Raw genomic sequence first — 209,359 nt, 5'->3', positions numbered from 1 at the left:
TATTTTCAGAAGCTTTCGAAGATTTCTTCAACAACTTCAACCACTTGCGCTTCCGATCTCTCGTCAGCGGGAGGCGAATTCTACAGCGTTACACGCTGCTGTCAACACCTCTTTTTCAACTTCCTTTTGGCTTCGATGAACTGAAGCAACCTGCTGCCGAAAACTACGCAACTCATTGTTTACCAAGGAGTTTTCCGTTTCGACTGCGCCGGAAGTGGGGCGAATTATAGACAGATATAATTCGCCGTCAACATCTAATTTCAGACTTATTCGGATTTGAGCGTAATTCGCGCAAACGCCTTCTTGCCTGCCTGACAAACGTGAGTGGCGCCCAGCTCATACATAAATGTGCGATCAACCACTTCACCATCTATACGTACACCACCCGACCCCAAGAGATCACGAGCGACCGCCGAGTTCTTCACCAAGCCCGCCTTATTAAGGACAGCCGCAATCGGCATAGCCTCGGCAGCGGTCAGTTCAATCTCCGGCAGATCGTCCGGCAGCTCACCATCCTTCATACGGTTACCAGCTGCACGATGCGCACTGGCAGCAGCCTCTTCGCCATGGAAGCGCGCGACAATCTCCTCAGCCAGCTTGATCTTCACATCACGCGGATTGGCGCCTGCCTCTACGTCCGCACGCAACGCATTGATTTCGTCCATCGAGCGGAAGCTCAACAGCTCGAAGTAACGCCACATCAACGCATCAGGAATGGAAACCAGCTTGCCGTACATTACGCCCGGCGCCTCCTGGATACCGACATAGTTACCCAGGGACTTGGACATCTTCTTGACGCCATCCAACCCTTCCAGCAACGGCATAGTCAGAATGCACTGAGCCTCCTGACCGTATGCGCGCTGCAACTCACGCCCCATCAGCAGGTTGAACTTCTGATCGGTACCGCCCAACTCAACATCCGCACGCAGCGCCACCGAGTCATACCCCTGGACCAATGGGTAGAGGAACTCATGAATCGCGATCGGCTGATTGGTGGAGTAGCGCTTGTCGAAGTCATCGCGCTCGAGCATACGTGCCACGGTGTACTGGGAGGTCAGGCGAATAAAGTCTGCCGACCCCATCTTGTCCATCCAGGTGGAGTTGAATGCCACCTCGGTCTTGGCCGGATCAAGGATCTTGAACACTTGGGTCTTGTAGGTCTCGGCATTATCGAGAACCTGCTCACGAGTCAGCGGCGGGCGCGTAGCACTCTTGCCGCTGGGATCACCGATCATTCCCGTGAAGTCACCGATAAGAAAGATGACTTGATGGCCCAGCTCCTGGAACTGACGCAGCTTATTAATAAGCACGGTATGACCCAGGTGCAGATCCGGCGCAGTCGGATCAAAGCCAGCCTTGATACGCAGGGGCTGGCCACGCTTAAGCTTTTCGATCAGCTCAGCTTCAACCAACAGTTCTTCCGCACCACGTTTTATCAGCGCTAGCTGCTCTTCAACCGACTTCATAACAGACCCGCAAGGCTCAGATTCAAAAGGGAACCAACCATACAAGATCAGGGACTAATTACAAGTTTTGCCCTGCGCACGGACACCGTTCAGCGAGCCCAGCATTCGCGAGCTTGCGCCACAGATGATTTGGTTATATTTTATACAGTTATTTCATCTTCATCATGTCATTCATCTTTTCCATTTCATCTTCAAAGTCAAATTACCTATGACCACTGAACCGTCTAAAGCGCCGCCGCTTTACCCGAAGACCCACCTGCTCGCCGCAAGTGGTATCGCCGCCCTTCTCAGCCTGGCACTGCTGGTATTCCCTTCCAGTGACGTAGAAGCCAAACGAACATCCCTGAGCCTTGATCTGGAAAGCCCAGTTGAACAACTGACACAAGATCAAGACGCTTCCGACGCCCAACAAGCCACAAACACTGCAACTGAATCACCTTTCGCACAGATCGAAAGCGCTCCCGAAGACACCCAGCAAGCCGCCCAGGAAGCACCTGCGGCAGCTGCCGCAAAGAATCCCCAGCATCGCGAAGTCATCGTGGGCAAAGGCGACACGCTATCCACCCTGTTCGAAAAGGTTGGGCTGCCTGCCACCGCTGTGAATGAAGTGCTGGCCAGCGATAAGCAAGCCAAGCAATTCACCCAGCTCAAACGCGGCCAGAAGCTTGAATTTGAACTGACGCCAGACGGCCAGTTGAACAACCTGCACACCAGCCTCAGCGACCTGGAAAGCATCAGCCTGAGCAAAGGTGCCAAAGGCTTCGCCTTCAACCGCATCACCACCAAGCCGGTTATGCGTTCCGCCTACGTACACGGGGTGATCAACAGCTCCTTGTCACAATCGGCTGCCCGAGCCGGCTTGTCCCACAGCATGACCATGGACATGGCCAGCGTATTTGGCTATGACATCGACTTCGCTCAGGACATCCGCCAGGGCGACGAATTCGATGTGATCTACGAACAGAAAGTGGCCAACGGCAAAGTGGTGGGCACTGGCAATATTCTTTCTGCGCGCTTCACCAACCGCGGCAAAACCTACACAGCCGTTCGCTACACAAACAAACAAGGCAATAGCAGCTATTACACGGCCGACGGCAATAGCATGCGCAAGGCCTTCATCCGTACGCCCGTGGACTTCGCCCGTATTAGCTCGCGTTTCTCCATGGGCCGCAAGCATCCAATTCTGAACAAAATTCGCGCACACAAGGGTGTGGACTATGCCGCTCCGCGTGGCACGCCCATCAAGGCGGCGGGCGACGGCAAGGTACTGCTGGCGGGGCGCCGGGGTGGTTACGGCAATACGGTGATCATCCAGCACGGCAACACTTACCGTACGCTATACGGCCACATGCAAGGGTTCGCCAAGGGCGTCAAAACCGGCGGCAACGTGAAGCAAGGTCAAGTGATCGGCTACATCGGCACCACCGGCCTGTCCACCGGACCGCACTTGCATTATGAGTTCCAGGTCAACGGCGTACACGTCGACCCCCTGGGTCAAAAACTGCCAATGGCCGATCCGATCGCCAAGGCCGAACGCGCACGCTTCATGCAACAGAGCCAGCCGTTGATGGCACGGATGGATCAAGAGCGCTCCACCTTGCTGGCTTCGGCGAAGCGTTAAGGTATGCCGCTCTATATCGGTGTGATGTCCGGAACCAGCCTTGATGGACTGGATATCGCCCTTATCGAGCAAGGTGCGGCGATCAAGCTGATCGCCACGCACTACATCCCGATGCCAGACACCTTGCGGGCTGAACTTCTGAGCCTGTGCGCCAGCGGCCCGGATGAAATCGCCCGCTCGGCAATCGCCCAGCAACAGTGGGTAACACTCGCCGCGCAAGGCATCCGGGCCTTGCTGGAGCAAAACCGCTTCAAGCCTCAGGACATCCGCGCAATTGGCAGCCATGGGCAAACGATCCGCCATGAACCCGCTCGAAGCTTTACCGTGCAGATCGGCAACCCTGCCCTGCTCACCGAGCTGACAGGGATCAGCGTAGTCAGCGACTTCCGCAGCCGTGATGTTGCCGCCGGAGGCCAGGGAGCCCCTCTGGTTCCAGCGTTTCATGAAGCTCTGTTTGGCGAGCACACTGGCAATCGCGCAGTGTTGAATATCGGCGGGTTCAGCAACCTCAGCCTCATCGAGGCGAACAAGCCTGTAGCGGGTTTCGACTGCGGTCCCGGGAATGTTCTTCTGGATGCGTGGATTCACCACCAGCGCGGTGAACACTTCGACCGCGACGGGCAATGGGCCGCCAGCGGCAAGGTTCAGCCTCAACTACTCAACGCATTGCTCAGCGACCCGTTCTTCTTGACCAAAGGCCCCAAAAGCACAGGTCGCGAAGTGTTCAATCTGGCCTGGCTGCAACAGCACCTGAGCCCGTTGCCCGTCTTTGAGCCCGAAGACGTGCAGGCCACTCTGCTGGAGCTGACGGCCCTCACCATCGTCGAATCTCTGCAAAGCGCACAGACGAGCACTGAGACGTTACTCATCTGCGGCGGCGGCGCGCACAACACGATGCTGATGAATCGGCTGACCGCGCTATTGCCTTCTACTCACGTCAGTAGCACAGCCACTTACGGGGTAGACCCGGACTGGGTCGAAGCCATGGCCTTCGCCTGGCTGGCGCACTGCTGCCTGGAAGGCATCGCCGCCAACCGCCCTAGCGTAACCGGCGCCCGTGGGTTACGGGTGCTCGGCGCCATCTACCCGGCCTAAACTGGCTTCAGACAGCAAAACGCCGCTTGACCCATAAAAGCCAAGCGGCGTTTCTGTATCCGCTACCGATCAGATCGAGAACGAAGATCCGCAGCCACAGGTAGTGGTGGCATTAGGGTTCTTGATCACGAAACGCGAACCTTCCAGACCTTCCTGATAATCCACCTCGGCACCAGCCAGGTATTGGAAGCTCATCGGATCCACGACCAGGCTGACGCCCTCGCGCTCGACGATGGTGTCGTCATCGGCCACATCTTCATCGAAGGTAAAACCGTACTGAAACCCTGAACAACCGCCGCCCGTAACAAATACGCGCAGCTTCAAGCGATCATTACCCTCTTCATCGACCAGGCTCTTCACCTTGTGCGCAGCACCGTGGGTGAATTGCAAAGCCGTGGGGGTGAAGGATTCAACGCTCATGCTGATAATCTCCCGGCGTAGCGCCGCCATATGCGTAATGACCGGCATTATCCGCTTCTCCTAGAAAAGCGGTCAACTATTGTTACGGTATATCAATCTGTGCAGCCGCCATAAAAACACGAAAGGCCCGATCACCGGGCCTTTTGCGTAACCACCAGACTGCGTTAAGGCAACATCCCCGCGTGGGCCAGGCCCAACTTCTCATCCAGACCGAACAGGATGTTCATGTTCTGCACCGCCTGGCCCGACGCGCCTTTGACCAGGTTGTCGATCACCGACAGCACCACAACCAGGTCGCCATCCTGCGGACGATGCACGGCGATACGGCACACATTGGCACCACGCACACTACGAGTCTCCGGGTGGCTGCCCGCCGGCATCACGTCGACGAACGGCTCATTGGCATAACGCTTTTCAAACAGCGCCTGCAAGTCGACCGAGCGATCAGTGACGGTTGCATAAAGCGTGGAGTGAATCCCACGGATCATTGGCGTCAGGTGCGGCACAAAGGTCAGCCCCACATCCTTGCCCGCGGCGCGACGCAACCCCTGGCGGATTTCAGGCAAGTGGCGATGGCCTTTTACCGCATAGGCTTTCATGCTTTCCGACGTTTCGGAGTACAAAGACCCCACCGCCGCACCACGACCAGCGCCGCTGACGCCCGATTTGCAGTCGGCGATCAGGCGCGACGCATCCGCCAAGCCAGCTTCCAGCAATGGCAGGAACCCCAACTGTGTCGCCGTCGGATAGCAACCTGGTACCGCAATCAGGCGTGCTTGCTTGATCTGCTCACGATTGACTTCCGGCAAGCCGTACACCGCCTCCTCCAACAACTGCGGCGCTCCATGAGGCTGACCGTACCACTTGGCCCACTCATCGGCGTCCTGCAAGCGGAAGTCGGCCGACAAGTCGATAACCTTGGTGCCGGCCGCCAGCAACTCACCGGCCAGTGCATGGGCGACACCATGAGGCGTGGCGAAAAACACCACGTCGCACGCGCCCAGGGTCTTGATGTCCGGCACGCTGAACACCAGGCCGTCATAGTGGCCTCGCAGGTTCGGGTACATATCGGCCACGGCCAGCCCAGCTTCGGATCGGGAAGTGATGACCACCACCTCAGCTTGCGGATGCTGAGCCAACAGACGCAGCAATTCGACACCGGTGTAACCCGTGCCGCCGACGATACCGACCTTGACCATAAACCTGCCCTCAACGAACCCACTGGAAAGCCGTCGATAATAGGGGCCGTATCGTCCTGCGACAACCGTCAACGTGACGTACGGGCGCATGAGCCACTACTATCTTCGCTACCGTGAACCTGGGAATAACCAAAATGCTCTATCTATGGGTCAAAGCCTTCCACATCGTCAGCATCGTCTGCTGGTTTGCCGGGCTGTTCTACCTGCCGCGCCTGTTCGTCTACCACGCCCAAAGCGAAGACAGCGTCAGCAAGGAGCGCTTCAGCGTTATGGAGCGCAAACTGTACCGCGGCATCATGGGACCGGCGATGATTGCCACACTGGTCTTCGGTATCTGGATGCTGACGCTCAACCCCGGCATTTTCCAGTCAGGCGCGTGGATGCACGCCAAACTGACCCTGGTCGTTCTGCTGATCGGCTACCACCATATGTGTGGAGCGCAGGTAAAACGCTTCGCCCGTGGCGAAAACACCCGCAGCCATGTCTTTTATCGCTGGTTCAATGAAGTACCGGTTCTGATATTGCTGGCTATCGTAATTTTGGTCGTGGTCAAACCGTTCTAGTTTCAATTACTCGGGGGAACTTCCAATGTCGCTGCCCGCTTTACTGGAACAACATCTGCGCCTACCCGTCGTGGTGGCGCCGATGTTTCTGATTTCCAATCCGCAACTGGTCCTGGCCTGCTGTCGTAATGGCGTGGTTGGCAGCTTCCCGGCGCTCAACCAGCGTGAAAGCAGTGGTTTCAGGGCCTGGCTGGAAGAAATCGAAGCGGGCTTGGCCCAGTTGGACAACCCTGCTCCCTATGCTGTGAACCTGATCGTGCACAACAGCAACCCACGGTTGGAAGCAGACCTGGCAATCTGCGTAGAGCACAAGGTACCCATCGTCATCACCAGCCTCGGCGCGGTAAAGGAACTGGTCGATGCCGTCCACAGCTACGGCGGCCTGGTGTTTCATGACGTCACCACCCGGCGACATGCCGAGAAAGCCGCTGAGGCGGGCGTCGATGGCCTGATTGCCGTAGCCGCGGGTGCCGGTGGCCACGCTGGCACCTGGAGCCCCTTCGCTCTGATCGCCGAGATTCGCCAGTTCTTTGATAAAACCCTGCTGCTGGCCGGTTGCCTCAACCACGGGCACGAAATTCTCGCCGCCCAGTTGCTGGGCGCCGACTTGGCGTATTTCGGCACGCGCTTTATCGGTACTACCGAAAGCCACGCGCCAGATGCCTATAAAGAGATGCTGCTCACATCGCGCGCCGCCGACATCGTGCACACTCCGGCAGTTTCCGGCGTACCTGCGAGCTTTATGCGCCAGAGCCTGGAAAATGCCGGTTTCGACCTCGCCGCGCTGCAAGGCAAAGGTGAAGTCAATTTCGGTTCCAAGCTCAAACCATTGAGTGATGAGGCCAAAGCGTGGAAAACTGTATGGTCCGCGGGCCAGGGCGTCGGTGAAATCGATGATTTACCCAGCGTCGATGAACTCGTCGCCCGCCTGGATGCCGAATACCGCAAAGCACGCGAGCATGCCGCGCAACTGCGCTGGCCACGCTGACCTACTGCACGGCCCGCCGATTGGACGGGCCTGCACACCCTCCCTGATTAAGTGACAAGGATGCCCGCATGAGCGACAACCGTTTCAAGATTGTGTTTGACGGAGCCTTGCTTCCGGGTGTCGAAAGCACCACCGCCAAGCTGAACCTCGCCGAGCTGTTCAAGAGCGATGTCGAGGCGATCGAAAAACTCTTTACCGGCCGCCCGGTCGCGCTCAAACGCGATCTTTCCCGCCCCGATGCCGAAACCTACCTGACGGCATTGAAAAACGCCGGGGTCGACGCACGCATCGAAGCCGAACAGCCCGTGGCGTTCAGCCTTGCTGAAACCCACGAGACGAGCTCCCCTGGCTCCGACTTTTCCCGCTCCGAAGCTTCGCCTTATGCCCCGCCACGCGCAGCGGTTGGCGATGACTTGCCGGAGTTCGCCACACTCAAGGTCTTCACCATCCACGGGCGCATCGGGCGCCTGCGTTATCTGGCCTGGACACTGGCGCTGACCGTCGCGTTGCTGGTAGCCGCAGGCATCATCAGTACCGTCGGCTTCGCAGTGGCGACAGCCTCGCCAACAATAGCCATCATCCTCGGCTCGCTATTGGGTTTCGCACTGTTTGTTGCTCTGGTAGTCGTGAGCGTGCAAATCGGTGTGCAACGCTTGCACGATATGGGCTGGTCTGGCTGGCTGTACTTGCTGAACCTGGTTCCAGTGGTCAATAGCGTGTTCCCTATCCTGTTGCTGGTATTGCCGGGGAACGCGGGTGCCAACCAATACGGCGCACCGCCACCACCGAACTCTACTGCGGTGAAAATCCTGGCCTCGCTGTGGCTGGCGTTTATTCCATTGATGCTCATCATCGGCCTGACCCTGGGCATGAACGGCTACCTGGATCAACTTGAAGCCAACATGGACAGCAGCTACGAAAGCAGCTCAATGACCTCCGATGAAGGCGCCGATCAAAGCGTCATCACTGATGAGGCCGCAGAGCAAAGTGCTGACGACGCAGCCGAACCTGTAGACTCTACGCAACAGTGAAGAAACGCCCGCCTGCCTGTGACGCCACTGTCACAGGCAGGCGACGTTGCGATGGAGAAAGGCATGACCCGTTACGCTCTGATCACCGGCGCCTCCAGCGGCATCGGCCTGGCTTTGGCCGAAGCGCTGGCTCGACGCGGCCGCAGCCTGATTCTCGTGGCCCGTCAACGTGATCAGTTGGAAAGCATTGCCATCGAACTGACCCAACGCTTCGGTGTCGAGGTGTTGTTTCGTGCCTGCGACTTGGGCGAGCCGCTGCGTTTGTCCGGTTTTTTGCTGGAACTCGAAGAAGGCGAGCGGCAGATCGACCTGCTGGTCAACTGCGCAGGCATCGGCACCAGCGGGCCATTTTTGGCCCAGGACTGGATGACCGAGCAAGACCTGATCGAAGTCAACATCCTGGCGCTAACCCGTATGTGCCATGCCCTCGGCAACTCCATGGCGCTGCAAGGCGGCGGGCAGATACTCAATGTCGCTTCGATCGCCGCCTTTCAGCCAGGCCCGTGGATGAGCAGCTACTACGCCAGCAAAGCTTATGTATTGCACTTCTCTGAGGGCTTGCGCGAAGAACTGAAGACCTGCGGCATCAAGGTTTCAGTGCTGTGCCCCGGCCCTACGCGCACCGCGTTCTTCGGCACTGCGCAGATGGACACCGCAAAACTCGACCGCAGCCAGCAGCTAATGAGCCCGGAGGAAGTCGCGCTCTACACCGTACGCGCGCTGGAAAAGAACAAAGCCATCATCATTCCCGGGCGCCGCAACCGCTGGCTGGCATTCAGCCCACGTTTCAGTCCACGCTGGCTGACCCGCAAGATTGCCGGCGCCATCAATAAAGCCTATTGCCCACGCTAACCGCCTGATTACACTTACCTAGACTTTCACCCTGGAGAAACAGCTGTGGATACTCTGTTCACCAAGATCATCAACCGAGAAATACCCGCCAGGATTATCTATGAAGATGATCAAGTCCTCGCCTTCCACGATATCGCCCCACAGGCGCCGGTGCATTTTCTGGTTATTCCGAAAAAGCCGATTCGTACCCTCAATGACTTGACCGAGGAAGACAAAGCCCTGGCCGGCCATATTTTGTTCACCGCCCAGCGCCTGGCCGTGGAACAGGGCTGCGAAAAAGGCTTTCGTGTGGTGATGAACTGCAATGAAGACGGTGGGCAGACTGTCTACCACATCCATATGCACGTGCTGGGTCAACGTCAGATGAACTGGCCGCCGGGTTGAGTGCCCAGGGTCAAATTGACTCAGCGCAAACGCTTCGTCCTCTCTTGCGGTAAACTGGCCGCCGAGATTCTTCCCGGAGGTCAGCATGACTACCCAACGTCACTACTCGCCGATTGACCGTCTGCTGCTGCAAGCCGATATGGCCATGCGCACGCTGTTGCCATTCAGTGGCCAACCGTACCGCCCGTCACCGGCCATCGTACAGCCCGATGCCCAGATGAGCGAAACGGACACCCGCCATGTCGCCGGCCTGATGCGCATCAACCACACCGGCGAAGTGTGTGCCCAGGCGCTGTATCAAGGCCAGGCGTTGACCGCCAAATTGCCGCAGGTACGTGCAGCGATGGAGCATGCGGCCGAGGAAGAGATCGACCACCTGGCCTGGTGCGAACAACGTATCCGCCAATTGGGCAGCCACCCCAGCGTGCTGAACCCGCTGTTTTACGGTTTGTCATTTGGTATCGGCGCCGCCGCCGGCTTGATCAGCGATAAAGTCAGCCTCGGATTTGTCGCTGCGACGGAACATCAGGTGTGCAAACATCTGGATGAACATCTTGAGCAACTGCCGGCCGAAGATGAAAAGTCCCGCGCCATCCTTGAGCAGATGCGCATCGATGAAGAACACCATGCAGATAGCGCGCTGGACGCAGGCGGTTTCCGCTTTCCAGCACCGGTGCGCTTCGGCATGAGCGTTTTAGCCAAGGTCATGACCAAAAGCACCTACAGGATCTAAACCCAAAAAAGGGCGCTCGGAGCGCCCTTTTTTTTGCCAATTGCCGCAATCAGCCCAACTCGATGATTTCATAATCGTGAGTGATGGCCACACCCGCGGCCCCCAGCATGATCGACGCCGAGCAATACTTCTCGGCCGACAGCTCGATGGCACGCTTGACCTGGGCTTCCTTCAACGCCCGGCCCTTGACCACGAAATGCATATGGATCCTGGTAAATACCTTGGGGTCTTCAGTGGCGCGCTCGGCTTCCAGGAAGGCTTCGCAGCTTTCCACTGCCTGGCGGGACTTCTTCAAGATGCTGACCACATCAAAATTGCTGCAACCGCCAACACCCAGCAGCAACATTTCCATCGGGCGTACACCCAGGTTACGGCCACCGGCTTCCGGCGGACCGTCCATGACCACCACATGGCCACTGCCCGACTCACCGAGGAACATGGCTTCGCCCGCCCATTGGATGCGTGCCTTCATCGCCCAGACTCCACTGCTAAAAAAGGGTCGCCAGCTTAGCACAGGCCCTTGAAACAGCAGCGCCCCGGATAAAATCGATAAATGACTGCGTTTGCCGCTAAATTGGCTAATCGAGGCAGAATGTGTCTGGTAAGCTGGCGCCAAATCAATGGCGCATTGCCATAATTCTTACAGCCGGCATCAATGCCGATGCAGCTGGATAAAAACAACGCCACTTACACCGTGCAGTCTTTTCGGGATACAACCATGGTTGCTCTTACTCCCACACCCAAGATCAAGAACCTCGACAAGCTGTTGATGCATTGTCAGCGTCGGCGTCATCCGGCCAAGCACAACATCATCTGCGCCGGCGAGCGCTCGGAAACCCTGTTCTTCATTATCAAGGGCTCAGTCACCATCCTGATCGAAGATGAAGACGGTCGCGAAATGATCATTGCCTACCTCAACACCGGCGATTTCTTCGGAGAGCTGGGGTTGTTTGAACAAGCAGGCAAAGAACAGGAGCGTAGCGCCTGGGTCCGAACCAAAGTCGAGTGCGAAGTGGCCGAGATCAGCTATGCGAAATTTCGCGAATTGGCCCAGCAAGATCCGGATATCTTGTACGCCCTGAGCGGCCAGATCGCCCAGCGCCTGCGCGACACTACGCGCAAGGTCGGCGACCTGGCGTTCTTCGATGTGACCGGTCGTGTGGCGCGTTGCCTGTTGGAGTTGTGCAAGCAACCCGATGCCATGACCCATCCCGACGGCATGCAAATCAAGATCACCCGCCAGGAGATCGGGCGCATTGTCGGTTGTTCGAGGGAGATGGTCGGCCGCGTGCTCAAGGACTTGGAAGAGCGCAACCTGGTACACGTCAAAGGCAAGACGATGGTGGTATTCGGCACCCGTTAAACCGGCAGGAAGCTGGCCAGCATCTGACGGTACAAGGTATCGAGCCGAGTGATCGCATCCGGTGCCGGAAAGGCTTCGTGCAGCGCGATATGGCTCTCGGCGCGAACCCGCTGCTCCAAGCCACAGGCTTGATTGAAGCGGTTGACCGCCGCAATCAACTCCTCACGATCATTCTCCAGCAACATCGCCCCATGCACCAACCCGACCGGGCGGCCACCGCTTTGTCGCCAACGCTGGGCCGTGCCCACCATTTTGCGACCATTGAGATTGACGTTGTAACGACCGTCGCAAAAGGCACCGTCAATTTCGCCGACAGATGCATCGCCGCCCAATTCAATCAATAGATCACAGATCGGTTGGCACAAGCGCTGATAACCCGTCTCGATGCGCCCTTGGTCGCCTTCGCTACGGGGCGGGGCATAGACCAGGGCGATATTGACCGTGGCGCCGGACTGCGGCACCGGCTCACCGCCGGTTTCACGCAGCAATACCGGCCAACCCGCACCGGCCGAGACTTGGCTCGCCGCCGCGAAGGCAGGCAGCCGGCTCAAACGGCGCGGCATGACCAGCGCTTGGTCGCTGGGCTGCCAGAACAGCAGCCCGAATTCCTGCTCATGCGCGCAAACGGCTGCCAATAGGGCTTGCTCGGCGGCAAGGCCTGCTTCGACAGTCATGATCACGGGCTGGAGCATCGAACACTTACCTATCTGAATAAACACAAAACCCAATATGGGAGCTGGCTTGCCTGCGATAGCGGTGTGTCAGCTACACAGAGGTTGGCTGACCCGCCGCTATCGCAGGCAAGCCAGCTCCCACAGTTTCGAGCGTATTTCACATCAATCCAATGTCGAACCACTGACCGTCGTACCGCGCTCCGGAAAGAACAGGCGCTGCAGTTCTGCTCCCGGGTTCTCGGCGCGCATGAATGTCTCGCCCACCAGGAATGAATAAACGCCGCTGATTTCCATCAGTTCCACATCGGCACGGTTGACGATGCCACTCTCGGTAATCACCAGGCGGTCGCGAGGAATACGCGGCAACAGATCAAGGGTATTTTCCAGGCTGACTTCAAAGGTATGCAGGTTACGGTTATTGACCCCCACCAGCGGGGTGTCGAGGGTTTTCAATGCGCGCTCCAGCTCATCGCCGTCATGCACCTCAACCAACACATCCAGGCCGACACTTTTGGCCACGGCCGCCAACTCCGCCATCTTCACGTCATCCAGCGCCGAGACGATCAGCAATACGCAGTCGGCGCCCAGAGCACGGGCTTCGACGATCTGGTACGGGTCAACCATGAAATCCTTGCGGATCACCGGCAACTTGCACGCCGCGCGAGCTTGTTGCAGGAATAGGTCGCAACCCTGGAAGTAGTCGATATCGGTCAACACAGACAGACAAGTCGCCCCGCCCTTCTCATAGCTGACGGCGATTTCAGCTGGTACGAAGTTTTCGCGGATCACGCCTTTGCTCGGCGAGGCTTTCTTGACCTCGGCGATCACTGCCGGTTGCTTGAGCTTGGCCTGGGCGATCAGAGCATTGGCAAAGCCACGCGGCGCATCAGCGGTTTTAGCCTGCGCCTCAAGCTCAGCCAGGCTCACACGGGCGCGGCGTTCGGCCACTTCCTCGGCCTTGCGGGCCAGGATCTTTTCCAGAACGGTTGGCACACTCATCCCTCATTCTCCATCTTGAATACGGCAGTGAATGCACCCAGCTCTTCGAGCTTCTCTCGAGCCAGACCGGTGTGCAGCGCATCGTGGGCCAACGCGACACCTTCCTTAAGACTATAGGCATGGTCGGCTGCGTAAAGTGCCGCGCCAGCATTCAGAACGATCATTTCCGCAGCTTTCTGGCCGTTTTCGGTTTTGCGACGCCCCAGGGCATCGCGAATCAGTTCCAGCGAAGCTGCCGGGCTCTCCACTGCCAGGCCGTGCAAACTCTGGCTTTTCATGCCCAAGTCTTCAGGCTCGACCCAGTATTCGGTGACCTCGTCGTTTTTCAGCTCTGCAACAAAGGTCGGCGCCGCCAGGCTGAACTCGTCCAGGCCGTCTTTGGAATGCACTACCAGCACATGCTTGCTGCCCAAGCGTTGCAAGACTTCGGCCAGCGGCCGGCACAACGCCTGGCTGAACACTCCCACCACCTGATGCTTCACACCGGCCGGATTCGTAAGCGGGCCAAGCATGTTGAACAGGGTACGCAGGCCAAGGTCCTTGCGCGGGCCGGCCGCGTGTTTCATGGCGCCGTGATGAGATTGGGCAAACATGAAGCCGATGCCAACGCTGTCGATACAGCGCGCGACTTGCACAGGCGTGAGGTTCAGATAGATGCCGGCCGCTTCCAGCAAGTCGGCACTGCCGCTCTTGCCGGACACCGCGCGGTTACCGTGCTTGGCAACGGTGCAACCAGCGGCGGCCACCACGAAGGATGACGCTGTCGATACGTTGAAAATATTCGCACCGTCACCGCCGGTGCCGACCACATCGACGACGCCGTCGAGGGTCTTGAGCTCAACCTTGTCCGCCAGCTCGCGCATCACCGAGACGGCGCCGACGATTTCGTCGATGCTCTCGCTCTTCATGCGCATTGCCATCATAAAGGCGCCGATCTGCGCGTCGGTGCATTGACCGGTCATGATTTCGCGCATCACATCGCTCATTTCAGCGGTGCTCAGGTCCAGATGGCCGACGATACGGCTCAGGGCAGTCTTGATATCCATGAAAAGTCCTTAGCGCGTGCCGCCGCTCTGCTTGAGAAAGTTGGCGAACAGCTCGTAGCCCTGCTCGGTCAGGATTGATTCAGGGTGAAACTGCACCCCTTCGATGTTCAGTGTCTTGTGACGCAGGCCCATGATCTCGTCGACCGAACCGTCTTCCAACTGGGTCCAGGCGGTCAGCTCCAGGCATTCAGGCAAGGTGTCACGCTTGACCACCAGCGAGTGGTAACGGGTCACCGTCACCGGCATGTTCAGGCCTTGGAATACACCAAGGTCCTTATGGAACACCGGGCTGGTCTTGCCATGCATCACCTGACGCGCACGCACCACATCGCCGCCAAACGCCTGACCAATGGACTGGTGACCCAGGCACACGCCCAGGATCGGCAGCTTGCCGGCGAAATACTGGATGGCTTCCAGCGAGATACCCGCCTCGGTCGGCGTGCAAGGGCCAGGCGAAACCACAATGCGCTCAGGGTTCAGGGCGGCGATTTGCGCAACGGTGAGTTCATCATTGCGCACCACCTTGACGTCCGCGCCCAGCTCGCCCAGGTACTGCACAACGTTGTAGGTAAAGGAATCGTAGTTATCAATCATCAGCAACATGTGGGTTCAAACCTCTTGAATTCACTGATTTCAAATGACCGCCTTCCAGAAGGGTAACCCGCTGCCAAACGCACGTTCCGGTTGCCGGGGTTGGCCGGCAAGGGGCGTCAGACACAGGGTGAAGAAGGCAGATCGGTACAGGTCCGGCCAGGCCGGCAGAGAAAAATGTCAGGCGCGCCAACGCCAACGGGCGTGTGCCTTGACTACTCGCATCAAGAGTTTGCTGATGATCAACACGGGGAGGGTCTCATTCATACGTTCAGGCACAGTAACGTAGCCTCGCCAGCGGTGCAATATGGAGCAGCAAATACGGGGGCCTGCGTAGACGCATTCCGCATATCTCTAAAGAAAATGCCGGAAGTTTTGCTAGTGTTTCGTTTCCTGCATAAAAACAACCAAATGGAATTCTCATGCTCAAACCAGCGTTTTTCACACCCCTTGCCGGCTGCCTCTTGGCACTGGCCTGCACCCAAGCCTTTGCCGCCCCGTCACCTTATTCAGCCATGGTGGTTTTCGGCGACAGCCTGGCCGATGCAGGCCAGTTCCCCGATGGTTCGAATGGCTCGACACTACGTTTTACCAACCGGACAGGTCCAAACTTCCAGGGTGAGTACGGCCTGGTTTCATCAACCCTGTTGGGCACCAAACTGGGTGTGGCCCCCAACGACTTGAATGCCTCCACCTCACCGGTTCGGGCGGCCCAAGGCTTGCCAGATGGAAGCAACTGGGCGGTCGGTGGCTACCGCACCGATAACATCCTGGACTCTATTACCTCGGTCTCCAACGCCGCGATCCCACCCGGAAATCCTGGCGGTGGCACAGTGTTGCGCAGTCGCCAGGGCTATCTACCGGCTAACGGCGGACGAGCCGACCCGAACGCGCTCTACTTCCTCTCCGGTGGTGGCAATGACTTCCTTCAAGGCCGCGTGCTCAGCCCCGCGCAAGCAGTCGCCGCAGGTGGGAGACTGGCCGACAGCGCCCAAGTGCTGCAGCAAGCCGGTGCGCGTTACATCATGGTGTGGATGCTGCCCGACCTGGGGCTGACGCCCGCCATCAACGGCACCCCACAGCAGGCCGCGACCTCTGCCCTGAGCAATATTTTCAACCAATCGCTGGTACAGCGCCTGTCGCAAATCGATGCCCAGGTTATTCCACTGAACATCCCGCTGCTATTGAACGAAGCCTTCGCCGATCCTGCGCGCTTCGGCCTCGCAACCGGGCAAAACCTGACCGCCACCTGCTTCAGCGGCAACAGCTGCACCGCCAACCCGGTCTATGGCATCGGCGGTACCAACCCGGACCCGACCAAGCTGGTCTATAACGACTCGGTCCACCCCACCGTAGCCGGGCAACAGCTGATCGCCGACTATGCTTACTCGCTGCTCGCAGCGCCCTGGGAGCTGACCTTGCTGCCGGAAATGGCCCAAGGCACGTTGCGCGCCCATCAGGACGAACTACGCAACCAATGGCAAGCAGACAACGGCCACTGGCAAGCCGTCGGCCAATGGCGCGCAATCGTGGCCGGCGGCGGTCAGCGCCTGGACTTCGATGATCAGAGCAGTTCAGCCAGTGGTGACGGCAGCGGCTATAACCTGAATATCGGTGGCAGCTACCGGCTTGATGACAATTGGCGTGTGGGCGTTGCAGCCGGCCTGTACCGGCAGACACTCGAAGCCGGGGCCAGCGACTCGGACTACAAGCTCAACAGCTACATGGGCACGGCATTCGCGCAATATCAGCACAATCAATGGTGGGCCGACGCCGCGTTAACGGGTGGCAAGCTGGACTTCGACAGCCTCAAACGCAAGTTCGCCCTGGGCGTCAACGAAGCGTCCGAGAAAGGCGACACCGACGGTTGGCTCTGGGCCTTGAGCGCTCGCTTGGGTTACGACCTTGCCGCACCGGGTAGCGATTGGCACCTGTCACCCTTCGTCAGCGCCGATTACGCACGCGTCGAAGTGAATGGCTACTCGGAGAAAAACAGTCGCTCCACCGCACTGACCTTTGATGACCAACAACGCGACTCCAGGCGCCTGGGCGTCGGCCTGCAAGGTAGCTACCGCATCACCCCGCAAACCCAGGTATTTGGCGAAGTGGCCCACGAGCATGAGTTCGAAAATGACACCCAGAAGGTGAACATTTCGCTCAACAGTGTTCAGGGGATCGACTTCAAGCTGGACGGCTACACGCCTCGCAGCAACTCTGACCGTTTGAGCCTTGGGGTCAGCCACAAACTGACTCAGGAGCTGGCGTTGCGGGCGGCATATAACGTGAGGAAGGATGACAACCTGACCCAGCAAGGGGTCAATGTGGGGGTGAGTCTGGATTTCTAAATACCACGCAAAACAAATGTGGGAGCTGGCTTGCCCGCGATGGCGGTGGATCAGTCACTGAATATCTCGACTGATACACCGCCATCGCGGGCAAGCCCGCTCCCACACTTTTTATTCCAGCTTTAGTCTTGTGGGGTTTGCTCTGCCAGCGCCACAGCACGAAACATCGCCCGGCGCTTGTTCAAGGTTTCTTCCCACTCAAGGGCCGGCACCGAGTCCGCCACAATCCCGCCACCGGCCTGTACATGCAGTTCGCCATCCTTGATCACCGCGGTGCGGATCGCGATCGCAGTGTCCATATTGCCGTTCCAGGCGAAGTAACCGACGGCACCGCCATACACGCCACGCTTGACCGGCTCCAGTTCGTCGATGATTTCCATCGCACGGATTTTCGGTGCGCCCGACAAGGTGCCCGCCGGCAAAATCGCGCGCAGTGCATCCATCGCCGTCAGCCCGGCCTTCAGTTCGCCAGTCACGTTGGACACGATGTGCATCACGTTGGAGTAGCGCTCGATGACCATCTTCTCGGTCAACTTCACCGAACCGATTTCTGAAACACGCCCGGTGTCATTGCGCCCCAGGTCGATCAGCATCAGGTGCTCGGCGATTTCCTTGTCATCGCTGAGCAGGTCTTCTTCCAGCGCCAGGTCTGCCTCTTCGGTTGCGCCACGTGGGCGTGTGCCGGCAATCGGGCGTACGGTGATCAGGTTATCTTCGACACGCACCAGCACTTCCGGCGAGCTGCCCACCACGTGGAAGTCGCCAAAGTTGAAGAAGTACATATACGGCGTCGGGTTGAAGCACCGCAGCGCACGGTACAGGTCGATCGGCGCGGCCTTGAAGTCGATGGACATGCGTTGTGACGGCACCACTTGCATGCAGTCACCGGCGAGGATGTATTGCTTGATGGTATCGACTGCGCGCTCGTAGTCATCCTGCGTAAAGCTGGAGCGAAACACCGGGTCGGCCGCGGGTGGGCGACTCAGGTCGAGGCCGCGACGCGGGGTGATCGGCTGGCGGAGTTTTTCCAGCAGCGCCTGCAGACTGGCCTGGCCTTGCTCGAAGGCATCCGCTTGAGCAGGGTCGGCAAGGACAATCGCATGCATCTTGCCGGCAAGGTTGTCGAACACCACTACTGCGTCGGAGACCATCAGCAAAATGTCCGGCACACCCAATGGGTCTGGGTTCGGACATTTCCCAAGACGCTTTTCGACATAGCGCACGCAGTCATAGCCGAAATACCCCACCAGGCCACCATTGAAACGCGGCAGGCCGGCAATGGTCGGTACGTTGTAGCGCGCCTTGAAAGCTTCGACGAAGGCCAGCGGGTCTTCAACGTCATGGCTTTCGATCTCTACGCCATCGTGGGTGATGCTGACATGATGGTCGTGCACGCGCAGCACCGTGCGGCATGGCAGGCCGATGATCGAGTAACGGCCCCATTTCTCGCCGCCCTGTACCGATTCGAGCAGGTAAGAGTTGGGCGCATCGGCAAGCTTCAGATAAATCGACAACGGCGTGTCGAAGTCGGCCAGGGTTTCGCAGGCCAGGGGAATACGGTTATAGCCGGCAGCGGCCAAACGCAGGAATTCTTCACGGATCATGGGGGAGCCTCGTGGCTTGAGGGTCAAACGGTCAGGTAGGCAAACGTGCCGCAGCGCGGCGAGAATCAGTCAGGCGCGCCAACGCCAGCGGGCCAGGGCCTTGATGACTTTCATCCAGAGTTTGCGAGTGACCACCACGATGGCGTTTCCAGAAGGGGACGGATCAATGTCGGGCAACGTTATCTCAGCGCCCGCTCCCAGGCAACCGGGGATTAGCAGGCGCAGATCATCAATCACCAGCGCCGGCGACTCTTCGGCAATCGGGCGCCCGTGGTTGTAGCCGTAGCTCAAGGCTACGCACTGTACGCCTGCAGCTTTTGCCGCCAGTACATCACTGCGCGAATCGCCGACAAACAATGACTGGGACGCCGGGATATTCGCCATTTTCATCACAAAGAACAGTGCGGCCGGGTCAGGCTTCTTCTGCGGCAAGGTATCGCCACCGATGATCCAGCGAAAATAACGGCCGATTTTCATCTGGTCCAACAGCGGCGCGACAAAGCGCTCCGGCTTGTTGGTGATCAAGGCCATTTCCACGCCCTGCTTGCTCAGCCATTTGAGAGTGTCACGCACGCCGGGGTAGACCACGGTGAGTTCGTGGCCGTTTTCGTACGCGACATTGAACAGTTCCAGAGCGTGCTCGGCTTCCACCTCATCGACACCCGAAGCGTCGATATTGTTGGCCAGGGCTCGGCGCACCAGCATCGGCGCGCCGTTGCCGACCCACTCGCGCACCGACTCGATCCCCGCCGGCTTGCGCCCCAGTTTGAGCAGCATCTGGTCCACCGCCGCTGCCAGGTCAGGCACCGAGTCGATCAGCGTACCGTCCAGATCGAACATCACCAGCCGTGGCAGCTTGCCGGGGAACAGCTGCTCGAAGCCGCTCATGGACGCGTCAGCGCCAGTTCGGCACGCATCGTGTCGATGACGGCCTGGTAGTCCGGTGCGTTGAAGATCGCCGAGCCTGCCACGAAGGTATCGGCGCCGGCGGCAGCGATTTCACGAATATTGTTGACGTTGACGCCGCCGTCGATCTCCAGGCGGATATCGCGCCCTGAGGCGTCGATCAGCGCTCGCGCTTCACGCAGCTTGTTCAGGGTGCCCGGGATGAATTTCTGCCCGCCGAAACCTGGGTTGACGCTCATCAGCAGCACCATGTCGACCTTGTCCATCACGTACTCAAGTACGTTCAGCGGAGTGGCTGGGTTGAACACCAGGCCCGCCTTGCAGCCGCCTTCGCGGATCAGTTGCAGGGTGCGGTCGACGTGCAGCGTGGCCTCCGGGTGGAAGGTAATGTAGGTCGCGCCGGCCTCGATGAAGTCACCGATGATGCGGTCCACGGGGCTGACCATCAGGTGGGCGTCGATCGGCGCGGTGATGCCGTATTTGCGCAGCGCTGCGCAGACCATCGGGCCTATGGTCAGGTTGGGTACGTAGTGGTTGTCCATGACATCGAAGTGCACGAAGTCGGCACCCGCGGCCAACACCTTGTCCACCTCCTCACCCAGGCGGGCGAAGTCGGCGGAGAGAATCGATGGAGCAATGACGAAGGGCTGCATGACGCACCTTTTTTGAGCTAAATCACGATGGCGCGCATTGTATACCTCATGCTTTGCTGCGCGCACCGTGACCTAACTCAACGGTTAGTAAGCCGCCCGGTAGATTTTCTCGATATCGGCCGCACTGAGCTGACGCGGGTTATTGCGCATCAGGCGCTCGATACCCGCAGCTTCCGTGGCCATGGCCGCAATGGCGTCTTCGGGCACCCCGAAACTGCGCAGCCCGGCGGGGATCTCGACGGCGGCGCATAGTCGCGTCATTGCCTCCACGGCCTGGTCGGCAGCCTCGTTGACACTCAGCCCCGTCACATTCACGCCCATGGCTTGGGCAATATCCTGCATACGTTCGACGCAGGCCAACTTGTTCCAATGCATGACGTACGGCAGCAACAGCGCATTGCTCACACCATGGGCAATATTGAAACGCCCGCCCAACGGGTAAGCCAGCGCATGCACGGCACCGACTCCGGCATTCCCGAATGCCATGCCGGCCATGAGGCTGGCGGTCGCCATGTCATCACGGGCCTGCAGGTTGGCCGGGTTGGCGTAAGCCTTGGGCAGCGCGTTGGCAATCAGCTTGATGGCGCCGATGGCCAGGGCGTCGGTGATCGGCGAGGCGTTCAGTGACAGATAGGACTCAATGGCATGCACCAAGGCGTCCACACCACTGGCCGCGGTGACACTGCGCGGGCAGGTCAGAGTCATTTGTGGGCTGATCAGCGCGACATCCGGCAGCAGGTAGTCGCTGACGATGCCTTTTTTCAGCTGTGCGGCCTTGTCGGAGAGGATCGCCACATTGGTCACCTCCGAACCGGTGCCCGCCGTGGTCGGGATGGCGATCAGCGGCGGGCCCTTGCGCGGCACCTGGTCGACCCCGAACAAATCCGCCAGCGCACCGTGGTAGCCGGCATACGCCGCCACGCTCTTGGCGATATCGATGGCACTGCCGCCGCCCACACCAATGAGGCCGTCATGCCCGCCTTCGCGGTACGCACGCATGCAGTCTTCAACGATGGCGATTTCCGGGTCGGGCAGTACGCGATCGAAGATTTCGTAAGCACGATCGCCCAGCTGTTCGAGGGCCAGGGCCACAGTGCCAGACTTGACCAGGGCCGCATCGGTGACGATCAGCGGGTTATCCACATCCAGCCGGGTCAGTTCCGCGGCCAATTGCTCGATGGCGCCCGCGCCGGTCAGCAGTTTATGGGCGATCTTGAATGAGGAAGTACTCATGTGCGCGGCCTCTTATGAATGATGGGCTGGCACAAGAATAGCTGCCCATCGCGTGTTGTCTGCCATTCACTGGTTGAATGGTCATCGCCGATAACCTGCTGGCAGAAAACCACGCCCCACATCACTGACAAATACTGACCAACCCATTAGGCTGCTCACATCACTTATGGCCGGAAATTAACGATGCTTTTTCTCCACCGTTCGGCACTGCCAACGTTGTGCCTGTCGCTACTATGTGCCAGCGCCCTGCCTGCTCACGCCGCCGACGCGCCCGCGCCCGCTGCCGAAAAACCTGCTGAGCGCCAACCTCTGCCCGAGCGCAGCCAGTCGCAAGCCAGCGCTCTGGAGCGCCAGATTCCGCAACCGGAACAACAACAGCTGCAAGCCGGTAGCGATTCGTTCCTGGCCCTTTGGAAACCCGCCAACGGCGCAGAGGCCGAAGGTGTGGTGATTATCGTACCGGGCGCCGGGGAGAACGCCGACTGGCCGCAAGCAATCGCCCCCTTGCGGCGCAAGTTACCGGATGCGGCCTGGGGCACCTTGAGCCTGTCACTGCCGGACGTAAATGTAGACACCTTGCCGCCACGGGTCATCGAACCGCCAAAAGCTGCGGTCGACACCAGCAGCAAGGACGGCAGCACGGCTGCCAAACCTGTCGAACAGGCCGCCAGCGCCGAGGCCGAAGGTACTGATCCGGCGGTGGTGCCGGATGCGGATGAACAGGACAAGACCGACGCCAAGCGCATCTTCGACCGCATCGACGCCGCCGTCGCCTTCGCCCAGACCCAAAGCGCCCGCAGTGTGGTGCTGCTCGGCCACGGCACCGGTGCCTGGTGGGCCGCACGTTACCTGAGCGAGAAACAGCCATCCCAGGTGCAGAAGCTGATCATGGTGGCCGGGAAGACGCCGGCGGCTCGCCAACCGGACCTGCAACAACTGGCGCCGAGCTTGAAGGTGCCCACGGCGGATGTGTTTTATCAAGACACACCCCAGGAACGCAAAAACGCGCAGGAGCGTATCCAGGCGGCCAAGCGCTCGAAGAATGACGGTTACAAGCAGGTATCGCTCACGGCGTTGCCCGGCAATAGCGCAGCAGAGCAGGAACAGTTGTATCGGCGGGTTCGCGGATGGCTCAGCCCGCAGGGCGGCGCAGACTGATCATGTCTTCGAACCTGTTGCAGAAACAATGTGGGAGGGGCCTCTCAGGCCGACAGCCTCAGCGAAAATCCCGACGCTCGCGAATCAACGCGTAAGCGTTATGCAGCTCCCGGGTGCGTTCGGTGGCTTCACGCACTTGTGCGGGGCTGGCGCCCGTGCCGGCGATCTTGTCCGGGTGGTGGCGGCTGAGGAGGCGACGGTAGGCACGCTTGATCACCGAGGGCTCAGTGGTCGCCGTCACACCCAGAACCCGCAACGCCTCCTGATAGGCTCCGCCACGATTGGCCAATGGCTTGCGCTGCGGCGCGTAATCAGTTGCCAGTGCCTGGAGTTGTTGCGGCGTCCAGCCCAGCCATTTGCCCCACAGGTCGATCAGGTCGCGCTCGGCGTCATCCGCCCGCCCGTCCGCCCAGGCCATGCGCCAACAGGCACGTAGCACGCCTTCCGCCGCATGGGGTTGCGCCTTGAGCACACGCAGGTAGCTGCGCACACGGTCGCTGCCAGACTTGCCTCGGTTGAAGGCGCTGATAGCGCGACGCTGGGCCGGCTCGGACATATCCAACGCGCGCATCTCCTGACGCGCCTGCTGGATATGCCCATCCACAACCCGGCCGTTACTCTTGGCCAACCGCCCCAACAGTACAAACAACAGCTCGTCGTTGCGCAACGCCGGGCGCCCGCCCAGGCGTTCACGCAACTGCGCCCAACTGTGCAGTTGCAGACGACGATCCAGCGCCTGCCCCAGCAATGCACCCAACAAGGCCCCCGGAATACTGGCAATGGCAAAGCCAGCCCCGGCGCCGATCAGCGTCCCTGGCCACAACATCCTACTGCTCCGCTGTCAGCAAGGTTTCGACTTGCGCCAGACGCTCCAGCGTCCCGACATCCACCCAGCGTCCCGTCATGTGCTCCCCCGTTACCAGACCTTTAGCCATGGCCGCACGCAACAGCGGCGCCAACTTGAAGGCACCGGCGCTGCAACCCGCGAACAATTTGGGGTCGAGCACTGAAATGCCACTGAAGGTCAGGTTATCGGCACCGGGCGCGGCATCATGAAGCAGACCTTTATCCAGGTAGAAATCCCCGCCTGACGGGTGGTGCTCAGGGTTGTCGACCATCACCAAGTGCGCCAGGCCCTGGATCGGCTGCCCGAGGCGGGTAAAATCGTAGTCAGTCCAGATATCGCCATTGACCACCAGGAAGGGGTCATCCCCCAGCAGCGGCAACGCCTGGAATATCCCGCCCCCCGTTTCCAGCGGCTCCCCCTCCGGCGAGTAGCGGATGCGCAGCCCGAACTGGGCGCCGTCACCCAAGTACTTCTCAATTTGCTGGCCTAGCCAGGCATGATTGATCACGATCTCGGTAAAGCCGGCCTTCGCCAAAGCTTCAAGGTGATACTCGATCAACCGCTTGCCGCCGGCTTGCACCAGCGGCTTGGGCGTATGCAGGGTGAGCGGACGCATGCGCTCGCCCTTGCCCGCCGCAAGGATCATCGCCTTCATACAATGGCCTCGGCGGGCTGGCGCAGGCTGGCGAGCAGTTCGCCCAGTTCGCTCAACTCGGGTCGGTCGGCGAGCACCGCGTCTATATAAGCAAAGAAACGCGGCACGTCGGCCAGGTAGCGCGGTTTGCCGTCACGGTGGCAAATACGCGAAAAAATACCGATGACCTTGAGATGACGCTGCACGCCCATCAGGTCGCTGGCGCGCAGAAAGTCTTCGAAGTCGTCCTGCACCGGGATCCCCAACCGCCCGGCGCGCTGCCAGTAGCCGTGCTGCCATTCACGCACACGCGCCTGGGGCCAACTGAGGAAGGCGTCCTTGAACAGGCAGGTAATGTCATAAGTCACCGGGCCGTAGACTGCATCTTGAAAATCCAGTACGCCGGGGTTCGGCTCACTGATCATCAGGTTGCGCGGCATATAGTCGCGATGCACCAGCACCTTGGGCTGCGCCAGGGCACTGTCGATCAATTTTTCGCTGACGCGTTGCCAGAGGGCTTGTTGCTCAGCGTCGAAGTCGATCCCCAGGTGACGGCGCACATACCATTCCGGGAATAATTCAAGCTCGCGACGCAACAAGGCCACGTCGTAGCTGGGCAATGGTGCGTCCATCGGCAATTGCTGGAAAGCCAGCAGCGCATCGATGGCATCGGCAAATAATTGATCGGCATTTTCAGCGTCAATCACATCCAGATAGGTTTTTCTGCCCAGGTCATTGAGCAAAAGAAAGCCACGAGGCAAGTCTTCTGCATAAATTTTTGGCACATTTATTCCTGATTTCGCCAGCAAATGCGCGATATCGACGAAAGGTTTGCAGTTTTCCTGGGGGGGTGGCGCGTCCATTACGACGAACGTATGGGCACCGCCCTCCCACCGGAAGTAACGCCTGAAACTCGCGTCGCTGCTGGCCGCGGTCAATGTGGCCGGGGGTACGGGGCCCCAGTCCTGAGCGTTGAAGAGGATCGGCAACTGCTCATCCAGCCAGACTTCCAGCTGTTGTAAACGTAGATCTTGCTCGGGCATTACAAGGGTCTCCGACGGCGCTAGCCGTCAAGCGGGGCATGCTTTATTATCACGCATCTTTTTCAGACCATCGAGAGGCGTGCGGCCCAAACCGCGGGCAGATGGCACGCAGGAAGCCCGGACTAATAAGATGGCATTGAAATCCCCCGCGTTTCGTAGAAAATTTCCGTTGCTGGTAACCGGCAGTCTGCTGGCCTTGCAACCTTTCGCCACCTCATTCGTGGCCGCCGCGGAACAGTATGACTGCTCAGTCTCTGCTTCGGGTGCCTGGGATTGCGCGCCGAAGACCGCCGCAGCCCCATTGCCACCGCGCCCGGTGCATGACGGTTCTGCCGTCAGCTCGGCCAACGGCACGCCGCAAGGCAAGGCTGGCGGCAGCGTCGACGTCGAGCCCAAGACCGTGCTGGTCACCGAATCCAAGGGCCGTGGCCTGCGCTCGCGCAGCGCCGACTACAGCCACCTGGACTGGGTACCTCGCGACAAGCTGACTGCAGCGCAGCTGGCCGAGACCGGCCCTTACTGCGGCGGCGCCTACATCGAGCCGACTCGTCCTGGCATGAACGACAAGACGGACAAGAGCGATGCGCCGACCTTCATCGGTGCCAAGGCCTCGCGTTACGAGCAGGAACAGCAGGTCGCCACCCTGGCCGGTGACGTGGTCATGCGCCAGGGCAGCATGCAGCTTGAAGCGGACGAAGCCAGCCTGTACCAGGCCGAGAACCGTGGCGAGCTGAACGGCAAGGTGCGACTGCGCGACAACGGCGCGCTGATCGTGGGCGACCATGCCCAGGTCCAGCTCGACACCGGCGCCGCCCAGATCGACAACGCCGAATACGTGATGCACAAGTCGCGCATTCGCGGTAACGCCCTGTACGCCAAGCGTGCCGAGAACGCGATCATCCGTCTCAAGGACGGTACGTACACCACCTGCGAGCCGGACAGCAACGCCTGGCAGCTCAAGGGCAACAACATCACGTTGAACCCGGCCACCGGTTTCGGTACGGCCACCAACGCGACGTTGCGGGTCAAGAACATCCCGATCCTGTACACCCCGTACATCTACTTCCCGATCGACGACCGTCGTCAATCCGGCTTCCTGCCGCCGAGCTTCAGCACCGGCAGCGAGACTGGCTTTACGCTGGTAACGCCGTACTACTTCAACCTGGCACCGAACTACGATGCCACGTTGTACCCGCAATACATGACCAAGCGCGGTTTGTTGATGGAAGGCGAATTCCGCTACCTGACCAAGTCGAGTGAAGGGCAGTTTGGTGGGGCGTATCTCAATGATGATAGCGACGAGCGGAAGAAGCAGACCGATTACGAAAAAACCCGTTATATGCTCAATTGGCAGCATAAGGGTGGGTTGGATTCGCGCCTGACGACTCAGGTCGATTACACCAAGATCAGTGATCCGTTCTACTTCCAGGATTTGAAGTCGTATCAGGAAGGCGTTGAGAGCCAGGACTACCTGAATCAGCAAGGCTCGGTGACCTACCGTGGTGACAGCTATCAAGCTCGCGTGAATCTGCAGTCGTATCAATTGGCGACGATTTCGCAGATCACTCCGTATGACCGTTTGCCGCAGATCACCTTCAATGGTCAACTGCCGTATCACCCGGGTGGGCTCAACTTCTCCTACGAGACTGAAGCCGTAAGATTTGACCGAGACCTTCGAAAGGGTAATGTGGTCAATGAAGACGGCGGGCCGTTCAACGAAGATGGCACCATCGGTGAACGACGCCTGGATACCTACGTAAACGGCCTGACCCGTGCAAACGGAACACGCTTGAACGTAGCTCCCGCTGTCGAGTACCCAATGAACTGGAGCTATGGCTTCATTACGCCGAAACTCAAGTACGTCTATACCAAATATGATCTTGACCTCGATAGCATAGGCAAGGGTGACATTGTCCGCGCGCAGCAGGATGCTGCTCAGCCTGGCGCAGCCCCTTATGCCGGCGGCGTGTTCAAAAGTTCACAAGATCGTGCAGTCCCGATCGCCAGCATCGACAGCGGCCTCTACTTTGACCGCACCACCAATTGGTTCGGCAAGGACTACAACCAGACCCTTGAGCCTCGCGCCTTCTATCTTTACGTACCAAACAAAGATCAAAGCGATATTCCGGTCTTCGATACGGGTGAGTACTCGTTCAGCTACTCCTCCCTGTTCCGCGATAATCGTTTCAGCGGGTCAGACAGGATCGGTGATGAGAATAAGCTTTCCCTGGGCGTAACCAGCCGCTGGATCGAAGAAAACGGCTTTGAACGCCAGCGTGTTTCCGTCGGTCAGGCTGTGTACTTCAAGGATCGCGAAGTCCAACTGCCGGGTGTATTGGCCGCTGATCGCGACGATGCACGCTCAAACGTCTCGCCTATCGCTCTGGAATACGCGTTCCGCTTCAACCGCGATTGGCGTGCAACAGCCGACTACAACTGGGACCCGGAAAGCCACGCCCCTCGTTCGGGCAGCGCGATGTTCCACTACCAGCCGGAAGACAACCCGAACAAGGTCGTCAACCTCGGCTATCGCTATCGCAACGACCAGGTGGTCTACAACCAGCTGACCGGCAAATGGCAGTTTGGTGGTGATTACGGCCAACCAAGTGATCCGAACTATGTGAAGGATTACTACAAAATCCAGCAACACGACTTCTCGATGATGTGGCCGATCATTCCTCAGTGGAACCTGATCACCCGCTGGCAGTATGACTATGCCCGCAACCGCACCCTGGAAGCCTTCGGTGGTTTCGAGTACGACAACTGCTGCTGGAAACTGCGCGTCATCAATCGCTATTGGGTTTCCAACGACGAATACAGCCAGATCGCCCCGCTTAACGAAAAGGGTGACCACGGGCTCTTCTTCCAGATCGTCCTCAAAGGACTCGGCGGCCTGACCGGCGCCAAGGTAGAGAGCTTCCTCGACAAAGGCATTGAAGGTTATCGTGAACGTGAAGACAAAGCTTTCTGAGTGTTTGCGCCCGCTAGTGCTGGGCGCGCTGTTCCTGGGTACTGTTTCGGCACACGCCGCGGTTCAACAGCTGGATAAAGTAGCGGCCATCGTCGACAACGACGTGATCATGCAGAGCCAGCTGGACCAACGGGTCAAGGAAGTTCAGCAAACCATCGCCAAGCGTGGCGGTGGTGTGCCGCCGACCAGCGTCCTGGAACCCCAGGTACTGGAGCGTCTGATCGTCGAAAACCTGCAGTTGCAGATCGGCGAACGTTCCGGCATCCGGATTTCGGACGAAGAGCTGAACCAGGCCGTCGGCACCATCGCTCAACGCAACAACATGAGCATTGATCAGTTCCGCGCCGCCCTGGCTCACGATGGCTTGTCCTATGAGGACGCCCGCGACCAGATCAAGCGCGAGATGATCATCAGCCGTGTGCGCCAGCGCCGTGTGGCCGAACGGGTCCAGGTATCGGAGCAGGAAGTGAAGAACTTCCTGGCCTCGGACCTTGGCAAGATGCAGCTCTCCGAAGAACTGCACCTGGCCAATATTCTTATTCCTACCCCTGACGCCGCCAACTCCGAGCAACTGAATGCCGCTGCGGCCAAGACCCAAGCGGTGTACGACCGCCTGAAAGCCGGTGCTGACTTTGCCCAGACCGCCATTGCCGTCTCCGGCAGCGATAACGCACTGGACGGCGGTGACATGGGCTGGCGTAAAGCCGCACAGCTGCCGCCTCCGTTCGATCGCGAGCTGAGCTCCATGGAAGTCGGCGGCATCACCCAACCGGCACGTACCCCAGGTGGCTTCATTATCCTCAAGCTGCTGGGCAAGCGCGGCGGCGAGACCTCGCTGAAAGACGAAGTACACGTTCGTCACATCCTGGTCAAACCAAGCGAAATCCGTACCGAGGCACAAACCAAGGAACTGGCGCAGAAGATCTACGACCGCATCGAAAGCGGTGAAGACTTCGCCACCCTGGCCAAAAGTTTCTCGGAAGACCCTGGTTCTGCCCTTAACGGCGGCGACTTGAACTGGATCGACCCGAAAGCCCTGGTGCCCGAGTTCCAACAGGTCATGGCCGACACACCGCAAGGCGTATTGTCCAAGCCGTTCAAGACTCAATACGGCTGGCATGTCCTGGAAGTCCTTGGCCGTCGCGCCACCGACAACACCAACCAGGCCCGCGAGCAGCAAGCCCTGACCGTGCTGCGTAACCGCAAATACGACGAAGAGCTGCAAACCTGGTTGCGTCAGATCCGTGACGAAGCCTACGTAGAGAACAAGCTGCCAGGCGCCGAGCAAACAGGCACCGACCAGGCAACCCAGTGAAACCCCAGCGTTTCGCGGTGACACCCGGCGAGCCGGCCGGCATTGGTCCAGACCTGTGCCTGCTGCTCGCCTCGCAACCTCAGCCACACCCCCTGATTGCCATTACCAGCCGCGACCTGCTCCTTGAGCGGGCCGCGCAGTTGGGCGTGGCTGTCAACTTGCTGGAAGTGGCACCGGGCAATTGGCCGGACCTGCCCGCCCCGGCCGGCAGCCTGTATGTATGGGACACCCCTTTACAGGCCAAGGTGGTCGCCGGGCAACTGAACAAGGCCAATGCAGCCTTTGTGCTGGAAACCCTGACACGCGCCGGGCAAGGCTGCATCGACGGCGACTTTGCCGGCATGATCACCGCGCCCGTGCATAAAGGCGTGATCAACGAATCCGGCATCGCGTTTTCCGGCCATACCGAATTCCTCGCCGAGCTGACCCATACCGAACAGGTCGTGATGATGCTGGCGACCCGTGGCCTGCGTGTTGCGCTGGTGACCACACATCTGCCCTTGCGCGATATTGCCGATGCCATCACCGCCGAACGCATAGAGCGCGTCACGCGCATCCTGCATGACGACCTGCAACACAAATTCGGCATTGCCCGACCGCGTATCCTGGTCTGCGGGCTAAACCCCCATGCCGGTGAAGGCGGCCACTTGGGCCATGAAGAAATCGACATCATTGAACCGACCTTAGAGCGCCTGCGCCAAGAAGGCATGGACCTGCGCGGCCCATTGCCTGCAGACACTCTGTTTACCCCCAAATATCTGGAGCACTGCGACGCAGTGCTGGCGATGTACCACGACCAGGGGCTGCCCGTGCTGAAGTACAAAGGCTTCGGTGCTGCAGTCAACGTGACACTGGGCCTGCCGATCATCCGCACCTCCGTCGACCATGGCACAGCCCTGGACCTGGCGGGCAGCGGCAAGATCGATACCGGCAGCCTGCACGTAGCCCTGGAAACCGCCTATCAGATGGCCGAGACCCGTATATGACTGAGCATTACCAACACCGGGCGCGCAAGCGCTTCGGACAGAACTTCCTGCACGACGCGGGCGTGATCGACCGCATCCTGCGCTCCATCCACGCCAAGCCAGAAGACCGCCTGCTGGAAATCGGCCCGGGCCAGGGCGCGCTGACCCAAGGCCTGCTTGCCAGCGGCGGGCAACTGGACGTGGTGGAACTGGACAAGGACCTGATCCCGATCCTGAACCAGCAGTTCGCCGGCAAGCCCAACTTCAACCTGCACCAGGGCGATGCGCTGAAGTTCGACTTCAATAGCCTGAATGCCGCCCCCAATAGCCTGCGGGTGGTGGGCAACCTGCCGTACAACATCTCCACACCGCTGATTTTCCACCTGCTGAACAACGCCGGGATCATCCGCGACATGCACTTCATGCTGCAGAAGGAAGTGGTGGAGCGCCTGGCCGCAGGCCCTGGCGGTGGTGATTGGGGTCGTTTGTCGATCATGGTCCAGTATCATTGCCGCGTGGAGCACCTGTTCAACGTCGGCCCGGGCGCGTTCAACCCGCCGCCGAAGGTTGATTCAGCCATCGTACGCCTGGTGCCGCATGCCGTGCTGCCCCACCCAGCCAAGGATCACAAGCTGCTGGAGCGCGTTGTGCGTGAAGCGTTCAACCAGCGCCGCAAGACCTTGCGTAACACCCTCAAGGCCCTGCTGAGCAATGCCGAAATCGAAGCTGCCGGCGTTGATGGCAGCCTGCGCCCCGAGCAACTGGACTTGGCCGCGTTCGTACGCCTGGCTGACCAACTGGCGATTCAGCCTGCTCCGACAGAAGGATAAGGCTCAACGCGATCCAATGTGGGAGGGGGCTTGCTCCCGATAGGGGAGTATCAGTGGATACATTTTCAACTGACACATCGCTATCGGGAGCAAGCCCCCTCCCACATTTGGATCACGTATCTGGCCTAGTGCCCACCTCATGGCCTAGACTGACCCGCATCTGCTGTCCCCTGCTTTTAAGGCCTCTTGCATGTCCGATCCTCGCTATCAGATCGACGTCAGCGTCGTCACCCGCTTCCTGGCGGACCAATCGCAACCCGAACAGAACCGCTTTGCCTTTGCCTACACCGTCACCGTAAAAAACAACGGGTTGGTCCCGGCCAAGCTGCTGTCGCGCCACTGGGTCATTACCGATGGCGACGGCCAGGTCGAGGAAGTGCGTGGAGCAGGCGTTGTCGGCCAGCAACCCTTGATCAACAGCGGCGCCAGCCACACCTACAGCAGCGGCACGGTGATGACCTCCAAGGTCGGCACCATGCAGGGCTCGTATCAGATGAAAGCTACCGACGGTCATTTGTTCGACGCAACGATCAAGCCCTTCCGCCTCGCGGTGCCCGGAGCCCTGCACTGATGGCGACGTACGCGGTCGGCGACCTGCAAGGTTGTCTGGAACCTCTCAAGTGCCTGCTCGAGCGCGTAGCCTTTGACCCCGCAAGCGATCGCCTGTGGCTGGTGGGCGACCTCGTCAACCGAGGCCCCCACTCCCTGGAGACCCTGCGCTATCTCTATAGCCTGCGTGACTCGCTGGTATGCGTACTCGGCAACCACGACCTGCACCTGCTCGCGGCCGGCAATAACATCGAGCGCCTGAAAAAGGGCGACACCCTGCGCGAAATCCTCGAAGCGCCGGACCGCGCCGAGTTGCTCGACTGGCTGCGCCGGCAGAAACTCATGCACTACGATGAGGGCCGCAACATGGCCTTGGTGCATGCAGGCATTCCACCTCAGTGGACGCTGAAAAAAGCCCTCAAATGCGCCGCTGAAGTCCAAAGTGCACTGGCCGATGACACCCTGTACACCACCTACCTGGACGGCATGTACGGCAACGAACCGGTGAAGTGGGACAACGACCTCACGGGCGTAACCCGCCTGCGCGTGATCACCAACTACTTTACGCGGATGCGCTTCTGCACCGCTGAAGGCAAGCTGGACCTCAAGAGCAAGGAAGGCGCCGACACCGCGCTACCCGGCTACAAGCCATGGTTCGCCCATAAGGAGCGCAAGACCCGTGATACGAAGATCATCTTTGGTCACTGGGCCGCCCTGGAAGGCAAATGCGACGAACCCGGCGTGTTCGCCCTCGACACCGGCTGCGTATGGGGCGGCGCCATGACCCTGATGAACATCGACACCGGCGAGCGCTTCGGCTGCCAGTGTGAACCCCCTCTTTCCATTACCCAGCCGGCCGCCGCCAAACCATAGGAGCCCGCCATGACCGAATTCAAACGTATCCCTCCCCAAGAAGCCCAAGCGCTGCGCGAGCAAGGCGCGGTGGTCGTCGATATCCGCGACCAGCCTACCTATGCGGCAGCTCATATCCCCGGCGCCAAGCATCTGGACAACGTCAACATCGCCGACTTCATCCGCGCCGCCGACCTCGATGCGCCGCTGATCGTAGCCTGCTACCACGGCAATTCCAGCCAGAGCGCGGCCGCTTACCTGGTCAGCCAGGGCTTCTCCGACGTCTATAGCCTGGACGGCGGCTTTGAGCTGTGGCGTGGGACCTACCCTTCGGAAATTTCCAAAGGCGATTCGCAATAATTTTTTTCACACCCCGCTATCCCGCGTGACGCTTGGGCTTGCGCCGTTTCTGACGAACGGCGCAGCCAAACTAATTGCGCATCGCGCCTTGACCTCCCGGATTCCGAACTATCCTTAAGCGCAGGCCATCCGAATCAGGGGAGAGCCGGTACACCGGCGTACGGGTCATCGGTAGCGTTTCAGGGTGTTCTGGGGGGAAAACAGCCATTGGCGCGTGTCAATGACTGCCAGCATCCGCTGATTGATCCGGCGTCGGCTCCACGTATCGAGCGAGGTGACGACGTCATGAGTATCTTTAGCCACTTCCAACAACGCTTCGCGTCCACGCAGCAGGAAGAACTCACGCTTCAAGAGTATCTCGAGCTGTGCAAGCAGGACCGCAGCACCTATGCCTCTGCCGCCGAACGCCTGCTATTGGCGATCGGCGAGCCGGAGCTGGTGGAAACCGCCAACAATTCGCGCCTGTCGCGAATATTCTCCAACAAGGTGATCCGCCGCTATCCGGCCTTTGAAGACTTCCATGGCATGGAAGAATGCATCGACCAGATCGTCTCCTACTTCCGCCATGCCGCCCAAGGCCTGGAAGAGAAGAAACAGATCCTTTACCTGCTCGGGCCAGTCGGCGGCGGCAAGTCGTCCCTGGCGGAAAAGCTAAAGCAGTTGATCGAGAAGGTGCCCTTCTACGCGATCAAGGGCTCGCCGGTCTTCGAGTCGCCCCTGGGCCTGTTCAACGCCACGGAAGATGGCGCGATTCTCGAAGAAGACTTCGGTATACCGCGGCGCTACCTCAACACCATCATGTCGCCTTGGGCCACCAAGCGCCTGGCCGAGTTCGGCGGTGATATCAGCCAATTCCGCGTAGTGAAGCTCTACCCGTCGATCCTCAACCAGATCGGCGTAGCCAAGACCGAACCGGGCGACGAAAACAACCAGGATATTTCGGCACTGGTGGGCAAGGTCGATATCCGCAAACTCGAAGAATTCCCACAGAACGACGCTGACGCCTACAGCTACTCGGGCGCGCTGTGCCGGGCCAACCAAGGCTTGATGGAGTTCGTGGAGATGTTCAAGGCGCCGATAAAGGTGCTCCACCCACTGCTCACCGCTACCCAGGAAGGCAACTACAACAGCACCGAAGGCCTGGGCGCGATTCCGTTCACCGGGATCCTGCTGGCCCACTCCAATGAATCGGAATGGCACACCTTCCGTAACAACAAGAACAACGAAGCCTTCATCGACCGGATCTATATCGTCAAGGTGCCGTACTGCCTGCGGGTCAGCGATGAGATCAAGATTTACGACAAGCTGCTGTTCAACAGCTCCCTGGCCAAGGCCCACTGCGCACCCGACACGTTGAAGATGCTCGCCCAGTTCACCGTACTGTCGCGCCTCAAGGAGCCGGAGAATTCGAATATCTATTCGAAAATGCGGGTGTATGACGGCGAGAACCTCAAGGACACCGACCCCAAGGCCAAGTCGATCCAGGAGTATCGCGATACAGCGGGCGTCGATGAGGGCATGAATGGCCTGTCGACACGCTTTGCGTTCAAGATCCTGTCCAAAGTCTTCAACTTCGACCCCCACGAGATCGCCGCCAACCCGGTGCATCTGCTGTATGTACTGGAGCAGCAGATCGAACAGGAGCAATTCCAGGCGGAAACCCGCGAACGCTACCTGCGCTTCCTCAAGGAATACCTGGCACCGCGCTACATCGAGTTTATCGGCAAGGAAATCCAGACCGCGTACCTGGAGTCCTACAGCGAGTACGGTCAGAACATCTTCGACCGCTATGTGCTGTACGCCGACTTCTGGATTCAGGACCAGGAGTACCGCGATCCGGAAACCGGCGAAATCCTCAATCGAGTGGCGCTCAACGAAGAGCTTGAGAAGATCGAGAAACCGGCCGGCATCAGCAATCCAAAGGATTTCCGCAACGAAATCGTCAACTTCGTACTGCGCGCCCGTGCCAACAACAATGGCAAGAATCCCACCTGGCTCAGCTACGAGAAGCTGCGGGTGGTCATCGAAAAGAAAATGTTCTCCAACACCGAGGATCTGCTGCCGGTCATCAGCTTCAATGCCAAGGCCAGCAAGGAGGATCAGCAAAAACACAACGACTTCGTCACACGAATGGTCGAGCGCGGCTACACCGACAAACAGGTACGACTGCTCTCCGAGTGGTACTTGCGGGTGCGTAAATCGCAGTAAGGCAGCGACAAGCCAACGCTGCCAGGCATCCGGCCTGGCGGCTGACCGCTTGTCTCTAAGCTTCCAGCTCGCGGCTTGAAGCTTGTAACGTGAAGCTGCCCGGAGGGCTCCCCATGAGCTATGTGATCGACCGACGCCTTAATGGCAAGAACAAGAGCACGGTAAACCGCCAGCGTTTCCTGCGGCGTTACCGTGACCACATCAAAAAGGCCGTAGAAGAAGCCGTCAGCCGCCGCTCCATTACCGACATGGAGCATGGCGAGCAAATCAGCATTCCCGGCCGGGACATCGACGAGCCCGTGCTTCACCACGGGCGCGGTGGCAAACAGACCGTCGTGCACCCCGGCAACAAGGAGTTCACCACCGGCGAACACATCCAGCGCCCACAAGGCGGCGGTGGCGGCAAAGGTCCGGGCAAGGCCGGTAATTCCGGCGAAGGCATGGACGAATTCGTGTTCCAGATCACCCAGGAGGAATTTCTCGAATTCATGTTCGAAGACCTGGAGTTGCCCAACCTGGTCAAGCGCAACCTGACCGGCACCGACACGTTCAAGACCGTACGCGCCGGGATCAGCAACGAGGGCAACCCCTCGCGCATCAACATCATCCGCACTTTGCGTTCAGCCCATGCACGACGCATCGCCCTCTCGGGCAGCAGCCGCGCAAAACTGAAGGCGGCCAAGGAAGAGCTGGCGCGTTTGAAGCGTGAAGAACCAGACAACTTCGGCGATATCCAGGAAATCGAGGTAGAAATCGAGAAACTCAGCGCACGCATTCACCGCGTGCCGTTCCTCGACACCTTTGATTTGAAATACAACCTGCTGGTCAAGCAACCCAACCCCAGCTCCAAGGCCGTAATGTTCTGCCTGATGGATGTCTCCGGCTCCATGACCCAGGCCACCAAGGACATCGCCAAGCGTTTCTTCATCCTGCTGTACCTGTTCCTGAAACGGAACTACGACAAGATTGACGTAGTTTTCATTCGCCATCACACCAGCGCACGGGAAGTGGATGAAGAAGAGTTTTTTTATTCGCGGGAAACCGGCGGCACCATCGTATCCAGCGCCTTGAAGCTGATGCAGGAAATCATGGCCGAGCGCTACCCTGCCAACGAATGGAACATCTACGCTGCACAAGCTTCGGATGGCGACAATTGGAACGACGATTCGCCGATCTGCCGCGACATTCTGATCAACCAGATCATGCCGTTCATGCAGTACTACACCTATGTTGAAATCACCCCCCGTGAGCATCAGGCCCTGTGGTTCGAATACGAGCGCATCGGCGAAGCCTTTGCCGACACGTTCGCCCAACAGCAACTGGTCTCGGCCGGCGATATCTATCCGGTCTTCCGTGAACTCTTCCAGCGCAGGTTAGTGACATGACCGCCAAAAAAGAGAACAAGCGCCAACCCCTATCCACTGGCTCCGAGTGGACCTTTGAACTGATCCAGGCCTATGACCGGGAAATCAGCCGTATCGCGGCAGGTTATGCCCTGGACACTTACCCCAACCAGATTGAAGTGATCACCGCTGAGCAAATGATGGATGCCTATGCCTCGGTGGGCATGCCGCTGGGTTATCACCACTGGTCCTATGGCAAACACTTCCTCAGCACCGAGAAGTCCTATACGCGAGGCCAGATGGGCCTGGCCTACGAGATCGTGATCAACTCCGACCCGTGCATCGCCTATCTGATGGAAGAAAACACCATCTGCATGCAGGCGCTGGTGGTGGCTCATGCCTGCTATGGACATAACAGTTTCTTCAAAGGCAACTACCTGTTTCGAACCTGGACCGACGCCAGCTCAATCATCGATTACCTGGTGTTCGCCAAGCAGTACATCATGCAGTGCGAAGAACGACACGGCATTGATGCGGTGGAAGACCTGTTGGACTCCTGCCATGCACTGATGAATTACGGGGTCGACCGCTACAAGCGTCCCTATCCGATTTCAGCCGAGGAAGAGCGCCTGCGCCAGAAGGAACGCGAGGAGCACCTGCAGAAACAGATCAACGACCTGTGGCGCACCATTCCCAAGCGCGCCGGTAAAAACAACGACAAGGACAATGCACGCTTCCCCGCCGAACCCCAGGAAAACATCCTGTATTTTCTGGAAAAACACGCCCCGCTGCTGGAGCCTTGGCAACGTGAGATTGTGCGTATCGTGCGCAAGATCGCCCAGTATTTTTATCCGCAGCGTCAAACACAGGTGATGAACGAAGGCTGGGCAACATTCTGGCACTACACGCTGATGAACGACCTGTACGACGAGGGCCTGGTCACGGACGGCTTCATGATGGAGTTCCTCACGTCCCACACCAGCGTAGTCTTCCAACCCGGCTTCGACAGCCCGTATTACAACGGCATCAACCCCTATGCCCTGGGCTTTGCCATGTACCGCGATATCCGTCGCATGTGCGAACACCCCACCGAGGAGGATCGTCGCTGGTTCCCGGAGATCGCTGGCAGCGACTGGTTGTCGACCATCAAGTTCGCCATGAGCAGCTTCAAGGACGAGAGTTTCATCCTGCAGTACCTCTCACCTCAGGTGATTCGTGACCTCAAGCTGTTCAGCATTCTGGATGACGACCTGAAAGACGACCTTGTGGTCCCGGCTATCCATGATGAACCCGGCTACCGCATCATTCGCGAAACCCTGGCCGCCCAATACAACCTGGGCAACCGCGAGCCCAACGTGCAGATCTACAGCATCGATGTGCGCGGCGACCGTTCGCTCACCCTGCGTCATCAGCAACACGACCGTAAGCCGTTGGGCGATTCCACCGAGGAAGTGCTCAAGCACCTGCACCGACTGTGGGGGTTTGACATCCACCTGGAGACCCTGCAAGGCGATCAGGTGATGAAAACCCATCATGTGCCCCCGCGCAGCGATCATAACGACAACGACTACGGCCGCTTGGACATGGCCGTCGTTCATCTCTGAAACAGCAAAGCCTCCATTGCTCAGGCACAGGCGTTATCCTGTGCCGCTAATGGAGGCTTTTTCATGAAAATCTACAAAGTCGGCGGTGCGGTGCGTGATCGCCTGCTGGGCATCAAGGTCACCGATATCGACCGTGTCGTCGTAGGTGCAACGACCGAAGAGATGCTCGCCAAAGGCTATAAGCCCGTAGGGGCCGATTTCCCGGTATTTCTCGACCCGAAAAACGGCGATGAGTACGCCCTCGCCCGCACCGAACGCAAGAGTGGCCGAGGCTACGGTGGTTTTGTGTTTCACGCGAGCCCCGATGTCACGCTGGAGGAAGACCTGATTCGTCGCGACCTGACCATCAATGCCATGGCAGAAGACGATGACGGCACCCTGACCGACCCTTATCACGGCCAACGCGATCTTGAAGCGCGCATTTTGCGTCATGTTTCCCCCGCGTTCGCCGAAGATCCTCTGCGAGTACTGCGCGTCGCCCGCTTTGCCGCACGTTATGCACACCTGGGTTTCAAGGTCGCACCCGAGACGCTGGAATTGATGCGCCAGCTCAGTGAGTCCGGCGAACTGGAGGCCCTTACCCCCGAGCGCAGCTGGAAAGAAATCTCCCGCGCACTGATGGAGGATCAGCCACAGGTTTTCATCCAGGTGCTACGCGACTGCGATGCGCTGAAAACCCTGATGCCGGAGGTAGATGCCCTGTTCGGCGTACCGCAACCCGAAGCCCATCACCCGGAAATAGATACTGGCGTACACACCTTGAGCGTGCTGGAACAAGCTGCATTGTACAAACAGCCGCTGACCGTACGCTGGGCCTGCCTGCTGCACGATTTGGGCAAGGGCCTGACGCCTGTGGATAAGTTGCCGCAGCATATTGCCCATGAGCACCGTGGCTTGAAGCTGATCAAGGCGGTGAACGAACGCTTCAAGGTACCGAGGGATTGCCAGGAATTGGCCTTGCTGGTGGGGCAATTTCATACCCATGGGCATCGAGCGCTGGAGCTGAAAGCCTCGACTTTGCTGGAGTTGCTGCAAAGCTTTGACGTGTACCGCCGGCCGCAACGCTTCGAAGAATTTGTGATGGCCTGCGAAATGGATGCCCGGGGCCGCAAGGGTCTTGAGCAGCGCAGTTATCCACAGGCGGATTATTTGCGCGGCGCGGCGAAGGCTGCACGCGAAGTACCGGTCGCACCACTGCTGGAAAAAGGTTTCAAAGGCCCCGAGCTGGGAGAAGCGCTCAAGCGCGAACGGCTGAACGCGCTGAAAGCCTACAAGGAACAGCCTTCACCGAAATAACGGCCTTTGTGGCGAAGGAGCTTGCTCCCGCTGGAGTGCGAAGCGCTCCCAAAATAGTGGGGCTGCTGCGCAGCCCAACGGGAGCAAGCTCCCTCGCCACGGCAAGCTCGGCTTCTACAGGAGGGTGTCCGGTGTAAGTTGCTGGCCTTGCCACTCAAAGCCGACAGGCGCCAGCACCTGATCGATCTGCGCATCGCGCCACAGCTCGGCCATTGTCTTGCCAGCCTCAGGGTGAACACGGTCCGGCGCCATCATCGACAGCGGCCACAATACAAAGGCATTTTTCAGAATTTCGGCTCGCGGCAGGATCAATCCATCAAAATCCCCCACCAAGTCGCCATACAACAGCACATCGATATCCAGCGGTAACCCTTTGCGGTCAGGTGCATACCGGCCATTATCGGCCTCGATGAGTTTGAGTCGACGGTCCAGCTCCATCAACGGCAGGTCGGTATAGGCCGACACCACCAGGTTGAAAAACGGCCCGCTCTTGATACCCACCGGCTGGCTCTCGAACACCGCCGAGCAGCGCATCTGCGTCAGGAACCCTGCCAGCGCATCCAGGCCGGCACATAGACGGCTCTCGCGCTCGATGTTGCTGCCAAGCCCGAGGTAAACCTGAGTCAACGACATCCGCGCTCGATCTCCACGCCCACGCCCTTGGCAGCGGGCACCGCGCCTGGCTTGGTCAACTTGAGGTGCAACCAGGGAATCTGGAATTCGCTCATCAGCACTTCGGCTAGGCGCTCGGCAAAGGTTTCCACCAACTGATACTGGGAATGCTCGGCAAAGGCCTGGATACGCGCGGATACACTGGCGTAGTCCAGCGCCAGGGTCAGGTCATCACCCGCGGCGGCCGGGCGATTATCCCAAGCAAAGCTCAGGTCCAGGCGCAGGCATTGACGGATGCCGCGCTCCCAGTCGTAGGCCCCGATCACGGTGTCCACTTCCAGGCCTTCGATAAACACTCTGTCCAAGCACTCTTCTCCGCAGCACGACAAGGGCGCGATGCCCCGTTAGAATCAGGGCGTCCTCGCCCGGAATAGTTAGCATGTTTTGGTCACTGGCGATTTTCGCCTACCTGCTCGGCTCGCTGTCCTTCGCCATTTTGCTCAGCCGCCTGACGGGAAATCCCGACCCGCGAATGAGTGGCTCAGGCAATGCCGGCGCCACCAATATGTTGCGCCTGGCCGGCAAGAAACTTGCCGTCCTGACCCTGCTGGGCGACGTTTGCAAGGGCCTTCTGCCCGTGCTGATCGCCAGTCTCGCCGGCCTTACTTTGCAACAGCAGGCCTGGGTGGGCATATGCGCCGTCCTCGGTCACCTGTTCCCATTGTACTTCCGCTTTCGCGGTGGCAAGGGTGTCGCCACCGCGGCCGGGATGCTGCTGGGCATCTACCCACCGGCAGCATTGCTGGCCATGCTCGCCTGGCTGCTGACGTTCTACCTGACCCGTACCAGCTCGTTGGCCGCGCTGATTGCCACGCCGCTTACCCTGCCGCTGTTGGCCTGGCAGGCACCGCAGGCGTTACTGCCGATGAGCGTGCTGACACTGCTGATCGTCTGGCGCCACCGCGGCAATCTACGCGACCTGTTTGCCGGGCGCGAACGGCATTTTTAAATACGCCGGGCGAAACCGGTTCACGTAAGCCCTACAGCGGCGGCAACTGCTCCATCGGCCAGCGCGCCTGCACGCTGATCGCCAGGCTTTCATGCTGCCCGGCCTGCAAGCGCTGGCAGCCGGCGTAGGCAATCATCGCGCCGTTGTCAGTGCAGAATTCCGGGCGGGCGTAGAACACATGGCCTCGCATGTCGCCGAGCATTTTTTCAAGCGAACTGCGCAACGCCTTATTGGCGCTGACGCCGCCTGCGATCACCAGCCGCTTCATACCTGCCTGCTTGAGGGCGCGCTTGCACTTGATGGTCAAAGTCTCTACCACGGCCTGCTGGAACGCCAGTGCGATGTCGCAACGGGCTTGCTGACCGTCGTCCCCGGCGCTGACGCTCTGCTGCCAGGTATTCAGCGCGGACGTTTTCAAACCGCTGAAACTAAACATCAGCCCCGGCCGATCACACATCGGACGCGGGAAAACGTAGCGCCCGGCGACGCCTTTCTCGGCCAGACGGGCGATTTCCGGACCACCAGGATAGTTAAGCCCCATCATCTTCGCGGTTTTGTCGAACGCTTCACCGGCGGCATCATCCAGGGACTCGCCCAACAGCGTGTATTGGCCGATTCCATCGACCTGAACCAACTGCGTATGACCACCCGACACCAACAAAGCGACGAACGGGAACTCTGGAGGTGTTTTTTCCAACATCGGCGCCAGCAAATGGCCTTCCATGTGGTGCACGCCAAGGGCGGGAATACCCCAGGCAAAGGCCAGCGCCTGGGCGCAAGAAGCCCCAACCAGAAGGGCTCCGACCAATCCGGGGCCTGCCGTGTAGGCGATGGCGTCGATCTCGGTCGGCACACAGCCGGCCTCATCCAGCACCTGGCGAATCAACGGCAGCATGCGTTTGACATGATCACGGCTGGCCAGCTCCGGAACCACGCCGCCATAGGCGCGGTGCAGGTCGATCTGACTGAACAGTGCATCGGCCAAAAGCCCGCGTTCACTGTCGTATAGTGCGACTCCGGTTTCGTCGCAGGAAGTTTCAAGTCCCAGTACTAGCATGGGTTTGCGCCTTGTAGAGGCTGAATTCGAAGGCGCGCATAATAGTCGCCACTCCCCCTCCCGACTAGCGGTTTTCGATCAGAGGCTTTGCATTCCGGCCAATGAGGGGTTAACATCCGCAACCCTTAAAAACCGACGACCTCAGCCGCGAATTTTTTGCGACGAGAACGTTGATTCCCGGTAATGAAAGAAGGTAGCTCTGGATGCCAGCCGTCAAAGTAAAAGAGAACGAACCCTTCGACGTAGCTCTGCGTCGTTTCAAGCGCTCCTGCGAAAAAGCCGGTGTTCTGGCTGAAGTTCGTAGCCGCGAATTTTATGAGAAGCCAACTTCTGAGCGTAAGCGTAAAGCAGCAGCCGCTGTTAAGCGTCACGCCAAGAAAGTTCAGCGCGAACAGCGCCGCGCCGTTCGTCTGTACTAATACACAGACGTTCGTAGCAAGCTTCTGCCAAGCCCGGCCCTCAGCCGGGCTGTTGGCATTTGCGGATATCGCTTGATGCTTCACCGTCGACGCCGCACATGCGACCGAGACACTGCTTCACACGTCAGGGCTGGCTCTTTTGCCAGCGGTGCACGTCTCTTCTGACGAGCCTAACAAGGCTACTGACGAGCACACCTATTCTTCAAGCAGACGATCAACTGTATCGGCTGTGCCCATCGATGCGTTTCCGAGGCCCACCATTGGCCAAGACCGGACGCCCGGGCAACATTTCCATGCCGAACACTGATCAGAAACTACCCTCAGTGAATATTCGGCAGATACACTTCCTGAAGACCCATGCAGACGATGATGATCAAGCACTCCATACGTGCGCTTGAACACTTCACGGGCCCTCATTTACACGCAGTGATGACGAGAACGCCATGGCCGGGCTGATTCCCCAGAGCTTTATTGACGACCTTCTGAACCGCACCGACATCGTCGATGTTGTCAGCTCACGCGTACAGCTGAAAAAAGCCGGCAAAAACTACACCGCCTGCTGCCCGTTCCATAAAGAAAAAACGCCGTCATTCAGTGTCAGCCCCGACAAGCAGTTCTATTATTGCTTCGGTTGCGGCGCTGGCGGCAACGCCCTCGGCTTCCTGATGGACCACGACAACCTGGACTTTCCCCAGGCCGTCGAGGATCTGGCAAAAGCCGCGGGCATGGAAATCCCCCGGGAAGAAAGTGGCCGCCCGCACAAACCCCGGCAACCTACCGATTCGCCGCTGTATCCGCTGCTGACCGCGGCCGCCGACTTCTATCGCCAGGCGCTTAAAAGCCATCCGCAGCGCAAGGCCGCCGTTGACTACCTCAAGGGCCGCGGCCTCACCGGTGAAATCGCCCGCGACTTCGGCCTCGGCTTCGCCCCGCCCGGCTGGGACAACCTGTACAAACACCTGAGCAGCGATACCCTGCAGCAAAAGGCCATGATCGATGCCGGCCTGCTGATAGAAAACGCCGAGACCGGCAAGCGTTATGACCGTTTCCGCGACCGCGTGATGTTTCCGATCCGCGACAGCCGTGGCCGCATCATCGCCTTCGGTGGCCGCGTACTCGGGGACGACAAGCCCAAGTACCTGAACTCCCCGGAAACCCCGGTGTTCCACAAGGGCCAGGAACTCTACGGCCTGTTCGAAGCGCGCAAGAACAACCGCAACCTCGACGAAATCATCGTGGTTGAAGGCTATATGGACGTGATCGCCCTGGCCCAGCAAGGTCTGCGCAACGCCGTGGCAACCCTGGGCACCGCCACCAGCGAAGAGCATTTGAAGCGCCTGTTCCGCGTTGTGCCCAGCGTGCTGTTCTGCTTTGACGGCGACCAGGCCGGCCGTAACGCCGCCTGGCGTGCGCTTGAGGCCACACTGTCAAGCCTGCAGGACGGGCGCCGCGCACGCTTCCTGTTCCTGCCCGAAGGCGAAGACCCGGATACCCTGGTCCGTTCGGAGGGTACCGACGCGTTCCGTGCGCGCATCAATCAACATGCGCAGCCGCTGGCGGATTATTTTTTCCAGCAATTGACCGAAGAAGCCGACCCGCGCTCGCTCGAAGGCAAGGCTCATATGGCCACCCTCGCTGCGCCATTGATCGACAAGGTGCCAGGCGCCAATTTGCGCACGCTGATGCGCCAGCGCCTGCTGGAAATTACCGGTTTGAGTGGCGAAGCCGTGAGCCAGCTGGTGCATAGCGCACCGCAAGATGCGCCGCCAGCCTACGATCCAGGCATGGATTACGACGCCATGCCGGACTATGCCGACTTTCACCAGCCTCAGGAGGCCTTTGCCCCCCAACAGGAGTGGACGCCGAAAAAGCCCGGGGCCGGCGGCAAGAAATGGGACAAGAAACCCTGGAGCAAAAACGGCAAGCGCGGTGATCGCGATGAAGCCTACGCTCCACGCACACCCGTAGCAGTGGAAGCCCCGACGCTTATTGCGCTGCGTACGCTGATTCATCACCCACAACTGGCCGGCAAGGTTGAAAGCGCCGACCACTTTGCCAACGAAAGCAACACCTACGCCCAGGTGCTGATTGCCCTGATCGAGGCGGTGCAGAAAAATCCCAAGCTAAACTCAATCCAGCTGATGGCTCGCTGGCACGGCACGGAACAAGGCCGTTTATTGAAAGCATTGGCGGAAAAGGAGTGGCTAATTGACGGCGACAACCTTGAACAACAGTTTTTAGACACCATTAATAGGTTATCTGCGGGTCAACACACTCAGACCCTCGATGAGCTCATTAAGAGAGCAAGGCAGCCGGGATTGTCGGCTGAAGAGCAGATTCAGATAGCAAAACAGATGCGCGACCTCTTAAAACAGAATGTTTACGCATCAAACCCGACCTCAGCTGGCGTGTGAGGTCATAGCTCGGGTATAATCCTCGGCTTGTTTTTTGCCCGCCAAGACCTTCAGTGGATAGGGTGTTATGTCCGGAAAAGCGCAACAGCAGTCTCGTATCAAAGAGTTGATCACACTTGGTCGTGAGCAGGGTTACCTGACTTACGCGGAGGTCAACGACCACCTGCCTGAGGATATTTCAGATCCAGAGCAGGTGGAAGACATCATCCGCATGATTAACGACATGGGGATCAACGTATTCGAAGTCGCGCCAGATAAGGATTCCCTTATGCTGGCCGACGCTGATACCGACGAGGCCGCCGCTGAGGAAGCTGCTGCCGCGCTGGCTGCAGTAGAGACCGATATCGGCCGCACGACGGACCCGGTGCGCATGTATATGCGTGAAATGGGTACTGTCGAGCTGCTGACACGCGAAGGCGAAATCGAAATCGCCAAGCGTATCGAAGAGGGCATCCGTGAAGTGATGGGCGCAATTGCGCACTTCCCAGGCACGGTTGACCACATTCTCTCCGAGTACACCCGCGTCACCACCGAAGGTGGCCGCCTGTCCGACGTCCTGAGCGGTTACATCGACCCGGACGACGGCATTGCGCCGCCTGCCGCCGAAGTACCGCCGCCTGTCGACGCCAAAGCCGCGAAAGCGGATGACGACGCCGAAGACGACGACGCCGAAGCCAGCAGCGACGACGAAGATGAAGTCGAAAGCGGCCCGGACCCAATCGTCGCGGCCCAGCGTTTCGGTGCGGTTTCCGATCAAATGGAAATCACCCGCAAGGCCCTGAAGAAGCATGGTCGCTCCAACAAGCAGGCAATTGCCGAGCTGGTGGCGCTGGCTGAGCTGTTCATGCCGATCAAGCTGGTGCCCAAGCAATTCGAAGGTTTGGTCGAGCGCGTTCGTAGCGCCCTTGAGCGTCTGCGTGCACAAGAGCGTGCAATCATGCAGCTGTGCGTGCGTGATGCCCGTATGCCGCGTACCGACTTCCTGCGCCAGTTCCCGGGCAACGAAGTTGACGAAAGCTGGACCGACGCACTGGCCAAGGGCAAGGCGAAATACGCCGAAGCCATCGGCCGCCTGCAGCCCGATATCATCCGCTGCCAGCAGAAGCTGACTGCGCTTGAGACCGAAACCGGTCTGACGATTGCTGAAATCAAGGACATCAACCGTCGCATGTCGATCGGTGAGGCCAAGGCCCGCCGCGCGAAAAAAGAGATGGTTGAAGCGAACTTGCGTCTGGTGATCTCGATCGCCAAGAAGTACACCAACCGTGGCCTGCAGTTCCTGGATCTGATCCAGGAAGGCAACATCGGCTTGATGAAAGCGGTAGACAAGTTCGAATACCGTCGCGGCTACAAGTTCTCGACTTATGCAACCTGGTGGATTCGTCAGGCGATCACTCGCTCGATCGCCGACCAGGCCCGCACCATCCGTATTCCGGTGCACATGATCGAGACCATCAACAAGCTCAACCGTATTTCCCGGCAGATGTTGCAGGAAATGGGTCGCGAACCGACCCCGGAAGAGCTGGGCGAACGCATGGAAATGCCTGAGGATAAAATCCGCAAGGTATTGAAGATCGCTAAAGAGCCGATCTCCATGGAAACGCCGATTGGTGATGACGAAGACTCCCATCTGGGTGACTTCATCGAAGACTCGACCATGCAGTCGCCAATCGATGTCGCCACCGTTGAGAGCCTGAAAGAAGCGACTCGTGACGTACTGTCCGGCCTCACCGCCCGTGAAGCCAAGGTACTGCGCATGCGTTTCGGCATCGACATGAATACCGACCACACCCTTGAGGAAGTCGGTAAGCAATTTGACGTGACCCGCGAGCGGATCCGTCAGATCGAAGCCAAGGCACTGCGCAAGTTGCGCCACCCGACGCGAAGCGAGCATCTGCGCTCCTTCCTCGACGAGTGATACCAGAACCCCCGGCCCAGGCCGGGGGTTTTGTTTTGCACAGATAAAATTCCCCGCAACACCCCTCCCCTGAAATGCCCGTCTACACTCGAACTATTCCCCGTGCCATAACGAGACCGTTATGCCCAGATTGCCGACCGTGTTGCTACTGTCGCTGCTGACCTGGACCGCAACGGCTGGCGCGTTGACTCTCACGGAGGATGAGCGTAGCTGGTTGGCGGACCATCAGGAGCTTCGCCTTGGGGTGGACGCGTCCTGGCCCCCCTTTGAATACCGTGATGAGAATGGTCGTTACCAGGGCCTGGCTGCCGACTATGTGCGCCTGATCCAGGACCGACTGGGTGTCAGGATCAAGCTGATCGAACCGGCAAACTGGACCGCTGTACTTGAACAAGCCCGGAGCAACCAGCTCGACTTACTACCCGGCATCATGTCCACTCCGGAGCGCCAAAGCTACCTGGCCTTTACACGCCCCTACCTCGACTTTCCCATCGTCATCCTTGCCCATGAAGGCGGCGCGAAACCACGCAACCTAAAGGGTTTGTACGGGCTGAAAATTGCCGTGGTGGAAAACTATGCGCCCCATGAATTGCTGCGCACTCACCACCCGGACCTGAATCTGGTGGCGATGCCCAACGTCAGTTCTACGCTGCAAGCCCTGGCCACCGATGAAGTGGATGCCGTCGTCGGCGACTTGGCGTCCAGCGTCTGGAGCCTGCGCCAACTCAAGCTCGATGGCTTGTACGTCAGTGGCGAAACGCCCTATCGCTACCAATTGGCAATGGGCGTCCCGCAGGAACAGAAAATGCTGGTGGGCATCCTGGACAAAGTCCTCGCCGACCTTAGCTCAGCCGAAACCGATGCGATCCAGCAACATTGGGTCGGCAGCTTCACCGATCACCGCACCTTCTGGGTCGACCTGCTGACGTACGGCCTGCCCGCTGTATTGTTGCTCAGTACCGTACTGGCGGTGGTCATTCGGATCAATCGCCGGCTCAGTTCGGAAATCTCCCGCAGGGTCGCCCTCGAACAAGAACTGCGCAGCAGCGAATACCACTATCGCGGCCTGGTAGAGAGCTTGTCCGCCATCGCCTGGGAAGCGAGCATCAGCGATTTCACCTACAGCTATGTATCGCCCCATGCCGAAGATTTGCTCGGCTATCCGCGCGCCCACTGGCTGATTCCGGGCTTCTGGCGCAACATCATTCACCCGGCCGACCTCACGCGCACCGAAGCGTATTGCTACCGGGAAACCCGTGCCAATCGTGATCACAGCGTCGATTACCGGGTCATCACGGCGGACGGCCGTTGCTTGTGGGTGCGCGATATTGTCAGCCTGATTGAACACGGACATGAGCCAGTGCTGCGCGGCCTGATGATCGATATCAGCGAAGCCAAGCGCACGGAGGAAGCCCTGCAACTGTCCGAGCAGAAGTTTGCGTCGGTGTTCCAGCAATGCCCCGACATTCTGGTGATCGCCAGGCTATCCGATGGCTGCCTGCTGGAGGTCAACAAGGCATTCGAGGACCAGATTGGCCTGACCGCCGACGAGGTTGTGGGCAAAGCCGCCTCAGATCTGAATATATGGCGCATTCAGGGCGTCGGGCCGGATTTGCTGCAGCGGGTACAGACCACCAGTATCCGCAACCTGGAAATGTCCTTTCTGCGCAGCAACGGCCAAGCGTTTACGGGGCTGATCTCAGCTGAGCCTTTCCAACTCGACACCACCGAAGCTCTGGTGGTGGTGGTGCGCGATATCACCCAGCTCAAGGAAACCCAACAGCAGCTGCAAACCTCCGAAGAGAAATTCGCCAAGGCGTTCCATGCGTCCCCCGACGGCTTGCTGCTGAGTCGCCAAAGGGATGGCCTATTGATTGAGGTGAACGAAGGTTTCAGCCATCTGACCGGCTTCACCAGCGCCTCTTCGCTCGACCAATCAACCCTGGACCTGGGTATCTGGGTCGATCTCAACGAACGCAAGCACATGCTGGAGTTGATGCAGCGCGACGGCTTCGTGCGTGATTTCATCTGCCATATCCGTCGCGCCGACGGCCAGCTTCGCCTCTGCGAAGTCTCCAGTCGCCCGCTGCCCATCGGTGACGAAGACTGCATGCTGACCATCGCCCGGGACATCACCGAACGCCAGCAGATGCAGGAAAAACTGCAACAGGCCGCCACGGTATTCGAGAGCACCGCTGAAGGCGTTTTGATCACCGACACACGACAGAACATCAGTGCCGTCAATCGCGCCTTCAGTGAGATCACCGGCTACAGCGAAATCGAAGCACTCGGCCATACCCCGCGCCTGCTCGCCTCGGGCCTGCATGACAGCGCATTCTATGCGGCGATGTGGCACCAATTGACGGCCCATGGACACTGGCAGGGAGAGATTTCCAACCGCCGCAAGAACGGCGAGGTGTACCCAAGCTGGCTGACCATCAGCGCCGTGCGTAACCGCGACCAATTGATCACGCACTTCGTTGCCGTGTTTGCCGACATCTCCAGCCTCAAGCTGGCCCAGGCACGCCTGGACTATCAGGCCCACCACGACCCGCTGACCGGTCTGCCCAACCGCACCCTGTTTGAAAATCGACTGCAGGCCGCCCTTAACGGCCAGCAGGAAAGCGGCAGGCAAGGCGCGGTGTTGTTTCTTGACCTGGACCGTTTCAAACACATCAACGACAGCCTCGGCCACCCGGTCGGCGACCTGCTGCTCAAAGACATCGCCGTACGCCTCAAGCAGCAACTGCGCGACGTCGACACCGTTGCCCGCCTGGGCGGGGATGAATTCATCATCTTGCTGCCCGGCTTGCAGCAGGCCGGCGATGCCCAGTATCTGGCGAACAAACTGCTCGACTGCTTTACACCCCCATTCCAGGCCGGTGACCATGAGTTTTTTATCAGCGCCAGTATTGGCACCAGCCTTTACCCACAGGATGGCACCGACGTCGCCACTCTGGTCAAGAACGCCGATGCTGCGATGTATCGCTCCAAGGCCAAGGGCCGCAACCGTGTCGAAAGCTATACCCGCGACTTGACGGCCCAAGCCAATGAACGCGTAGCGCTGGAGCACGAGCTGCGCCGTGCCATCGAACGTGAAGAGCTGAGCCTCTATTACCAACCCAAGCGCAGCCTGTTGACCCAGGAGCTGATCGGCGCCGAAGCCCTGATCCGCTGGCATCACCCGACCTTGGGCGACGTCCCGCCCGAACACTTCATCGCCCTGGCCGAAGAGAACGGCACGATCCTGCAGATTGGCGACTGGGTGCTGGAACAAGCCTGTCGGCAGTTGCACGCCTGGCAAGAGGCTTTCGACGATTTCGGGCCACTGTCGGTCAACCTCGCAGGCGCGCAGCTGCGTCACCCCAACCTGTTGTCACGCATCGAACAACTGCTGCGCGATTACCGCCTTGAACCTGGCTGCCTGCAATTGGAGATCACCGAGAACTTCATCATGAGCCAGGCCGAAGAAGCCCTGGGGGTTCTGCATCAACTCAAACGCTTGGGCGTCCAGCTGGCGATCGATGATTTTGGCACTGGCTACTCGTCCCTCAGCTACCTCAAGCGCCTGCCCCTGGACTTCCTCAAGATCGACCAATCCTTCGTTCGAGGCCTGCCCGACGATCCCCACGACGTCGCCATCGTGCGCGCCATCATCGCGCTGGGCCACAGCATGCAATTCACCATCATTGCCGAAGGCGTGGAGACCCCCGCACAGCAAACATTCCTCGCCGCCGAAGGCTGTGAACAGATGCAAGGCTACATCGTCAGCCTGCCCCTGCCGCCGGAGCTTTTTGCCGCGAGCTTCCTTCGTACGAAGCTGGAGGATTTTTCGGATGGCACAGTGAACAAACCATCGTTATAATCCGCGACCTACTGAGGGCCTATAGCTCAGTTGGTTAGAGCAGGGGACTCATAATCCCTTGGTCGCAGGTTCGAGTCCTGCTGGGCCCACCAACTTGAAAGCCGCGCATTGCGCGGCTTTTGCGTGTCTGGTGTAACGGTTCTTTCGGCCGGACCCAGCCTGTACCATGCGTACTCATTGTCGTCCGCACCGGAGTCCCCCCCTTGCCCGCCCTAGACGAAATCGACCGCCAACTGATCGCCGCCCTGCAGCTCAATGCCCGCGAAAGCGTGGCCATGCTTGCCCGGCAACTGGGGATTGCGCGCACCACAGTCACGTCACGCCTGGCACGCCTGGAGAAAACCCAGGTGATCACCGGTTACGGCGTACGCTTGGGCCAGCGCGTCGCGGATGGGGGTTTGCAGGCTTATGTGGGGATTACCGTGCAACCACGCTCAGGCAAAGAGGTGCTGCGCAGGCTGAGTGCCATGGCGCAGGTGCAGCAGTTGTGTGCGGTCAGCGGCGAATTCGATTACGTGGCCTGGCTGCGCACCGATTCGCCGGAGCAACTGGACCAACTGCTCGACCAGATCGGCAGTGTCGACGGTGTGGAGAAAACCACCACCTCGATCATCCTCAGCAACAAATTGGATCGCGGACAGCCAATCTGATCGATAACTTCGTCATATTGACAAAAATCAGTGCAATCCGACGACACATTGCGTCTTATTAACGAGCGCTACGCTCCCTAAACTGGCTGCCATCTTTTCCTATACTCAACGGGCCATATCCCGCCGAGCCGTCAGTAAGGTCAGCCATGAGCATTCCGTCCAGCACTATCAGCAAGACCAATCGTCACCCAGCAGACGGCAAGAAACCCATCACCATTTTCGGCCCGGATTTCCCGTTCGCATTTGATGACTGGATCGAGCACCCCGCCGGGCTGGGCAGTATTCCCGCCGCCAACCATGGGACCGAAGTGGCGATCGTGGGTGCCGGTATCGCTGGTTTGGTCGCGGCCTACGAGCTGATGAAGCTGGGGCTCAAGCCAGTGGTGTATGAAGCCTCGAAGATGGGTGGCCGCTTGCGCTCCCAGGCCTTCGAAGGCGCCGAAGGCATCATCGCCGAGCTGGGCGGGATGCGTTTCCCGGTGTCGTCGACGGCGTTCTACCATTACGTAGACAAGTTGGGGCTGGAAACCAAACCCTTTCCCAACCCGCTGACCCCGGCGTCCGGCAGCACTGTGATTGATCTGGAAGGCCAGACCCACTACGCACAAAAACTCTCCGACTTGCCTGCGCTGTTTCAGGAAGTGGCCGATGCCTGGGCCGATGCACTGGAAGCCGGCTCGCAGTTCGGCGATATCCAGCAGGCGATCCGCGACCGTGATGTACCGCGGCTAAAAGAGCTGTGGAACAAGCTCGTGCCGCTGTGGGATGACCGTACCTTCTACGACTTCGTCGCAACCTCCAAGGCCTTTGCCAAGTTGTCGTTCCATCATCGCGAGGTATTTGGCCAGGTCGGCTTCGGCACCGGCGGCTGGGACTCGGACTTCCCCAACTCCATGCTGGAAATCTTCCGCGTGGTGATGACCAACTGCGACGACCATCAACACCTGGTCGTTGGCGGCGTAGCGCAAGTGCCCATGGGCATCTGGCGTCATGTGCCGGAGCGCTGCGCCCATTGGCCGGCCGGCACCAGCCTCAGCTTGCTGCATAGAGGCGCACCACGGGCAGGGGTCAAACGCATTGCTCATGCGGCCGATGGCCGTTTCGCCGTCACTGACAACTACGGTGATACCCGCGAGTACGCCGCGGTGCTGACCACCTGCCAAAGCTGGCTGCTGACCACCCAGATTGAATGCGACGAAACCTTGTTCTCGCAAAAAATGTGGATGGCCCTGGACCGCACGCGCTACATGCAGTCGTCGAAAACCTTCGTGATGGTTGACCGCCCATTCTGGAAAGACAAAGACCCGCAAACCGGTCGCGACCTGATGAGCATGACCCTCACCGACCGCCTGACCCGCGGCACCTATCTGTTCGATAATGGCGACGACAAGCCGGGGGTGATTTGCCTTTCCTACTCGTGGATGAGCGACGCCCTGAAAATGCTGCCCCAGCCTATCGACAAGCGGGTGAAGCTGGCCCTGGACGCGTTGAACAAGATCTACCCCAACGTCGATATCAAGGCACGCATCATCGGCGACCCGATCACGGTTTCCTGGGAAGCCGACCCGCACTTCCTCGGGGCTTTCAAAGGTGCACTGCCCGGCCACTATCGCTACAACCAGCGGATGTACGCGCACTTCATGCAGAAAGACATGCCCGCCGAACAACGCGGGATTTTCATCGCCGGTGACGACGTATCGTGGACCCCCGCGTGGGTCGAAGGCGCCGTACAAACCTCGCTCAACGCGGTGTGGGGCATCATGACTCACTTCGGTGGCAGCACCCACCCAGAGAACCCGGGCCCCGGCGATGTGTTCGATGAAATCGGGCCAATCGCCCTGGCCGAGTAAGGAGCTGAACATGCGTGTCGCCCTGTACCAATGCCCGCCGCTGCCGCTGGATGTGGCCGGTAATATCCAGCGCCTGCGCCAACTGGCGCAAGAGGCATCCGACGCCGATGTGCTGGTGCTGCCAGAGATGTTTCTCTCGGGCTATAACATCGGCGCCGAAGCCGTTGGCGCGTTGGCCGAGGCGCGGGATGGGGAGTCTGCCCAAGCCATTGCCGAGATCGCGCAAAACGCCGGGCTGGCCATTCTTTACGGCTATCCGGAGCGGGCTGACGATGGGCAGATCTACAACGCCGTCCAGTTGATCGACGCCGAGGGGCAGCGCCTGTGTAACTATCGCAAGACCCACCTGTTTGGCGATCTGGATCACGCCATGTTCAGCGCAGGCGACGATGATTTTCCGGTGGTAGAACTCAACGGCTGGAAGCTGGGGTTTCTGATTTGCTACGACCTGGAGTTTCCGGAGAATACCCGGCGTCTGGCCCTGGCCGGCGCCGAACTGATTCTGGTGCCCACCGCCAACATGGTGCCGTTCGATTTTGTCGCCGACGTCACCGTGCGTTCGCGGGCGTTTGAAAACCAGTGCTTTGTGGCCTATGCCAATTACTGCGGGCACGAAGGCGAGATTCATTACTGTGGACAAAGCAGCATTGCCGCACCGGATGGCCAACGTATCGCCCAGGCCGGCCTGGACGAAGCCTTGATCGTCGGCACCCTGGATCGCCAGTCAATCCTCAGCGCACGCGCCGCCAACCACTACCTGCAAGACCGACGCCCCGAACTCTACGGCGCGCTGCACAAGCCCTGACCCCACGGGTTTGCTAGCATAGGCACTTCTCACGCCTCGGAAGTGCCCATGCCTGCGCCGGTTCACCCTCACCCCGTTCATCTGACCCTGGCCAATGGCCTGCGAGTATCCCTGCGCCATGCGCCGCGCTTGAAGCGCTGCGCCGCCGTTCTGCGCGTGGCTGCCGGCAGTCACGATGTGCCATTGGCCTGGCCGGGGCTGGCACACTTTCTTGAGCATTTGCTGTTTCTCGGTACCGAGCGTTTTCCGGCCGGGGAAGGATTGATGGCCTACGTGCAGCGCCTCGGTGGGCAGGTCAATGCCAGTACCCGCGAGCGAATCACCGAGTATTTCTTTGAGCTGCCGGTGTCGGCCTTCGCTGACGGGCTGGCGCGGTTGGCAGACATGGTGACTCATCCACGCCTGACGCTCGACGATCAACGACGTGAACGCGAAGTGCTGCACGCGGAGTTCGTGGCCTGGTCCGAGGACGCCAGGGCACAACACCAAGTTGCGTTGTTGCAAGGTTTAGCGGCCGATCACCCGCTGCGAGGATTCCATGCCGGCAACCGCGACAGCCTGACGGTGGAAAGCGACGATTTTCAGCAAGCCTTGCGCGAATTCCATAGGCATTTCTATCAAAGCGGGCAGATGACCTTGAGCCTCGCCGGTCCGCAATCGCTGGCAGATTTGCAAACCCTTGCCCAGCAGTTCGGTGACGAACTGATTGCCGGCCCCCTGCACCCGCAAACCGCGCCACCACCGCTGATGCACGGCCAGGCACGCAGCTATCAACACACCGCCAGCCAGCACCTGCATCAGGTCATCATCTGTAACGCCCCCCGCCAAGCACTGGAGTTTCTCTGCACCTGGCTCAACGCTTCGGCGTCGGGCGGGTTGTTGGCCGAACTGAAAGCTAGCCAACTGGCCAGCGCGCTGCATGCGTCTGTGCTGTACCACTACGCGGACCAGGCGGTGCTGGATATCGACGTTACCCTCGATAGCGACCACCAACCGGCGACGCAGATCGAAGCCTTGTTGTATGACTGGCTGAGCTTTTTCGCACACAGCGACTGGAATCCATTACGTGAAGAGCTTGCCTTGCTCAATGCGCGTCAACAGCAGGTTCAAGGCGCCCTGACATTGGCTCGCGACGACAGCAAAGACCTGTCGGATCAAGGCATTGCAGCCCTCAAGGCCATGCTTGCATCGCTGCATCTGCCCGCGTCTGAACACAGTTGGCAACTCCCACCGGGCAACCCCTTTCTTCGTCCGCCGGCCAAGGAAGAACGCGCCGGTTTGATCCGCGGCCAAACCAGCGCCCATCGGGGCTTGCGTACCTTTGCCCAGGATCGCTTACGGGGCCGGAGGGAGTTATCGGCGCTGACCTTCAGCAACGCACTGGCGGATGACACCGACGAAGGCGCGCTGTACCTGCATTGGCGGTTTGACGCTGCCGTACCCGCCGGATTGGAAAGCCTATTGCAGCCGTTGCGCGAGCAAGCCCGTCAAGCGGGTGTCGAGTTGTCTTGCGAAACCATTGGCAACGATTGGCGGGTGAACATGCACGGCCTTCACGAACCGATGCCGGCCGTGCTCGAAGCGTTGGCGCGCAGCCTGAGCAGCTCGGATGCACATCTGTCATCACCGACGCCCCCGCCGATGATCGCCATTCGCGAACTTCTCAAGGCGTTGCCAGCTTGCTGCGTCGGTGTTTCAGCCGACTCCTCGGAGACACCAGCGTCGTGGTCCACTGCTCACTGGCAGGGGCTGGGTGCGGGTTTGCCTGCGGCCAGTGAAGCGGCGATCAAAATCGCCGCCGCCCGCTTGCCAGGGCAGCCGGCCAACATTCAATGCACACCTGAAGTTCTCAACGGGCAGCGGATCTGGCACCCGGTGAACACCGCATCCAGCGACGCTGCGCTGCTGCTTTTTTGTCCAGTGCCGAGCCAGTCTCTCGTCGATGAGGCCAACTGGCGACTGCTCGGGCATATGCTCCAGGGCCCGTTCTACCAACGTTTGAGAGTTGAGCTGCAAATCGGCTACGCCGTGTTCAGCGGCATCCGACAAATCAACGGGCAAACCGGCCTGTTGTTTGGCGTGCAATCGCCCAGCCTGTCACTGGGCAGGATCGCCGAACACCTGCAAGCCTTCCTGCAACAACTGCCGTCTTTGATCGAACGCAGCGCAGACGTGGGCAATCAGCCTCTTGCGCAGCAATTCACGGCGCAGGCACTCCCCGTCAGCCAAGCCGCCGATTTGCTTTGGCACGCGCAGTTGGCGGGTCATTCGTCGAGTTACCTGGATCAACTTCAACACCTGATCCAAAGCCGCACACGCGAGGACTTGCAGCACGCAGCCCAACAACTCCTTGAAGCAGCAGGCGGCTGGCGCTGCGTGGCTAACGGCCCGCGTATCAGCGATGACTGGCAAGCGGCGCAATGATCGTTGCCAACCCTGCAACAGGCTTTTTCCATCGAGACAGCGCTAACTTGAAAAGAATTGCGTAACATTGCGCAGCAATATCTGAACATCTCCAATGGGAGGTGGACTATATGTATTACTTGGTAGTGAACGTCCCATCCCTTGATAGGAGTAAGAATATGACCTGGTCCAAACCTGCTTACACTGATCTGCGTATTGGTTTCGAAGTCACCATGTACTTCGCCAGCCGTTGATTGGCTGAGTAATACAACGCCTCGGTTCGCCCGGGGCGTTTTTGTTTTGAGCTGCGCTTGATGGAGAGATCATGTTTGTCCAGATTCTAGGTTCCGCCGCCGGCGGTGGCTTCCCGCAGTGGAACTGCAACTGCGTGAACTGCGCAGGCTTTCGCGATGGCAGCCTGCGGGCCCAGGCGCGCACCCAGTCGTCCATCGCGATCTCCGACGACGGTGTGAATTGGGTACTGTGCAACGCGTCGCCGGATATCCGCGCGCAACTCCAGGGCTTTGCGCCCATGCAACCCGGGCGCGCCCTGCGCGATACCGGTATCAGCGCAATCATCCTGATGGACAGCCAGATCGACCACACCACTGGCCTGTTGAGCCTGCGGGAAGGCTGCCCGCATCAGGTATGGTGCACCGACATGGTCCATGAAGACCTGAGCACCGGGTTCCCGTTGTTCACCATGCTGACCCACTGGAACGGCGGCCTGGCCTGGAACCGCATCGAACTGGACGCCAGCTTCACCATCCCGGCCTGCCCCAACCTGCGTTTCACCCCACTGCCGTTGCGCAGCGCAGCGCCGCCCTACTCGCCGCACCGCTTCGACCCGCACCCTGGTGACAACATCGGCCTGATCGTCGAAGACCTGCGCACCGGCGGTAAACTGTTCTACGCCCCGGGCCTGGGCAAGGTCGACGCGCCGCTGCTGGATATCATGGGCGGCAGCGATTGCCTTTTGATAGACGGCACGATGTGGGATGACGATGAAATGCAGCGCCGTGGCGTCGGCACCCGCACCGGTCGCGAGATGGGCCACCTGGCGCAGAACGGCCCGGGCGGTATGCTCGAAGTGCTGGAGCAGTTGCCCAAGCAGCGCAAGGTGCTTATCCACATCAACAATACCAATCCGATCCTCGATGAAGATTCCCCCGAGCGAGCCGAGTTGGTGCGGCGCAATGTCGAAGTGGCGTACGACGGCATGAGCATTGAATTGTAGGAGCCACTGAAATGACTGACACACCGCTGACGACCGCCGAGTTCGAGGCAGCCTTGCGGGCCAAGGGCGCCTTCTACCATATCCATCACCCCTACCATGTGGCGATGTATGAAGGCCGCGCTACCCGCGAGCAGATCCAGGGCTGGGTCGCCAATCGCTTCTATTACCAGGTGAACATTCCCCTGAAAGACGCCGCGATCCTGGCCAACTGCCCGGACCGTGAGATCCGCCGCGAGTGGATCCAGCGTTTGCTCGACCACGACGGCGCACCGGGGGAAGACGGCGGTATCGAAGCCTGGCTGCGCCTGGGCCAGGCCGTTGGCCTCGACCCGGACCAGCTGCGCTCCCAGGAACTGGTGCTGCCCGGCGTACGCTTCGCGGTGGACGCCTACGTCAACTTCGCCCGCCGCGCCAGTTGGCAGGAAGCTGCCAGCAGCTCGCTGACCGAGCTGTTCGCGCCGCAGATCCACCAATCGCGCCTCGACAGCTGGCCGCAGCACTACCCGTGGATCGACCCGGCCGGCTACGAATACTTCCGCACCCGCCTGGGCCAGGCTCGTCGCGATGTGGAACATGGTTTGGCGATCACCTTGCAGCACTACACCACCCGCGAGGGCCAGGAGCGCATGCTGGAAATTCTCCAGTTCAAACTGGATATTCTATGGAGCATGCTCGATGCAATGAGCATGGCCTACGAACTCAAACGCCCGCCCTATCACAGCGTGACCGAGCAGCGGGTGTGGCATAAAGGGATCACCCTATGAGCTTTGATCGCAGCAAAATACCGACCTGGCGCCAGGGCTACCGTTTCCAGTATGAGCCTGCGCAAAAAGGCCATGTGCTGCTCTATCCGGAAGGCATGATCAAGCTCAACGACAGCGCCGCGTTGATCGGCGGTTTGATCGACGGCGAGCGCGACGTGGCAGCCATCATCGCCGAGCTGGACCAACAATTCCCCGGCGTACCGGAGCTCGGTGAAGACATCGAGCAATTCATGGAGGTCGCCCGTGCTGAGCACTGGATCACCCTTGCCTGAAAAACCCGCCATCGGCTTGCCGCTGTGGCTACTGGCCGAGTTGACCTATCGCTGCCCGCTGCAGTGCCCGTACTGTTCCAACCCGCTGGATTTCGCCGAGCAGGGCAAAGAGCTGAGCACCGAGCAATGGATCAAGGTGTTTCGCGAAGCCCGCGAGATGGGTGCCGCACAGCTGGGGTTTTCCGGGGGTGAACCACTGGTGCGACAGGACTTGGCCGAACTGATCGCCGAGGCCCGCAAGCTGGGCTTCTATACCAACCTGATCACCTCCGGTATCGGCCTGACCGAGCAGAAAATCAGCGACTTCAAAAAAGCCGGGCTGGATCATATCCAGATCAGTTTCCAGGCCAGCGACGAACAGGTGAACAACCTGCTGGCCGGCTCGAAAAAAGCCTTCGCGCAAAAGCTGGAAATGGCCCGTGCGGTCAAGGCACACGGCTACCCGATGGTGCTGAACTTCGTCACCCATCGGCACAATATCGACAAGATCGACCGCATCATCGAGCTGTGTATCGCGCTGGAAGCGGATTTTGTCGAACTCGCCACCTGCCAGTTCTACGGCTGGGCGCAGCTTAATCGCGTGGGCTTATTGCCGACCCGAGACCAGTTGGTGCGCGCCGAACGCATCACCAATGAATACCGCGCCAAACTGGAAGCCGAAGGTCATCCGTGCAAGCTGATCTTCGTGACACCGGATTATTATGAAGAGCGCCCTAAAGCCTGCATGAACGGCTGGGGCAGCATCTTTCTGACGGTGACACCGGACGGCACCGCCCTGCCCTGTCACGGCGCGAGGCAGATGCCGGTGCAGTTTCCCAATGTGCGCGACCACAGCATGCAGCACATCTGGTACGACTCGTTTGGTTTCAATCGCTTTCGCGGCTACGACTGGATGCCCGAGCCCTGCCGCTCATGCGATGAAAAGGAAAAGGATTTCGGCGGCTGCCGTTGCCAGGCGTTCATGCTCACCGGTGACGCCAGCAATGCCGACCCTGTATGCAGTAAGTCCGAGCAGCACGGCATCATCCTGCAGGCACGGGAAGAAGCCGAACATGCCACCCAGACCATCGAGCAACTGGCCTTTCGCAATGAGCGCAACTCACGGCTCATTGCAAAAGGCTGAGGGCTTCAACGCTTGGCGATGATGTACACCGCGTGGATGATGCCAGGGAAGTAACCGCACAGGGTCAGCAGGATATTCAGCCAGAATGCACCGCCGAAGCCTACTTGCAGGAACACACCCAGTGGCGGCAGCAGAATAGCGATGATGATACGAATAATGTCCATGGGTCAGCTCCAGAAAATCGGCTCGTGTGAGCCGTGTAGCTAATCGACATTGGCGGTTCGCGAGGGTTCAGTGGATTCTGGCATCGGGCCATCTCACGCCAGAATCTGCAGACCATGCTTCTTCACGACGCTCAACAACTTGAGTGCCATGCCGCTGGGCCGTTTCTCGCCCGACTCCCATTTTTTGACCGTGGAAGCACTGGTGTTCAGGTAGCGGGCAAATACAGGTTGGCTGACATGGCTGCTTTCACGCAGTTGCTTGATCTGTTCGGCAGGGATTTGGTCCGGCATGGCAGATAAGCATGCTTCATCATATTCTCGAAGCGTGGTTTTGCTGATGGCGCCGATGGCATGAAGCGCTTCGGCAGACTGATGAATGGACTCAAGCGCCTCACTTTTATACTTCTTGGTCATGATGTATCTCCACAAACTCCCTGAGATCCAGCATGCGCTGAATCTGTGCTTCGTTTAACCCTTCATAAGTTTTGGCAAGTGTTCGAAACCAGACAAGTTCGCTCTGCGTTATATTGCTTTGATCCTGCTTCGCGAACAGAAACTGATAAACCCAATAATGCCTGCCCTTGGCCAATACAACAGACCGATGCCGATTCTGGTTGAGACGTTTTTTCCAGACACCACCTCCCAGATTATCTGCCTGCCCCCTCAACATTTCGCCAAACGCCTTCCTCAACTCAGAATCGCAGATCCAGACTTTAGTGGCCGCCTCGGCAAATCGCCTTGTTTTGAACAACCTGAGCCTCATGGAGATCCCTTCCTAAAACATACCACCCAGTGGTATAGATTAAAAGTCGAGCACGTCGTGCCCCTCCGGCAGTCCTTGCCGACGCTCGCTAAAAAGCCATCGTTTCCAAAGAGACTCAATAAACGTTTTCACACCAGAAATTACTCAGGCAAAAAAACGCCCCCAGCCAAAAGAATCAGGCTGAGGGCGCCGCGTATACCGCGAGACGGTTCAGGAATTGGACGGTTAAACAGCAATGCCCTTTCGGCATTGCAGTTGCGCGGTGCGCACCCGTGAGAAGGCGCGGGCCAGGCGCAGGAGCATTTCGTCGATGTTGCTTTTGCTCACCGTCAGCGCCGGTGTGAAGCGCAGGCAGTCGGGTTGCGGCGCGCTGAGGATCAGTCCCTCTTGCAGCGCGGCTTTTACCACCGCATCCGCAGAATCATCCGATAAGGTAAGCCCCCACATCAGGCCATTCCCGCGCAATGGGCCATGGCCGTAGCGATAGGCCAGACGGGCAAGCCCTTCGCCCAGGTGACAGCCCAACACGCGTACATGCTCAAGAAAACCGGGCTCAAGCACGGTATCGGTGACGGCCAACCCAGCCGAGGCCATCAATGCATTGCCATGATGGGTACCTTCCAGCTCACCCACTTCAAAGCAACAGGCCTTGCCCCGTGCCAGCAGCGCCGCCAACGGCACACCGCCGCCCAGGCCCTTGCCCAGGGTGATGATGTCGGCATGCACGCCGTACTGTTGCTCGGCAAGCAAGGTGCCACAGCGGCCCATGCCGGTTTGCACTTCGTCGAGGATCAGCAGGATCCCCAGTTCGCGGCACAGCCGCTCGACGCCTTTGAGATAGTGTTCGGTCGCCGGGATCACGCCGGCTTCGCACTGGATCGGTTCCAGCAGAATGGCCACCGTCTGGGCATCCACGGCAGCATGCAGGGCGGGAAGATCATTGAAGGGAACGTGACTGAAGCCCGGCAATTGCGGTTCGAAGCGGTTTACCAAGGTACCAGCCGAAGCGGCTAGCGTAGCGAAGCCATGTCCATGGCAACCGTTGCTGGCGCTGATAATGCGATAGGCCCCGCCACGGTGCAGTTGCCCCCACTTGCGCGCCAGTTTGATTGCCGCCTCGCAGGCTTCCGCGCCGCTATTGAGCAGGTAAGCCTGGTCGCTGCCGGTATGCTGGCAAAGGCGCTCGACGAGATTGAGTTGGGCACGGTTATGCAGGCCATTGCCGGGATTGATCAGCGCCTGGGTTTGCGCAGCCAGGGCCTTGATCAATACCTGTGGGCTATGGCCCAGGCTGTTGGCGGCATTGCCTTGGCTGAAGTCCATATAGGCACGCTCATCACTGTCCCACAGCCACGAGCCCTGGCCCCGCACAAACACTTGAGGTGGGCGCGCCACAGTGGGCATCAAATGCTCGGTTGAATGCGTGTCGCGTGGGGCATCCTGGATCAGGTCATCCAGGCTCGGGGCGGGGCGGCGGATGTTGAACAGATTCACAACTTACCCCCGTTTGCAACCTGACCTTGGTGGTTACGGCCGGACCATTGCACCTGAGTTTTTTTTGCCTTGCCTATGTAAACGCTATCAACAAAAACGCTGTTCATTGTCCGATCCGGCCCTGTAAGCCCTGCGAATAGGCGCTAGACTAGGCTTCTCGGGGGCCAGCGGCCATTTCGATTTTCCAGCTTTTTCGATAAGTAAGCCTTATGGATTTCAAGCAACTGCGTTATTTCGTCGCGGTGTATGAGGAAGGCCACGTAGGGCGTGCTGCGGAGCGTCTTTCGATCTCGCAACCGGCCTTGTCACAACAGATTCGCCAGCTGGAGCAGAACCTTGATGTAAGTCTGTTCGAACGCAGCAGCAAGCGGCTGCTGCCGACCCTGGCGGCGCACACCTTATACAACCACGCGTTGCCGCTCATTGATGGCATGCAGCAAGCCGTCGAAGCGCTACGCAACTTCAAGGGCCAGGCCATGCGGACCCTGGCCATCGGCGTGCTGCAAACCGTGCACACCAGCCTGGTGCCGCAAATGCTTGAGCGCGTGCGCAAGGCCCAGCCTCATTTGGTGGTGCAGATTTACGAGCTGACGGGGCTTGAGATTGAGCGGCGGTTGCTCAACGGCTCCCTCGACATTGGCATCAGCTACCTGCCACCACGTCAGCCGGGCCTGCACGGTGTGCTGCTGTATGAAGATGAGTTGAAGGTGGTGATTCCCGACGACCATCCGCTGCGCGAATTCAAGAAAGTCTCGCTCAAACAAGCTGCCGAGTTACCGATGCTGCTGTTGGGGGAGGAGTTTCAAGTCAGGCAGATCTGGCAGGGCCAGTTGGCCAACCTGGGGCGGCGCCCGCAGGTGCAAGCGGAGCTCAACACCATGGTGGGAATACTCGACAGCCTGCCCCACACCAAGCTGGCGACGGTGCTACCGGGGCGTTCCCAGGACGAACACAACAGCCAGGCGCTTTTGTGGAAACCCTTGAGCGAACCGAGGGTGCCATTGAAGGTGGGGCTGGTCTGCCGTGATGTGCAACGCCAACAGGCCACCGTCGCATTGCTGCGCACCCTGCTGGAAGACGTGATGAATGCCCCGCAGGCAAGCGCCTGACTTTTTCGCGGGCAAAAGAAAACCCCGCCGAAGCGGGGCTTTGCAGACTGTTTCCCTGACATCCATTTCACTCCGCCGTCCTGGCAGAATCCTACGTGTCCGTGTTGTTGCTTTGCGCTTCCTGCGCGACGTCCATGTGAAGTAGATTATCCGTGGATCCAATTTGGCGATAGAGGACGATTAGCAGCACGTCATGTAAGAGATTGCTTACACGCCCTACAGGCCCTTAAAACAGTGCTTCATCCATCAGGAACAACGATTCGCTACCGGCTTTTACCGACGCGCTCAACGAATGGATACGCGGCAGCAGACGGGCAAAGTAGAAACGTGCAGTCCCCAATTTGCTGGCGTAGAAAGCCTCCTCGGCCTCTTTGCCCAACGCGGCCTTGGCCATGCGCGCCCACATATAGGCGTAGGCCATGTAGCCGAATGCATGCAAGTACTCCACCGACGCTGCGCCGATTTCATTCGCGTTGCTCTTGGCGCGGTCCAGTACCCAGGCCGTCAATTCATCCAGGTTATCCACCGCTGCGCTGAGCGGCGTGGTGAACTCGGCCAGCTCGGCCCCCGATTCAGCGATGAACTGGCGGATCTCATCGGCGAACAGCGTGTAGAACGCACCGCCGCTGCCGACGATCTTGCGTCCCATCAAATCCAGCGCCTGAATGCCGTTGGTGCCTTCGTAGATCTGGGTGATGCGCACGTCACGCACCAACTGCTCCTGGCCCCATTCGCGAATATAGCCATGGCCACCAAACACTTGCTGGCCGAGCACAGTGGTTTCCAGGCCCAGGTCGGTGAGGAACGCCTTGGCCACGGGTGTCAACAACGCCACCAGGTTATCAGCGCGCTCGCGCGCCTGCGCATCGTCGCTGAACTTGGCGATGTCCAACTGCGTCGCCACGTAGGTGGAGAACGCACGACCGCCTTCGTTGGCCGCCTTCATGGTCAGCAGCATACGGCGTACGTCCGGATGCACGATGATCGGATCTGCCACTTTATCCTTGGCCTGTGCACCCAGCGGGGAGCGGCTTTGCAGGCGGTCGCGGGCGTATTCAATCGCGTTCTGATAGGAGCGCTCGCCGGACGCCAGGCCCTGGATGCCCACCCCCAGACGCTCGTAGTTCATCATGGTGAACATCGCCGCCAGGCCACGGTTAGGCTCACCGACCAGATAACCCACGGCTTCGTCGAAGTTCATCACGCAGGTCGCGGACGCCTGGATCCCCATCTTGTGTTCAATCGAACCGCAGGTCACCGGGTTGCGCGCGCCAAGGCTGCCGTCGGCGTTCACCATGAACTTGGGCACCAGAAACAGCGAGATGCCCTTGGGCCCCGCCGGTGCATCCGGCAGTTTGGCCAGCACCAGATGGATGATGTTCTCGGTCAGGTCGTGCTCGCCACCGGTGATGAAGATCTTGGTGCCGCTGACCTTGTAGGAACCGTCCGCCTGAGGCTCGGCCTTGGTGCGAATCATGCCCAGGTCGGTGCCGGCATGGGCTTCGGTCAAGCACATGGAACCTGCCCACTCACCGGAATACATCTTCGGCAAGTACGCGGCCTTGAGCTCTTCGCTGGCGTGGGTGTTGATCGAGACACAGGCGCCGGAGGTCAGCATCGGGTACAGGCCGAATGCCAGGCTCGACGAGTTGATCATTTCTTCAACCTGCGCCGACACCGCCTTGGGCATACCCATGCCGCCATAGGTCGGATCGCCGCCCACACCCACCCAGCCGCCTTCGGCGTAGGTCGCATAAGCCTGGGGGAAACCGTCCGGGGTACGCACCGCGCCGTCGGTCCAATGGCAGCCTTGCTCATCGCCGCCGCGGCTCAAGGGCGCGATGGATTTGGCGGTAACCTTGCCGGCCTCTTCGAGGATCGCCTCAACGGTTTCGGCATCAACGGTGTCTGCCAATGCCGGCAGTTCGGCCCAAGTCTTGGCGACTTCAAAAACTTCGTTGAGGACGAAGCGCATATCACGCAACGGCGCTTTGTAATCAGCCATGGCAAACCTCGTGGGAACATGAAAAGTGATTCGATAGGATCGGTTTTACAGACCCCGAGTGTACCCGAACAACTTTTCAGACACATAGGGTCTGCTTGTGACTATCTGGTATTTTTAAGTCACAGTAAATACAGCGCGCTGACTCAACCCGCAGCGCTTTGCGTGCGCACCGCGCCACGACGGGTTTGCCCGGCCGCAATCACGCAGTTACGCCCGGCGCCCTTGGCGGCGTACAGCGCCTGGTCGGCGGACTTGAGCACCTCTTCAGGGTTACGCTGCTCGGCCTGACGCTCGGCCACGCCGATGCTGACCGTCACCGACACGCTGGAGGCTCCGCTGCCCGCACGCCGTTGACGGCCTTGGTGGTCGTCATGAGGACGATCCGGGTTACGCAACTTGATGGCGTAGCCGGCAATGATCTCGCGAATCTCCTCCAGGTGCGGCATGCATTCATCCAAGGTCTTGCCGGCAAATACCACGGCAAATTCTTCACCGCCATACCGGTAGGCGCGCCCGCCGCCGTTGACCTTGGACAGCTTGCTCGCCACCAGGCGCAGCACCTGGTCGCCCACGTCGTGGCCATGGGTGTCGTTGAAACGTTTGAAGTGATCAACGTCACTCATCGCCAGCACATAGTTGCGCCCCAGCCGTTGCATGCGTTCGTTGAGGGCGCGTCGTCCCGGCAAGCCGGTCAGTTCGTCGCGGAACGCCATTTGATAGGCTTCGTGGGCCACACCGGCAGCAATCATCAACATCACTTGGCTGCACATGATGTTGAGGGTGAACGGCAGGATGAAGGTTTGCGGCAACATCCAGAACAGGCCCAAAAACCCCACCAATTGGGCGGCGTGCAGCGGGCGCGGCTGATACCAATACTGGGCGGCCAGGGTAAGGAAGCCGATCAGGAACATGGGATAGGACAGCTGGATCAGGCTCATCCACGCGCCATGCAGCATCGGCCAGCGAATCTCCGCCAACCAGCCCAGCAAAGCCTGGGGGAAACTTTGCTCCAGGGCCAGCGCCACACTGCCCACCGCCAGCAACACCGCGCAGCGGGCGACGAAGTCACGGAACAGATGGGTTTTTTCCTGCCACAGCGCGTAGATGCTGAATAGTAGCGGCAACAGCAGGCAACACAGGTGGAACACCACCGCGGCGTCGTCACGCACGCGTCCATTGTCGCGGTAGAAATCGGTCTGGGTATCCAGCAGGAAATAGGCGACGTACACCGTGATCATCAGGAACAGTTCACGCTGGCGCCGATAGACCGCGCAGTACGCGCCGCCGAGCAGCAGGACCAGGGTCGGCAACACGTTGAACAGCGAGGTGAAGAAGACGTTGAGGTCCTTGACGTACGCAGCCGAAAGCCCGGCCAGCAACAGCAGCAGCGAAGGTAGGAAATGACTGAAACGTACAGCAGACACGCGTGACAAGGGTAAAACTCCGACCCGCAAAATAATGGCACTGTGCCTTCATGCAGTCAGTTAAGCACAATCGGACTGACACGTATCACATTGCCACTACTGTAACGGCAGCGGGTTGTAATCCCTGAGTGCATCACTGCGGTTTTTTATGCCCGCACTCTGTAGGAGGGCAAAAAAAACCGCCGCGTCCCGAAAGAGGCGGCGGTTGCAGAAAGAACCGGTAAGGCTTAGTAAGCCAGGCCGAAGTCTTCTTCTTTCATGTCCATCAGGTTGTTGGCGCCCGACAGCATGGTCGCCACGTGGGTACGGGTACGCGGCAGGATGCGCTGGAAGTAGAAGCGCGCGGTCTGCAACTTGGCGGTGTAGAACGCCTCTTCGCTGGTACCGGCAGCCAGTTTCTCGGCGGCCAGGCGCGCCATGTCGGCCCAGAAGTACGCCAGGCACGCGTAGCCGGAGTACATCAGGTAATCCACCGAAGCGGCACCGACTTCTTCGCGGTCTTTCATCGCGGCCATGCCGACCTTCATGGTCAACTCGCCCCACTCTTTGTTCAGTGCCGCCAGCGGTGCAACGAACTCTTTAACCGCGTCGTTACCTTCGTTGGCCTGACAGAACTTGTGCACAATCTTGGTGAAGCCCTTGAGCGCTTCGCCTTGGGTCATCAGTACTTTGCGGCCGAGCAAGTCCAGGGCCTGGATGCCGGTGGTGCCTTCGTACAGCATCGAAATACGGCTATCGCGCACGTTCTGTTCCATGCCCCACTCGGCGATGAAGCCGTGGCCACCGTAGATCTGCACGCCGTGGTTGGCCGATTCAAAGCCGACTTCGGTCATGAACGCCTTGGCGATCGGGGTCATGAATGCCAGCAGGCCATCGGCCTGTTTCTTGGCTTCGTCATCGGTGCCGTACTTGACGATGTCCACTTGCTTGGCGGTGAAGTACACCATCGCGCGGTTACCTTCGGCGAAGGCTTTCATGGTCAGCAGCATGCGGCGTACGTCTGGGTGCACAATGATCGGGTCAGCGGCTTTGTCAGGTGCTTTAGGGCCGGTCAGGGAGCGCATCTGCAGGCGATCACGCGCATATTTCAGGCCACCCTGGAAGCCGATTTCGGCGTGGGCCAAGCCTTGCAGGGCAGTGCCCAGGCGAGCGGTGTTCATAAAGGTGAACATGCAGTTCAGGCCTTTGTTCGCCGGGCCGATCAGGAAACCGGTGGCTGCGTCGAAGTTCATCACGCAGGTGGCGTTGCCGTGGATGCCCATCTTGTGTTCCAGGGAACCACAGGTGACCGCATTGCGCTCGCCCACTGAACCATCGGCGTTGGGCAGGAACTTGGGCACGATAAACAGCGAGATGCCTTTGGTGCCGGCCGGTGCGTCCGGCAGGCGGGCCAGTACGATGTGGACAATGTTGTCGGCCATGTCGTGTTCACCGGCCGAGATGAAGATCTTGGTGCCGGAGACTTTGTAGGAACCGTCAGCCTGAGGCTCGGCCTTGGTGCGCAGCATGCCCAGGTCGGTACCGCAGTGTGGCTCGGTCAGGCACATGGTGCCGGTCCATTCGCCCGACACCAGCTTGGTCAGGTAAGCGTCTTGCTGCTCGGGGGTGCCGTGCTCGGAAATAGTGTTCATCGCGCCATGGGACAGGCCAGGGTACATGCCCCACGACCAGTTGGCTTCGCCGACCATTTCGCTCACCGCCAGGCCCAGGGACTCCGGCAAGCCCTGGCCACCGTGCTCCACGTCATGGGCCAGGCTCGGCCAGCCGCCTTCGACGAACTGTTTGTAGGCTTCTTTGAAACCGGTAGGGGTCTTAACGCCTGACTCACTCCAGGTACACCCTTCGATGTCGCCCACGCGGTTCAGCGGTGCCAGCACTTGCTCACAGAACTTGGCGCCTTCTTCAAGGATGGCGTCGACCATGTCCGGAGTAGCGTCCTGGCAAGCCGGCAGGCTCTGATAGTGCGCTTCATAACCGAGCAGTTCGTCACGAACGAAGCGAATATCACGCAAGGGGGCCTTGTAGTCAGGCATAGCGATAAACCTCTGCTGATGTATCTGGGATGAACAACCGCGTGGATTTGTTATGGCGGTCAAACAGGTGTTTGAAACATACGTTTACGACCCAGGGTTGTCAAGCGTCGGCCAGATGCCGTTTGTCTTGACGCAGGTCATCGCCAGGCACGGCAAGGCCTGCGGCGGGATGCCACTGCAAAAAACGAATAGAGAACTAGCTCAGGGCCAGGCACAGGCAAATATGGGAGGGGGCTTGCTCCCGATAGCGGTAGGTCAGCTATGAATGGGCACGCTGATACACCGCATCGGGAGCAAGCCCCCTCCCACATTTTTAATTGAGTTCAGCAGGGGATCAGGCGTAGGTATCGATCAACGTACCGAGCATTTCATCCGAAGCCTTGGCGACTTTTGCCCCCAGCTCGACTTGAAACTTGCCCTGGGCCATTTCCACCATATTGCTCGCCGAGTTTGACGCTTGGGCGCGGTCATTAGCTTGCAGACGATCGCTTTGCGCGGCCGATGGCTGGGCTGTTGCGGCGCTGGCAATCTTGCCGGCCGCCTGGTCGACACGGCTCTGCCCGGTCTGAATACTGCTCAGGCCCGAATAAAACGCGCTGCTTCCAGAGATTTCCATGGCTTAAGCCTGCCTTGAGAGAATCGTGAAGGTGGATTGAAGCAGACATCCCGGCAAAAGGCCCGTCAAAAACACTAATGGCATAATGCCTTGCGATAGCCAAAATCAGTCAAGCAGGTCCAACTCCAGGTACTCCGCCACGGCGGCGGCACTGGCATCCTTGAGCTTCGGCACGCGCCCCAGGCAGGGCGCCGGCAAGCGCTCGGCCAGGGTGGCGAGGTTTTCTTCCAGACGGGAGGTCTTGGGATCGATGATATTCGCCACCCAACCGGCCAGCGGCAAGCCGTCCCGTGCGATCGCTTCGGCGGTCAACAACGCGTGGCTGATGCAGCCCAGGCGCACGCCCACCACCAGGATCACCGGCAATTTGAGCGCGATGGCCAGGTCAGACAGGTTGGCCTGATCGGCCAAGGGCACGCGCCAGCCGCCCGCCCCTTCGATCAAGGTAAAGTCGGCTCCACGGGCCAGGATCTGTTGCATCGGCTTGAGCAACGATTGCACCGTCAGCCCCACGCCCGCCTCGCGCGCAGCCAGATGCGGCGCGATAGCCGGCTCGAATGCCACCGGGTTGACCTCGGCATAACTGAGCGGCAATGAGCACTCGGCCAGCAACGCCAGGGCATCGGCATTGCGCAAGCCCTGGGCAGTCAACCGGCACCCCGACGCCACCGGCTTCCCGGCGGCCGTGCTTTTGCCCGCGAGCCTGGCAGCATGCAACAGGCCGGCCGCGATAGTGGTCTTGCCCACATCGGTGTCGGTGCCGGTGATGAAGTACGCGACGCTCATAGCGGTTTCTCCAGTACGGCGTACACCACCTGATACGTGGCGGGCAGGCCCTGAGCCTGACGGAACTGCTCGTATGCGTCTACCAGTGCAACAATCCGCGCGCGCCCCGTCAAGCCGCCGGGGCGGCCGGGGTTGAGGTTATGGGCGCCCAACGCTTTGAGCTCGTGGGTCAGGCTGCGCACATCCGGGTAATGCAGCACATGGGGCTGTCGCGCGAGACTCACCACCCGCAAGCCGCTGGCCGCACATAACTGCTGATAAGCCTCGAAGGTGCGAAAGCGATTGACGTGAACCAAGCCGTCTACCGCTCGCCAGCTTTCGCGCAGTTCATCCAGGGTACCCACGCACAGGCTCGCGAACGCCAACACACCGCCAGGTTGCAATACGCGCTGAGCTTCGCTGAGCACTGCATCGAAGTTGGCACACCATTGCACGGCGAGGCTGGAGAAGAGCAGCTCGAAGCTGTCAGCCTTCAGCGGCAAGCGTTCAGCATCGCCAGCCATGAAATGCGCGGCGCCACCCAACGAACGCGCGTGGTTGAGCATGCCTTCGGCGATATCCAGCGCCACGCCCTCGCTCCCGGGCAAACGCTCACCCAGCACGCGACTGAAATACCCTGTGCCGCAACCCATATCCAGCCAGCGTTGTGGCGAAAGCTCGCTGGGCAAACGGCGGAGCAACTCATGCCCTACTGCGCGCTGCAACTCGGCCACGCTGTCGTAGCTGGCCGCTGCACGGGAGAACGAGGCAGCAACCTGGCGCTTGTCCGGCAAGGCACCCGGCAAACAAGGGTGGGATAAGTCAGTCATCAACACACTCATGCAAAAAAGCCTGGATGGCCCCCGCTACACCGTGGGGGTCTTCCAGAAGAAACGCGTGACCGGCCTGTTCAATCAGGCCGACTTCTACATCCGGGAGCAACGCCAGCAGGTCACTGGCAGCTTCGGCAGGTACCAGCCCATCCAGGCCGGCAAACAGATGCAACTGCGGCCCGCGAAATGCCTGCAAGGCCGCGCGGGTATCCAGTTGGGCCAGCAGCTCCAGGCCGGGCATCAACACGCTGGGGGCGGTATGCGGCGCGCCGCTGACCAGCAAGCGCGAGAGCCCGCGAGGCTCCTGCGCGCCCTTGGCACACAACAGGCCGAAGCGCTTGAGGGTGACCTGGGAGTCGGCGTGGCAGCCCGCCAGGAACGCATCGAAGGTCTCGGCGGGCATCCCGTGAGGCCAACCGTCATGGGCGACGAAGCACGGGTTGCTCGCCAAAGTCAGCAAACCGCAGCAACGTTCGCCACGGCGTGCCGCCAGCTCCGAAGCAAGCATCCCGCCCAGGGACCAGCCCCCGAGCCAGACGTCGTCCGCCAGCGTCGCATCGAGCTCGTCAAGCCACTCATCCAGATCGCTGGAATCCAGCGCCGGCAAGGGTTCGATCTGTACCCGCAGGTGCTCGTTGAGGCCCTGCAGTGCCGCGGCCAACGGTTCCAGCGGCGACACACCGAGACCCCAACCGGGCAGCAGTATCAGGCGATCACGCATGGTCGGGCTCCGCTGCGTTCAACAACCGGAAACATTGCTCTAATCCGTTTAACAATAGCTGCACCTGCGCTTCGCTGTGCGCCGCCGTCAATGTCACGCGCAACCTTGCACTGCCGGCCGGTACAGTCGGCGGGCGGATTGCAGTCACCATCAGCCCACGCTCGCGCAGCATCTGTGACAGACGCAATGCCCGGGCGCTGTCGCCAATCAAGATCGGCTGGATCGGCGTAAAGCTGTCCATCAATGCCAGGCCCATCTGCTCGGCACCGCGACGGAACTGGCGGATCAACCCATTGAGGTGCTCACGCCGCCAGTGTTCGCTGCGCAGCAATTCCAGGCTTTTGAGGGTGGCGCAGGCCAGTGCCGGTGGCTGGCTGGTGGTGTAGATATACGGCCGGGCAAACTGGATCAAGCTTTCGATCAAGTCTTCACTGCCTGCCACAAATGCCCCGGCGGTGCCGAAGGCTTTGCCCAAGGTGCCAACCAGCACCGGTACATCGTCCTGGCTCAAGCCAAAATGTTCGACGATGCCGCCGCCATGGGCGCCCAGCGGGCCAAAGCCATGGGCATCATCTACCATCAGCCAGGCACCTTTGGCCCTGGCTTCCCGGGCCAGCGCTGGCAGGTCGGCCAGGTCGCCGTCCATGCTGAACACACCATCGGTGACCACCAGCGTACTGCCGGTGGCCTTTTCCAGGCGCTTGGCCAGGCTGCCGGCGTCGTTATGCAGGTAGCGGTTGAACCGCGCCCCGGACAATAAGCCGGCATCCAGCAACGAAGCATGGTTGAGGCGATCTTCCAGCACCGTATCGCCCTGCCCCACCAGCGCCGTGACCGCGCCCAGGTTGGCCATATAGCCGGTGGTAAACAGCAACGCACGCGGGCGCCCGGTCAAGTCAGCCAGGGCTTCTTCCAACTCATGGTGCGGCGTGACGTGGCCCACCACCAAATGCGAAGCGCCGCCACCAACGCCCCAACGGGCCGCCCCGGCACGCCAGGCTTCGATCACCTGCGGGTGATTGGCCAGGCCCAGGTAATCGTTGTTGCAGAACGCCAACAATGGCTGGCCATCCACTACCACTTCGGGGCCTTGGGGGCTCTGAAGCAACGGGCGTTGACGGTATAGATGTTCGGCACGGCGGGCAGTGAGGCGCGCGGCGAGATCAAAAGACATGCTGGCCTCGATCAAACAGCGGCGTTATAGAACTGCTCGCTGCTCTTTTGCTCCACCAGCGCCTGCTCGATCGCCGCCTGATGCACTTCATCGGCGTGCTCTTCCCGAGCTTCGGGCAGGATGCCCAGGCGTGCGAACAGCTGCATGTCCTTGTCAGCCTGAGGGTTGGCGGTAGTCAGCAATTTATCGCCGTAGAAGATCGAGTTGGCGCCGGCAAAAAACGCCAGGGCCTGCATCTGCTCGTTCATGGCTTCGCGGCCAGCGGACAGGCGCACGTGGGATTGCGGCATCAGGATGCGCGCCACCGCCAGCATACGGATGAAGTCGAAGGGGTCGATGTCCTCGGCGTTTTCCAACGGCGTACCGGCCACCTTCACGAGCATGTTGATCGGCACCGACTCCGGATGCTCTGGCAGGTTGGCCAGTTGGATCAGCAGGTTGGCACGGTCGTCGAGGGACTCGCCCATGCCGAGGATGCCGCCCGAGCAGATCTTCATCCCCGAATCACGCACGTAGGCCAGGGTTTGCAAGCGCTCGCTGTAGGTACGGGTGGTGATGATCGAGCCGTAGAACTCTGGCGATGTATCGAGGTTATGGTTGTAGTAATCCAGGCCGGCCTGGGCCAGCGCTTCGGTCTGGTCCTGATCGAGACGGCCCAGGGTCATGCAGGTTTCCAGGCCCATGGCCTTTACGCCTTTGACCATCTCCAGCACGTAGGGCATGTCTTTGGCCGACGGGTGCTTCCACGCCGCGCCCATGCAAAAGCGCGTCGAGCCGATGGCCTTGGCGCGGGCGGCCTCTTCGAGGACCTTCTGCACCTCCATCAGCTTCTCTTTTTCCAGGCCGGTGTTGTAGTGACCCGACTGCGGACAATATTTGCAATCTTCCGGGCAGGCGCCGGTCTTGATCGACAGCAGGGTCGATACCTGCACGCGGTTGGCGTCGAAATGCGCGCGGTGCACGGTCTGCGCCTGGAACAACAGGTCATTGAACGGCTGCACGAACAGGGCTTTGACTTCGGCCAAAGACCAGTCGTGACGCAGGGTGGCAGAGGTGCTGGCGCTCATGGGCGATTCCTTGATTATGCTTTGGCTAACGCTGCGGGAAGGGCAATACCCACAGGCACGACACGGATGCTCGGCATATTTAAGGAAGATTCATGCACTGTCAACCTGAGTACAAACACCAAGTTTACATCTGGTTAAAAAACAAACAGGTCTGTCTGATCTGTGACGAATGCACAGACTCCGCCGAAAATGTATGCAATACCTGCGAAACAGAACTGCCATGGCTGCTTGAGCATTGTGAACAGTGCGCCTTGCCTTTGCCGATGGACGGGTTGATCTGCGGCCAGTGCCAAAAACACCCTCCGGCCTTTAACCAGGTGATCGCACCCTGGACCTACAGTTTTCCCATCGACACCCTGGTCAGCCGCTTCAAGCATCAGGCTCGCTGGCCGCTGGGCCACATGCTGGCGCGCCTGCTGGGGCAGCACCTGCAGCACCGCTTCGATAACGCCGAACTCAACCGCCCCGACTATCTACTGCCGGTCCCCATGGCCCGCAAACGCCTGCGCCAACGCGGCTTTAACCAGGCGCAGATGGTGGCTCGCTGGCTCAGTAGCGCGCTCGACATTCCCCTCAATGAGCACGCGCTGCTGCGCCCGCTTGAAACCGTGGCGCAGCAAGACCTCGACGCCAAGACGCGTAAGCGTAACCTGCTCAACGCCTTTGCCCTGGCGCCCGGCGCTCAAGTCGCAGGGCAACACCTGGCGCTGGTGGACGATGTACTCACCACCGGCGCTACCGCCCACAGCCTGGCGCGGTTATTGATGGGCGCCGGCGCACGCCAGGTCGATGTCTATTGCCTGGCCCGCACCCCCAAACCCGGCCCCTGACTTGACTCCCCTGCTTCAGGGCGGCAACGTCGGCTTATCTCATCCAAGCGTATGCCCATGTCTCTGCCCAGCCCACTCAGCCAGCACATCATCCGTCGCCCCCAACGCATTGCCTTGCTGGGGCATATCGCCGAGCAGGGCTCCATCACCCGTGCCGCCAAAAGTGCGGGGTTGAGTTACAAGGCCGCCTGGGACGCCATCGATGAACTGAACAACCTGGCGCAAAAACCGCTGGTGGAACGCAGCGTCGGTGGCAAAGGCGGTGGCGGCGCCAAGCTGACGCAAGAAGGTGAACGAGTGCTGCGCCTTTATCAGCGCCTGCAAGTGCTGCAGGCCGAGCTGCTCGGTTCGGACGAAGCGGCCAGTGACTTCAACCTGCTCAGCCGCTTGATGCTGCGCACCAGTGCACGCAACCAATTGCACGGCCAGGTCATCGCCATCGACAGCCAGGGCCGCAACGACAGGATTCGCCTGCAACTGGCCGGCGACCTGTACCTCGACGCCCAGATTACCCACGACAGCACCCAACGGCTGGAGCTGCAGGCCGGCGTGGAGGTGGTCGCCCTGATCAAAGCGGGATGGCTGGAGTTGCGGGCGATCGGGCACCCAGAAACACCTGGACACAATTGCATGAGCGGTGTGATCGAGACGATTCTCGACGCCGAGGATGGCCCCAGCGAGGTGCGTATCGCCTTGCCCAACGGCCAAGTGTTATGCGCGCTGGCACCGCCCGCTGCACTCCTGGTACTCAACGCTGCCGAGGGCCAGCCGATCCAGGTGCAATTCGCACCCAGCAATGTGCTGCTCGGGACCCCGGTATAACGTCTTCAGGCTGCAACAATTTGGTCACAACCGCTCCTTAAGGTATCTGCAAAAATCGCGGGAGCCTGAGATGAGCCTATTAGAAGAAAACCAAGCCACTGACCTTGAACAAATGGTCGGCCTGACCCGCCGTCGCTTTATCGGCGCGGGCGCCCTGTGCGGCGCCGCGATGTTCCTCGGCGGTAACCTGCTGAGCCGCAGCGCCCTGGCGGTGAATGCTGCCTCCGCCAGCCCGCTGCTGGGTTTTACCAGCATCGCCGCCGCCACCAGCGACACCATTACCCTGCCCCCTGGCTACAGTGCTTCGGTGCTGATCAGTTGGGGCCAGCCGCTGCACAAGAACGCCCCGGCTTTCGACCCGTCGGGCAATGGCACGGCCACGGCCCAGGAACAGCAATTTGGCGACAACAACGACGGCATGAGCCTGTTTCCGTTCCCGGGCGACGACAACCGCGCCTTGATGGCGATCAACAACGAATACACTAACTACCGCTACCTCTACGCCCACGGCGGCGCGCCACAATCGGCCGAGGAGGTACGCAAGGCCCTGGCCAGCGAGGGCGTGTCGGTGATCGAAGTACGGCGCAAGGGCGACACCTGGCAGTTCGTCCAGGACTCACGCTACAACCGGCGCATCCATGGCAACTCACCAATCCGCTTGAGCGGCCCCGCTGCCGGCCATGACTGGTTGAAAACCACTGCCGACAAAACCGGCAAGAAAGTCCTGGGTACGTTCCAGAACTGCGCCAACGGCAAGACACCGTGGGGCACCTACCTGACCTGCGAAGAGAACTTCACCGACTGCTTCGGCAGCAGCAACCCGCAGCAAGCGTTCGACGCCGGGCAGAAACGCTACGGCGTAGTGGCCGCCAGCAAAGACATCAACTGGCACCCTCACGACCCACGCTTCGACATGGCCAAGAACCCCAACGAACTCAACCGCCATGGCTGGGTGGTGGAAATCGACCCGTTCGATCCGCAATCCACTCCGGTCAAGCGCACGGCCCTGGGCCGCTTCAAACATGAAAACGCGGCGCTGGCCGAAACGCGCGACGGCCGCGCCGTGGTGTACATGGGCGACGACGAACGCGGCGAGTTCATCTACAAGTTCGTCAGCCGCGATCAGATCAACCACAGCAATCCGAAAGCCAACAAAGACCTGCTCGACCACGGCACCTTGTACGTGGCTATCTTCGATGCGGGCGACGGTAACGCCGATCATCCCAAGGGCAAAGGCCAATGGGTTGAACTCACCCATGGCAAAAACGGCATCGACGCCGGCAGCGGTTTCGCCAACCAGGCAGAGGTGCTGATCCATGCGCGCCTGGCCGCCAGCGTAGTGAAGGCCACGCGCATGGACCGCCCGGAGTGGATCGTCGTCAGCCCCACCGACGGCCAGGTCTACTGCACCCTGACCAACAACGCCAAGCGCGGCGAAGACGGCCAGCCGGTGGGCGGCCCCAACCCGCGAGAGAAAAACGTCTACGGCCAGATCCTGCGCTGGAAAGCCGACGCCGATAACCACGGCGCCACAGACTTTACCTGGGACCTGTTCGTAGTGGCCGGAAACCCGGGCGTGCACGGTGGTACGCCGAAGGGCGGCTCGTCCAATATCAACCCACAGAACATGTTCAACAGCCCCGACGGCCTGGGCTTCGACAAGGCCGGGCGCCTGTGGATCCTCACCGACGGCGACTACAGCAACGCGGGCGACTTTGCCGGCATGGGCAACAACCAGATGCTGTGTGCCGACCCGAGCACCGGGGAAATCCGCCGTTTCATGGTCGGGCCGGTGGCGTGTGAGGTCACCGGGATCAGCTTTGCGCCGGATCAGAAGACGTTGTTTGTGGGGATTCAGCATCCGGGAGAAACCGGTGGTTCGACTTGGCCTGAACATCTGCCGAACGGCAAGCCGCGTTCGTCGGTGATGGCGATTCGGCGGGATGATGGCGGGATCGTAGGCGCCTGACAGGGCCTCATCGGGGGCAAGCCCCCTCCCACAATTCTGAATTGCGAATACATTCAAATGTGGGAGGGGGCTTGCCCCCGATTGCAATAGCACAGCCACCACCTATCCCAGCCCCGGTGCGTTACCATACCCGGCCGGACGCGGCGCCCTGCTGCGCGCAGGAGTTCGCATGGCTCACCCGTTTGAAACACTCACCCCTGATCTGGTCCTCGACGCCGTCGAAAGCATCGGCTTTCTCAGCGATGCGCGCGTGTTGGCGCTCAACAGCTACGAAAACCGCGTGTACCAGGTGGGCATCGAAGACGCCGAACCGCTGATCGCCAAGTTCTACCGGCCCCAACGCTGGACTAACGAGGCGATCCTCGAAGAGCACCGCTTTACCTTCGAACTGGCCGAGTGCGAAGTGCCCGTGGTGGCCCCGCTGATTCACAACGGCGAGAGCCTGTTCGAACACGCAGGTTTCCGCTTCACCCTGTTTCCCCGCCGTGGCGGCCGCGCGCCGGAGCCAGGCAACCTCGACCAGCTTTATCGCCTTGGGCAGTTGCTCGGCCGTTTGCACGCCGTGGGGTCAACCCGCCCGTTCGAACATCGCGAAGCCCTGGGCGTGAAGAACTTCGGTCACGATTCCCTCAACACCTTGCTCGAAGGCAACTTCATTCCCAAAAGCCTGTTGCCGGCCTATGAATCCGTGGCCCGCGACCTGCTCAAGCGTGTGGAAGAGGTTTATAAAGCCACGCCGCACAAGAACATCCGCATGCACGGCGATTGCCACCCCGGCAACATGATGTGCCGCGACGAGATGTTCCATATCGTCGACCTCGACGACTGCCGCATGGGCCCGGCGGTGCAAGACCTGTGGATGATGCTCGCTGGCGACCGCCAGGAATGCCTGGGCCAGCTGTCGGAACTGATGGACGGCTATCAGGAGTTCCACGATTTCGACCCCCGCGAACTCGCCCTGATCGAACCGTTGCGCGCCTTGCGCCTGATGCACTACAGCGCCTGGCTGGCACGGCGCTGGGACGATCCGGCGTTTCCCCACAGCTTCCCGTGGTTTGGCACCGAGCGGTATTGGGGCGACCAGGTGCTGGCGTTGCGTGAGCAACTGTCGGCGCTCAATGAAGAACCGCTAAAACTCTTCTGACTGCTTTGCTTTATGTGGGAGCGAGCCCCCCTCCCACATAAAAATCCCCATTGCCAAGCAAGTCCCCATTGTCTGACAAATATCCTTACAATCGCGCTTTGTTAGCTGCCTAAGCAAGGATTCTGCAATGCAAGCCGCCAACCCTCGCAAGGGGTACATCCTGGGCCTGAGCGCCTACGTCATCTGGGGTCTGTTCCCGCTCTATTTCAAAGCCATCGCCAGCGTGCCCGCCGCCGAGATCATCGTGCACCGCGTGCTGTGGTCAGCGCTGTTCGGCGGCTTGCTGTTGATGGTGTGGAAGCACCCTGGCTGGTTTCGCGAACTGCGTGACAACCCCAAGCGCCTGGCGATCCTGGCACTCAGCGGTTCGCTGATCGCGGCCAACTGGCTGACCTATGTGTGGTCGGTGAACAGTGGGCGAATGCTTGAAGCCAGCCTGGGTTACTACATCAACCCGCTGGTGAATGTACTGTTGGGTATGTTGATACTCGGTGAACGCCTGCGCCGCCTGCAATGGGTGGCGGTGGGGTTGGCGGCGGTCGGTGTGGCGCAACAAGTGTGGCAGGTGGGTAGCTTGCCATGGGTGTCGCTGGCGCTGGCGTTGACGTTCGGTTTTTACGGCTTGATCCGTAAACAGGCCCCGGTCAAGGCACTTCCGGGGCTGGTGGTGGAAACCTGGATGCTGGTGCCGATTGCCGTCGCCTGGTTGCTGTTCAATCCATCGGCCCACAGTGCACAACTGGAATTCTGGAGCACCTCCGAAGCCTGGTGGTTGGTGGCCGCAGGTCCGGTAACCCTGATTCCATTGGTCTGCTTTAACGCCGCAGCACGGCATTTGCCCTATACCGCACTGGGCTTTTTGCAGTACGTGGCGCCGACCCTGGTGCTGTTGGAAGCGGTATTGCTGTTCGGCGAACACCTGGCGCCGGCCACGCTGATTGCCTTCGCCTTCATCTGGGCCGGGCTGGTGATCTACAGCGTGGATGCATGGCTGACGGTGCGCAAACGCTGATCAAATAACGCACAAACCTTTGCAAGCCACGGCGCCCGTGGCTTGCAGCGTTTCACCCCAAGGTTATCCACAGCCTGATCCCCGCCATTTGTGCACAAGCCCTTGAAACTGCTCGTTTTTTGCTCAGCTGACGGAGAAGTCCGGCCGACGTGGCCTGGCGCCGGGTCTCTACAGGTTATCCACAGGCCCATGCAAGATTTCCATGCATAACCTTGTGGGTGGTTATTCCTCGTTGCGCAGTTCCACCATCAAGTCGTCGGCCAAGGTCTCAAGCGATTCCTGCAAGCGCTCCAGAGACAACGTAGACGGCACCTGCAACAAAGCCTCGGCGTTGAACAACGGGTCCCCGCTCATGGGCGCCGGGCGTACATCGGTACTCAAGCGCTCCACGTTGACACCCTGCTGGCTCAACAGCGCAGTAATCTCGCGCACGATGCCCGAGCGGTCATTGCCCACCAGCGTCATCACAATCGATTTGGACACTGCCGCCTGCCCTGTACTGCCCTCGCCCACCAGCACGCGTATGCCGTGTGAGGATAAGTCTTCCAGCGCGCCCACCAGTGCCTGACGTTGCTCCGTCGGCACGCTGACCCGCAGGATCCCGGCAAACTGCCCAGCCATGTGGGCCATGCGGCTTTCCAGCCAGTTACCACCGTGGGCGGCAATGTTCTGCGCGATGCGTTCAACCAGGCCGGGTTTGTCGGCGGCGATAATTGTGAGTACAAGATGGTCCATGGCGAAGCCCTCTGGAATTCAATCTACAAGGTGGACCCGGGAGCCCTCGAAAACAAATCGTGTACCATTTTTATATTTATCTGGAACAATCCAATAGTTTTTTGAGAACATCCGGTTCTCCGCTGTGACCGTACGACCAAAGTGGGTCGCTAAACGACGTATTTAGTCTAATTTTCACAACCGCAAGTCATCATGTAGTATGCCCAACCGTGCACTACATAATGAAAATCTGAAAAAGCGCATAAGCTCCGCAGAGTGAGGCAAGCAATGACTGAACACGTTCAAGTCGGTGGCCTGCAGGTCGCCAAAGTCCTGTTCGACTTCGTGAACAACGAAGCCATTCCCGGTACCGGCATTACTGCCGACCAGTTCTGGGCCGGTGCCGACAAGGTCATCCACGACCTGGCACCGAAGAACAAAGCCCTACTCGCCAAACGCGACGATTTCCAGGCGCGGATCGATACCTGGCACCAGACTCACGCCGGCCAGGCCCACGACCCGGTGGCCTACAAAGCCTTCCTGCAAGACATCGGATACCTGCTGCCAGAAGCCGCAGACTTTGAGGCCTCGACGCAAAACGTCGACGACGAAATCGCGCGCATGGCCGGCCCGCAACTGGTGGTGCCGGTGATGAATGCGCGCTTCGCCCTCAACGCCTCGAATGCGCGCTGGGGCTCGCTGTATGACGCGTTGTACGGCACCGACGCCATCAGCGAAGCCAACGGCGCCGAAAAGGGCAAGGGCTACAACAAGGTGCGTGGCGACAAGGTCATCGCCTTCGCCCGCGCCTTCCTCGACGAAGCCGCACCGCTGAGCGCGGGCAGCCACGTCGATTCCACCGGCTACAAGATCGTCGACGGCAAGCTGATCGTGAGCCTCAAAGGCGGCAGCAACAGCGGCCTGCGTGACGATGCCCAGTTGATCGGTTTCCAGGGCCCCGCGGCCGAGCCGATTGCGCTCCTGTTCAAACACAACGGCCTGCACTTCGAGTTGCAGATCGACGCCAGCACTCCGGTCGGCCAGACCGATGCCGCCGGCGTCAAAGACGTGCTGATGGAAGCCGCGCTGACCACCATCATGGACTGCGAAGACTCCGTTGCCGCCGTGGATGCCGATGACAAGGTGGTGATCTACCGCAACTGGCTCGGGCTGATGAAGGGCGATCTGGCCGAAGAAGTGGCCAAGGGCGGCAAGACCTTTACTCGTACCATGAACCCTGATCGCGCCTACACCGGCATCGACGGTAACGACGTGACCCTGCACGGCCGTTCGCTGTTGTTCGTGCGCAACGTTGGCCACTTGATGACCATCGATGCGATCCTCGATAAAGACGGCAACGAAGTGCCCGAAGGCATCCTCGACGGCCTGATCACCAGCCTGGCGGCGATCCACAGCCTCAATGGCAACAACACGCGCAAGAACAGCCGCACAGGTTCGGTGTACATCGTCAAACCGAAGATGCACGGCCCGGAAGAAGCCGCGTTCACCAACGAGCTGTTCGGTCGCATCGAAGAGGTGCTGAACCTGGCGCGTAATACGCTCAAAGTCGGGATCATGGACGAGGAGCGCCGTACCACGGTCAACCTCAAGGCCTGCATCAAGGCCGCCAGCGAGCGCGTGGTGTTTATCAACACCGGCTTCCTCGACCGTACCGGCGACGAAATCCACACGTCAATGGAAGCCGGCGCGATGGTGCGCAAGGCCGCCATGAAGGCGGAAAAATGGATCGGCGCCTACGAAAACTGGAACGTCGATATCGGCTTGAGCACCGGCCTGCAAGGCCGTGCACAAATCGGTAAAGGCATGTGGGCCATGCCCGACCTGATGGCGGCGATGCTTGAGCAGAAAATCGCCCATCCATTGGCCGGTGCCAACACCGCCTGGGTACCATCGCCGACCGCTGCGGCGCTACACGCGTTGCACTATCACAAGGTCGACGTATTTGCCCGCCAGGCCGAACTGGCCAAGCGCGAACGCGCCTCGGTGGACGATATCCTCACCATTCCTCTGGCCAGCAGCACCGATTGGTCGGACGAAGAGATCCGCAATGAACTGGACAACAACGCCCAGGGCATCCTTGGCTATGTGGTCCGTTGGATTGACCAGGGCGTTGGCTGTTCGAAAGTACCGGACATCAACGATGTGGGCCTGATGGAAGACCGCGCCACCCTGCGTATCTCCAGCCAGCACATTGCCAACTGGCTGCGCCACGGCGTCGTCAACCAAGACCAAGTGATGGAAAGCCTCAAGCGCATGGCGCCGGTGGTGGACCGTCAGAATGCCGGGGACGCGTTGTATCGTCCGTTGGCGCCGGATTTCGACAGCAATATCGCGTTCCAGGCAGCGGTGGAGTTGGTGATTGAAGGGACCAAGCAGCCCAATGGGTATACCGAGCCGGTGTTGCACCGCAGGCGTCGGGAGTTCAAGGCTAAAAACGGCCTGTAAATGAAAAAGCCCTGATCGAGAGATCAGGGCTTTTTAGTTGGGTTGAGGATGACTGAACTTGCTCCCGATGAGGCCATCACAGCATCACAAAAATCAGGAAGCCATCCCCAACTCCCGCTTCACCAACTTCGCCAACTTCACGCTATCTATCGGCTTGAGCAAGAAATCCACCACACTCAAGTGCATCGCATCGATCACATCCGGCGCTTCGGCGTCACCCGACATGATGATGATCGGCAGCGCCGCCCGGGTCGACTCACGCACCTGACGGATCAACTCCAGGCCGTTGCTGGGCTGCATGCGCAGGTCGGTGATCAGCAAACCGATAGAGCCGCTCGATTTCAACAAATCCCATGCCGCCTCACCACTGTCGGCGGTCAAGCAACGAATACCGTCCAGCCCCAGGATTTCCGCCAACAGTTCACGCGCATCCTTGTCGTCGTCCACGATCAATACGCGTTGGGGCGGTAAATCAGGCTCGAGCATCACGGCGCTCAGCGCCTCGCGCTCGGCATCACTCAAAATATCGTGGTCGGACATACGTTTCTCAGCAGTTCTAAATCAATCTCCCAGCACTCGTCAGACATCTGTGCAAGGTCGAACAATGTGCACTTCGTCGGAAAGTTTGCCTAGTGGGCGTTCTACGGGGTTTGGACGATAGTCATGTAAGGTTTTTCCCTAGTTTTGCAGCGTTTTCACCGACCTAGACTTACGTCCAATGGGCACCCGCGGTGCAGGAGTCGACCATGCAGCACGATAACGACAAAAAAACTGCGGTCACTGTTATGAGTAAAGCTGATGCATTCGAACAGGCGGGTAAAACTGCTGTGTTGCAGAACATCCACGGCACCTTGCAATTGCTGCAACGCTTCCCGCCGTTCAACCAGATGGAACCGGCGCACCTGGCCTTTCTGGTGGAACAGTGCCAACTGCGCTTCTATGGCCAGGGCGACAGCATCCTCAAACCGTCGGGCGGGCCGGTCGAGCATTTCTATATCGTCAAACAGGGCCGGGTGATTGGCGAGCGGCCAGACTCGCCAGATCCCACCTTCGAAATCACTACCGGCGAGTGCTTCCCCCTCGCCGCATTGCTGGGTGAACGTGCGACCCGCACCGAACATAAAGCCGCGCAAGACACCTTCTGCCTGCAACTGAACAAGCCGGCGTTTATCAAGCTGTTTGCCCTTTCCAGCCCGTTTCGTGATTTTGCCTTGCGTGGTGTCAGTAGCCTGCTCGACCAAGTCAACCAGCAAGTGCAGCAAAAAGCCGTGGAAACCCTCGGTACCCAATACTCCCTGAATACCCGCCTGGGCGAATTGGCCATGCGCCACCCGGTGACGTGCAGCCCGCACACGCCGTTGCGTGAAGCGGTCACGTTGATGCACGAGCAACAGGTCGGCAGCATTGTGATCGTGGACGAACACAAGGCGCCCCTGGGCATCTTTACCCTGCGTGACCTGCGCCAGGTGGTGGCCGACGGCACCAGCGATTTCAGCCAGGGCATTGACGGCCATATGACCCAGGCGCCGTTCTTCCTGAGCCCGGACCACAGTGCCTTCGACGCCGCTATCGCCATGACCGAACGGCATATCGCCCACGTGTGCCTGGTCAAAGACCAGCGCCTGTGCGGCGTGGTGTCCGAGCGTGACTTGTTCTCGTTGCAACGCGTGGACCTGGTGCACCTGGCCCGCACTATCCGCAACGCGCCCCGGGTCGACAACCTGGTGGCAATCCGCGGTGAAATCGGTCAGTTGGTGGAACGTATGCTTGCTCATGGCGCGTCGTCCACCCAGATCACCCACATCATTACGCTGCTCAACGACCACACCGTCTGCCGGGTGATCGAGCTGACCCTGGCGGAAAAAGGCGACCCCGGCGTGCCATTCAGTTGGCTGTGTTTCGGCAGCGAAGGCCGCCGCGAGCAAACGCTGTACACCGATCAGGACAACGGCATTCTGTTCGAGGCCAAGGACGCAGTCGAAGCTGCCCAGATCCGTGAGCGGCTGCTTCCCCTGGCACAGCACATCAATCAAAGCCTGGCGCTGTGCGGCTTCAGCCTGTGCAAAGGCAATATCATGGCCGGCAACCCCGAGCTGTGCTTGTCCCGGGTGGAGTGGGCGCGGCGCTTCGGCGCGTTTATTCGCGAGGCGACGCCGGAGAACCTGCTTAGCTCGAGCATCTATTTTGATTTGCGTGCAGTGTGGGGCGACGAGCGTGGTTGCGAGCAACTGCGTCAGGGCATTCTCGATCAGGTCGCGGACAACCGTTTGTTCCAGCGCATGTTGGCCGAAAACGCATTACGCCAGCGCCCGCCGGTGGGACGCTTTCGCGAGTTCGTGCTGACCCGCAAGGGCGGCGAAAAGGCCACCCTGGATCTCAAGGTGCAAGGCTTGACCCCCTTTGTCGATGGCGCACGCCTGCTCGCCCTGGCCAATGGTATCCACGCCAACAACACCCTGGAGCGCCTGCGTCAGTTGGTCGACAAGCAAGTGATCGAGCCCCTGGATGGCGCGGCCTACGAAGAGGCCTACCACTTCATTCAGCAAACCCGTATGCAGCAGCACCAATTGCAGACCCGCGAGAACCAGCCCTACTCCAACCGCGTCGACCCCGACAGCCTCAACCACCTCGACCGACGCATCCTGCGTGAATCCCTGCGCCAGGCCCAGCGCCTGCAAAGCAGCCTGACCTTGCGGTATCAACTGTGAGTTGGTTCGGCTGGTTTCATAAGCAAAAACCGGGGCTGAATGCCGCGCAACAACAGCGCCTGGAACAACTGCCCAAGCCTTGCGCATTGGGCGATGGTTCGTTGCGCAACCAACGCTGGGTCGTGGTGGATCTGGAAACCAGCGGCCTGAACCTAAACCGTGACCAGGTGCTGTCCATCGGCGCCGTGGTGATCGAGGACGGTGCGGTGGATTTTTCGCAACTATTCGAACGCACCCTGCAACGCACCGACACCAAACTCAGCCCCAGCGTATTGATTCATGGTCTCGGCCCCAGTGCGATTGCCGCCGGCAGCGACCCGGCCGAGGCACTGCTGGATTTCATGGCATTCGTGGGCGACAGCCCGTTGCTGGCCTTCCATGCACCGTTCGATCAACACATGCTGGGCCGGGCGCTCAAGGACAGCCTGGGTTATCGCCTGGTCCACCCGTTTCTCGACGTGGCCGACCTGGCACCGCTCTTGTGCCCCGACGCCACGCTGCGCGAGGCCGGGTTGGACGACTGGGTCAAGCATTTCCAGCTGCAGGTCGGCGAGCGTCATCACGCCAGCGCCGATGCACTGGTCACGGCGGAGTTGATGCTGATCCTGCTCAGCCGTGCACGGCAGCAGCAGATCGACACGCCCCACGCGCTGCAAGAGCGTTTGGCCCAGTGGAAACGGCGCCAACAAGCGCCATCGTTTTAGTGTCACCTCCCGACAGACGCTAATTGCGCCCATCCCACGCCTCTGACACAATCGCGAATAATTCTCGTTAGTTTAAACCTACTATTTATTCGGTGATGCCTTGTCGTCGGTCCAGACCCCACACAGTGAGCTTGTTGGCGCGTTGTATCGCGACCATCGTGGCTGGCTGTTGGCCTGGCTACGCCGCAATGTAGCCTGCCCGAGCCGCGCCGAAGACCTGAGCCAGGACACCTTCATGCGCCTGCTGGGCCGCGACGGCTTGGGCGAGCCCCGTGAGCCCCGGGCGTTCCTGGTGGCCATCGCCAAGGGCCTGCTGTTCGACTACTTCCGTCGAGCCGCTCTGGAACAGGCGTATCTCACCGAATTGATGCTGATCCCCGAAAGCGAACACCCTTCGCCGGAAGCACAGCAACTGATCCTTGAAGACCTCAAGGCCATCGACCGCCTGCTCGGCAAGTTGTCGAGCAAGGCCCGCGCCGCGTTCCTCTATAACCGCCTCGACGGCCTGGGCCACGCAGAAATCGCCCAGCGCCTCGGTGTGTCGGTGCCCCGTGTGCGCCAGTACCTGGCCCAAGGTATACGTCAGTGCTACATCGCGCTGTATGGCGAGCCCTCGTGACAACCATTAGCTCCAAACCGGTTTCGGCACGGGTGCTGGATGCCGCGATTGCCTGGCAACTGTCTCTGGACTCGGGCGACGGCAGCGCGGTGGAACAGCAAGAGTTCACCAAATGGCTGGCCAGCGATGAGGAACATGCCCGCGCCTGGCGCCAACTGGGCATGCTCGATCAGCGCTTCAGCGTGGCCGCCGGCCCGGCCCGGGCGGCGTTGCTGCAATCGCGCCACGGCATTCGCCAGCGCGTACGCAAGTTGGGCCGTGGCCTGGCGAGTATCGTACTGGTGTGTGGCCTGGGCTTGTTTGCCGGCGAGCGTTACGTGCCGATCCACTACTGGCTGGCCGACCAGCGCACCGCCACCGGCGAGCAACGCACACTGAAACTGGACGATGGCACTTCCATCAACCTCAATACCCATAGCGCCATAGATGTGCGCTTCGACGAACAGCGCCGATTGATTGTGTTGCAGGAGGGCGAAATCCTCGTCGAAACCGGCCACGACGATTCACGCCCGTTCTATGTGCAAACCCGCGACGGCAGCCTGCGAGCGCTGGGTACCCGGTTTATCGTCAAGCGCGAAGACGACGCTACGCGCTTGAGCGTGTTGCAGTCCGCCGTAGCCGCCCAGCCTGAAGCGCTGCATCAGGAGCACGTTTTCAAAGCAGGCCAGCAAGTGTTGATGCGCAGCGATGGCCTTGGCCCGCTGCTGGCCGTGACACCCGCCACCGACGCCTGGACCCGCGGCATGTTGGTGGTCGACAACGCCCGCCTGGGCGATGTGATCGAAGAACTGGGCCGCTACCGCACCGGGCACTTGGGCGTGGATGACAACGTGGCCGACCTGCGCATCACCGGCAGCTTCCCCCTGCACGACACCACGCTGGCGTTGAATGCGCTGTTGCCGACCTTGCCGGTGCAGATCAAGCAGCACACGCCGTGGTGGGTGACTGTAGCTGCCAAGCCTTAGTTCTGTGGTGACCGGGCAATCGCCATCGGGAGCAAGCCCCCTCCCACATTGGAAGGTACTCACACATCAAAATGTGGGAGGGGGCTTGCTCCCGATGAGGCCCTGAAACACACCGCCAAAAAAATAGTTTCACCCAGCCCTATCACTTTCCGATTCTCGCTCGGCACCTAAGCAATTGAGAAATATTTCCATTCAGGAGCCGCCCTTATGTCCCGCACGCTAGACACCTTGTTGCGTCCCAGTCTGTTAGCCCTGGCCATCGCCCTCAGCGCCCCGCTGGCGAGCACTTCGCTGATCGCTGCTGAACAAGCCTTGAGCGTGCGCGCCTATAACCTGCCGGCAGCCCCATTGGCCAGCACCCTGAACCAGATCGCCAGCCAGGCTGGCCTGGCGCTGACCCTCAACCCGACACTCGCCGCCGGCAAGACCTCGGCCCCGGTCAAGGGCCAGTTCGATGCACAGAGCGCGTTGCGTGAGGCCTTGCGCGGTACTGGCTTGCAGTTGGAACAAAGCAGTACGGGCACTTACACCCTGGTGCCGGTTCCGGAGGGCGTCGTCGCCTTGCCGACTACCAACATCACCGGCCAGGGTAGCTATGAAAGCGCTTGGGGGCCGGTGGAGGGGTATGTGGCTACTCGCACAGCAGCGGGCACGAAGACTGATACACCTATTGCCGAGCTGCCCCGTTCCGTCACGGTCATTACTCGCCAGCAAATGGAAGACCGCTCCGTTCTCAACCTCAACGACGCCTTGCGCTACACCGCCGGCGTGCAGAGCAGTGGCTATGGCTCCGACTCGCGTAGTGATTGGTTACTGGTTCGCGGCTTTGTCCCCACCCAATTCCTCGATGGCCTACCACTGCCCAAGGGTAACTACGCAACGCCGAAAATCGACACTTGGAATCTAGAGCGTATCGCTGTCCTGCGAGGTCCCGCTTCGTCGGTCTACGGGCAAACCCCACCCGGCGGCTTATTGGATATGGTTAGCCGTCGCCCCCAGGCCGAAAGCTCAAACGAAATTGAAGTACAGGCCGGCAGCAATAACCACAAGCAGATCAACTTCGATAGCACCGGAAAAATCGACGACGAAGGCCAGTTCCTTTACCGAGTCAGTGGCGTCGTGCGCGACAGCAATACGGCGGTGGACCATATCCCGGACAAGCGATACAACGTTGCGCCCAGTCTCACGTGGAATATCAACGACGACACCAAGCTGACGTTGCTCACCCAGTTTACTCGCGACGATACCGGCATTACCGGCCAGTTCCTGCCGTTGCAAGGCACCAAATTGAGCTCGCCAGCCGGCAAGATTTCCCATCATAAGAACCTGGGCGATCCAGATTGGGAGTTCTATGACCGCACTTACTACGCACTGGGCTACGCGTTTGAAACGCGCCTGAACGACACTTGGCAGTTCCACCAGAACCTGCGCTATACCAAGAACGACTTGTCGTTCCAGGGCCTGACCGCCGGTGGTGCGTTCTTTCCGAATGGCCCGGAAACCGCAGTTGACGCTGACGGCAACGTGCGTCGTTCAGCCGGCAAGGTCGATGAGGACATCAGTCAGTTCGCGGTCGACAACAACTTGCAGGCCGACTTCAAGACTGGCGCCGTGAACCACACACTGCTGCTAGGTCTGGACCATCAGCGCTCCACCAGCAATGCGCGCTGGGACTGGGGCTCGACCGGCGTGCCAACCATCAATTTCAATCGCCCGGTGTATGGACAGGACTTCTCCAATGTCCAGTACTTCACCATGTATGACTACACCCAGAAGACCCAACAGACCGGCCTTTATATCCAAGACCAGATGGCACTGGACAATTGGCGACTGACGTTAGGCGGGCGGGAAGACTGGGTACACACCGGCACTACTTTCCATAACCTGAACGACGTCACCAACACACAACGCGACAAGCATTTCAGCGCAAACGCTGCGCTGAGCTATGTGTTCGATAACGGCATCACGCCGTACCTGTCCTATGCTGAATCGTTCCAAGCTGGTACCGGTACACAAGTGGCCAGCACCGGGGCTTTCAAGCCGACTGAAGGCAAGCAGTACGAAGCAGGGATCAAGTACCAGCCACCGGGCACAAAGGCCTTGCTTACAGCGGCGGTATTTGACCTGACCCAAAAGAACTCCACGGTGACTGAGGGCAGCATCACGCGCCAGATCGGTGAAGTGCGCAATCGCGGTCTGGAGTTGGAAGCCAGCGCCGACGTCACCGACAGCCTCAAACTGGTAGGCTCCTACACCTATAACGATAGCGAGATCACCAAGGGTGCGACCGGTGAAGAAGGCAATCGCATGAACCAGCTACCACGCAACCAGGCGACAGGATGGGCCGATTACACGTGGCGCAGTGGATTACTGGACGGCTTCGGTGTAGGTGCAGGCGTGCGCTACGTTGGCGATACCTACGGCAACGCCGCCAACACCGAACTCGGCCATGTAGGTTCCTACACTGTCTACGACGCCTCGGTGCACTACGACCTAGGCCGTGTGAACAGCGCCATGAAGGGTGTCACAGTGGCCGTGGACGCCAAGAACATCTTCAACAAGGATTACCTGTCCACCTGCGACGGTTTCTATTGCTACTACGGTGACCAGCGCAACGTGGTCGCCAGCGTGAACTACAAATTCTAAGACGGTGAAAAACCGCTTATGAAGGGCCGCCTGAACTGCGGCCCTTTTGCCTTGGAGCCGTGATGAAAAGCAAAACCATCCGCCGCTGGTCCTTCATCCACACCTGGACCAGCCTGATCTGCACCGTATTCCTGCTACTGCTCGCCCTCACCGGCTTGCCGTTGGTGTTCCACCACGAGATCGACCACCTGCTGGGTAGCGAGCCCGAGCTGGCACAGATGCCGGCCGATACGCCGCAGCTCAACCTTGAGCAGCTTGTGGCCAAAGCCCAGGCCCATCGACCCGGCGAGGCCATGCAGTACCTGGCGTGGGACGAAGACGACAAGAACGGTGTGATCGCGATCATGGCCGCTACGGCCGGCACCGAGCCGAACTCGTCGCACACCTTCATGCTCGACGCCCGCACTGGCGAAGCAGTGGAAACCCCGGCGGCCAATGGCGGGCTGACCCTGTTCCTGCTGCGTCTGCATGTGGACATGTTCGCCGGCCTGCCGGGCAAGTTACTGCTGGCGTTCATGGGCCTTCTGTTCGTGCTGGCGATTGTTTCGGGCACGGTGTTGTACCTGCCGTTCATGCGCCGCTTGAAGTTCGCCACCGTGCGTCAGGACAAGTCCACCCGCCTGCGCTGGCTCGACCTGCACAACCTGATCGGCGTGGTCACCCTGACGTGGGCGCTGGTGGTGGGCGTGACCGGCGTGATCAGCGCCTGCGCCGACCTGATCATCGCCGCCTGGCGCCAGGACAGCCTCAGCGCCATGATCGAACCCTACCAGAACGCCCCGCCGCTGACCCACCGCGCACCGGCCACCGAGCTGCTGAGCATTGCCGCCCAGGCAGCGCCGGGCATGGAGCCGGACTTTATCGCCTTCCCCGGCACACGCTTCTCCAGCGAGCATCACTATGCGGTGTTCATGAAAGGCAGCACGCACCTCACCTCCCATCTGCTCACGCCGGTGCTGATCGACGCCAGCACCCTGGCCGTCACCGCCATCGCCGAGCGCCCTTGGTACATGGACGCCATGGGCATGTCCCAACCGCTGCACTTCGGTGATTACGGCGGGATGCCGATGAAGATCTTGTGGGCAGTGCTGGATGTGCTGACCATCGTCGTGCTGGTCAGCGGCATTTACTTGTGGATCGTGCGGCGCAAGGCGGCCAAGGTATGAAGCCTCGGCAGTCGAATTTCTGGAAAGTGTTTGGCATACCAATGGGGATTGGCCTGCTCAGTGCCGCCGGGTTGTTTGCGGCGTTGCTGGGGGATGGGGTGTGGGATTCTTTGAGTTGGGTGGGGTTGGGCGTACCTGCTGCCATTGGCGCTTGGGCGTTGGGCAAGCGGCGCGGCTGAGGGCGCTATCGGGGGCAAGCCCCCTCCCACATTTGATTTGTGAACGCCGTCCACTGTGGGAGGGGGCTTGCCCCCGATGAGGCCCTCAGGATCACAAAAATCCCCCTCGCCAGCCACTGCGCAAGCATCTACGCTAGCCCCAGCCCATTTCGAGGAATGCCCATGTCCGCCCCCAGCATGACCTTGTTCCACAACCCGGCCTCGCCCTTCGTGCGTAAAGTGCGCGTGCTGCTGATCGAGACCGGCCAGCAGGACCGCGTGGCCCTGCACGCTTGCCTGCCGACACCGGTCAACCCGGATGCCCAAGTGCTGCAAGGCAACCCCGTGGGCAAGATCCCGGCCCTGCGCCTGGCCGACGGTTCAGTACTGCACGACAGCCGGGTGATCCTCGATTACTTCGACCACCAGCATGTCGGCAACCCGCTGATCCCTCGCGATGGCTCGGCGCGCTGGCGGCGCCTGACGTTGGCGTCGATGGCCGACGGCATCATGGATGCCGCCGTGCTGGTGCGTTACGAGACCGCCATGCGCCCGCTGGAAAAACACTGGGATCAATGGCTCGACGAACAGCGCAACAAGATTCGTCGCGCTCTCGCCGAGCTGGAGCAGGACGCCATCGCCGAACTGGCCAGCCATTTCGATATCGCTTCGATCAGCGTCGCCTGCGCCCTGGGCTACCTCGACTTTCGCCATCCGGATATGCAGTGGCGCTCGGACAACCCCAAGCTCGCCGCCTGGTACGCCGAGGTCAGCCAGCGGCCTTCGATGCAGCAGACCCAACCGCCCGCCTGACATGCATACCTACCCCCTGTGGGAGCGGGCTTGCCCGCGATTGCGGCGTGTCATTCAGTACATCTGCTTCTGAACCACCTCTATCGCGGGCAAGCCCGCTCCCACAGGGGACGGTGGTGGTATTGAGGAAGGTGGCGATCCTTAAGGCCAACTGCGCCCCCGCTTGCTGATCCTCCCGCAACCCAATCATTGCACTTGCTCCACCTTGCGCTTACCCACCCCATACCAATCCAGCTTGCGCGTCAGCACCATGACCGTGCCCAGCAGGCCAAACAGCAACAGCGAGCCCATCAACAGCGCGTAATCCTCGGCACTGAGCAACCCGAACAACAAGCCATACAACGCCGCCAACCCTGCCGAGAACCCCAGCCCATGGACGACGCTGCGCAGCACGTGGCACACGTAGAAACCGATCAACAGCACACAGGCACTGGCCGATATCAGGTACGCCAAGGCAAAGCCCACATGCTCGGACAGCGACAACAGCAACAGGTAGAAGAACGCCAGCGCCACACCCACCAGTGCATACTGAATCGGGTGCACCGCCAGGCTCTTGAGCACTTCGAACAGGAAGAAGCCAGCGAAGGTCAGGGCGATAAACAACAGCGCGTATTTGATCGCACGGTCGCTCTTGAGGTACTGGTCCACCGGGTCGATGAAGTTCACGCCAAAGCTGCGGTTGTTGAAGTCTTCGCAGCCCTGGCGGTCCAGGCAGCTTTGCAGCGCTTGTTCAAGGTTGGTGGAGAAGAATGAGGTCTGCCAACTGGCACTGAAGCCCTGGTCGTTGACTTCCCGTTGAGCCGGCAGGAAGTTGCCGATGAAACTCGGGTGCGGCCAGTTGGACGCCAGGGACACCTGGCTGGTCTTGCCCACCGGCACCACTTGCAGTTGTTCGGTGCCTTGCAGACGCAGGTCGAAGGCGAAATCCAGCACGGCAGGTTTCTTGCCGTCTTGCGTCGGCAACATCACATGCACGCCCTCCCCCAGCCAGTCCACCTGCGAGCCCGGCGAGAACTCCAGGCGCTGATCACCCAGCTCCAGCTTCAAAGCGTTTTCAATGCCGCGAATATCGCTGATGCCCACCGCCAGAAACGCAGGCTCAAAGCGGTAATCGGCAAAGTCTTCGGTGATTCCCAACTGCGCAGGCAATTCAAAACGCCCGCTGATACGGTTGTCGGCATGGAACAGCCGCGCCTGGTAGATACCCCGCGCACGCAGTTCGGTTTGCACCTTGCCGTCGAGCTCGAAATGCTCCGGCAGGAAATACAACCGGCCACGCTCTTCACGGGTTTCTTCGTAGCGTTTATTGAGCTTTTCATTGAGCTTCCATTCACGCACCGTCTTGCGAAACGGCACCACCATCACCGGCCCGGTGAGGCGCTGGGCGTAACTGGAGCTGCGGGCGATGTCCATCAATACGCCGTCGCGCAGTTGCTGGCGGTCGGTGATGATGCCGTTGATCATCAGCAACGGAATCAGCAACAGCAGAATCAGCAGCGCAATCGCGCCAAGTTTGAAAAGCAGGCTGCGGTTCATGGGTCTCTCCCTGTTTGAATGGGGGAGAGTCTGCCCAGCCGGTATGGGGGATTTATGTGGGCAATGTGGAGACTGTGTGGAGATGCAGCACCGCTTGCACGCCGCCTGGCACATTGCCGATCTGCAGCGAGCCGCCATGCAGCTTCATCACCTCCTCGACAAAGTTGAGCCCCAGGCCCGTGCTTTTACGCCCGCTGGCCGGACGTGGCAGCGAGTAGAACCGCTCGCTCAGGCGCGGCAGCGCGTAATCGGGAATCGCCGCGGCCTGGTTGAACAGACTGACCTGAACATCGTTATGCCGCACCTGGGCACTGAACCTCAGAGTGCCGCCGGGTGGGGTGAAATCCAGCGCATTGTCGAGCAGGTTGCCCAGGGCCTGACGCAGCAGGAAGGGTTCGCCAAACACCTTCACATCGGCGGCGATGACCTGCTCCACCTGCAAGCCGGCACCTTCGATTCGCGCACATTGGGCCTTGAGCACCTCATCGACCAACACCGCCAGCGGGATGTTCGATTGTTCCTCCAGCCCCTGACGTTGCTCAACCTGGGCCAGGTTCAACAGGCGTTCGATCAACTGTTGCAGGCGCGCGCTTTCGCTGTCGATATTGCCGACAAACCGCTGCTGCTGCTCACGGCTCATATCGCCCTGCAACAGCTCCGCCGCACCGCGAATCGCCGCCAACGGGCTTTTCAATTCATGGGTCAGCGTATGCACGTAGCGCTCTACGTAAGCCTTGCCTTCCAACTGCGTGCGCATGTGTTCCACGGCGGTGGACAACTGCTTGAGCTCGCCGCCGCGATAATGCGGCAACTCGGCGCGGCGGCCCTCGCTCACGGCTTCGGCATAGGCGGTAAGGCGTCTGAGGGCGACGGTCAGCCACCACGACAATAGCGCCCCCAGCAACAGGCCCAGAATCACCAGCCCCGCGCCGTACCACAGCAGGCGACGCTCAGTACGATCCACGTAGGGTTGCAACGAGCTGTTGGGCTTGGCCACGGTGACCACGCCGATGATCTGGTCGTTATCGCGAATCGGCGCCCCCACGTGCATCACGGATGACGTGGGATCGTCCGCGTCGCTGCGGGTGGAGCGCGCACCGTATTCGCCGCGCAGGGTCAGGTACACGTCGTTCCACTTCGAATAGTCCTGGCCCACTGCTTCACCGCTGGAGTCAAGCAGGACCCTGCCCTTGGCGTCGGTCACATAAATACGATGGTTGACCTGGTTTTTCGGCAGGCCCCAGATCACCGCACCCGGCTGGCGATTGCCGTAAGCCTTGAGCAGCGCTGGCCAATGACTCTGGCCCAGGGTGCCGTTTTTAACGTCTGCACGCAGGATTTCAGCCAGCAGGTTGGCGGTATCCACCAATGTTTCTTCGGTGGACTGGCGAACGCCGGGGCGGATTTCCTTCATCACCGTGTTGAGTACGAAGTAGCCGGTCAGGCCGATAAACAGCGCATACACCAGGAAAATCCGCAGCCCCAGGCGCATCAGCTATGGCTCGGGCTGTAGCTGTAGCCCAGGCCGCGATGGGTCTGGATCGGCTCGGCTTGCGCCGCCACGCTACGCAATTTGCTGCGCAGGCTTTTGATGTGGCTGTCGATATTGCGCTCGTAGCCGGCATCGGCGGGCACACCGACGGCGTCCAGCAGTTGCTCGCGGCTGAACACGCGCTCGGGTTGTTCCAACAGGCTTTGCAGCAGGCGGAACTCATGGCGCGTGAGGCTCAGGGGTTGCCCGCGATAGTGGATCTGCATGCGCTCCAGGTCCACCTGGAACAGCATCGGGGCCGCACCCGGGCCAACACGCCTGAGAATCGCCCGGACCCGCGCCGCTACTTCCCGAGGGCTGAAGGGCTTGACTACATAATCGTCGGCACCGATTTCCAGCCCCACCACCCGGTCGATCTCGGCATCCCGGGCACTGAGGAACATCACTGGCACTTCGCTGAACCGGCGCAGGTGCTTGCAGGTTTCAAAGCCAGTGATGTCCGGCAGACCGATGTCGAGAATGATGAGGTCGGCCGGGCTCTGGCGCTGATGCTCCAGCGCCGCCTGGCCAAGGGTCAGCCAGGTGGTGGTGAAGCCCTCGCCTTGCAGGGCAAAGATCAGCGTGTCGGCTATCGCCGCTTCGTCTTCGACAATCAGGATGTGCGGCATGGGTTCAATCAGCAGTCCGGTTTGTCGGCAGTGTAGCGACGTGCCGGGTTCACCGCCGCGCCAAATTCACGCAGGGCCTTGGCGCCGATCAACAGCGGGTAGTTGAAGCTGCTGCGGTCGGTGAGGTTAACCTCGACGGTGCGCTTGACGTCGCCCAGGCACATCTCCAGATCGATCACCGGACGCTTGGCCACGCTGGCTTCGTCCTTGTCGTCATCTTCGTCGGCACGGCTCTTGATCTTGCTGATGCGCGACACCTTGTGCTCGTAGACCTTGCTGCCGGCGTCCTTGCCGCCGAGGCGGAAGCGCACCCAATCATCGCCGTCGCGGGTGAAGGTCTCGATGTCCCGGGCCGACAGCGAGGCGGTCAGCGCGCCGGTATCCATCTTGGCCTTGAAGGTTTCGCCGATCTCCGGCAACTGGATGTATTCGTAGCGACCATAAAGGGTCGGTTCGGCAGCCATGACAGGCAGGGCCAGCAGAGCGAGGGAGGCAAATAACAGTTTCACGAAGTGAGTTCCTCGGAAAGAAGTAGGCGGATTCTAGACCGCAAACGCGGCACTTGGTTAGTGACTGCCACCCTACACGGCACATTGTGAAACATTCGTCCGCTGATTTGCGATTTGGCCTCTAGACTCACCTTGCTTATCATGGCCCACCCACAAGATTCCAAGAGTTATTTATGCGCCGCCTGCTCACCGGCTGTTTGGTCACACTGCTGCTGTTACTCAACACGCTGATCCTGATCGGCCCCTTGATGGTGTTTGCCCTGCTCAAGCTGGTGGCGCCGGGCCGCTCGCGTGACTATGCGTCCTGGGCGGTGATGTGGATCGCCGAGACCTGGGCCGAGATCGACAAGTTGATTTTCTCGCTGAGCATCCCCACCCAATGGGATATTCGCGGCGGTGAGAACCTGCGCAGTGACACCTCCTACCTGGTCATCAGCAACCACCAATCCTGGGTCGATATTCCGGCGCTGATCCAGGCGCTGAACCGGCGCACGCCGTTCTTCAAATTCTTCCTGAAAAAAGAGCTGATCTGGGTGCCCTTCCTCGGCCTGGCCTGGTGGGCGCTGGATTACCCGTTCATGAAGCGCTACACCAAAGCATTTCTGGCCAAGCATCCTGAACTGGCAGGGCAGGATCTGAAAATCACCAAAGAGGCCTGCGAGCTATTCAAGCGCCAGCCGGTGACGGTGGTCAATTACCTGGAAGGCACGCGGTTCAGCGAGGCCAAGCGCGCGCAACAGGATTCACCCTTTACCCGGCTACTCAAGCCCAAGGCAGGCGGCGTCGCGTTTGTGCTGGCAGCAATGGGTGAACAGCTGGACGCGGTACTCGACGTGACCGTGGTCTACCCGCAACACAAGATCCCGGGGTTCTGGGACTTGATCAGTGGCGCGGTGCCGAAGGTGATCGTGGATATCCGCACCCGCGAGCTGGACCCGGCGTTGTGGCAAGGGGATTACGAGAATGATCCGGCGTTTCGCCAGACCGTCCAGAACTGGGTCAACCAGCTCTGGGCGGAAAAGGACCGTCGAATCCATGAACTGCTGGAAAACGACGGCATGCAATGCGAAAGCCAACGATGATGGAACCTTCCAAGGTCATACACGAGCCCTTGAAAGGTAATCCATAGTGGTGTCTTGCTTCCTGCAGCTCCCTACTGTTTCGACGCTACCGCTCAAGCCAGCTCATTTATGCTGTTGCGCAGAGCATCTCGTACCTGCGTAGGGTTGGTCCTGTCAAAAAGGGAATCCAAAGCAGTGCGCATCTTTGCTGATGCTTGCGAGATATCGCCTCCAGCGGCCTGGACGCCCAACACCTCAACGAGATTGGAAATCACTGCGTCAGCGGAAGCCTGCACAGACGAGGGCACATTTGCCAAATCGCTGCGCGGCACTCCGGATGCATCAACCTCTTTTGGTTGGCCGTCCGCACCCTTCACAAGGTGCACGCCACCTTCAGGCAACGGTTTGTCTACCGGCCACTCTTTAGCAGCAGTGACTGCTTCTGGTTGACCGTCCGACCCCTTCACAAGGTGCACGCCGCCTTCAGGCAACGGTTTGTCTACCGGCCACTCTTTAGCAGCAGTGACTGCTTCTGGTTGACCGTCCGCACCCTTCACAAGGTGCACACCGCCTTCAGGCAACGGTTTGTCTACCGGCCACTCTTTAGCAGCAGTGACTGCTTCTGGTTGACCGTCCGTACCCTTTACAAGGTGCACGCCGCCTTCAGGCTGCGGTTTGCCTGCCGGCCACTCTTTAGCAGCAGTGACCGCTTCTGGTTGACCGTCCGCACCCTTCACAAGGTGCACGCCGCCTTCAGGCAACAGTTTGTCTGCCGGCCACTCTTTGGCCCGAGCATTGGTAGAACCCGAGATTTGTTGCAGCCCAGACATCAAGTTATTGAGTGCCCGCTCAGGATTCGATCCGTTAGCGACGGCACTCAGATCGTTGCGCAAGTTCCGCAGCAAATTCGCGCTCAACCCCAGGTTATGCAACACATTGTGGTCGATCAGCCCAGCCTTGCTGGCCGGCACATTGGCGCCAACCTGGTTGTATATATTCTGGAGTGTGGTTTGCAGCTGGTTAATAGAACTCATCAGGCACCATGTAGTTAGTTCGTCGATTGACCTTCGAACAGCACCACGTGATGCTGCGAAAGTTACTACTACGTGGCACCCAACTTTCCTGCCGTTCCTACTGGTTCACTACAATTTATTTCGTCCACATCCAACGCATCATGAAAGATGATTCAGAAATAACTATAGGAAACGCGATTCTCGGAGAAGGCCGCTTAACTGCTGGCCCCCCAAGCCTGGGCAAGCTTGCCCAGCACCGAGTCGCTGGCGCCTTGCCCGCCCAGGTATTTGAGGATCACCGGGGCAAACTGGCTTACCATGCCACTGTCCATGCCCAAGGCACTGAACGCGGTATTCAGGTCGTTGGTGTTCTTCACGTTACCCAGCAAACCATCAAGGCCGCTGGTCTTGCTGCCGCCGCTCTGGCCGAGCATCCCGCTTAAAGCGCCGAGGCTGCCCAATGCGTTGTTACCCGACAATTGATCGAGGCCCGGCACGCTGTTGCCCAGTTGCGAATAGTCGTTGCCGCTCAGTTTGTTCTTGGCCAGGCCCAGCATGGCGCCCGTGCCGCCCACCGCTTGCTCGGGGGTGATGTTCAGTTGCGAGGTCAGGGCGCTCAGCAGGCCGGCCGTCTCGGACGAGGGTGCGGCGGCAGCGGCTTTGTTGTTGCCACCCTGCATACCGGAAATCGCGTTGGCTGCATCGCCAAGGCTGAAACCTGCGGCGAACACCGGGCCGGCGGCCATGGATAGCAGGCAGGAAAGGGCAAAACCGCGTGAAATCTTCATCAATACAACCTCAGGAGATGGATGCAAAAGCAAGCGTTGGACTAGGTATCCCGTCGGTTGTTCCAAGCCCTGCCCGGAACCCAATCGGGATAATCGGGTCCATGGACAGACTACAAAATTTGTCGAGAAGAGACTTATGACTGCGATCCAACCCCAAGTGATTGAGCAAAAGCCTCCATTCTGGAGCCGCCCACGCCTGTTCATCGGCGCCTGTGTGGTGGTGGTTGCCGGTATCGGCGGCGCGCTCTACACCCAGGACAGCGTCAAATCCGCGGCAACGCTGGTGAACACTACCCAGCAGCCGGCCGCGCAAATCATGGCCCACAAGGATTATCTTGAAGTGCAGCCGATTGCCTCCACGGCGCCGGCGCCAGACCAAAGCCTGGAGCTGTGGGCAATCCCTAAAGATGGCACACCGGTGTCGCTGGGCCTGTTGCCGGAAGACGGCGAGGGCATCATCGGCCTGAACCCGCGCCAGCAGGAAACCATCAGCAAGCCGGTGGAGTTGATGGTGAGTTCGGAGACCAAGGGTGGCTCCATCAGCAAACAACCGACAGGCCCGACTGTATACCAGGGCGCACTGGCCACTCGCTGATTCCTAAACACCATAAAACCCTTGTGGGAGGGGGCTTGCTCCCGATAGCGGCAGGCCAGTTACAGCAGTACCGACTGACCCACCGCTATCGAGAGCAAGCCCCCTCCCACATTTGATCTTCATCAGCCGGCGTTTGCAGGCTTAAGCGCAGACGCAAAAAAGGGCGACCCAAGGGTCGCCCTTTGTCATTTGCCCAACGCTTTTACGCCGCACTGAACAACTTATGCGGATCAATCACAAACTTCTTCGGTACACCCGCGTCGAACTCGCCATACCCGCGTGGCGCATCGTCCAGGCTGATCACCTGCACGCCGACGATCTCGGCGATATTGATCCGGTCCCACATGATCGCCTGCATCAGTTGGCGGTTGTACTTCATCACTGGCGTCTGCCCGGTGTGGAAGCTGTGGGATTTGGCCCAACCCAGACCGAAGCGAATGCTCAGGCTGCCCATTTTCGCGGCGGCATCGACAGCACCCGGATCTTCGGTGACGTAAAGGCCAGGGATACCGATCTTGCCTGCCACACGCACCACGCCCATCAGTGAGTTGAGCACGGTGGCCGGGGCTTCGGCCTTGACACCGTCGTGGCCATGGCCGCGTGCTTCAAAGCCTACGCAGTCGACGGCGCAATCCACTTCCGGTTCGCCCAGCAACGCAGCAATCTGTTCGTGCAGCGGCGTATCGGTGGACAGGTCGACGATTTCAAAACCCTGGGCCTTGGCGTGGGCCAGGCGGATGGAATTGACGTCGCCAATGATTACAACGGCTGCACCCAACAGCCGTGCCGAGGCAGCAGCGGCCAGACCGACCGGGCCGGCACCAGCAATGTAAACGGTGCTGCCCGGGCCAACGCCGGCAGTGACGGCGCCGTGGTAGCCGGTGGGCAAGATGTCGGAGAGGCAGGTCAGGTCACGGATTTTCTCCATGGCCTTGTCGCGGTCCGGCAGTTTGAGCAGGTTGAAGTCAGCGTACGGCACCAGCACGTACTCGGCCTGGCCGCCGGTCCAGTCGCCCATGTCGACGTAGCCGTAGGCACCACCGGCACGCGCCGGGTTGACGGTCAGGCATACGCCGGTGTGTTGCTCCTTGCACGAGCGGCAGCGCCCGCACGCGACGTTGAACGGCACGGAAACCAGGTCGCCGATTTTCAGGTTCTCGACGTCGCTGCCTTTCTCGATCACTTCGCCGGTGATTTCATGCCCCAGCACCAGGCCGGTCTGGGCAGTAGTGCGGCCACGCACCATGTGTTGGTCGGAGCCGCAGATGTTGGTGGAGACCACGCGCAGGATGACGCCGTGCTCAATCTTCCTGCCGCGCGGGTCCTGCATTTTGGGATAGTCGATTTTCTGTACTTCGACCTTGCCGTTGCCGAGATACACGACACCACGATTACCAGACATGCTTTCACCTCGCTGTTGTTTTTATGGAACTGCGTTGCCGCTTGGGTGGGCAGCGCGTTAGTGCTCGGGTACAGATGCTGTTTCTTGTGTTGCTTGTAAGGGCCTCATCGCAGGCAAGCCAGCTCCCACAGTGGATCGGGTTCACACATCCTGGAATGTGGGAGCTGGCTTGCCTGCGATAGCGATCTAAAGAACGACGGTGCGATTGGCATTCAAGAACACCCGCCGCTCAATGTGATACCCCACCGCACGCGCCAATGTGAGCCCTTCGATATCGCGCCCCTTGGCGATCAAATCCTCGGGATAGTGGCTGTGATCAACCACCTCCACACCCTGGGCGATGATCGGCCCCTCATCCAAATCGTTGTTGATGTAATGCGCCGTGGCCCCCACCAGTTTCACGCCCTTGTTGTACGCCTGGTGATACGGCTTGGCGCCCTTGAACCCCGGCAGCAACGAGTGATGAATGTTGATGGCCTTGCCATCCAGCTTGCGGCACAGCTCCGGCGACAGCACCTGCATGTAGCGCGCAAGGATCACCAGTTCGGCGCCGGTGTCTTCCACCACTTGCCACACCTGCCGCTCCTGGGATGGTTTGTCGTTGGGGTCGAGCGGGAAATGGTAGTAGGGAATCTGGTGCCAGTCGGCCAACGGCTTGAGATCGGGGTGGTTGGACACCACCGCGACCACGTCCATCGACAGTTGGCCGATACGCTGGCGGTACAGCAGGTCGTTGAGGCAGTGATCGGCCTTGGAGACCATGATCACCACTTTCGGCCGATAGTTCGGCGCCGTCAGCTCGAAGATCATGCCGAAGGCTTCACCACGGGTCGCCAGGCCATCGCGGAACGCCTGCTCGTCAAAACCGTCAGGCTGACGAAACTCCACACGAATGAAAAACCGGCCCGAGAGACGATCATCAAACGAGTGGTGCTCAGTGACGTAGCAGCCCTGCTCGAACAGGTAGCGGGTGACCGCGTCCACCGTGCCGAGCACGCTGGGGCAGTCGGCGGTCAAAATCCATGTATCGGGTGCGCGGCTCATGGGCGATTCCTCAGGCTTGAACGCTCAGACCGAATTCGGCCGAGGCATCCTGCAGCCACAACCACCAGTAATCGGAGAAGCTGCGACGGATCAGCAGTTCCCAGGTGTCTTCAGCGGTATGGCGGATCACCAATTGCGACTTGGCGAACACCGTGCCCACCGCCTTGCCCACCGGGAAATTATTGGGGTGTACGTCGTAGCTGGTGGACTTCATCAGCACATCGCGCACGTTAGGGCCGCTGAGTTCGAGAATCTGCTGGCCGCCGCTGACGTTGACGATCTGGATGTGCAAATCCCCCAAGGCGGCACGCAGGTTTTGTTCAGCGGCAAATTCATCGCCGCTCGGCACGATCAGCAGCCACTCGTCCGGGCCAAGCCATTGCAGGCTGGTCTCGCCGTTGACGGTCACGCTTAGCGGGCCGGGCAGTTCAATGCCGACGGCCTGGAGTACGCCAGCGGCGAAGGCGGCATCATGGCCATCGCCACGGATAGTCAGGTGGCCGAGGAGTTTCTTTTCACGCACGGTCACGCCGGCGTTCTTGCGGCCCTTGCCGACCAGGCTGGCGAGGTCTGCATGGTGCAGCGACGACTCGGCCTTGGCGCTGGTGGTGGGGCGTTGTTGGTAAACATTGGCTGCTGTCATAAAGCACCTTTCCTGAATTCTGTTGTGAGGCTGATGGCCTCATCGGGAGCAAGCCCCCTCCCACATTGGAAGATATTCACAAATCAAAATGTGGGAGGGGGCTTGCTCCCGATGGCCGCGACGCGGTCTATCAAATGTTCTGGCGATCACCTTTCGGGTCAAAGAACACCGAGGACACAATCTCCGCCTCGATCACGCTGCCATCGGCCTGCGGTGAGAACACCCGCTCACCGATGCGCTTCAAGCCGCCCTTCACCACGCCCATGGCAAACGAATAACCCAGGGAGTTGTGCGCATAGCTTGAAGTGACGTGACCGACCATCTTCATCGGAATCGTCTGCTTTGGATCGAACACCAACTGCGCGCCTTCCGGCAGCCATACGTTTGGATCAATCGGCTTCAAGCCCACCAGTTGCTTACGCTCTTCACGCACACAGTCTTCGCGATTCATGCCGCGCCAGCCGATCCACGAGAACGGTTTGGTACGGCCTACACACCAGCCCATGTTCAGGTCGTCCGGGGTCATCGAGCCGTCGGTGTCTTGCCCGACGATGATGAAGCCCTTCTCGGCGCGCAGGACGTGCATGGTCTCGGTGCCGTACGGGGTCAGGTTGTACTTTTTGCCGGCCTCGACGATCTTCTCCAGCACGCCCATGGCGTAGTCGGCCTGCACGTTGACTTCGTACGACAGCTCACCGGTAAACGAGATACGGAACACCCGCGCCGGTACACCGCCGACCAAACCTTCCTTCCAGGTCATGAACGGGAAGCCATCCTTGTCCAGGTCGATGTCGGTGACTTCCGCCAGCAGCTTGCGGCTGTTGGGGCCGGACAGGGTCATGGTCGCCCAATGGTCGGTGACCGAGGTGAAGTACACCTTGAGGTCAGGCCATTCGGTCTGTTGGTAGATTTCCAGCCACTGGAGAACGCGGGCGGCGCCGCCCGTGGTGGTGGTCATCAGGAAGTGGTTGTCGGCCAGACAGGCAGTGACGCCGTCGTCGAAGACCATGCCGTCTTCCTTGCACATCAGACCGTAGCGCGCCTTGCCCACATCGAGCTTGGTCCAGGCGTTGCTGTAGATGCGGTTGAGGAACTCACGCGCATCCGGGCCCTGGATATCGATCTTGCCGAGGGTGGAGGCATCCAGCAGGCCGACGCTGTCACGCACCGCCAGGCATTCGCGCTTCACCGCGGCGTGCAGATCTTCACCGTTACGCGGGAAATACCATGGGCGTTTCCACTGGCCGACATCCTCAAACTCGGCGCCGTTCTTCACGTGCCAGGCTTGCAGCGCGGTGTAGCGCACCGGTTCGAAAATGTGCCCACAGTGACGGCCCGCCACCGCGCCGAACGTCACTGGCGTGTAGTTGGGACGGAACATGGTGGTGCCCATCTGCGGGATGGTCACGTTCAGCGAACGGGCGGCGATGGCCAGGCCGTTGACGTTACCCAGCTTGCCCTGGTCAGTACCGAAGCCCAGCGCGGTGTAGCGTTTGACGTGCTCGACCGATTCGAAACCTTCGCGGGTGGCCAGTTCGATGGCGGCTGCGGTGACGTCATTTTGCAGGTCGACAAATTGCTTCGGCGCCCGTGCAGTGGCTTTTTCGTGGGGCACCTGGAACAGCGCCAGCGTCGGCTCTTCCAGACGGCTCAAGGCTTTAGGCAGCACACCTTCCACCGGCGCAAAACCGGCTTCACTGGCCGCACGCACGCCACCTTCAAAACCATCGGCGAGGGAATCGCCAAGGCCGTAGACACCGTTGATACCGCCGACGCACACGCGTTTCTGCGGTGCTTCGCCCGGTACAAACCCGAGGATATCTTCACGCCAGGTCGGCTTGCCGCCCAGGTGCGAGGCCAAGTGGACCACCGGGCTGTAACCGCCTGAACTGGCGACCAGGTCGCAGTCCAGCCACTCGCCGGGGCTGGTGACTTTATGCGCTTTCACATCGATCGCGGCCACGCGGGCAGCGGTCACATGCTTGCTGCCACGCGCTTCGATCACGGCGCTGCCGGTGAGGATGCGAATGCCTTTGGCGCGTGCTTCTTCCACCAGCGCGCCACGTGGGTTGTGACGGGCATCAGCCACCGCCACCACCGAAAGGCCTGCATCAAACCAGTCCAGCGCGACGCGATAGGCATGGTCGTTGTTGGTCGACAGCAGCAGTTTTTTGCCCGGCGCCACACCGTAGCGGCGCACATAGGTAGAGACCGCTCCGGCCAGCATATTGCCCGGCACATCGTTGTTGCCGTACACCAGCGGACGCTCGCACGCACCGGTGGCCAGCACCACGCGCTTGGCACGCACACGGTGGATACGCTGACGCACCACGCCAATCGGCGCACGGTCACCGAGGTGATCGGTGAGGCGCTCGTGAATGGTCAGGAAGTTATGGTCGTGGTAGCCGTTGACGGTGGCGCGGGGCAGCAGTACCACGTCCGGCAGGGCTTTCAATTCGGCAATGACGCTGGCAACCCACTCAGTGGCCGGCTTGCCGTCGAGGCTTTCACGGGAATCGAGCAGCGAGCCACCGAACTCTTCCTGCTCGTCGGCGATGATCACCCGCGCACCGCTGCGCGCAGCGGCCAATGCAGCCGCGAGGCCGGCAGGGCCTGCGCCCACGACCAGCACGTCGCAATGACGGTTGAAGTTGTCGTAGGTGTCCGGGTCGTTCTCGGTCGGCGAGCGGCCTAAGCCTGCGGCCTTGCGGATGTACTTCTCGTAGGTCATCCAGAACGACTGCGGGTACATGAACGTTTTGTAGTAGAAGCCCGGCGGCATCAGCTTGCCGCCGACCTTGCCGAGAATGCCCATCACGTCGTTGTTAACGTTCGGCCAGCCGTTGGTGCTGGTGGCAACCAGGCCCTGGTACAGCGCCTGTTGAGTGGCGCGCACGTTGGGAATCTGGGTGGCTTCGGTGGCGCCGATCTGCAGCACTGCGTTCGGCTCTTCGGCGCCGGCGGCAAAGATGCCGCGAGGGCGCGAGTACTTGAAACTGCGGCCGATGATGTCGACGCCGTTGGCCAGCAAGGCCGCAGCCAGGGTGTCGCCTTCAAAGCCTTTGTAGCTCTGGCCGTTGAACGTAAACGTCAGGACTTTGTTGCGATCGATGCGGCCACCGTTGGACAGGCGATTGATCTGGCTCATACCTTCTCTCCAGAAGCCTTGGCGGTGAACTGGGGTTTTTCGCCAATCTTGTAGGTTTCAAGAATTTCGTAGGTGACGGTGTCGCGGGTGGCATTGAAGTACTGGCGGCAACCGGCGGCATGGATCCACAGTTCGTGGTGCAGGCCGCGAGGGTTGTCGCGGAAGAACATGTAGTCGCCCCACTCTTCATCGGTGCAGGCATTCGGATCCAGTGGGCGCGGGATATGCGCTTGGCCGGACGCGTGGAATTCCTCTTCAGAGCGCAGTTCGCCACAGTGAGGACAGAAGATATGCAACATAGGGAATTTCTCCTGTTAGTGGGCGACGGCCGCAGCGCCGTGTTCGTCGATCAGCGCACCGTTGTGGAAACGGTCGATGGAGAAAGGCGCGGCCAATGGGTGCATTTCACCCTTGGCCAGGCTGGCAGCAAAGACGTTGCCTGAGCCCGGAGTGGCCTTGAAGCCACCGGTGCCCCAACCGCAGTTGAAGAACATGTTCGGTACCGGGGTCTTGGAGATGATCGGGCAGGCATCCGGTGTGGTGTCGACGATGCCGCCCCACTGGCGGTTCATGCGCACCCGCGACAGTACCGGGAACATCTCGACGATGGCCTGAATGGTGTGCTCAATGACCGGGTACGAACCACGCTGGCCGTAGCCGTTGTAGCCGTCGATACCGGCACCGATCACCAGGTCGCCCTTGTCGGACTGGCTGATGTAGCCGTGCACGGCGTTAGACATGATCACGCTGTCGATAATCGGCTTGATCGGCTCCGACACCAACGCTTGCAACGGGTGAGATTCGATCGGCAGGCGGAAACCGGCCAGCGAGGCCATGTGCCCGGAGTTACCGGCAGTGACGACGCCGACGCGCTTGGCGCCGATAAAGCCCTTGTTGGTTTCCACACCGATGCACACGCCGTTTTCCTTGCGGAACCCGATCACTTCGGTTTGCTGGATCAAGTCCACGCCCAAGGCATCGGCAGCACGGGCAAAGCCCCAGGCTACGGCATCGTGACGGGCTACGCCGCCGCGACGTTGCACGGTGGCGCCCAGCACGGGGTAGCGGGTGTTTTTCGAGCAGTCCAGGTATGGAATCTCGTCAGCTACTTGCTGGGCATTGAGCAGTTCGCCGTCCACGCCGTTGAGGCGGTTGGCGCTCACACGGCGTTCGGAGTCGCGGATGTCTTGCAGGGTGTGGCACAGGTTGTACACGCCGCGCTGGGAGAACATCACGTTGTAGTTGAGGTCCTGAGACAAACCTTCCCAGAGTTTCATCGCATGTTCGTACAAATGCGCGGACTCGTCCCACAGGTAGTTGGAACGCACGATGGTGGTATTGCGCGCAGTGTTACCGCCGCCCAGCCAGCCTTTCTCGACCACAGCCACGTTGGTGATGCCGTGCTCCTTGGCCAAGTAGTAGGCGGTCGCCAGACCATGCCCGCCGCCACCGACGATGACCACGTCGTAGACTTTTTTCGGCGTGGGCGTGCGCCACATTTTCTGCCAGTTTTCGTGATGGCTGAGGGAGTGCTTGAAGAGGCCGAAGCCTGAGTAGCGTTGCATAGTCATTACTCCAAAACCGCGCTCAGCGATAAACCGGAAAATCAGCGCACAGGGCAGACACGTGTTTGGCCACGTTGGCCTCGACATCGGCGTCGCCGAGGTTGTCGAGGATGTCGCAGATCCAGCCAGCCAACTCGATGCACTGCGGCACCTTGAAACCACGGGTGGTCACCGCCGGAGTGCCGATGCGCAGGCCCGAGGTCACGAACGGCGACTGCGGGTCATTCGGCACGGCGTTCTTGTTGACGGTGATGTGGGCGCGACCGAGGGCGGCGTCCGCGTCTTTGCCGGTGAGGCCCTGACGGATCAGGCTGACCAGGAACAAGTGGTTATCGGTGCCGCCGGAGACCACATCGTAGCCACGCTTGATGAACACCTCGGCCATCGCCTGGGCGTTGTCGATCACTTGTTGCTGATACGCTTTGAAGCCGGGCTCCAGCGCTTCCTTGAAGCACACCGCCTTGCCGGCGATCACATGCATCAGCGGGCCGCCCTGGGCACCGGGGAACACCGCAGCATTGAGTTTCTTTTCAATAGCTTCGTTGGCCTTGGCCAGAATCAGGCCGCCCCGTGGACCGCGCAGGGTCTTGTGGGTAGTGGTAGTGACCACGTCGGCGTAGGGCAGCGGGTTCGGGTACAGGCCGGCAGCCACCAGGCCGGCGACGTGGGCCATGTCGACGAACAGCAGCGCGCCCACTTTGTCGGCAATCTGACGGAAGCGTGGGAAATCCAGGGTTTTGGAGTAGGCAGAGAAACCGGCCACCACCATCTTCGGCTGGTGCTCGACCGCCAGGCGCTCGACTTCGTCGTAGTCGATCAGGCCGGTGTCGGTGTTGATGCCGTATTGCACTGCGTTGTACAGCTTGCCCGAGGACGACACTTTGGCACCGTGAGTCAGGTGACCGCCGTGGGCCAGGCTCATGCCCAGAATGGTGTCGCCGGCATTGATCAGCGCCAGGTACACCGCGCTGTTGGCGGACGAACCGGAGTGCGGCTGCACGTTGGCGTAATCGGCGCCGAACAGCTGCTTGGCGCGCTCGATGGCCAGGGCCTCGACCTTGTCCACATGCTCGCAGCCACCGTAGTAGCGCTTGCCCGGGTAGCCTTCGGCGTACTTGTTGGTCAGGCCGCTGCCTTGGGCTTGCATCACGCGTTTGCTGGTGTAGTTCTCCGACGCGATCAGCTCGATATGATCTTCCTGACGCTGCTCCTCGGCATTCATGGCTGCCAGCAGTGCGTCGTCATATCCCTGGATCTGGTCTTGTTTGCTGAACATCGCGTCTCTCCCAGCCTTTCGTATTGTTGAAGCCCTCGCAGGGCCCTTTGATGCGATGGTAGGGCTGGCGCGTACAGGTCAAATGCCTGCGCACGCCACGCAAAGGTGCGTTTACGACATGGACTGAAGAATGTGCAAAGCTTGTGTGGGAGCTGGCTCGCCTGCGATGGCATCGCTGCGGTGCAACTGGCAGACCGAGGTGTCTGCATCGCAGGCAAGCCAGCTCCCACAGGGGTCAGGCGATGAGCTTGCGAACGAGTAGCAACAGAAGAAAATGCATGGGATACAGGGCATAGGCCCAGCGCCGCATGGCGGGTGGCTTGGCGTTTTTGCCATGTCGCAATAAGACCAATCCTGCCAGCGGCGCAATCAGACATGCAGCCAACCCCAACTGCGCCACAGGCGTGCCGCTATTCAGCAGAATCTGCCATTGATTCGCGGCGACGCAGACCAAACCCGGCAGCACGCTGAAATACCAGGGCCGGCGAAACACCAACAGCATCGCCAGTGGCAGCAATACACCAAAGAAACCGAACATCAACTGGGTTGAAAACACAGCTGCTATTGTGACAGCGATCAGCGCCAATCCTCGATCAACCAACGCCTTCTGCTGCCAACCTCGGGCAACCAGCAGGCCCAGCGCCAGAGTCGGCAACACGTTCAAGGTATCGGCATCTTCGATGAACATCCGATAAGGCACTTCGCTGATCACGCTGAACAGCAGCAACCACCCCAGGTAGCGCCGATGGCCGGTCACCGGAGCGTTCCGGGCCCTGTGCAAATTGGCCGCAATCGCCAGGCAAAACCACGGGAACGCCAGGCGCCCAGGCACATACAGCCCATCCAGGCTCAACCCCACATAGCGCAGGTGATCGAGCACCATGCTCAGCAGCGCCAGCCACTTGAGTGAGTCCAAAGCGCCATCTCGGACACGTCCGACAGGCAAGGTGTGAGTACCGTGCATAATTCCCCAACGACTTTGCATTTACAGAGCGTGCGCGCCCCTGACAATCTTGGTTAAAGTGCGCACCAACATCGACCACAGGAATGGGCCATGACCGACAAGAGCCAACAATTCGCCAGCGACAACTATTCCGGCATCTGCCCGGAAGCCTGGGCCGCCATGGAACAAGCCAACCACGGCCATCAACGCGCTTACGGTGATGACGAGTGGACCCATCGCGCCGCCGACGGTTTCCGCAATTTGTTCGAAACCGACTGCGAAGTGTTCTTCGCCTTCAACGGCACCGCCGCCAACTCCCTGGCACTGTCCTCGCTGTGCCAGAGCTACCATAGCGTGATTTGCTCGGAAACGGCCCACGTTGAAACCGACGAATGCGGCGCACCGGAGTTTTTCTCCAATGGCTCCAAGCTGCTCACTGCACGCACCGAGAACGGCAAGCTGACCCCGGAATCGATCCGCGAGATCGCCCTCAAGCGCCAGGACATCCACTACCCCAAACCGCGGGTGGTCACCCTGACCCAGGCCACCGAAGTCGGCAGCGTGTACACCCCGGAAGAAATCCGCGCCATCAGCGCCACCTGCAAAGAGCTGGGCCTAAACCTGCACATGGACGGTGCCCGCTTCTCCAACGCCTGCGCGTTCCTGGGTTGCTCACCGGCCGACCTGACCTGGAAAGCCGGGGTGGACGTGCTGTGCTTTGGCGGCACCAAGAACGGCATGGCGGTGGGTGAAGCCATCCTGTTCTTCAATCACAAGCTGGCCGAAGACTTCGACTACCGCTGCAAACAGGCTGGCCAGTTGGCATCAAAGATGCGCTTCCTGTCCGCCCCGTGGGTAGGCTTGCTGGAAAACGATGCCTGGCTCAAGCACGCACGCCACGCCAACCACTGCGCGCAATTGCTCAGCAGCCTGGTTGCGGACATCCCCGGCGTGGAATTGATGTTCCCTGTGCAAGCCAACGGCGTATTTCTGCAACTCTCGGAGCCAGCCATTGCGGGGCTTACAGCCAAGGGTTGGCGCTTCTACACCTTTATCGGTAAAGGTGGGGCGCGATTCATGTGTGCGTGGGACACAGAAGAAGAGCGCGTACGAGAATTAGCCGCCGATATCAGGGAAGTCATGAGGGCTTAACGTGGGAGTTCGGCCAGCGAGTACTGGCCGATTGCCGAGTCTGTTTTTTGATATTTCTGACAGCTACGCGCTGGATATTCGTTGACTAGCCTCTTGGTACCCGGAAGGAAAACGCAGTCATAACCGCCACTTTCCGGGTTCGCTACCCGCCGAATAATCGGCTGGAAACGTAAATCCAATGGAGAGCTTAATCATGGAATATCAAAGCAACGGCAACACCCTGCAAAGCGATGGCACTATCAGCACCACGGTGATTGACTGGGATGAGTTCAGGAAGTACGCAAAGATCGGCGATACGATCCGCGAGCCTTCAAGGACGCTGAGGATCTACGACAAGGTCTATGAACTGACAGCATCCGGCCAGCACTTCGTCGTGCATATCTACGCGCAGTAACTGTTAACCCTTGAAGCCCGCGCCGAAGACTCATGACCCTCGGCGCGCAGCCGACCGGCCATTCCCACGCTCCTGCGTGGGAATGTGCAGGGTATTAGAACTCGATGCGCACATCGCCCTTGGGCACGCTGCAGCACGACAGGATGTAACCTTCGGCTTCGTCTTCCTCGGTGATCCCGCCGTTGTGTTCCATCTCCACCTCCCCGCCCAGCTTCATCACCTTGCACGTGCCGCAGATACCCATGCCGCAGGCTTTGGGGATCAACAGGCCAAGCTTGGCAGCTGCTGCGTGGACAGTCTCGCCGGGGGCCACCCGAATGCTTTTGCCCGATGCGATGAACTCCACCTGGTGCAGATCCGCGAGGTCGATTTCCGGCGCATCCGCCGCTTGCTCGGCCTGCTCCACGGCGTCAGCCCGCGCTTCCGGCGGCGTCGCACCAAAGGATTCTTCGTGATAACGCGCCATATCGAAACCGGCGGTTTCCAGCAGGCGTTTCACTGCGCTCATGTAAGGCGTCGGGCCGCAACAGAATACTTCGCGCTCCAGGAAGTCCGGCACCATCAGTTCCAGCATCTTGTGATTCAGATAACCACGGTAGCCGGCCCAGGGTTCACCCAGGCCATGCTTTTCGCAAATCAGGTGCAAGCTGAAGTTGTCGATCCGCGACGCCATGTGCTCCAGCTCGCGGTGGTAGATGATGTCCTTGGGCGAGCGGGCGCTGTGAACAAAGGTCATGTCGACATTCGCGTTGGTGTCGTAGAACCAGCGCGCCATGGACATGACTGGGGTGATCCCCACCCCGCCGCTCAGGTACAGCACTTTCGGGCTGGGAAAGTCGATGGCATTGAACAGCCCCACCGGGCCGTGCACCGCCAGCTCCTGCCCTTCATGCAGCGTGTCATGCAACCAGTTGGACACACGCCCGCCCGGTACACGCTTGATGGTTACCGAAAAGCTGTAAGGCACCGACGGTGAACTGGAGATCGTGTAGGAGCGCATGATCGGCTGGCCTTCGATTTCCAGCTCCAGGGTGACGAATTGCCCGGGCTTGAAGAAGAACAGAATCGGCTGGTCAGCCATAAAACAGAAGGTGCGCACGTCCCAGGTTTCCTGGATGACTTTGACGCAACGGACGATGTGCCGACCATTGGCCCAGGTCTGGGTGGTTACCGGATTCAGGAAATTGCTAGACATGTTGTTCTCCACCGCCGACGTCGGCCTTATGGTGGCGATTCTGCGTAACGCCGGGGCCACCCATTTACCTATCTGCGACATTCACATACTTACGGCGACCAGCCCCCAAAGACAGGGCCTTGCGCGTCGGGATCAGATTGGGCCATGTCGCCCATGGATAAGGTTCGACCCAACGCCGGGCCCACACTCGCTCCCAACAAAGACGCGTTCTTTACGCCTTGCTGCAAACCTGATCAGCCACTATTCGCCGGCCACACAGAATGGCCATGAGGACACACACGATGGACGTCACCGCAACCTTAAGCTTGGGCGATCCGCTGGAACCCGCACGCAAGGCCACCGCGCAAATGCTGCACGAGCGCGAGCGCACCTTTTCGCTGCCACAGCCGTTCTACTCTGATGAGCGGCTGTTTGATATCGACATGCAGGAGATCTTCCAGAAAGAGTGGTTGATTGCCGGCATGACCTGCGAAATCCCCACCAAGGGCAACTACCTGACCCTGCAAGTGGGCAAGAACCCGATCATCGTGATCCGTGGCGCCGAAGGCGTGGTGCATGCATTCCACAACGTCTGCCGCCACCGTGGTTCGCGCTTGTGCACCAGCGAAAAGGGCAAGGTCGCCAAACTGGTTTGCCACTACCACCAATGGACCTACGAACTGGACGGTCGCCTGTTGTTCGCCGGTACCGAGATGGGCGCCGACTTCGACATGAAGCAGTACGGCTTGAAACCGGTAAACGTGAAGACCGCCGGCGGCTACATTTTCATCAGCCTGGCCGAGACCCCGCCGGCCATCGATGACTTCCTGTCGACGCTCAGCCATTACATGGAACCCTACGACATGGAAAACACCAAGGTGGCGATCCAGACCACCTTGTTCGAAAAAGCCAACTGGAAGCTGGTGCTGGAAAACAACCGCGAGTGCTACCACTGCAACGCGTCGCACCCGGAACTGCTCAAAACCCTGCTGGAATGGGACGACGTCACCGACCCGCGCGCCGACCAGGCGTTCAAGGACCACGTAGCCGCCTCCGCCGCCGCCTGGGATGCCGAGAAGATCCCTTACGCCCACGCCAGCTTCGGCCTGCGTAACCGCATCGTGCGTATGCCGCTGCTCAAGGGCACAGTGTCGATGACCCTGGACGGCAAGCAGGGCTGCGCCAAACTGATGGGCCGCATCAAGAACCCGGACCTGGGCTCGATGCGCATCCTGCACCTGCCTCATTCGTGGAACCACTGCATGGGCGACCACATCATCGTGTTCACCGTGTGGCCGATCAGCGCCCAGGAAACCATGGTCACCACCAAGTGGATCGTGCACAAGGACGCCGTGGAAGGCGTGGACTACGATGTGGAGCGCATGCGCCAGGTGTGGGACGCCACCAACGACCAGGACCGTCGCCTGGCCGAGGAGAACCAGCGCGGCATCAACTCCACCGCATACCAGCCTGGCCCGTACTCCAAGACCTATGAGTTTGGCGTGGTGAACTTTGTGGACTGGTACAGCGAGCGCATGTTGAACAACTTGGGGGCCGCGCCTGCGCCGTACCTCAAAGGTGTGGCTGCACACGAGTAACTGACGCCCTATGGATCAAAAATGTGGGAGGGGGCTTGCTCCCGATAACGGAGTATCAGCCAATGCATGTGCAAGCTGAGCCATCCCTATCGGGAGCAAGCCCCCCCTCCCACACTTCAAGCAGACGCTGCCTACTATTTGATCAACTCTCGCGCAGACCGCTAACACCCTGCCCTCCAGCCTTTGCCCAACAACTTATCCACAAAGCCACCCACAGCAATTGTGGGCAAGTCGGTGTGCGGCTTAAATTAAATCAAGAAAATCCGTGACTTATTTGAAACCAAGGTATCCATCCTTACCTGATCATTTATTGATCATATCTGTGCAGACCTTGATTCATATGGTCTACAGCACTAAGCGAACACCTTATCCACAGATGCACCAACAGACTTTGGGGGCAACTTTATCCAACCTGTGGAAAAGCGCACAAACCCTGCATAAATCGGGCTCCCCAGGGTTTTAATGCAGAAAAAAGCCGAAATTGATCGATTTTTGATCGACCCTCTGAAAGCCTTTGTTTACATGGATTACAGAAGATAGCGAACATCTTATCCACAGATGCGCCAACAGACTTTGGGGGCAAGTCAGTACTGCCAACCGGGAAAACTCCTGGAAAAACCGCAGTTTAGGCTGGCTATTTTTCGTACAGAGGGCTGCAAGGCTTGATACATAGGGGGTGTGGGCAACCGCAAACAGGTTATCCACAAGCGGATCAACAGCGATTGTGGGTAAACCGCAGAACTCATGCGGGAGGGAGCGCGCCCCCTCCCACAGCGGATCAGCGTACGACACCCTCTTCAATCAACAGCTTGAGAATCGCCTGAGCGCCCTCTTCAGCACTCACACCCTTGAGCACCTGCCCACCACCGCCACTGGCCTTGGCCGTGGCAGCCTTCATACGGTCGGCGCCGCTCTTGGCCTTGATCACCTTGAGACGCTTGGGCCTTGGCTTGGCCGGTTGCAGCAGGGCGCCTGTGAATAACTCGTCCTGTTCGATCTCCACCTCATGGGCCGCCAGTTCGCCACGTTGCGCTGGGCCGTATGCACTCTGGCGCGGTTTGGGCGCAGCGTTATCCACGGTGGCCAGAAACGGCAGGCGCACTTTAAGGCGCCGCCGCTGGCCGCGAGGCAAGGCTTGCAGTACATGGGCGACGCCCGCGTCGATGGATTCCACCTGGGCCACCCCTACAATCAACGGCCAACCCAATTGTTCTGCCAGCAAAAACGGCAACATGCCCGAGCCTTCGCCGGTTTCCGCCTGACTGCCGGTGAGTACCACCTGGGCGCCGGCGTCATGCAGGTATTCACTGAGTACCGGCAAGGCATCGGCGCCGGGCGGCTGTTCCAATACATGCAGTTGCGCCAGCCCCATCCCCAGGTAGCTACGCAAGGTCGGCTCGTTGATATCGCCGGCGTGCAGCACCTGCAACTTATCCCCAGCCATTTGCAGGCCCAGCTCGACAGCGCGGGCGTCCTGCTCCGCACGGCGCGGGCGCCCGGAAGTGGGGTGGGCGCCGATGGATACCAAGCTGATTACAGTGGTTGTCATGGTCATGTCCCTAAGCTGCATCGCGCTTGGCGCCGTTGCGGTAGGCCTGCACCGCATCGATCAAGGCTTGCAGAATCGCGGCGCTTTCGCCGATCACCGACAGGTCGGCACGCTTGATCATGTCGCAGGTCGGGTCGAGGTTGATCGCCACCACCTTGTCACAGGCCCCGATGCCTTGCAGGTGCTGGATCGCCCCGGAAATACCCACGGCCACGTACACCCGCGCCGTGACCCAGGTGCCGCTGGCGCCGACCTGACGATCACGCGCCATGAAGCCATCGTCCACCGCCACCCGCGACGCGCCCTCGGTGGCGCCCAGGGCTGCGGCGGTCTGGTGGAACAGCGCCCAGTCCTTCACGCCATTGCCACCGGAGAAAATGAATTCCGCTTCGGCCATGGGAATCGCCGCAGGATCCACCGCCACCGCCCCCAGGTCCTCGATACGCGACAAACTGCGCGCCAGGCTTGTGGATAACTCTACGGGCAGTACCTCATGCCGGGTCTCGCTGACCGGGTCGGCACACTCAACGGCCGCCAGGATCAGGCGCGGCAGCGGCCGGGCCAAATCTTGCTGGCCCGCCCCCGCACGGCCGATGCACTCATCGCCCTTGATTTGCCAAACGCGTGTCGCCGGGCGTTCCTTGAGGCTGGCGGCAAAGCGCCGACCCAATTCACCGCCGCCGCTGCGGCTGTCCGGCAGTAGCCAGTGGCGCGGATTGAACTGGTTATCCACAGCGCGCAGGCCTTGTACGCGTTGCTCCGGTGAATAACCGTCGAACGCGTGGCCGTCCAGTACCAGCAGGCGATCGACACCGGCAGTGGCGAAGGCGTTTTCCTTGTGTTCACCAAACACCACGGCCAGCACCGCGCCGTCGCTGCCAGCCAGTTGCCTGGCCAGGCCAAGCAAGTCACGGTCGTGGCTGCTCAAGCGGCCACCGACCATGTCCGGCACCACACTGATGTAGAACGCGGGCGTTGGCACCTGATGCAGTGGCAACTGTACCTCCACCGCCGCCGTACGCTTGGCCGCACCGCCCTGCTGGGCACCGCTGCGGTCAATACGCTTGATGCCGTTGGGGCCGATAAAACCGACACCGTGCACGTTTTTACGAATGATGCCGTTGGGCCCCATCCAGCTCTGCTGCACGGGCTGCATGGCCGCGTGCAAGGGGTGAAGACGGTTACGGGCGATCCATTCGGCCCGAGGGTCACGGCGAATAATGTCGCTCATCAATGCACCTCCGCGGGTTCACGTTTAGGCGCTTTTGCCGGCACAGGGTCTTCAAGCAAAGCGTCGGCCACAAGCTCGGCAATATCCTTGATCAATGGCCGCGGCTCGACCACACCTTCAAGCATCGCCGTACATTGCGGGCAGCCCACGGCCACCAGTTCGGCACCGGTTTCGCGGATGTCTTCCATGCGCATGTCGGGGATACGTTGCTTGCCGGGAATGTCAGTGATCGGCGCGCCGCCGCCACCGCCGCAGCAGCGCGAACGGAAGCCTGAGCGTTGCATTTCCTTGACCTCGATGCCCAACGCCCGCAGCACTTGGCGCGGTGCCTCGTATTCGCCGTTGTAGCGGCCCAGGTAACAAGGGTCGTGGTAGGTCACGCTGCTGCCTTTGTGCTGGCCCAGGTTGAGCGCGCCGTCGCCGATCAACTCGGCCATGAAGGTGCTGTGATGCTGTACGACGTAATTGCCGTTGAAGGCGCCGTACTCGTTTTTCAGCACATGGAAACTGTGCGGGTCGCAGGTAACAATGCGCTTGAAGCTATATTTGCCCAACGTCTGGATATTGCGCGAGGCCAACAATTGGAAAGTTGCTTCATCGCCCAGACGCCGCGCTACGTCACCGCTGTCGCGTTCTTCCAGGCCAAGTACCGCAAAGTCCACCCCCGCCGCCTTGAGCACTTTGACAAACGCCCGCAGGGTGCGTTGGTTGCGCATGTCGAAGGCACCGTCGCCGACCCAGAACAGCACCTCGCAGCTGCCCTTGTCACTGAGCAACGGCAGGTTCAGGTCCGCCGCCCAGTTGAGGCGACCGCCCGGTGCGAAACCGCCAGGGTTGTCGGTGGCAATCAGGTTTTCCAGGACTTCGGCGCCCTTGTTCGGCGTGGCACCTTTTTCCAGGGTGAGGTGGCGGCGCATGTCGACGATGGCGTCAACGTGCTCGATCATCATCGGGCACTCTTCCACGCAGGCGCGGCATGTGGTGCACGACCACAACGTCTCGGCATCCACCAGGCCATTGACGATCGGCTGATGCGGGTTACCGCCGTGTTCGCCCACCGGTTTGCCTGGGTATGGGCTACCGGCGAACTTGGCATCGGTGCCACCGGCCAGGCCGACGACCATGTCTTGGATAAGCTTTTTCGGGTTCAGGGGCTGGCCGGCAGCGAACGCCGGGCACGCTGCTTCGCACTTGCCGCATTGCACGCAGGCGTCGAAGCCGAGCAACTGGTTCCAGGTGAAATCCTTGGGCTTTTCCACGCCAAGCGGCGCGGTTTTATCACTGAGGTCCAGCGGCTTCAAACCAGTGGAGCGGCCACCGCCGAAGCGCTCGGCGCGGCGGTGCCAGGCCAGGTGCAGGGCACCCGCGAAGGCGTGCTTCATCGGCCCGCCCCAGGTCATGCCGAAAAACATTTCCGATACGCCCCACAGCACGCCCACGCTCAGCAGCGCAGCGAGCAGCCAGCCGCCAAAGTCAGCGGGCAGAATCCCGGCCACCGGCAAGGTCACCAGGAAAAAGCTCACCGAGAACGCCATCAGGCTTTTCGGCAGGCGCATCCATGGGCCCTTGGACAGGCGCGCAGGCGGATTGCGGCGGCGCAGGTACATGAAGATCGCGCCCACAAACATCAACGCCGAAGCCAGCAGCAAGGCATAGCCGAGAATGCGGTTCTGCAGGCCGAAGCCGTGCACCGCAATAGCCAGCAGCGCCGACAGCACAAAGCCCAGCGCCGTGGCGACGTGGGTATTGGCAATGTATTTGTCGCGGGCGACCACGTGGTGCAAGTCGACCATGTAGCGCTTGGGCATGGCCAGAAGACCGCCCAGCAGATCGACTTTGGATGCACGCCCACGGCGCCACATGTTCACCCGGCGCAGGGCGCCGAGGACCGCAAGGCCCAAAGCGGCAAACAACAGAATAGGCAGCAAGGTGTTCAACATGATGAAGCTCCCACAGACCACACAGGTCTACTGTGAAACTGGCCTTGAAATGTGGGAGGGGGCTTGCTCCCGATGGCGGAGTGTCAGTTGATACTGTTGTAGCTGACCCACCGCTATCGGGGGCAAGCCCCCTCCCACATTTGAACCGAGTCCACTTTTTGGTTCGGTGTCGGCTTAGAAATCCTTGCACAAGCGCAGGGCGTCGTAGATCGCAGCGTGGGTGTTGCGCTGGGCCACACAGTCACCAATGCGGAACAGCAAGTACCCTTCACCCGCTTCGCTCAGGCATGGCTGCGGCTTGATCGCAAACAGCGCTTCGACGTCGATCTGGCCCTTGTTGCGTGAGCCTTCCTTGAGCCCGTAGTAAAGGGCCTCGTCCGGGCGTACACCGTTCTCCACCACCACCTGGTCGACCACCCGCTCTTCTTTGGCGCCGGTGTATTCGTTTTCCAGCACTGCCACCAGCTTGTCGCCCTCGCGATAGACCTTTTCCAGCATCATGTCGCCGGTCATGATCACTTCCTTGGGGTACATGCTGCGGTAGTAAGTCGGGAACGACGTACCGCCAATTGCCACACCGGGCTTGATGTCGTCGGTGACGATTTCCACCTGGCAGCCTTTGTCGGCCAGGAAGTCCGCCACCGACATGCCGGTGAACTCGCAAATGGTGTCGTACACCAGCACGTTCTTGCCCGGCGCGACTTTGCCGTCAAGCACATCCCAACTGCTCACCACCAAGCCTTCGGCGGCGCCCCAATGTTCGTTCTGTTCGATGAACGGATGCCCGCCCACCGCCAGCACCACCACATCCGGACGCAGGTCCAGGATGGTCTCGGCATCCGCCGCCACGCCCAGGCGCAGGTCGACTTTCAAGCGCGCCAACTCCAGCTGGTACCAGCGAGTGATACCGGCGATCTGGTCGCGCTGCGGCGCTTTCGAAGCGGTGGTGATCTGCCCGCCGATGAACTCTTTTTTCTCCAACAGGGTTACGTCGTGGCCGCGTTCGGCGGCGACACGTGCAGCCTCCATACCGGCGGGGCCTGCGCCCACCACGACCACTTTGCGCTTGGCCCCGGTGGTTTTCTCGATGATATGCGGCACGCCCATGTATTCACGGGAGGTCGCGGCGTTCTGGATGCACAGCACGTCCAGGCCTTGATACTGGCGGTCGATGCAGTAGTTGGCGCCCACGCATTGCTTGATCTGGTCGATCTGGCCCATCTTGATCTTGGCAATCAGGTGCGGGTCGGCGATGTGCGCACGGGTCATGCCGACCATGTCCACATAGCCGCCTTCGAGGATGCGCGTGGCCTGGTTCGGGTCCTTGATGTTCTGCGCGTGCAGCACCGGAACCTTGACCACTTCCTTGATCCCAGCTGCCAGGTGCAGGAACGGCTCCGGCGGGTAACTCATGTTCGGGATCACGTTGGCCAGGGTGTTGTGGGTGTCGCACCCCGAGCCCACCACGCCGATGAAGTCGAGCATACCGGTGTCGTCGTAATACTTGGCGATCTGCTTCATGTCCTCATGGGACAAGCCGTCCGGGTGGAACTCGTCACCGCACAGGCGCATGCCCACGCAGAAGTCATCGCCTACTTCGGCACGCACGGCCTTGAGCACTTCCAGGCCGAACTTCATGCGGCCTTCAAAGCTACCGCCCCATTCGTCGGTACGCTTGTTGACCCGCGGGCTCCAGAACTGATCGATCATGTGCTGGTGCACGGCAGACAGCTCGACGCCATCCAGGCCACCGGCCTTGGCACGACGCGCCGCCTGGGCGTAGTTGCCGATCACGCGCCAGATTTCTTCCGGCTCGATGGTCTTGCAGGTGGCACGGTGCACCGGCTCACGCACGCCGGACGGCGACATCAGGGTCGGCCAATTGAAGCCGTCCCAGCGTGAGCGACGGCCCATGTGGGTAATCTGGATCATGATCTTGGCGCCATGCTTGTGCATGGCGTCGGCCAGGTTCTGAAAGTGCGGGATGATGCGGTCGGTGGACAGGTTCACCGAACTCCACCACTCCTGGGGGCTGTCGATGGCCACCACCGAGGACCCGCCGCAGATCGCCAGGCCGATACCGCCCTTGGCTTTCTCTTCGTAGTACTTCACATAGCGGTCGGTGGTCATGCCGCCGTCGGTGGCATACACCTCGGCGTGGGCGGTACTGAGCACGCGGTTGCGGATGGTCAGCTTGCCGATCTGGATCGGCGCAAACATTGCTTCGAAAGCCATGGCACGGTCCTCGGCTTACAACGGTTTGACGGTGAACAGGCCATCGTCGTGGCCCTCTTCGGAGCCTCCGTAGACTTGTTCGGCGACAGTGCGGATCTTGCTGCCACGGGCCTCAAGAATCTGGTCCATGGCACCGGCAAACCAGCCGGTGAACATGTAGTCGACTTTGCGCCCGACCTTTCCGTACACGTAGACGAACGCCGAGTGCTCAAGCTTGACGCTGGCGGTGCCTTTATCCAGGTCGATGTCCTGGATCTTGAACAGGCCCCAGCCACGTTGCGACAGGCGCTTCATGTAGTGTTCGAACACCGCGACGCCTTCCAGGCCGTGGCACTCGGCTTCTTTCTCACACCAGTGCCAGGCGGATTTGTAGCCGGCCTTGTAGAGGATCTCGGCGTAGGCATCAGCGCCCAGCACTTCTTCGATACCCATGTGGTTGTTGACGAAGAAATGGCGCGGCACGTACAGCATGGGCAGGGCGTCGGAGGTCCAGACACCGGTTTCGCTGTCGACTTCGATTGGCAATTGCGGGGCGATCTTGGCCATGGAAACTTAACTCCAGAAAAATTCGTTGTGGTGTTGCCGATAGGTGTCTGGCTTATTCGCCCCAGACGTCCTTCAAGACGTTGACCCAGTTCTCGCCCATGATCTTGCGTACCACGCGCTCGGGGTGGCCACGCTTGAGCAGGGTCTCGGTGAGGTTGGGGAATTCACCCACGGTGCGGATGCCCAGCGGGTTGATGATCTTGCCGAAGCTGGTCAGGCGGCGGGCGTAGCCCTTGTCATGGGTAAGCATTTCAAAGAAATCCTGGCCATGCCCCTGGGTGAAGTCGGTGCCAATGCCGATGGCGTCTTCGCCGACGATATTCATGGTGTATTCGATGGCTTCGGCGTAGTCGTCGATGGTCGAATCGATGCCCTTGGCCAGGAACGGCGCGAACATGGTCACGCCGACAAACCCACCGTGGTCGGCGATGAACTTGAGTTCTTCATCGGACTTGTTGCGCGGGTGTTCCTTGAGCCCGGACGGCAGGCAGTGGGAATAGCACACCGGCTTTTTCGATTCGAGGATGACTTCTTCGCTGGTCTTGGAACCGACGTGAGACAGGTCGCACATAATGCCGACACGGTTCATCTCGGCGACGATTTCGCGCCCGAAGCCCGACAACCCGCCGTCGCGCTCGTAGCAGCCGGTGCCCACCAGGTTCTGGGTGTTGTAGCACATCTGCACCACGCCAACGCCGAGCTGCTTGAAGATCTCGACATAGCCGAGCTGGTCTTCAAACGCATGGGCATTCTGGAAGCCGAAGATGATGCCGGTCTTGCCCTGTTCCTTGGCACGGCGGATGTCGGCGGTGGTTTTCACCGGGATCACCAGGTCACTGTTCTCGCGGATCAGGGTCTGGCTGGCGACGATGTTATTGATCGTGGCCTGGAAGCCTTCCCACACCGACACCGTGCAGTTGGCGGCGGTGAGGCCGCCTTTGCGCATGTCTTCGAACAGGTCGCGGTTCCACTTGGCAATAATCAGACCGTCGATAACGATGCTGTCGGCGTGCAACTCGGCTGGGCTCATCAGGCGTCCCCTTATTGGCGATTCATGCGCCGAATCGTCTGCCGGCGCTTTGGGGCCAGCATATGCCCAGGGACAACCCGAGCCGGGTGCAAAAACGACAGGGGAATTGCCGAAAGCGTCAATCCACGACAAAGGCTGTGCAGACATGCCTGACGGGCGACTGTTCTTTGTCTTACGCTTGAGCCAGAATTGCGCATCACGTGATATGAGACGGCGCAATGAAATCGATTTTCCTGGCTTTGGCACTCATCGCAACCGGCGTTCACGCAGCCGAAGACACCGACAGCACGCCGTGCGACGGCATCGAAAACGACAAACAGACCCTGGCCTGCGCCGCCTACAACAAAACCACCGCCGAGCAATTGCTCAAGGATAACTATCAAGGCCTGCTGGAGCGCATGGCTTCAACCTACGGCAGCGACAAGACCAAACTGGCCGACATTACCGCCCGTCTGAAGGACGCCCAGCAGAAATGGGAAAAACTGCGTGATGCCGATTGCGCGGTGGACACCTTCCCGGCGGTCAATGGCAGCAAGGAGTATGCGATTGCGCAGAATGATTGCCTGGCGCGGATGAGTGATGAGCGGTCGGAGTTTTTGGAGTCGATTGGGCAGGAGTGATTTGCGCACCCTATTGGCCAAGCAAGTCCCACGCTGCTTTTGCGCGCTCGTCAAATTTAACGATGCTTTCCCTCTCAAGGATGAGTACTGAACAATGCAATGGTTTCCTACCCCTCCCACCGACAACCTGTACAAATTTGCCGCTGTTTGCGGCTTGCTGATGCTCGGCGGCGCGCTGTTTGCCATCCTGTCATTGGCTTACCTGGATTATCGAATCGAAGTACAGACCAACGCGTCTCTGGACAACTTTTCAAACCAGCATAATCAGAGATTATTCGAAAACCGCATCACCGCTCTTAAAGAGGGTGACACCGAGAAAGACTATATCCCGCAGCTTTCAAAGAAATTAAATAACGATCCGGATTTTTTAGCAGCTGCATTGAAAATCCAGTCAGAGCTGAAGGCCGGCTACAAACCTGCTGATCCTGACACCCTCGATCTTGTATTTAACTTCGTACGTGCTCGAGAGGCGCTTTCATTGATCGCCCTCGTCATATACGCCCTCGTCGCATCATGGCTAACCGTATTTGGCCTAAGCGGCTGGCGCAAAAAAATCCACGGGCCAAACGAGCGCCAAAATGAACTCGACGAAGAAATCAAGAAAGCCAGTTTGTTGAAATTGCACATTGAGATCTCTCAAATGCAGCCCATGAGCGAAACCGTAAAGAAGCTGTTTGAGCTTGGCGGTATCATGCGCCCCGATAAATAACTTACCCATGAGCATTTTCTGGGGCGCGGAGCATTCCATGACTACTTGCGGCATCGAAATCAAAGGCAGCGAAGCCATCATCGCCCTCGCCGCTCTGGACAACCAGGCACTGACCCACATCGCCCTGGCCACCAAGAAAATCGCCCTTGATGACGACGATGAAGCGGCCAACGTCAAAGCCTTCGCCGCCCAGGTAAAGGCCTTCGTGCAGGCGAACGCCATTACCCGTATCGCGATCAAGAAGCGCAGCAAAAAAGGCGAGTTTGCCGGCGGCCCGACGACGTTCAAGATTGAAGGGGTGTTTCAGTTGCTGGACGGGGTGGAGGTGACGCTGCTGTCGCCGCAGACCATCAATGCACAGAACAAGAAGCACACCTTTGATCTGCCCGCGACGCTGAACAAGTACCAGCATGAAGCCTACAAGGCGGCATGCTCGGCCCTGGTAAAGAAATAAGCCACACCCGCTCTCTTTAGGAGCCGGCCTTTTAGCGCGGTGCAGGGCTCTTGTGTTGCAGCCAGTCACCGAAGGTTTTGTCCTCCAGGGCATAGCCGCCTCGGCTCGACTTCCACACCAGTTCCTTGTCGCGCAGGGCATCGATGCAGGCCTGGATGGTCTGGGTACCCGGCACCACGTCGCTACCCATCTTTTCCAGCGCCTTGCTGACAGCCGTGAGGGTGCTATCGGTGAATGGCGCGAAGGGTTCGTTGTTTTGAGAACGCTCCACCATCACCTCCAGCACGGCGCGCTGAGGGATGGTCAGGGCGTTCCAGGCGCTTTCGAACTCGGTCCATACACCCGCGCGCAGCAGTTCTGCACGACTGTGCAGCAGTTGGCCCAGATTGCTCGCCTCGCCCAGCTCCAATGCGACTTCACCGATGATCGTGCGCAACATCTCGGGACGCCGACCTACCCGCTCAAACGCCTCATCAATATCAGCCGCGTTGAATTGGTTGTTCTTGGCCAGGTGCGCGTTGAGGTGCACGGTGTAGGCCTGGGTGAACGCTTTGCCCAGCAGCGGAAACGGCGTGATGCTGGAACCGAAGAATGGCTGGCTTTTACCCAATACCAAATGGGCGAGCTTGTCGCGATTGGATCCGGTAAACACCAGGCGCAAACCGCTGCCCTCCTCGTCACGGCCTTGGTTGAGCTGATCCCGGGCAGCCTTCAACGCGAACATCGCATTGATACCTGATTTGGTGGTTAATGCGTGCTGTGCTTCGTCAATCACCAGCACAACGGGTTTTCCTGCAGCCCTATGGAGCAATTCCAACGCTTGGGTCAGCGTCGCACCGACAGGCAATTGTGGCTTGGTAAAGTCCCAGGAAAGCGTACGCAGAAAGCTTAGTTTCTCGATGCCAATGTTCTTTGCCAGTTTGCGAATGCCCTTTTCAAACGGCACCAACGCCCCCGCAATGGCACTCGCGATCAGCTCGGCGGGGTCTTTTTCCTTGTTGGCCCACAGGTCGACATACACCGCCAGCCAGCCCCGGAGCTGACATTCCGGAATCAGGTCTTCGCGCAGAAAAGTGCTTTTTCCCGTGCGTCGGGGCGCCGCGAGAAACAGGCCAGAGGTGAAATCCTGAATACCGGCCCCCACCAGGCCATCGGCAATACTGCTTGCCAGGGTGGGGCGGCGAAACACAAAGCCGCTGTGCGTGGACATGGTTTTATACTCAATTATGGAAAGGACTATAAATTATAGCGATAAGTATAATTGACTATAATTGTCCGTCAAACCACCTCCCGTCGCCGATCCTCCCTAGGACACTTGGCAAACCTGGCGCGATAGCTGCGGGTGAAATAGGACGGCGACTCAAACCCACACGCAATGCTCACTTCCAGCACACTCATGTCGCTCTGGCGCAGCAGTTTCCGGGCTTTCTCCAGGCGCAGGCCGAGATAAAAGTTGCTCGGGGTGTCGTTCAGGTGCAGACGAAACAGGCGCTCCAGTTGGCGCCGGGTGACCTTGATCGCGTCGGCCAGGGCCAGGGTGCTCAGGGGCGGTTCGGTGTGTTGCTCCATTTCGCCGATCACGTGCACCAGTTTCTTGTTGTTGATGCCGTAGCGCGTGGCGATCTGCATGCGCTGGTGGTCTTTGCGTGGGCGTATACGGCCGAGCACGAATTGCTCCGAGACCTGGACCGCCAGTTCCGAGCCGTGGGCCTGGGCGATCAGATCGAGCATCAAGTCGATGGACGCGGTGCCGCCGGCGCAGGTAATGCGGCGACGGTCGATCTCGAACAGTTCCTGAGTCACGCTCAACTGCGGATAGGCTTCCTTGAAGGCGTCGATGGCTTCCCAGTGCAGGGTCAGGCGGTGGCCATCGAGCAGCCCCGCTTCGGCCAGCACACAGGCGCCGGTGTCGATGGCGCCCAAGGTCACGCCGTCGTGATCGAGGCGACGCAGCCAATGCTCCAGCGCCGGGGTGGAGCATTGCAAAGGCTCGAAACCGGCCACCACTAATAATGTGGCGCCTTTTTCCAGCGGCTCCAGCGCGGCGTCGGCGTTGACCGACATACCGTTGCTCGCCAGCACCGCACCGCCATCTGCACTCAATATGTGCCAGCGGTACAACTCGCCACGAAAGCGGTTGGCGACCCGTAACGGTTCCAAGGCCGAGATAAAACCGATGGCCGAAAAACCCGGCATCAGCAAGAAGTAGAAATCCTGGGACATGGTGGCGCTCTCGTGGGGCGGGCAGCGTGGCACTGTGATACTCCCGTTCATGCACGGATTCAAGGGGACAGGTCGCTGCAGTGCAAGAGCCGGTCGCCGTCGTGCGCTTTGTGGTTCGCCAAGCTGCGTAACGTGGCGTCACGGTGCACAAAGACACCGGCCCCCACAATAACGACCTGCCGAGGGACCCACCATGAACCGACTGATCCGCCGTTGCGTACTTGCACTCAGCGCCAGCGCCGTTTTGAGCACTAACGCCATGGCAGCGGATGCCGCTTCATGCCAGAACGTACGCATGGGCGTGGTGAACTGGACCGACGTGATCGCCACCAGCGCCATGACTCAAGTGCTGCTCGACGGCCTCGGCTACAAGACCAAACAAACCAGCGCCTCCCAGCAAATCATCTTCGCCGGTATCCGCGACCAACGCCTGGACCTGTTCCTGGGCTACTGGAACCCGCTGATGACCCAGACCATCACGCCGTTTGTCGAGGCCGGGCAGGTCAAGGTCCTGGATAAACCCAGCCTGGAAGACGCGCGCGCCACCCTGGCGGTGCCGACTTATCTGGCGGACAAGGGCCTGAAGACCTTCGCTGACATCGCCAGGTTCCAGAAAGAGCTGGGCGGCAAGATCTACGGCATCGAGCCTGGCTCGGGTGCCAATACCCAGATCAAGGCGATGATTGCCAAGAACCAGTTTGGCCTGGGCAAGTTCCAACTGGTGGAGTCCAGCGAAGCCGGCATGTTGGCCGCCGTGGACCGCGCCGTGCGCCGCAAGGAAGCCGTGGTGTTCTTTGGTTGGGCGCCGCACCCGATGAACGTGAATGTGGCGATGACCTACCTCACCGGCAGCGAAGACGCCCTGGGGCCGAACGAAGGCCGGGCCAGCGTATGGACCGTCACGTCGCCAACCTACGCCGAGCAGTGCCCCAACGTGCACACGCTGCTGACCAACCTGACGTTCACCGCCGCCGACGAGAGCCGCATGATGCAGCCGCTGCTCGATCACAAGGATGCCCTGGAATCCGCCAGGCAGTGGCTCAAGGATCACCCTCAAGACCAGCAGCGCTGGCTGGAGGGCGTGACCACGTTCGATGGCAAACCCGCAGCCGCCAACCTGAAACTCACCAGCAAATAACCTTCTCCGAATCACCGTTTCGCGGCCACTTGAGACCGCGAACGGCACCACCACGCCTGTAAGGAACCGCCTCATGAACCACGACGTCATCATCACCTGCGCACTCACCGGTGCTGGCGACACGACCGCCAGAAGCCCGCACGTGCCGGTCACCCCCAAACAAATTGCCGCCGCCGCAGTAGAAGCCGCCAAGGCCGGCGCCACCGTGGTGCACTGCCATGTACGCGACCCGTACACCGGCAAATTCAGCCGCGATGTAGCCTTGTACCGTGAAGTGATGGAGCGCATCCGCGAGGCCGACATCGACATCATCGTCAACCTCACCGCCGGCATGGGCGGCGACCTGGAAATCGGTGGCGGCGAGAACCCGATGGACTTCGGCCCCAACACTGACCTGGTCGGCCCACTGACCCGCCTGGCGCATGTGGAGGAGCTGCTGCCGGAGATCTGCACCCTGGACTGCGGCACCCTCAACTTCGGCGACGGCGACACCATTTACGTGTCCACCCCGGCGCAACTGCGGGCCGGCGCCAAGCATATCCAGGCCCTGGGCGTAAAGGCCGAGCTGGAAATTTTCGACACCGGCCACCTGTGGTTCGCCAAGCAGATGATCAAGGAAGGGCTGCTCGATAACCCGCTGTTCCAACTGTGCCTGGGCATTCCCTGGGGCGCGCCGGCCGACACCACCACCATGAAAGCCATGGTCGACAACCTGCCCGCCGACGCGGTGTGGGCAGGGTTCGGGATTGGTCGCATGCAAATGCCGATGGCCGCGCAAGCGGTGCTGCTGGGCGGCAATGTACGGGTGGGCCTGGAAGACAACCTGTGGCTGGACAAAGGCGTGCTCGCCACCAACGGCCAGTTGGTGGAACGCGCCCGTGAAATCCTCAGCCGGCTGGGTGCGCGGGTCATGACCCCGGCCGAGGGCCGAATCAAGATGGGCCTGACCAAACGCGGTTAAACATGTGGGAGGGGATCCCCGAACTCTTTAGGAATGTGCCAATGAGCTTTATCACTGACATCAAAACCTTCGCTGCCTTGGGCAGCGGTGTTATCGGCAGCGGTTGGGTATCCCGTGCCCTCGCCCACGGCCTGGATGTGGTCGCCTGGGACCCTGCCCCCGGTGCCGAAGCAGCCTTGCGCAAACGCGTCGCCAATGCTTGGGGTGCGCTGGAAAAACAAGGCCCGGCAGCGGGTGCCTCCCAGCATCGGCTGCGCTTTGTCAGCACCATCGAGGAGTGCGTCAAGGACGCCGACTTCATTCAGGAAAGCGCCCCGGAACGCCTGGAGCTCAAGCTGCAGTTACACAGCCAGATCAGCGCGGCGGCCAAGCCGAATGCGTTGATCGGTTCGAGCACGTCCGGGCTGTTGCCAAGCGAATTCTATGAAGGTTCGACCCATCCGGAACGCTGCGTGGTCGGCCACCCGTTCAACCCGGTTTACCTGCTGCCCTTGGTGGAGGTGGTGGGCGGCAAGCGCACTGCGCCAGAAGCGATCCAGGCGGCCATCAAGGTGTATGAATCCCTCGGTATGCGCCCGCTGCATGTGCGCAAGGAAGTGCCCGGTTTTATTGCCGACCGGCTGCTCGAAGCGTTGTGGCGCGAGGCGCTGCACCTGGTCAATGACGGCGTGGCCACCACCGGCGAAATCGATGACGCGATTCGCTTTGGCGCCGGCTTGCGCTGGTCGTTCATGGGTACCTTCCTCACCTACACCCTGGCAGGCGGTGATGCCGGTATGCGGCACTTCATGGCGCAATTCGGCCCGGCGTTGCAGTTGCCATGGACCTACCTGCCAGCACCGGAGCTGACCGACAAGCTGATTGACGACGTTGTCGATGGCACTAGCGATCAGTTGGGCCAACACAGCATTTCGGCGCTGGAGCGCTATCGTGATGATTGCCTGTTGGCAGTGCTTGAGGCGGTGAAAACCACCAAGGTCCGGCACGGCATGACCTTCGCCGAATAAAGGGAACCGATAATGCCCGCATTGACCACCTATACCACCCGAGTCCTTCCCGACTGGGTGGACTACAACGGCCACCTGCGCGACGCGTTCTACCTGCTGATCTTCAGCTACGCCACCGACGCGCTGATGGACACCCTGGGCCTGGACAGCGACAACCGTGAAGCCAGCGGCCACTCATTGTTCACCCTGGAGCTGCATCTGAACTACCTGCACGAAGTGAAACTGGGCGCCGAGGTTGAAGTGCACACCCAACTGATCGCCCATGACGCCAAGCGCCTGCACCTGTATCACAGCCTGCACCGGGTGGGCGATGACAAGGAACTGGCCGGCAATGAACAGATGCTGCTGCACGTCGATCTGGCCGGGCCGCAAGCTACACCGTTCACCGAGGCCACGCTGCAACGGCTCGACGCGATCAGCGCTGCACAGGCCGAGCTGCCAAGGCCCGCCCTGCTTGGCCGTGTCATCGGTTTGCCGGCAAAAAAAGCCCCGAGCCAGCCGTGACTGGATCGGGGCAGAGGGGCCTTGTGTGAGCTGTGCATCTGGAGGGTGACCAAACCGTCAAGCTGCGTGCCTGGGATCAGTGTGCCTATTAACCGTATTGCCAAGTGACCCGAAAACGACCTGTTCATAGCCATCCAAGCCATTGCTCGATTCTGCTCTTGCCCACCCAGCGGGGGCCAACCAGAATCCAGGTCAATCCCTGTTCCCTACACCAGGATAAACGTCATGATGCACGCGGATTTGATTGACCAGGATGACCTGCTGAGCCAACTGCGCTCGCTGGGTTTTGAAGTATCCAGCGGTACCACCGCCGAGCAGGCGTGTGAATGTGCGGTGCGCGGTTTGAGCGAGGCGCGGGCCAAGGCGCTCAAGGGCATGGTTGAAAAAATGTACAGCGGCAGTGCGACGATTTTGCCGGCGGTACGCCAGGCGATCGACAAGCAGTTGTTGCCGGCGCTGATGCAATTCAAACAGAACTCCGGCGCCTGAAAATACCGCTATCGCAGGCAAGCCAGCTCCCACAGGAGAACGCATTCCAAGGTGGGAGCTGGCTTGCCTGCGATGCAGACGACTCGGTTTAGAGCCTTACACTGGCAAACGTCGACTCGTTTCTGGCCTGGCTCAACGCCGACATCGGCCCCGACAACGGTGACAACACCAGTGCCTGCGGAATCGGCATCATCGCCACTTGCTGGGTAGTGTTGGAGCCGACACGTTCATCGCGTGGCGGTATGCCGAAGTATTCGCGGTAGCACTTGGAGAAGTGCGGCGTGGACACGAACCCGCACACCGACGCCACTTCGATGATCGACATCGGTGTTTGCTTGAGCAACTGCCGCGCACGGATCAGGCGCAGCTTGAGGTAATAACGCGACGGCGAGCAGTGCAGGTATTTCTGGAACAGCCGCTCCAACTGGCGGCGCGACACGGCGACATACACCGCCAGTTCATCCAGGTCGATCGGCTCTTCCAGGTTGGCTTCCATCAGCGCGACGATTTCCTGCAGCTTCGGCTGGTTGGTGCCGAGCATGTGCTTGAGCGGCACGCGCTGGTGATCCTGTTCGTTGCGGATGCGTTCGTAGACGAACATCTCGGAGATGGCAGCCGACAATTCACGGCCGTGGTCGCGGCTGATCAGGTGCAGCATCATGTCCAACGGCGCAGTGCCGCCGGAGCTGGTGAAGCGGTTGCGGTCGAGCGTGAACAGACGCGTGCTCATCGCGACGCGCGGGAAGGCTTCCTGCATCGACGCCAGGCATTCCCAATGCACGCTGCAATCAAAACCGTCGAGCAAACCCGCGCAAGCCAGCGCCCAACTGCCGGTACACACGGCACCCAGGCGACGGGATTGACGCGCCTGGCTTTGCAGCCACGACACATGCTCACGGGTGACCGTGCGCTGGATACCCACACCGCCACAGACGATGACCGTGTCCAGCGCTGGCGCTTTGTGCATGGAGGCGTCCGGGGTAATTTGCAGGCCGTCGCTGGCCCATACCTGGTTGCCGTCCACGCTCAGGGTTGTCCAGCGGTACAGCTCGCGACCGGACAACTGGTTGGCCATGCGCAGGGGTTCCACGGCCGACGCCAGTGAAATCAGCGTGAAATTGTCCAGCAGCAAAAAGCCGATGGATTGAGGCGCACGGTTCTGGGGTTGGGCCCCGGAGTTGAACGACGTCATCGCGGTATCTCCTCACACAAAGCGGGTGATGGCCTCAGGCGAGGCTCTTGTTATTGCGCTCATCCCCTGCGAGGGGAGAGAGGCTTTGAATTGACAGAGCAAATGCCATGCCGAAAATTGAATGGCTATTCAATAACTCCTGAAAACGACCTGTTGATGCGTCTATATAAGCCCGCGCGTGGGGTGCGGGATATGACGTGAGAAGGGTGCTACTCAAAGCGTGTGAGCAAATCGGTAGCACTTGTGGGAAGGCGCTTTGCGGGCGTAGGACATGTCTGTCACCCAAAGCACAATGCGCAGGTGACGAGAGGGAAATCGTTTGGTAGCTACTTATCTGTTTGCGACGCGCTAAAAGGTGGCGTTTTTTGATCTGGTGTTCACTTTATGAGCAATTGTGTCTGCACTATTGCTATCGGGGGCAAGCCCCGATGCAGGCGACTGGGTCTCAGCACTCAACCGCACTCACCGCCAACCCACCGCGTGATGTCTCTTTGTACTTGTCATGCATATCGGCCCCGGTATCACGCATGGTGCGGATCACCCGGTCCAGGGAGATAAAGTGCTGGCCGTCGCCGCGCAGGGCCATTTGCGCCGCGTTGATGGCCTTCACCGCCGCAATCGCATTGCGCTCGATACACGGCACCTGTACCAGGCCGCCGACCGGGTCGCAGGTCAGGCCGAGGTTATGTTCCAGGCCGATTTCAGCGGCGTTGCACACCTGCTCCGGCGTGGCACCTAGAATCTCCGCCAAGCCAGCTGCGGCCATCGCGCAAGCCGAGCCTACTTCACCCTGACAGCCGACTTCAGCACCGGAGATCGAAGCGTTCTTCTTGCACAAGATACCTACCGCCGCCGCGCCGAGCATATAGTCGACCACGTTGGCTTCGGTGACCTCCTCACTGAACTTCATGAAGTAGTGCAGCACTGCCGGGATGATCCCCGCCGCGCCATTGGTGGGCGCCGTCACCATGCGCCCACCGGCGGCGTTTTCTTCGTTGACCGCAAGGGCGAACAGGTTGACCCACTCCATGGCGCTCAAGGTCGAGCCGATCACATTGGGTTTGCCCAGCTCTTGCAAACTGCGATGCAACTTGGCGGCGCGACGGCGCACATTGAGGCCGCCGGGCAGGATGCCTTCGTGCTTGAGGCCCTGCTCCACGCAATCCTGCATGGCGCGCCAGAGTTTCATCAGGCCGCTGCGGATTTCTTCTTCGGAGCGCCAAGTCTTTTCGTTCGCCAGCATCAGTTCGGCGACGCGCAGGTTGTGGGTCTTGCACAGCTGCAACAGCTCCACCGCACTGGAAAAATCGTAAGGCAATTCGGTGCGGTCCATATCGGCCACGCCGCTTCGGGCCTGGGCCTCATCCACCACAAAGCCGCCGCCGACCGAATAGTAGGTATCGCGATGCAGTTCGCCGTCATCACCCCATACCACCAGGGTCATGGCGTTGGGGTGGAACGGCAGGTTCTCGTCGAGCAAGCGCATGTCCCGCGCCCACACAAATGGCACCGGCAAGCGGCTGTCCAGCAACAGGGTGTCGGTTTCACGCAAGGTTTGAATGCGTACGCCGATTTGCGAGGGGTCGATTGCGTCCGGCCACTCGCCCATCAGGCCCATGATGGTTGCGGTGTCACTGCCATGGCCGATGCCAGTGGCAGACAACGAGCCGTACAGTTGCACTTCGACACGCCGAACCCGTTCCAACAGTTCACGCTCACGCAACGCCTGCACGAACAACGCCGCGGCGCGCATGGGGCCCACGGTGTGAGAACTCGAAGGCCCGATGCCGATCTTGAACAGGTCGAAAACGCTGATAGCCATTAACGTGTAACTCCTCGATAAGCGCGGGCCGGGCTTGAACGAGGTGCTACGCTCAGATCGCCCAGATGGCGGCATCATCAAGCTTTTGTTGCTCGCCACGGCGTCTCACACCGACGCATCCATGCTCACCAGCGTCGCTCGCGTGCGAACGCCTGTTTTGGCCGTTTTTTGCGGTGCAGATGGGTAAAAACAGCAGTTTTACCTTGGGAAAAAGCTGTAAGCGACGTCATCGGTACTGGATGCGACCCTCCCTGTACTGGATACGACGCCCCCTGTAGGCGTCAGATTTTCACTGGTACATGATCAGTCTCGACTCGTTTGCAAGGCACCGCGCCAGAGCTGTTCTCGCACGCTCCAACCGCAACACTTATAAAGCGCGGCGAATGCCGCCAGAAAAGACACAGGAGTCTACCCCGATGAAAGGTTCACCCTCGTTGTTGTTGGCCGCCATGCTGAGTCTGCCCGTCATGGCACACGCCGCAGAACCGGAACAGTGCAAGACCGTCAACTTCTCCGATGTCGGCTGGACCGACATCACCGTCACCACCGCGACCACCAGCGAAATCCTCAAGGGCCTGGGCTACAAACCGCGCACCACGATGATTTCGGTACCGGTGACCTACAAGTCCCTGGCCGACGGCAAGAACATGGACATCTTCCTCGGCAACTGGATGCCGACCATGGAAAACGACATCAAGCAGTACCGTGATGCCGGCACCGTGGAAACCGTGCGCGCCAACCTGGAGAACGCCAAGTACACCCTGGCAGTCCCACAGGCGCTGTACGACAAGGGCCTGAAAGACTTCGCCGATATCGCCAAATTCAAGGATGAGCTGGGCGGCAAGATCTACGGCATCGAGCCGGGCAACGACGGCAACCGCACTATCCAGACACTGATCGACAAAGACGCCTTCGGCCTCAAGACCGCCGGCTTCAAGGTGGTCGAGTCCAGCGAAGCCGGGATGCTCTCCCAGGTTGAACGCGCCTCCAAGCGCAACCAGGCCATTGTGTTCCTCGGCTGGGAACCGCACCCGATGAACACCCGCTTCAAGATGAAGTACCTGACCGGCGGCGACGATTCGTTCGGCCCCAACTATGGCCAGGCCACCATCTACACCAACACCCGCAAGGGCTACACCCAGGAATGCAGCAACGTCGGCCAGTTGCTGAAAAACCTGGTGTTCACGCTGGACATGGAAAGCACCCTGATGGGTAACGTCCTGGACGACAAGATGAAGGCCGACGCCGCCGCCAAGGCCTGGCTGCAGAAGAACCCGCAAGTGCTCGACACCTGGCTCGCCGGTGTCACCACCGTCGATGGCAAACCAGGGCTCGATGCCGTCAAAGCTTACCTCGCCAAATAGCACCCGCTGACCCCGGGCCGGTGCGCTGGCCCGGGATGTTTTCCCCTTCGCATGTGGACATTCACTACCATGCTGACTGAACAGAAAATCCCTCTAGGCCAGTACATCGCTGCCTTCGTCGACTGGTTGACCCAACACGGTGCCAACTATTTCGACGCAATCGCATCGACACTGGAAACGATGATCCACGGCGTGACGTTTGCGCTGACCTGGTTCAATCCGCTGGCATTGATCGGTCTGATTGCGCTGCTGGCTCACTTTATTCAACGCAAATGGGGCCTGACGGTGTTTGTCATTGCCTCCTTCCTGCTGATCCTCAACCTGGGGTACTGGCAGGAAACCATGGAAACCCTCGCGCAGGTGCTGTTCGCCACCCTGGTCTGCGTGGTCATCGGCGTGCCGCTGGGTATTGTTGCCGCGCACAAGCCGATGTTCTACACCATGATGCGGCCGGTGCTCGATCTGATGCAGACCGTACCGACCTTCGTCTACCTCATCCCTACCCTGACCCTCTTCGGGCTGGGTGTGGTGCCCGGGCTGATTTCCACGGTGGTGTTCGCGATTGCCGCGCCGATCCGCCTGACCTACCTGGGTATCCGCGATGTGCCGCAAGAGCTGATGGACGCCGGTAAAGCCTTTGGCTGCTCGCGCCGCCAGTTGCTCTCGCGCATCGAGTTGCCCCACGCCATGCCGAGCATCGCCGCCGGCATTACCCAATGCATCATGCTGTCGTTGTCGATGGTGGTGATCGCCGCGCTGGTGGGTGCCGACGGCCTCGGCAAGCCGGTGGTCAACGCACTGAACACCGCTGACATCGCCTTGGGCTTTGAAGCGGGGCTGGCGATCGTCTTGCTGGCCATCATGCTCGACCGTATCTGCAAACAACCCGACGCTAAAGTAGGGGGTGATGCATGAGCATTATCCGATTCGACAATGTCGACGTGATCTTTTCCAAAGACCCACGCGAAGCGCTCAAGCTGCTGGACCAGGGCATGAGCCGTAACGAAATTCTGAAGAAGACCGGGCAGATTGTCGGCGTTGAAAAGGCCAGCCTGGATATCGAGAAAGGCGAGATCTGTGTGCTGATGGGCTTGTCGGGCTCCGGCAAGTCAAGCCTGCTGCGCTGCATCAACGGCCTCAACACCGTCAGCCGTGGCCAACTGTTTGTAGAGCATGAAGGTCGCCAGATCGACATCGCCTCCTGCACCCCCGCCGAGTTGAAAATGATGCGCACCAAACGCATCGCCATGGTATTCCAGAAGTTCGCCCTGATGCCTTGGCTGACGGTACGCGAGAACATCAGCTTCGGCCTGGAAATGCAGGGCCGTCCGGAGAAGGAACGGCGCACGCTGGTGGATGAAAAGCTTGAACTGGTGGGCCTGAGCCAATGGCGCAACAAGAAGCCCGACGAGCTGTCCGGCGGTATGCAGCAACGCGTCGGCCTGGCCCGCGCCCTGGCGATGGACGCCGATATCCTGCTGATGGACGAACCCTTCTCGGCCCTCGACCCGCTGATTCGCCAAGGTTTGCAGGATGAGCTGCTGGAGCTGCAACGCAAGTTGAGCAAGACCATCGTGTTCGTCAGCCACGACCTGGATGAAGCGCTGAAACTGGGCAGCCGTATCGCGATCATGAAAGACGGCAAGATCATCCAGTACAGCGTGCCGGAAGAGATCGTGCTGAACCCGGCGGACGACTATGTACGCACCTTCGTCGCCCACACCAACCCACTGAACGTGCTGTGCGGACGCAGCCTGATGCGCACGCTGGACAACTGCAAGCGCGTGAACGGTTCGGTGTGCCTTGATCCGGGTGGTGACTCGTGGCTGGACCTGGCCGAAGGCAACACCATCCAGGGCGCACGCCAGAATGGCGTGGCGATGAACCTGCAGAATTGGGCGCCGGGGCAAGCGGTGGAAGGTCTGGGCCGGGTACCGACGCTGGTGGACTCCAACATCGGTATGCGCGATGCGTTGCAGATTCGCTACCAGACGGGGAACAAGCTGGTGTTGCATGACAACAACAAGGTGGTGGGGATATTGGGTGACAGTGAGCTCTACCATGCCCTCTTAGGCAAGAACCTGGGCTAGCAAACACTGCAAAACCAACTGTAGCAACTGGGTCAATGTGGGAGGGGGCTTGCTCCCGATGCAGTGTGTCAGTAAGTACATCTGTTACTGATACACCGCCATCGGGAGCAAGCCCCCTCCCACATTCAAAGCACCACCAGGCTTCAACTATCAGCTATAGACACGGCCAAGGAGCTGCCGATGGCTTTCAAACTGATCGAGCACATCCCGGGTGATCTGTTCCTGGGTGAAGCCCATCAGGTCGTATTCCTGAGGCCCGTTGTGCAGGTACACCTCGGCACGGTAATAACGGGTGCGCTCTTCTTCAGGCAAGTCAGCCGGCGCCGACGAGTAAGCATCCAGGCTCACTTCGTAGACAAACGGGTTGCCCTCTTCCATCTCGATACGCACACCAATGCAGCGCTTGGATTTGCCCAGCAGTGTCTGCACTTCCAAACCTTGCTCACGCAGCGCAACCGCCGCTTCTTCCAGCGCCGGCGTTACGTGCTTGTCCATAAAGCGTTGCACGGTGGCCTGGCTCGGTTGCAGGTCCAGCGCCGTCAAGCGCTCGCTGAACCCACGACGCCCGCGTTCAGCCAGTTGCGCCTGCTCCTGTTCGATGGCCACGTCCTGGCGCATCGCCTTGTGCAAACCGAACATAAAGAAGATCAGCACCACCGAGAACGGCAGCCCTGCCAGCACTACCATGGTTTGCATGGCTTCGAAGTTGCCGGCAAACAACAGACCGATCGTCACCAGCGTAATGACCGCCGACCAGAAGATCCGCAACCAGTGCGGCGCATCTTCGTCCACATTGCCGCCTTTGCAGGACAGATTGGCCATCATCACCGCACCGGAATCCGCCGGGGTCAGGAACAACACAAAGCCCACGAAGATCGATACGCCGATAACAATTTTCGATGCTGGGTAATGCTCAAGCAGTTGGTAGATGGCCATGGACGGCTGCTCCAGAGCCGTCTTGCCCAACTCCACCGCCCCGTGGTTCAACACCAGGTCCAGGGCCGAGTTACCGAAGATCGACAGCCACGCCAGGGTAAAGCCCAGCGGGATAAGCAATACGCCCGCCACCAGTTCACGCACGGTACGGCCACGGGAAATACGCGCGATGAACATGCCCACAAATGGCGCCCAAGAAATCCACCAGGCCCAGTAGAACAGGGTCCACAGGCCCATCCAGCGCTCGGTCTTGTCGGCGTCGCCTTCGTACACATACAGGTCGAAGGTTTTCAGAATGATGCCGTTGAGGTAATCGCCGGTGTTCTGCACCAGGCCGTTGAGCAGGTGCAGGGTCGGGCCGAACAGCAGCACAAAAATCAGCAAGCCGCTGAACAGCATGATGTTGAGGTTGGACAGGCGGCGAATGCCGTTCTCCACGCCCGATACAGCAGCGATGGTCGCTACGGTGCTCATCACGATGATCACGATCAGCAAGTTAGTGTTGCTGTGCTCCATGCCGAACAGGTTTTCCAACCCCGAGGACACCTGCATCGAGCCGATACCCAGGTTGGTCACCAGCCCCAGCAAGGTGACGAACATGCCGAAACCGTCTACCGCATGGCCGGCCGCGCCCTTCACCCAACGCTCGCCCACCAATGGGTACAGCGCCGAACGCAAGGCCAGCGGCTGGTTATGGCGGTAGGCAAAGTACGCCACGGCCAAACCGACCAGGGCATAGATCGCCCAGCCGTGCAGCCCCCAGTGCAGAAAGGTCAGTTGCAGCGCCTGGCGTGCCGCGCCATTGCTGGCCGCTGCGCCTTCGGGCGGGTTGAAGTAGTGGTCCAGCGGCTCGGACGCACCGAAATACAACAGCGAAATGCCGATGCCCGACGAGAACAACATGCCGGCCCAGGCGCCGTAGCTGAAGTCCGGGGTATCGTCCTTACTACCCAGTTTCAATTTCCCGTAGGACGAAAACGCCAGACCGACCACAAACACCAGGTAGGCGGCGATAACCACCATGTAGTACCAGCCGAAGCTTTTCGACAGCCACGCCTGGGCTACGCCGAGCAGGCGCCCGGCCTCCTGCGGGGCGATGATCAGAATGGCGGTCAATATCAGAATCAGCGCGGTGGAGGTGTAGAACACCCAACCGTTGACCCGGACCTTTTCCGGCGGGGTCTTTATAAGAGAGGCAGAACTCATGGCGCAGATGCTCCAGGCAGTGCGAGAGAGAAACACAAAGCAACGGTTATCCCGGGACATCGATTTTTCGGCAGTCGACGGACGGGTGTTATAAAGACACCCCGAAAATTCTTGAGCCCGCCGAAGCGGTGATCAGGCTCTGAAATGGCCTGTTTCAAGGGTTTTTGCAGGTGTCAGAGGTTGCAGCTCGCAGGTAGGAAATATCTGTAGGCAGCGACCATTTGTCGCAGATCTTATTCTTTGTTGATTGAACGTTCAATCAAAACAAAATAGACTGGCCCTCAAGCCGACGGACGTGGATCGCCCATCGGCAGGCCTAAGGAGAGGTGCTACATGCCCAAGGTCGGTATGCAACCCATACGCCGCCAGCAGTTGATCGAAGCCACCTTGACGGCCATCGATCAGGTCGGAATGGGAGATGCCAGCATTGCGCTGATTGCGCGGCTGGCCGGCGTCTCGAACGGCATCATCAGTCACTACTTTCAGGACAAGAACGGCCTGATCGCAGCGACCATGCGCTACCTGATGAATGCGTTGATCGAGAACGTCCACGAACGCAGGCGTGCCTTGAAGGAAGACAGCCCACGGGCACACCTTCAGGTGATCATCGAAGGCAACTTCGACGCCAGCCAGGTCAATGGCCCGGCAATGAAAACCTGGCTGGCCTTCTGGGCCACCAGCATGCACCACCCGTCATTGCACAGGTTGCAGCGGATCAACGATCACCGTCTGTATTCCAACCTGTGTTGCCAGTTCCGCCGTGCGATGCCGTTACCCGAGGCACGCAGCGCAGCCCGCGGCCTGGCGGCTTTGATCGACGGTTTGTGGTTGCGCGGCGCCCTGTCGGGAGACGCTTTCGACACGGAGCAAGCGCAACGGATCGCTTACGAATACATGGATTTCCAATTGGCCAAGCAGGTGAGTTAGAGCACTTATAAACGCTCAACCCCTGAACGTCCGCCGCTCAGTGTTGCCACAACTCCATGGCCCACTGTACGGCGGGTAACGCCAACCACTTATGCACTTGCGAGGACTTTATGGCCCGTTTCGACCTGCAAAAACTCTACATTGACGGCGGCTACAGCGACGCTGGCAGCGATGCCACCTTCGAAGCCATCAACCCGGCTAACGGTGAAGTTCTCGCCCAAGTGCAACGCGCCACGAAAGAAGACGTCGAGCGTGCCGTGGTCAGCGCTGAAAAGGGCCAGAAAATCTGGGCTGCCATGACCGCCATGGAGCGTTCGCGCATCCTGCGTCGTGCTGTCGACATCCTGCGCGAGCGCAACGATGAACTGGCCGCCCTGGAAACACTGGACACCGGTAAAGCCTTCTCCGAAACCAAGTACGTCGACATCGTCACCGGCGCCGACGTGCTGGAATACTACGCAGGCCTGGTGCCAGCCATCGAAGGCGAGCAGATCCCGCTGCGCGACACCTCCTTCGTCTACACTCGCCGCGAGCCGCTGGGTGTAGTCGCCGGTATCGGCGCGTGGAACTACCCGATCCAGATCGCCCTGTGGAAATCCGCCCCGGCCCTGGCCGCAGGCAACGCGATGATCTTCAAGCCAAGCGAAGTCACCTCGCTGACCACCCTGAAACTGGCCGAGATCTACACCGAAGCCGGCGTTCCGGCTGGTGTGTTCAACGTACTGACCGGCAGCGGCCGTGAAGTCGGCACCTGGTTGACCGAGCACCCGCGCATCGAGAAAGTCTCGTTCACCGGCGGCACCGACACCGGCAAGAAAGTCATGGCCAGCGCCTCGAGCTCGTCGCTCAAGGAAGTGACCATGGAACTGGGCGGCAAGTCGCCACTGATCGTGTTCGAAGACGCCGACCTGGATCGCGCCGCCGACATCGCGATGATGGCCAACTTCTACAGCTCCGGCCAGGTCTGCACCAACGGCACTCGTGTGTTCGTGCCCAAGCATCTGCAAGCTGCGTTTGAAGCCAAGATTGTCGAGCGCGTTGCGCGCATCCGTGTCGGCGACCCGCAGGACGACAACACCAACTTCGGCCCGCTGGTCAGCTTCGCCCACATGGAAAGCGTGCTGGGCTACATCGCCAAAGGTAAGGAAGAAGGCGCCCGCCTGCTGTGCGGCGGCGATCGTCTGACCGATGGCGACTTCGCCAAAGGCGCCTTCGTGGCTCCGACCGTGTTCACCGACTGCACCGATGACATGACCATCGTGCGTGAAGAAATCTTCGGCCCAGTGATGAGCATCCTCACCTACGAGACCGAAGAAGAAGTGATCCGTCGCGCCAACGACACCGACTTCGGTCTGGCTGCCGGCCTGGTGACCAAGGACCTGAATCGCGCCCACCGCGTGATTCATCAACTGGAAGCGGGTATCTGCTGGATCAACGCCTGGGGCGAGTCCGACGCCAAGATGCCGGTCGGTGGCTACAAGCAATCCGGTGTGGGCCGTGAGAACGGGATCAGCTCGCTGAACAACTTCACCCGCATCAAATCGGTACAGGTTGAGCTGGGCGATTACGCCTCGGTGTTCTAACACCCGAGCCTTGTATTGCCTGTAAGGCCGCCATCGGGGGCAAGCCCCCTCCCACCTTTGACTGTGTGAACCCGATCAAATGTGGGAGGGGGCTTGCTCCCGATGAGGCCCGACCTGACTAGACTTCAAAGAGGGTGCATCCAATGTCCCAAGAATACGATTACATCATTGTGGGTGCCGGCTCCGCCGGTAACACCCTGGCGACCCGTCTGACCGAAGACGAAGGCGTCACCGTTTTGCTGCTGGAGGCCGGTGGCCCGGACTACCGCCTCGACTTCCGTACCCAGATGCCCGCCGCCCTGGCTTTCCCGCTGCAAGGCCGCCGCTACAACTGGGCCTACGAAACCGATCCTGAGCCTCACATGGACGGCCGCCGGATGGAATGCGGGCGCGGCAAGGGCCTGGGTGGTTCTTCGCTGATCAACGGCATGTGCTATATCCGTGGCAATGCCATGGACTATGACAACTGGTCGAAGCTGCCCGGTCTGGAAGACTGGACGTACCTCGATTGCCTGCCGTATTTCCGCAAGGCAGAAACCCGCGATATTGGCCCGAACGACTACCACGGTGGCGAAGGCCCGGTCAGCGTGACTACGCCGAAAGCGGGCAACAACCCGTTGTTCCACGCCATGGTCGAAGCCGGCGTACAAGCCGGTTACCCGCGGACCGAAGACTTGAACGGTTACCAGCAAGAAGGCTTCGGCCCGATGGACCGTACCGTCACGCCGAATGGCCGTCGCGCCAGCACCGCACGCGGTTACCTGGACACGGCTAAAAAGCGTTCGACCCTGACCATCGTCACCCATGCCCTTACCGACAAAGTGTTGTTCGAAGGCAAGCGTGCCGTTGGCGTGCGCTACCTGATCGGCGCCGCCGAAGAGCGCGTTGAAGCCCGTGCGCGTAAAGAAGTATTGGTGTGCAGCGGTGCAATCGCTTCGCCGCAGTTGTTGCAACGCTCCGGTGTCGGCCCGGCCAAGCTGCTGGAAAGCCTCGACATCCCGGTGGTCCACGACCTGCCGGGCGTCGGCGAAAACCTGCAGGATCACCTTGAGCTGTACCTGCAATATGCATGCACCCAGCCGGTGTCGCTGTACCCGTCGCTGCTCTGGTACAACCAGCCAGCCATCGGTGCCGAGTGGCTGTTCAACGGCACTGGCATTGGCGCCAGCAACCAGTTCGAAGCCGGCGGTTTTATCCGTTCGCGTCCGGAATTCGAATGGCCGAACATCCAGTACCACTTCCTGCCGGTCGCGATTAACTACAACGGCAGCAACGGTGTGAAAGAGCACGGTTTCCAGGCACACATGGGCTCCATGCGTTCGCCAAGCCGTGGCCGCGTGCAACTGAAGTCGAAGAACCCACGGGACTACCCGAGCATCCTCTTCAACTACATGGCCACCGAGCAGGACTGGCAGGAGTTTCGCGATGGCATCCGCCTGACCCGTGAAATCATGCAGCAGCCGGCACTGGATCAATACCGTGGCCGCGAAATCAGCCCGGGTATTGAAGTGCAAACCGATGAGCAGCTCGACAAGTTCATCCGCGAGCACGCCGAAACAGCGTTCCACCCGTCCTGCTCGTGCAAGATGGGCACCGACGAGATGGCCGTAGTGGATGGCGAAGGCCGCGTGCATGGCATGCAGGGTCTGCGTGTAGTCGATGCGTCGATCATGCCGATCATCACCACCGGTAACCTGAACGCGCCGACGATCATGATCGCCGAAAAAATCGCCGACAAGATCCGTGGCCGCAAGCCGCTGCCGCGCAGCACCGCCGACTACTACGTGGCAGGCGATGCGCCGGTGCGTGGCAAGCCGATGCGTGAAGTAGGGCCTACTGCGCAGTAACTGATACACCGCGGCGCCTGATATCGCAGGCAAGCCAGCTCCCACATTTGACTGTATTTGCACATCTGAATTTGTGAACACAGTCAGTGTGGGAGGGGGCTTGCCCCCGATGAGGCCCTGACAGACACCACAAAACCTCCCCCTCTACACTTTCCTTGATCAGCTCCCAGCCCCGGCCTACTCTGTTGGCCTGCCGCGCGCCGAGCCGCCCACAAGGAAGGCCCCATGTTCGAACACCACGCCACCCTCAAACAGCACTTCAGTGCCCTGCGCACCCGTGCCGAATTCTTCTCCCTGCGCTACGTACGCGAATCCGGTCAGTACCTGTCGGTACGCAAGAACGTCGCCGAGCCACCACACCTGAGCCACGATGAAGGCGCCATGCTTACCGTGCGTCTCAATGGCGTGGAAGCCTATGCCGCGACCAACGACATTTCCCTTGCCGGCCTGCAAGCGGCCCTTAAGCGCGCCGAACAGCAAGCCCGGATGATCCAGCCCCACGCCCTGCTCGACCTGCACCAGCAGCCGGTTTCCAATGAAGTCGCCGACTACCTGTCTCCGGACCTTGATCAGCCCTTCCCACCCCTGAGCGACTGCTACCAATTGCTCGGCGATGAATCTGCCGCCGTGCCCAAGGATGAACGCCTGGTGACTTGGGAAGTCAGCCTGGGCACCACCCATGTTGAGCAGATCTACCTCAACAGCGCCGGCGCGCAATTGCGCCAGGCTCAGCGCTTCGTCTTCCCTGGCCTGAGTGTCACCGCCTTCGACGGCAACGACAGCCAGACCCGCACCCTGGGCGGTACCAACTTCGGCCAGCAAGGCAGTGCCGGTGTGATCCAGCGCTTTGGCCTGGTGGGCGCCGCCCGCAAGGTGGCCGACGAAGCCCTGCAATTGCTGCTCGCACCCAATACGCCCCACGGCCAACGTGACCTGCTGCTGATGCCCGACCAGATGATCCTGCAGATCCACGAGTCCATCGGCCATCCGCTGGAACTCGACCGCATCCTCGGTGACGAGCGTAACTACGCCGGCACCAGTTTTGTGAAGGCCAGCGACTTCGGCCATCTGCAATACGGCTCACCGCTGCTTAACGTGACCTTCGACCCGGACATCCCCGAACAGCTCGCCAGCTACAGCCATGACGACGACGGCACCCGCGCCAGCAAGCAATTCCTGATCCGCGATGGCCTGCTGCTCAAGCCCCTGGGCGGTGCGTTGTCGCAATTTCGCGCCGACTTGCCAGGCGTTGCCAACAGCCGCGCCTGCGGCTGGAACCGCCCGCCCATCGACCGCATGGCCAACCTGAATATCGAGGCCGGCGATAAAAGCATGGAGCAACTGGTGGGTGGCATTGAAAACGGCATCCTGATGTCGACCAACCGTTCGTGGTCCATCGACGATGCGCGCAACAAGTTCCAGTTCGGTTGCGAGTGGGGCCAGTTGATCGAAAACGGCGAACTCAAGGGCGTGGTGAAGAACCCCAACTATCGGGCAATTTCCGCGCAATTCTGGCGCAACCTCAGCGCGGTCGGCGACGCCAGCACCTTCAAGGTATTGGGCACGCCCAACTGCGGCAAGGGCGAGCCCAACCAGGTGATCCGCGTCGGCCATGCGTCGCCGGCCTGTGTATTCAGTAACATTGACGTATTTGGGGGCGATGCCTGATGAACCACTTCAAGGCACTGGTGGACTGGCTCAAGCAGGCCGTCACCGACAAGGAGCAGTTCCACCTGGGTTACGCGGATGAATCGTCCGAGTTCGTGCGTTTTAACCACGCACAGGTGCGCCAGGCCGGCCAAGTGCAACAGGCCAGCCTGAACCTCAAGCTGATCAACGATGGCCGCCACGCCGATCTGGGCATCACCCTGTCCGGCGAGGCGGCACTGGATCGCCAGCGTCTGGCCGATGCCCTGCAACAGCTGCGTGAAACCCTGCCGCTACTGCCACGTGATCCGTACCTGCTGCTCAACCACAACGCCTGGCAAAGCAGCAACGAACAGCGACGGCCGCTGCCGGCGCTGGCCCAGGTGCTGGACGATATCAGCCAGGCTGCCGACGGCGTCGACCTGGTCGGTTTCTACGCCGCCGGCCCCATCAGCCGTGGTTTCGCCAGTTCCTCGGGCGCGTTCGGCTGGCATTGCGCCAACAGCTTCAACTTCGATTTCAGCCTGTTCCACGCCAATGGCGAAGCGGTCAAGGCCAGCTACGCCGGGCACACCTGGGACAGCGCCGAATTTGCCGCACGCTTTCAACAGGCCCGCGAGCAACTGGCGTTTCTGGGGCGGCCGCTGCACAAGCTGGCGCCCGGCCAATACCGTGCCTACCTTGCACCGCCAGCGCTGGAAGAAATCATCAGCATCATTACCTGGGGTGGTTTTTCGGCCCAGGCCATCGCCAGCAAAGGCAGTTCGTTGCAGCGCCTGTATGCCGGTGAACAATCACTGAGCCCGCTGGTGACAATCAATGAACAGATCAGCGGTTCCCTGAGCCAGGCGTTTTCCACCGAAGGCTACCCGCGCGGGAATGTGCCCCTGATCCGGGCAGGCAAGGCCGAGGGTCAGTTGATCAACTCTCGCAGCGCCGCCGAATACGGTTTGAGCACCAACGGCGCCAGCAGCGACGAGTCGCCCAGCGCCTTGCAAATGGCGGCAGGCAGCCTGGCCCAGGCCGATATCCTCAAGCAGTTGGGCACCGGGTTATATATCAGCAACCTCTGGTACCTGAACTATTCCGACCTGCCAGCGGCGCGCCTGACCGGCATGACGCGCTTCGCCACGTTCTGGGTGGAAAACGGCGAAATCAAGGCGCCGGTCAGCACCATGCGTTTTGATGACAGTGTCTATCAGTTGCTCGGCTCGCAACTTGAGGCCCTGACCGCTGATCGGGAGTTGTTGCTCTCGGCCAGCACTTACAGCCAGCGCAATACCGCCTCCAACCTGCTGCCGGGTGCCTTGGTCAAGCGCCTGACCTTGACGCTGTGAAACTTTCACAGCCCGCGTAAAAACTAATGGCAGCCACTCCGGCTGCCATTAGTTATATAAGTGTCCGGCTATTTCCCTTCCTGCGTACAAACCGACCCAAGGCCGGATTTATCCTGCATCCAAAACCAATCGAGGTCACTCTCTGTAACCTATCCTCTCACCTATAGCGGGAACGCATTGCAGCAACAGGACACTTACAACAGTGATTCATTTGCGGGCAACCCACTATCAACTGCGGAGCATACTTATGAGCCTGAGCATTTCGACGCCCACCGGCAGTCATCGGTCGAGCGTAAATAGCTATTCACAAACAAGGGGCAAATCCGCAAATAACACGTCGAGCGCTGAAAACAAACTATTGTCTTCACACCTCCTCCGCGCCGTGCCTACCGAAACATCCGCAACACATGTCATGTCAGGAAAAGATAGAGGCGCCCCACCCAGTAACTTGTGGACTGGCTTGTATGCCACCTATGAAAAATACCCCTACTTTGGCCGTTATGACCACGATGACTGGGTGGCGGTAATTAAGGCCGCCATGTCGGGCCTCGGCCAGAGCCCCTTGAGTATTTTTGATGAAGTCAAGGACACCGGAAACGGCTACAACATCACCATGAAAGACGACTTCAAACTGCATATATCCAACGATGAACTAGCACTGGCTACCCACCATGCCAAGTTTGCGGGCGACGATGAGGGCATGCTAAAAGATGCACGCTTTATTTTTGCGATCATGAATAAACGCAAGCACCTTGAAGCACAATACAACTACAGAAAAATCGATTATCGCACCCATATTCACCAACACAGCTTTGGTGCTGTTCTGAGCTCTTCTGATTACGGGATCAGCGGGTACGAGGGTTTAAAGCTTTTAGGGCTTGACTACCAACTACAGCATGTGTGGTCTCAGGACGTAGGGAACCAGGTAGCCGTACCGGCAATGAAGGTATTTTCGAGTAAGCGCGGCATGATTAATGACGGCTTTATGGAAAACTACGGGCACAAGAAAAAGGTACCACAATGGATAGAAAGCTTTATTGTCCTTAAGGCCCCCCACACCTCCATGCCGACGCCTATTGCGGTCCCTCAGATATCAACACCTCCCACCTTCACGCTCGAACCCCTTCCCCCTGAAGGTGATGTTCAGGCCGACCATGAACTTCCGGAGCTTTCTGCCAAACGAAATGGACAGAAACCAGATAACCTGGTCACCGGGTTTTATACGCAAAGACCTTTTGTCTTTCAAGGTGAGACTTCAACCCACGCCGATGTCATAAAATTGCTGATGTCCAAGTTCGGGCAGAGCCCAACCGATGTTTTTTCAAATGTAAAATTCGCCCATAACGCCTATCAGGTCACCTTTAGGGACGGATTTGAGTTGACCCTCTCGCGAGACGAACTTGAGCAAGCCCAACAACACTCCTTATTCATCGGGCACGATGATGGCATGATAAAGGACGCCAACTTCATCTTCGCAGCCTACATCAAACGTCAACAACTCCAGCCCCCCGTGCGTTCCTTTGGGCAGAGTTTCGAAGCAGCATTGATTGGCAACATTGATGGCCGTACGGTAAAAAATGTTCTGGAAGGGATGGGCGTGAGCTCATCTATTAAATACATGGAAAGAGCAGGCGATGCCGATGGCCTGACCGTGTTGATCGGCAGTAACGCTGGTGGGCTGTTCTACAACGGCAGGTTCATAAAGGAAGGTAAAAACCTTCCTGGGGATGAGAAGGTACACACCCACGGATATCAACTCGCATAATAATAAATCCTCACCGTCAGTTCTCAGACAACCTGTTCACCGACAGTCCCCTTTATGCACCCCGAGTCAATCACTATGAATATCGGTTTCTCTCCACTGAATGGCCTCAACTATCCAACCCCTTACGATAATAGTCGCATCAACAATCGCCACTTGGAAAAAGGCGAATTCAATGCTGCCTACACCCGCAAAGATGATGCCCCCGCCCGTACAATTGTTCGCTCGACCACCGACTCGGGCATCAGACCAAAAAACATATGGCGAGATTTCTTTCAAGTCACCGAAGGTAACTGTGTCACGGTGTCAGCCATCAAGGCGGCGATGGCCAAGTTCGGCAGCCATCCAGAGGGTATTTATAAAAAGATAACCCGGACACCTGAAGGTTATGACGTAGTGATGCGCGACGATGTCCGCATCACCCTGACCCATCAAGAACTGCTTCAAGCCATGGAGCACACAGGATTCGCTGGTAGCGGCAAGGTCTTGCGACATGCCGTTTTTCTATATGCGGCCAGCGCAAAGCGGGCGCAGAACGAAAACAATGACCACCGGGCCAGCCAGAACTTTAAGACCGCAATGGACACCTTGAACGACGGAGAACACCCTGGTGAAGCGTTAACACGCCTTGGGCTCAAGCACTCTATGCGCAGCGGCACTCTTGAGGAATTAAAAAATGGAGCGATAGGTACCCTTGCCAACTCCAGCCATTCTGTCGCCGTCATTGATGGCCATATCGACTTGTGGAGTATCAAAGTTCCTCTTGGCGACTCACCATTCGACAGTAAAGAAAATACCGTATTGGTGTTGGCTTAAATCAATCTTTGCCTGACTTGCCTGTAAGTGGACTCATCTGTCAGGCAAATCCCTTCCCACTGGTAAACTTTCTGCGGTGCTCTCATTTGGCGAATCCGCCTATTGTCCCCTCCCTGATTCCTCGTTATAAGGCTTGATGGCATCCCGCCACCCCACCCACGTGCCCGCACGTGATGCATGACCTTGCCTGGACTGGGCAAGCTGGAGCCTTCAGATGAACCATGGAAGTTTTGTCATAGAGAAGCTGTTCAAACACTACAACGTTCACGTAGAGCAGCTCGGTAACCATCCGCATAGAAAAACCGTACTGATGGTCAATGGCGCGCTGTCCACCACGCGCTCCTTTGCCCGCACCAGCAAATGCCTGGCCGAGCATTTCAATGTGCTGCTGTTCGACTTGCCGTTCTCCGGCTACTCGCGCGAGCACAACACCGACCTTGACCTGGTCACCAAGGACGACGAGGTGCAAATCCTGCGTGCCCTGGTGGAACGCTTTGAGGTCAACCATCTGGTGTCGGCCTCGTGGGGCGGCATCTCTACGCTGCTGACCCTGGCGCACAACCCGCCCTCCATCGAAAGCTCGGTGGTGATGGCCCTGGCGCCCAACCTCAACCAGGCCATGCTCGAATACGTGGAGCGCGTGCGCGTGTTGATCGAGGCCGATGACAAATCTGCGGTCGGCCACCTGCTCAACGAGACGGTCGGCAAATACCTGTCGCCGCGCCTCAAGCGCAACAACCATCGGCACCTGTCGACCATGGCCACTACCGAGTACCGCCAGGCGCGCTTTCACATTCACCAGGTCCTGGCCTTGGGCGATGGCAACTACTTGCCAGCGCTGCGACAGATCGAGACGCCGGTGCACTTTCTCAACGGTGCCCTGGACGAATACACCCCGGCCGCCGAGGCCCAGCTGTTCAAACAATATGTAGGCCGCAGCAGCTTTGCGGTGGCCGAGCATACCGGCCACCTGCTGGACCTGGAGTCTCGGGAGGCGGCGCTGGCAGTTCACCGTGCATTGCTGGATTTCCTGGTCGGAGAGCACGCAACGTTGTCGGACTTAGACGAACCGCCAGTGGGAAAAGGAGCGACGAATGGCGCATAATCGCCAACACATAGCCTGCTAATAAAAGGGTCCCCATGCCGAATCGTGCCCCTCTCGATGCCAAGACCGCCCGCTGGCTCCCCTGGGTGGTAGCGATTGCCTTCTTCATGCAATCGCTGGATGGGACGATCCTCAACACGGCCCTGCCGGCCATGGCTCGGGACCTCGCGGAGAACCCGCTGCGCATGCAGGGGGTGGTGATTGCCTACATGCTCACCGTCGCCCTGCTGATTCCCGCATCGGGCTGGATCGCTGACCGCTTTGGCACCAAGAAGATTTTCTTTGGCGCGATCATGCTGTTCAGCCTCGGCTCGCTGCTGTGCGCGTTGTCCAGCAGCCTGACCATGCTGGTGGGCGCACGGGTGATCCAGGGCTTGGGCGGTGCGCTGATGCTGCCGGTCGGGCGGCTGGTGGTGCTGCGCGCTTATCCACGTTCCGAGTTGGTGCGCATCATGGGCTTCATCACCATCCCCGGCCTGCTCGGCCCATTACTGGGCCCGACCATGGGCGGCTGGATGGTGCAATACCTGACCTGGCACTGGATCTTCCTGATCAACCTGCCGGTGGGCATGATCGGCTGCTATGCCGTGTGGAAATTCATTCCCGACCTGCGCGGCAGCGAACGCACGCGCTTCGACGGCCTGGGTTTCCTGCTGTTCGGCGCGGCAATGGTGCTGATCACCATCGCCATGGAGGGCCTGGGCGAACTGCACCTGCCGCACCTGCGGGTCATATTGCTGCTGTTCGGCGGGTTCGCCTGCCTGGCGGCGTACTGGCTGCGCGCCGGGCATATTGATAACCCGTTGTTCTCGCCGGTGCTGTTCAAGACCCGCACCTTTGCCGTCGGCATTCTGGGCAACCTGTTTGCGCGGCTGGGCAGCGGCGCACTGCCGTTCCTGGTACCGCTGCTGTTGCAGGTGGCACTGGGTTACTCGCCATCGGAAGCCGGGATGAGCATGTTGCCGCTTGCGGCGGCGGCGATGTTTGCCAAGTCCGTGGCAAGGCCGTTGATCGAGCGCCTCGGTTATCGCATCGTGCTGACCGGCAACACCTTGGCTCTGGGCATCATGCTGGCGAGCATGGGCCTGGTCAGCGAGCACACGCCCTACCCGCTGCTGCTGGCAATGCTGGCGGTGCTGGGGGCGATCAACTCCCTGCAATTCACCGCGATGAACACCGTGACCCTGATCGACCTCGACGACGCCCAGGCCAGCAGCGGCAACAGTCTGTTGTCGGTGGTGGCGCAGTTGTCCCTCAGCCTCGGCGTGGCCTGTGCCGGCGCGTTGCTTGGCGGGTTTACTGCCGAGGCCGGCAATGACGGTGTGGAGAGTGTCCTCGGCGCGTTCCAGTTGACCTTCCTCACCGTGGGCATCATGGCGATGCTGGCGGCGGCGATCTTCCTGCAATTGTCGCCAAAAGACGGCAAACGCGTGGTCAGCCGCGAGCACGATATCGAGCACTGACGGGCTTCTCGTCGAGAACTTGCGGGGAAAATCCCACAGGGCTGGTACACTGCGCGACATTTTGTTTTGCAGAGCCAGTCCCGTGACTACCATCGCCACCGCTTTTAATACTTTGCCCCTGTCCGCCGCCATGCTGGCTAACCTCGACTCGCTGGGTTACGTCGAGATGACGCAGATCCAGGCGCAAAGCTTGCCGGTGATCCTCAAGGGGCTGGACCTGATTGCCCAGGCCAAGACCGGCAGCGGCAAGACCGCCGCCTTCGGCATCGGCCTGTTGAACCCGATCAACCCACGTTACTTCGGTTGCCAGGCGCTGGTGATGTGCCCCACCCGTGAACTGGCCGACCAGGTCGCCAAGGAAATCCGTCGCCTGGCCCGTGCCGAAGACAACATCAAGGTGCTGACCCTGTGCGGCGGCGTGTCCCTCGGCCCGCAGATCGCCTCCCTGGAGCATGGCGCTCACGTCATCGTCGGCACCCCGGGCCGTATCCAGCAGCACCTGCGCAAAGGCTCGCTGGTACTGGACGGCCTGAACACCCTGATCCTCGACGAAGCTGACCGTATGCTCGACATGGGCTTCTACGACGCCATCGAAGACATCATCAGCAAGACCCCACCACGCCGCCAGACCCTGCTGTTCTCGGCCACCTACCCGGTGAGCATCAAGCAGCTGGCGTCCAAGTTCATGCGTGCGCCGCAGCAGGTGAAGGCCGAGGCGTTCCACTCCGATGACCAGATCGAACAGCGCTTCTACGAAATCTCGCCGGAAGAGCGCATGGACGCGGTGACCAAGGTGCTCGCGCACTTCCGCCCGGCTTCCTGCGTGGCGTTCTGCTTCACCAAGCAGCAAGTGCAGGAAACTGTCGACCACCTGACAGCCAAAGGCATTTCCGCCGTCGGCCTGCACGGCGACCTGGAACAACGCGACCGTGACCAGGTACTGGCGATGTTCGCCAACCGCAGCACCTCGGTGCTGGTGGCTACCGACGTGGCTGCCCGTGGCCTGGACATCGACTCGCTGGACATGGTGATCAACGTCGAACTGGCCCGCGACTCGGAAATCCACATCCACCGCGTTGGCCGTACCGGTCGTGCTGGCGAGACCGGTATCGCCATCAGCCTGGTGGCGCCGTCCGAAGCGCACCGCGCCCAGGCCATCGAGCAACTGCAGAAGTCGCCGCTGAACTGGGACCAACTGGACAACCTCAAGCCGCAAAGCGGTGGCCCGCTGCTGCCGCAGATGAGCACCCTGTGCATCGCCGCCGGGCGTAAAGACAAAGTCCGCCCAGGCGACATTCTGGGTGCATTGACCGGTGAAGCCGGCATTCCGGGCGCCCAGGTCGGCAAGATTGCGATCTTTGACTTCCAGGCATTCGTGGCCGTGGAACGCGGGATCGCCAAGCAGGCGTTGCAGCGCTTGAATGACGGCAAGATCAAAGGCCGTTCGTTGCGCGTGCGGATCCTGTAAATATCTCGCACACCAATGGAGATTCAAATGTGGGAGGGGGCTTGCTCCTGATAGCGGAGTCTCAGTCAATATAGATGTGACTGAACCACCGCCATCGGGAGCAAGCCCCCTCCCACATTTGACTGTATTTCAATTCAGAATTTGTATGAGGACACCGTTTTGCGCTCGACCGAAGTTGTGATCATTGGCGCCGGCGCCGCAGGCTTGATGTGCGCATTGACCGCCGCCGGGCGTGGGCGCAAAGTGATGCTGATCGACCACGCCAACAAGGCCGGCAAGAAGATCCTGATGTCCGGTGGCGGCCGCTGCAACTTCACCAATATGTACACCGAGCCTGCCAACTTCCTCTCGCATAACGCGCACTTCTGCAAGTCGGCCCTGGCGCGCTACACCCAGTGGGATTTCATTGGGCTGGTGGCCAAGCACGGCGTGCCGTACCACGAGAAAAAACTCGGCCAGCTGTTCTGCGATAACAAGTCCAGCGACATCCTCGGCATGTTGCTCGATGAGTGCATCCAGACCGGCGTGAGCCTGCACCTGGACACCTCCATCGAGGAAATCGCCAGGCTCGATAGCGGCTACCAATTGCAGACCACGCTCGGCGAGTTGCACTGCGAGTCGCTGGTGATTGCCACCGGTGGCTTGTCGATCCCCACATTGGGCGCCACCGGTTTTGGCTATCAAGTGGCCAAGCAATTTGGCCACGAACTGCTGCCAACCCGCGCCGGGCTGGTGCCGTTTACCATCACCGACCAGCTCAAGCCATTGTGCAGTGAGTTATCCGGCACTTCAGTGGATTGCCTGGTGAGCTGCAACGGCCAGAGCTTTCGCGAGAACATGCTGTTCACCCATCGCGGCCTGAGCGGGCCGGCGATTTTGCAGATCTCGTCTTACTGGGAATCCGGCGACACGGTGGAAATCAACCTGTTGCCCGATCATGACGCCCATGACTGGCTGCAACAGCAACAGGCCGAGCATCCCAACAGCGAGCTAAAGACCCTGCTGGGGGAGATTTTCACCAAGAAGATGGCCAACCTGCTGGCCCAAAGCTGGTTCGAATCCAAACCGATGAAGCAGTACACCCATGCTGAAATTGCCGATATCGCGCAAAAGCTTGGGAGCTGGCAACTCGTACCGGCCGGCACCGAGGGCTATCGCACTGCCGAGGTAACCTTAGGTGGAGTGGACACGCGGGAAGTGTCGTCCAAGACCATGGAATCACTGAAAAGCCCTGGCCTGTACTTCATCGGCGAAGTGCTGGATGTGACCGGTCACCTGGGCGGGTTCAACTTTCAGTGGGCCTGGGCGTCGGGCTACGCAGCCGCGCAATATGCCTGACACAACGCAGTAAAAATGTGGGAGGGGACTTGCTCCCGATGGCGGTGTATCAGTCAGTACATCTGTTACTGATACACCGCCATCGGGAGCAAGCCCCCTCCCACATTGGTTTTGTAGTGATCTTGAAAAATTTGCTGTTGGATGTGATCACCACACTTGCCGTGGCGTCCTTGATAGCTCAATTTAGCGACAACGTCCCGGAAGACTCCAGACTTCATGTCATCGACCTCGTTCAAGCAGTCCATGCGGCGCCTGTGGGCGCTGGATAAATTCAGCTACAGCGTACGGGTGTTCATCGCCCTCACCGGCAGCATGGCGCTGTGTTGGTACCAGGATGAAATGACGCTGCTGATCCCGCTGTTCCTGGGGATTATCGCCAGTGCCCTGGCCGAGACTGATGACAGTTGGCAGGGCCGCCTCAACGCCCTGGCGGTGACACTGGTGTGTTTCAGCATCGCCGCGCTGTCGGTGGAATTGCTGTTCCCCTACCCCTGGATCTTTGCCATCGCCCTGGCCCTGGCCAGTTTCTCCCTGACCATGCTCGGTGCGCTGGGCGAACGCTATGGCGCGATTGCCTCGGCCACCTTGATTCTGTCGGTCTACACCATGATCGGCGTGGACCAGCGCGGCGGCGCCGTCACCGACTTCTGGCATGAGCCGCTGCTGCTGGTGGCCGGCGCCGCCTGGTACGGCGTGCTGTCGGTGCTGTGGCAGGCGCTGTTTTCCAACCAGCCGGTGCAGCAGAGCCTGGCGCGGTTGTTCCGTGAGCTGGGGCGCTATCTCAAGCTCAAGTCATCCTTGTTCGAGCCGATCCGCCAACTGGATGTGGAAGCCCGGCGCCTGGAACTGGCCCAGCAAAATGGCCGGGTGGTCGCCGCGCTGAATGCGGCCAAGGAAATCATTCTGCACCGTGTCGGCAATGGCCGACCGGGCTCGAAGGTCAGCCGCTACCTGAAGCTGTATTTCCTGGCCCAGGACATCCACGAACGCGCCAGTTCGTCTCACTACCCGTACAACGCCCTGACCGATGCCTTTTTCCACAGCGATGTGCTGTTTCGCTGCCAGCGCCTGCTGCGCCAGCAAGGCAAAGCCTGCCAGACCCTGGCCGAATCGATCCAACTGCGCCAACCGTTCATCTATGACGACAGCTTCGCCGAGGCCCTGGGCGACCTGAACGCCTCCCTGGAGCACCTGCGCATCCAGAGCAACCCCGCCTGGCGTGGCCTGTTGCGCTCGTTGCGCGCCTTGGCCGCCAACCTGTCCACCCTCGACCGCCTGCTGGGCGACGCCAGCAACCCCGATGCCCTGGCCGACGCTACCGACAGCAACCTGTTGGACCGCGCCCCGCGTAACTTCAAGGAAATGTGGACGCGCCTGCGCACCCAACTCACGCCGACGTCATTGCTGTTTCGGCACGCCTTGCGCCTGTCACTGGCATTGACCATCGGCTATGGCACCCTGCACGCCATCCACGCGTCCCAAGGTTACTGGATCATCCTCACCACCCTGTTCGTCTGCCAGCCGAGCTACGGCGCCACCCGCCGCAAACTCGGCCAGCGGATCATCGGCACCGCCATCGGCCTGACCGTGGCCTGGGCGCTGTTCGATTTGTTCCCCAACCCGGTCGTGCAATCGATGTTCGCCATCGCTGCGGGCCTGGTGTTCTTTATCAACCGCACCACGCGCTACACCCTGGCGACTGCAGCGATCACCCTGATGGTGCTGTTCTGCTTCAACCAGGTGGGCGATGGCTACGGGCTGTTTCTGCCTCGCCTGTTCGATACCCTGCTTGGCAGCCTGATCGCGGGGCTGGCGGTATTCCTGTTCCTGCCGGACTGGCAAGGCCGGCGCCTGAACAAAGTGCTGGCCAATACCCTGACCTGCAACAGCATCTACCTGCGCCAGATCATGCAGCAATACGCCGCCGGCAAGAGCGACGACCTGGCCTACCGCCTGGCCCGGCGCAACGCGCATAACGCCGATGCCGCGCTATCCACTACGCTGGCGAATATGCTGATGGAGCCTGGGCACTTTCGTAAGGAGGCCGACGTAGGCTTTCGCTTTCTGGTGCTGTCACACACCTTGCTCAGCTATTTGTCGGGTTTGGGTGCGCACCGCGAAACCCAGCTACCGGCTGACGTGCGTGAGCATTTGATCGAAGGCGCAGGCAACAGCCTGGCGGCAAGCATTGATGAGATCGCCAGCGGCCTGGCTAACAAACAGCCGATTGCGATCCAGAGTGATGCCGAGGAAGGGTTGGCGGCAGAGTTGGAGCAAATGCCGGATGAGATCGATGAGGCGCAGCGGCTGGTGCAAACGCAGTTGGCGTTGATTTGTCGGCAGCTGGGGCCGTTGCGCACGTTGGCCGCGCACTTGATCAAAGACACCAGCGCGGCTTAGGCCGCTACATCCCATGCGCCTTCATCAACCGCGCATAACTGCCATCCGCCTTCATCCGCGCAATCTCCCGATCAAAACCGGCAACAATCTGCGCGTGTTCGGGGTTCTTCAGGCTGACCAGGATATGCAAGCTGTTCTGGCTCAAGGGCTCGCCCACGAACGCCACGGCATTGCGCACCCGCGGAGATTCCCGCGCCAGGTAGTAACGCGCTACGTATTCATCCTCCAACGTCAACCGCACGCGCCGGGCCGCCAACATGCGCACGGCCATGGCAAAGTTGTGCACCGGCACTTTCTGCAACAGCGTGTCTTGGTCAAACGCTGCCGAGTAGGCGTAACCGCGCACCACGGCGATCGTTTCGTCGTGCAGTTCTGTCAGGTTGCGATAAGCAATGGGATCGTCGCTACGCTTGAGAAAGCGCACACGGTTAAGCAAATACTCGCCGGAAAACTGCCCCAACTGCGTACGGGCCTCGTCGTACCAGGCGTTGATCAGCACGTCGTAGCGTCCGTCCCCCACCCCTTTCAAGGCGCGAGCCCAAGGCACCTGGTCAAAATCACTGGCATACCCCGCACGGGCCAGGGCCGTGCTGACGATATCCGTGGCCAGGCCGCCATTGATCAGGGTGGCATCGGTAAACGGCGGCCAGCTATCCGCCACCAGGCGCAGGCGTTGTGCCAACACCGGTTGGGCCAGTAACAACACGGCGATCAAAGCAACGGCACGAGTCAATCGCGGCATGCTCAAAGTCCTTGGCGGGCAGGCAGTGGCCTGATAACAGTAGCTCATCAATGAGCGTGCACTGCAGATTACACAAAGAAACCCGCGGTGCCCGCGCCGAATGATGGCAAATTGATGCCATTCACAAAATTACCATTTTAGACACCAGCGCCCGCCGCGCTTACTATTCTTGGCACGTCTTTATACGAGCACACATCATGACGGTTGATTGGGTCTGCAAACATCACGACGACTTGGGCAAGGAACAGCTGTACGCCATCCTGCGCCTGCGCAACGAGGTCTTCGTCGTCGAGCAACAATGCGTTTACCAGGACATCGACGGCCAGGATCTGGCGGGCGATACCCACCACTTGATGGCCTGGCAAGATGATGAGCTGGTGGCCTACCTGCGGTTACTGGACCCTGAGTCCCAGGGCGACGACGTAGTGATCGGCCGCGTCATCGTAGCAAAGGTGGCACGGGGCACCGGGCTGGGGCATCAAATGATGGAGGAAGCGCTCAAGCGCATTGAGAGTATCTGGCCAGAAATGCCGATTTTTCTCTCAGCCCAGGCGCATTTGCAGGGGTATTACGGGCGCTATGGGTTCGTAGTGGCGGGCGAGGAATACCTGGAAGACGATATTCCACATATTGGTATGCGGCGGGCTTGATGGCCTCATCGGGGGCAAATCCAGCCACAACCTGTGTCAGGGGTAACCCAACACCTGCTTGATCATCGCAAGATTGGCCGCGATCCACCCCCGGTCAATCGCACCCCAATCACGAATCCGATAATGCCCAGCGTGATTACGCGCCCCCTCTTCCTGCTCAAACTCGCACACGATATCCAAGTCAGCCAACGCCGCAATCGTGTCCTGGGCCGTGCGCCGTGGCATGCCAGTGGCCTCGGTCAGCGCCGGGACGCTGCTGGCCAACTGGCTGTCGATCAAATACGCCACATACAGGCGGCGATAGAAGCTGCTTTTGGTCTTGCTCACATCCATGGTCTGTCGCCTTGTGGTTAGGGCTTGCCCTGCAAATCGCGCCAGGTGAGGTACACCCGCAGGTCGAATTCCACCTGATGGTAGTCCGGCATCATGTATTGGCAGAGTTTGTAGAACGCCTTGTTGTGGTCCGATTCCTTGAAGTGCGCCAGTTCATGCACCACGATCATGCGTAGAAACTGCGGGGCGGCCTCCTTGAACAGCGAAGCGATGCGAATCTCTTTCTTGGACTTGAGATTACCGCCCTGTACCCGCGAAATCGTGGTGTGCAAACCCAAGGCGCGATGAGTCAGGTCCAGCCGGTTATCGAACAGCACCTTGTCGATGGGCGGTGCGTTGCGCAAGTGTTCCTGCTTCAGGGCCAGCGCGTAGGCGTACAGCGCCTTGTCGCTCTGCACGGCGTGGCGTTCGGGGTAACGCTGCTCCAGATAGGCACCCAACTGGTCCTTGGCGATCAGTTGACGCACTTGCTCCTGAAGCGCAGCGGGATAGGCCTGGAGGTATTTCAACGCAGTCATGGGGGTGTGCAACGCAAATGGGACGGGCGCCAGTGTAGCGAATTCAACGCCCGCGAGGGTACGACCAGCCTGCAACGTCCTCGGCCATTAACGGCAACGCCGCCCACGGCCCCTGGATATACGTGCAGCCATTGGCCTTGAGCCATTCTGTTTGCTCAAGGGTCTCTACGCCTTCAGCGATCACCAACACATCAAAATGCCCACACAACTGGATGATGCTGCGTGCCATTGCGGCATCCCGCGACGAGCCTGGCAGGCGCGCCACCAACTGCGGGTCAAGCTTGAGGGTGTCGAACGCAAGATCGCGCAAATGGGCCAGGGAGCAGTGGCCAGCACCAAAGTCATCCAGGGCTATACGCACGCCAATGCGGCGCAGTAACTGCAACTGTTTGGTCGACTCCTCAAGATTATTCATCAGGCAGTCTTCACCGATTTCCACCTCCAACTGCCGCCCACGCAGCCCATGTCGCTCCAGTACCTGCTGCAGTTGGTTGGCCAGGTTGGGCATATTGAACTGGCTACTGCTCAGGCTCACGCTCAGCACCAGCTCAGGGTCGAAGGTAGCTTGCCAGGCCTGGCGCTGAGCAGCGACTTGCTGGTAGATCCAGGTGCTCAACTGGCTGATCAAGCGCGCCTCTTCCAACAGCGGCAAAAACAAACCTGGTGGCACATCGCCGACACTCGGATGCTGCCAGCGCAACAGTGCTTCGACACCGCGCAGACGCCCATCATCCAGGCACATCTGGGGTTGGTACACCAAGGTGAAATCCTTGTTCGCAATGGCTGTGCGTACGCTGTCTTCGAGCATCAGCCGCGAACGGGCGCGGCCGTTCATTTCCTGGTCGTAGTAACGATACTGCTGACGTCCGGCGCGCTTGGCTTCGTACATAGCGATATCTGCTGCCCGTAACAGACCGCTCAGGTCCGAGCCGCAATCCGGAAACGTCGCAATGCCAATACTGACGCCGAGCATCACATCCAGACCGTCGACCTGCTGGCACACAGACACTCGCTCGATCAGCTTTTCCGCGATCTTCGCAGCCTGTTCGGGGAACTCAAGCTCCAGCAAGGCGGTGAACTCGTCCCCGCCAATGCGTCCGAGAATGTCGTAGGAACGCAGATATGCCTGCATTTGTTCAGAAACCCAACGCAGCACGCGATCACCGGCGTCGTGGCCCAACGTATCGTTGACTCGCTTGAAGCCATCAAGGTCCAGGTACAGCAATACCAGCGCCTGCTCACTGCGTTCGCCGCGCAGCAACGTATTCTCCACCGCCTGATGAAAACCCCGCCGGTTCAGCAGCCCGGTCAACGGGTCGGTCACGGCCTGGAACTCCAGCTGCTGGTGCAGGTGGCGCACTTCAGACATGTCCAGCACTGTCACCACCATCGCCTGCTGCTCGGCAGGCAAGGGCGCGCAGGATAACGCCACCGGCACCTGCTGCCCGCGACCAGTACGCAAAATGGCATCGTGCTGGCGCCACGTCTGGCCCTTGCGATACGCCTCGTACATCGGGAAGCCCAGCCAAGTGGGCACATGAGGTTTTTGCAGAAAACTGAGGAAACTCTCCCCCTGCAACTCGGCCATCGTGGCATTGAGCAGCCGCGAAATGGCCGGGTTGGCGTACTCGATCACACTGGTTTCGCCCACCACCAGAATGCCCTCGGCGGCGTTATCCAGCACCGAGGCATTAAAGGCGCGCGCCAGTTCCAGGTCATGGCTCAGGCGCTGCAAAGCGCGGCGATTACGCTGGTGATCCAGCAACGCCTGCACCTTGGGCTTGAGGATAAGTGGGTCAAACGGCTTGAACAGGTAGTCGATCGCACCGCTGGCATACCCTTCAAGTACCGCATCGGGTGAATGGGCAGTGGCTGTCAGGAAGATAATCGGCGTCATGCGCGTGCGTTGGCTGCCACGCATTAGACGTGCCACCTCGAAGCCATCCATACCGGGCATGCGCACGTCCAGCAACACCAGGTCGACGTCGTGGGCCAGCAGCAATTCCAAGGCTTCCAGGCCGGAAGCGGCGGTCATTACCCGCCAGTCTTCACACTGCAATAGCGCACGCATGCTGACGAGGTTTTCCGGGTAGTCATCGACCACCAAAAGGACCGAACTGGCATCGCCTGGGTGTGGAGCGCAATCCATGCTACGTCTCTTCCTTGGGGAGCTGCACCGGTCAGTTCTGTTACCAAACCCGGATAAATACTGAGGGCTCACTCTAGCCTCGGTTCCAAAAAAGCAGAAGTGACGTGGATGCCCTCATTGAAACAAAAGCCAGGAAGCCGACTAACGGTAAGGCCCTACAGCCCGCGGCTCATGGGCAACATGGCTTTTTGGCATTCCTCTGACGCCAATTAATTGCCAGCGATTGTTTAACAATTTCACCAGCACCGCCTATAAAGAACCGGTAAGGCCTCTGGGCCAACGTTTTCACCCTCTGTAAAAGGCCAACACCATGATCGACCTCTCCACCTGGAACCTGAGCATTCCGGTCGGCTCCCCGCCCACGACCATCGACACCCCAAGGCTGCTGAGTGGCTTCAACGATCAATACTTCCAGGCCGAAGGCAGCGATGTGCAGTTCTGGACCCCCGTGACCGGCACCCGCACCGAAAACGCCATTTACCCACGCAGCGAACTGCGCGAAACCTACGCCGACGGGCGCCTGCGCAACTGGACCTACCCCGAGGCCGACAACTTCCTGCGCGCCACCCTCACGGTCAACCAGGTACCCACCTCCGGCAAAGTCGTCATCGGCCAGATCCACGCCTATGACAGCCAGAAACCACTGATCAAGCTGGAGTACCAGTTCAAGGAAAAAACCCAGACCGGCAACATCGTCGCCAAGGTGCGCATGCGCCCGGACGAGGCCGAGAGCCAGGTCATCATCGTCGCCTCCGACGTGTCGCTGGAGAAGAGCTTCACCTACGTTATCAATCTCAACAAAGCCGGGCTGCTCAGCGTGTACGCCGCCGACAGCGAGTGGAATGAACGCATTGGCGCTGCCTGGGGCGACAAGCCGTTGTACTTCAAGGCGGGGGTGTATGTGCAGGACAACAGTGGGGACAGCAAGGAGGGGGCAAGGGTGACGTTTGCGAAGTTGGATATTGATCACGAGTAAATGGATTAGCCTATTTCGAGTAGGCAACGTCCGATAAGCCCACGGATCATTCCCCGATAAATCCAGACGATTAAATCCCCTGTGGGAGGGGGCTTGCTCCCGATAGCGGTGTGCCAGCTCCAATAGCTGTGACTGACCCACCGCAATCGGGGGCAAGCCCCCTCCCACATTTGGCCTGTGTGGCCTGAGGGCTTGGTGTCCGTCCTACAGCACCATTGCGACAAGCCAACTCGCCGCTTATAGCTCGCCCCGTCGCCGGCGTTGATCAGCGATAGGGTTTCGCAGCCCTACAGAGTTAAAACCGCACCCGTCAAAACAGTCCCGGTATCTTGCCGACGGCAGTCTTTGTTATGGCGGCTGTGCGTGGGAGACCTTCGGGTCTGCCGGGTCTTAGCTCCTCGGTCTGCGAACCCGCGTACAGCTGCCACCTAATTTGTTTCGCAGCAAACGGTGGTCAATCTTCTTTCGAGTTAAGGATTCACCATGACCCAACAACTACCACCCCGCCGCTTCACCGCACCGAAACCGCCACCGACTACCCCGTGCTCCTGATCGACAGCGACGCACCACTGCTTGACCTTCACGCCTGTCTGCGCGAACGCCTCAACGCGGCGCTTGAGCACCTCAACCTGATGGCGTGCTCCATGCCGGACTTCGCCGAACGCGACCTGAACAACACGCATTCTGGTGCAGGATGTAAGTGATGTGTTTCGGGTCATTGAACACCGTGGTGTTCGATGATCCTGCCGCTGCTTGATCAAGCCCTGCAACAAAAGCCCGCACTTTTGCGGGTTTTCCCCTATAGGCTCATGCCCACAACTGACATTTTGAATAAACATGCCGTATAAGAGTCACAAGCGATTCGGCCTTGTAATAAATCGCAGCTTAATTCCGAATCGTTCTAGACACCTGTTAATGTTGACAGTAGCCGCTCCTTCCCGATTATTAGACGATAAGGCCTCACTCATCGCACTAAGGAAGTGCAAACATGGAAACTCTAAACGCCACTATCGAACTTAAACGGTACACTGCCGGTGATAAGGTGTGCGCCGTAACCGATCACGGAACCTTTGCCGGTACAATTGATCATTATGATGGCGTCGCAAAAACCTACACGGTGGCAACCCCAACAGGTGAGTTCGTTACTTTTGAAGAGCAAAGTATCAAGGCATGGGTCAATTCGGCGCTTTTAAATTCGCAACCACAAGCGCCAACGGAAGGACCGAAGGTGGGCGCTCGAACATTTGTCGTTGCCCAACCTGGCTCTTACATTCAAGACTACACCACTTACAACACCTATAACACCGTCTATGCTCAAGCAGGAAGCGTCGTCCAGATCTACAACCAGCGGAGTTCAATGGTCACTCTTCCACAGCCACCCACCTGTATAAAATGCACCGATGAAGAAAAGTTCTGGGCACTGTGGGCAGGCTTTTACTTCAACAACCCTCACTATCAAACCTACACCGGCATTCCTACAACAACCATTTATCCTAGCCAGACTACTATCGTGCCGAGTGGTAGCGTAGCGGTCATTAGAAACTAATAGACGTGTCTATACTGAATACATCAGCGCCCTTCATCAACACACATGAAATAAAATAGCAAAATTGGAGAATACGACCATGGATAACGCCAGCAACCCGCAAGGTCTGCCACTCAAGGAAAATGACCTCGCAGTTTTCGAGACCATTGATAAAAAAATCATCATTGGAAAAGTAGCGGGAATTTCAAAGGAGACCTTTAGCATCAAAGAAATTTCAACTCAACAACTTCTTACGCTTTCCCAAAATAATGTTCGCCTCATTCGAACCGCCGATATTCCCTCGACGTTGCAAACGACTCCAACAAACGTAGTAATCCCGCCAGTGCAGGAGCCTACACAGATCCCATCCAGTAACAGTTAAGCGAAGTATCAAGGTCCAGCCTTATCACCTACACGGTAGGTCTGGGCCTTGTGTCTAAATAAAAGGACTTCCACATCTTACTATTACAGAGAGTATTCGCATGGATGTTTATACAGGCTTCGAAGACTTAACGTTTACACTCAACACCACCCTAGGTGTAATTACGGGTACATTTCTTGGATTCGATTCGAACACCAATAGCCATATAATGAGCATTAACGGAGAGGTCGCCTCCATTCCCGCAGACAGTATCATATCCTTAATAACGACCAGTTCTTTTCAATTATTTGATGAGCCCAACAGAACTGTTACCGACGTCAACATGGAGCCAGGCGCGATTGCCCATATAAATTTTAGGGGTGCCCGTACCGCTGCCAGCATTCAACAACAGCCCGCTTATGGCAACTGGGACGACTTGAGCAAAGCGCTTACACAGAGCATTCAATAAGCAACATCATTATCTGGAGCATATAAAATGACTGCAGTCTTTACATCTGGCCAATACACCGGTGGTTACGGCGATCTATCGATTTACATTACCGTTGGAAACATCATATATACGTCGCCCACTACCGGAGTCTTTGCAGGAAACTGCAACTACTACGGAGATTTTATCTCCCTCTCTGGCACATTTAACACCCCGAATCCCGGATCTGCACAGGGCACAGTAATCAGAATGCAGTCGACCCAATCGAGCGGAACTCGGGTAAGCGGGCTGAACATAGAACTGAATGCAGCGGACCCTTACTACAGCTTACTTGAGGGCAGTCATACCATTCATTTTACAAATAGCACATGGGGTACGAATTACTTAGGTGTCAGACGTGTTTAACCTTCTCCAGCACTCATAGTGAACCAAAATCATGCCACCTATCTTTATGCCACCGGTTGACTTGTTGCTTTATAACTCGAGCAGAACCGTCTTGAACAATATATCGCCCATCGGCATTGACTTTAACAATCCCAACAACATCACGAGGAAGTCGACCACTATTCCTGATGCTTTTCGTGCGATAGACGGCTATGGTATCTATGTGCCACAGAGCACTGTATTTGACGTCAACAACGACAACGTAGTTTTGCACGTAAAAAACACAACGACGGGAAAAGTAGGAACGTTCTCCGGGCATCGTGCATATTTAGCCCCGTATGTGTTTGAATTCGACTTCTACCATAACGGCAGGGTCACGACAGGCGCTGGTGATCTGCAGTTCTATTACGTCGTTACAAAACCTAATGGCACGGTTCTACAGTCCATAATCTTATTGATTACCGCAGTAGCGCCCTGATATTGGAACAGTGGTAGTTCAATCATGACAGGTAATGCCCAAGGGTGGCGGGACACGCTCGCTCACACACAAAAAACCCGTCTCGAGACGGGTTTTTAATACGCACCAGCCTTGTGGACTCAGTTCACCTTAGCGTTCAACTCACCCTTCAAATACCGCTGGTACATCGCTTCCAACGAGATCGGCTTGATCTTCGAAGCATTACCCGCAGTACCAAACGCTTCGTAGCGAGCAATACACACGTCGCGCATTGCGGTCACGGTGGCACCGAAGAACTTACGCGGGTCGAACTCGCTCGGGTTGGTGGCCATCAGGCGACGCATTGCGCCAGTAGAGGCCAGGCGCAGGTCGGTGTCGATGTTGACCTTGCGCACGCCGTACTTGATGCCTTCGACGATTTCTTCAACCGGTACGCCGTAGGTTTCTTTGATGTCGCCGCCGTACTGGTTGATGATCGCCAGCCACTCTTGCGGGACCGAGGAAGAGCCGTGCATCACCAGGTGGGTGTTGGGGATGCGCTTGTGGATTTCCTTGATGCGGTCGATAGCCAGCACGTCGCCGGTAGGTGGCTTGGTGAACTTGTAGGCGCCGTGGCTGGTGCCGATGGCGATGGCCAAGGCGTCGACCTGGGTCTTCTTGACGAAGTCGGCCGCTTCTTCCGGGTCGGTCAGCATCTGGCTGTGATCCAGCACGCCTTCGGCGCCGATGCCGTCTTCTTCGCCGGCCATGCCGGTTTCAAGCGAGCCCAGGCAGCCCAGCTCGCCTTCGACCGACACGCCGCAGGCATGAGCCATGGCCACAGTTTGTTGGGTGACGCGTACGTTGTACTCGTAGTCGGTTGGGGTCTTGCCGTCTTCGCCGAGGGAGCCATCCATCATCACCGAGCTGAAGCCCAGCTGGATGGAGCGCTGGCACACGTCAGGGCTGGTGCCGTGGTCCTGGTGCATGCACACCGGGATATGTGGGAATTCTTCGATGGCCGCAAGGATCAGGTGACGCAGGAACGGGGCACCGGCGTATTTGCGCGCACCGGCCGAAGCCTGGACGATCACAGGGGAGTCGGTCTTGTCAGCGGCTTCCATGATGGCGCGCATCTGCTCAAGGTTGTTGACGTTAAAGGCTGGGACGCCGTAGCCGAACTCGGCTGCGTGGTCCAGCATTTGACGCATGCTGATAAGTGCCATTGTGTTGTCTCTCCCGGTCGAGGGTCGTTAATCGTGCAAGCCTGCCGTAGCGGCGGCTGCTATTCAAGTTATTGCAGATCAAGGGGTTAAGCTTGAGCTGCTGAATCGTTATTGCTGTTGGGTTCAGTTGGCTTTGCAGCCGCGCCCAATCAAATCATCGGTGGCAACCCAGTACACCAGGCCTTCCTCACCTTTGGTGTGAAACGCCAGCTGGCCGTCGCTGTACAGCACGCCCGAGGCGGCTACCTCTTGCTTGAGACGGTAAACCTGGTCCGAGCCGCCGAGGCGTACATCCACTTCGGAACGGGCCTGGTTGGCGAAGCGCCAGTTGAGCTCGGCCTTGCTATCGCAGGTCCAGGTGGTCCACTTGTCGGCAGGCTCTGCGGCCTTGCTGAACATGTTCATGCTGCTGCAACCGGCCAACAGGGCCAGGGCTGCCAGGGCGAAAACGCCTTTCATTGCCAATCCTCGCAGGGCGACCTGGGGCCGCCGTTGCTGTTGGTTAGTGGATCAGACCCGTCAAGGGCAACCCTGTTCCTGACCGTTGGGCGCGGAGTCGTATTTCTCCAGCCGTTCGTTGCCGATGCGCTTGTTGATCACCGGCATGGTCTCGGCTTGCCAGTCAGCCTGGTAACAGCTTTTGTTCAACGGAGCCTTGGCGTTGTCCGCCTCCGGCGCCGCGCTGGGTGTGCCGCTGCAGCCGGCCAACAAGCCCGCTGCGATCACCAGTGCCAACGACTTGATCATGGGAACACTCCTTTTCCTGATCACGCGAGCCTTAGCCCTTGGCTCGGGTTTCCAGCACTTCCACGGCTGGCAAAACCTTGCCCTCGACGAATTCGAGGAAGGCGCCGCCACCGGTAGAAATGTAGGAGATCTGATCAGCAACGCCATATTTATCGATGGCCGCCAAGGTGTCACCGCCGCCGGCGATGGAGAAGGCCGAGCTTTCAGCAATAGCTTTGGCCAGCACTTTGGTGCCGTTGCCGAACTGGTCGAACTCGAACACGCCTACCGGGCCATTCCACAGGATAGTCTGGGATGCCTTGAGCAGTTCGGCGAAGTTGGCCGCAGTTTGCGGGCCGATGTCCAGGATCATGTCGTCAGCGGCCACGTCAGCGATGAGCTTGACGGTGGCTTCGGCGCTTTCAGCGAACTCTTTGGCAACGACCACGTCCACCGGCAATGGCACGCTGACTTTGGCGGCGATGGCGCGCGCGGTATCCAGCAGGTCCGGTTCGTACAGGGACTTGCCCACCGGGTGGCCGGCTGCGGCCAGGAAGGTGTTGGCGATGCCGCCGCCGACGATCAACTGGTTGCAGATCTGGCTGAGGCTATTGAGTACATCCAGCTTGGTGGAGACCTTGGAGCCGGCAACGATGGCCGCCATTGGCTGGGCCGGAGCGCCCAGGGCCTTGCCCAACGCATCCAGCTCAGCAGCCAGCAGTGGGCCGGCAGCGGCAACCTTGGCGAACTTGGCCACACCGTGGGTCGAACCTTCAGCGCGGTGAGCAGTGCCGAAAGCGTCCATCACGAACACATCGCACAAGGCGGCATATTGCTGGGCCAGTTCGTCGCTGTTCTTTTTCTCGCCCTTGTTGAAGCGCACGTTTTCGAACAGCACGATGTCACCGGCTTTCACGTCCACGCCGCCCAGGTAGTCTGCGACCAGTGGCACGTCACGGCCCAGGGCCTTGCTCAGGTACTCGGCGACAGGCTTGAGGCTGTTTTCGGCAGAGAACTCACCTTCGGTCGGGCGACCCAAGTGGGAGCAGACCATCACGGCCGCGCCTTTTTCCAGGGCCAGCTTGATGGTCGGCAGCGAGGCCAGGATTCGCGCATCGCTGGTGACAACACCGTCCTTGACTGGGACGTTGAGGTCTTCGCGGATCAGTACGCGTTTACCTTGCAGATCGAGGTCGGTCATCTTCAACACGGTCATGGGTCGCAGTTCCTGAATTACTGTTGAGGTTGTTTAGAGGCGATGTGCAGATAATGTTCCGCAACATCCAGCATTCGGTTGGCAAAACCCCATTCGTTGTCGAACCAGGCCAGGATGTTCACCAGCCTGGGGCCGGAAACGCGAGTCTGGCTGGCATCGACAATCGCCGAATGCGGGTCATGGTTGAAATCGCAACTGGCGTGGGGCAACTCGGTGTAGGCCAGCAGGCCTTTGAGCGGGCCGCTGGTGGCGGCGTCACGCAGTATCCGGTTGACCTCCGTCGCATCGGTGTCGCTGACGGTTTGCATGGTGATATCCAGGCAAGACACGTTTACCGTCGGCACCCGTACGGCTTTGGCCTGGATTCGCCCGGCAAGTTCCGGCAACAGTCGCTCGATGCCGCGAGCTAAGCCTGTGGACACCGGGATCACTGACTGGAACGCCGAACGCGTGCGGCGCAGGTCTTCGTGGTGATAGGCGTCGATCACCGGCTGGTCGTTCATCGCCGAGTGAATCGTGGTGATCGATACATAATCCAGGCCGATCGCCTGATCCAGCAGGCGCAACAATGGCACGCTGCAGTTGGTGGTACACGAAGCGTTGGACACCAGCAGCTCATCACCGGTCAGGCAATCCTGGTTGATGCCATAGACAATGGTGGCGTCGACATCCGCCTCGCTGGCCATCGGCTGTGAAAACAGCACACGCGGCGCACCGGCGTCGAGAAAACGCTGGCCATCGGCACGGGTGTTATAGACACCGGAGCATTCCAGCACCAGGTCGACGCCCAGTGCTTTCCAGTCGATGCCTTCGGGGGTGGCACTGCGCAACACTTGTACGCAGTTGCCATTGATATGCAGACAATCGCCGTCGACTCGCACTTCGCCGGGAAAGCGGCCGTGGGTGGAGTCAAAGCGTGTCAGGTATTCGATGCTGGCCATGTCGGCCAGATCGTTGATTGCAACAATTTCAAACCCGGCTGCAGCCCCTCGCTCGAACAGAGCACGCAAGACGCAACGACCAATGCGGCCGTAGCCGTTGAGTGCAACTTTGTAGGGACGCGGTTGGGGCATGGGGTTCTCGATCAAGGTTAGTGCGGTGTTGAATGTTCTGACGCCATCGCGGGCAAGCCCACTCCCACATTAGACCGCGATCCAAATGTGGGAGCGGGCTTGCCCGCGATAGCGCCAGTGCAGACAACGCAGACTGACTTAGTCTTCCAGCAACTCTTCAGCCTGACCCAGGATATTTTCCAGGGTGAAACCGAACTCTTCGAACAACGCTGGTGCCGGCGCCGACTCACCATAGGTGGTCATGCCGATCACGCGGCCTTCCAGGCCCACGTACTTGTACCAGTAGTCAGCGTGAGCCGCTTCGATGGCGATACGCGCGCTGACCTGCAACGGCAACACCGATTGCTTGTAGCCGGCGTCCTGGGCTTCGAACACGCTGGTGCATGGCATGGATACAACGCGAACGTTGCGGCCCTGCGCGGTCAGCTTGTCGTAGGCCTGAACGGTCAGGCCCACTTCGGAACCGGTGGAGATCAGGATCAGCTCCGGCTCGCCGATGCAGTCCTTGAGCACATAACCACCACGGCTGATGTCGGCGATCTGCGCGTCGGTACGCACCTGGTGTTGCAGGTTCTGACGCGAGAAGATCAGCGCCGAAGGGCCGTCCTTGCGCTCGATGGCGTGCTTCCAGGCCACGGCGGATTCGACCGCGTCGGCTGGGCGCCAGCAGTCCAGGTTCGGCGTGGTACGCAGGCTGGTCAGTTGCTCGACCGGCTGGTGCGTCGGGCCGTCTTCACCCAGGCCGATGGAGTCGTGGGTGTACACATGGATCACACGCTTCTTCATCAGCGCAGCCATACGTACGGCGTTACGTGCGTACTCCATGAACATCAGGAACGTCGCGCCGTAAGGCACCAGGCCGCCGTGCAAGGACACGCCGTTCATGATGGCGCTCATGCCGAACTCGCGCACGCCGTAGTACATGTAGTTGCCGCTGGCGTCTTCGGCCGAGACACCTTTGCAGCCTTTCCACAGGGTCAGGTTGGAACCGGCCAGGTCAGCCGAACCGCCGAGGATCTCAGGCAGCAGCGGGCCAAAGGCGTTCAGGGTGTTCTGGCTGGCTTTACGGCTGGCGATGGTCTCGCCCTTGGCCGCGACTTCGGCGATGTAGGCCGAGGCTTTTGCCGAGAAGTCGGCAGGCAGGTCACCGGCCAGGCGACGAACCAGCTCGTTGGCAAGCTCCGGGAATTCGGCGGAGTAGGCCGCGAAACGCTGGTCCCACTCGGCTTCGGTGGCCAGGCCTTTTTCCTTGGCGTCCCATTCGGCATAGATGTCGGCCGGGATTTCAAACGGGCCGTGGTTCCACTTCAGCGCTTCACGGGTCAGGGCGATTTCCGCGTCACCCAGTGGGGCGCCGTGGCAGTCTTCTTTACCTTGCTTGTTCGGCGAGCCGAAACCGATGGTGGTCTTGCAGCAGATCAGGGTTGGCTGCGCGCTCTTGCGAGCGGTGTCGATGGCGATCTTGATTTCTTCCGGATCGTGGCCGTCGACGTTGCGGATCACCTGCCAGTTGTAGGCTTCGAAACGCTTGGGGGTGTCGTCGGTGAACCAGCCTTCGACTTCGCCGTCGATGGAAATGCCGTTGTCGTCGTAGAAGGCAATCAGCTTGCCCAGGCCGAGAGTGCCGGCCAGGGAGGCGACTTCGTGGGAGATGCCTTCCATCATGCAGCCATCACCCAGGAACACATAGGTGTGGTGGTCGACGATGTCGTGGCCAGGGCGGTTGAATTGCGCCCCCAGAACTTTTTCAGCCAGCGCGAAGCCGACAGCGTTGGCCAGGCCCTGACCCAGGGGACCGGTAGTGGTCTCCACGCCTGGGGTGTAGCCGAATTCCGGGTGACCGGGGGTGCGGCTGTGCAGCTGACGGAAGCTCTTGAGGTCGTCGATGGTGACGTCGTAGCCGGTCAGGTGCAGCAGCGAATAGATCAGCATCGAGCCGTGGCCGTTGGACAGCACGAAGCGGTCACGGTCGGCGAACGACGGGTTGCTCGGGTTGTGTTTCAGGTAGTCACGCCAAAGTACCTCGGCGATATCCGCCATGCCCATCGGGGCACCGGGATGGCCGCTGTTGGCTTTTTGCACGGCATCCATGCTGAGGGCACGAATGGCGTTGGCACGCTCACGACGGCTGGGCATCGCTGATCTCCTGGAGTTTACTTATAAAGAAACGGAAAAAAGGACCGGCATTTTCCCTCAGCCACCGCCTGCGGGCAATGACAGATAGTCACTTGAGGGTGTTTTTCCTGTTGTTTGGACGGCAATAGGTTGCAGAAACCTTTAACTGGTTCGTCTAAAGGTTATAGCGGCAGCTTATAACCGCCACTTATCGATCAATATCAAAACTTTTTGATATTGACCTTGCAGGGATTTACACCCGTCACTAGACTGCTGGCCTTATGAACCTACCCGTGCCCTCCCTGCGTCCTGACGACGGCGATGAACTGGCAGCCCTTTGCAAGGCTGCAGGTGATCCGTTGCGCCTGAACGTATTGCGCGCACTGGCCAACGATTCGTTCGGGGTGCTGGAACTGGCGCAGATCTTCGCCATCGGCCAATCCGGCATGAGCCACCACTTGAAAGTGCTGGCCCAGGCCGACCTGGTCGCCACGCGCCGCGAAGGTAATGCGATTTTTTACCGCCGCGCCCTGCCCCATACCGAACAGCTGGGCGGCAAACTGCACGCCGCCTTGCTTGAGGAAGTGGATAACCTCGGCCTGCCGAGCGACGTACAGTCGCGCATCGGCCAGGTCCACGGGCAACGCGCCGCCGCCAGCCAAGACTTTTTCTCCCGGGTTGCCGACAAGTTTCGCGCCCAGCAGGACCTGATCGCCGGCTTGCCCCAATACCGCGAAAGCGTACTGGCGCTGTTGGACAAGCTGAGCTTCAGTACTGAGGCAACGGCCGTGGAAGTCGGCCCTGGCGATGGCGGCTTTCTGCCGGACCTGGCACGGCGTTTCGGGCAGGTGACGGCGCTGGACAACAGCCCGGCAATGCTTGAACTGGCGCGCCAACTCTGTGAACGCGAAGCCCTGAGCAATGTGCGCCTGCAGTTGGCCGACGCCTTGAATGACACCAGCCTGCGGGCCGATTGCGTGGTGCTGAACATGGTCTTGCACCATTTCGCCGCCCCCGCCGACGCCCTCAAGCAAATGGCCGGGTTACTGCACCCCGGCGGTAGCCTGCTGGTTACGGATTTATGCAGCCACAACCAGAATTGGGCCAAGGAGGCCTGCGGTGATCTCTGGCTGGGTTTTGAACAGGACGATCTGGCCCGTTGGGCCACCGCTGCGGGACTCGTTCCCGGGGAAAGCCTCTATGTAGGTTTACGTAATGGTTTCCAGATTCAGGTCCGCCATTTTCAGCGACCGGCTGGCGACACTCACCATCGGTAAATATCAGGAAAACATCGAGATGAGCGAATACTCCCTTTTCACCTCCGAGTCCGTGTCTGAAGGGCATCCGGACAAAATCGCCGACCAGATTTCTGACGCGGTGCTGGACGCTATCATCGCTGAAGACAAGTTCGCCCGTGTGGCGTGCGAGACGCTGGTGAAAACGGGCGTGGCGATCATCGCCGGCGAAGTCACCACTACAGCCTGGGTCGACCTGGAGCAGATCGTTCGTGACGTGATCACCGACATTGGCTACAACAGCTCCGACGTCGGCTTCGACGGCGCGACCTGCGGCGTGATGAACATCATCGGCAAGCAATCGCCTGACATCAACCAGGGTGTAGACCGTGCCAAGCCTGAAGACCAGGGCGCCGGCGACCAGGGCCTGATGTTCGGCTACGCCAGCAATGAAACCGACGTGCTGATGCCGGCGCCGATCACCTTCTCGCACCAGTTGGTGCAACGCCAGGCCGAAGCACGTAAATCCGGGGTATTGCCTTGGCTGCGCCCGGACGCCAAGTCCCAGGTGACCTGCCGTTACGAAGGCGGCAAAGTCGTGGGTATCGACGCCGTTGTGCTGTCGACCCAGCACAACCCGGACGTGTCCTACGCCGACCTGCGCGAAGGCGTGATGGAGCTGATCGTCAAGCACGTGCTGCCTGCCGAGTTGCTGACCAAGGACACCCAGTTCCACATCAACCCGACCGGACAGTTCATCATCGGCGGCCCCGTGGGCGACTGCGGCCTGACCGGTCGCAAGATCATCGTCGACAGCTACGGCGGCATGGCCCGTCACGGCGGTGGCGCGTTCTCGGGTAAAGACCCGTCCAAGGTTGACCGTTCGGCCGCTTATGCCGGTCGTTATGTGGCCAAGAACATCGTGGCTGCCGGCCTGGCCGAGCGCTGCGAAATTCAGGTTTCCTACGCTATTGGCGTGGTGCAGCCTACGTCGATCTCGCTGAATACCTTCGGCACCGGCAAGATCAGCGACGAGAAAATCGTCAAGCTGGTGCGTGAAATCTTCGACCTGCGCCCCTACGCAATCACCACCATGCTCGACCTGCTGCACCCGATGTATCAGGAAACCGCAGCCTACGGCCACTTCGGCCGTACCCCTGCGCAGAAGACTGTTGGCGATGACACCTTCAGCACCTTCACCTGGGAAAAAACCGACCGAGCCAACGACCTGCGTATCGCTGCCGGCCTGTAAGCGTTCGCGCTGTATACAGAAACACCCGGTAAAAAGCCCCGAGCAATCGGGGCTTTTTTGTGGGCGCCTGGATGACTTAGGCTGGGCTCCCTTTTCGAGCAAGGATGCTCATGATGCATATGTTCATGGCTTTTTTTCTCAGTGTTTTATCCAGCTGGACGTGGGCAGAAACGTGCCCCGATCACGCTCACCTGCAACTCGACAGCTTGGCCAGGCAGATCAGCCAGTGGGACGACAGTTACCACCGCCAGGGCCAATCCCCCATCAGTGACGAACTCTACGACCAGGCCCGCCAGCGCCTGGCGCAATGGCGTGAATGCACACGCCAAGCCACGCCGAAAGCGGAAAACCCGCTGGCCAGTTCACGCGGCACGTTACGGCACCCAGTCGCGCACACCGGCCTGGAAAAGCTGCCGGACGAACCGGCAGTCAAGGAGTGGCTCAGCACCCGCCAGGACGTATGGATCCAACCCAAGGTCGACGGGGTGGCGGTGACGCTCGTCTATCGCGAGGGCCGCTTGCAGCAACTCATCAGCCGAGGCGATGGCGTGCTGGGCCACGATTGGTCGGCCTCGGCCGCCAGGATCCCCGGTATCGTCCAACAGCTGCCAGACGCGATTGATGTGGTGCTGCAAGGCGAACTTTACTGGCGCCTTGATCACCATGTGCAAGCGATAAACGGTGGGCTCAATGCGCGCAGCAAAGTGGCCGGCCTGATGAACCGGCGACAATTGAGCGACGCTGAGGCGGCAGGCATCGGCTTGTTCGTCTGGGCCTGGCCTGACGGTCCGGCGGACTTCACCGAGCGCCTGGCCACCCTGACGCGCTGGGGCTTCAGCGATACACAGCGTTATAGCCACCCCATTGCGCACATCAGCGAAGCCACTCATTGGCGCACGCATTGGTACAACGCACCGCTGCCCTTCGCCAGCGATGGCGTGGTGCTGCACCAGGCTGCACGGGCACCCGCCGAGCGCTGGCAAGCCAGTGCGCCTTATTGGATGGTCGCCTGGAAGTACCCAGCCATCAAAGCCCTGGCACTGGTGCGCAAGGTGCAATTCAGGATCGGTCGCACCGGGCGCATCACCCCCATCCTCGAACTGGAACCCGTGTGGCTGGATGATCGGCAGATCAGCCGGGTCAGCGCCGGCTCCCTGAAACGCTGGCAAGCCCTGGATATCCGCCCCGGCGACCATGTGTCGATCAGCCTGGCGGGCCAGGTCATTCCCCGACTGGACGAGGTGATCCTGCGCAACGAAACCCGTGTGGACATGCAGCTACCCAACCCTCGCGATTTTCACGCCCTGAGTTGCTGGCAAATGGAGCCCGGCTGCGAAGATCAATTACTCGCCCGCCTCACCTGGCTGAGCGGCAAACAGGGCCTGGCCTTGCCACATATGGGCCGTGAAACCTGGAACATATTGATCCAGGCCGGTCTAATCGCAGGCTTTCTCGATTGGTTAACCCTGGATGCGGCGCAGCTTGCTACCATTGAGGGCTTCGGTGATCGCACTCGTGAGCGAGTGCTCGACAGTTTTAACAACGCCCGGCAACGCCCTTTTTCACAATGGCTCAAGGCCTTGGGCGTACCGCCAGCGGCGCGCAACAACCTGGAGGGCGACTGGCAGACGCTGGCCGCCAAAGACACCCAAGCCTGGCTGGCCTCAGACGGCATCGGCCCGGGTCGTGCAGCGCAACTGAGCGCGTTTTTTCGCGACCCGCAGGTGCAAGCCTTGGCTGGAACATTACGCGAGGCCGGGATAGATGGGTTTTGAACGCCACCCGGCCACCTGATTGCGACCTTGGAGCTTTATAGATGAAATTTCTCGCCCCCTTTGCCTTGCTGACCCTCGCAAGTTTCACAACCATGCCACTGCTGGCCGCCGAAGAAGCGCAACCGCTCACCGGCTGCGCCGCCAAGCGCCAGGCCATCAGCAGCCAGATCGAACAAGCCAAGGCCCACGGTAACAGCGCCCAACAGGCCGGCCTGGAAAAAGCCCTGAGCGAAGTCACCGCCAACTGCACCGACGCCACCTTGAAAAAAGAACGTGAAAACAAAGTGCTCGACGCCAAGCACGAAGTCTCCCGCCGTCAGGCCGACCTCGACAAGGCCATGAAAAAAGGCGATCCGGACAAGATCAACAAGCGTAAGGACAAACTGGCCGAGTCGCGCAAAGAACTACAGGACGCGGTGGAAGAACTCGACCAGTAAAAACGATCAGTGATCGCGGAACTGTTTATGGCAGGCGCTACAGGCGTCTTCGACTTTTTGCACCGCCGGCTGAAGGTTACTGGCCTTGTAGGGTTGCACTTGGCTGGCGATCACCAATTCACCGGTGGCCGCCTCAAGGTCGCGGGCCAGTTGCTGGAACTGCGCCTGTTTCTGCCACACGTCGTCCCTGGCGCTCGTGTGATCTTCTTCGCGCACGCTTGGGAAGTGCTTCCACGGCTCATGGGACAACGCATCCAGCTTGACCGCGCCTTCTGCAAACCTGGCACCGTCGAACGGGATACGCCCGCGCAACATCCCGCCCAGGTCTTCGCCGGTCTTGAGCATCTGCTTGAAGATCGCCTTGCGTTGGCCCAGTGGGGAATTGGGGTCAACACCGCCACAGGCGGACAAGGCCAGGCAGGCCAGCAGTACAACGGTCAGTTTTTTTAGAATCATGATGGCTTCAGGTCACGGGAAACGGCGGCCAGTATCCTCGCCCCGCCCGCAAAGACCAATAGCCCTATTAATAATAAGGGTTGCCCGAATGCAATGAAGCATGGGTAATCGCTTCAGGAAATGCTTACATGAATATCACCGCGAAACCCTGGAGCCGCCGACTCGCGTGGGCTCTGCCAATGATCGCACTGCTGGCCGGCTGCGATGCAGGTAAAGATGCCGGCAAAGAGGTCGCCAAAGAAGAAGCCAAACCCCATGCGGTCGCCACCTATGTGAGCGCACCTTGGGAAGCCTTGCCGGTGGTCTCCGACAGCGATTTGCTGGCCGGTTTTGAATCCTGGCGCAGCGCCTGCCAGCGCCTCAAAGCCGACCCGGTATGGGGCACCACCTGCGCGGCAGCGGCCAGCGTACCGGGCGATGCCGTGGCGGTTCGCGGCTTTCTCAAGGAACACCTCGATGTCTTCGGCTTGCGTTCGGCCAACAACACACCCAATGGTTTGATCACCGGTTATTACGAGCCGGTCTACCCCGGCAGCCTGACCAAAACCGCTACCGCCCATGTGCCGGTCTACGGCGTGCCGGATGACTTGATTATCGTCAACCTCGAAAGCATCTACCCGGAGCTTAAAGGCAAGCGCCTGCGTGGACGCCTGGAAGGTCGGGTGCTCAAGCCTTATGACGACGCCAGCACCGTCAACAGCCAGGGCTCCACTGCCAAGCCGATCGCCTGGCTGACCGACCCAATGGACCTGCAATTCCTGCAAATCCAGGGCTCAGGGCGTATCCAACTGGCGGGAGGGCGCCAACTGCGCGTAGGTTACGGCGACCAGAACGGCTACCCGTACCGCCCAATCGGCCGTTGGCTGGTAGAGCAAGGCGAGCTGAAAAAAGAAGAGGTGACCATGGGCGCCATCAGCGCCTGGGCCAAGGCACATCCGCAGCGCATTCCCGAACTGCTGGCGAGCAACCCCAGCTACGTATTCTTCAGCGCACGCCCCGACAGTAACGAAGGCCCACGCGGTTCGCTGAACGTGCCATTGACCGCCGGCTACAGCGTGGCGGTGGACCGCAAGGTCATCCCGCTGGGTAGCCTATTGTGGTTGTCGACCACCAAACCCGATGGTTCACCGATCACCAGACCTGTCGCGGCCCAGGATACCGGCGGCGCAATCACCGGCGAAGTACGGGCAGACTTGTTCTGGGGCACAGGTGATGCGGCGGGAGAGCTGGCAGGAAATATGAAACAACAAGGGCAAATCTGGATGCTGTGGCCCAAAGGCGCGGCGCTGCCGCAAGTACCGGATGCCCCCGCCGGCACCTGACAGACGCTGATAATGAAATGTGGGAGGGGCGGTGCGACGATTCGCCTTGCCCCCTGCCACAAAGGATTTGCATCAGGCGTTAGATCGAGACAAAGAAAAAACTCGCAATCAACGCCATTCCCACGGCCCACACCAGCGAACGCAAAATCGCCCAATCGGCCAGGTAGCAAATGATGTACAGCAGGCGGCTGGTGATAAACAGCACCGCCAGCACATTGATCGTCACCAGTTCGGCGTTGCCGGCCATGTGCGCAATGACCACCGCCGCGGCAAACGCCGGGGTCACTTCAAAGCTGTTGAGTTGCGCATTGTTGGCGCGCTTGGCGACGCCCTCAACGGTATCGAGGAAAGCACGCGGGTCGTGGTTGTGCCGAGCTCCGAACTTGCCCGTGCTGAACTTGGCGACACCCGTGCATAGATAGGGCAGAAAAATTGCGATCAACACACACCAGAAAGCGACTGTCATCACTCATTCCTTTTTTGGATTTATCCGACGGTTAGAGTTTCATCACGAACATGCCGATCAGCACCAACCCACAAGCTATGAGCCGTGGACGGCCAAAAGGTTCTTTCAAGTAACGCATGCCGAACAGCACCACCAGGATCACGCTGACTTCCCGCGACGCCGCCGCCTCGGCAATCGAGCCCAACTGCATGGCCCAAAGCACCAAAGCGTAGCTCAACAACACGCACAATCCCACGCTCAGGCCCAACCGCCATTGAGTGCGCCAGAACAGGCTGAAGGCCGCACGCTTGCGCACCAGCGCCAGCAACGGAAATGGCCAGGCACTGATCAATGTCAGCCACACCAGGTAATCCAGCGGGTGCGACCAGCACCAGGGCTGTCGCTACCACCAGAACCTCCTCAATTGATTCGTGATGTAACTTCACCTGTTTATACTAAACACCACCTCGGCGCCCCCCATGCGCCTACATTTCCCTGCTCCAAGGACCCCGGATGCTCGAACTTGTCGCCGCCTTCATTTGCCTCACCACCCTGCTCACCTATGTGAACTACCGCTTTATCGGCCTGCCGCCGACCATCGGTGTAATGGTCACTGCGCTGCTTTTTTCCCTGATCCTGCAGGGCCTGAGCTTTATCGGCTATCCCGGCCTGGAAGAGCGCATCCAGCAACTGATCGGCCAGATCGACTTCGGCGACTTGCTGATGAACTGGATGCTCTCGTTCCTGCTGTTCGCTGGCGCCTTGCACGTCAACTTGAACGACTTGCGCAGTTACCGCTGGCCCATCGGCCTGCTGGCCACCTTTGGCGTGTTGATCGCCACCGTGGTGATCGGCAGCCTGGCCTATTACATCTTCGCCCTGTTCGGCTGGCACGTGAGCTTCCTCTACTGCCTGCTGTTCGGCGCGCTGATTTCGCCTACAGACCCGATTGCGGTGCTCGGCGTGCTGCGTACCGCCAATGCGTCGAAACCACTGAAGACCACCATTGTCGGCGAGTCGCTGTTCAATGATGGCACCGCCGTGGTGGTGTTTACCGTGCTGTTGGGTATCGCGCAGTTGGGCGAGACGCCTACCGCGGGCGCCACTGCCCTGCTGTTTGCCCACGAGGCCATAGGCGGCGTGGTATTCGGCGGGCTGATCGGCTACCTCGTGTACCTGATGATCAAGAGTATCGAACAGCACCAGATCGAAGTGATGCTGACCCTTGCCCTGGTGATCGGCGGTTCGGCCATGGCTTCGCAACTGCACGTGTCCGCGCCGATTGCAATGGTGGTCGCGGGGCTGATCATCGGCAACCTGGGGCGCAAGCTGGCGATGAACGACATGACGCGTCGCTACTTGGATGGTTTCTGGGAACTGCTTGATGACATGCTCAACGCCTTGCTGTTTGCGCTGATCGGCATGGAATTGCTGCTGTTGCCATTCAACTGGCTGCACGTATTCGCGGCCAGTTTGCTCGCCGTGGCGATCCTGCTCTCGCGCCTGTTGACGGTGGCCCCGGCGATCTTGCTGCTGCGGCGCTGGCGCACGGTGCCGCGCGGCACTATCCGCATCCTGACCTGGGGTGGTTTGCGTGGCGGTGTCTCGGTGGCCTTGGCCTTGGCGCTGCCCTTGGGTCCGGAGCGCGACTTGTTGCTGAGCATCACCTACATCGTGGTGCTGTCTTCGATCCTGTTGCAGGGGTTGAGCATCGGCAAGCTGGTCAAACACGTGACCCGGGGCGAACCCCAGGCCACGCCTGAACATCACTGATCTTTTCTAGTCGGCTGCGGATGCCGAGGGTCCGCAGCAGCTTTGCCTGGCAGGCTGCTCTCACTGCGAATCTGCGCATGGCTGATCAGGGCGAAGATAAAACTGCCGCCGATGATATTGCCCGCCAGGGTCGGTCCGGCAAACACCAGCCAGAAATCCTTCCACGGCAGCTCGCCGGCAAACACCAGGTATGACACTTCCGCCGAACCGACGACGATATGCGTGAAGTCACCCAGGGCCATAAGGTATGTGATCAGGATAATGATCCACATCTTTGCGCTTTCCATTGATGGGATCATCCACACCATGGTGGCGATCATCCAGCCGGAAACGATGCCCTTGGCAAACATCTGGCCAGAATCGTTCTCCATGATCTTGCGTCCGATTTCAAGAAAGGCCAGGTCGGTCTTGGTATCGAAAATCGGTAAATGCAACATCACGTAAGCCACCAGCAAAGTGCCGCACAGATTACCTACCAGCACGACTGTCCATAGTCGTAGCAGACGTGCAGCATTGCCCAGAGTGGGCTTGCTCATGACCGGCAGCACCGCGGTCAGGGTGTTTTCGGTGAACAGTTGCTGGCGTGCGAGGATCACCGCCAGAAACCCCGCGCAATAGCCAAAACTGGCTATCACCTTGAAGCCCTCGGCGTCCGGCAGGCGTGAATTGAGCAAACCCATCGCCATCAACGACAGGCCCATGGTGAGTCCGGCGGCCAGTGCCGACCACCATAAGGCGGCGACACTGCGCTCCAGCTCCTGGTCACCCTGGGTACGGATGATTTCGTGAAGAACCGCCGCACGGGGCGGCTGGTTCTTGTCGACGTCCTGCTGCTCTTCCTGCGACAGGTTGGGGGTCTTGCCGTCTGCTTGAGTGGCCATGATGTACCAAAGTCCGAGGGGTGCCTGAAGCTACGACATGCCGCGACGATGGCTGTTCAATGGCCCGGCAATTAAACCGGAATGCGCCACGCCTTGGCCTGTTCCACGGTGGTGGAACTCACGGGTTTGCTCCAAGGTTTATTGCGCTTGATAGTATTTGATGATGCCATCGAGCACGCTATTGAAGTCTTGTGGCGTCTTCGCCTCTTTTAAGTCACGCACCGCACGTTGCAGCAGCTCAACGTTGGATGCCGGCTGGCCAGGACGGTACAGCGATGGGTAGATGACCTCCCGCGTAAAGTTTTCAGCTTTCACCCCGATATCCCGACTTTGCATCTCGGCGACCGCACTGCTCAATACCTTGGACATACTTGGCACACTGCCCGATTTTTGCTTGGCGCCCACCTGTAAAAGCTGCTGGAAATTACGCTGGCCCGGCGTATTCAGACGTTTGCCCAACCACTCGATGTGCTCGGGCCTGCTGGCGAGAGAGTCCAGGTTGCGTAAGGCCGTAGCAATCTTCGGAGTAATCTTCAGGGACGTGTCGGATTGGTTGGCTTCGGTAATTGCACTGTCCAACGCCTCCAACGCCTGTTTCGCCTCATCGCGAAACCGCAGTGCGTCTGCGCTGGCGGGGTCCTTGCGCAATTCACCCTGCACGCTGGCAAGCATTTGATCATCCATCGCCAACACAGCATCGTCCAGGGAGGCGAACTCATGGCGCTCACGTGTCAGTTCACGCTTTTGCAGGTGGCTCGACACCGATTGGCGAGCCTGGGCCTGCAAATGCTGTTTCTGTTCAAGCGTCATGGTGAAGTTGACGGTGCCGTTGAGCAGGCCGCGAAAATCGCCTTTGTTCGAGTTCAACGGCAATGTCACCGTTTGATCCGAGAACGCCTTGAGCCGGTCATCTTGGTAGGTTTCAGCCGCGGTATGCGGCGTGCCTGTGAACTTGTCAGCCAAATGGCTGAAAAAACCACCGCTCTGGCGCGGTGGTGAGCTCTGCTCGGATTCGAACTTGACGATCAGCGATTCGTCCTTGCCCAAAGGGCTCTGCGGAAACGAACGTTCAATGACACCGGGGGCAGGGGTATTGAGGAGCAGCCCTCCGTCTTGAAACGCCGTAACCTCTGCATCCGCCTGAAACCCATGGCCCTGTTCGGACGGGCTCTTGAACAGGCCCGGCAACGCCCCCGAAATAAGCGCAGCACGGGCGATGTCCATATCTGGCGTCAGGCTGGCATTGAACACCACCAACTGTGGACGACCGTCGAACATGCCTGTGCCCGTGATGTTCAGTTGCTTGATCGCCGGAATATGGCGGCTCAACACCTCCAGGTCGCGAAAGGTGGGCCCGGCTCCGGCTTTGAGCCGGTCGGCGATTTGCGTGACTTCAGGCGGGCGGTCCGCCTTGGGCATACGCTCGATATGGGCAAGAATCGATTGACGTGACTGGTTGCGAATCAATTCTTCCAGGGGCTGCCCCTCGGTTTGCAGGCGCGGCAGCAGCGTCAGCAGCAGTTGCGAAATATTGCCGCCCGGGCCAGGTAGATTGCCCGCAAGCTTGCCAAGTTTGGAACTGGCATCCTGCAGCCAGGCCAGGATCGGATCTTTGCTATTGAGCAGGCTGGGCAAGTCGAGGCTGTTCGACAACTGCGTGAACGCCTTCGCGTCCATGCCACTGGCGAGTAACGCTGCAGAAATCGCACCGGCAGACGAGCCCGACACCACCTTGACGCCTTTGAGTTTGTCGGCGTCTTCAAGCGCCTGCACCATCCCGGGAAAGGCAATGCCCTTGGCGCCACCGCCACTGAGCACCAAGTGAGCGGGCGGCGGCGGTGACAGCACCACCTCGACGCGGCCATCGCTATGCCGATAAATACTCAGGTTGCGCTCGCCCACGCCCTTGACCAAAGGCGTCTTCACGTCCTGGCTGAAGGTTTGAGACGAAAGAGGCTTATTTTCTACAACAGAACTGGAGACTTTCATACATGAGGCTCTCTCTACAGGGTGTAGGCCTGAGTGATGAGAGAGCCTCGGAAGGATCCACACGGAATGATTTGGTAACGCAAATCACGTCGCGCAGGTGTTACTCAGAAAGACCGTCGTCCTGGAACTGGTCCTTCACATACTTGATTTCGGTACGGCCATGGGGCGCCGGCAAACCGTCTTCGCCCAGGTTGACGAAGACCATTTTTTCCACCGTCAGGATACTTTTGCGGGTGATCTTGTTGCGCACTTCACAGGTCAGAGTGATGGAGGTGCGGCCGAACTCAGTGGCGGTGATACCCAGTTCAATGATGTCGCCCTGGCGCGAGGCGCTGACAAAGTTGATTTCGGAGATGTATTTGGTCACCACGCGCTGGTTGCCCAATTGGACAATCGCGTAAATGGCTGCTTCTTCATCGATCCAGCGCAGCAGGCTGCCACCGAACAGGGTGCCGTTGGGGTTGAGGTCTTCGGGTTTTACCCATTTGCGGGTGTGGAAGTTCATGATCACTCCAAAGCGTCTTGCCAAATGATGGGCAACATCATGGCAGAGCCAGGGCCCAAGCTCTATGAGCCATTGCCTATCGCCCCCATGCGCGATCTTCATGCCGCCGACAGAAAGGCTTGGGAAGTGCCACATACACGGCTATAATCGCCTCCGTTTCAAAACGGTCATCTTCGATTGATACCGTTCTCCCGCCACCTGTCCGAGGGGCGCTGCAGCAGGTTCAACCTGTCAGGCTCGGATGGGGCGTTGTCCGGCCTGGTTGCCCTGGCCTGATACTAAACGCACAACGGCGCCCATTCGCACACTACGAATGGAGGCTCTCTATGAGCGCTGTAATGACGCCTGCAGATTTCAACGACTACAAAGTCGCCGACATGTCCCTCGCTGCCTGGGGCCGTCGCGAAACCTTTATCGCCGAATCCGAAATGCCGGCCCTGATGGGCCTGCGTCGCAAGTACGCCGCTGAACAGCCGCTCAAGGGCGCGAAGATTCTGGGCTGCATCCACATGACCATCCAGACCGCCGTACTGATCGAAACCCTGGTTGCCCTGGGTGCCGAAGTGCGTTGGTCCTCGTGCAACATCTTCTCGACTCAGGACCAGGCCGCCGCCGCTATCGCTGCCGCCGGTATCCCGGTATTTGCCTGGAAGGGCGAAACCGAAGAAGAGTACGAGTGGTGCCTGGAGCAAACCATCCTCAAGGATGGCGCGCCATGGGATGCCAACATGATCCTCGACGACGGCGGCGACCTGACCGAACTGCTGCACAAGAAGTACCCGCAGATCCTCGACCGCGTCCATGGCGTGACCGAAGAAACCACCACTGGCGTGCACCGCCTGCTGGATATGCTGGCCAAGGGCGAGCTGAAGATCCCGGCCATCAACGTCAACGACTCGGTGACCAAGAGCAAGAACGACAACAAGTACGGCTGCCGTCACAGCCTGAACGATGCGATCAAGCGTGGCACAGACCACCTGCTGTCGGGCAAGCAAGCCCTGGTGATCGGCTACGGTGACGTGGGCAAGGGTTCGTCCCAGTCCCTGCGTCAGGAAGGCATGATCGTCAAGGTCTCCGAAGTTGACCCGATCTGCGCCATGCAAGCCTGCATGGACGGTTTCGAAGTGGTTTCGCCATTCATCGACGGTATCAACGACGGTACCGAAGCAAGCATCGACAAGGCCCTGCTGGGCAAGATCGACCTGATCGTCACCACCACCGGTAACGTGAATGTGTGCGATGCGAACATGCTCAAGGCCCTGAAGAAGCGCGCCGTTGTCTGCAACATCGGCCACTTCGACAACGAGATCGACACCGCATTCATGCGCAAGAACTGGGCATGGGAAGAAGTGAAACCGCAGGTGCACAAGGTTCACCGTACCGGCGCCGGCAATTTCGACCCGCAGAACGATGACTACCTGATCCTGCTGGCCGAAGGCCGCCTGGTTAACCTGGGCAACGCCACCGGTCACCCAAGCCGCATCATGGACGGCTCGTTCGCCAACCAGGTACTGGCGCAGATCTTCCTGTTCGAACAGAAGTACGCCGACCTGTCGCCAGCCCAGAAAGCCGAGCGCCTGACCGTTGAAGTACTGCCCAAGAAACTCGACGAAGAAGTGGCCCTGGAAATGGTCCGCGGCTTCGGCGGCGTCGTGACTCAACTGACCAAGACCCAGGCCGACTACATCGGTGTGACGGTTGAAGGTCCGTTCAAGCCGCACGCTTACCGCTACTGATACACCTGCTGCCCACTCTCCCTGTGGGGGAACGGGCTTTAATGTGGGAGGGGGCTTGCTCCCGATGGCGGTGGGTCAGTCAATATATTTATTAACTGACACTCCGCCATCGGGAGCAAGCCCCCTCCCACATCGACGGTGTACACACTCCGCAATTCTGGGTTTCAAAGGGTATGACCATGTCCCAAGACCGTCGCTACAGCTTCGAGTTTTTCCCGACCAAGACCGATGCTGGGCATGAAAAGCTGATGGCCACTGCCAAGGTGCTGGCCAGCTACAACCCCGACTTCTTCTCCTGCACCTACGGCGCCGGCGGTTCGACCCGCGACCGCACGATCAACACCGTGTTGCAGCTGGAAAGCGAAGTCAAAATTCCCGCCGCTCCGCACTTGTCGTGCGTGGGCGACAGCAAGGCCGACCTGCGTGGTCTGCTGACCCAATACAAAGCTGCCGGCATCAAGCGTATCGTCGCCTTGCGTGGCGACCTGCCGTCCGGCATGGGCATGGCCAGCGGTGAGCTGCGCTACGCCAATGACCTGGTGAGTTTCATCCGCGAAGAAAGCGGCGATCACTTCCATATCGAAGTGGCCGCTTACCCGGAGATGCACCCCCAGGCGCGCAATTTCGAAGACGATTTGCAGAACTTCGTACGCAAGGCCAATGCCGGCGCCAACAGTGCGATCACCCAGTACTTCTTCAACGCCGACAGCTACTTCTACTTCGTCGAGCGTGTACAAGCGATGGGTGTGAATATCCCGATCGTGCCGGGCATCATGCCGATCACCAACTACAGCAAGCTGGCACGTTTCTCCGACGCCTGCGGTGCCGAAATCCCCCGCTGGGTGCGCAAGCAACTGGAAGCCTATGGCGACGACGTCAAAAGCATCCAGGCCTTCGGCGAGCAGGTCATCACCGAGATGTGTGAGCAATTGTTGCAGGGTGGTGCGCCAGGGTTGCATTTCTATACCCTGAACCAATCTGAACCCAGTCTTGCTGTCTGGAACAACCTCAAGCTGCCACGCTGAGGTCTGTTCGGTTGTACCAAGGCCCTCAGACGAGGGCCTTTGTCGTTTTACGTGACCCACGGAACCCCGCAGTCCATGAATACAGTGTCCCCGACTTCCCGCCCGCAACTGGTCTATCTGGTCTTCGGTGCCCAGACCTACCACCAGGAAGCGGTATTCAGCATCGCCAGCGCACTGGCGTTCCTGCAGGACACCCCGGACGCGAACGTGGACATTCAGGTGTTCACCGACAATCCAGAGCCTTATCACTTGCTGCCGGTACGCGTGCGCCCACTGGACGAGGCCACTCGCAAACGCTGGAGCGAGCCCCACGGTTATCATTTCCGCACCAAACACGTGGTACTGCGCCAGGTACTGGAAGAGTCGGAGGTGGCGCTGCTGATCGACACCGACACGTTCTTCCACCATTCGCCCATGGCCCTGTTCGAGCGCGTGCAGCCCGGCACCCTGCTGTGCAACGCCTTCTACACCAAGTACGGCGACAACCACGAAAGCATCCTCTACACCGCCCTGCACCAGCGCCTGCTGGAGATGGGCGTGGCCGACGATGACATGATGACCCTCAATTCCGGGGTCATGGGCCTGACCCAACAGGATGCACACATCCTCGACCGCTCCATCGAATTGATGGATGAACTGTTCCCCCACGCCCAGGGCGCCTACACCCTGGAAGAGTTCTGCCTGTCCATCGCCGCCTACCGCACCGTCAACGTGCGCGAATGCCCGGACCTGATCCACCATTACTGGAGCCGCAAACAGCTGTTCCGGGCCAAGGTCAAGGCGTGGATCGCCAAACACGCCAGTGCCCCAACCAGTGCGCAGGCCCTGGCCGATACCCGCCAGGTCTCCTCGCACCTGCCGCGCCCGCCGCGCTTGCAGCGCTTGATGTACAAGCTGATCACCCTGCTGCTGCCCAAGCACCAGCAACAGTTCATTCGTGAAATCCTCTATGGTTGCTACGAGCACGAAAACGAATTCGATCAGGCCTGCGGCCCGGTTTGGTGGGACAAGGCACGACAAAACCAGGAAGAACGCCAGAAGCGCCCACTGGATGCCCACCAACTGGAACACTGGTTCGCCAACCCCGTGGTGCGGCTGATACTGGGCGAGCGTCGCGCCGCGATCCACGAACACTTGCTGGACGCTCCGGTGAAATAACACCGCCCGCCAATGCGCGTGGTAGAGCTTCTCTTTCTGTCGGGAGCGTCGTAACCTCAAGGTATGCCCGCCATTTTCAAGCTACTGACCGCCGTGCTTTTTTCTTGCCTGAGCCTGGTCGCTCATGGCGAGAAACTGCGCATTGTCACCGAGCCCTGGGCGCCCTATGTCTACGACGATAACGGCACCAGGGCCGGCCTGGATTACGAAACCACAGTGGCCGTGTTCCAACGTCTGGGCGTGGAAGTGCAATGGCAATTCCTGCCCTGGAAGCGCTGCCTGGCGATGCTCGAGCAGGGTCACGCCGATGGCGCGCTGGATATTTTCCACAGCCATGAACGCGACGCCCAGTTGCTCTACCCCAGTGAACCCTTGTCGGAAGTCGAATTCGTCCTGTTCTACGCCAATGATCGCCCTCACCCCGCCACAACCCTCGATGAGCTGCGCGGCCTGACTGTCGGCATCTCACCCGGCTACCTCTATGGCGAGACGTTCAGTGGGTCCAGCGCATTCGAGCGCGAGCCTGCCCCCAGCCATGAAGCCAATTTCGGCAAGCTGATGCTCGGGCGCATCGACATGGTCGTTACTGACCGGCGAGTGGGGCAGCACATCATCAAGACGCTGGGCCTTGAGGGCAAAGTCAGCCAGGCGGCAGTGGTGGTCAGCCGCCAACAACAATTTCTCGCGGTGCGCCGTGGAGCCGGCATGGACCTGTTGGTACAGCGCTTTGCCGCCGAGCTCAAGCGCTTCAAGCAAGAGCCGGCCTATGCCGCCTTGAGCGCCAAATATGGTGGGATGCAGGCGCAAACCTCCCCGATATCAGCCTCCGGACACGCCGTTGAGCAGCAGGAAAGCAGCGCGCCGTGATTGCTCTGTTATACTCCGGCCTTTCCGCCAGGCTTACGCCCGGCCGCTCGGGTCTTGAAAAAGGCACCCAACCCAGCTACTGCGCAGCTTTGCAGCCCGCGCGAGCCGGTGGAGTGCCCGCCAGACACAGCAGGACCGGACGGGATTGCGCTCCCCTAAGCGCCATTCACGCCCGGCAAGATTATCCCTTTGGGCCAAGCCCTAACTAAAACAGGATTACTCATGTCCTTTGCTTCCCTCGGTCTCTCCGAGGCTTTAGTCCGCGCCATCGAGGCAGCGGGCTATACCGAGCCTACTCCGGTGCAACAGCGGGCCATTCCCGCCGTGTTGCAAGGTCGCGACCTGATGGTCGCGGCTCAGACAGGTACCGGTAAAACCGGTGGTTTCGCCCTCCCGATTCTGGAGCGGTTGTTTCCCAACGGTCACCCGGACAAATCCCAGCGTCACGGCCCGCGCCAACCGCGTGTACTGGTCCTGACCCCTACCCGCGAACTCGCAGCCCAGGTCCACGACAGCTTCAAGCTGTACGCCCGCGACCTGAAGTTCGTCAGCGCCTGCATCTTCGGCGGTGTCGGCATGAACCCACAGGTTCAGGCCATGTCCCGTGGCGTTGACGTACTGGTCGCTTGCCCGGGTCGTTTGCTCGACCTGTGCGGCCAGGGCAGCGTCGATTTGTCCCACGTGGAAATCCTCGTGCTGGACGAAGCCGACCGTATGCTCGACATGGGCTTTGTCCATGACGTGAAAAAGGTCCTCGCACGCCTGCCGGCCAAACGTCAGAATTTGCTGTTTTCGGCAACGTTCTCCCAGGACATCACGGCCCTGGCCGGCAAGCTGCTGCACAACCCGGAGCGCATCGAAGTCACGCCACCGAACACCACGGTCGAGCGTATCGAGCAACGCGTATTCCGCCTCGCCGCCAGCCACAAGCGCTCGCTGCTGGCGCACCTGATCACCCACGGCGCGTGGGAACAGGTGCTGGTCTTCACCCGCACCAAGCACGGCGCCAACCGCCTGGCCGAGTACCTGGACAAACACGGCCTCACCGCTGTTGCCATCCACGGTAACAAGAGCCAGAACGCTCGCACCAAAGCCCTGGCCGACTTCAAGGCCGGCACTGTGCGCATCCTGGTCGCCACCGATATCGCCGCCCGCGGCCTGGATATCGACCAGTTGCCACACGTGGTCAACTTCGAACTGCCGAACGTCGATGAAGACTATGTGCACCGTATCGGCCGTACTGGCCGTGCCGGTCGTTCGGGTGAGGCCATTTCCCTGGTCGCACCGGACGAAGAAAAACTGCTGAAAAGCATCGAACGCATGACCAAGCAGAAAATCGCCGACGGCGACCTGATGGGCTTCGATGCCAGCGCCGTGGAGGCCGAGAAACCTGAAGCCCGCGAGCGTCCGGATGTGCGTAACCCGCGCAACCCACGCGGTCCGAAGGGCGATGGCCCGAACGGCGGCGGTGGTGGCGGTGGTCGTCGCGACAAAGGCAAGGACAAGGGCAAGGAAAAGTCCGCCACCAGCAGCCGAGGTGAACGCCCGGCCCGTGAGCAAAAGCCACGTGAAGGCACCCCGGCCCGCGAACAGCGCCAGCCGAGCCAGCCGCCACGCGCCGCCGCTGACCGTGCCCCGGACGAGTTCCTCGACGACGATGTGGATAACTTCGGTAACCGCGTCGACTACGTGCCCCAGGCCAAGCCGGCCCAGGGCCGTGGCCGTCGTCCAGGTGCCCCGGCACAAGGCGCCGGTGCGGGTGCTCCCCGTGGCGGCCAGCCACAGGGTGGCCGTCAGAACGGCCCGCGCAACAGCAGCGGCGGCAGCACCGGTACTCCGCCTGCCAAGCGCAGCGGCCCGCGTAATGGTGCACCGCGTGACGGCCAGGCGCGTCGCGAAGATTCGCGCAGCAACAACCGCCGCCCGGCCCGTGACGACCAGCCGCGTCTGTCCGAGCCAGCGGTGCAAAACCCGCGTGGTGGCCCGGCGCCGAAGATCATCCACAAGGAGTCGAAAGCTGATCGCTTCCCGACACCCGAGCAGTTGGACCAACTGCCAGGCCGTCCTCGTGGTGAGAAACCGGCGCTGCTGACCCGCAACCGCTGAGCTCCAAAGCCATAGGCGTTGACCGCTACATCGCCATCGCGGGCAAGCCCACTCCCACAAGGGAATGCATTTCAAGTGTGGGAGCTGGCTTGCCTGCGATGAGGCCCGGCTAGGCAACACGAATCGTCAGCCAAAAAAATGCCCCGCATCTTTCGATGCAGGGCATTTTTTATGCGCGGCGAAAATTACTTCGCTTTCACACCTTCAAACGTGATGTACAGCTGAACGTTGTCAGACTGTGGACCTACGTCCATACCGTCTTTGTTGAATTCCTTGCGGCTGATGTTGGTGGTGCCTTCAAAGCCGGCACGGTAGCCGCCCCATGGATCCTTGCCTTCGCCCAGGAACGTGGCTTTGACCAGGATCGGCTTGGTCACACCGTGGAAGGTCAGGTCGCCGGTCACATCAGCAGTCAGCTTGCCATCAGCATTTTTGCCAGTTGGCTTGACGCTGGTGGAGACGAACTTGGCATCAGGGAATTTGCCCGACTCCAGGAAGTCCTTGCTGTTGACGTGCTTGTCGCGCTCGGCGTGGTTGGAGAACACGCTGGCAGTACGCACGTTAACTTCAATCTTGGCGTCTTCCGGCTTGGCGGCGTCAAAGCTGAACTTGCCGTCCAGGTCCTTGAAGGTACCGGTAATGTAGCTGTAGCCCAGGTGGCTGATCTTGAAATCGACGAAGGCGTGCTGGCCTTCCTTGTCGATCACGTAGTCAGCGGCCATCGCCGAACCTGCGGACAGCAGAGCAGAACCGATTGCCAGCGCAGCGAGTGTTTTTTTCAACATGCTTTCTATTCCTTGTGAGTCGAGGTTGAACATCAGGCTTTGCGCCCCAGCATTCGTGTCAGGGTCGCATCACGATCGATAAAGTGGTGTTTCAATGCAGCCACGCCATGCAAACCGGCGAAGACCACCAACACCCAGGCCAGGTACAGATGCACCCAACCGGCTGTGTCTGCCTGGTCCGGTAGACCGGAAACCACGGCAGGAATTTCAAACAGGCCAAACACCGGAATACCGACACCGTCGGCGGTGGAAATCAGGTAACCGGCAATCATCACGGCAAACAGCCCCAGATACAGGAACGCATGGCCAAATGCAGCACCGATCCGCGTCATACGGCTATAGCTGGCCAGCGGCGGTGGCGGCGGGCTGACCAGACGCCAGACGATACGCACCAGCATGATGGCAAACAGCGTGATGCCAATGCTCTTGTGCAAGTCGGGCGCATCTTTGCGCCAGGCGCTGTAGTAGTCGAGGCCGACCATCCACAGGCCCAATGCGAATAAACCAAACACCACCAAGGCGACGCCCCAGTGTAGAACCATGCTGACCCAGCCGTACCGGGCGGGAGAATTGCGTAGCTGCATGTACTTAATCCCGTAAGAACTGTGCCCAAGACTAGCGTTTTACCTATCGAATTAAAGCGGAAAATTTCGCTTTGAAATATCGAGAAATACGATGAAGAGGCTAGGTATCATAAATTAACAAGGGATTAAGACTATTCCCAAGAAACGCGACAGACCGTCCTGCATTTACCGCCAATTGCCCCACAATGGCTTGTGACACGCGCCACCATTGCATAGGCTTGCGCGATTGTTTCGCCTGCGCGCGCCGCAGGATCGCTTCGAGGAGATCACCGATGGGCTTGAACAACCAGTGGATGCAACGCGACCTCGCGGTGCTGTGGCATCCCTGCACCCAGATGAAAGACCACCAGCAACTTCCGCTGGTCCCGATCAAGCGCGGTGAAGGCGTATGGCTGGAAGACTTCGAAGGCAAACGCTACCTCGACGCCGTCAGCTCCTGGTGGGTCAACGTGTTCGGCCACGCCAACCCGCGCATCAACCAGCGCATCAAGGACCAGGTCGATCAGTTGGAGCATGTGATCCTCGCCGGTTTCAGCCACCAGCCAGTGATCGAGTTGTCCGAGCGCCTCGTGCAGATGACGCCTGAAGGCCTGACGCGCTGCTTCTACGCCGATAACGGTTCATCCTGTATCGAAGTCGCATTGAAGATGAGCTTTCATTACTGGCTCAACCGTGGCCTGCCGAACAAGAAGCGCTTCGTCACCCTGACCAACAGCTACCACGGCGAAACCATCGCCGCGATGTCGGTAGGCGACGTGCCGTTGTTTACCGAGACCTACAAGGCGCTGCTGCTCGACACCATCAAAGTGCCAAGCCCCGATTGCTACCTGCGCCCCGACGGCATGAGCTGGGAAGAACACTCGCGCACCATGTTCCTGGCCATGGAACAGACCCTGGCTGACCACCACGATACCGTTGCCGCGGTGATCGTCGAGCCACTGATCCAGGGCGCCGGCGGCATGAGGATGTACCACCCGGTGTACCTCAAGCTGCTGCGCGAAGCCTGCGACCGCTACGGCGTGCACTTGATCCACGACGAAATCGCCGTGGGCTTCGGCCGCACCGGCAGCATGTTCGCCTGTGAACAAGCCGGCATCCGCCCGGACTTCCTGTGCCTGTCCAAGGCCCTCACCGGCGGCTACTTGCCGCTGGCCGCCGTGGTCACCACCGAAGATGTCTACAGTGCCTTCTACGACGACTACCCTACCCTGCGCGCCTTCCTGCACTCCCACAGCTACACCGGCAACCCGCTGGCGTGCGCGGCAGCCTTGGCGACGCTGGATATCTTTGAAGAAGACAACGTCATCGAAAACAACAAGGCCCTGGCCCAGCGCATGGCGACCGCCACCGCGCACCTGGTGGACCATCCTCACGTTTCGGAAGTGCGCCAGACGGGCATGGTGCTGGCGATCGAGATGGTGCAGGACAAGGCCACCAAGGCCGCCTACCCGTGGCAGGAACGCCGCGGCTTGAAGGTATTCGAACACGCACTGGAGCGCGGCGCGCTGTTGCGGCCACTGGGCAGCGTGGTGTATTTCCTGCCGCCCTATGTGATTACACCGGAGCAGATCGACTTCCTGGCCGAAGTGGCCAGCGAGGGGATTGATATCGCCACTAACAGCAACGTCAGTGTGGCGGTGCCCAAAGATTTCCATCCAGGCTTCCGTGACCCGGGTTGATACCAACCCCTGTAAGAACCGACTTGCCACAGCAAGCTCGCTCCTGCATACACCTCTTCAGAGAACAGAAATGAGACTGTCCCGCTTTTTCACCGACACCCCGCTGAGCCTCGGCGATCATGAACTTCCTGAAGCCCAGGCGCATTACATCAGCCGTGTGTTGCGCATGGGTGAAGGCGATGCCGTGCAGCTGTTCGACGGTTCTGGCCAGGAGTTTAGTGGCACGCTGCTGGAAGTCGGTAAAAAACGCGTCACTGTGCAACTGACGCAAAGCTTTGCCGGCCAAGATGAATCGCCGCTGCATATCCACCTCGGCCAGGGCCTGTCCCGGGGTGAGCGCATGGATTGGGCGATCCAGAAAGCCACTGAACTGGGCGTCAATACGATCACACCGATCTTCAGCGAGCGCTGCGAAGTGCGCCTCAAGGACGAACGCGCCGACAAACGCCTGCTGCACTGGCGTCAGGTTGCCGTCAGCGCGTGCGAGCAGTGTGGGCGTTCAACGGTGCCGGTGATTCACGCACCGGTGTTGCTGGCCGACTGGCTGAAGCAAACCGAGGCCGACCTGAAACTGGTGCTGCACCCAGTCGCCGAGCCGATGATCAGTCACGCGAAGCCTTCGAGCCTGGCGTTTCTGATCGGGCCGGAAGGTGGCTTGACCGACGGCGAAGTCGACACCGCCCAAGGCGCTGGCTTCCATGCTGCGCGGTTGGGGCCACGGGTATTACGTACCGAAACCGCGCCCGTGGTGGCGCTGTCGGTCGCCCAGCAACTCTGGGGTGATTTCTAAACGGAGCGATCACTCCACCGGATCACTCACCGGCTTGGCAATGATCGCCTTCAACTCGCTGGTCATTGGGAATTCCAGGTTCAGGCCCTTCGGCGGGATCGGCTGCTCAAACCAGCGCTGGTAAATCCCGTTGATCTCTCCCGAACGGTACAGATCACCCAAAGTCTCGTTGACCACGGCGAGAAACTGCGGGTCGTCCTTGCGCACCATGCAGCTGTAGATCTCCCGCGACTGCTCCTCGCCCACCACCACCCAGTGGTGCGGGTCCCTGGCCTTGGCGCGCTCGCCGTAGAGCAACGCATCATCCATATAGAACGCTACCGCACGGCCGGTCTCGAGCATCTTGAAAGCCTCGCCATGGTCTTTGGCGCTGATCACGAACATATTGGCTTTGTGTTCAGCATTGTAACTTTTGAGGAAGCGTTCATTGGTAGTACCGGCAGTGGTCACCACGTTTTTGCCCTTGAGGTCGGCAAAGCCTTTGATCCCGCTGTCCTTGGCCGTTAGCAACTGCCCCTTCACGTAAATGAACCCGTAGGAAAATGCTACCTGCTTCTGCCGCTCGGCGGTCACGCCGGTGGAGCCGCACTCCAGGTCGACGGTGCCGTTCTGCACCAGCGGAATACGGGTTTGAGAAGTCACCAGGTTGTACTTCACCTTGAGCTCACTCACCCCGATTTTCTGCTGGATGCGCTCGACAATCTTGCTCGCCAGGTCCACCGAGTAGCCCATCGGCTTGCCACTGTTATCCCCAATGTAGGAAAACGGCACCGACGCATCGCGATACCCCAGGGTGATGGCCTTGGCGCTGGCGATCTTGCTCAAGGTGCCCTCCAGAGGCGCTTCGGTCGCATGGGCGTTTGCGCTCAAAAAAAGTCCAAGAGCGCAGCCGGTCAACAGGATTTTTTTCATTGTTATTCTCCGTTGGTAGATCGGTTATTTACGTACTGCAATCACGCTGATTTCCACCAGGACACTCGGTCGCGCCAGCTCTGCTTGCAGGGTGGTACGCGTGGGCGCCATGCCTGGCGAAAGCCATGCAGACCAGGCTTCATTCATCGGCGTAAAACCGGTACTGATGTCCTTCAGGTAAATCGTCGCGTTGAGCAGGTGATCCTTGTCACTGCCCGCCTCGGCCAACAGCGCGTCGATCCTGGCCAACACTTCTCGGGTTTGGCTGCCTACGTCCTGGCCATCGCCCGGTACCTGGCCCGAGAGAAACACCAAATCCTTGAAGGTCACGGCAGCGCTAAGACGCTCGTTGCTGTTGATTCGGGTGATAGTCATGGCTGCATCCTCAAGCGGCGCGGGGCGCCAGGCCCTGCATATCAATGGAAGGAACATGCTGGCTGATCAACTCAGCCAATAGCTGGCCACTGCCACAGGCCAGGGTAAAACCAAGCGCGCCATGCCCCAGGTTCAGCCACAAGTTGCGGTAGGCGCTGGCACCGATCAATGGCACGCCCGTCGGTGTTGCCGGGCGCATACCGGCCCACTCGACCGCGTGGGCGTAGTCACCGGCCAAGGGAAACGTCTCCAGCGCCTGGCGCTTTATCAAGGCCAGGCGCTTGGGCTCAAGACGCGCATCAAAGCCGACAATATCCACCATGGCCGCGATCCGCAGTTGCTCACCAATGCGCGCGTAGACGATCTTGCGGTCATAGTCGGTGATGCTCACGTTCGGCGCCTTGTGCTGCGCGCCGATCGGCACGCTCAGGCTGTAGCCCTTGAGCGGGTACAGCGGCAGCGACAAGCGCGGCAACGCCAACTCGGCGCTGCGATGCCCGGCAGCCAGCACCAACTGTTCGACCGGCATCACGTCATGGCCCATTTCGATGGCCTGCACCGCACCGTCGGCGTGACGAATCCCGGTAACCTTGCGACCCAGCAAAAATGTACAGCGCCCTGAAGCCTTTAACCGAGCTGCCAGCCGTTGGCAAAAAGCATGACAGTCCGCCACTTCCTCATTCGGGGTATAGATGCCGCCGACAAACCCACCTGCCGCCAACGCCGGTTCCAGGTGCGTACAATCCACCGCAGACAGCACCTGCTGCTGAAGGACGTCAGTGACCTTGCTGCGTACACGCTCAAACGTCTCGGCATTGCGAAAGGTCACCAGCTTGCCGTTGCGCCGCCAGTCGAAGCCGTCCAGGCGATCATCGACACGCCATTGCTGCAAGGTGCCTTGGCTCAGGCTCGCCAGCCGCAGCAAGTGGGCAGCGTTGCGCTTGTTCACCGATCCCCGGCAGGCACCGATGAACGCTGCCATCCAGCGCCATTGCTGGAGGTCAAGCCGTGGGCGCAGCTTCAGCGGCGAGTCGCCGCGCAACAGCCACCCAATCGCTTGCAGCGGCACGCCCGCGTCGGCCAATGGCGCAACATAGCGATAGGACAACTGCCCACCGTTGGCGAAACTGGTTTCGCTGCCCAAGGTATCGCGGGCGTCGATCACCGTTACCTCATGGCCAGCCCGTACCAAAGCATAAGCACTGGCCAAGCCGATAACCCCACCACCGATGATGCAAACCTGCCTGGCCATCCCAGCCCCCGACCGTTGATTAACTGAAGACCAAGCGTAGGCGCAGGTGACATGCCACCGACAATGAATAAAGATGGGTCACCTATAAACAAAGGTTATGGACTTGCCATGCGCTTGCGTCATATCGAAATCTTCCAGGCCATTCGCCAGACTGGCTCGATCAGTGCTGCCGCGCAGTTGCTGCACGTCTCGCAACCAGCGGTGACCAAAGTGTTGCAGCACGCCGAATTGCAGCTGGGCTTTGCGCTGTTTCTGCGGGTGCGCGGCAAATTGCAGCCCACGCCGGAAGCCCTGGCACTGGAAAGCGAAGTCGAGAAAGTCACCGAGAGCTTGCAAGGTGTAAGGCGTCTAGCCAAGAGCCTGCGCCGCGCCCCAGGGCAAAGCGTGCGCATTGGTGCGATTCCGGCGTTGGCCTTGTCGCTGCTGCCTCCGGCGATTCTGGAATGGAAGCGCGAATACCCCGACATGGCTTGCGAGCTGTCCAGCGACCATAGCCGTGAGCTGGTCCAGAAGCTGCTGATGCGCGAAATCGACCTGGCGCTGACCCTCAACTTTTCCGGCCATCCTGGGTTGACCACCCAGGTGCTGGCCAATGGCGTGCTGGTTGCATTGGCGTCCAAGGGCTATTGGTCGGCGGCTGAAATCAACCAGCCATTGCCGCTGAGCGAACTGGCGGGCGCGCCATTGATCGGGCTTTCCAGTGCTGATCCGCTGGCAACCAAGCTGGACAGCTACCTGGAGAACGTCGATCCACCGCCACGCGTGACCATCTCGGTACAAACCTATTCCCTGGCCCGGGCGATGGTGGAGTCCGGCGCCGGTTTGACGGTCATTGACCCCTTTACCGCCCTCGGCGCATCGACGGCAACCACCTGCATCCGCACCCTCACGCCACCCCTGCCGATCACCCTCTACGCCCTGACCCGTGGCGATGAACCACCGCCGCATATGCTCGCCAAGCTGCTGCAGATCTTCGGCATTCGTGCCTGTGAGCTACTGGCACGTCTCTAATACCACCGAAGCCCCCTCCCACATTCAGAGCACGTAATGCATGATCGCCACAAAATGCAGGAGGCTGCCGCCAATCACAAACAAATGCCAGATCCCATGGGAATGGCGCAGGCGATCTTCCAGGGCAAAAAAGATGATGCCCACGGTGTACAACACGCCGCCCGACGCCAACCAGATAAACCCTGCCGTGCCCAGCGCCGCTATCAGCGGCTTGACTGCCACGAGTACGATCCAGCCCATCACCGCGTAGATCACGATGGACAGAATCCGCGCCTCCGAGCGCGGCTTGATCTCTTGCAGGATGCCGATCACCGCCAGCCCCCACACAATCCCGAACAGCGTCCAGCCCCAGGGCCCGCGCAGAGTCACCAGGCAGAACGGTGTGTAGCTGCCGGCGATCAACAGGTAGATCGAAAAGTGATCGACCTTTTGCATGATCTCTTTTCGCCGCCCCCGCACGCTGTGGTAGACGGTCGACGCGCTGTACAGCACCATCAGGGTAAAGCCATAAATCGCCACGCTGACGATCTTCCAGGGGCTGCCGTCCAGGCTCGCCACCACCAACATCCACACGGCGCCAATACACGCCGCGACTGCACCGAGCAAATGGCTCCAGGCGTTGAACCGTTCCCCGTGATACATCTATCGTTAACCTCCCCTCATCGTTGACGACTGGCGGCAAGCCTCCAGCCTTGCGCATAAGAGTGCAAGCAGCGTGTGACGTTCCAGCGACGAGGGCTGCGTTTGCAGGCACAATCGAGCGCAATCGAACAAGAGCCCACGGCCATGCTGATCGACGAAGAGTTCACCCTCAAGAAGCTGGAAATCTTCCTGGCGTTCATGCGCACCGGCAACCTGGCCCGCGCCGCCGCCGAACTGCAAACCAGCAACGTCAGCGTGCACCGCGCCATCCACTCCCTGGAAAGTGCCTTGCGCTGCCCGCTGTTCAAGCATGAAGGGCGCAACCTCACCCCGCTGGAAAGCGCCTACGTGCTCGAAGAGCGTGCGCAAAAGCTGATAGCCGATGTGGTCGAGGGAGTGCGCCTGACCCGCGAAGCCGCCGGCTTCTGCGCCGAACGCTTCAAGCTCGGCTCGCTGTACTCGCTGACGGTCAAGACCGTACCGCAACTGATCATGGGCCTGAAGATCCGCCGCAGCGAACTCAATATCGACCTGATCCTGGGCTCCAATTTCGACCTGTTCTACAAGCTCAAGAACATGGAGGTGGATGCGATCCTCATCTCTCTGGACGATCACGCCACCGATCCGGACTGTGAGCAGATCGCGCTGTTCAGCGATGACATCTTCCTTGCCACACCGGCCGATTCCCCCCTGGACCGCCATCAGGAAATCGACCTGGCCGACGTGCGTGACGCCACCTTTATCACCCTCACTCAGGGCTTCGCCACGCACCAGGACGGCAACCGGGTGTTCAAGCAGGCGGGGTTCGAACCGAAGGTGGCGATGCAGGTGAACGATATATTTACCTTGCTGAGCATGGTCAGCTCGGGGGTGGGTTATGCGCTGCTGCCTGGGCGGATTGCGGCGGTGTATGAGAACCGCGTGAAGCTGATACCGCTGCAACCCAGGTATCGGTTGCAGCAGCAGATCGGCGTGGTGTTCTTGAAGGCCAAGGAGCGTGACCCGAACCTGCTGGCGTTGTTGGCGGAGTGTCGGATGTATGCCAATCGCCAGGCTTGAGAATGCCATCGGGGGCAAGTCGAATCGTCGCACCGCCCCCGATTGCGCCAGACCAGACAGCGAAAATCCCCAGTCAGCCCACCAACCCCCTCATCACCAAAAACAACAACGACGGCCCCAACAAACACCCCAGCGCTGTATAGAACGCCGCGGTCAAACACCCATAAGGCACCAACTTCGGATCAGTCGCCGCCAACCCGCCCGCCACGCCGCTGGAAGTGCCCATCAAGCCACCGAAGATCACCGCACTACGTGGATTGTTCAGCCCGATCAGCGGGGCCACGAACGGTGTCATTACCATCACCAAAATAGCCTTGATCAACCCTGCGGCAATCGACAGCGCCATCACCTCGGAACTGGCCCCAATCGCCGCCCCGGTAACCGGGCCAACGATATAGGTCACGGCACCGGCGCCGATGGTGGTGAGGCTCACCGCATCGGTATAACCAAACGCCATTGCCACCCCTACCCCGGCAACAAACGACGAGCCCACACCGACAAACAGAGCCAGCACGCCGACGTATCCGGCGCGCTTCAACTCATCGACACTCACGCCAAACGCCGTGGCTACAATAGCGAAGTCCCGCAGCATCGCGCCGCCCAACAGGCCAATGCCTGACAACAGTGGAATATCCACCACGCCCTTGGAGCCGCCAGTAAAAGCGCCTCCCACATACGACAACACCAGGCCCAACAGAATGGCAATGGCCGAGCCATGCAGGCGGCCTTTGGTAAAAGTGTCAGAGATCCAGTAGGAAACCCACATGGTCAGGCCGATCACGGCAAAACCACTGATCAATCCGTACCCGGTGATCACTTTCATCATCGATTCGTACATGGCGATCACCCGGCTTCTTTGGTCGGAACAGCTGCAACCGGCTCGCGGTTACCGATACGCACCAGCACCGGTACCAGGGCAAAGCCGAGCACCACGGCGAGGGTCCCGGCCAGAATCGCCATGGGCCCGCCACTGATGGCGCCATACACGTTTTGCTGGGCGGCCATCGCCACCACAATCGGGATATAAATCGCAGCCCAGAAGCTCACGCCCTGCTCCGACTTGCCGGTAAACAAGCCACGCTTGCCGAGGTAACTGCCCAGGCCAATCAGCAGCAACATGGCGATACCCACCCCGCCGACGTTAGCCGGGATACCCATCCATTTGCCCAGCAGTTCACCGACAAACAGGCCGGCCAACGTGCACAGCGCCAGAAACGCCACACCGTAGATAATCATGATTGTTGTCCTCAAAGTGCTCGTTCGAAATTGTTGTTGTTGTGCTTCGAAAGCCTTGGGTGTTGCTTTATCGGTGGCGGCGCTCCTCCTCTTGCAGCAGGGCCTGCAAGGTGTCCAGGCGTGCGCCTTCGCAGGCGATCACCGTGCCTTGTTCGAACACGCGGCGTGACAGACCAGTGAGCACCGCGCCCGGGGGCAGTTCGATTTGCAGGCGTACGCCACGCTCGTAGGCGCCTTGCACGGTGCCGCGCCAGTCGACGACGCGGCACATGTTGAAGGCCAGGTCATCGCGCAGTTGCTCAGGGTTGTGGATAGGTCGCGCGCGGGTGCTGCTCAGGTAGGTGATGCGCGGCGCCTTGAGTGGGACGAACGCTTGGGCAAGCACCTTGGCCGGCGCTTCCAGCAGCGCACAGTGGGACGGCACGCTCACTGCCAGACGCTTGGCGACGCCGTTGCCTTTGATGCGCTCGGCGACACGCTGCATCGCTTCATTGCTGCCGGCGATCACGGTCTGGTTGTCGGCGTTGATATTGGCCAGATACACCGGAGTTGCGGCGCTGTGGATATCTGCCAGCAAGGCTTCAACCGTGGATAAATCGGGGCCGATCAGGGCGGTCATGCCGTAGCCTTGTGGATAAGCCTGTTGCATCAGCTCGCCACGCAGGCTGACCAGTTTCAGCGCATCGGCGAAGTCCAGGGCGCCGGCGATGACGGCGGCCGGGTAGGCGCCGATGGACAGGCCCGCCACGTAGTCAGGCGTATGGTGCAACTGCTGGGCATGGGCAACGCCGACGATCAGCAGGCACAGTTGCACCGCACGCGTGCTCGCCAAGGCTTGCGCCGAATCGAGCCGACGAACATCTTCACCCAAGGCATCACTGGCTTCTTCCAGAACCTGGGCCGATAGCGCCTGGAGCATGCCCACGCGCTGGGCACCCTGCCCCGGAAACACCAACAAGCTGCTCATGCCACGGCCTGCCAGGGGTCAAGTACAAGGTGCGCGCCGCCAGTGGTTTTGAGCAGTACGCGGCGTGAGCCTGTGGCCCATTCGCGCAAGGCAACAGCGCCAAACAGGGTTTGCAGTTGCAGGTCCACGGCGCACGGTGCGGTGTCGAATTTCGCCAGCAATGCACGCGCCGCGTTGCGATCAAGCGGTTCGGGGGTGCGCAGGATCAAATCCAGATCACTCATGGCATGCAACGCTTCGACGCCGCTCGCCAATTCAAATCCGGCGCTGCCGCTGACGCCCCAGTGATACTGCGCCAACACTGGCCGCAGTTGATCGAGCGCCCGCAGCGCCGGTAAATCCCGTGGCGAGATCACCTGGCGCAAGTCTTCGGGCGCCACGCGCCGTTGCACCGCAGCAACAGGCATCACCGCCCCATAACGCTGCTCACGCAGACGCCCACGTACGCCAACCGCCACTTGACCTGCTTCGGTAATGGCGCGCCGCACCACTACTGGATGGCCGGCGCTCAGCGCGTCCCGCGCCCAGGCCGGAGCATCCGCAGGCAGGTGCGCCGGGGTCATGCCCCAGAGCAAGTCATGGGCGTTCACCATTGCTCCCGCAGCAGTTGGCGTACATGGCTTGAGGCGGTGCGATTAGTCGCACCGAGACGTTCTTTTAAATCGGGTTGCACGACATCTTTGATCGCCTGCACCAGGCAATCGCTGACCCGCGCCACATCGTCCGTTGTCGGCTGTTCAACCTGGCTCACCGACAAGGTCTCCCAGAGCAAACCCAGGCTGGCATAACTGTCGATGTCATAGGCCATCGGCGGCACACTGGCGGCCAAGGCTTCGAGTTCTTCGACGCTGCGCAGGGTCACCCGTGCGGCCGAAGCCTTGCCCATGGCGTGCACCATTACCCCAGGGTCGCGCAGGGCGATCAAGCGGTTGGCCTGGTAACCGTGGGCCAGAAACGCACCGGACATGGCCTTGCCCACCAGCAACGCAATCACCGGGTGCCCGGCCAGGCGTGCGCGGGCGTAGCTGTCGGCAGCGGCGGCCAGGGCCTGGTGGATGCCGAGGGCTTCTTCACGGCGACCATAGGCTTGGCTGGGCACATCGACGATGGCGATGATGGGGCGTTTGTCACCCGTCACGATGGCTTCATCGACGGCCTTGGCTAGCCCCCAACCTTCCAGCAACCCGACTTCGCCATTGCGTGCACGCGGGAAGCGGTTATTGGGGTCGGTGACCACGGCGATAAAGCGCACCGCCTGTTCACCCAATACGCCGTCTGCGACTTTCAATGAGTCCGGCAAGCCCTCTACGGGTGCTGCGCCAGCGCTCAATGCATTGAACCACTGTAACCCTCTCATGGGCGTTCTCCCTGATACAGAGCGCGAACCGTCGCGGGCTCGATTTGCGCCGCTGTGTCGAGTTCGGCCAGCCGCGCCAGGTAGAAATCAGCGCGCCGGCTGCGGGGTTGTTCGGGCGCCCCGTGTTGCAACAGCGCGCTCACGGTCTGCTGGATCTGCACCACATCGTCCGCCACGTAACGGTCGGCCAAGCCACTGTTGAAACGTTGTTCGCCGCCGGTGAGGCTCCAGATAAACGGGCGGTCGCGGGAGTCGTATTCTTCCAGCCCGGCCTCCTGTTCGATCACCTGCGGTCCGTTCAGCCCCAGGCGCGCTTCGCGGGTGACCACCAGGTAACTGCACAGTCCGGCCGCGATGGACATACCACCAAAACAACCGACACTGCCCGCCACCACACCGACCACCGGCTGGTACTGGCGCAGGTCGACAATCGCCGCGTGAATATCGGCAATCGCGGCAAGGCCCAGGTTGGCTTCCTGCAAGCGCACCCCACCGGTCTCCAGCAGCAGCACGGCGCGGGTCGGTATGGCGTTGCGGTTGTCTTCGGCGGCCAGTTCCAGTGCCCCCGCGATTTTTGCGCCACCGACTTCACCGAGGCTGCCGCCTTGGAAATTGCCCTCGATAGCGGCGACCACTACCGGCAAACCGCCGATGCTGCCCTTGGCAATCACCACACCGTCATCGGCCTGGGGCACCACGCCCTGGCGGCTGAGCCACGGCGACATGACCCGTTGGAACGGGTCGATCAGTTCACGATAAGTGCCAGCATCCAACAACGCCTTGGCGCGCTGCCGCGCACCGAGTTCGACGAAGCTGTGTTTGTTGAGCAAATCAGTCATGGCCGACCTCCTCGAAACCTTGCTCCAGGCGCAAACGCACCACGCCGGGGGTGGCGCCGAAATCGTGGATATCGATGTTCAAGGCAGGTGGCGTCTGCTCCTGGAAGATGCGTTCGAACAGGTGCTGCCAACGTTGCTCGGCGCCGTTGACCGAGGTCTGCACTTGGATGGTCAGCGTGCCGGGAGTGCCCGGCTCCAGCAGCACTTCGAGGTCGCCCGAACCGACGCAACCCACCAGCGCGCGGCCTTTTGGCGGCTGGCCCGCGGGGAATTCAAAGGATAAGGTTTCCATCACAACGCTCCGTCGAGGCGGTCGATAAACAGGCAGGCGGCGAGCAAGTCGGCAGCGCCGCCAGGGGAGGCATTCAGGGCCAGGAGTTGCTGGTCCAGTGCGTGCAGTTGGCGACGGCCCGCGAGGGTTGCGCTACCGCCAGCGTCGAGCACGGCCTGGGCGCCTTGCTGCATGGCTTGGAGGCCTTCAGTGCCGGCGCGGTAGAGCACGCAGGTGTCGGCCAGCTCGGTCATGATCGCGAGCAAGGCATCCAGGCGGGCATTCTGCTCACCGGCGTTTTGCCCGCGGCTTTTATGCAGTTGCGGCAGGCCGCGTTGCATCACAGCGGGGAAGCCCAGTTGCGCTTCTTCACGGGCACCGCGTGCGCCGTAGCGCTGGGCGACCTGTGCGCCGTGGCTTAGTGGTTGCGGCGCGAAGCGGTCTTCGAGCAGAGCTAGTTTGGCCGCGGTCAGGGTTACGGCGCGTGGTTGCAGGGCCGCTGCTGCGGTGAGCAAACCAAGAGCCCAGATTGCGCCGCGATGGGTATTTACGCCGTTGGTAGTGATGAGCATCGCTTGCTCGCCTTCGCGGCCAAGACGGCCGAGTGCTTCACGCAAGGGCACACCGACTTCACCGAATTCAAGGGCAGCCTCGGCCATTTCCTTGAACATCGGCCACAGCGACAGCGCTGAGGCGTGCATCAGGCCCAGGTGCAAATCACTGTGGGCGCCGTTGCCGCGCCGGTCTACCAAGGCGGGTTTAGGCGACAAATCCGCTTCATCGATCAGCGCGTCGACGGCCATATCCGCCAGGCGATCGGCCAGGCTCAATTCATGCTGTTTTAGAGCGCGCATTTACCAGCTCCTGAATTTGGCGGGCGGGTTGTACAAGCCACCGGACCATTCCACCAGGTCGGCTACGCTCTTGGCAGCCAGCAACTCGCGGGTGGCATCGGTGCGGCGGATACCTAAGTCTTCGGGCAAGGCGATCAAGCCTTCGCGACGCATACGGGCGGTGTCCTTGGGGTTATGGCGCATACCGATGGCCGTCACCCCGGCGACGGCAGCGATCATTGCCTGGCGCTCTTCCAGGGAGCGCGCCTTGTAGAGGTAGGCGATGCCTTCTTCGGTGAGCAAGTGGGTAACGTCGTCGCCGTAGATCATGATCGGCGCCAGCGGCATGCCGCTTTTGCGGGCCACTTCTACTGCGTCGAGGGTGTCGACAAAGGTCGGTTTGCCGCCCTCCTGGAAGGTCTCGACCATTTGCACCACAAGTTTTTTGCCGCGCTCAAGCAAGGCCTCGGGCGCATCGTCATGGCGCATATCCAGCCAGGCCGGTGTGCCGTGCCGACGACCACGTGGGTCGTGGCCCATGTTCGGCGCACCACCGAAACCGGCAAGGCGGCCACGGGTCACGGTGCTGGAATGCCCATCGCCATCCACTTGCAGGGTGGCGCCGATAAACAGGTCCACCGCGTACTGGCCGGCCAGTTGGCAGAACATGCGATTGGAGCGCATCGAGCCATCGCGGCCGGTGAAGAACACATCCGGGCGGGCGGCGATGTAGTTTTCCATGCCCAGCTCGGTGCCGAAGCAATGCACGCTCTCGACCCAACCGCTTTCAATCGCCGGGATCAACGTGGGGTGTGGGTTGAGGGTCCAGTTGCGGCAGATCTTGCCCTTCAGACCCAGGGATTCGCCGTAGGTGGGGAGGATCAATTCGATGGCGGCGGTGTTGAAGCCGATGCCATGGTTGAGCGACTGCACATTGTGTTTTTCGTAGATGCCACGGATCGCCATCATCGCCATCAGCACATGCACCGGCTTGATATGGCGCGGGTCGCGGGTGAACAGCGGTTCGATGTAGAAAGGCTTGTCGGCCACCACCACGAAATCCACCCAGCTTGCGGGGATGTCCACACGGGGCAAGTCGGTGACGTCGTCCACCAACTGGTTGACCTGCACAATGACGATGCCATCGCTGAACGCGGCGGGTTCGATCAGCGCCGGGGTGTCTTCGGTGCTGGCGCCGGTGTAGATATTGCCGGCACGGTCGGCCATGAAGCCGGCCGAGAGCACCACGTTGGGGATCAGGTCCACCACCAGGCGCGCATAGAGTTCGATGTAGGTATGGATCGCGCCGATTTCCAGCAGCCCGTCTTCCAGCAACTGGCTGATGCGCAGGGATTGAGTGCCGGCGAAGGAAAAGTCGAGCTTGCGGGCGATGCCTTTCTCGAACAAGTCCAAGTGCTCGGCGCGCCCGACACTGGGCATGATCATGTGCAAATCGTGGAGCTTGGCCGGGTCAGCCTTGGCCAGGGAGCGCGAGAGAAAGTCGGCCTGCTTCTGGTTGTTGCCCTCCAGCACCACGCGGTCGCCGGGGAGGATCAGCGCTTCCAGGGCCTCGACGATCCTGTCGCTGGGCAACACCGCCCCGTCTGCATACTGTTTGACCAGCCCGAGCCGCCGCTGCTTCTCGTCGCGCCGCCGCGTCCAGCGCGAGTCGGGGGTGATGGTTGTTGTCATGGTCGCTCCACGGGGTTTGCTGTCGTGGGGCTGTACCTTAGGAGTGAATTTAGGTGCTATCAATCAAGCTCAGCGGCAGACCGTTACGCCTGGAGTAACAAAGCTCAAAATGTGGGAGGGGGCTTGCTCCCGATAGAGGTGTGTCAGTTGACAAACTTATTACTGACCCACCGCAATCGGGAGCAAGCCCCCTCCCACATTTGCTCAGCGTTGCTTGTTAGATATCGGTCCCAAACAAGGACCGATCAGTCCCTATTTGGGACCGTTTGAAAATTCCGGCGAATGGCTGATTTGCTCAAGTGCCCTATCGACCAACAACTGACCAAACTCTGCCATTTGCTGAATCCCGAGCATGATGGCGCGCTGGGAAGTGTCCAGGTCAAAGGCCAGGTTGCAGGTGAGTGCGTTGAGGGAGGACAGGGTTTCACTGGCGTTGACCAGCAGGGTTTCGGTGGTTTGGTGGGGGTTGACGGTGAAAAGGGGTGGATTGGGGGTAGGTTTGATCATGATGAAACTCCTAAACAGTGAGTAAGGAGCGCCACCGTTCGCTTGCACGCGAATGAGGGTGGCGACCGTGCGCAGGTGTGCAAGACCGGGCCTGTTTAGGACACCCAGCAGGTCCGAAGACCTCCTGCGCGCAGCCGCCATAAAGCAGCGAGCACAAAAAACGCCCGTTGGATGGCTGGGCGTTTGCACGCCTAAACAGTTTCGTCGGACTTGCACGTCCGTGTCACCGTTTTTTGCGATGACGGGACAAAGACTAGGCGTGCGGACCTCTCACCACAAGTTCATGCGCGGCCCAAAATCTTGCAGGAAAAATCCGAAGCCTTTTATGTCGAAGGGCGTGCAGGAAGTTTCATACAGCGTTTTGGGGTTGTTGCTTGGAACTGGTCCTTCTAGCCTTCGCGGTTGAATGCCCATAGTCGAAGGACGTACCAACATGCCGATGCACAACCCAACTCACCCAGGTGAAATTTTACTTGAGGACGTTATCCCAGCCTTGGGCATCACCATTACCGAGATGGCGCGACGTCTTGGCTTCGCCCGCGAGACTTTTTCAAGGATCTTGCATGGCCACGCCCCGGTCAGCCCGGACCTTGCCGTTCGGTTGGAACGGGCTGGCGTGAGTAAAGCCCAGTTATGGTTGTCGATGCAAAGTGCCTACGACTTATGGCAGGCCGAGCATCGGGAGCAACCGGTAATTGAGCGGTTTGCGCGGATTGATTGAGATCTTGGGCCAAGCACAATTCAG

The 209,359-nt window shown here is 59.9% G+C and carries 191 protein-coding genes, 1 tRNA gene, 3 pseudogenes and 1 riboswitch; of the genes and pseudogenes, 104 read left to right on the top strand and 91 right to left on the bottom strand.

Features of this window, described 5'->3' with window-relative positions:
• On the top strand, positions 1-230 hold a 230-nt coding region (locus E4O98_RS21820), incomplete at its 5' end, for a hypothetical protein (RefSeq protein WP_248136223.1).
• A 36-nt stretch (positions 231-266) separates the two neighbouring features.
• Here E4O98_RS21820 and tyrS read toward each other — a convergent pair.
• Positions 267-1,466 (bottom strand): tyrosine--tRNA ligase, encoded by a 1,200-nt coding sequence (tyrS, locus tag E4O98_RS21815; protein WP_248136221.1) that lies wholly within the window; start codon positions 1,464-1,466, stop codon positions 267-269.
• A 208-nt stretch (positions 1,467-1,674) separates the two neighbouring features.
• Here tyrS and E4O98_RS21810 point away from each other — a divergent pair, with 208 nt between their 5' ends.
• Both E4O98_RS21810 and E4O98_RS21805 read left to right on the top strand, forming a co-directional pair.
• The gene (locus E4O98_RS21810) at positions 1,675-3,087 is read left to right on the top strand and encodes a peptidoglycan DD-metalloendopeptidase family protein (protein WP_005792000.1); all 1,413 of its coding nucleotides are present in this window, start codon (positions 1,675-1,677) and stop codon (positions 3,085-3,087) included.
• A gap of 3 nt (positions 3,088-3,090) precedes the next feature.
• Positions 3,091-4,182: an anhydro-N-acetylmuramic acid kinase gene (locus E4O98_RS21805; protein ID WP_032879209.1), complete on the top strand. Its 1,092-nt coding sequence runs from the start codon at positions 3,091-3,093 to the stop codon at positions 4,180-4,182.
• 69 nt (positions 4,183-4,251) lie between these two features.
• Here the strand turns inward: E4O98_RS21805 and erpA are convergent, their stop codons facing one another.
• Both erpA and argC read right to left on the bottom strand, forming a co-directional pair.
• Positions 4,252-4,602 (bottom strand): iron-sulfur cluster insertion protein ErpA, encoded by a 351-nt coding sequence (gene erpA / locus E4O98_RS21800; RefSeq protein WP_003176443.1) that lies wholly within the window; start codon positions 4,600-4,602, stop codon positions 4,252-4,254.
• A gap of 164 nt (positions 4,603-4,766) precedes the next feature.
• Complete coding sequence (gene argC, locus E4O98_RS21795; RefSeq protein ID WP_032879208.1) at positions 4,767-5,801, bottom strand: N-acetyl-gamma-glutamyl-phosphate reductase; 1,035 nt, start codon at positions 5,799-5,801, stop codon at positions 4,767-4,769.
• Between the two features lie 134 nt (positions 5,802-5,935).
• Between argC and hemJ the strand changes: the two genes are divergently transcribed.
• From hemJ to coq7, 6 genes are all read left to right on the top strand, one after another.
• Entirely contained in the window at positions 5,936-6,364 is a 429-nt protein-coding gene (gene hemJ, locus E4O98_RS21790; protein WP_032879206.1) for a protoporphyrinogen oxidase HemJ, read from the top strand.
• Between the two features lie 25 nt (positions 6,365-6,389).
• Entirely contained in the window at positions 6,390-7,352 is a 963-nt protein-coding gene (locus tag E4O98_RS21785; protein WP_005792009.1) for a nitronate monooxygenase family protein, read from the top strand.
• Positions 7,353-7,420: 68 nt separating this feature from the next.
• Positions 7,421-8,383: a DUF805 domain-containing protein gene (locus E4O98_RS21780; protein ID WP_032879205.1), complete on the top strand. Its 963-nt coding sequence runs from the start codon at positions 7,421-7,423 to the stop codon at positions 8,381-8,383.
• Between the two features lie 63 nt (positions 8,384-8,446).
• Positions 8,447-9,235, top strand: coding sequence for an SDR family oxidoreductase (locus E4O98_RS21775; RefSeq protein WP_032879204.1), 789 nt, complete (start codon positions 8,447-8,449; stop codon positions 9,233-9,235).
• Positions 9,236-9,280: 45 nt separating this feature from the next.
• Positions 9,281-9,619: a histidine triad nucleotide-binding protein gene (locus E4O98_RS21770; protein ID WP_032879203.1), complete on the top strand. Its 339-nt coding sequence runs from the start codon at positions 9,281-9,283 to the stop codon at positions 9,617-9,619.
• Between the two features lie 85 nt (positions 9,620-9,704).
• Complete coding sequence (coq7, locus tag E4O98_RS21765) at positions 9,705-10,352, top strand: 2-polyprenyl-3-methyl-6-methoxy-1,4-benzoquinone monooxygenase (RefSeq protein ID WP_005792017.1); 648 nt, start codon at positions 9,705-9,707, stop codon at positions 10,350-10,352.
• Between the two features lie 49 nt (positions 10,353-10,401).
• On the opposite strand, the gene E4O98_RS21760 is transcribed toward coq7, so the two are convergent.
• The gene (locus tag E4O98_RS21760) at positions 10,402-10,824 is read right to left on the bottom strand and encodes an OsmC family protein (RefSeq protein WP_003210947.1); all 423 of its coding nucleotides are present in this window, start codon (positions 10,822-10,824) and stop codon (positions 10,402-10,404) included.
• Positions 10,825-11,070: 246 nt separating this feature from the next.
• On the opposite strand from E4O98_RS21760, the gene crp reads away from it, so the two are divergent.
• On the top strand, positions 11,071-11,715 hold the full coding sequence (gene crp, locus E4O98_RS21755) for a cAMP-activated global transcriptional regulator CRP (RefSeq protein ID WP_103735280.1): 645 nt from the start codon (positions 11,071-11,073) through the stop codon (positions 11,713-11,715).
• Here crp and E4O98_RS21750 read toward each other — a convergent pair.
• From E4O98_RS21750 to E4O98_RS21735, 4 genes are all read right to left on the bottom strand, one after another.
• The gene (locus E4O98_RS21750; RefSeq protein WP_248136219.1) at positions 11,712-12,407 is read right to left on the bottom strand and encodes a lipoate--protein ligase family protein; all 696 of its coding nucleotides are present in this window, start codon (positions 12,405-12,407) and stop codon (positions 11,712-11,714) included. The two genes, crp and E4O98_RS21750, sit on opposite strands and share 4 nt — an antisense overlap.
• 144 nt (positions 12,408-12,551) lie before the next feature.
• Positions 12,552-13,388, bottom strand: coding sequence for an indole-3-glycerol phosphate synthase TrpC (gene trpC, locus E4O98_RS21745; RefSeq protein ID WP_248136217.1), 837 nt, complete (start codon positions 13,386-13,388; stop codon positions 12,552-12,554).
• On the bottom strand, positions 13,385-14,434 hold the full coding sequence (gene trpD / locus E4O98_RS21740) for an anthranilate phosphoribosyltransferase (protein ID WP_003194694.1): 1,050 nt from the start codon (positions 14,432-14,434) through the stop codon (positions 13,385-13,387). Before trpD ends, trpC begins: the two co-directional genes overlap by 4 nt.
• Before the next feature lie 9 nt (positions 14,435-14,443).
• Complete coding sequence (locus tag E4O98_RS21735) at positions 14,444-15,037, bottom strand: aminodeoxychorismate/anthranilate synthase component II (RefSeq protein WP_032879198.1); 594 nt, start codon at positions 15,035-15,037, stop codon at positions 14,444-14,446.
• A 410-nt stretch (positions 15,038-15,447) separates the two neighbouring features.
• Between E4O98_RS21735 and estP the strand changes: the two genes are divergently transcribed.
• Entirely contained in the window at positions 15,448-17,370 is a 1,923-nt protein-coding gene (gene estP, locus E4O98_RS21730; protein WP_032879196.1) for an esterase EstP, read from the top strand.
• A gap of 122 nt (positions 17,371-17,492) precedes the next feature.
• Here estP and trpE read toward each other — a convergent pair whose 3' ends face one another.
• The 4 genes from trpE to E4O98_RS21710 all read right to left on the bottom strand — a co-directional run bounded on the left by trpE (position 17,493) and on the right by E4O98_RS21710 (position 21,766).
• On the bottom strand, positions 17,493-18,974 hold the full coding sequence (trpE, locus tag E4O98_RS21725) for an anthranilate synthase component I (protein WP_005792028.1): 1,482 nt from the start codon (positions 18,972-18,974) through the stop codon (positions 17,493-17,495).
• Positions 18,975-19,043: 69 nt separating this feature from the next.
• The gene (locus E4O98_RS21720) at positions 19,044-19,862 is read right to left on the bottom strand and encodes a phosphoglycolate phosphatase (protein WP_005792030.1); all 819 of its coding nucleotides are present in this window, start codon (positions 19,860-19,862) and stop codon (positions 19,044-19,046) included.
• Complete coding sequence (gene rpe / locus E4O98_RS21715) at positions 19,859-20,533, bottom strand: ribulose-phosphate 3-epimerase (protein ID WP_005792031.1); 675 nt, start codon at positions 20,531-20,533, stop codon at positions 19,859-19,861. The genes E4O98_RS21720 and rpe overlap by 4 nt, the downstream gene beginning before the upstream one ends.
• An 84-nt stretch (positions 20,534-20,617) precedes the next feature.
• The gene (locus tag E4O98_RS21710) at positions 20,618-21,766 is read right to left on the bottom strand and encodes an iron-containing alcohol dehydrogenase (RefSeq protein ID WP_103735234.1); all 1,149 of its coding nucleotides are present in this window, start codon (positions 21,764-21,766) and stop codon (positions 20,618-20,620) included.
• A gap of 183 nt (positions 21,767-21,949) precedes the next feature.
• Here E4O98_RS21710 and E4O98_RS21705 point away from each other — a divergent pair, with 183 nt between their 5' ends.
• Positions 21,950-22,924, top strand: coding sequence for an alpha/beta hydrolase family protein (locus E4O98_RS21705; RefSeq protein WP_032879192.1), 975 nt, complete (start codon positions 21,950-21,952; stop codon positions 22,922-22,924).
• 58 nt (positions 22,925-22,982) lie between these two features.
• On the opposite strand, the gene E4O98_RS21700 is transcribed toward E4O98_RS21705, so the two are convergent.
• The 3 genes from E4O98_RS21700 to E4O98_RS21690 are packed head-to-tail and all read right to left on the bottom strand — an operon-like array spanning position 22,983 to position 25,448.
• Entirely contained in the window at positions 22,983-23,750 is a 768-nt protein-coding gene (locus E4O98_RS21700; protein ID WP_078822474.1) for a TerB family tellurite resistance protein, read from the bottom strand.
• Position 23,751: 1 nt separating this feature from the next.
• Entirely contained in the window at positions 23,752-24,426 is a 675-nt protein-coding gene (gene murU, locus E4O98_RS21695; protein WP_223019017.1) for an N-acetylmuramate alpha-1-phosphate uridylyltransferase MurU, read from the bottom strand.
• Entirely contained in the window at positions 24,423-25,448 is a 1,026-nt protein-coding gene (locus E4O98_RS21690) for a phosphotransferase (RefSeq protein ID WP_032879188.1), read from the bottom strand. Before E4O98_RS21690 ends, murU begins: the two co-directional genes overlap by 4 nt.
• 130 nt (positions 25,449-25,578) lie before the next feature.
• On the opposite strand from E4O98_RS21690, the gene E4O98_RS21685 reads away from it, so the two are divergent.
• The 11 genes from E4O98_RS21685 (at position 25,579) to E4O98_RS21635 (ending at position 39,741) form a co-directional block, all read left to right on the top strand.
• Positions 25,579-28,419 (top strand): LPS-assembly protein LptD, encoded by a 2,841-nt coding sequence (locus E4O98_RS21685; RefSeq protein WP_248136215.1) that lies wholly within the window; start codon positions 25,579-25,581, stop codon positions 28,417-28,419.
• The gene (locus E4O98_RS21680) at positions 28,400-29,734 is read left to right on the top strand and encodes a peptidylprolyl isomerase (protein ID WP_143508490.1); all 1,335 of its coding nucleotides are present in this window, start codon (positions 28,400-28,402) and stop codon (positions 29,732-29,734) included. The genes E4O98_RS21685 and E4O98_RS21680 overlap by 20 nt, the downstream gene beginning before the upstream one ends.
• A complete protein-coding gene (gene pdxA, locus E4O98_RS21675) occupies positions 29,731-30,720 on the top strand; it encodes a 4-hydroxythreonine-4-phosphate dehydrogenase PdxA (RefSeq protein ID WP_078822479.1) in 990 nt (329 codons plus the stop codon). Before E4O98_RS21680 ends, pdxA begins: the two co-directional genes overlap by 4 nt.
• Positions 30,717-31,529 carry a 16S rRNA (adenine(1518)-N(6)/adenine(1519)-N(6))-dimethyltransferase RsmA gene (gene rsmA, locus E4O98_RS21670; protein WP_005792048.1) on the top strand — a complete coding sequence of 271 codons (813 nt, stop codon included), beginning with the start codon at positions 30,717-30,719 and terminating at the stop codon, positions 31,527-31,529. Before pdxA ends, rsmA begins: the two co-directional genes overlap by 4 nt.
• 190 nt (positions 31,530-31,719) lie before the next feature.
• Positions 31,720-32,100: a Co2+/Mg2+ efflux protein ApaG gene (gene apaG / locus E4O98_RS21665; RefSeq protein ID WP_032879182.1), complete on the top strand. Its 381-nt coding sequence runs from the start codon at positions 31,720-31,722 to the stop codon at positions 32,098-32,100.
• Positions 32,100-32,951, top strand: coding sequence for a symmetrical bis(5'-nucleosyl)-tetraphosphatase (locus tag E4O98_RS21660; protein ID WP_078822480.1), 852 nt, complete (start codon positions 32,100-32,102; stop codon positions 32,949-32,951). Before apaG ends, E4O98_RS21660 begins: the two co-directional genes overlap by 1 nt.
• 9 nt (positions 32,952-32,960) lie before the next feature.
• On the top strand, positions 32,961-33,290 hold the full coding sequence (glpE, locus tag E4O98_RS21655) for a thiosulfate sulfurtransferase GlpE (protein WP_223019021.1): 330 nt from the start codon (positions 32,961-32,963) through the stop codon (positions 33,288-33,290).
• A 285-nt stretch (positions 33,291-33,575) separates the two neighbouring features.
• Positions 33,576-35,498 carry a PrkA family serine protein kinase gene (locus E4O98_RS21650; protein WP_003194732.1) on the top strand — a complete coding sequence of 641 codons (1,923 nt, stop codon included), beginning with the start codon at positions 33,576-33,578 and terminating at the stop codon, positions 35,496-35,498.
• A gap of 113 nt (positions 35,499-35,611) precedes the next feature.
• Complete coding sequence (locus E4O98_RS21645) at positions 35,612-36,883, top strand: YeaH/YhbH family protein (RefSeq protein WP_248136213.1); 1,272 nt, start codon at positions 35,612-35,614, stop codon at positions 36,881-36,883.
• On the top strand, positions 36,880-38,445 hold the full coding sequence (locus E4O98_RS21640) for a SpoVR family protein (RefSeq protein WP_005792056.1): 1,566 nt from the start codon (positions 36,880-36,882) through the stop codon (positions 38,443-38,445). Before E4O98_RS21645 ends, E4O98_RS21640 begins: the two co-directional genes overlap by 4 nt.
• 63 nt (positions 38,446-38,508) lie before the next feature.
• Positions 38,509-39,741 (top strand): multifunctional CCA addition/repair protein, encoded by a 1,233-nt coding sequence (locus E4O98_RS21635; RefSeq protein ID WP_228309043.1) that lies wholly within the window; start codon positions 38,509-38,511, stop codon positions 39,739-39,741.
• A 114-nt stretch (positions 39,742-39,855) separates the two neighbouring features.
• On the opposite strand, the gene folK is transcribed toward E4O98_RS21635, so the two are convergent.
• Positions 39,856-40,374: a 2-amino-4-hydroxy-6-hydroxymethyldihydropteridine diphosphokinase gene (gene folK, locus E4O98_RS21630; protein ID WP_032879174.1), complete on the bottom strand. Its 519-nt coding sequence runs from the start codon at positions 40,372-40,374 to the stop codon at positions 39,856-39,858.
• Positions 40,365-40,718, bottom strand: coding sequence for a dihydroneopterin aldolase (folB, locus tag E4O98_RS21625; RefSeq protein ID WP_032879173.1), 354 nt, complete (start codon positions 40,716-40,718; stop codon positions 40,365-40,367). The genes folK and folB overlap by 10 nt, the downstream gene beginning before the upstream one ends.
• A 74-nt stretch (positions 40,719-40,792) precedes the next feature.
• On the opposite strand from folB, the gene plsY reads away from it, so the two are divergent.
• Positions 40,793-41,362 (top strand): glycerol-3-phosphate 1-O-acyltransferase PlsY, encoded by a 570-nt coding sequence (gene plsY / locus E4O98_RS21620; RefSeq protein ID WP_005792062.1) that lies wholly within the window; start codon positions 40,793-40,795, stop codon positions 41,360-41,362.
• A 31-nt stretch (positions 41,363-41,393) separates the two neighbouring features.
• Here the strand turns inward: plsY and tsaD are convergent, their stop codons facing one another.
• Positions 41,394-42,419 carry a tRNA (adenosine(37)-N6)-threonylcarbamoyltransferase complex transferase subunit TsaD gene (tsaD, locus tag E4O98_RS21615; RefSeq protein ID WP_248136210.1) on the bottom strand — a complete coding sequence of 342 codons (1,026 nt, stop codon included), beginning with the start codon at positions 42,417-42,419 and terminating at the stop codon, positions 41,394-41,396.
• A gap of 203 nt (positions 42,420-42,622) precedes the next feature.
• Between tsaD and rpsU the strand changes: the two genes are divergently transcribed.
• The 14 genes from rpsU (at position 42,623) to pqqE (ending at position 60,139) form a co-directional block, all read left to right on the top strand.
• Positions 42,623-42,838 (top strand): 30S ribosomal protein S21, encoded by a 216-nt coding sequence (rpsU, locus tag E4O98_RS21610; protein ID WP_002551877.1) that lies wholly within the window; start codon positions 42,623-42,625, stop codon positions 42,836-42,838.
• Between the two features lie 443 nt (positions 42,839-43,281).
• A complete protein-coding gene (dnaG, locus tag E4O98_RS21605; RefSeq protein ID WP_005792066.1) occupies positions 43,282-45,252 on the top strand; it encodes a DNA primase in 1,971 nt (656 codons plus the stop codon).
• Positions 45,253-45,319: 67 nt separating this feature from the next.
• Entirely contained in the window at positions 45,320-47,170 is a 1,851-nt protein-coding gene (gene rpoD, locus E4O98_RS21600; RefSeq protein WP_005792068.1) for an RNA polymerase sigma factor RpoD, read from the top strand.
• A 121-nt stretch (positions 47,171-47,291) separates the two neighbouring features.
• Positions 47,292-51,035 carry a bifunctional diguanylate cyclase/phosphodiesterase gene (locus E4O98_RS21595; RefSeq protein ID WP_032879171.1) on the top strand — a complete coding sequence of 1,248 codons (3,744 nt, stop codon included), beginning with the start codon at positions 47,292-47,294 and terminating at the stop codon, positions 51,033-51,035.
• Positions 51,036-51,050: 15 nt separating this feature from the next.
• Positions 51,051-51,127: transfer RNA gene (locus E4O98_RS21590), tRNA-Ile, on the top strand.
• A 111-nt stretch (positions 51,128-51,238) separates the two neighbouring features.
• Positions 51,239-51,685 carry an Lrp/AsnC family transcriptional regulator gene (locus E4O98_RS21585; RefSeq protein ID WP_003194755.1) on the top strand — a complete coding sequence of 149 codons (447 nt, stop codon included), beginning with the start codon at positions 51,239-51,241 and terminating at the stop codon, positions 51,683-51,685.
• A gap of 167 nt (positions 51,686-51,852) precedes the next feature.
• Positions 51,853-53,535 carry an NAD(P)/FAD-dependent oxidoreductase gene (locus E4O98_RS21580; protein WP_248136232.1) on the top strand — a complete coding sequence of 561 codons (1,683 nt, stop codon included), beginning with the start codon at positions 51,853-51,855 and terminating at the stop codon, positions 53,533-53,535.
• A 10-nt stretch (positions 53,536-53,545) separates the two neighbouring features.
• Positions 53,546-54,340: a carbon-nitrogen hydrolase family protein gene (locus tag E4O98_RS21575; protein WP_032879127.1), complete on the top strand. Its 795-nt coding sequence runs from the start codon at positions 53,546-53,548 to the stop codon at positions 54,338-54,340.
• A 48-nt stretch (positions 54,341-54,388) separates the two neighbouring features.
• The gene (pqqF, locus tag E4O98_RS21570; RefSeq protein WP_248136208.1) at positions 54,389-56,764 is read left to right on the top strand and encodes a pyrroloquinoline quinone biosynthesis protein PqqF; all 2,376 of its coding nucleotides are present in this window, start codon (positions 54,389-54,391) and stop codon (positions 56,762-56,764) included.
• 158 nt (positions 56,765-56,922) lie between these two features.
• Complete coding sequence (gene pqqA, locus E4O98_RS21565) at positions 56,923-56,997, top strand: pyrroloquinoline quinone precursor peptide PqqA (RefSeq protein ID WP_003194766.1); 75 nt, start codon at positions 56,923-56,925, stop codon at positions 56,995-56,997.
• 71 nt (positions 56,998-57,068) lie between these two features.
• A complete protein-coding gene (pqqB, locus tag E4O98_RS21560; RefSeq protein ID WP_103735240.1) occupies positions 57,069-57,980 on the top strand; it encodes a pyrroloquinoline quinone biosynthesis protein PqqB in 912 nt (303 codons plus the stop codon).
• A gap of 11 nt (positions 57,981-57,991) precedes the next feature.
• Positions 57,992-58,744 carry a pyrroloquinoline-quinone synthase PqqC gene (gene pqqC / locus E4O98_RS21555; RefSeq protein WP_017138042.1) on the top strand — a complete coding sequence of 251 codons (753 nt, stop codon included), beginning with the start codon at positions 57,992-57,994 and terminating at the stop codon, positions 58,742-58,744.
• Positions 58,741-59,016, top strand: coding sequence for a pyrroloquinoline quinone biosynthesis peptide chaperone PqqD (gene pqqD, locus E4O98_RS21550; protein ID WP_032879124.1), 276 nt, complete (start codon positions 58,741-58,743; stop codon positions 59,014-59,016). Before pqqC ends, pqqD begins: the two co-directional genes overlap by 4 nt.
• On the top strand, positions 58,988-60,139 hold the full coding sequence (gene pqqE, locus E4O98_RS21545; protein ID WP_005792079.1) for a pyrroloquinoline quinone biosynthesis protein PqqE: 1,152 nt from the start codon (positions 58,988-58,990) through the stop codon (positions 60,137-60,139). Before pqqD ends, pqqE begins: the two co-directional genes overlap by 29 nt.
• 5 nt (positions 60,140-60,144) lie before the next feature.
• Here pqqE and E4O98_RS21540 read toward each other — a convergent pair whose 3' ends face one another.
• From E4O98_RS21540 to E4O98_RS21525, 4 genes are all read right to left on the bottom strand, one after another.
• Complete coding sequence (locus tag E4O98_RS21540; protein ID WP_003194776.1) at positions 60,145-60,303, bottom strand: YqaE/Pmp3 family membrane protein; 159 nt, start codon at positions 60,301-60,303, stop codon at positions 60,145-60,147.
• Between the two features lie 93 nt (positions 60,304-60,396).
• On the bottom strand, positions 60,397-60,717 hold the full coding sequence (locus tag E4O98_RS21535) for a DNA-binding transcriptional regulator (RefSeq protein WP_032879122.1): 321 nt from the start codon (positions 60,715-60,717) through the stop codon (positions 60,397-60,399).
• A complete protein-coding gene (locus E4O98_RS21530) occupies positions 60,701-61,066 on the bottom strand; it encodes a type II toxin-antitoxin system RelE/ParE family toxin (RefSeq protein ID WP_032879120.1) in 366 nt (121 codons plus the stop codon). The genes E4O98_RS21535 and E4O98_RS21530 overlap by 17 nt, the downstream gene beginning before the upstream one ends.
• 225 nt (positions 61,067-61,291) lie before the next feature.
• A complete protein-coding gene (locus E4O98_RS21525) occupies positions 61,292-62,560 on the bottom strand; it encodes an aminotransferase class III-fold pyridoxal phosphate-dependent enzyme (protein ID WP_032879118.1) in 1,269 nt (422 codons plus the stop codon).
• 209 nt (positions 62,561-62,769) lie between these two features.
• On the opposite strand from E4O98_RS21525, the gene E4O98_RS21520 reads away from it, so the two are divergent.
• Positions 62,770-63,669 (top strand): LysR family transcriptional regulator, encoded by a 900-nt coding sequence (locus E4O98_RS21520; RefSeq protein ID WP_005792083.1) that lies wholly within the window; start codon positions 62,770-62,772, stop codon positions 63,667-63,669.
• 226 nt (positions 63,670-63,895) lie between these two features.
• Here the strand turns inward: E4O98_RS21520 and E4O98_RS21515 are convergent, their stop codons facing one another.
• The 9 genes from E4O98_RS21515 to bioB form a co-directional block, all read right to left on the bottom strand.
• Complete coding sequence (locus E4O98_RS21515) at positions 63,896-65,674, bottom strand: acyl-CoA dehydrogenase C-terminal domain-containing protein (RefSeq protein WP_078822486.1); 1,779 nt, start codon at positions 65,672-65,674, stop codon at positions 63,896-63,898.
• Positions 65,675-65,817: 143 nt separating this feature from the next.
• Positions 65,818-67,107 carry a GGDEF domain-containing protein gene (locus tag E4O98_RS21510; RefSeq protein ID WP_032879116.1) on the bottom strand — a complete coding sequence of 430 codons (1,290 nt, stop codon included), beginning with the start codon at positions 67,105-67,107 and terminating at the stop codon, positions 65,818-65,820.
• A 218-nt stretch (positions 67,108-67,325) separates the two neighbouring features.
• Positions 67,326-69,131: a phenylacyl-CoA dehydrogenase gene (locus E4O98_RS21505; RefSeq protein ID WP_032879115.1), complete on the bottom strand. Its 1,806-nt coding sequence runs from the start codon at positions 69,129-69,131 to the stop codon at positions 67,326-67,328.
• A gap of 334 nt (positions 69,132-69,465) precedes the next feature.
• Positions 69,466-69,747 (bottom strand): hypothetical protein, encoded by a 282-nt coding sequence (locus E4O98_RS21500; RefSeq protein ID WP_032879113.1) that lies wholly within the window; start codon positions 69,745-69,747, stop codon positions 69,466-69,468.
• 105 nt (positions 69,748-69,852) lie between these two features.
• The gene (bioD, locus tag E4O98_RS21495) at positions 69,853-70,533 is read right to left on the bottom strand and encodes a dethiobiotin synthase (RefSeq protein ID WP_032879112.1); all 681 of its coding nucleotides are present in this window, start codon (positions 70,531-70,533) and stop codon (positions 69,853-69,855) included.
• On the bottom strand, positions 70,530-71,342 hold the full coding sequence (gene bioC, locus E4O98_RS21490; RefSeq protein ID WP_248136206.1) for a malonyl-ACP O-methyltransferase BioC: 813 nt from the start codon (positions 71,340-71,342) through the stop codon (positions 70,530-70,532). The genes bioD and bioC overlap by 4 nt, the downstream gene beginning before the upstream one ends.
• Complete coding sequence (locus E4O98_RS21485) at positions 71,335-72,066, bottom strand: alpha/beta fold hydrolase (protein ID WP_032879110.1); 732 nt, start codon at positions 72,064-72,066, stop codon at positions 71,335-71,337. The genes bioC and E4O98_RS21485 overlap by 8 nt, the downstream gene beginning before the upstream one ends.
• Positions 72,059-73,240 (bottom strand): 8-amino-7-oxononanoate synthase, encoded by a 1,182-nt coding sequence (gene bioF, locus E4O98_RS21480; RefSeq protein ID WP_248136204.1) that lies wholly within the window; start codon positions 73,238-73,240, stop codon positions 72,059-72,061. Before bioF ends, E4O98_RS21485 begins: the two co-directional genes overlap by 8 nt.
• Before the next feature lie 11 nt (positions 73,241-73,251).
• Entirely contained in the window at positions 73,252-74,307 is a 1,056-nt protein-coding gene (bioB, locus tag E4O98_RS21475) for a biotin synthase BioB (RefSeq protein ID WP_005792092.1), read from the bottom strand.
• A 92-nt stretch (positions 74,308-74,399) separates the two neighbouring features.
• Between bioB and E4O98_RS21470 the strand changes: the two genes are divergently transcribed.
• From E4O98_RS21470 to rarD, 5 genes are all read left to right on the top strand, one after another.
• On the top strand, positions 74,400-75,137 hold the full coding sequence (locus tag E4O98_RS21470; RefSeq protein ID WP_248136202.1) for a ComF family protein: 738 nt from the start codon (positions 74,400-74,402) through the stop codon (positions 75,135-75,137).
• Between the two features lie 57 nt (positions 75,138-75,194).
• Positions 75,195-75,959, top strand: coding sequence for a TOBE domain-containing protein (locus tag E4O98_RS21465; RefSeq protein ID WP_248136200.1), 765 nt, complete (start codon positions 75,195-75,197; stop codon positions 75,957-75,959).
• Between the two features lie 70 nt (positions 75,960-76,029).
• Positions 76,030-77,928, top strand: a complete 1,899-nt coding sequence (locus E4O98_RS21460; protein WP_248136198.1) for a PhoX family phosphatase — start codon at positions 76,030-76,032, stop codon at positions 77,926-77,928.
• 169 nt (positions 77,929-78,097) lie between these two features.
• Positions 78,098-79,072, top strand: a complete 975-nt coding sequence (locus E4O98_RS21455; protein ID WP_103735247.1) for a serine/threonine protein kinase — start codon at positions 78,098-78,100, stop codon at positions 79,070-79,072.
• Positions 79,073-79,199: 127 nt separating this feature from the next.
• On the top strand, positions 79,200-80,084 hold the full coding sequence (gene rarD / locus E4O98_RS21450) for an EamA family transporter RarD (protein ID WP_005792097.1): 885 nt from the start codon (positions 79,200-79,202) through the stop codon (positions 80,082-80,084).
• 222 nt (positions 80,085-80,306) lie between these two features.
• Here rarD and E4O98_RS21445 read toward each other — a convergent pair whose 3' ends face one another.
• Positions 80,307-80,819 carry an ACT domain-containing protein gene (locus E4O98_RS21445; protein WP_078822494.1) on the bottom strand — a complete coding sequence of 171 codons (513 nt, stop codon included), beginning with the start codon at positions 80,817-80,819 and terminating at the stop codon, positions 80,307-80,309.
• A gap of 267 nt (positions 80,820-81,086) precedes the next feature.
• Between E4O98_RS21445 and E4O98_RS21440 the strand changes: the two genes are divergently transcribed.
• Positions 81,087-83,264: a malate synthase G gene (locus tag E4O98_RS21440; RefSeq protein WP_248136196.1), complete on the top strand. Its 2,178-nt coding sequence runs from the start codon at positions 81,087-81,089 to the stop codon at positions 83,262-83,264.
• Between the two features lie 93 nt (positions 83,265-83,357).
• Here E4O98_RS21440 and E4O98_RS21435 read toward each other — a convergent pair whose 3' ends face one another.
• Positions 83,358-83,804: a response regulator gene (locus tag E4O98_RS21435; RefSeq protein ID WP_032879104.1), complete on the bottom strand. Its 447-nt coding sequence runs from the start codon at positions 83,802-83,804 to the stop codon at positions 83,358-83,360.
• Positions 83,805-84,049: 245 nt separating this feature from the next.
• Between E4O98_RS21435 and E4O98_RS21430 the strand changes: the two genes are divergently transcribed.
• The 8 genes from E4O98_RS21430 (at position 84,050) to E4O98_RS21395 (ending at position 93,043) form a co-directional block, all read left to right on the top strand.
• A complete protein-coding gene (locus tag E4O98_RS21430) occupies positions 84,050-85,972 on the top strand; it encodes a putative nucleotidyltransferase substrate binding domain-containing protein (protein WP_248089333.1) in 1,923 nt (640 codons plus the stop codon).
• Positions 85,969-86,676 carry a 3'-5' exonuclease gene (locus tag E4O98_RS21425; protein WP_248136194.1) on the top strand — a complete coding sequence of 236 codons (708 nt, stop codon included), beginning with the start codon at positions 85,969-85,971 and terminating at the stop codon, positions 86,674-86,676. Before E4O98_RS21430 ends, E4O98_RS21425 begins: the two co-directional genes overlap by 4 nt.
• A 100-nt stretch (positions 86,677-86,776) precedes the next feature.
• The gene (locus tag E4O98_RS21420; protein WP_248136192.1) at positions 86,777-87,295 is read left to right on the top strand and encodes an RNA polymerase sigma factor; all 519 of its coding nucleotides are present in this window, start codon (positions 86,777-86,779) and stop codon (positions 87,293-87,295) included.
• Positions 87,292-88,260 (top strand): FecR family protein, encoded by a 969-nt coding sequence (locus E4O98_RS21415; protein ID WP_103735250.1) that lies wholly within the window; start codon positions 87,292-87,294, stop codon positions 88,258-88,260. Before E4O98_RS21420 ends, E4O98_RS21415 begins: the two co-directional genes overlap by 4 nt.
• Before the next feature lie 207 nt (positions 88,261-88,467).
• On the top strand, positions 88,468-90,906 hold the full coding sequence (locus E4O98_RS21410) for a TonB-dependent siderophore receptor (RefSeq protein WP_248136191.1): 2,439 nt from the start codon (positions 88,468-88,470) through the stop codon (positions 90,904-90,906).
• 62 nt (positions 90,907-90,968) lie between these two features.
• On the top strand, positions 90,969-92,072 hold the full coding sequence (locus E4O98_RS21405) for a PepSY-associated TM helix domain-containing protein (protein ID WP_078822499.1): 1,104 nt from the start codon (positions 90,969-90,971) through the stop codon (positions 92,070-92,072).
• Positions 92,069-92,251, top strand: a complete 183-nt coding sequence (locus E4O98_RS21400) for a hypothetical protein (protein ID WP_078822500.1) — start codon at positions 92,069-92,071, stop codon at positions 92,249-92,251. The genes E4O98_RS21405 and E4O98_RS21400 overlap by 4 nt, the downstream gene beginning before the upstream one ends.
• Positions 92,252-92,413: 162 nt before the next feature.
• Complete coding sequence (locus E4O98_RS21395) at positions 92,414-93,043, top strand: glutathione S-transferase (protein ID WP_248136190.1); 630 nt, start codon at positions 92,414-92,416, stop codon at positions 93,041-93,043.
• Between the two features lie 186 nt (positions 93,044-93,229).
• Here the strand turns inward: E4O98_RS21395 and creD are convergent, their stop codons facing one another.
• From creD to E4O98_RS21375, 4 genes are read right to left on the bottom strand one after another with little or no spacing between them, the layout of a single operon-like run.
• Positions 93,230-94,579: a cell envelope integrity protein CreD gene (gene creD, locus E4O98_RS21390; RefSeq protein ID WP_032879097.1), complete on the bottom strand. Its 1,350-nt coding sequence runs from the start codon at positions 94,577-94,579 to the stop codon at positions 93,230-93,232.
• A 52-nt stretch (positions 94,580-94,631) separates the two neighbouring features.
• Positions 94,632-96,071 (bottom strand): two-component system sensor histidine kinase CreC, encoded by a 1,440-nt coding sequence (gene creC / locus E4O98_RS21385; protein WP_248136189.1) that lies wholly within the window; start codon positions 96,069-96,071, stop codon positions 94,632-94,634.
• Positions 96,071-96,739, bottom strand: a complete 669-nt coding sequence (gene creB / locus E4O98_RS21380; RefSeq protein WP_248136187.1) for a two-component system response regulator CreB — start codon at positions 96,737-96,739, stop codon at positions 96,071-96,073. The genes creC and creB overlap by 1 nt, the downstream gene beginning before the upstream one ends.
• Positions 96,740-96,747: 8 nt before the next feature.
• On the bottom strand, positions 96,748-97,248 hold the full coding sequence (locus E4O98_RS21375) for an ATP-dependent zinc protease (RefSeq protein ID WP_103735255.1): 501 nt from the start codon (positions 97,246-97,248) through the stop codon (positions 96,748-96,750).
• A 173-nt stretch (positions 97,249-97,421) separates the two neighbouring features.
• Between E4O98_RS21375 and E4O98_RS21370 the strand changes: the two genes are divergently transcribed.
• Entirely contained in the window at positions 97,422-98,330 is a 909-nt protein-coding gene (locus E4O98_RS21370; protein WP_228309056.1) for an acyltransferase, read from the top strand.
• 92 nt (positions 98,331-98,422) lie between these two features.
• Here the strand turns inward: E4O98_RS21370 and E4O98_RS21365 are convergent, their stop codons facing one another.
• Both E4O98_RS21365 and E4O98_RS21360 read right to left on the bottom strand, forming a co-directional pair.
• Positions 98,423-99,343, bottom strand: a complete 921-nt coding sequence (locus E4O98_RS21365) for a hypothetical protein (protein ID WP_248136185.1) — start codon at positions 99,341-99,343, stop codon at positions 98,423-98,425.
• A gap of 194 nt (positions 99,344-99,537) precedes the next feature.
• The gene (locus tag E4O98_RS21360; protein WP_032879089.1) at positions 99,538-100,110 is read right to left on the bottom strand and encodes a DUF2780 domain-containing protein; all 573 of its coding nucleotides are present in this window, start codon (positions 100,108-100,110) and stop codon (positions 99,538-99,540) included.
• Between the two features lie 136 nt (positions 100,111-100,246).
• On the opposite strand from E4O98_RS21360, the gene E4O98_RS21355 reads away from it, so the two are divergent.
• Entirely contained in the window at positions 100,247-100,705 is a 459-nt protein-coding gene (locus E4O98_RS21355; RefSeq protein ID WP_005792120.1) for an anti-sigma factor, read from the top strand.
• Positions 100,706-100,907: 202 nt separating this feature from the next.
• Here E4O98_RS21355 and fdhA read toward each other — a convergent pair whose 3' ends face one another.
• The 8 genes from fdhA to E4O98_RS21315 all read right to left on the bottom strand — a co-directional run bounded on the left by fdhA (position 100,908) and on the right by E4O98_RS21315 (position 110,747).
• Positions 100,908-102,107 carry a formaldehyde dehydrogenase, glutathione-independent gene (fdhA, locus tag E4O98_RS21350; protein WP_005792122.1) on the bottom strand — a complete coding sequence of 400 codons (1,200 nt, stop codon included), beginning with the start codon at positions 102,105-102,107 and terminating at the stop codon, positions 100,908-100,910.
• A 186-nt stretch (positions 102,108-102,293) separates the two neighbouring features.
• Complete coding sequence (purU, locus tag E4O98_RS21345) at positions 102,294-103,151, bottom strand: formyltetrahydrofolate deformylase (protein WP_005792124.1); 858 nt, start codon at positions 103,149-103,151, stop codon at positions 102,294-102,296.
• Between the two features lie 10 nt (positions 103,152-103,161).
• Positions 103,162-103,794: a sarcosine oxidase subunit gamma family protein gene (gene soxG / locus E4O98_RS21340; RefSeq protein ID WP_032879088.1), complete on the bottom strand. Its 633-nt coding sequence runs from the start codon at positions 103,792-103,794 to the stop codon at positions 103,162-103,164.
• Positions 103,795-103,924: 130 nt separating this feature from the next.
• The gene (locus E4O98_RS21335) at positions 103,925-106,942 is read right to left on the bottom strand and encodes a sarcosine oxidase subunit alpha (protein WP_005792127.1); all 3,018 of its coding nucleotides are present in this window, start codon (positions 106,940-106,942) and stop codon (positions 103,925-103,927) included.
• Positions 106,939-107,241 carry a sarcosine oxidase subunit delta gene (locus E4O98_RS21330; RefSeq protein WP_027605979.1) on the bottom strand — a complete coding sequence of 101 codons (303 nt, stop codon included), beginning with the start codon at positions 107,239-107,241 and terminating at the stop codon, positions 106,939-106,941. The genes E4O98_RS21335 and E4O98_RS21330 overlap by 4 nt, the downstream gene beginning before the upstream one ends.
• Positions 107,242-107,256: 15 nt before the next feature.
• The gene (locus E4O98_RS21325) at positions 107,257-108,507 is read right to left on the bottom strand and encodes a sarcosine oxidase subunit beta (protein ID WP_003176546.1); all 1,251 of its coding nucleotides are present in this window, start codon (positions 108,505-108,507) and stop codon (positions 107,257-107,259) included.
• A gap of 22 nt (positions 108,508-108,529) precedes the next feature.
• Complete coding sequence (glyA, locus tag E4O98_RS21320; protein ID WP_032879086.1) at positions 108,530-109,783, bottom strand: serine hydroxymethyltransferase; 1,254 nt, start codon at positions 109,781-109,783, stop codon at positions 108,530-108,532.
• Positions 109,784-110,018: 235 nt separating this feature from the next.
• Positions 110,019-110,747 (bottom strand): TraX family protein, encoded by a 729-nt coding sequence (locus E4O98_RS21315; RefSeq protein WP_248136183.1) that lies wholly within the window; start codon positions 110,745-110,747, stop codon positions 110,019-110,021.
• A 90-nt stretch (positions 110,748-110,837) separates the two neighbouring features.
• Between E4O98_RS21315 and E4O98_RS21310 the strand changes: the two genes are divergently transcribed.
• Both E4O98_RS21310 and E4O98_RS21305 read left to right on the top strand, forming a co-directional pair.
• Positions 110,838-111,878, top strand: coding sequence for a low specificity L-threonine aldolase (locus E4O98_RS21310; protein WP_032879081.1), 1,041 nt, complete (start codon positions 110,838-110,840; stop codon positions 111,876-111,878).
• Positions 111,879-112,071: 193 nt separating this feature from the next.
• Positions 112,072-112,272, top strand: a complete 201-nt coding sequence (locus tag E4O98_RS21305) for a hypothetical protein (RefSeq protein ID WP_032879079.1) — start codon at positions 112,072-112,074, stop codon at positions 112,270-112,272.
• Positions 112,273-112,366: 94 nt separating this feature from the next.
• Here E4O98_RS21305 and gbcB read toward each other — a convergent pair whose 3' ends face one another.
• On the bottom strand, positions 112,367-113,467 hold the full coding sequence (gene gbcB / locus E4O98_RS21300) for a glycine-betaine demethylase subunit GbcB (RefSeq protein WP_032879077.1): 1,101 nt from the start codon (positions 113,465-113,467) through the stop codon (positions 112,367-112,369).
• 281 nt (positions 113,468-113,748) lie between these two features.
• Between gbcB and gbcA the strand changes: the two genes are divergently transcribed.
• Positions 113,749-115,044 carry a glycine-betaine demethylase subunit GbcA gene (gene gbcA, locus E4O98_RS21295; protein WP_032879076.1) on the top strand — a complete coding sequence of 432 codons (1,296 nt, stop codon included), beginning with the start codon at positions 113,749-113,751 and terminating at the stop codon, positions 115,042-115,044.
• Positions 115,045-115,822: 778 nt separating this feature from the next.
• On the opposite strand, the gene E4O98_RS21290 is transcribed toward gbcA, so the two are convergent.
• The 6 genes from E4O98_RS21290 to E4O98_RS21265 all read right to left on the bottom strand — a co-directional run bounded on the left by E4O98_RS21290 (position 115,823) and on the right by E4O98_RS21265 (position 123,575).
• A complete protein-coding gene (locus E4O98_RS21290; protein WP_248136181.1) occupies positions 115,823-116,593 on the bottom strand; it encodes an electron transfer flavoprotein subunit beta in 771 nt (256 codons plus the stop codon).
• A gap of 10 nt (positions 116,594-116,603) precedes the next feature.
• Positions 116,604-117,824, bottom strand: a complete 1,221-nt coding sequence (locus tag E4O98_RS21285; protein ID WP_032879074.1) for an electron transfer flavoprotein subunit alpha/FixB family protein — start codon at positions 117,822-117,824, stop codon at positions 116,604-116,606.
• The gene (gene dgcB, locus E4O98_RS21280; RefSeq protein WP_248136179.1) at positions 117,824-119,764 is read right to left on the bottom strand and encodes a (Fe-S)-binding protein; all 1,941 of its coding nucleotides are present in this window, start codon (positions 119,762-119,764) and stop codon (positions 117,824-117,826) included. The genes E4O98_RS21285 and dgcB overlap by 1 nt, the downstream gene beginning before the upstream one ends.
• 174 nt (positions 119,765-119,938) lie before the next feature.
• Entirely contained in the window at positions 119,939-121,999 is a 2,061-nt protein-coding gene (gene dgcA / locus E4O98_RS21275; RefSeq protein ID WP_032879068.1) for a dimethylglycine demethylation protein DgcA, read from the bottom strand.
• A gap of 15 nt (positions 122,000-122,014) precedes the next feature.
• Positions 122,015-122,545 (bottom strand): DUF5943 domain-containing protein, encoded by a 531-nt coding sequence (locus E4O98_RS21270; RefSeq protein WP_005792152.1) that lies wholly within the window; start codon positions 122,543-122,545, stop codon positions 122,015-122,017.
• Between the two features lie 52 nt (positions 122,546-122,597).
• Positions 122,598-123,575 (bottom strand): dipeptidase, encoded by a 978-nt coding sequence (locus tag E4O98_RS21265; RefSeq protein WP_005792153.1) that lies wholly within the window; start codon positions 123,573-123,575, stop codon positions 122,598-122,600.
• 218 nt (positions 123,576-123,793) lie between these two features.
• Here E4O98_RS21265 and E4O98_RS21260 point away from each other — a divergent pair, with 218 nt between their 5' ends.
• The 3 genes from E4O98_RS21260 to E4O98_RS21250 all read left to right on the top strand — a co-directional run bounded on the left by E4O98_RS21260 (position 123,794) and on the right by E4O98_RS21250 (position 125,358).
• The gene (locus E4O98_RS21260; RefSeq protein ID WP_005792155.1) at positions 123,794-124,195 is read left to right on the top strand and encodes a lysozyme inhibitor LprI family protein; all 402 of its coding nucleotides are present in this window, start codon (positions 123,794-123,796) and stop codon (positions 124,193-124,195) included.
• 94 nt (positions 124,196-124,289) lie between these two features.
• On the top strand, positions 124,290-124,904 hold the full coding sequence (locus E4O98_RS21255; RefSeq protein ID WP_032879060.1) for a hypothetical protein: 615 nt from the start codon (positions 124,290-124,292) through the stop codon (positions 124,902-124,904).
• A 37-nt stretch (positions 124,905-124,941) separates the two neighbouring features.
• Positions 124,942-125,358, top strand: a complete 417-nt coding sequence (locus tag E4O98_RS21250) for a DUF3010 family protein (RefSeq protein WP_148854078.1) — start codon at positions 124,942-124,944, stop codon at positions 125,356-125,358.
• A gap of 31 nt (positions 125,359-125,389) precedes the next feature.
• Here the strand turns inward: E4O98_RS21250 and E4O98_RS21245 are convergent, their stop codons facing one another.
• A complete protein-coding gene (locus E4O98_RS21245; protein WP_248136177.1) occupies positions 125,390-126,568 on the bottom strand; it encodes an ATP-binding protein in 1,179 nt (392 codons plus the stop codon).
• Positions 126,569-126,636: 68 nt separating this feature from the next.
• Positions 126,637-127,581 (bottom strand): GlxA family transcriptional regulator, encoded by a 945-nt coding sequence (locus tag E4O98_RS21240; protein WP_005792161.1) that lies wholly within the window; start codon positions 127,579-127,581, stop codon positions 126,637-126,639.
• Positions 127,582-127,774: 193 nt separating this feature from the next.
• Between E4O98_RS21240 and E4O98_RS21235 the strand changes: the two genes are divergently transcribed.
• The 5 genes from E4O98_RS21235 to E4O98_RS21215 all read left to right on the top strand — a co-directional run bounded on the left by E4O98_RS21235 (position 127,775) and on the right by E4O98_RS21215 (position 131,680).
• On the top strand, positions 127,775-128,719 hold the full coding sequence (locus E4O98_RS21235) for a choline ABC transporter substrate-binding protein (RefSeq protein ID WP_032879054.1): 945 nt from the start codon (positions 127,775-127,777) through the stop codon (positions 128,717-128,719).
• Positions 128,720-128,792: 73 nt separating this feature from the next.
• Positions 128,793-129,680, top strand: coding sequence for a 3-keto-5-aminohexanoate cleavage protein (locus E4O98_RS21230; RefSeq protein ID WP_248136175.1), 888 nt, complete (start codon positions 128,793-128,795; stop codon positions 129,678-129,680).
• Between the two features lie 41 nt (positions 129,681-129,721).
• Entirely contained in the window at positions 129,722-130,687 is a 966-nt protein-coding gene (locus E4O98_RS21225) for an L-carnitine dehydrogenase (RefSeq protein ID WP_248136173.1), read from the top strand.
• A 12-nt stretch (positions 130,688-130,699) separates the two neighbouring features.
• Positions 130,700-131,191 (top strand): thioesterase family protein, encoded by a 492-nt coding sequence (locus E4O98_RS21220; protein ID WP_032879049.1) that lies wholly within the window; start codon positions 130,700-130,702, stop codon positions 131,189-131,191.
• A 225-nt stretch (positions 131,192-131,416) separates the two neighbouring features.
• Positions 131,417-131,680 carry a hypothetical protein gene (locus E4O98_RS21215; protein WP_032879047.1) on the top strand — a complete coding sequence of 88 codons (264 nt, stop codon included), beginning with the start codon at positions 131,417-131,419 and terminating at the stop codon, positions 131,678-131,680.
• Positions 131,681-131,768: 88 nt separating this feature from the next.
• On the opposite strand, the gene E4O98_RS21210 is transcribed toward E4O98_RS21215, so the two are convergent.
• Positions 131,769-132,872: a GlxA family transcriptional regulator gene (locus E4O98_RS21210; protein WP_005792167.1), complete on the bottom strand. Its 1,104-nt coding sequence runs from the start codon at positions 132,870-132,872 to the stop codon at positions 131,769-131,771.
• 445 nt (positions 132,873-133,317) lie between these two features.
• Positions 133,318-134,694: an L-serine ammonia-lyase gene (locus E4O98_RS21205; protein ID WP_005792168.1), complete on the bottom strand. Its 1,377-nt coding sequence runs from the start codon at positions 134,692-134,694 to the stop codon at positions 133,318-133,320.
• 416 nt (positions 134,695-135,110) lie between these two features.
• Between E4O98_RS21205 and E4O98_RS21200 the strand changes: the two genes are divergently transcribed.
• The 3 genes from E4O98_RS21200 to choV all read left to right on the top strand — a co-directional run bounded on the left by E4O98_RS21200 (position 135,111) and on the right by choV (position 138,148).
• Positions 135,111-136,058 carry a choline ABC transporter substrate-binding protein gene (locus tag E4O98_RS21200; RefSeq protein WP_032879044.1) on the top strand — a complete coding sequence of 316 codons (948 nt, stop codon included), beginning with the start codon at positions 135,111-135,113 and terminating at the stop codon, positions 136,056-136,058.
• A 69-nt stretch (positions 136,059-136,127) separates the two neighbouring features.
• Positions 136,128-136,973, top strand: coding sequence for a choline ABC transporter permease subunit (gene choW, locus E4O98_RS21195; protein WP_003194913.1), 846 nt, complete (start codon positions 136,128-136,130; stop codon positions 136,971-136,973).
• Positions 136,970-138,148 (top strand): choline ABC transporter ATP-binding protein, encoded by a 1,179-nt coding sequence (choV, locus tag E4O98_RS21190; protein WP_005792170.1) that lies wholly within the window; start codon positions 136,970-136,972, stop codon positions 138,146-138,148. Before choW ends, choV begins: the two co-directional genes overlap by 4 nt.
• Positions 138,149-138,298: 150 nt before the next feature.
• On the opposite strand, the gene E4O98_RS21185 is transcribed toward choV, so the two are convergent.
• A complete protein-coding gene (locus E4O98_RS21185; RefSeq protein ID WP_248136229.1) occupies positions 138,299-140,233 on the bottom strand; it encodes a BCCT family transporter in 1,935 nt (644 codons plus the stop codon).
• Between the two features lie 390 nt (positions 140,234-140,623).
• Here E4O98_RS21185 and betI point away from each other — a divergent pair, with 390 nt between their 5' ends.
• The 12 genes from betI (at position 140,624) to yccS (ending at position 157,983) form a co-directional block, all read left to right on the top strand.
• Positions 140,624-141,217 (top strand): transcriptional regulator BetI, encoded by a 594-nt coding sequence (gene betI / locus E4O98_RS21180; protein ID WP_032879040.1) that lies wholly within the window; start codon positions 140,624-140,626, stop codon positions 141,215-141,217.
• 110 nt (positions 141,218-141,327) lie between these two features.
• Positions 141,328-142,800 carry a betaine-aldehyde dehydrogenase gene (gene betB / locus E4O98_RS21175; RefSeq protein WP_032879038.1) on the top strand — a complete coding sequence of 491 codons (1,473 nt, stop codon included), beginning with the start codon at positions 141,328-141,330 and terminating at the stop codon, positions 142,798-142,800.
• Positions 142,801-142,943: 143 nt separating this feature from the next.
• Positions 142,944-144,647, top strand: coding sequence for a choline dehydrogenase (betA, locus tag E4O98_RS21170; protein ID WP_005792174.1), 1,704 nt, complete (start codon positions 142,944-142,946; stop codon positions 144,645-144,647).
• A gap of 225 nt (positions 144,648-144,872) precedes the next feature.
• Positions 144,873-146,315 carry a TldD/PmbA family protein gene (locus E4O98_RS21165; RefSeq protein ID WP_248136171.1) on the top strand — a complete coding sequence of 481 codons (1,443 nt, stop codon included), beginning with the start codon at positions 144,873-144,875 and terminating at the stop codon, positions 146,313-146,315.
• The gene (locus E4O98_RS21160) at positions 146,315-147,631 is read left to right on the top strand and encodes a TldD/PmbA family protein (protein ID WP_248136169.1); all 1,317 of its coding nucleotides are present in this window, start codon (positions 146,315-146,317) and stop codon (positions 147,629-147,631) included. The genes E4O98_RS21165 and E4O98_RS21160 overlap by 1 nt, the downstream gene beginning before the upstream one ends.
• A 247-nt stretch (positions 147,632-147,878) precedes the next feature.
• The gene (locus E4O98_RS21155) at positions 147,879-149,396 is read left to right on the top strand and encodes a hypothetical protein (protein ID WP_248136167.1); all 1,518 of its coding nucleotides are present in this window, start codon (positions 147,879-147,881) and stop codon (positions 149,394-149,396) included.
• A 75-nt stretch (positions 149,397-149,471) separates the two neighbouring features.
• On the top strand, positions 149,472-150,209 hold the full coding sequence (locus E4O98_RS21150) for a hypothetical protein (RefSeq protein WP_050549381.1): 738 nt from the start codon (positions 149,472-149,474) through the stop codon (positions 150,207-150,209).
• A gap of 214 nt (positions 150,210-150,423) precedes the next feature.
• Positions 150,424-151,314 (top strand): alpha/beta hydrolase, encoded by an 891-nt coding sequence (locus E4O98_RS21145; protein ID WP_103735275.1) that lies wholly within the window; start codon positions 150,424-150,426, stop codon positions 151,312-151,314.
• A 35-nt stretch (positions 151,315-151,349) separates the two neighbouring features.
• The gene (gene mdtD / locus E4O98_RS21140) at positions 151,350-152,777 is read left to right on the top strand and encodes a multidrug transporter subunit MdtD (RefSeq protein WP_032879027.1); all 1,428 of its coding nucleotides are present in this window, start codon (positions 151,350-151,352) and stop codon (positions 152,775-152,777) included.
• 130 nt (positions 152,778-152,907) lie between these two features.
• A complete protein-coding gene (gene dbpA, locus E4O98_RS21135; RefSeq protein WP_232289440.1) occupies positions 152,908-154,245 on the top strand; it encodes an ATP-dependent RNA helicase DbpA in 1,338 nt (445 codons plus the stop codon).
• A 159-nt stretch (positions 154,246-154,404) separates the two neighbouring features.
• Positions 154,405-155,583, top strand: a complete 1,179-nt coding sequence (locus tag E4O98_RS21130) for an NAD(P)/FAD-dependent oxidoreductase (protein ID WP_032879024.1) — start codon at positions 154,405-154,407, stop codon at positions 155,581-155,583.
• A gap of 216 nt (positions 155,584-155,799) precedes the next feature.
• Positions 155,800-157,983 carry a YccS family putative transporter gene (gene yccS / locus E4O98_RS21125; protein WP_005792181.1) on the top strand — a complete coding sequence of 728 codons (2,184 nt, stop codon included), beginning with the start codon at positions 155,800-155,802 and terminating at the stop codon, positions 157,981-157,983.
• 4 nt (positions 157,984-157,987) lie between these two features.
• Here yccS and E4O98_RS21120 read toward each other — a convergent pair whose 3' ends face one another.
• Entirely contained in the window at positions 157,988-158,725 is a 738-nt protein-coding gene (locus E4O98_RS21120) for a transporter substrate-binding domain-containing protein (RefSeq protein WP_032879022.1), read from the bottom strand.
• A gap of 197 nt (positions 158,726-158,922) precedes the next feature.
• Between E4O98_RS21120 and E4O98_RS21115 the strand changes: the two genes are divergently transcribed.
• Entirely contained in the window at positions 158,923-159,375 is a 453-nt protein-coding gene (locus E4O98_RS21115) for a GNAT family N-acetyltransferase (RefSeq protein ID WP_103735277.1), read from the top strand.
• Positions 159,376-159,411: 36 nt separating this feature from the next.
• Here the strand turns inward: E4O98_RS21115 and E4O98_RS21110 are convergent, their stop codons facing one another.
• From E4O98_RS21110 to E4O98_RS21100, 3 genes are read right to left on the bottom strand one after another with little or no spacing between them, the layout of a single operon-like run.
• Entirely contained in the window at positions 159,412-159,708 is a 297-nt protein-coding gene (locus tag E4O98_RS21110; RefSeq protein ID WP_005792184.1) for a winged helix-turn-helix domain-containing protein, read from the bottom strand.
• Between the two features lie 17 nt (positions 159,709-159,725).
• Positions 159,726-160,226, bottom strand: coding sequence for a M48 family metallopeptidase (locus E4O98_RS21105; RefSeq protein WP_248136165.1), 501 nt, complete (start codon positions 160,224-160,226; stop codon positions 159,726-159,728).
• Between the two features lie 43 nt (positions 160,227-160,269).
• Complete coding sequence (locus E4O98_RS21100; RefSeq protein ID WP_248136163.1) at positions 160,270-162,375, bottom strand: EAL domain-containing protein; 2,106 nt, start codon at positions 162,373-162,375, stop codon at positions 160,270-160,272.
• Between the two features lie 310 nt (positions 162,376-162,685).
• On the opposite strand from E4O98_RS21100, the gene E4O98_RS21095 reads away from it, so the two are divergent.
• The 6 genes and pseudogenes from E4O98_RS21095 (at position 162,686) to E4O98_RS21070 (ending at position 166,547) form a co-directional block, all read left to right on the top strand.
• Positions 162,686-163,351 (top strand): polysaccharide lyase family 7 protein, encoded by a 666-nt coding sequence (locus E4O98_RS21095; protein ID WP_248136162.1) that lies wholly within the window; start codon positions 162,686-162,688, stop codon positions 163,349-163,351.
• 483 nt (positions 163,352-163,834) lie between these two features.
• A pseudogene (locus E4O98_RS21090) lies at positions 163,835-164,108 on the top strand (fructose-bisphosphate aldolase).
• A gap of 231 nt (positions 164,109-164,339) precedes the next feature.
• Positions 164,340-164,897 carry a hypothetical protein gene (locus E4O98_RS21085; protein ID WP_223017712.1) on the top strand — a complete coding sequence of 186 codons (558 nt, stop codon included), beginning with the start codon at positions 164,340-164,342 and terminating at the stop codon, positions 164,895-164,897.
• Positions 164,898-164,976: 79 nt separating this feature from the next.
• The gene (locus tag E4O98_RS21080; RefSeq protein ID WP_223017713.1) at positions 164,977-165,258 is read left to right on the top strand and encodes a hypothetical protein; all 282 of its coding nucleotides are present in this window, start codon (positions 164,977-164,979) and stop codon (positions 165,256-165,258) included.
• A 100-nt stretch (positions 165,259-165,358) separates the two neighbouring features.
• Complete coding sequence (locus tag E4O98_RS21075) at positions 165,359-165,706, top strand: hypothetical protein (RefSeq protein ID WP_228309065.1); 348 nt, start codon at positions 165,359-165,361, stop codon at positions 165,704-165,706.
• A 415-nt stretch (positions 165,707-166,121) separates the two neighbouring features.
• Positions 166,122-166,547 carry a hypothetical protein gene (locus tag E4O98_RS21070; RefSeq protein ID WP_223017714.1) on the top strand — a complete coding sequence of 142 codons (426 nt, stop codon included), beginning with the start codon at positions 166,122-166,124 and terminating at the stop codon, positions 166,545-166,547.
• A 119-nt stretch (positions 166,548-166,666) separates the two neighbouring features.
• Here the strand turns inward: E4O98_RS21070 and fba are convergent, their stop codons facing one another.
• The 6 genes from fba to tkt form a co-directional block, all read right to left on the bottom strand.
• Entirely contained in the window at positions 166,667-167,731 is a 1,065-nt protein-coding gene (gene fba / locus E4O98_RS21065) for a class II fructose-bisphosphate aldolase (protein WP_003177554.1), read from the bottom strand.
• Between the two features lie 123 nt (positions 167,732-167,854).
• On the bottom strand, positions 167,855-168,190 hold the full coding sequence (locus E4O98_RS21060) for an MliC family protein (protein ID WP_005792196.1): 336 nt from the start codon (positions 168,188-168,190) through the stop codon (positions 167,855-167,857).
• 60 nt (positions 168,191-168,250) lie between these two features.
• Positions 168,251-168,478: a hypothetical protein gene (locus E4O98_RS21055; RefSeq protein WP_005792197.1), complete on the bottom strand. Its 228-nt coding sequence runs from the start codon at positions 168,476-168,478 to the stop codon at positions 168,251-168,253.
• Between the two features lie 31 nt (positions 168,479-168,509).
• Positions 168,510-169,673 carry a phosphoglycerate kinase gene (locus E4O98_RS21050; protein ID WP_032879003.1) on the bottom strand — a complete coding sequence of 388 codons (1,164 nt, stop codon included), beginning with the start codon at positions 169,671-169,673 and terminating at the stop codon, positions 168,510-168,512.
• 17 nt (positions 169,674-169,690) lie between these two features.
• Positions 169,691-170,746 carry an erythrose-4-phosphate dehydrogenase gene (epd, locus tag E4O98_RS21045; RefSeq protein WP_103734253.1) on the bottom strand — a complete coding sequence of 352 codons (1,056 nt, stop codon included), beginning with the start codon at positions 170,744-170,746 and terminating at the stop codon, positions 169,691-169,693.
• Positions 170,747-170,884: 138 nt separating this feature from the next.
• Positions 170,885-172,882: a transketolase gene (gene tkt / locus E4O98_RS21040; protein ID WP_005792201.1), complete on the bottom strand. Its 1,998-nt coding sequence runs from the start codon at positions 172,880-172,882 to the stop codon at positions 170,885-170,887.
• A 260-nt stretch (positions 172,883-173,142) separates the two neighbouring features.
• Between tkt and E4O98_RS21035 the strand changes: the two genes are divergently transcribed.
• The 4 genes from E4O98_RS21035 (at position 173,143) to E4O98_RS21020 (ending at position 177,560) form a co-directional block, all read left to right on the top strand.
• Positions 173,143-174,138, top strand: coding sequence for a metalloregulator ArsR/SmtB family transcription factor (locus E4O98_RS21035; RefSeq protein ID WP_248136159.1), 996 nt, complete (start codon positions 173,143-173,145; stop codon positions 174,136-174,138).
• Between the two features lie 19 nt (positions 174,139-174,157).
• Positions 174,158-175,348: a methionine adenosyltransferase gene (gene metK, locus E4O98_RS21030; protein ID WP_248136157.1), complete on the top strand. Its 1,191-nt coding sequence runs from the start codon at positions 174,158-174,160 to the stop codon at positions 175,346-175,348.
• Positions 175,349-175,458: 110 nt separating this feature from the next.
• Positions 175,459-177,123, top strand: a complete 1,665-nt coding sequence (ligB, locus tag E4O98_RS21025) for an NAD-dependent DNA ligase LigB (RefSeq protein ID WP_248136155.1) — start codon at positions 175,459-175,461, stop codon at positions 177,121-177,123.
• 41 nt (positions 177,124-177,164) lie between these two features.
• On the top strand, positions 177,165-177,560 hold the full coding sequence (locus E4O98_RS21020; protein WP_103734251.1) for a DUF1090 domain-containing protein: 396 nt from the start codon (positions 177,165-177,167) through the stop codon (positions 177,558-177,560).
• A 6-nt stretch (positions 177,561-177,566) separates the two neighbouring features.
• Here the strand turns inward: E4O98_RS21020 and E4O98_RS21015 are convergent, their stop codons facing one another.
• Positions 177,567-178,016 carry a cytochrome c gene (locus E4O98_RS21015; RefSeq protein WP_032878990.1) on the bottom strand — a complete coding sequence of 150 codons (450 nt, stop codon included), beginning with the start codon at positions 178,014-178,016 and terminating at the stop codon, positions 177,567-177,569.
• A gap of 128 nt (positions 178,017-178,144) precedes the next feature.
• Between E4O98_RS21015 and E4O98_RS21010 the strand changes: the two genes are divergently transcribed.
• Positions 178,145-179,338 (top strand): MltA domain-containing protein, encoded by a 1,194-nt coding sequence (locus tag E4O98_RS21010; protein ID WP_078822541.1) that lies wholly within the window; start codon positions 178,145-178,147, stop codon positions 179,336-179,338.
• 79 nt (positions 179,339-179,417) lie between these two features.
• Here the strand turns inward: E4O98_RS21010 and E4O98_RS21005 are convergent, their stop codons facing one another.
• On the bottom strand, positions 179,418-179,804 hold the full coding sequence (locus E4O98_RS21005) for an MAPEG family protein (protein WP_032878985.1): 387 nt from the start codon (positions 179,802-179,804) through the stop codon (positions 179,418-179,420).
• Positions 179,805-179,835: 31 nt separating this feature from the next.
• Positions 179,836-180,171, bottom strand: a pseudogene (locus E4O98_RS21000) (EamA family transporter); the annotation flags it as partial.
• Between the two features lie 125 nt (positions 180,172-180,296).
• Here E4O98_RS21000 and E4O98_RS20995 point away from each other — a divergent pair.
• Positions 180,297-181,556, top strand: coding sequence for a sodium:proton antiporter (locus E4O98_RS20995; RefSeq protein WP_248136153.1), 1,260 nt, complete (start codon positions 180,297-180,299; stop codon positions 181,554-181,556).
• Here E4O98_RS20995 and E4O98_RS20990 read toward each other — a convergent pair.
• The 3 genes and pseudogenes from E4O98_RS20990 to E4O98_RS20980 all read right to left on the bottom strand — a co-directional run bounded on the left by E4O98_RS20990 (position 181,550) and on the right by E4O98_RS20980 (position 184,931).
• Positions 181,550-182,437, bottom strand: a complete 888-nt coding sequence (locus E4O98_RS20990; RefSeq protein ID WP_005792214.1) for a formate/nitrite transporter family protein — start codon at positions 182,435-182,437, stop codon at positions 181,550-181,552. The genes E4O98_RS20995 and E4O98_RS20990 overlap by 7 nt on opposite strands.
• A gap of 71 nt (positions 182,438-182,508) precedes the next feature.
• Positions 182,509-184,426, bottom strand: a pseudogene (locus E4O98_RS20985) (patatin-like phospholipase family protein).
• A gap of 100 nt (positions 184,427-184,526) precedes the next feature.
• Positions 184,527-184,931, bottom strand: coding sequence for a hotdog domain-containing protein (locus tag E4O98_RS20980; RefSeq protein ID WP_032878978.1), 405 nt, complete (start codon positions 184,929-184,931; stop codon positions 184,527-184,529).
• 198 nt (positions 184,932-185,129) lie between these two features.
• A riboswitch (S-adenosyl-L-homocysteine riboswitch) is annotated at positions 185,130-185,236 on the top strand.
• A gap of 21 nt (positions 185,237-185,257) precedes the next feature.
• Between E4O98_RS20980 and ahcY the strand changes: the two genes are divergently transcribed.
• The 5 genes from ahcY to E4O98_RS20955 all read left to right on the top strand — a co-directional run bounded on the left by ahcY (position 185,258) and on the right by E4O98_RS20955 (position 191,823).
• Positions 185,258-186,667: an adenosylhomocysteinase gene (gene ahcY, locus E4O98_RS20975; RefSeq protein ID WP_005792218.1), complete on the top strand. Its 1,410-nt coding sequence runs from the start codon at positions 185,258-185,260 to the stop codon at positions 186,665-186,667.
• A gap of 179 nt (positions 186,668-186,846) precedes the next feature.
• Entirely contained in the window at positions 186,847-187,692 is an 846-nt protein-coding gene (metF, locus tag E4O98_RS20970; RefSeq protein ID WP_005792219.1) for a methylenetetrahydrofolate reductase [NAD(P)H], read from the top strand.
• Between the two features lie 75 nt (positions 187,693-187,767).
• Positions 187,768-188,850, top strand: a complete 1,083-nt coding sequence (locus tag E4O98_RS20965; RefSeq protein ID WP_148854551.1) for a hypothetical protein — start codon at positions 187,768-187,770, stop codon at positions 188,848-188,850.
• Between the two features lie 63 nt (positions 188,851-188,913).
• On the top strand, positions 188,914-189,717 hold the full coding sequence (locus tag E4O98_RS20960) for a transporter substrate-binding domain-containing protein (protein WP_148854552.1): 804 nt from the start codon (positions 188,914-188,916) through the stop codon (positions 189,715-189,717).
• A gap of 222 nt (positions 189,718-189,939) precedes the next feature.
• Positions 189,940-191,823: a DEAD/DEAH box helicase gene (locus tag E4O98_RS20955; RefSeq protein ID WP_032878973.1), complete on the top strand. Its 1,884-nt coding sequence runs from the start codon at positions 189,940-189,942 to the stop codon at positions 191,821-191,823.
• Between the two features lie 185 nt (positions 191,824-192,008).
• On the opposite strand, the gene E4O98_RS20950 is transcribed toward E4O98_RS20955, so the two are convergent.
• Together E4O98_RS20950 and E4O98_RS20945 are read right to left on the bottom strand one after the other, a co-directional pair.
• The gene (locus E4O98_RS20950; protein WP_014720298.1) at positions 192,009-192,608 is read right to left on the bottom strand and encodes a YceI family protein; all 600 of its coding nucleotides are present in this window, start codon (positions 192,606-192,608) and stop codon (positions 192,009-192,011) included.
• A gap of 32 nt (positions 192,609-192,640) precedes the next feature.
• Complete coding sequence (locus E4O98_RS20945) at positions 192,641-193,192, bottom strand: cytochrome b (RefSeq protein ID WP_032878972.1); 552 nt, start codon at positions 193,190-193,192, stop codon at positions 192,641-192,643.
• Positions 193,193-193,464: 272 nt separating this feature from the next.
• Here E4O98_RS20945 and E4O98_RS20940 point away from each other — a divergent pair, with 272 nt between their 5' ends.
• Positions 193,465-194,871, top strand: a complete 1,407-nt coding sequence (locus E4O98_RS20940) for an adenosylmethionine--8-amino-7-oxononanoate transaminase (RefSeq protein ID WP_248089931.1) — start codon at positions 193,465-193,467, stop codon at positions 194,869-194,871.
• Positions 194,872-194,941: 70 nt separating this feature from the next.
• Positions 194,942-195,661 carry a 16S rRNA (uracil(1498)-N(3))-methyltransferase gene (locus E4O98_RS20935; protein ID WP_248136151.1) on the top strand — a complete coding sequence of 240 codons (720 nt, stop codon included), beginning with the start codon at positions 194,942-194,944 and terminating at the stop codon, positions 195,659-195,661.
• 9 nt (positions 195,662-195,670) lie between these two features.
• Here the strand turns inward: E4O98_RS20935 and E4O98_RS20930 are convergent, their stop codons facing one another.
• The 3 genes from E4O98_RS20930 to E4O98_RS20920 are packed head-to-tail and all read right to left on the bottom strand — an operon-like array spanning position 195,671 to position 198,200.
• The gene (locus E4O98_RS20930) at positions 195,671-196,573 is read right to left on the bottom strand and encodes a transporter substrate-binding domain-containing protein (RefSeq protein ID WP_078822546.1); all 903 of its coding nucleotides are present in this window, start codon (positions 196,571-196,573) and stop codon (positions 195,671-195,673) included.
• A gap of 24 nt (positions 196,574-196,597) precedes the next feature.
• On the bottom strand, positions 196,598-196,948 hold the full coding sequence (locus E4O98_RS20925; protein WP_032878965.1) for a RidA family protein: 351 nt from the start codon (positions 196,946-196,948) through the stop codon (positions 196,598-196,600).
• 10 nt (positions 196,949-196,958) lie between these two features.
• Positions 196,959-198,200, bottom strand: coding sequence for a D-amino acid dehydrogenase (locus E4O98_RS20920; protein ID WP_228309071.1), 1,242 nt, complete (start codon positions 198,198-198,200; stop codon positions 196,959-196,961).
• A 108-nt stretch (positions 198,201-198,308) separates the two neighbouring features.
• Here E4O98_RS20920 and E4O98_RS20915 point away from each other — a divergent pair, with 108 nt between their 5' ends.
• Positions 198,309-199,211: a LysR family transcriptional regulator gene (locus E4O98_RS20915; protein ID WP_032878961.1), complete on the top strand. Its 903-nt coding sequence runs from the start codon at positions 198,309-198,311 to the stop codon at positions 199,209-199,211.
• 24 nt (positions 199,212-199,235) lie between these two features.
• Here the strand turns inward: E4O98_RS20915 and E4O98_RS20910 are convergent, their stop codons facing one another.
• Positions 199,236-199,853 (bottom strand): hemolysin III family protein, encoded by a 618-nt coding sequence (locus tag E4O98_RS20910; protein WP_005792233.1) that lies wholly within the window; start codon positions 199,851-199,853, stop codon positions 199,236-199,238.
• Between the two features lie 144 nt (positions 199,854-199,997).
• Here E4O98_RS20910 and E4O98_RS20905 point away from each other — a divergent pair, with 144 nt between their 5' ends.
• Positions 199,998-200,912 (top strand): LysR substrate-binding domain-containing protein, encoded by a 915-nt coding sequence (locus tag E4O98_RS20905; protein ID WP_032878959.1) that lies wholly within the window; start codon positions 199,998-200,000, stop codon positions 200,910-200,912.
• Between the two features lie 73 nt (positions 200,913-200,985).
• Here the strand turns inward: E4O98_RS20905 and madM are convergent, their stop codons facing one another.
• From madM to E4O98_RS20855, 10 genes are all read right to left on the bottom strand, one after another.
• Positions 200,986-201,750, bottom strand: a complete 765-nt coding sequence (gene madM, locus E4O98_RS20900; protein WP_032881185.1) for a malonate transporter subunit MadM — start codon at positions 201,748-201,750, stop codon at positions 200,986-200,988.
• 5 nt (positions 201,751-201,755) lie between these two features.
• A complete protein-coding gene (madL, locus tag E4O98_RS20895; protein WP_032878957.1) occupies positions 201,756-202,148 on the bottom strand; it encodes a malonate transporter subunit MadL in 393 nt (130 codons plus the stop codon).
• 67 nt (positions 202,149-202,215) lie between these two features.
• On the bottom strand, positions 202,216-203,115 hold the full coding sequence (mdcH, locus tag E4O98_RS20890) for a malonate decarboxylase subunit epsilon (RefSeq protein WP_032878955.1): 900 nt from the start codon (positions 203,113-203,115) through the stop codon (positions 202,216-202,218).
• Positions 203,112-203,708, bottom strand: coding sequence for a malonate decarboxylase holo-ACP synthase (locus E4O98_RS20885; RefSeq protein ID WP_248136149.1), 597 nt, complete (start codon positions 203,706-203,708; stop codon positions 203,112-203,114). The genes mdcH and E4O98_RS20885 overlap by 4 nt, the downstream gene beginning before the upstream one ends.
• Positions 203,702-204,472, bottom strand: coding sequence for a biotin-independent malonate decarboxylase subunit gamma (gene mdcE, locus E4O98_RS20880; RefSeq protein WP_248089926.1), 771 nt, complete (start codon positions 204,470-204,472; stop codon positions 203,702-203,704). The genes E4O98_RS20885 and mdcE overlap by 7 nt, the downstream gene beginning before the upstream one ends.
• Positions 204,469-205,311 (bottom strand): biotin-independent malonate decarboxylase subunit beta, encoded by an 843-nt coding sequence (locus E4O98_RS20875; protein WP_103734242.1) that lies wholly within the window; start codon positions 205,309-205,311, stop codon positions 204,469-204,471. The genes mdcE and E4O98_RS20875 overlap by 4 nt, the downstream gene beginning before the upstream one ends.
• Positions 205,304-205,603 carry a malonate decarboxylase subunit delta gene (locus E4O98_RS20870; protein ID WP_025857695.1) on the bottom strand — a complete coding sequence of 100 codons (300 nt, stop codon included), beginning with the start codon at positions 205,601-205,603 and terminating at the stop codon, positions 205,304-205,306. Before E4O98_RS20870 ends, E4O98_RS20875 begins: the two co-directional genes overlap by 8 nt.
• Positions 205,603-206,436 carry a triphosphoribosyl-dephospho-CoA synthase gene (locus E4O98_RS20865; protein ID WP_248127956.1) on the bottom strand — a complete coding sequence of 278 codons (834 nt, stop codon included), beginning with the start codon at positions 206,434-206,436 and terminating at the stop codon, positions 205,603-205,605. Before E4O98_RS20865 ends, E4O98_RS20870 begins: the two co-directional genes overlap by 1 nt.
• Entirely contained in the window at positions 206,437-208,107 is a 1,671-nt protein-coding gene (mdcA, locus tag E4O98_RS20860; protein ID WP_032878949.1) for a malonate decarboxylase subunit alpha, read from the bottom strand.
• Positions 208,108-208,359: 252 nt separating this feature from the next.
• On the bottom strand, positions 208,360-208,614 hold the full coding sequence (locus E4O98_RS20855; protein WP_103734239.1) for a DUF6124 family protein: 255 nt from the start codon (positions 208,612-208,614) through the stop codon (positions 208,360-208,362).
• 433 nt (positions 208,615-209,047) lie between these two features.
• Here E4O98_RS20855 and E4O98_RS20850 point away from each other — a divergent pair, with 433 nt between their 5' ends.
• Positions 209,048-209,335, top strand: a complete 288-nt coding sequence (locus E4O98_RS20850; RefSeq protein ID WP_103734238.1) for a HigA family addiction module antitoxin — start codon at positions 209,048-209,050, stop codon at positions 209,333-209,335.
• Positions 209,336-209,359 lie beyond the last annotated feature (24 nt).

This window comes from Pseudomonas sp. W2Jun17, from assembly GCF_023127795.1.
GTDB classification, from domain to species: domain Bacteria; phylum Pseudomonadota; class Gammaproteobacteria; order Pseudomonadales; family Pseudomonadaceae; genus Aquipseudomonas; species Aquipseudomonas synxantha_A.
The sequence above is the reverse complement of the archived record's forward strand: the minus strand, read 5'-3'. Positions and strand labels throughout refer to the sequence as shown.

Excerpts from the sequence above, each read along its gene's own strand:
- E4O98_RS21035 (WP_248136159.1), top strand. The coding sequence starts at position 173,143 with ATGAACCTACCCGTGCCCTCCCTGCGTCCTGACGACGGCGATGAACTG.
- epd (WP_103734253.1), bottom strand. The coding sequence starts at position 170,746 with ATGCCCCAACCGCGTCCCTACAAAGTTGCACTCAACGGCTACGGCCGC.
- murU (WP_223019017.1), bottom strand. The coding sequence starts at position 24,426 with ATGAAGGCGATGATCCTTGCGGCGGGCAAGGGCGAGCGCATGCGTCCG.
- E4O98_RS21635 (WP_228309043.1), top strand. The coding sequence starts at position 38,509 with ATGAAAATCTACAAAGTCGGCGGTGCGGTGCGTGATCGCCTGCTGGGC.
- E4O98_RS21785 (WP_005792009.1), top strand. The coding sequence starts at position 6,390 with ATGTCGCTGCCCGCTTTACTGGAACAACATCTGCGCCTACCCGTCGTG.
- E4O98_RS21270 (WP_005792152.1), bottom strand. The coding sequence starts at position 122,545 with ATGGCCAAGATCGCCCCGCAATTGCCAATCGAAGTCGACAGCGAAACC.
- E4O98_RS21015 (WP_032878990.1), bottom strand. The coding sequence starts at position 178,016 with ATGATTCTAAAAAAACTGACCGTTGTACTGCTGGCCTGCCTGGCCTTG.
- E4O98_RS21705 (WP_032879192.1), top strand. The coding sequence starts at position 21,950 with ATGCTTTTTCTCCACCGTTCGGCACTGCCAACGTTGTGCCTGTCGCTA.
- E4O98_RS21060 (WP_005792196.1), bottom strand. The coding sequence starts at position 168,190 with ATGAAAGGCGTTTTCGCCCTGGCAGCCCTGGCCCTGTTGGCCGGTTGC.
- mdtD (WP_032879027.1), top strand. The coding sequence starts at position 151,350 with ATGCCGAATCGTGCCCCTCTCGATGCCAAGACCGCCCGCTGGCTCCCC.
- glpE (WP_223019021.1), top strand. The coding sequence starts at position 32,961 with ATGACCGAATTCAAACGTATCCCTCCCCAAGAAGCCCAAGCGCTGCGC.
- E4O98_RS21360 (WP_032879089.1), bottom strand. The coding sequence starts at position 100,110 with ATGAAGATTTCACGCGGTTTTGCCCTTTCCTGCCTGCTATCCATGGCC.
- E4O98_RS21050 (WP_032879003.1), bottom strand. The coding sequence starts at position 169,673 with ATGACCGTGTTGAAGATGACCGACCTCGATCTGCAAGGTAAACGCGTA.
- E4O98_RS21805 (WP_032879209.1), top strand. The coding sequence starts at position 3,091 with ATGCCGCTCTATATCGGTGTGATGTCCGGAACCAGCCTTGATGGACTG.
- E4O98_RS20940 (WP_248089931.1), top strand. The coding sequence starts at position 193,465 with ATGGGCTTGAACAACCAGTGGATGCAACGCGACCTCGCGGTGCTGTGG.
- E4O98_RS21165 (WP_248136171.1), top strand. The coding sequence starts at position 144,873 with ATGTTCGAACACCACGCCACCCTCAAACAGCACTTCAGTGCCCTGCGC.
- bioF (WP_248136204.1), bottom strand. The coding sequence starts at position 73,240 with ATGTCTTTTGATCTCGCCGCGCGCCTCACTGCCCGCCGTGCCGAACAT.
- E4O98_RS21230 (WP_248136175.1), top strand. The coding sequence starts at position 128,793 with ATGAACCACGACGTCATCATCACCTGCGCACTCACCGGTGCTGGCGAC.
- choV (WP_005792170.1), top strand. The coding sequence starts at position 136,970 with ATGAGCATTATCCGATTCGACAATGTCGACGTGATCTTTTCCAAAGAC.
- tkt (WP_005792201.1), bottom strand. The coding sequence starts at position 172,882 with ATGCCCAGCCGTCGTGAGCGTGCCAACGCCATTCGTGCCCTCAGCATG.
- E4O98_RS21575 (WP_032879127.1), top strand. The coding sequence starts at position 53,546 with ATGCGTGTCGCCCTGTACCAATGCCCGCCGCTGCCGCTGGATGTGGCC.
- fdhA (WP_005792122.1), bottom strand. The coding sequence starts at position 102,107 with ATGTCTGGTAATCGTGGTGTCGTGTATCTCGGCAACGGCAAGGTCGAA.
- betA (WP_005792174.1), top strand. The coding sequence starts at position 142,944 with ATGTCCCAAGAATACGATTACATCATTGTGGGTGCCGGCTCCGCCGGT.
- dbpA (WP_232289440.1), top strand. The coding sequence starts at position 152,908 with ATGCTGGCTAACCTCGACTCGCTGGGTTACGTCGAGATGACGCAGATC.
- rpe (WP_005792031.1), bottom strand. The coding sequence starts at position 20,533 with ATGCAGCCCTTCGTCATTGCTCCATCGATTCTCTCCGCCGACTTCGCC.
- E4O98_RS21455 (WP_103735247.1), top strand. The coding sequence starts at position 78,098 with ATGGCTCACCCGTTTGAAACACTCACCCCTGATCTGGTCCTCGACGCC.
- glyA (WP_032879086.1), bottom strand. The coding sequence starts at position 109,783 with ATGTTCAGCAAACAAGACCAGATCCAGGGATATGACGACGCACTGCTG.
- E4O98_RS21020 (WP_103734251.1), top strand. The coding sequence starts at position 177,165 with ATGAAATTTCTCGCCCCCTTTGCCTTGCTGACCCTCGCAAGTTTCACA.
- E4O98_RS21285 (WP_032879074.1), bottom strand. The coding sequence starts at position 117,824 with ATGAGCGACATTATTCGCCGTGACCCTCGGGCCGAATGGATCGCCCGT.
- E4O98_RS21245 (WP_248136177.1), bottom strand. The coding sequence starts at position 126,568 with ATGTCCACGCACAGCGGCTTTGTGTTTCGCCGCCCCACCCTGGCAAGC.
- E4O98_RS21055 (WP_005792197.1), bottom strand. The coding sequence starts at position 168,478 with ATGATCAAGTCGTTGGCACTGGTGATCGCAGCGGGCTTGTTGGCCGGC.
- yccS (WP_005792181.1), top strand. The coding sequence starts at position 155,800 with ATGTCATCGACCTCGTTCAAGCAGTCCATGCGGCGCCTGTGGGCGCTG.
- E4O98_RS20990 (WP_005792214.1), bottom strand. The coding sequence starts at position 182,437 with ATGGCCACTCAAGCAGACGGCAAGACCCCCAACCTGTCGCAGGAAGAG.
- ahcY (WP_005792218.1), top strand. The coding sequence starts at position 185,258 with ATGAGCGCTGTAATGACGCCTGCAGATTTCAACGACTACAAAGTCGCC.
- E4O98_RS21290 (WP_248136181.1), bottom strand. The coding sequence starts at position 116,593 with ATGACAACCACTGTAATCAGCTTGGTATCCATCGGCGCCCACCCCACT.
- E4O98_RS21240 (WP_005792161.1), bottom strand. The coding sequence starts at position 127,581 with ATGTCCCAGGATTTCTACTTCTTGCTGATGCCGGGTTTTTCGGCCATC.
- E4O98_RS21810 (WP_005792000.1), top strand. The coding sequence starts at position 1,675 with ATGACCACTGAACCGTCTAAAGCGCCGCCGCTTTACCCGAAGACCCAC.
- E4O98_RS21225 (WP_248136173.1), top strand. The coding sequence starts at position 129,722 with ATGAGCTTTATCACTGACATCAAAACCTTCGCTGCCTTGGGCAGCGGT.
- E4O98_RS21720 (WP_005792030.1), bottom strand. The coding sequence starts at position 19,862 with ATGAGCGGCTTCGAGCAGCTGTTCCCCGGCAAGCTGCCACGGCTGGTG.
- E4O98_RS20865 (WP_248127956.1), bottom strand. The coding sequence starts at position 206,436 with ATGCGCGCTCTAAAACAGCATGAATTGAGCCTGGCCGATCGCCTGGCG.
- mdcA (WP_032878949.1), bottom strand. The coding sequence starts at position 208,107 with ATGACAACAACCATCACCCCCGACTCGCGCTGGACGCGGCGGCGCGAC.
- bioD (WP_032879112.1), bottom strand. The coding sequence starts at position 70,533 with ATGAGCGTCGCGTACTTCATCACCGGCACCGACACCGATGTGGGCAAG.
- E4O98_RS20925 (WP_032878965.1), bottom strand. The coding sequence starts at position 196,948 with ATGACTATCACCCGAATCAACAGCAACGAGCGTCTTAGCGCTGCCGTG.
- coq7 (WP_005792017.1), top strand. The coding sequence starts at position 9,705 with ATGACTACCCAACGTCACTACTCGCCGATTGACCGTCTGCTGCTGCAA.
- E4O98_RS20930 (WP_078822546.1), bottom strand. The coding sequence starts at position 196,573 with ATGAAAAAAATCCTGTTGACCGGCTGCGCTCTTGGACTTTTTTTGAGC.
- hemJ (WP_032879206.1), top strand. The coding sequence starts at position 5,936 with ATGCTCTATCTATGGGTCAAAGCCTTCCACATCGTCAGCATCGTCTGC.
- E4O98_RS20855 (WP_103734239.1), bottom strand. The coding sequence starts at position 208,614 with ATGATCAAACCTACCCCCAATCCACCCCTTTTCACCGTCAACCCCCAC.
- E4O98_RS21735 (WP_032879198.1), bottom strand. The coding sequence starts at position 15,037 with ATGTTGCTGATGATTGATAACTACGATTCCTTTACCTACAACGTTGTG.
- E4O98_RS21150 (WP_050549381.1), top strand. The coding sequence starts at position 149,472 with ATGAATATCGGTTTCTCTCCACTGAATGGCCTCAACTATCCAACCCCT.
- trpC (WP_248136217.1), bottom strand. The coding sequence starts at position 13,388 with ATGAGTGTGCCAACCGTTCTGGAAAAGATCCTGGCCCGCAAGGCCGAG.
- betB (WP_032879038.1), top strand. The coding sequence starts at position 141,328 with ATGGCCCGTTTCGACCTGCAAAAACTCTACATTGACGGCGGCTACAGC.
- E4O98_RS20955 (WP_032878973.1), top strand. The coding sequence starts at position 189,940 with ATGTCCTTTGCTTCCCTCGGTCTCTCCGAGGCTTTAGTCCGCGCCATC.
- pqqC (WP_017138042.1), top strand. The coding sequence starts at position 57,992 with ATGACTGACACACCGCTGACGACCGCCGAGTTCGAGGCAGCCTTGCGG.
- E4O98_RS20980 (WP_032878978.1), bottom strand. The coding sequence starts at position 184,931 with ATGAACTTCCACACCCGCAAATGGGTAAAACCCGAAGACCTCAACCCC.
- E4O98_RS21750 (WP_248136219.1), bottom strand. The coding sequence starts at position 12,407 with ATGCTCCAGCCCGTGATCATGACTGTCGAAGCAGGCCTTGCCGCCGAG.
- creB (WP_248136187.1), bottom strand. The coding sequence starts at position 96,739 with ATGCCGCACATCCTGATTGTCGAAGACGAAGCGGCGATAGCCGACACG.
- E4O98_RS21220 (WP_032879049.1), top strand. The coding sequence starts at position 130,700 with ATGCCCGCATTGACCACCTATACCACCCGAGTCCTTCCCGACTGGGTG.
- E4O98_RS21365 (WP_248136185.1), bottom strand. The coding sequence starts at position 99,343 with ATGAGTTCTATTAACCAGCTGCAAACCACACTCCAGAATATATACAAC.
- metF (WP_005792219.1), top strand. The coding sequence starts at position 186,847 with ATGTCCCAAGACCGTCGCTACAGCTTCGAGTTTTTCCCGACCAAGACC.
- E4O98_RS21120 (WP_032879022.1), bottom strand. The coding sequence starts at position 158,725 with ATGCCGCGATTGACTCGTGCCGTTGCTTTGATCGCCGTGTTGTTACTG.
- argC (WP_032879208.1), bottom strand. The coding sequence starts at position 5,801 with ATGGTCAAGGTCGGTATCGTCGGCGGCACGGGTTACACCGGTGTCGAA.
- E4O98_RS21515 (WP_078822486.1), bottom strand. The coding sequence starts at position 65,674 with ATGGCTGATTACAAAGCGCCGTTGCGTGATATGCGCTTCGTCCTCAAC.
- E4O98_RS20920 (WP_228309071.1), bottom strand. The coding sequence starts at position 198,200 with ATGGCCAGGCAGGTTTGCATCATCGGTGGTGGGGTTATCGGCTTGGCC.
- purU (WP_005792124.1), bottom strand. The coding sequence starts at position 103,151 with ATGAGCCGCGCACCCGATACATGGATTTTGACCGCCGACTGCCCCAGC.
- pqqD (WP_032879124.1), top strand. The coding sequence starts at position 58,741 with ATGAGCTTTGATCGCAGCAAAATACCGACCTGGCGCCAGGGCTACCGT.
- tsaD (WP_248136210.1), bottom strand. The coding sequence starts at position 42,419 with ATGCTAGTACTGGGACTTGAAACTTCCTGCGACGAAACCGGAGTCGCA.
- madL (WP_032878957.1), bottom strand. The coding sequence starts at position 202,148 with ATGATTATCTACGGTGTGGCGTTTCTGGCGCTGTGCACGTTGGCCGGC.
- E4O98_RS21335 (WP_005792127.1), bottom strand. The coding sequence starts at position 106,942 with ATGAGCCAGATCAATCGCCTGTCCAACGGTGGCCGCATCGATCGCAAC.
- E4O98_RS21405 (WP_078822499.1), top strand. The coding sequence starts at position 90,969 with ATGAAAAGCAAAACCATCCGCCGCTGGTCCTTCATCCACACCTGGACC.
- bioB (WP_005792092.1), bottom strand. The coding sequence starts at position 74,307 with ATGAGCGCCAGCACCTCTGCCACCCTGCGTCACGACTGGTCTTTGGCC.
- gbcB (WP_032879077.1), bottom strand. The coding sequence starts at position 113,467 with ATGTCTAGCAATTTCCTGAATCCGGTAACCACCCAGACCTGGGCCAAT.
- E4O98_RS21305 (WP_032879079.1), top strand. The coding sequence starts at position 112,072 with ATGGAATATCAAAGCAACGGCAACACCCTGCAAAGCGATGGCACTATC.
- pqqF (WP_248136208.1), top strand. The coding sequence starts at position 54,389 with ATGCCTGCGCCGGTTCACCCTCACCCCGTTCATCTGACCCTGGCCAAT.
- E4O98_RS21110 (WP_005792184.1), bottom strand. The coding sequence starts at position 159,708 with ATGGATGTGAGCAAGACCAAAAGCAGCTTCTATCGCCGCCTGTATGTG.
- E4O98_RS21070 (WP_223017714.1), top strand. The coding sequence starts at position 166,122 with ATGCCACCTATCTTTATGCCACCGGTTGACTTGTTGCTTTATAACTCG.
- E4O98_RS21010 (WP_078822541.1), top strand. The coding sequence starts at position 178,145 with ATGAATATCACCGCGAAACCCTGGAGCCGCCGACTCGCGTGGGCTCTG.
- E4O98_RS21445 (WP_078822494.1), bottom strand. The coding sequence starts at position 80,819 with ATGGACCATCTTGTACTCACAATTATCGCCGCCGACAAACCCGGCCTG.
- madM (WP_032881185.1), bottom strand. The coding sequence starts at position 201,750 with ATGTACGAATCGATGATGAAAGTGATCACCGGGTACGGATTGATCAGT.
- estP (WP_032879196.1), top strand. The coding sequence starts at position 15,448 with ATGCTCAAACCAGCGTTTTTCACACCCCTTGCCGGCTGCCTCTTGGCA.
- E4O98_RS21410 (WP_248136191.1), top strand. The coding sequence starts at position 88,468 with ATGTCCCGCACGCTAGACACCTTGTTGCGTCCCAGTCTGTTAGCCCTG.
- gbcA (WP_032879076.1), top strand. The coding sequence starts at position 113,749 with ATGGACGTCACCGCAACCTTAAGCTTGGGCGATCCGCTGGAACCCGCA.
- rpsU (WP_002551877.1), top strand. The coding sequence starts at position 42,623 with ATGCCAGCCGTCAAAGTAAAAGAGAACGAACCCTTCGACGTAGCTCTG.
- E4O98_RS21650 (WP_003194732.1), top strand. The coding sequence starts at position 33,576 with ATGAGTATCTTTAGCCACTTCCAACAACGCTTCGCGTCCACGCAGCAG.
- E4O98_RS20910 (WP_005792233.1), bottom strand. The coding sequence starts at position 199,853 with ATGTATCACGGGGAACGGTTCAACGCCTGGAGCCATTTGCTCGGTGCA.
- E4O98_RS21760 (WP_003210947.1), bottom strand. The coding sequence starts at position 10,824 with ATGAAGGCACGCATCCAATGGGCGGGCGAAGCCATGTTCCTCGGTGAG.
- E4O98_RS21315 (WP_248136183.1), bottom strand. The coding sequence starts at position 110,747 with ATGCACGGTACTCACACCTTGCCTGTCGGACGTGTCCGAGATGGCGCT.
- E4O98_RS21115 (WP_103735277.1), top strand. The coding sequence starts at position 158,923 with ATGACGGTTGATTGGGTCTGCAAACATCACGACGACTTGGGCAAGGAA.
- pqqB (WP_103735240.1), top strand. The coding sequence starts at position 57,069 with ATGTTTGTCCAGATTCTAGGTTCCGCCGCCGGCGGTGGCTTCCCGCAG.
- rpoD (WP_005792068.1), top strand. The coding sequence starts at position 45,320 with ATGTCCGGAAAAGCGCAACAGCAGTCTCGTATCAAAGAGTTGATCACA.
- bioC (WP_248136206.1), bottom strand. The coding sequence starts at position 71,342 with ATGACTGACTTATCCCACCCTTGTTTGCCGGGTGCCTTGCCGGACAAG.
- E4O98_RS20870 (WP_025857695.1), bottom strand. The coding sequence starts at position 205,603 with ATGGAAACCTTATCCTTTGAATTCCCCGCGGGCCAGCCGCCAAAAGGC.
- tyrS (WP_248136221.1), bottom strand. The coding sequence starts at position 1,466 with ATGAAGTCGGTTGAAGAGCAGCTAGCGCTGATAAAACGTGGTGCGGAA.
- E4O98_RS21250 (WP_148854078.1), top strand. The coding sequence starts at position 124,942 with ATGACTACTTGCGGCATCGAAATCAAAGGCAGCGAAGCCATCATCGCC.
- E4O98_RS21780 (WP_032879205.1), top strand. The coding sequence starts at position 7,421 with ATGAGCGACAACCGTTTCAAGATTGTGTTTGACGGAGCCTTGCTTCCG.
- E4O98_RS20945 (WP_032878972.1), bottom strand. The coding sequence starts at position 193,192 with ATGCAGCTACGCAATTCTCCCGCCCGGTACGGCTGGGTCAGCATGGTT.
- dnaG (WP_005792066.1), top strand. The coding sequence starts at position 43,282 with ATGGCCGGGCTGATTCCCCAGAGCTTTATTGACGACCTTCTGAACCGC.
- E4O98_RS21470 (WP_248136202.1), top strand. The coding sequence starts at position 74,400 with ATGCACTGTCAACCTGAGTACAAACACCAAGTTTACATCTGGTTAAAA.
- betI (WP_032879040.1), top strand. The coding sequence starts at position 140,624 with ATGCCCAAGGTCGGTATGCAACCCATACGCCGCCAGCAGTTGATCGAA.
- E4O98_RS21005 (WP_032878985.1), bottom strand. The coding sequence starts at position 179,804 with ATGACAGTCGCTTTCTGGTGTGTGTTGATCGCAATTTTTCTGCCCTAT.
- E4O98_RS21325 (WP_003176546.1), bottom strand. The coding sequence starts at position 108,507 with ATGCAACGCTACTCAGGCTTCGGCCTCTTCAAGCACTCCCTCAGCCAT.
- E4O98_RS21595 (WP_032879171.1), top strand. The coding sequence starts at position 47,292 with ATGCCCAGATTGCCGACCGTGTTGCTACTGTCGCTGCTGACCTGGACC.
- E4O98_RS21435 (WP_032879104.1), bottom strand. The coding sequence starts at position 83,804 with ATGTCCGACCACGATATTTTGAGTGATGCCGAGCGCGAGGCGCTGAGC.
- E4O98_RS21330 (WP_027605979.1), bottom strand. The coding sequence starts at position 107,241 with ATGTTGCATATCTTCTGTCCTCACTGTGGCGAACTGCGCTCTGAAGAG.
- E4O98_RS21145 (WP_103735275.1), top strand. The coding sequence starts at position 150,424 with ATGAACCATGGAAGTTTTGTCATAGAGAAGCTGTTCAAACACTACAAC.
- E4O98_RS21640 (WP_005792056.1), top strand. The coding sequence starts at position 36,880 with ATGACCGCCAAAAAAGAGAACAAGCGCCAACCCCTATCCACTGGCTCC.
- metK (WP_248136157.1), top strand. The coding sequence starts at position 174,158 with ATGAGCGAATACTCCCTTTTCACCTCCGAGTCCGTGTCTGAAGGGCAT.
- E4O98_RS21535 (WP_032879122.1), bottom strand. The coding sequence starts at position 60,717 with ATGACCAAGAAGTATAAAAGTGAGGCGCTTGAGTCCATTCATCAGTCT.
- E4O98_RS21085 (WP_223017712.1), top strand. The coding sequence starts at position 164,340 with ATGGAAACTCTAAACGCCACTATCGAACTTAAACGGTACACTGCCGGT.
- E4O98_RS21255 (WP_032879060.1), top strand. The coding sequence starts at position 124,290 with ATGCAATGGTTTCCTACCCCTCCCACCGACAACCTGTACAAATTTGCC.
- E4O98_RS20850 (WP_103734238.1), top strand. The coding sequence starts at position 209,048 with ATGCCGATGCACAACCCAACTCACCCAGGTGAAATTTTACTTGAGGAC.
- E4O98_RS21080 (WP_223017713.1), top strand. The coding sequence starts at position 164,977 with ATGGATAACGCCAGCAACCCGCAAGGTCTGCCACTCAAGGAAAATGAC.
- E4O98_RS21370 (WP_228309056.1), top strand. The coding sequence starts at position 97,422 with ATGCGCCGCCTGCTCACCGGCTGTTTGGTCACACTGCTGCTGTTACTC.
- E4O98_RS21310 (WP_032879081.1), top strand. The coding sequence starts at position 110,838 with ATGACCGACAAGAGCCAACAATTCGCCAGCGACAACTATTCCGGCATC.
- E4O98_RS21265 (WP_005792153.1), bottom strand. The coding sequence starts at position 123,575 with ATGAGCCCAGCCGAGTTGCACGCCGACAGCATCGTTATCGACGGTCTG.
- E4O98_RS21440 (WP_248136196.1), top strand. The coding sequence starts at position 81,087 with ATGACTGAACACGTTCAAGTCGGTGGCCTGCAGGTCGCCAAAGTCCTG.
- E4O98_RS20960 (WP_148854552.1), top strand. The coding sequence starts at position 188,914 with ATGCCCGCCATTTTCAAGCTACTGACCGCCGTGCTTTTTTCTTGCCTG.
- ligB (WP_248136155.1), top strand. The coding sequence starts at position 175,459 with ATGATGCATATGTTCATGGCTTTTTTTCTCAGTGTTTTATCCAGCTGG.
- E4O98_RS20915 (WP_032878961.1), top strand. The coding sequence starts at position 198,309 with ATGCGCTTGCGTCATATCGAAATCTTCCAGGCCATTCGCCAGACTGGC.
- plsY (WP_005792062.1), top strand. The coding sequence starts at position 40,793 with ATGTTTTGGTCACTGGCGATTTTCGCCTACCTGCTCGGCTCGCTGTCC.
- E4O98_RS21500 (WP_032879113.1), bottom strand. The coding sequence starts at position 69,747 with ATGGAAATCTCTGGAAGCAGCGCGTTTTATTCGGGCCTGAGCAGTATT.
- fba (WP_003177554.1), bottom strand. The coding sequence starts at position 167,731 with ATGGCACTTATCAGCATGCGTCAAATGCTGGACCACGCAGCCGAGTTC.
- E4O98_RS21155 (WP_248136167.1), top strand. The coding sequence starts at position 147,879 with ATGAGCCTGAGCATTTCGACGCCCACCGGCAGTCATCGGTCGAGCGTA.
- E4O98_RS21260 (WP_005792155.1), top strand. The coding sequence starts at position 123,794 with ATGAAATCGATTTTCCTGGCTTTGGCACTCATCGCAACCGGCGTTCAC.
- dgcB (WP_248136179.1), bottom strand. The coding sequence starts at position 119,764 with ATGTTGAACACCTTGCTGCCTATTCTGTTGTTTGCCGCTTTGGGCCTT.
- E4O98_RS21465 (WP_248136200.1), top strand. The coding sequence starts at position 75,195 with ATGTCTCTGCCCAGCCCACTCAGCCAGCACATCATCCGTCGCCCCCAA.
- E4O98_RS21215 (WP_032879047.1), top strand. The coding sequence starts at position 131,417 with ATGATGCACGCGGATTTGATTGACCAGGATGACCTGCTGAGCCAACTG.
- soxG (WP_032879088.1), bottom strand. The coding sequence starts at position 103,794 with ATGACAGCAGCCAATGTTTACCAACAACGCCCCACCACCAGCGCCAAG.
- E4O98_RS21095 (WP_248136162.1), top strand. The coding sequence starts at position 162,686 with ATGATCGACCTCTCCACCTGGAACCTGAGCATTCCGGTCGGCTCCCCG.
- crp (WP_103735280.1), top strand. The coding sequence starts at position 11,071 with ATGGTTGCTCTTACTCCCACACCCAAGATCAAGAACCTCGACAAGCTG.
- creC (WP_248136189.1), bottom strand. The coding sequence starts at position 96,071 with ATGCGCCTGGGGCTGCGGATTTTCCTGGTGTATGCGCTGTTTATCGGC.
- E4O98_RS21400 (WP_078822500.1), top strand. The coding sequence starts at position 92,069 with ATGAAGCCTCGGCAGTCGAATTTCTGGAAAGTGTTTGGCATACCAATG.
- trpE (WP_005792028.1), bottom strand. The coding sequence starts at position 18,974 with ATGATCCGTGAAGAATTCCTGCGTTTGGCCGCTGCCGGCTATAACCGT.
- rsmA (WP_005792048.1), top strand. The coding sequence starts at position 30,717 with ATGACTGAGCATTACCAACACCGGGCGCGCAAGCGCTTCGGACAGAAC.
- E4O98_RS21710 (WP_103735234.1), bottom strand. The coding sequence starts at position 21,766 with ATGAGTACTTCCTCATTCAAGATCGCCCATAAACTGCTGACCGGCGCG.
- E4O98_RS21690 (WP_032879188.1), bottom strand. The coding sequence starts at position 25,448 with ATGCCCGAGCAAGATCTACGTTTACAACAGCTGGAAGTCTGGCTGGAT.
- E4O98_RS21505 (WP_032879115.1), bottom strand. The coding sequence starts at position 69,131 with ATGCCTGACTACAAGGCCCCCTTGCGTGATATTCGCTTCGTTCGTGAC.
- E4O98_RS21205 (WP_005792168.1), bottom strand. The coding sequence starts at position 134,694 with ATGGCTATCAGCGTTTTCGACCTGTTCAAGATCGGCATCGGGCCTTCG.
- E4O98_RS21395 (WP_248136190.1), top strand. The coding sequence starts at position 92,414 with ATGTCCGCCCCCAGCATGACCTTGTTCCACAACCCGGCCTCGCCCTTC.
- trpD (WP_003194694.1), bottom strand. The coding sequence starts at position 14,434 with ATGGATATCAAGACTGCCCTGAGCCGTATCGTCGGCCATCTGGACCTG.
- E4O98_RS21660 (WP_078822480.1), top strand. The coding sequence starts at position 32,100 with ATGGCGACGTACGCGGTCGGCGACCTGCAAGGTTGTCTGGAACCTCTC.
- E4O98_RS21100 (WP_248136163.1), bottom strand. The coding sequence starts at position 162,375 with ATGGATTGCGCTCCACACCCAGGCGATGCCAGTTCGGTCCTTTTGGTG.
- E4O98_RS21105 (WP_248136165.1), bottom strand. The coding sequence starts at position 160,226 with ATGACTGCGTTGAAATACCTCCAGGCCTATCCCGCTGCGCTTCAGGAG.
- E4O98_RS21685 (WP_248136215.1), top strand. The coding sequence starts at position 25,579 with ATGGCATTGAAATCCCCCGCGTTTCGTAGAAAATTTCCGTTGCTGGTA.
- E4O98_RS20935 (WP_248136151.1), top strand. The coding sequence starts at position 194,942 with ATGAGACTGTCCCGCTTTTTCACCGACACCCCGCTGAGCCTCGGCGAT.
- folK (WP_032879174.1), bottom strand. The coding sequence starts at position 40,374 with ATGTCGTTGACTCAGGTTTACCTCGGGCTTGGCAGCAACATCGAGCGC.
- E4O98_RS20905 (WP_032878959.1), top strand. The coding sequence starts at position 199,998 with ATGCTGATCGACGAAGAGTTCACCCTCAAGAAGCTGGAAATCTTCCTG.
- E4O98_RS21235 (WP_032879054.1), top strand. The coding sequence starts at position 127,775 with ATGAACCGACTGATCCGCCGTTGCGTACTTGCACTCAGCGCCAGCGCC.
- E4O98_RS21430 (WP_248089333.1), top strand. The coding sequence starts at position 84,050 with ATGAGTAAAGCTGATGCATTCGAACAGGCGGGTAAAACTGCTGTGTTG.
- E4O98_RS21540 (WP_003194776.1), bottom strand. The coding sequence starts at position 60,303 with ATGGACATTATTCGTATCATCATCGCTATTCTGCTGCCGCCACTGGGT.
- dgcA (WP_032879068.1), bottom strand. The coding sequence starts at position 121,999 with ATGGCTTTCGAAGCAATGTTTGCGCCGATCCAGATCGGCAAGCTGACC.
- E4O98_RS21210 (WP_005792167.1), bottom strand. The coding sequence starts at position 132,872 with ATGACGTCGTTCAACTCCGGGGCCCAACCCCAGAACCGTGCGCCTCAA.
- creD (WP_032879097.1), bottom strand. The coding sequence starts at position 94,579 with ATGAACCGCAGCCTGCTTTTCAAACTTGGCGCGATTGCGCTGCTGATT.
- E4O98_RS21700 (WP_078822474.1), bottom strand. The coding sequence starts at position 23,750 with ATGTTGTGGCCAGGGACGCTGATCGGCGCCGGGGCTGGCTTTGCCATT.
- E4O98_RS21645 (WP_248136213.1), top strand. The coding sequence starts at position 35,612 with ATGAGCTATGTGATCGACCGACGCCTTAATGGCAAGAACAAGAGCACG.
- E4O98_RS21485 (WP_032879110.1), bottom strand. The coding sequence starts at position 72,066 with ATGCGTGATCGCCTGATACTGCTGCCCGGTTGGGGTCTCGGTGTGTCG.
- E4O98_RS21355 (WP_005792120.1), top strand. The coding sequence starts at position 100,247 with ATGACTGCGATCCAACCCCAAGTGATTGAGCAAAAGCCTCCATTCTGG.
- E4O98_RS21460 (WP_248136198.1), top strand. The coding sequence starts at position 76,030 with ATGAGCCTATTAGAAGAAAACCAAGCCACTGACCTTGAACAAATGGTC.
- E4O98_RS21200 (WP_032879044.1), top strand. The coding sequence starts at position 135,111 with ATGAAAGGTTCACCCTCGTTGTTGTTGGCCGCCATGCTGAGTCTGCCC.
- E4O98_RS21530 (WP_032879120.1), bottom strand. The coding sequence starts at position 61,066 with ATGAGGCTCAGGTTGTTCAAAACAAGGCGATTTGCCGAGGCGGCCACT.
- E4O98_RS21520 (WP_005792083.1), top strand. The coding sequence starts at position 62,770 with ATGGATTTCAAGCAACTGCGTTATTTCGTCGCGGTGTATGAGGAAGGC.
- rarD (WP_005792097.1), top strand. The coding sequence starts at position 79,200 with ATGCAAGCCGCCAACCCTCGCAAGGGGTACATCCTGGGCCTGAGCGCC.
- erpA (WP_003176443.1), bottom strand. The coding sequence starts at position 4,602 with ATGAGCGTTGAATCCTTCACCCCCACGGCTTTGCAATTCACCCACGGT.
- E4O98_RS20885 (WP_248136149.1), bottom strand. The coding sequence starts at position 203,708 with ATGGTGAACGCCCATGACTTGCTCTGGGGCATGACCCCGGCGCACCTG.
- mdcH (WP_032878955.1), bottom strand. The coding sequence starts at position 203,115 with ATGAGCAGCTTGTTGGTGTTTCCGGGGCAGGGTGCCCAGCGCGTGGGC.
- mdcE (WP_248089926.1), bottom strand. The coding sequence starts at position 204,472 with ATGAGAGGGTTACAGTGGTTCAATGCATTGAGCGCTGGCGCAGCACCC.
- choW (WP_003194913.1), top strand. The coding sequence starts at position 136,128 with ATGCTGACTGAACAGAAAATCCCTCTAGGCCAGTACATCGCTGCCTTC.
- apaG (WP_032879182.1), top strand. The coding sequence starts at position 31,720 with ATGTCCGATCCTCGCTATCAGATCGACGTCAGCGTCGTCACCCGCTTC.
- E4O98_RS21775 (WP_032879204.1), top strand. The coding sequence starts at position 8,447 with ATGACCCGTTACGCTCTGATCACCGGCGCCTCCAGCGGCATCGGCCTG.
- E4O98_RS20875 (WP_103734242.1), bottom strand. The coding sequence starts at position 205,311 with ATGACTGATTTGCTCAACAAACACAGCTTCGTCGAACTCGGTGCGCGG.
- E4O98_RS21160 (WP_248136169.1), top strand. The coding sequence starts at position 146,315 with ATGAACCACTTCAAGGCACTGGTGGACTGGCTCAAGCAGGCCGTCACC.
- E4O98_RS20950 (WP_014720298.1), bottom strand. The coding sequence starts at position 192,608 with ATGTTGAAAAAAACACTCGCTGCGCTGGCAATCGGTTCTGCTCTGCTG.
- E4O98_RS20995 (WP_248136153.1), top strand. The coding sequence starts at position 180,297 with ATGCTCGAACTTGTCGCCGCCTTCATTTGCCTCACCACCCTGCTCACC.
- E4O98_RS20965 (WP_148854551.1), top strand. The coding sequence starts at position 187,768 with ATGAATACAGTGTCCCCGACTTCCCGCCCGCAACTGGTCTATCTGGTC.
- E4O98_RS21075 (WP_228309065.1), top strand. The coding sequence starts at position 165,359 with ATGGATGTTTATACAGGCTTCGAAGACTTAACGTTTACACTCAACACC.